The sequence below is a fragment of the Anaerococcus sp. Marseille-P3625 genome, assembly GCF_900232825.1.
Lineage (GTDB): Bacteria > Bacillota > Clostridia > Tissierellales > Peptoniphilaceae > Anaerococcus.
Genome location: NZ_OCTP01000011.1, coordinates 397,457 through 628,142, shown reverse-complemented (window position 1 = coordinate 628,142; position 230,686 = coordinate 397,457). Strand labels below are relative to the sequence as shown.

Genomic DNA, 230,686 nt, shown 5'->3' with positions numbered 1-230,686 from the left:
GAAATCCTGAATCAAATATAAAGGTTGGTAAATTTGGTTGCAATCAATGCTACAAACTTAACCATAAGCTAACAGAAAAAATCCTAAAATCTTTTAACAATTTCGATACTTACAGGGGTACTTTCCCAAAGGCTGAAAGAGAATTTAAGGAAGTTGCTCTTGAAATAAAATCCTTGCAAGAAAAACTCAACCAATCTGTTGAAACTGAGGATTACGAGCAAGCACAAATTCTTAAAGAGCGTATAGATGATTTGAATATGAAGGTGCAAAATTGATAGATTATGCTAAAGATATAATTCTAAATTCAAACTTATCCATAAGAAGAAATATCCAAGACTTTGACTATCCAACGACCATGAGTTTTGAAGATAGCCAAAAAACAATTGACATTTTAAGAGAAATTTATAAAGATGAAATTATTCTTTTATCAGATCTTGATGAAGAAGTCCTTGACAAATTAGTGGCCGATTTGATTTTATCAGAAGATTGGCATGAGAAAAATTTGCAAATGGCTGCAATTATCAAGGATGAGTATGTAATAATAGTAAATGATAGGGACCATATAGCAATAAACATTAGAAATTTTGGCATGGATTTTAAAAAATCTTACAAAAAAGCCAAGGAAATTGAAAGTTATCTTGATGATAAAATTGATTTTTCATTTTCTCCAGAATATGGTTATCTAACAAGCGATGCCAGAAATGCTGGTTCGGGAGTTGAGATAAGACTAAAGATGTTTTTGTTTGGTCTTGTAGATAAGGATGAAACTTATGTTGGTTTCAAACAGGCTTTGGCAAGTCACGGTATGATTGGAACAAGGTTTTTGCCTTTGGACTATGATGAATTTGTAGATTATCTTTATTTGATCAAAAACTTTGGAAATTACAGAGATGATATGGATTCTTTCATAAGATCGATGTCAGAAAATGTCGATACGCTTGTAAGAAATGAGAGAAGATTTAGAAGAGATTTTAAAATTTTAAATAATATTGACGATGAAGAAGTAAAAGAAGAAATAGCCTTGTCATTAAATAATCTAAGAAGTGGAAAATTATCTAATAACAAAATTATTGCCAATGAGCTTTATAAGCTTAAAAAATACAATAATTTAGACTATGATACAGATTTATCCAACGATGAAATTGATTATTTAATTGATAAGCTTGTAAATAAGAAATATGAGGGCAAAAATGACCCTAAAAGAGCTTATTTTCTAAACTCATATATGAAGGAGAGATAATGGAAGCTAACAGATTAAACAAATTAACCCAAGAGGCTAGACGTGAAAGCTACAGTTTAAATCACGATTATATCGGTAGCGAACATTTGCTCTTAGCCTTGATGAAGACAAATTCTCTTGCCAGTAGGGCTTTGGAGAAATCCGGAGCTAACTACGAACTTTTTAGGCAAGTTATAATAAATAATGTAGGAATAGGGGAAGCTAGTAGACCTGCTACAGAATTAAGTGGCAAAGTAAGAAAAATTTTTGAACAAGCAAGAATAATTGCGGGTCAAAGAGGAACGCTAGCAGCTGGCGAAGAAGATGTGTTATTTGCAATCCTTGATGATGAAGATTCCATCACAAATGTGATGTTTCTCTTATCTGGTCTTGAAAAAGACGATGTAAGAAGAAATCTTTTGGAATTATTAAAGACAGAAAATAACAAAACTAGCAAAAGTGAAAATTTATCAGAAAATGTCTTGCAATACGCAAGAAACCTAAATGAAGAAGCAAAAGCTGGAAAAATAGACCCAGTAATTGGCAGGGATAAGGAAATAGAAAGGCTCATACAAATTCTAATGCGTAGGAGAAAAAATAATCCTATACTAATTGGCGAGCCTGGCGTTGGCAAAACCGCTATTTCTGAAGGCCTTGCCCAAAATATTGTCCAAGGGAATGTACCAAAAATTATAAGCGATAAACAAATCCTCTCTTTGGACTTGCCAAGCATAATTGCTGGAACCAAATACCGTGGAGATTTTGAAGAAAGACTTAAAAAATTCTTTAATGAAATTAAAGATCGCGACGATGTGATTTTATTTATAGATGAATTTCACATGGTCTTAGGTGCTGGAGCTGGAGAAGGTTCAATGGATGCAGCAAATATCCTAAAACCAATTCTTGCCAAGGGTGACATACAAATAATTGGGGCAACCACAACAGCAGAATATAGAAAATATATAGAAAAAGATTCCGCCCTAACTCGCCGTATGCAGCCAATCCTAATAGAAGAACCGACCCTTTTGGACTCAAGAAAAATAATCTACGGCATAAAAGACAAATACGAAAGCCACCATCAAGTAGAAATTACTGACGAGGCTATAAATGCTGCAGTTGAGCTAACCGATAGATATATCAACGATAGATATTTGCCAGATAAGGCCATAGATGTAATAGATGAGGCCATGAGTAAGGTTAGGATAAAATCCTACCAAGAAGAGGGCAATGATAAAAATCCTCAAGAAAAATTAGAGGAATTAATCAAAGAAAAAGAACAAGCTGTAAAAGATCAGGACTTTGAAAAGGCCGCAGAGCTTAGAGATGTGATAAATCAAGCCAAATTTGACATGGAAGCTTGTAAGGAAAAGAAAAGCAAAGAAAAACCAAATCAATTTATTGGCTACGATGACATAGCAAGCATAGTTGCAAGTTGGTCAAAAGTTCCAGTAAGTAAATTAACTGAAGATGAAAAAGAAAAATACGCAAATCTTGACAAAGACCTAGTAGGAACTGTAATTGGCCAAGATCAGGCCATAAAATCAGTAGCTCATGCCATAAAAAGAGCAAGAGTGGGCCTAAAAGATCCATCAAAACCAATAGGATCCTTTATCTTTGTAGGGCCAACTGGAGTAGGTAAAACCTACTTAGCAAAAACTCTAGCAGAAAACTTATTTGGCTCTAGTGATCACTTGATACGCATGGACATGAGTGAATACATGGAAAAATTCGCCGTAAGCCGTCTTGTAGGATCACCTCCAGGATATGTTGGTTACGAAGAGGGAGGACAACTAACAGAAAAAGTTAGAAATCACCCGTATTCAGTAATATTATTTGACGAAATAGAAAAAGCTCATCCAGATATCTTTAATATACTTTTGCAAATCCTAGATGATGGAAGATTAACAGATGGTCAAGGTAGGACGGTAGACTTTAAAAATACCATAATAATAATGACAAGCAATGTTGGAGTATCAAGTCTAAATGAAAAAGCTACCATAGGATTTGAAACAGGAAATACCGAAGAAAAATCAAAAGAAAGAAGCAAAGAAATCATAGAAAAAGCTGTCAAAGAAGTCTTTGCACCAGAATTTCTAAATAGATTAGATGAAGTAATAATGTTTAACCCACTAAGCAAAAAAGACATAGTGGAAATAACAAGATTAATGCTTGAAAAAACCAAAAAAAGATTAGAAGCCATAGATATAGACATAGACTATGACAAAAGAAGCGTAGAACTATTGGCAAAAGATGGCTTTAACGAAGAATACGGAGCAAGACCATTAGAACGCCACATCACAAAAATGGTAGAAGATAGACTTGCAGAAGATATACTAGATGGAAAACTAGATAGAAATAGCAAAATAAAATTATCAGTCAAAAGAAACAAATTGGTATTTGAAAATACAAAAAACGAAGAAAAACAATTGGTAAAGCAAATATAGAAAAAATCAAAAAATATTATAAAAATCACCCCTTAGGGGTGATTAATTAGGAATTTATTTCCTTAAAACTTAATCGGCATGAAGGTATTAGCCTTAGTGCCGATTTTTTTATGTCAGCTTTTCCTAAAATTTCCTCCTTAATAAATATGTAAAAAGTAAGTTGTAGAATGTGATATAATATTATAGAAAAACTGTATAAAGTAGAAGATAAACTTGAGGTAGATTATGGGATTTTCCTATGATAAATTATGGAAAAAATTAATAGATGAAAAAATGAATAAACTAGACTTACAAAAAGCCATAAACACAACTCCCCATACCATAGCTAAAATGGGGAAAGATGAGAATGTTAGTATGGAAATACTTAGCAGAATTTGTGGGTACTTTAAGTGTGATATATCGGAAATATTGGAATATAGATTGGAGGAAGAAAAATGATAGGTCAAAATCTAAAAGATAATGAAGAGAAAAAGCCCAATAGCAGAGAAATGAATAAATTAAAAGATAACTTCCCACAATTTTTCTCAAAAGATGGCGAGTTTAAAATGGATGCCTTCAAAAGCTTCTTGTCAGATGAAGAAATCGACATCTCAAAAGAAGGTTATGAGCTTAAGTTTTTGGGCAAGTCCTATGCCAAATACCAAAGTTCACTAGAAACAGAAACCTATATATCTCCTGACAGCAAACACAATGAAAAGAGCGAAAACAAGGATAGTGAAAATCTATATATAGTTGGAGATAATATCGATGCTCTAAAGCATCTTTTAAGCTCATATTCTGGAAAAATCAAATGTATCTATATAGATCCTCCATACAACACTGGCACAGATGGCTTTGTCTATCCAGACAACTTTCAGTTTAAGGCAAGTGAACTGTCAGATAAAATCGGAATAACAGAAGAAGAAGCGGAAAGAATCCTAGAACTTGCTGGCAAGTCAACCCACTCAGCCTGGCTTACCTTTATGTACCCAAGACTAACGCTAGCAAGAGATTTATTGTCAGATGATGGAGTAATTTTTATTTCAATTGATGATAATGAACAGGCGAATTTGAAGCTGATGTGTGATGAGATTTTTGGGGAAGAGAATCATATTGAAAATTTGATATGGAAAAGAAGAGCAACACCTCCAAACGATAGAATTATTGGCAAAAATCATGAATATATTTATTTATATTCAAAAAATAACGAATCTTATACTTTAAATCTACAAAGAAGAACTGCACAAATGAATTCAAATTATAAGAACCCAGACAATGATCCAAGAGGTGATTGGGATTATGCTGATTTGTCAGGAAACGGAAAAGGTGGGAGGCTTGTCGAAAGTTGTATATATCCTATAAAAGATCCGATAACAGGTAAAAATAATATGCCGCCAAAAAATAAATGTTGGCTATACAACCAAGATAAAATGAATCAACTAATGGAAGATAATAGAATCGTGTTTAGAGGAAAAAATAGGACACCTTATCAAAAAAAATTTTTAAAAGATGTTAGAAACGGTGCAACATTACCAACAATTATAGAAGATATTAATGTTGATTACTCTATAGATATTTCAGAAGCAGGAACATCTCAAAACTCTGCAAAAGAAATAAAGGAACTATTTGATGAAGATATTTTTGAATTCCCAAAACCAGTAACATTAATTGATAAGCTATTAACTTCAGGTGCTAATGCTACTTCAATAGTTCTAGACTTCTTCTCCGGGTTTCGTGTCATAATAGTGATAGAGGCAAATAGTTATGTAAATATAAGGAGTTCAAGACTTCTACCAAAGTTTAAAACTCAAAAAATAAATAGTTGGTGTGCTGCTTAGAGTATCCATTTTAACAATGGGTATTGTAAATAGCATACCAATAAAACTAAGGATTCTTTAAAGAGTCTTATTTTGTGATGAAAATTTAATATGTATATCTCAGACGATAGAAAGTAATAATTCTGTCGTCTTTTTTTTATTTCAAAGAAAGGAGGTAAGGATGAATTTTGATTATTTTTATAATAGGCAATCTGAGATGTATAACTTCATTAGGTTGCCTATGGTATTAATGGAAGATGAGGTTTTTGAGAGTATTTCTATTGAAGCTAAAGTTTTGTATTCATATATGCTTAATCGAATGGGTCTTTCATATAAAAATGATTGGATAGATGAAGATGGAAAAGTCTTTATTTACTACACAATTGAAAGTATAAAAGAGCAATTTAATTGTGCGAGTGAAAAAGCAAATAAATTAATAGCTGAACTTGATATTAAGTCAGGAATTGGACTAATTGAAAAGAAAAGACAAGGACTTGGAAAGCCTAATAGAATTTATGTTAAAGATTTTATGAGCATATTTAATAATATGGAATTAAAAAATCAAGAAGTTCGAAAAACAAAATTCCAGAAGTTCGATAATCGAAATTCAAGAGATTCGAATATCGAAAGTCAAGATTTTCGAAAATCGGAAGGTAACTATAACAATATTAATAATAATGAGTTAAGAAAGAATGATTTTAGTAAAGGTCAAAAGCCTTATGGAATATATAAAAATATATTTTTGACTGATGAAGAATACAAGGACTTAACAAATGAGTTAGGAAGTAGAATTAATGAATACATTGATAGGCTCTCGTCATATATGAAAGCAAATAACAGAGAGTATCAAGACCACAAGGCAACGATAATCAATTGGTATCTTAATGATCAGGCGAAAAACATTAATGATAATACAACAAGGAAAATGAATTACGATATAGGAGAGAGTTTATGACAAGTTTAAAAGATTTTGTATTAAGAGAAAATGATATTGAAAGAAATGGGCATATCTATTGCAAGGTATGCGGTAAAAGAGTCGATGGAGAATTACTTGACCTTGGATTTACAAAGTTTATTCCCAGAATTAAATGCGAATGTGAAATAAAAAGAGATAAGGAAAATGAAGAAAGAGAAAGACTGATGAAAATATCATCATTGAAAAGAGATTGCTTCTCATCGCCGCTCCAACACCAATATACTTTTGAGAAATACTTAAATGAAAAAGGTCAAGCTTACAAGGTTGCTTACAATTATGCTAAAAGTTTTGAACAAATGAAGGAAGACAATGTTGGACTTTTATTTTATGGAGATGTTGGCAGTGGAAAAACTTACCTTGCTTGTGCAATAGCAAATGAATTAATTGAAAGAAAACAAGTTAAAGTTAAGATTATGAATTTATCTCAGGTTATAAATCAAATACAAAAATCAGTATTTAAGCTAGATTCAAATGAAATTATCAATAACTTATCTAATATTCCTTTGTTAATCTTAGATGACCTTGGAATTGAAAGGGATACATCTTATGCAAGAGAACAAGTATATAACATTATAAACTCAAGATACTTAAAGGGTAAGCCGACAATTTTTACTACAAACTTATCATTGGAAATTATTCAAAATCCAAACATTGACCTTGAGTATCAAAGGATATATTCAAGAATACTTGAAATGACAATACCAGTTAAAGTTACGGGAGAAGATTTTAGAAGAAAAATCCATCAAGAGAAGTTAAGAAAATACAAAGAGTTACTTTTATATGGAGGTGGAATAGATGATTAATGAAGAAGTATCTAGGTCGAGCCTTAACCTTGAAGTAAGGCTTGCAAAAGCAACAGGTAAAGCAATTCTTGATGCCTTAAAGAAAGTACACAAGCAAATAGAGGAACAAGGAGGCTTGAAAAATGTAATAAAAAATAACGGAGAAGAAGTAAAACTAAAGGATATGGTTAAAAAGGGACAGTTAGAAGAAATTAATCTAAAAGATCCTGAGTTAAAAGAATTAAAGAAAATTTTAAATAAACACGGAGTGAAGTTTTCTGTTATGAAAGATAAGGAAACTGGCAACCACTCTGTGTTTTTTCAATCTAAGGATATAAAAGTTATGGAACACGCCTTTAAAAAAGCAGTTAAGGTTTCTGAAAGAAAGGCCGATAGAAAAGATTCAATAACGAAGACAATAAATAAGTTTAAAGATATGGCTAAGGATACCATCAGTAAAGATAAAGTTAAAAATAAACATAAGGAGCAAAGCTTATGATAAGTAATTTAAAAACATTTGAAAATAAGAATTTTGGGAAACTCACTGTTATTGAAAAAGACGGTGAGTTTTTCTTTATAGCTAATGAAGTAGCAACTATGTTAGGATATGTTAATCCAAGAAAAGCTGTTTATGACCATGTAGATGAAGAAGATAAGGGTGTAACGAAATGGAACACCCCTGGAGGAATACAGAATATTTCAATAATTAACGAATCAGGATTGTATTCACTTATCCTCTCATCAAAACTACCACAAGCAAAAATATTCAAAGCTTGGGTAACTAGAGAAGTCTTACCAAGTATTAGAAAAAATGGAGGATATATAGTAGGGCAAGAAAAGAAAACTAACGAAGAGCTACTTGCAGATGCAATTCTTGTAGCCAATAGAATTATTGCTGAGAGAGAAGAAGAAATTGAAGAATTAAGACCAAAGGCAGACTATTATGACAAATTAGTAGATTATAACCTACTTACAAACTTTAGAAATACTGCCAAAGAGTTAGGAATACCACAAAACCAGTTTATAAGTTTTTTAATGGATAAGGGATTAATTTATAGAGATAAGAAAAAGAAACTCTTACCTTATGCAGATAAGAACAAGGGATACTTTGAAGTAAAAGAATGGGTTGATCCACTAGGTACACTTGTAGGAATACAAACATTTATAACACCAAAGGGAAGACACTACCTACTAATTTTATTAGATAGTGAAGGTTTCTACGATGAATAAGACATTAGAAGCTATTCTTTCTGATATTAAAAACTTAATTAAAATAGACAACCCAAAGAAATTTATATTATCAAACATTCCTTATCTATCATTCTTCTACATTGGAAATATCTTTTCTAAGCACATCAATTCATATGTTGGAGGAGATATTATTGATAGAATAATGGTGGGAATTTCTGATATAGGAACTTTATCTTATATACCAAGCCTTAATCCAAGGGACTTGTTAGTAGGTATTTCAGTTGCTGGTCTTGTTAAGCTAATTGTTTATAGCAAAGGAAAAAACAAAAAGAAATATAGGCAAGGTAAGGAATATGGATCTGCAAGATGGGGAGAAAGTAAGGATATTGCTCCATATATTGACCCTAAGTTTGAAAATAATGTACTAATAACTAATACCGAAAGACTAACAATGAACTCAAGACCTAAAAACCCTAAATACGCTAGAAATAAAAATGTATTAGTAATAGGTGGTTCTGGATCAGGTAAGACAAGATTTTATGTAAAGCCAAACCTAATGCAAATGCACTCTTCCTATGTAGTAACAGACCCTAAAGGGACACTTGTGTTAGAGTGCGGGAAAATGCTTTATGAAAATGGATATGACATTAAGATATTAAACACAATAAACTTTAAAAAATCTATGAAATATAATCCCTTTGCCTATCTTCGATCAGAAAAAGATATTTTAAAACTTGTCCAAACAATTATAGCCAACACTAAGGGAGATGGAGAAAAGGCAGGAGAAGATTTCTGGGTAAAGGCTGAGAAGTTATATTACACTGCCCTCATCGGTTATATCTATTATGAAGCACCAGAAGAAGAAAAGAACTTTAAGACACTTTTGGATATGATTGACGCAAGTGAAGTCAGAGAAGATGACGAAACCTATATGAACCCAATTGATAGGCTTTTTGAAGCTCTTGAAAAGAAAGATCCAAGTCATTTTGCAGTTAAGCAATACAAGAAATATAAGCTTGCAGCAGGAGTAATAGAATTAAGGAGAACACTTAATCACTATTTTAGTGAAATATGTACTTCTTAATTCTTTTTTTATTGAAAAATTAAGAGAAAGGGGGTAAAAATGAGGAATTTTGAAAAGATAACAGCACTCTATGAGAGATTAAGTCGTGATGATGAACTGCAAGGAGAGAGTAACTCTATCATCAATCAGAAAAAAATATTGGAAGAATACGCAAGCAAAAATAATTTGTCAAACATCATTCACTTTACAGATGATGGAATCAGTGGAACGCAGTTTGACAGACCGGGATTTATGGCAATGATGAACGGAGTCAATCAAGGAAATATTGGTTGTATCATTGTAAAAGATATGAGCAGACTTGGCAGAGATTATCTCAAAGTCGGTCAATGTATGGAGATACTAAGACAAAAGGGCGTAAGACTAATCGCTATCAATGACAATGTAGATAGTTTTTACAGAGAAGATGATTTTACCCCTTTTAGAAATATCATGAACGAATGGTATGCAAGAGATACATCAAGAAAAATCCAATCGACTTTCAGGTCAAAAGGCGAAAGTGGGAAACATACTGCAAGCACACCGCCTTATGGCTATATCAAAGATGAAAAAGATAAAAACAAATGGATTGTAGATGAAAAAGCAGCCGAGATAGTAAGACGAATATTTAATCTTACAATGGACGGAGCAGGACCATACAAAATAGCAAAGATACTGGAAGCGGACAAGATAGATATACCCGCTTATCATCAGCAAAAAATGGGATATGGATTACATCAAAGCAAAAACTTTGAACATCCCTATCGTTGGTGCAGCTCAACAATAGCAAGCATTTTAAAGAAACAGGAATACTTGGGGCATACAGTCAATTTCAAAACAAGAAAGCACTTCAAGGACAAGAAAAGCAAATATGTATCCGAGGATAACTGGCTTATTTTTGAAAATACACACGAGCCAATCATAGACCAAGAAACCTTTGATAATGTGCAAAGGATAAGAGGAAATGTAAAAAGGTATCCTGACGGTTGGGGAGAATATCACCCACTCACAGGACTAATGTATTGTGCAGATTGTGGGAGCAAGATGTATGTTCATAGAACAAGCAATTATAAGAATATTCCCTATTACACTTGCAGTGCCTATACTAAAACACCATGTGGCACACTTTGTCCATCAGCACACAGAATAAAAGCAGAAGCGGTCTTAAACCTTATTAGGGAAACACTAAAAGATATTAAAAAATACCTTGATGAAGATAATGAAGCCTTTATCCGTTCCATTCAAAATGAAATGGAAGAAAAGGAAAAAATAGAGATAGAAAAGAAAAAGGTAAGATTAACGGAAAGCCAAAACAGACTTAGGGAACTCGAACGACTTATGTGCAGAATTTACGAAGATATGATCCTTAACAAAATACCAAATAGCAGATATGAGATACTAAACAATCAATATGAAACAGAGCAGATAACTTTAAGCAAAGAGATCAAAGATTTAGAGCAGCAGGTATCAAGATATGAAAAAGAAACAGACAGAGCAAGAAAATTTATATCTCTTATCAGTCGTTATGAAAACTTTGATGAACTTACAACTACAATGATAAATGAGTTTGTAGAAAAGATTATCGTACATGAAAGAGATAGAAAAGGAAGTCAGACATCAAAGCAAAAGATAGAAATTTACTTTAATTTCATAGGTAATTACGAACTACCACAGGCGGAGTTAAGCGAAGAAAAAAAACAAAAACTTGAGAAAGAAGAAAGAAAAATCGAAGAAAGAAAAGACAAGCTACATCAAAATTACCTAAAGCGTAAAGCGAGTGGAAAACAGAAAGAGTATGAAGATAAATATAAGGCAAGAAGAGAACAGAAGAAACAGGAGAAAATAAAGGTTTTGAAAAGAGTGGGGATACCGGTGAGTGAGTATATAAAAACAAATATTTAAATCTATCTTGACAAATATTGAATTTTAATTTATTATTAAATATAGATTCAGTATTGGAATAGAAAGAGGTGTGCTATGGCACAAGTATTAAAAGAAGAAGTTAGAAATAGAATACTCGAAGCAGCAGAAAAAGTATTTTATAAAAAGGATTATAGAGGTGCCAAATTAACAGAAATTGCAAAAGAAGCAGATATTCCTGTGGCACTAATTTATACCTATTTCAAAAATAAGGCAGTTTTGTTTGATGCAGTAGTAAGTTCTGTTTATATAAACTTCGAGTCAGCTTTTAATGAGGAAGAATCTTTGGAAAAAGGTTCTGCTTCTGAAAGGTTTGATGAAGTTGGAGAAAATTATATTCATGAACTTTTAAAAGATCGTAAGAAGTTAATTATTTTAATGGATAAAAGCTCAGGTACAAAGCATACAGAAGCAAAACAAAAACTCATATCGCAAATGCAGGTTCATATTGAAGTAAGTTTAAAAAGACAATCGAAACAGGAATATGATCCAATGCTTGCCCATATTTTAGCCAGTAACTTTACAGAGGGACTTCTTGAAATAGCAAGGCATTATCAAAGTGAAAAGTGGGCAAAAGATATGCTAAAACTTATTGCAAAGTGTTATTACAAGGGAGTGGAATCATTGTAAGTTGATTTGATATTTAAATGCGATAAATTTAAATTTTTGGAGGAGATATTTTGAAGATATATAAAGATAAAGAAGAACTGAAATCTGAGATAAATAAAAGTTTTGAAAAGTATATTTCTGAATTTGATATTATTCCTGAATCTCTCAAAGATAAGAGAGTCCCTGAAGTTGACAGAACACCAGCAGAAAATCTTGCTTATCAACTCGGATGGACAACATTAGTTTTGAAATGGGAAAAAGATGAGAAAAACGGTTTTGAAGTAAAGACACCGTCGGATATGTTTAAATGGAATCAACTTGGAGAATTATATCAGTGGTTTACCGATACTTATGCTCATTTATCGATAGAAGAATTAAAGAAACGATTGAAAGAAAATATTATATCTATCTATACAATGATTGATACACTAAGTGAAGAAGAATTATTTCAACCGCATATGAGAAAATGGGCTGATGAAGCTACTAAAACAGCGACATGGGAAGTTTATAAGTTTATTCATGTTAATACGGTTGCCCCTTTTGGAACGTTTAGAACTAAGATTAGAAAATGGAAAAAGATTGTGCTATAATTTTTGATTTGCTGATACAGTAATTTAAAAAAATATAGTGATCGGATAAAATAGACTTTGCGTAATCAGCAAAGTCTTACTTTAAACCTTAATACTGAATTAAAATTCAATATTATTCAATTTTGAAAGGAGAGTTGTTCATGCCGGAAAAAGAATTAAGGAAAAAAGTGATTGGGAAAAATAGTTTATCCAATTCACTTCTTGCTTTAAAAATAGTATTTGATTTGATACCACAAATCTTACTTGTATATTTGATTAGTTCTTTAATCACAAACAATATTAACGAAGGTAATTTAAAGTATATATTCTTGGGAATCTTTATATCGTTTGTATTAAAAGGAGTGTTTTATTATTTTGCAACAAAGGTTGCCCATGAGAAAGCATACGAAAAATTAACAGAACTTAGGTTAGATATTATCGGTCATCTGAAAAAACTAAGTTTGGGATTCTTTAAAGAACATAATACAGGAGAGCTTACCAACATTGTTCAACATGATGTAGAGCAAGTGGAAGTATACCTTGCCCATGGTCTTCCTGAAATAATGGCAGTTACACTTCTGCCTACCATTATTTTTGTAGCTATGATTTTTGTTGATTGGCGTCTTGCTCTTGGAATGATTGCTGGAGTTCCACTCATGTATTTGGTAAAAGTTCTTTCACAGAAAACAATGGATAAAAACTTTGCTATTTACTTTAACCATGAAAATAAGATGAGAGAAGAGCTAATGGAATATGTAAAAAATATTTCTGTGATTAAGGCTTTTGCTAAAGAAGAGGAGATTAGTGAAAGAACATTAAAAACGGCAAGAGAATATATTTACTGGGTTAAAAAGAGCATGGGAGCAATTACAATTCCAATGGGACTCATTGACATATTTATGGAAATTGGAGTAGTTATTGTCATGATTTTGGGAAGTATATTTCTTTACTATGGAAATATTACAACCCCTAATTTTATACTTGCCATTATTTTATCGTCTGCTTTTACTGCATCTATAAGTAAGACGGCTACATTGCAACATTTTTCTATTGTGTTTAAGGAAGCACTAAAGGCGATTGGAAAAGTTTTAACAGTTCCGCTTCCAAAGAAAAAGACAGAACAAGGTTTAGAATTTGGAAATATAGAATTTAAAGATGTGAATTTTGCATACGGAAAAGATAGCTTTGAGCTTAAAAATATCAATTTGAATTTTAAGAAAAATAGTTTGAACGCCTTTGTAGGAGCAAGTGGTTGTGGGAAAAGTACTGTATCTAATTTGCTTATGGGATTTTGGGATGCAGATGAAGGACAAATACTGATAAATGGAAAAGATATAAAAGAATATAGTCAAGAAAATATCTCAATGCTGATTGGTAGTGTGCAACAAGAAGTTATCCTTTTTGATTTAAGTATTTTTGAAAATATAGCAATTGGAAAACTAAATGCAACAAAAGAAGAAGTCATAGAAGCTGCTAAAAAAGCAAGATGCCATGATTTTATTTCAGCATTGCCAAATGGATATGAAACACGAGTAGGTGAAATGGGAGTTAAGTTATCTGGTGGAGAAAAACAAAGAATCTCCATAGCAAGAATGATACTGAAAAATGCACCGATTTTAATATTAGATGAAGCAATGGCAGCTGTTGATAGTGAAAATGAAAGACTAATCGGCGAAGCAATTGACGATTTAAGCAAGGATAAAACCATTATTACAATTGCTCATCATCTAAACACAATTAGAGATTCAGACCAAATTATAGTTATGGATAAGGGTGTTGTTCTTGATGCAGGAAGCCATGAAGAGTTGATGAAAAGATGTGAGTTCTATAAGGATATGGTTGAAGCACAGAACAAGGTAGATAGATGGAATTTGAAAGAGGTGGTAACAGAAAATGTTTAGAGAAATGTTAAAGCTGCTTACAAAAACCGGCAAGAGAGATTTGATTATATCAAGTGTATTCTTTGCCCTTTATGGACTAAGCTCCATAGCCATGATTGTTATCGTATTTTCTATACTGTTTCAGATATTTGATGGGACGAGTTTAGCAAGTTTATATAAAGGTTTTATTGCAATTGGGTTACTTGTAGTATTCAAAGGCATTTGTAATATGGTTGCAGATATGAAAAAGCATAGTGCAGGTTTTGATATTGTTCAGCAAATCAGAGAACGCATGATTATTAAATTGAAAAAATTCAGTTTGGGATTTTATACCAATGAAAGACTGGGAGAGATCAATACAATTTTACACAAAGATGTTGATAATATGTCTCTTGTTGTAGGACACATGTGGTCGAGAATGTTTGGCGATTTTTTGATAGGTGCAGTCGTATTTATCGGTCTTGCAAGTATTGATTTCAAACTTGCTATTCTAATGGCTGTATCTGTTCCGATTGCACTTGTCTTTCTATATCTGACAATTAAGCAATCTGAAAGAATAGAGAATCAGAATAATTCAGCACTTCTTGATATGGTTAGCTTATTTGTTGAATATGTTAGAGGAATACCTGTACTAAAGAGTTTTTCAAACAATAAAAGCTTGGATAATGAGCTTATGAACAAGACAAAAAAGTTCGGAGAAACAAGTAAAGCAGCTTCAAGATTCAAGGCAAAACAGTTATCTATATTTGGTTTTTTACTGGATATTGGATATTTAGTTCTTTTAATTGCAGGAGCAATACTTGTTATAAAGGGAAATCTCGATGTGCTTAATTTTATTATCTTTGCGGTAATTTCAAAAGAGTTTTATAAGCCGTTCGCTTCTATGGAACAACACTATATGAACTATGTTTCGGCGGTAGATAGTTACGAAAGACTTTCAAGAATTTTATATGCAGATGTAATCCCGGATAAAGTGAATGGAATTGTTCCGAAAGATAATGATATAGCTTTTGATAACATTGGATTTTCCTATGAAAAAGATGAATTTAAAATGGAAAAATTGAGCTTTTCTATTGCTGAAAAAACAATGACAGCCTTAGTTGGAGAATCAGGTAGTGGAAAGACCACTATAACCAACTTACTTCTAAGATTTTATGATGTGCATAAAGGAAAAATTACACTCGGAGGAATTGATATAAGGGATATTCCTTATGATGAGCTTTTAGACCGTATTAGCATTGTCATGCAGAATGTTCAATTGTTTGATAACACGATTGAAGAAAATATCAGAGTAGGTAAAAAAGGAGCTACAAAAGAGGAAATCATTGAAGCTGCAAAGAAAGCAAGAATACATGATTTCATTATGAGTTTACCAAAAGGTTATGAAACTGATATTGGCGAAAATGGAGGAATTTTATCAGGTGGACAAAGACAAAGAATATCTATTGCAAGAGCTTTTCTAAAAGATGCACCGATTTTAATTCTTGATGAAATGACAAGTAATGTTGATCCTGTAAATGAATCTTTGATACAGGATGCTATTACAGAACTTGCAAAGAATAGAACTGTACTTGTAGTGGCTCATCATTTAAAAACAATTCAAAAAGCTGACCAAATTCTCGTATTTCAAAAAGGAAATTTACTTGAAAAAGGAAAGCATGGTGAACTTCTTGCAAAAAATGGTTACTACACAAAATTATGGAAAGCTCAGTATGAGGTATAACCATGATTTTGCTAAAAAATGTTTATTATGAATGGGAAGATGGACGAACTGCTTTAAAAAATGTCAATCTTGAAATTAGAAAAGGTGAATTTGTTTTAATTTCAGGGAAAAGTGGAAGTGGTAAAAGTACTCTTGGAAGTGTGATGAATGGTCTTATTCCACATTATTACAAAGGCAAAATGAAAGGGGAAGCCTTTGCGTCCGGAAAAGATATAAGCAAATTATCGCTTCATGAAATAGGGCGTATTGTAGGTACTGTATTTCAAGATCCAAGAAGTCAATTTTTCACGACAACGACAGATGAAGAAATAGCTTTTGGGCTTCAAACTATCTGCAAATCAAGATATGAAATCAAACAGAGAGTAGAAGAAGTATATGCAGAGCTGGATATTGAGGAACTGAAAGGAAAATCTGTTTTTGAATTATCAAGCGGGCAGAAACAAAAGATAGCTATTGCAAGCATCTATGCAATGAATCCGAAAGTTTTAATTTTAGATGAGCCTTCAGCAAATTTGGATATGAAAGCAACATTTGACCTATTTTTAATTTTGGAAAAATTAAAGAAAAAGGGAACAACTGTTGTTCTAATTGAACATCGTTTGTACTATGTAAAATCTTTATTTGACCGTTTTCTTTTGGTTAAAGATGGAGAGATTGCACAGGACTTGAGTCGGGAAGAAGTTATCCATCTTGAAGGGAAGTTTTGGGATGATAATGGACTAAGAACTCTTGAATTAAAAGAATACAGGATAAGTGAGAAGAAAGATTTATATCAATTAAATGATGAAAGTATCAGTGGGAAAGGCTTGAAATTTTGTTACCCAAGTGCAACTAAGGTTGGAAATAAGCAAAATCAATACATCTTAAATCATCTTGATTTCAATATGGAGTGCGGAATAGCCATTGGTCTTATCGGCTTAAATGGTACCGGAAAAACTACCTTTGCAAGAGTGATTTCAGGACTTGAGAAGATAAAAGAGGGGAAGATATGGACGGGGAAAGATAATTCGCTTAATCATAAAGATTTAATGGATATGTCATATTTTGTCTTTCAAGATTCAGACTATCAGTTGTTTTCGGAAAGTGTACTTGATGAAATGCTGCTTGGTATTTCAAGTAAAGATAAAAAAGAAAATACTCAAAAGGCAAAGTCTATTTTGAATGTACTTGGCTTAGATAAATACATTGATAAGCATCCGTTTGCTTTATCAAGAGGAGAAAAACAAAGACTCACAATAGCTTGTGGAATGATGAAACAGGCAAAAGTTTTTATCTATGATGAACCAACATCAGGTTGTGATAAAGACTCAATGCTTTCAGTGACAAAATTAATTGAAGAACAATTAAAAAATGGAACAACAGTTTTGGTGATAAGTCATGATTTTGAGTTTTTAGCGAACACAGTGAGTAAGCTCTGGGTAATGGGAGATGGAAAAATAGAAAGTGTTTTGAATATGAGTGAAAGTAATAAAATTCTCATATTGGACAAGATGAGAGGAGGTAGATAACTTGATGGATAGAAAAACAGTCGATCCGAGAATAAAACTTACTCTACTTCCAATTGTTGGATTTACGAGCTTTTTTATAAGCGATACAATTCTACTTTTCGGACTGATTCTCTTTGCCTTTTTTCTGTATGTATACAGCAGTATGTGGAAAAGAGCATTACGCTTTATTTTGTTTTTTGTGATTTTATACTGCATAGAGTTATGGCTTGGAAAGTTTTGTGAAGCAAGTATCGTATTTGCAATATATATGTTTATTTACTTTGCATCAAGGATGACCTTAATTGCTATGTTTGGTGGATATATAACAAAGACTACAAGTGTAAGTGAAATGCTTGAAGCATTAAATAGAATGAAAGTACCAAGAAGCATTGGTATACCTTTTAGTGTTTTGCTTAGGTTTGTACCAACTATAAAAATAGAACTCAAGGCATTAAAAGAGAATATGAAGATTCGAGGAATCGTAACAAGTAGATTTTTTCCCTTGCTACATCCAATTAAATATATTGAATATACGCTTGTTCCGCTTTTAATGAGAATGATTAAGATTTCAGATGAACTGTCAGCTTCAGCACTCATTAGAGGACTTGATAGTGATGAGAACAGGGTTACATTAACAAAATTGAGGTTTAGAACAACGGATTTGTTGATTGGACTATTAGGAGCTTTGATGATTGCTCTTGTGATAGTAATACAGAAAATTTATTAGGAGGACTTTTATGAAAAACAAATTAAATGGTCGTGATTTTATTACAATCGGAATCTTTAATGCAATTGGAATTGTCATATACATGGCGGTTGCATTTGCTATGGCAACAACAGTGATTGGAGGATTTATTGCTTCAGGAGTTAGCTTTATGGTAGCTGCTACCGTTTATATCCTTATGGCTTTGAAAGTTAAAAAGAAGGGCGTATTTACAATATCAGGAACGCTTCTTGGTTTAATTGCATTGTCAGGAGGACATTTGCCTCATGCAGTCTTTGCTGTAATCGGTGGAATTATATGTGATTTGATTATAGGAAATTATGAGAGCAAGGGACGAATGATTATTGGATATGGGATATTTGCATTAGCGGATTTTTTAGGGACAGTAATTCCTGTGATTTTATTCGGAACAGCTTCTTTTGTGGAAAGAGCATCAAAATGGAAAATGAGTGAAGCACAAATAAATGAAGCATTATCTTATTTCAAAGTTTCATGGGCAGTAGGCTTTGCCTTGATAACATTTGTTCTTGCTTGCATAGGAGCATTCGTTGCAACAAAGATACTCAAAAAGCATTTTGAAAAAGCAGGAGTGATTTAATAATAAATTTACTTAGGAGGGAAAATAATGGAGGGATAATTATGTCAAAACTTATAGTTTCGGTTTTCACAGAACGATATAATTATCCTTTTTTATTCTTGGAATTGCTTACACATAGCAATAATACTTTACCAGAAACGACCAAATAGAAAATTATATAAAACATTAGTTTTTAAGCCGAGAGGACTTTTTACGCCAAAGTGTAGAAGTCCTCCTTTTTTATTCTCAAAACCAAAACAGAGAACTTAAAAAGGAGGATGACTAAGTGGCAAAGAAAGAATATTACCTTTATGTAAAAGGCAAAGCCGTACCTGTAAGTGAAGAAGTCTACAAAGCCTATTGGAAGATAACAGAGCATGAAAAGTATCTCCAAAGAAAAGATTGGAAGCATAATGTAATACCATTTTCGGCACTGGATCATGATGGACACTTTGTAGATAACATCATAGATGAAAAGATAGACTTAGAAAAAATTGTAGAAGTAAAAATGCGAATTGAAGAACTTCATAAAGCATTAAATACTCTTACAAAAGAAGAACGAGAACTAATGGAAGCCATCTTCTACAAAGAAGAAAGTCTAAGGTCAATCAGCAGAAGAGAGAAAGTTACACATCAAGCAATCAGTGGGAGGAGGGATAGGATTTTAGAAAAACTGAGAAAGATTTTAGAAGATAAAATCTAAAAACTTGGAAAGGTTAAGTGTCAAAAAAGGTGCTTAACCTTTCTTTATGGAAACAAGCAGATACCAAAACGGAGGAATTAAAAATGAAGAAAGAAAAAACATTACAGGAAGTACAGGAACAAATTTCTGAACTTCAGGAAGAAAGAGAAAAGTGCGATGTAAAGCTGAAACAATTACAAAATCAAGGCAAAAAATTAGAAAAACTGGCAAATGAAAAGGAACGAAAAAGAAGAAATCACAGGCTCATACAAAGGGGATTGATAGTAGAAAGGGTCATTAAAAATCCTCTAATATTTACCAATGAGGAGATAGAAAAACTGTTAAATATCTCTACTCACACAGAAGAATACAGACAAGCCTATGAAGAAATGATAAATGGGAAAGATATGGAAGATGAAACAGACATAGAGTAGATAAAATAAAAGACCTTAGTTTTTTCAGAAGCTCCCTGCAAGGGCAAAAAGCTTCGCAGAACGCAAAGCACCCTTTAGGGTGTATAATTGCGCCCTTAGAAAAACTAAGGGATTTTAGCAAGTCTTTAAAAATCCAAAACTTAATAAAAACATACGGATAAAGTAGATAGGAAAAGATACAAAAAATAACCTGTCTGCTTTTTCCTTTACCTGAAAACAAACAAAAAATGAAAGGAGCTTAAAAGTGGCAGAAACATTTCACTTTAATATTTCTATGATAAGCAGAGGAAAAAGTAAATCGGCAGTTGCAAGTGCAGCATATATCTCTTGTGAGAAAATCAAAAATGAATGGGACGGAGAAGTTCACGATTACCATAATAAAAAGGGACTTTTACATTCAGAAATCTTCTTGCCGGAGAATGTTCCCATAGCATTAAAAGATAGAACTACTTTATGGAATAGCGTTGAACTAAATGAGAAAGCAAGTAACGCACAGCTTGCAAGAAACTTCATTATCGCCTTACCAAAAGAATTATCATTTGAAGAAAATAAGAAACTCATTACCGACTTCATACAAGAAAATTTTGTATCAAAAGGAATGATAGCAGACCTTGCAATCCATGATGAAAGTGATGAAGAAAATAATAATATCCATGCACATATTATGACTACCCTCAGACCAATCAATGAAAAAGGACAGTGGCAAGCAAAGTCAAAAAAAGAATATATTCTTGATGATTATGGCAATAAAATTCTAAATAAAAATGGGAAACCGAAAACAATAAAAGTAGAGCTGACAGACTGGAACAATAAAGGAAACGCAGAGAAATGGAGAGAGAATTTTGCAAGTCTTTGTAATCAGTATTTAGAAAAAAATCATCAGGAAAAGAGAGTGGATCATCGTTCCTACAAAAGACAAGGGATAGAAGAAATCCCAACCATTCACATGGGAGCAAGTGCCAGTGCCTTAGAGAAAAAAGGAATAGAAACCGACAAAGGAAATATCAACAGAGAAATCAAAAAGCATAACTCTTTAGTAAAAGTTATCAAGAACAAGATAAAAGAAATCACTTCTTGGATAGACTCTTTACTTGGAAATCTGCAAGCAAAATACGATGAGTATAAACAGACCAAAAAAGATGAACTGGAGAACAAAGCGGAACTCTTTAACCTCTATGAGTATATTTCTATCTACAACGAGATACAGGGAGAAAAAACAAAAAATTTATCCTACTACGGACAGATAAAAAAGGGAAATGCAGACCTAAAGAGATTTGTAAAAGCAATATACTATTTGAAAGATAATAAACTTCAAACCATAGCAGACCTACAAGGAAAAGTCTTTGAACTGGCAAAGCAAAGTAAAAATATAAGTGGTGATATTCAGAGTAAAACACAAAGAATTAAAGACCTAAATCAGTGTGTAAGCTGCATAGATTCTATCAAAGAAAACAAAGAAGTCTATCAGGAATACAAAAGCAAAACCATATTCAAAGACAGTTTTTACAATTCTCATAAAAAGGAAATAGACAGATACCTAAGAGCAAGAAAGATTATAGAAAAGTTTACCGGGACATCAGCCATAAAATTAAATGATTGGCAAAAAGAAATATCAAGCCTTGAAAAAGAGATACAAGACTTAAGCGAAGATAAAGCTAAAGTACAAGATGAATTTAAGCAGATAGACCATATCAAATATGCAGTAAAGATTGTCAATGATGAGTATGGAATAGATTTATCCATAGAGATAGACAAGGCAATTAAGAGAGGAGATAAACCAAGTGTAATTGCACAGCTGAAAAAATTCCAAGAGCAAGAGGAAAGAAAGGAGCAGTACAAACAAAAAGCCAAGGAAAAGGCTAAAGAAAATTATAAAAATACAGGGGAAGAAAGATAAAGATGGCAGACAACAGAAGATATTATTGGTTAAAATTGAAAGAAGATTTTTTTACAGATAAGAGAATCAAAAGGCTACGAAAAATATCAGGAGGAGATACTTATACAATCATCTATCTTAAATTGCTTTTGCTTAGCTTAAAAGACAGTGGGAAACTGTATTATGACGGAGTAGAAACAGACTTTATCAAAGAGCTTGCCTTAACGATTGATGAAACGGAAGATGATGTAATGGTTACAGTAAATTATCTTGTAGCACAAGGATTGATGGAGATAATCACAGAAAATGACGAGTATTTTTTAACAGAAATCCCAAGTCTTATAGGTTCAGAAACAGCGTCTACAAGGCGTTCGAGGAAATCAAGAGGACAAAAAGCGTTGCAATGCAACACTGGTGCAACACCTTGCAACCTTTTGCAACAAAACTGCAACGGAGAGATAGAGATAGAGAAAGAGATAGATATAGAGTTAGAAAAAGAGGGGGAGAAAGAAAAAATATCCCCCTCCCTTTATGGAGAATATAAAAATGTTTCCTTAACTGATGAAGAATATGGAAAATTAAAGGATAAAATGCAATGTCATAGGGATAAAATGATAGAGAAGCTGTCAACCTATATGCAAAGTACAGGAAGAAACTACAAAGACCATTATGCGACCTTGGTTCATTGGTATGAACAGGACAAAGGGAAATTAAAGGAAAACAGTAAATCAAAAGTATATACCTTTGAAGATTATGACAAGGGGGAACACTTGTAGGCCTCGTATAAGACGGTGGAAAGGTGTTTTTAGAGCGTTAATGATAAAATAGGTATCAGACTATAGCTAAGTGTAAAATAGGGCTCAAAATTGCAGTATGGAAAAAATATCGTATTTATGATAAAATGATAATGATATGGTAATAAACTCAGTTATAAGGAGAGGATATATAAATGCGAATTCAATTTACTGTAACCGATGAAGAACTTGAAATCTTAACTAAAAAAGCAATAGAGGGAGGTTTCCCAAGCGTTACTGAATATTGTAAGTGTAGCAGTTTACAAGAAAATACAAGCTATGCTGACCTATATACTACCTTATTGAACAAAATTAGCTCTTTACCGAAGGGCAAAGAATTTGTTTTAAGAGAGTTAATCGCAACACCTCCGGCATTGATTGGTAGATGGTTTTATGAAAATGTAAATAAGGGACTTGTAAAAAATGTGGAACACATCGGAAAAGCTGAAGGTGGAGTAGAAAAATATAAAAGAATTTAGATAATGTTGGAGGTGCATTTCATGGCAGAAGAAAATAAAGAGATAGTTATTGTGGATAATAAAACTATACAAGAAAAAATATATCTTATTCGTGGGCAAAAAGTAATGCTTGATTCAGATTTAGCCGAAATATATGGGTATGAAACTAAAAACTTTAATAGACAGGTGAAAAACAACGCAGAAAAATTTGAAGGTGAAGACTTCATGTTCCAATTAACGGACGAAGAAATGGTAGAACTTTCAAGGTGCAAAAATTTCACCTTGAACAGAGGGACTGGTAGAGGAAGTAATATTAAATACAATCCTTATGCCTTTACAGAACAAGGTATTTATATGCTGATGACTGTATTAAGAGGTGAACTTGCTGTTAAGCAAAGCAGAGCTTTAGTTAGAACATTTAAGCAAATGAAAGATTTTATCATTGAAAACCAAGATTTTATCGGTTCAAAAGAATTAGTTCAAATAGCAGTACAGACAAATCAAAATACAAAGGATATAGCTGAAATAAAATTGCAAATGGCTACAAAAGAAGATTTGAAAAAGGTTATGGATAATTTTATAGATCCAGACACTTACAAGCATTTCCTTTTAATGAATGGAGATAAGATTGAAGCAGATGTTGCTTATACAAAAATATATAAGTCTGCAAAGGAAAGCATTTATGTTATAGATAACTATATAGGTTTGAAAACCTTGGAATTATTAAGGGCTGCAAAAGACAATATTGAGGTTATAGTATTTAGCGACAATGTGAAAAACAAGGATATGCTTACAAAAAATATCCTAAACGATTTTAGAAAAGATTACCCTAATATCAATCTTAAGATGAAAGTTGCAGGGAAAAAATATCACGATAGGTATATTGCTATTGACTATGGAACAGAAAATGAAGCCTTTTATCTTTGCGGAGCTTCATCAAAAGATGCAGGAAATAAAATATCAAGCATTACAAAGATAGAGGAATCTTCCAAGGATATGTATCATATGATGTTTGGCGGAATGCTGAACAATAAGGATTTGAAACTTTAATATGTAAATGCTAAAGCGTTATTCAATGAATAGCTATAAGACTTGCGAAAGGCGGTAGAAATAAAACTCTATCGTCTTTTTTAATTGCAACTAATAGGAGGAAAATAATATGAATGAAAACAGAAATGAACATAATACAGGAACAAAGACTATAAAGAAGATTGGAAAAGTAACTTATGAGGTTATTGTCCATTTTAATGAAAATGCGACTGAAACCATGCAAGATAAATTGAAAAGGATAATGCTTAGAGAAATGGAGCGAGAAAAAGATAAAAAACCTCATAAAAATGATTAGAAAGTCCTTGACAAGTTGTTACAGGAAAAACTGCCAAGTCAATTCTAATATCTTGTGGAGCAAGACTTGCACCTTTTGACATAAGAGAGCTCAGAGAACTAATGAGTGAAGATGAACTAGAGCTTGATAAAATTGGAGATAGAAAAACTGCTTTATTCGTAATAATATCAGATACAGATGATACCTTTAACTTTGTAGTCTCAATAATGTATTCTCAATTATTTAATCTACTATGTGATAAGGCAGATGATGTGTATGGTGGAAGACTTCCAGTTCATGTTAGATGTCTACTTGATGAGTTTGCCAATATAGGATTAATTCCTAAATTTGAGAAACTAATAGCAACAATTCGTTCAAGGGAAATATCAGCAAGCATAATACTGCAAGCACAATCTCAATTAAAAGCAATCTATAAAGACCATGCGGATACAATAGTTGGTAACTGTGATTCCACACTCTTTCTAGGAGGAAAAGAAAAAACAACAGTAAAAGAATTATCTGAAACATTAGGAAAAGAAACCATAGACCTATATAACACATCAGAAACAAGATCAAACCAAAAATCCTTTGGTCTAAATTATCAAAAGACTGGGAAGGAACTTATGAGTCAAGATGAAATAACTGTAATGGATGGCGGTAAGTGCATATATCAACTAAGAGGAGTAAGACCTTTCTTATCTGATAAATTTGATATTACAAAGCATAAGAATTATAAGTTGTTGGAAGATTATGATAAGAGAAACTTGTTTGATGTGGAAGAGTATTTAACAAATAGAGATAAGGTAAAGTTAAAATCTAGTTATAAAATAAATAGGTTAAACATTTGATTTTATGGAGAAAGTAAAATGTGTGAAAATAGAAAATCATCTTTAATTATATTAAATATAAATGGCGAGCAGTTTATTTTAGAAAGTGATACAGAACTCACAATGGATAAGAAAAATTATATTGAAGCAATATGTGAGACAATGTACGATGAAAGCAATGAATGGTATGAAGATATATACGATATGTCCCCATATGATATAGCTGAGCTATTTGAAAAAACAGTAAAGGACGAAGTAGGAATAACTGTTACATTTAAAGCGATAGACCTTGAAGTATCGATTTTAGAAGACTAGAAATAAGGTATTAACAGGCGATAGAAATTAAAAACTCTATCGTCTTTTTTTATAATCAAAATTAGGAGGTAAAAATGGTAAGGATAAGAAGTCCCACTTAAAACAATTTAATATATAAGACATTTAGCGATTGAAATATAAGTTCAGTCGCTTTTTTAATTGAAATTTATGGATTAAGGAGAAGAAATTAATGGATAGAGAAATGATAAATATTAATGCAAATTTAGTTAAGGAAGCTGAATTTTCAGAATTTGAAAAAGATGGAGAAAATGTTAAAGTAGCAAATTTTGCTCTTGTAAAAAATTATGGAAAGGGCAAGGAATATACAAATTGCTCAGTATATGGAGAAAAGGTAGAAATTGCAAAAGAATTTGAAAAAGGAGATCTAATCCATGTCTTTGGATATTTCAAAGAAAATAAAAAAGGAGATAAGGTCTACAAGAATTTTATAGTTAAATCACTAAATAAAATAGAAAATAAGAAAGAAAACGAGGAGGAATAATATGGAATTTTTTACAGCTGGAGTTGGAGTTTTAAAGACACTTGTAACTGCAATTGGTGCAGGTTTAGGAGCATGGGGAGTTATTAACTTAATGGAAGGTTATGGTAATGATAACCGTGCGACACGTTCATAAGTGAAAAGCTTATGCACTAAGTCGAAGGACATAAAGTTCGAAACTTAGGAGAACTAACAATCTGATAGGTAGAACGATGGAGTAACGCCCTAAAATGCCTACACTGATACTCCGATTGGCAATAAATATTAGACTAATTTATTGTCAAAAGCTCGGTGAAGTCGGCAGAGAGTAGCCGTAAATAGCTATATAGTTATACGAAACCTGTTTAGAGGTAAATGGTGCTACCTATATGCCGGGTGTCGAATACGCATGGTGAGAATGTGTATACCAAAACACTGACGCACTTCCGAATGTACAAGTCTAGACGTTTGAATTTGTCTAACGGCAATTACCATCAAAGATGGTGTGTTTGTGGATTAGTAAGAATGGTTGTTATGAAAGTCCATATATCGTTACAGGCGATAAGGCGAGAGCTAAACACAGGCTTAGAGGAAGAACCTAAACGTATTCAATGATAGGATTGTTGGAACGTGGTAAACCAAGAACATGGAAGCAGTCTAATGCTAGTGAAGTGTTAAATGGGAAAATGATAAGAAAAAGATCATATAACTATTTTTTATCTTGGTGAAAGTGGTGGCATAGTACCTATGAAGCGAGAATAATAAGCTCGTGGAGGGATAGCCACTAGTCACAAGAAAGAACAAGAACTGAAATTAAGATAAACACAGCTTCGAGTATGACAAAGAAAATCAAATCCGAAAGGAGATGGTGCCTGTGTCCACTTCGAAACAAAGATTAAAACAAAATAAAATCCGTTATACGGAATATTATGACTTGCAAGAAGTCCTTGATAATCTATATAAAGATAGCAGTGAGGATAAAGTATTTTCAAATTTAATGGGGTTAATAACTTCAAGAGAAAATATAAAACTAGCCTATCGAAGTATAAAAGGAAATAAAGGCAGTCACACAGCAGGAGTAGATGGAAGAACAATAAAACATCTATCAAGGCTAAATGAAGAAGAATACATTTCTCTCATACAAAAACAGTTTCATTGGTATAAACCACGCCCTGTAAAGAGAGTGGAGATACTAAAGCCTAATGGGAAAATAAGACCTTTAGGAATACCGACTATTGTAGACAGAATTGTACAACAATGTATTTTACAAATTTTAGAGCCAATATGTGAAGCCAAGTTTCATGACAGCTCCTATGGGTTTCGACCTAACAGGAGTACGGAACACGCTATTGCAGAATGTGCGAGACTAATGCAGATACAGCACTTACACTATGTAGTTGATATTGATATACAAGGATTTTTCGACAATGTATATCATGCAAAGCTCATAAGGCAACTTTGGAATTTGGGTATCCAAGACAAAAAGCTACTTTGTATCATTAAGGAAATGCTGAAAGCAGACATAGTTATGCCCGATAAAAAGGTAATTACACCAACAAAGGGAACACCACAAGGCGGTATATTATCACCGCTACTATCTAATGTAGTCTTGAACGAATTAGATTGGTGGGTTTCTTCTCAATGGCTGACAATGCCCACGCATTATCCATATAAACAGAGAACGAACAGTCAAGGAACAGAGATAAAAAGCCATACCTACAGAGCTTTAAGAACAAGCAACCTAAAAGAAATATACATTGTAAGGTATGCCGATGATTTCAAGATATTTTGCCGTAATTACTACGATGCAAAAAGAACCTATCAGGCAGTTACAAAATGGTTGCAAGACAGATTAAAACTAAATGTAAGTGAAGAAAAATCTAAAATAACAAATCTAAAACAAAGGTACTCGGAGTTCTTAGGCTTCAAGCTTAAGGTTAAACCAAAAGGCAAAAAGTTTGTTGTACAGTCGCATATAAGTGATAAGGCACTGAAAAATGCAAAAGAAAATATTTCTAAATGTGTTGCGGATATAAAGAGACCTGCAAATGAGAAAGAGCAGTACAAAGCAATAGCTAGGTATAATGCTACTGTTTCAGGCTTGCATAATTATTACCAAATAGCAACAAATGTGAGTATAGACTTTGCTAAAATAGCCTTTCACATTAAAAAGCAAATGAACAACAGGCTTGACTTAAAGACCAATGGGACATTAAATAAAGGATTTATCAAAGATAAGTATGGAAAAAGTAAACAACTTCGCTTCCTTAACGGACGCCCATTAATTCCAGTGGGGTATATCCAAACTAAGGACGCAAAACACAAGAAAAAAGATATAAACAAGTACACTGTAGAGGGTAGATCTTTAATTCATAAAAATCTACAAATTGATATAGACACTCTTGTTTGGTTAATGAAACACCCTGTACTTGATAAGAGTATAGAGTATGCAGACAATAGGATTTCGCTCTTTGCAGCTCAATATGGAAGATGTTTTGTAACAGGGAATAAATTAACACCAAGTGATATACATTGCCACCATAAACTACCACTTGAAAAAGGTGGTACAGACAAGTACAGCAATCTAATTCTTGTAACAGAAAAAGTGCATATACTAATCCATGCAACAAAAGAAGATACAATTCTAAAATATGTAAAAGAACTTGCCTTAACAGGTAAGCAAATTGAGAAATGTAATGAACTCAGAAAAATGATAGGATTGCCAACCATTTAAAAGAAATAACTAGTTGTTGAGAAGTGTGTAAATCTTAATTAAAACGTGAAAATCTTTCTTGCGATGGGGCGCCGTGTGCGGTGAAAGTCGCATGCACGGTGCTAAGCGGGGGAAAAGCTGGAAACACTGAAACTGTAGGCTTACCTATCGCAATCTGGTGCTAAATCTCAAGGTATTAAGCAGCTTATGGCTGGTGGGGGAATTGTACTAATCGGTATTAAATTAATTCCACTACTTGCAAATGCTTTAAAATAGGAGAAAGTCTATGTTTGGTATCTTTGACAAGCTAACTGAATTTTTTAAGGATATGCTACTCGGAGGTATCAAAGCAAATCTTGAGTCCATGTTCTTAGATATAAATGACAAGGTAGGAGTTATTGCAACTGATGTTGGGAAGACACCAATGGGTTGGAATGGAGAAGTGTATAACTTCATAAAAAACATTAATGATAATGTGATCGTTCCAATAGCAGGTCTTATCATAACAGCAGTTTTATGTATTGAACTCATAAATATGGTTATGCAAAAGAATAATATGCACGATACAGATACTTTTGAGTTTTTCAAATACATTATAAAGATGTTTATAGCAGTCTACCTTGCAAGCCATGCCTTTGAATTTTCAATGGCAGTCTTTGATGTGGCACAAAATCTTGTAAACAAAGCGGCAGGGGTAATCACTACTTCTGCCACTGTTTCAGGAGATCAGATAGTTGCTATGGTTGATACATTAAAAGAAAAAGATGTTGGTGCATTAATAATGATATTAGTTGAAACAAGCCTAGTGAGGATTGCAATTCAATGTATATCTTTAACTATTACCTTAATAGTATATGGGCGTATGTTTGAAATATATGTCTACTCATCAGTATCATCTATACCATTTGCGACTATGGGAAATAAAGAATGGGGTCAGATTGGAACAAATTATATCAAGGGACTTTTTGCCTTGGGACTACAAGGTTTGTTTTTGATGGTATGTTTAGGTATCTACACCGTTTTAATAAGAACGGTACAGATTACAGATATTCACGCAAGCTTGTTTAGTATATTAGGATATGCTCTACTACTTGGACTTATGATGTTTAAGAGTGGAACAGTTGCAAAAAGTATTATGAATACGCACTAGGAGGAATAAATGTTAAAAAAGAAAAATTGTGCTTTATTGGGACTTGGAATTTTATTAGGAGGAACTTATGAAATCTTAAAAGAGAAAAAAAGAAATGAAGAGATTAGAAACTTAAAGAGGAGAATAAATAGACTCGGAAGATGTCACAATGAATTTGTTATGTATCAAGGCGAATACAATGACAGAAATGAAGAAAAACAAGAAGAATTAGAAGAAAGAATTAGCTACCTGGAAGAGGAAACAACATCTAATTATGACCATATACTTGAACTTTCCAAAGAAGAAGTAGAGGGAGATTAAAATGGCATATGTACCAATACCAAAAGATTTGGACAAGATTAAAACAAAGGTTGCCTTTAACTTAACCAAAAGACAACTTATAGGTTTTTCTGTGGCAGGACTAATTGGAATACCAACCTATTTATTTATGAAGAAATATCTACCTAATGATGTTTCAATCATTGTAATGCTAATAGTAACCCTGCCAATCTTTTTTATAACCTTATATGAAAAAGACACCTTAACTTTTGAAAAATATTTTAAATTTTTCTATCTTCATAAGTTTTATCAACCAACTAAGAGAATAAGAAAGGAGGCATACCTTGAAGCAAAGAAAAAAGCAAATCAGCGACTTAAATCTAAGGGAAAAACAATTAAAAAAAGACCGAAAGGAAGTAAGAAAGCTAAAAACAAAGAAAGATCCAACAAATAGTCTTCTAAGTGTACTTTTAAAGAAAGAGAAAAAGAGATTTACTGTTGAGGATACAATTCCATATATAAGAATGTTACCAGAGGGCATTTGCCAGTTAGATGAAAAAAATTATTCAAAGACGATTTCATTTCAAGATATAAATTACCAGTTGGCATTGGAAGAAGATAGAGATTTAATCTTTAACCAATTTGCCAACTTTTTAAATTCTTTTGATCCAAGTGTCCACATTGAACTTTCATATGTAAATCAATTAGGAAGAAATAAAGACCTACAAGATGCAATTAAAATTGCTGATAAGGGAGACTTCTATGACGATGTAAGAAAAGAGTTTAGGGAGATGTTAAAGCTTCAACTTGCAAAGGGCAATAACGGACTTAAAAAGATGAAGTATATAACTTTTACCACAGAAGCAGATAACCTAGAGCAAGCAAGAGCAAAGTTAAATAGACTTGAAGTAGATATTTTATCTAACTTTAAATCTATGGGAGTAAGAGCAGAAAGCCTTGATGGTGAAGAAAGGCTAAGACTTGTTCACGATATGTTAAATCCAGACAAAAACTTTTATTTTTCATATAAAGATTTGAAGAAGAAAGAGTCTACAAAGTCACATATAACTCCCAATATCTTTAATTTTGCACCAGTAAATAATTTTAAATTTGGTAAATATATTGGAGCAGTAAGCCATTTTCAAATACTTGCAAGTGAGTTATCAGACAGAATGTTATCTGAGTTTTTAGATATTGATGACAATATTTATGTAGCTTTTCATATAGATGTAGTTGAACAAGCAGAAGCCATTAAACTCATTAAGAGAAAAAATACAGACCTGGATAGAATGAAAATTGAAGAACAAAAGAAAGCAGTTCGAGCAGGATATGATATGGATATTATTCCATCAGATATAAATACTTTTGGTGCGGATGTTAAGTCCATGTTATCTGACTTACAAAATAGAGATGAAAGGCTCTTTGTAGTTACCATAGTAATGATGAATTTTGCTAGGACTAATCAAAAATTAGAAAATACTATTGCTCAAATCTCATCAATTGCTAACAGACATAATTGTCAGGTGAAAAGATTATCTCATCAGCAAGAGCAAGGACTTGTTTCTGTCTTACCTCTAGGAGTTAACCAAGTCGAGATAAAAAGATTTTTAACTTCATCATCAACGGCAGTATTTATGCCTTTTACAACAGAAGAGCTATTTATTGATTCAGCAAATTCTTTGTACTATGGCTTAAATGCCCTTAGCCAAAACTTAATTATGGCAGATAGGAAGAAACTCAAGAACCCTAACGGATTAATATTAGGAACACCAGGTTCTGGTAAATCTTTCTCGGCAAAGAGAGAGATGGCAAATGCAATTCTTGTAACAGACGATGATGTAATTATTTGTGATCCTGAAGGCGAGTATTCAAACCTTGTAAAACAATTTAATGGAGAAGTTATTAAAGTTTCAGCAAAGTCAAAGGACTATCTAAATCCACTTGATATAAATATGAACTATGGAGATGGGGATGCACCTTTAAAGGATAAGGCAAACTTCATAATGTCTATGCTTGAACTTGTGGTAGGAGGATCTGGTCTTACTGCTGCAGAAAAATCAGTTATAGATAGGTGCTTACCAAAGATATACCAAAAATATTTTGAAGACCCAAAACCAGAAAATATGCCGATATTAGGAGATTTATACGATATGCTCCTATCTCAAGAAGAGGGAGTTGGCAGAAAACTCGCAACAGAAATGGAAATTTATGTTAAAGGAAGTCTTAATGTATTTAATAATAGGTCAAATGTTGACCTAAATAGACAATTGCTCTGCTTTGATATAAAAGAGCTAGGAACACAACTTAAAAAGATAGGTATGCTTGTAATTCAAGACCAGGTTTGGAACAAGGTTTCCCTAAATAGAGGAAGTAAGTCTACAAGATACTATATAGATGAGTTCCACCTTTTATTAAAAGATCCACAAACTGCTTCATATTCAGTAGAAATCTGGAAAAGATTTAGAAAATGGGGTGGTATTCCAACAGGCATAACTCAAAACGTAAAAGACCTTTTAACAAGTCAGGAAATTGAAAATATCTTTGACAATACAGACTTTGTTCTAATGTTAAATCAAGCATCTGGAGATAGAGATATTCTTGCTAAGAAATTAAAAATATCGCCTTATCAGTTAAACTATATTACTAATTCAAACGCAGGTGAGGGACTCTTATTCTTTGGAAATACTATTGTTCCATTTATTGATAAATTCCCTAAAGACACCATGCTATATAAGCTAATGACAACTAAACCAGAAGAAGCTAAGTAGGTGTGATATGGATAAAAAACTAAAAAAAGATTTTCAAAAGAAAATTATACGAAATAGGGACGCTCCTGAAAAGAATATTGATAGTAAACTTGTTCATTCAGATGATTATACCAATAAGATTATTAAAACTAAGGATAGGTTCGGAGATAAAATATCAGAAAAAGAATCTAAACTTATCCATGAGAATGTATTATCTAAGGATCATAAACAAGATAAACTAAAAGACTTTCAGAAGGCTAAAAACAAGGAAAGAATTAGAAAAGAAGTTTTAGATAATAAGGATAAGACCAAAGAAACAAAACAATCTAATCTTGAAATAAGGGCAGATGAAAGCTTTAAACTTGATGAAGACTTAGATGTAGACTTCAAAAAGGTAAATTTTGATAGTGAAAATAGTAGAAATATTAATTCTAATAAACTAACAACAGATGATATTTCAGCTAACGCTCAACCAATAAGCAATAAGAAGGCATCAAGTAAAAGAAAAGTTCTTAAAAATTATGAGGATAAACTTATCCATAGTAAGGATAAATTCCAAGACAAAATCAACGAGAAAGAGTCTAAGCGAATCCAGACAAGTGAAGATAAACCTATCGAAGCAGAGAAAAGCAAGAGAATATATAGAAAAGATAAGCTTGTTAAAGATGAAGTGAGCAAGAACGACAGTAATGCTAATATCGATAAAAAGCGAAAACAGAAACTTTATCAAGAAAAGAAGTTTAGAGATAAGGAGAAAATTTCTAAAGAAAAAGATAAAGAAAATAAGCTAAACGAAGTTGATACAGATAAAACTTTTGATAATCCTGAGTTTAAAGACAATAATCAAGAATTTATAAAAGATGAAAAAGAAACAAGCCTTAAACCTTCAGAACAAAAGAAAGTTAATAAAAAGAAGACTTACTACAAGAGAAAAAATTATGAAAGTGATAAATTTACTCGAAAGAAAATCGATGACTTAAAAAATGAATCTAAGAAAGTTACACCGAAAGATTCTAAGAAGGCACAAGATGTTAAAGACTTTATATCAGATAAAAAGATTGGAGAGCTTGAAAAGTCTAAAAGCAAGCTAAAGGATAATATTTTAAAGAATAAAACTAAAGGAAGTCTATCTTCTGGGGTTTTATTATCTGGAGCTAAGTCATCAGAGTTAGTGAGAGATTATTTAAGTTCAGGATCTGATAATACTGGTGTAGAATCTGGAGAAAAGGCCGCTAATGTAAGCTCTAAACTTCAGCATGGAATAAGGAAGTATAAGTTAGACAAAAAGAAAAAGTCATTAAAAAAGCTATCTACACTTGATAAGAAAATAAGAAATAGAAAAAGCAAGTTGGAGTTTAAAAGTGGCTTGGAAGATTTAAAAAAGTCAGACTCCTATATAAAGAAAAATAGATTTAAGAAGTTTTACCAAAGAAAACAAATGAAAAGCATGATAGCTAAAAAGCACGAAACAAGACTGGTAGATAGAGTTAAAAAAGCTATTTTAAGTTTAGGTAAGGCTTCTAAAGAGCTAATCGTAAGAAAAAGTAAGATGGTTCTATTTCTAGTAATAGGACTAGGTCTTATGCTATCAATCATGATTGGTGGTGGAAGTGTTGGTATGAGTGGATTAAGTAACTCTGTTAACTCAGTAATGACAACAACATACCTATCACAAGATACAGTTCTAAGTGAAGTTAATCAAGAATTTTCATCAATGGAGTATGACCTACAATCACAAATCGAAAGTGTAAAAACAAGTCATCCTGGATATGACGAATATATTATAAATAAAGATGGAGAAATTGGTCATAATACCCATGAACTTTTATCCTATATAACTTCAAGATGTGGTGAAGTAAAATCAGCATCTGAAGTAAAAGGAATTTTAAAAGAGCTTTTCGATAAAATGTATAAGCTTGATTTTAAGGAAGAAATCGAAATTAGAACAAGAACAGTAGAAAGAACTAGATATGATAGTCGTGGTAATCCCTATACTAGCTATGAAAAAGAAGAGTACGAATATAAGAGGTTAATTGTAACTTTAAATAAAAGAGAAATGGATGAAGTTGTTAGGGAAATATTTAAAGATTATCCAGACAATGTAGTTCATTATGAAGCTCTTCTTGAAGCTAAGGGAAATATGGGAGATGTTTTTGGATCAGGTAATGGGGACTTAGGAGAAATAGTAGATAATCCAAACTTTGGAAATCCTGGTCTTGCTTTTGATTCAGCTACTGCCAAAGCCTTATTTAATGAAGCAGAAAAACATATAGGCAAAAGATATGTGTTTGGAGCAAGTGGACCATCTAATTTTGATTGTTCAGGTTTTGTATGTTGGTCATTTACAAAGTCAGGAGTTAAGAGAATGCCAAGAACAACTGCATGGAGAATATACAAAGACTATTGTAATCCAGTAAGTCCAAGTGAAGCTCAACCTGGAGATATTATATTTTTCCACTCAACATATAACAGTGGAACACCAATATCTCACGTAGGAATATACACAGGTAACGGAATGATGATTCACGCGGGAGATCCAATTCAATACACATCAATAAATTCAAAATATTGGAAATCACACTTTTATGGTTTTGGAAGACCAAGATAGAAGGGAGATATTATGTGAATAGGAAGCTTATAAGTATTAGAAACAAAAAGAAAAAAATAGAAGAGAAATTGAAAGATTTAAATGCAAAATACAAGGAAATTTGCGATGAAGAAATACAAGTTGAAAATGAAGAAATAATTGTAACTCTTAGGAGGAACAATATTAGCTTGGAAGAATTAATGGAGAAAATCAATGATAGAAAAAGAGAAGAAAAATTAAAAGAAAAGGAGAACATTCATAATGAAGAAATTTAACACGAACAGACTAAGAGCCTTTTTTATGGCTCTTTTATTAGTTTTAACATCAACTTCAACTACTAATGTACTAGCTAAAGCTGATGATACAGATGGTAGTAAAAAAGTGATAGAAAGTTCTATAAGTAAAATTAGTGATTTAGAAAATCAGATCAAAGACTTAAATGATAAGAAACAAGAAGACCAATCAAAGATAGATGAATTAAAGGAAAAGTTAGAATCTTGCAAAGATAATGGAGAGAAACTAAAACAAGAAAAAGCTAAGCTAGAAGAAGAGATTAGAGATAAAGATAATAATATTGCTCAATTGAATAAAGAAATAGAGGATCTTAAAAACTCTAATAATGATGAACTAATAGCAGAAATTACTCAGCTTAAAGATGAATTAAAAAGATTACAAGATGAAAATGCAAAACTAAAAGAAGATTATTCATCTACAAAATGGGAGTTAGAATCTGAAAAAGAAAAGACCGACAAAAACGAAAATAAAATCAAAGAAATGCAAGAAAAACTCGAGTCTTTAGAAGGAGAACTTGCAAAGAAGACTAAAGAAATTGAGGATAAAGATAATAAAATAAAGGACTTAGAAAAAGCTCTTGATGAAAAAGATAATAAGATAAAAGAATTAGAGAATAAAAAGAAAGAAACAGAAAATTCTAAGTCAGAATGCTTTAAGAAGATTGAAGAGCTTCAAAAGACTATTGATAGTTTAAAAGAATCTTCTGAAAATACAAAAAAAGAATTAGAAGAGAAGATTAAAGAACTAGAAGAAAAACACAAAGCTTCTGAAGAAGAAATTAAAAAGCTAAAAGAAGAGTTAGATAAGAAAATTGAAGAAGCAAAGAAGTTAATCGAGGAAGCAAATAAAAAAGCGAAAGAAGAACTTGAAAAACAAACAAAAGATGAAAAAGATAAAAATCAAAATCAAGACTTATCTAAGAAATTAGATGAACTTCTAAAACTCCAAAAAGAAAACAAAGAGAAGAAAGAAGATGAGAAATCTCAAGACAAAAAGTGGGACGAACTTTTAAAAGCTGATGACAAGAATATTCTAAATCAATTTGATCTTAACAAGATGATAAAGCAAGAGGAACAACAAGGCAAAAAACAAGTTAAAGATGAAAAAGAATTTGCAGTTTTCCAAGTAGACAAAAACTTCTATAACATTATCAATAAAGATGGTAAGACAACAGTCTATATGGATGTAAAAACTTATGTGGATCAAGGAAGAACTATGATTCCAGTAAGATATATTGCTTATACTCTAGGTTTTAATGTTGAGTATGACAACTCTACTCGTGAAGCTATTTTCTCAAATAAAGAGAATAATATCTTAGCTAAAAAGACATTAAGACTAAATATTGATACTGGTGTTATGAAAGATTCAGATGGAAAAGTCTACAATTCAGATGTTAAGCCAGTGATTATAAATGGAAGAATTCATGCTTCAATTTCAAATATTGCTAAAGCTTTTGGAGCAAGCCATGGAGATATTAAAGATGGTAAAAACCAAACAATAGAATGGGACAATGCTAGAAAAGCAGTCTATGTATTTAAAAATGTAAAATAAGAAAGGATAGAAAAATGAATAAGAGTATTAAACGAGGAGTAGCCATAGCGTTACTCCTTTTTACATTTACAGTACCAGCAACTACATTTGCTATGACAAATGAAGGACAGATTGAAAGTCAAAACGAATCAATCTATGAACCACAAAAAGAAGAATTTGAAAAAATGTTGAAAGATGATGTTTTTACACCATCAAAAGAAGAAATTCCTTATCAAGATGTTCCAAGAATACCAGGAAATACAAGTGAAGCAAATAAGCCTTCAACTAATATTCCAAAGAAAACACCACTTGTAAAAGGTGGTAATACAAAGGCAGTAAATAATCTTGCGACACAAGAAAATAAGGCAAGAGGTTCAGTAATTGAAAATGTAGATAGGAATGGAAAAGATATTACGCCAAGTGGAGATACAGAAAAAGATAAAGAAAATCCAGTAGATGTAAGACAATTTTTAACATTTCAAACTAAAAGTGGAAAAACTATGCACCTAATAGTAGATCATTCATCAAATCAAGATAATGTAAGGTTATTGACAGAAGTAGGAGAGCAAGACCTACTTAATATGATTGAATCAGAAGATAAAAATACTATAAAGGTTGAAGAACCCAAGAAAGAGGAAGTAAAAAAAGAAGAACCTACAGTTGTTCCAGTAAAAGAAGAAAAGAAAAGTGGAATAGGTTCATTTCTAATTGTTGCACTTGTAATTGGAGGAGTTATAGGAGCAGGATATTATTTTAAAGTAGTCAAAGCAAAAGAAGATAGAATGTTGGAAGACTTTGAAGAAGATGATGAGGATTATATTAGTGAGTCAGAAGATGAATCTGACAATGAAGAAAGCCATGAAGAATCTTTAGATGAAGATGATGAACTATTATAAATCTCAATACCTATCATCGAATAAACAATACAAAAATATGGTATAATTAAGTATAATGTTTGCCAGAGAGGAGGGATACTTTGAACTTAAAAGACTATCTTGGAGAAACAAATCTATATGACAAAAAAGAAAAATTAGAAAGGAACAAACCAAAGTCTTGGTTAAAATCTGTGTCAGCCTTTGCTAATGGTAGAGGTGGGAAGCTAATATTTGGAGTAAAAGAAGATAACACAATTCTTGGACTTAGTGACTATCAAGAGGTTTCCGAAAATATTTCTGAAATCATCAAAACTAAAATGGATCCGAATCCAGAATTTGATATGGAAATAAAGGAAATTGATGGAAAAGTTATATTGATTTTAAGTGTATTTGCTGGGAAAAACACTCCATATTTTGTAGTAGATGGAGGAACGAGAACAGCCTACAAAAGAATAGGAAATCAAAGTGTCCCTGCAAGTCGAATTGATCTTTTTAATTTGTCTTTAAAGGGAGAACATATAAGTTATGACTCACTAGAATCAAAGAAAAGATTAAAAGATGTAAGATTTAAAGAGCTTAGCATAGAATATAAAAATAGGACAGAAAAAAATTTTGAAGAAAAAGATTTAAAATCTTTCGGACTTGTAAATGATGAGGGAAATCTAACCATAGCCGGAGCACTCTTTGCAGATGACTATCAAGTTTATCAGTCAAGAGTATTTTGTACTAGATGGAATGGGCTAACTAAAGCTAATGGGAGAATGGATGCCTTAGATGATATAGAATTTGAAGGCAACATTATTTATCTGCTAAAAGCGTCTTTAGACTTTGTAAAAAGAAATTCAAAAAAAATGTGGAAGAAGGGTCCAGTCTTTAGGATAGAATATCCAGAATATCCAGAAAGGGCAGTCCAAGAAGCTCTAGTCAATGCATTAATCCACAGGGATTACTCAGTAATTGGCAGTGAAGTCCATGTTGATATCTATGATGACAGACTGGAAATATATTCTCCTGGAGGAATGTATGATGGTACATTTATTCAAGATATAAATCCATTAAACGTATCTTCAATAAGAAGAAACCCAATTATAGCGGATGTATTTGCTAGGATGGATTTAATGGAAAGGAGAGGATCTGGACTTAGAAAAATTATAGAAGCCTATGAAGCAGAAAAAAATTATAAAGAAGAATTAAAACCAGAGTTTAAGTCAACAGAATCTTCATTTACTACAATTTTAAAGAATTTAAATTATGACACCCAAAATGTCACTCAAAATGACGGTCAAAGTGAGGGGCAAAATGAGGGTGAAAATGAAGGTCAAAATGACGGTAAAAAGTTAAAACCAAAAGGTAGACGAAATAAGATAGTGAAACTTATGAAAGAAAATTCAAACATAACAACAATTGAATTATCTCATATATTATTAGTGTCTGTAAGCACGATAGAAAGAGATTTAAAAATTCTCACAGATGAAAAAACAATCGAGTATATAGGCAGTGCTAAAGATGGATATTGGAAAGTAAACAAATAAAGTTAAAAAAGAAAATAGAATTCTCCCAAAAATAATACGATATTCGGGAGAAAAACTTTGAGCGAGAGAGAAATCTTTCGCTCTTTTTTTATTTATGGAGGTATTAATGAAATTAGTAATAGCAGAAAAGCCAAGTGTAGCGGTTACAATTGCAAAAGTAATTGGAGCAAGAACAAGAAAAAACGGATATTATGAGGGGAATGGATACATTGTTTCATGGTGTGTAGGTCATTTAATTCAAATGGCAAGTCCAGATAAGATTGATGAAAAATGGAAGAAATGGACAATAGACACTCTTCCTATAATTCCAGAAGAATATATTTATGAAGTATCTAAAAGCACTAAAAAACAATATGGAGTTTTAAAGAAACTTTTAAACGATAAGAACATCGACACAGTTATAAATGCTTGTGATGCTGGAAGAGAGGGAGAACTTATTTTTAGGCTTGTATATAATCAAGCTAAATGTAAGAAGAAGATTCAAAGACTTTGGATATCTTCAATGGAAAACAAAGCTATTGAAGATGGCTTTAGAAATCTTAAAGATGGAGAAAACTTTGAAGACTTATATAGATCGGCAAGTGCAAGAGCTATTGCAGATTGGCTGGTAGGAATGAATTTAAGTAGGCTTTATTCTTGCATTTACAAGGAAACATATTCAGTTGGTAGAGTACAAACTCCAACTCTATATTTAATAGCTAAGAGGGATAGTGAAATAAACCTATTTAAGAAGCAAAAATATTATACAGTTGACCTATCTTATAAAGGATTGAAACTTGTATCAGATAGGATTGATAGAATTGAAGTTGCAGAACAACTATTAAACTTGCTAGAAGATGAAATAGTTATTACAGAGGTAGAAGATAAAGATATAAGCACAAAACCAGATAAGCCTTATGATCTCACTACTTTACAAAGAGAAGCAAATAAATATTTTGGATATTCAGCAAATGACACTTTAAATCTAGCACAAGGCTTGTATGAAAAGAAGCTAATCACATATCCAAGAACAGATAGCAGGTATTTAACCGATGACATGGATAATACTATGAAAGAATTATTAGAAGGACTTGAAGAAGATTTTAAAATCAATGAATCAAACTTTAAGTCTATTTTTAATTCTTCTAAAGTTACAGACCACTATGCGATTATTCCTACTATATCAGGTATTGGAAAAACTAAAGATTTACCTGAAAAAGAAAGTAAAATTTATAATCTAATTAAGGATAAATTACTTGCTTCATGTTCGGATAACTTAAAGGAATCTAGTAGAAAAATCAGATATGAATATGACAAGTTTAACTTTAATGCAAGTGGCAAGACTGTAATAGATGAAGGTTATACAAAATATCTAAAGACTTATGGAAAGGAAAGACAAGAAAATGAATTACCAGATATAAAGACTGGAGATAAAATTAAGCTAACTTCTAAAAATATATCAGAGAAATTTACCAAAGCTCCGAGTCATTATAATGAAGATACACTTTTAAAGGCTATGGAGAATGCAGGGATTGAATCACTGGATAAAGATATAGAAGTAGAAAGGAAAGGCTTAGGAACACCAGCTACAAGAGCAGGAATTATTGAAAATCTTATCCATAAGGATCTCATAAGAAGAGATAAGAAAAATTTACTTGTAACAGAAAAAGGCAATAGACTTGTATCGATTGTAGAGGATAAGTTTAAGTCGGCAGAAACAACTTCTGAATGGGAAATGAAACTTGCAAAGATTAGCTCTGGCGAAGTAGATAAAGAAGACTTTTTAAGAGAAATAGAAGATAGTATAAGGGAGCTTGTAGATAGGTACAAGAATAATCTAAATGAATAAGGTGAAGATATTAGAGCTTTTCGGTGGCATAGGTGCTATTAGAAAGGCTATTATTAATTTGAAGATACCTTATGAAGTAGTTGATTATGTAGAAATAGATAAGGCTTGTGTTAAATCATACAACGCACTTTATGGAGAAGATTATAAAACAAAATCAGTAGTAGGATATAAAGTTCCTAATGAAAAGATAGACTTAATTATGCATGGAAGTCCTTGCCAAGACTTTTCAAGAATAGGAAAAAAACAAGGAGGAGTAAAAAACTCAGGAACTAGATCAAGCTTACTATTTGAAACAATTAGAATAATAAAAGAAATGAAAGATAAACCTAAATGAATAATTTGGGAAAATGTAAAGGGAGTCCTTGATAGAAATATGAGGGACTCCTTTTTTATTTATCTAAAAGAGCTAGAAAATCTTGGATATGAAAGCAAATATGAAATCTTAAATGCAATGGACTTTGGGATACCTCAAAAAAGAGAAAGGATATTTGTTGTTTCATGTCTTGGAGCAAATAACTTTTCTTTTAATAAATTGGAGAGGAAAGAAACTAGACCACTAAGTGAATTTTTAGAAAAGGATGTAAGTGAACTTTATACAATGACCCAACCTTATATGCTGAAATTTTTAAATAAGGGCATAGATAATAGTTTTAGAGGTCGACTAAAAGTGATTAAAGATTTTTCATATACTATTTCTACAAAACAGATGAGAGTACCTAATTCTGGAATAATAGATATTGGAAATGGTAGGTATAGGTATTTAACAGAAAGAGAATGCCTAAGACTCATGGGTTTTGATGATAGCGATATAGACAAATTAGAGGAAGTGCATCCAAGAAGAAAAAATTGTACTTCAAGCAAACTATATAAGCAGGCCGGCAATTCTATTGTGGTTGATGTTTTAATGTGCATTATTAGTTCAATAATGCATGTTAGTGCAAATTTATTATTGTGAATGATATAATAAAATAAAAGACAGGAGGATATGATATGGATATTCTAGAATGTAAATTAAAGAATTGTTATGGAATAGATGAGTTTAACCATGAATTTGATTTTACAAATACAAATGTGATTACAGTATATGCAAAAAATGGATTGATGAAAACTTCTTTTGCAAAAACTTTTAAGAAAATTCAAGATGGTAAAGCTGACGAAATACGTGATGAAATATTCGATATAAAAGCAGAAGTTAATGTGAGCATAGATGGACAAGATATAAGAAAAGAGCAAGTGTTTGTAATAAAAAGCTTTGAGAATTATTATGAATCTAGTAGTGTAGCGGATTTATTAGTAGACGAAAAAACAAAAAAATCTATCACAACTTTATTAAAGCAAAAAAATAATTTTTTAAAAAAGTTAGTGCAATATTCAGGATTAAAAATTGAAAAAACACAACAAGGAAGAAAAATTTATGAATTAGAGCCTACAGTAGTTTCTGACATGAATTTAAGTGAAAAAAGTTTTTTATTAAGCTTGAAAGAATTATGTGAAGCTGAAAATAAAACGTATTTACCTAATGTTAAATACTCTACAATTTTTGATGATAGTGTAATTAAAAAAATAAAAGACAGTAGTTTTCAAAATAAAATAAAAGAGTTTTGTGAAGCTGCTGAAACTATATACAGTAGTTATACTTTTTTTGAAAAAGGTCAATTCACATTTCCAAAATTGAAGAATGTTGCAAAAAATTTAGATTCAGATAATTTTTTTGTAAGAGATAATAAACTTAATTTAAATAATAGCATAGTAATTGGTAATAATGATGAACTACAAGAGAAAATATATGAAATAGAGGGGAAAATTAAAGATATTCCAGAATTTCAACAGATAGAAAAGTTACTAAGTGATACAAAAGGCATATTATTAAGAGATACAATAGAAAACAATCCTGAACTAATAGAGTTTTTGAAAATAGAAAATTTAGATAATTTAAAAAAAGAATTATGGACTTCATATTTAAAGAAAGAAAAGAAATCTTTTGATGATTTATTAGAGATATATAAAGAATTAGAGGAGAATATTAAAAATCTCAATATAGACAATACATTGTGGAATCGTTCTTTAGAAATATTTGAAGATAGGTTCACTGTTCCATATAAGATGAAAATATCAAATTTAAAGGGAGCGATAATAGGAGAAAACCTACCACGTGTGGAGTTTATATTTGAAAAGGGTGAAAATCAAGCAAGCTTAGATAGATCAAATTTAGAAAAATTAGACGTGTTAAGTCAAGGAGAGAAAAGATCTTTATATTTGTTAAATATAATATTTGACATAGAAAAAATAAAAAAAGAAAGCAATGAAGTCCTATTTATAGTAGACGATATAGCAGATTCTTTTGATTATAAAAATAAGTATGCTATTGTAGAATATTTGTATGAAATGGCAACAATTGATAATTTTAGAATGATAATTTTATCTCATAATTTTGATTTTTATAGAACAATTTCTTCTAGACTCAATGTACCTCGTACATCTAGATTTATCGTTGAAAACAAACAAGATTTAAATTTGATAGAAGAGAAATATCAAAAACAACCTTTTATAACATGGAAAACTAAACCAGATAAATATTCTTTATTTGCACTTATACCATTTGTTAGGAATCTAATTGAATATAGTTTTGATAAATCTGTTAATGATTCAAATTATTATGATAGCGATTATGAGCTATTAACTAATTTACTACACAAAAAAGAAAATTCAGGAACTATTAATTTTAAAACTTTAGGGAAAGTATATAAAGAATATATAGGGAGATTTGATATACCAAGTGAGTTTAAAGAGGATGATCTGGTTATAGAAAAGCTTTATGAAACTACTGAAAACTTAAGTAGTAACTTAAATTTGCTCGAGCATAAAGTTTTATTATCAATGGCTTGTAGACTTAAAGCTGAGGAAATAATGTTAGATAAAATTAATAATTATAATGGTATGCTAAATTGGAAAGTGAAAAATAATTTGAAAACAGGAGATAAAGCGGAATTTCTGAATCATGTAGATAAAACTAATAATATGACCAGGGTATTATTTGATGCATATAAGCAGATTGCGAATGAAGAACAAATTAATATAGTTAATGAAGTTAATATAATGACTCCAGAAAATATTCATATAAACTCTTTTATGTATGAGCCTATAATGGATATGGATATTAACGAATTATTGAACTTATATGAAAAACTTAAAGAATTAATATAGGTCATTTAATTATATTACGTTATAGACGGTAGATTATTTAAAATCTATCGTCTTTTTTATTGCACTAAAAAGGAGGTAGGAAATGCAAGTAAATGATTTTAAGAATATACAAGAAGCAATAAAATATGAAGTTTTGCAAGATGAAAAAGAATATTTAAAACTCTTAAAAGTTATAGGTAACAATCAAAAATATGATTTTTCTAGCCAACTAAGTATATACAACAAAGAACCTGAAGCTAGAGCTTGTGCGACATTTGATATGTGGAAGAAATATTTTGGTCGAGTTGTTATGAGAGGTCAAAAGGGTATTCCAATTTTAGTTGGAAGTGATATAAATCAAAGAATTTCATACATCTTTGATATTAGTCAGACCACATCAATGGATAGGAATATTAATGAGGTTAGCTTATGGCAGTTTGATCACGAAAACCATAATGAGGCTTTAAAAGAAATAATAAATGCTTCTTCATTTGAAGCGAGTGATTCACTTAATGAAAATATATTTTCTTTAAGTCGAATTTATGGAGATGAATACATTAACTTGGCTCTTGCTGATTTGAGGATAGATATAGAGGATAGACTTAGCTTTGAAAAGTTTATGAGAGACTCAATATCCTATGCGGTAGCTAATAGGTTTAATACAGTTTATCCTATGGATATGGAAAATTTAAAAAATAATTTTTCGAGGATTAATACAATTTCTTTAGAGCAGATAGGTCTTGTAATATCAAGGGTTAGTGAAGATATTATAGATAACACAATAGAAAAATCTAAGGAAATGGATCGAGCTAGGCTGCTGACAGAAAGGGCCGGTGGCGACTATAATAGAGATATAGAAAATATAAACGAAGATAGAGGAGGTAAAAATGATTTATATAGACGAGATGATAGGTCAAGAAGTAGAGATGGACGAGTTTTCACAGATGGAAGCGACAGAAGAAATAGCGATGAAGATCGAAGAGAAAACCCTGGATATGATGGAGAAGGATCTGGAATTTATGGAGAGATTTCCGAATCCAACATACGCAGTTCTAAGACTATCTTATCTAGTAGGGAGCGAGGACATGGAGAACTGGAAGAAACTTCAGGAAAAGTACGAGGAGAAAACACTTTTGAACCATCTGAAGGAAATTCAGAATCAGGCAGTGGACTTTATCAAGAGAGAGAAAGTCAAGATGATGAAAGCACAAGGATTGACAGAGAAGATGATGAGAGAGAATCCAGAGGAATACCAAGGACAGATGAACAACTTAATGGCAACAGTGAAGATAATGGCAATCAAGGAATACGTGGAAGCTTAGAAAATGAAATAAGTCAAGAAAAGGAAGCTGATGAAGCTTCTTTTTTTGATGGCAAAAACACTGAAAATAGAAAAGACTACTGGATTGTAGAATTTAATGAAAACCATGAATTAGTTCCCGATTATAGTGGACAGATAGTAACTAAGGATTTAATTAATGTCCTAAGACAAAAGGATATAGATGTTAAAGACCATAATCAAACTCATGGAGAAAATGAATTTGGAGAAATGACTGATGATTATATAGGATATTTCAAATTCTATTTTGACCACTATGTAGACGGTGAAGTTGTCGAACACTATAGGATTGACCTTGGTGATGGTGAAGAAGTAAATGAGCGTGAATTTTCATATTTAGAAGAACAAGTTACACTAAGTGAGGAAAAAGCTTCACAAGAAGAAGTTAAGGAAAAGATAGAGCCTAAGTTTAAGATAGGTGATCAGGTTAGATATAAAGATAAGGACTTTACCATTACAGATTTTGATGAACTAAGTGGAGGACTTAAAACTGTAACCATTAGAGATAATATGGAGTATATGGGAGGTATGATTAGGGGTTCGGAAGTAATTCCATATAGAAACGATTCATACCTTGAAGAAATCTTTGAAAATCTAACTCAAACATCAGAAAAATTAGCAGTAAAGGTTGGAAAAGAATTTATTTTAGAAGATAAGAATACCTTTGATGGAATTAACTTAATTGAAGCTGGAACTAAGGTAGAAGTTAATGGGGAAGAATTCCCTTTATATAAAGGTGAAACATTTGAAGAAAGTAGAAAGATTGATGACCTTTTAGATAGTGGAAATTATGAGATATACAAATTATCTGAGCATGAAAAACAAATTGAAAGACAAGTAGAGCAAGAAAGCTTTATAGATAACCACAATCTTGAAATTGACCAAATGATGGATAGATACAATGTTCCAAGAGAAGCAGCCGAAAACTTATTGAGGGGTAAAGAGGATTTAAAAAATCTAGGCTATGAACCTAATAAGGAAAGGCTAAGTTTTGCTAGAAATTATGACTTGAAAAATCATATCTACTCAGAATACCTAACACCATCAGAAAAGCTAGATAAAAATATAAAAGCTATTAAGATGCTCAAAAGACTTGAAAATGAAAATAGGAGTCCAAGAGAGTATGAACAAGCCTATCTTGCTGATTATCTAGGATGGGGTGGTCTTGCCGATGTCTTTGATGAAGAAAAGGGAGGACAATGGCTTGAAGCAAGAAATATTTTAAAAGAAAATCTAACAAATGATGAGTATTTGAATGCTAAAGAGTCTACTCTAACATCATTTTATACACCTAGAGAGGTAATGGATGGAATATATAAGACCATAACAGATATGGGTTTTAAGACTGGGAATATCCTTGAACCATCTGCAGGAGTCGGTAATTTTATTGGAAGTATGCCAAGTGAAATACAAAGCTCTAAAGTCTATGGAGTAGAAAAAGATAGTCTAAGCGGAAGAATAGCAAGAGAACTTTATCCTGAAGCTAATATTCAAATTAAAGGTTTTGAAGAAACAAACTTCTCAAATAATTTCTTTGACTTGGTAATAGGAAATGTTCCCTTTGGAGATTTTAAAGTTAACGATCGTGAATATAACAGAAATAACTTTCTGATTCACGATTATTTTTTTGCAAAGTCAATAGATAAGGTTAGGAATGGAGGAATTATTGCCTTCATAACTTCATCTGGAACTATGGATAAAAAAGATGAATCTGTTAGAAAATATATTAATGCAAGATGTGAGTTTTTAGGAGCTATGAGGCTTCCTAATACAATATTTAAAGGACTTGCTGGTACAGAAGTTACTTCAGATATTATTTTCTTGAAAAAGAGAGATTCAGTTATAGAAAGAGATGATGATTGGATTCATCTAGCAACTGATAAAAAGGGTTTGACTTATAATAAATACTTTGTAGATAATCCTCAGATGGTATTAGGGAATATGAAAGAAGTATCTGGCAGATTTGGCAATACTATTACTTGTGATGAAAAAGAAGATGAAAAGTTAAAAGACTTAATGGATATTGCAAGTAAGGAAATATCTTCAAATTCTAAATATGAAGAAGTCGAGATATTGGAAGATGAAGAATTAAGTCTTCCAGCAACAGATGATGTTAAGAATTTTTCTTATACCATTATTGACGAAGATGTCTATCTAAGAGAAAATTCAGTCTTAATTAAGCAGAATATATCAGATAAAAATAAAGAAAAAATAAAAGATTATCTTGATATACTGAATGCCTTAAAAGATGTAATAGAAAAGCAAAAGGATGATTTTTCTGACGAGGAAATAAAAGAGTCACAAGCAAACTTAAATGAAGTCTATGATAACTTTTCAAAGAAACATGGCTTTATTAACTCCTTATCAAATACTAGAGCCTTAAAGGAAGACTCAAACTTTCCTTTAGTTTCATCAATAGAAATACTTGATGATGAGGATAATTTTAAAGCTAAGAGTGATATATTCTCAAAAAAAACAATAACAAAGGCAAAAGTAGTAGACCATGTAGATACTTCTCTTGAAGCCTTAGTCTTATCAGTTTCACAAAAAGGATATGTAGATTTTGAATATATGGAATCTATCACAAGTAAAGATAGGGACACCTTAATTGGTGAGCTTGAGGGAGAAATATTTTTAGATATTAAGGACACAGACCTAATAAATAACAGAATGCCCTTTGAAAACTTTGACAATGACGATCCATTTCATTTTTCATATGTATCGGCTGATGAATATTTAAGTGGAAATATTAGAGAAAAGATTGGTTATCTCAATTCATATATCGGAGAAATTGAAAATGTAATAGATTTAGCACCTTCTGAAAAGAAAGACACATTATTAAACGAGTTAGGCAAACTTAAATATCAAAGAGAGAAATTACAAGAAGTTATGCCTGAAGAACTCACAGCTTCTGATATAAATGTAAGGTTAGGAGCAACTTGGATACCTCAAAAAGATATAGAAGACTTTACCTTTAATCTTTTGAAAACACCTGGTTATGATAGGTGGAATATAAATGTTAGGTTCTCACTACACACAAGTGAATGGAACATTGAAGGTAAAAGCGTTGACTCAACTAATGACCTTGCTAATATGACTTATGGTACAAGTAGAGTAAATGCCTATAAGCTAATTGAAAATGCTCTTAATCTAAAAGATACAAAGGTATTTGACCAAGTAATAAATGATGATGGTTCTAAGACATCTGTATTAAATAAAAAAGAAACTATGCTTGCAAGTCAAAAGCAGGAACTGATTAAAGAAGAATTTAAGAATTGGATATTTGAAGATCCTGATAGAAGATATAGATTAGAAAAGATTTATAATGAAAAATTCAACTCAATTAGAAATAGAGAATTTGATGGTTCTAACTTAACTTTTGATGGAATGAATACTGAAATCAGACTTAGAGAACATCAGAAAAATGCCATAGCAAGAACGCTTTATGGCGGAAATACACTGCTTGCCCATGTAGTAGGAGCAGGAAAAACTTTTGAAATGGTAGCTTCTGCTATGGAATCTAAAAAGTTAGGACTTGCAAGTAAATCATTATTTGTAGTTCCTAACCATCTAACCACTCAAATTGGTAGAGAGTTTATGCAATTATATCCGTCAGCAAATATTATGGTGGCCGATAAAAAAGACTTTCAACCCAAAAATAGAAAAAGATTTATTGGTAGGATTGCAACGGGAGAATATGATGCGGTCATCATAGGACACTCTCAATTTGAAAAAATACCAATGTCTAAGGAATACCAGGTAAGACATATACAAGACCAAATAGATGATATAGTTTCCTTTATTGATGAGAACAAAAGAAATAGAGGAGAAAATTTTACAGTAAAACAACTAGAAAAGACAAAGAAGAAACTCTTGGTAAGACTTGAAAAACTAAATGATGACTTTAAAAAAGATGATGTAATAACCTTTGAAGAACTAGGAGTAGATAAGTTATTTATAGACGAAGCTCATAATTACAAAAACTTATTCTTGCATACAAAGATGAGAAATGTGGCTGGTATCGGTCAGAGTGAAGCCTTTAAGTCTTCAGATATGTATATGAAATGTAGGTATATGGATGAAATGACAAATGGCAAGGGAGTTGTGTTTGCTACTGGTACACCAATATCAAATTCAATGACAGAGCTTTATACCATGCAAAGATACCTTCAATATGACGATTTAAAGGCAAGAGGATTAGAACATTTCGACGCTTGGGCTTCTACTTTTGGAGAAACAGAAAATACCTTTGAATTATCTCCAGAAGGCACTGGATATAGGCAAAAGACAAGATTTTCAAAGTTCTATAACTTGCCAGAGTTGATGTCTATGTTTAAAGAAGTAGCAGATATAAAGACTTCAGATATGTTAAATTTGCCAGTACCAGAAGCAAATTTTGAAGTTATTAAAACAAAACCTACTGAGGAACAAAAAGAAATATTAGAAGCTATTTCAGAAAGAGCTGACGCAGTTAGAAATAACCAAGTAGAGCCAACAGAAGATAATATGTTAAAGATTACAAATGATGGTAAAAAACTTGCCCTAGACCAAAGATTAATAAATCCACTACTTCCCGATGATCCTAATTCAAAGGTAAATGTATGCGTTAAAAATATCTTTTCGATCTGGGATAAGACAAAAGAAAATTCATCGACCCAATTAGTGTTTTCAGACATGTCTACACCAAAAGGAGATGGAGAATTTAATATCTATGATGATATTAGAAATAAGCTAGTGAATATGGGAATACCAAAAGAAGAAATAGCCTTTATCCACGAAGCAGATACAGATAAACAAAAAGATGAATTGTTCTCTAAGGTAAGAAGAGGAGAAGTAAGAGTATTATTAGGCTCTACTCAAAAAATGGGAGCAGGTACAAATGTACAAAATAAACTAATAGCCTTACACGATTTAGACGTCCCTTGGAGACCGTCTGACCTAGAGCAAAGAAGTGGTAGAATTGTTCGTCAAGGTAATGAAAATGATAAGGTAAATATCTTTAGGTATGTAACAGAAAATACCTTTGACGCCTATTTATGGCAGACTATAGAAAATAAGCAGAAATTCATATCCCAAATTATGACTTCAAAAACTCCAGTAAGAGTTGCAGAAGATGTTGATGAAGCAAGTCTATCTTATTCAGAAATTAAGGCTTTAGCTACTGGTAATCCTCTAATTAAAGAAAAGATGGATTTAGATAACGAAGTTACAAAACTAAAAATGCTGGAAGCAAACTACAAGTCTAATAAATATAAGCTCGAAGATAAGGTAAATAAAATTTATCCTCAAAGTATTTTAAAAACTGAAATGGAAATACAAGCAGTTAAAGAAGATATTGCAAGTGTAGAGAAATTAGGAGAAGGAGATAGCAAATTCACTTCAATAAGTCTCGGAACAAATAAAATTTTAGATAAGAAAGAAGCTGGAGAGAAGCTATTAGAAGAAATAAAAAAGTTAAAGATAAATGATAGCAAGGTTATTGGTAAATATAGAAATTTAGACTTACAAGTTTCATATAATTTCATGACTAATACTCATACCTTTAAACTCCTAGGGAAAGCAGAATACTTTGGAGAGTTTTCAAACTCTACTGATGGTAATATAACAAGACTTGATAATGCCATTGAAAAAATGCCTTCAAGACTTGAAAGGTTAAATCAAAACCTTGAAAACTATAAAGAATCTTTAGAAAATGCCAAAGTAGAATTGACCAAACCATTTGAAAAAGCAGATGAGTTAAGGGATAAGACTCTAAGACTTGCTGAGATTAATAAACTTTTAGATATGGGAGAAGTAGAAGAATTAGAAAACCAATCACCATTATTAGAAGATTTAAAGAGGGCGATAGTTGATTATTCTAACTATGAGTTTTCAGAATCTAATAGCTATGAAGACTTTGACAAATTATACCCCGATTTAAGCCATATAGGACTTGCCTATACAGAAACACCTGATGGGAAGCATTCTATTCAATATGAGGTAAATTTGGAAGAAAAAACATGGACTCAGTATGTAGATAATGTTGCTATTAGAACAGAATCTTTTGTAGAAGAAGATATATCTAATTCACAAGCTATTAAAGACGTGACTGAAGCGATAAAGATGTCAAGTTTTGATGATCTGGTATCAGTAGATGAAGAAGATTTAAAACAAGCTCTAGGACTAGAAATAGATGATGATGGAAACTTCTATGATCCACTAGCAAAAGATCTTGACAATGATGGAATACCAGATAGGTATGACAATGATTTTAAAGATAGTGATTACTTTGAATCAACTTATGATGTAGAGGACAATCTTCACTCAAGGGAAGAGAAACCATCAATATTGGGACAAATATCAAAATTTAAATCAGAAGAAGAAAAAGATAAAAACCAAGAAAAAAACGAAAAAGGACAAGAAAGATAGAGGAGGGCTAGTAGCTCTCCTTATTTAATACAAGGAGGAAAATATGGAATACAAAGATATTAGAGAAAACTTACAAGAAATGATGAATGATAACTACAAGGATTTTATAAAAGCACTTGTGAGCATAGAAAAAGGTGTTAATGATGAAAAGGCACTTGAAGAAGTCTATGTTTTATATATGAACAATGACACAACAGGTCTACTAAATGATGACTTTGACTATATGATTGATGATATGAAAGAACAAGGTAAGATTGTTGAAAATGTCAGTGATATTGAAGAAAAAGATGATCTTATAAATCTCGTGGGTAATATAGCTGGTAAAGTAGAAAACTTGGAAAGAGAGAATGCCAATGGAGAAAAGTTTAAAGTAAGTAATTTCTCAATTGTTTCAAAAGATGACGATGGAAATAAAGTTTATACCAATTGTTCAGCCTATGGAGATAAGACAAAAGATTTAGAGAACCTGAAACAAGGAGATTTTGTTAAAATCTTCGGTCAAGTAAAAACAAGCATTGATTACAACGGAAAGGAACATAAAAATGTCCGTATTTTGTCTTCTAAGCTCTTAAAAGCAAAAGAACAATTAAAGAGTCAAGATAAAGATAAAAAGTCTATATTAGGGCAAATAAAAAGCTTTAAGACATATGACAAAGCTAAATCAAACAAGAAAGACCATAGCAAAGGTACAGAGAGATAAATAACGGCAGTCTTCGGACTGCCTTTGTTTTTTGGTATGACGGGTATGTTTTAATGCTGGGGTGAAAATCCCTACAGAGCGTAGTTACCAACGAATCTAATAGCGACTTGCAAGTTTTAGATGGTACATCTAGGAGAGAGAAGGCAATAGCGAAATAGTAGTAACAACGAATAGTGAGATGTCAGCAGAATCCATAGTAGCGAAGAAGTTTCTGTAATGGAAATGGAGCGAGGGGAGGAACGATATTTATTGTAATATTTGAAAAGGATGCATTATGACTTGATGGAACACAAGGAAGAACGTATTCATCTCTTAAGGTTCAGATACAAAAAGAAAAAAGGAAAATAGATACATAAGTAATAAATAATATGATACAAGAAAATATTGAACCGCCGTATGCCGAACGGTACGTAAGGGTGATGTGAGAGGGGCTATAAATTAGACTATACTAGATTTGAATAAACAATGATTATTAAAGTATTATTTGAATATTTGATAAATTTATGCTTAATACACAAAAGTTAGCTGAGATTTATTATTGATAAGGTTACAATAAATAAAAGAGTTAAAAATAACTAGAAAGCAGTAGGTAGAATAACAGATACTAAAATAACTAATTTATACTAAGATATAGTATATAATAATATTAGAAGAATATTGATATAAAATCACACATTGTCTATATTATAGAGTTACGATTATTTGTGTTTATCAACATTTATAAGGAAAAATTATGAAAAGAAAAGATTTGATTTTGATTGCTCACATTATACTACAAATTGTTTTATTTATACCTATAATTCCTTTTATAAAGTATTACCAACGAAAAGATATAGGGATTATAATAATAATTTTGCTGAGTATTGTAAATTTTATTTCGTATGTTATTACAATATTAAATTCTGATAAAAAATTTATCTTAAAGCATAGTATTCTGACTATTATATTTATAACATTTATATGTGCAGAAGATACAATACTAATTAATCTACAAATAGGAAAACACATAGAATTAATCATATATAGCTTATTAGTGTTAGAAAATTTAGCGTTGATATGTTCAACATATAGGTTAAGTATTCAAAAACTAATTATAATTATTATTCTTTCTATTTCAGCTTTAACTATGAATTATAATTATCCATTATCCGATTTTATATATAAATATGTAGTTATTCTCTTATTAATGAGTCCTGGTATTTCTTATATATTAGATAAAAAAATAAGACATAATAATAGAAGGACAATTTTATATTTACAAATATGTTTTATTATTTCTTTTTGTATTTATAAGAAAATCAATAGTATTGAGATTGTTTCAATTAGTGAGTACCTATTATTGTCAATTATATCAATGGAGTCGGTGTTACTATATAAAATTATGATTACTGATGTAAGAAAAGGATTAGCATTATTTATCAAAGCCATGAGGAACCTATTTTTAGGTTATATTGTTTTATTTGTAATGCTATATTTAGTTGGTATTTCTGTAGTAGATATTACTTTATTATCTTTTTACTTTTTTATATATTTAGCAGAATTTAGAAGTTATAAGGAGTATAAGAAACATCAAAGTGTTACTTTTGATGAATTATTAGATAGTTATTATGTTGAAATATATAGAAACAGAGAAATTGAAAGACTTAATACTTTAAAAATTCAGACATTCTTACATGATGATATACTTCAAATTATAATAGCAATACGTAGATGGATTGAAGATAATTTGTCAGGTTCAGATAAAAATTATATATTACAGAATTTAGATAAATTGAATGATTTAATTCGACATGAAATTGATTCATTTAATCCTAAGATTAAAGAGTACAGTTCTTTGTATGATGCATATAATAAACTTATATCAGATCTAGAAGATATGTATTTAAGTAAACAGATGCTTATTGAATTTGAATGTAAAAAAGATATTGAACTTTCATCACCTTATGATGAGCTAGTATATAAGTGTATTAATGAGTTGTTAATAAATGCATTTAAGCATTCTAAAGGTTACAACACTAATATTAATCTGAAAGTAGAAAAAAATATAATTTACTTAACAGTTACAAACGTTGGAGATTATATAAAAGATAAAGATAAAGATAAAATTAAAGAAGGCAATATAGGCTTAAATATTCTAAGGCTGAATTTAAAACAATACAGAGGGGTATTTGAATATGAAATATTTAAGAATAATGAAGAATTAGAAGAATCGTATGTGCAATTTAAAATAAAAATTCCATTAGATAGGAGAGTTGTAAATGAAAATTTTGTTAATAGAAGATCATAAAATGGTAGCTACTTCTTTAAAAATGAGTTTAGAAACAGAACAATCTATTTCTGTAGATGTAATAGACTGCATTGAAAAACTTAATACAGATAAATCAATTCTTAGTTACGATCTATTACTTATAGATATTAACTTAACGGGTATTGAAGGAACAGTAAATGGCTTAGATCTAGCTGAAAAATTAATAGAAAAGTATAAGGAAATTAAAATTGTTATCTTAACTGCATATAAATTAGAATTTTATATAAAACGAGCTAAAGAAATAGGATGTAGAGGTTTTATTTCTAAAGAAGAAGATACTAAAAATTTAATACAATATATTAAAAGTATTGTAGAAAAAGATAAGATAATATTTCCTGAGGAAAATTATATGTTAGAATCGTTGACAAAATATGAATTAAAAATAGTGAGATTGTATTCAAATGGTATGTCTAGGAAAGAACTAGCTAAAGAACTTAATACAAATGTTAGAAGTTTAGCGGTATCTTTATCTAGAATATATCAAAAATTAAATGTTAGAAATTATCAAGAAATGATAGACAAGGTAAGAGAACTAGGTTATGTAGATTCATTTTGATGATGAGCATTAGGATTTAAAAATTCTAATGCTTTTTTATTCACAAAAGTTAGCTGAAACTGAAATTAAAAAAATATAAAATTAAAGAAAAAGTATAGAATTAATAATATTTAGAGGTGATAAAGTGACGAATTATTCAAGTAAACTAAAAAACAATATGATAGGAAGAGAAATTACTCCTTTTAACGTGTGTAAATTATCGTGTACTAATACTTGTAGGTATAGTTGTACAGCAAAGAATGCTGCTAAACACCCAAAATATTCACATAGTACATTTAATAATAATTTAAATAAAGATGATAAAAAATAATATAACTTACAAACTTGGAAAAGAAATTAATATTTGGAAAGATGGTCTGGCTCAAACATTAACATTTATTGTAACTGAGGATTGTAATTTAAGATGCAGTTATTGTTATATTACACATAAATCTTCAAACAAAAAAATGTCATTTGATGTAGCTAAGAGATTTATTGATTATGTACTTTCAGATAAAATAGTTAGACCAAATGGAGTTATATTAGATTTTATAGGTGGAGAGCCATTACTTGAAATAAAACTAATCGATCAAATATGCGATTATTTTAAATTAAAAACATATATATTAAATGATGAATGGTATTGGGATTATAGGATTAATATAACGACAAATGGGATTAATTATGCTAGTAAAGAAGTACAAGATTTTATAAAGAAAAATCAAGGAAAACTTGAAATTGCAATTACGTTAGATGGTACTAAAGAAAAACATGATATGCATAGAATTTTCCCAAATGGTAAAGGTTCTTATGATGAAATAATAAAAAACATAGAATTGTACAAAAATCAATTTCAAGCTTCGACCAAAGTAACATTTGCAAGCAAAGATTTGAAATATTTAAAAGATAGCATAATTCATTTATGGGAATTAGGAATATCTGATGTAGCAGCAAATGTAGTATTTGAAGATGTTTGGCAAGATGAAGATGACAAAATTTTTGAAGACCAGTTAATTGAATTGGCAGACTATATCCTGGAAAATAGACTATTTGATAAATATTCTTGTACTTTGTTTGATGAATCTATAGGTTTTCCAAATATTAAAGAAATATTAGAAACAGCTTCATGTGGTGCTGGAAAGATGATAGCAGTTGGTCCCGATGGATCATTGTATCCATGTATGAGATATAAAAATTATTCACTTAACAATAAAAAAGAAGTTGTAATTGGTGATGTAGAGAATGGTATAGATTTTGATAAAATAAGACCTTATTATCTGATAAATACGAAATTTCAATCTGATGAGGAGTGTATTAACTGCAGGATTGCAAGCGGATGCACTTCATGTTTTGGTCATAATTATGATTCTGCAGAAAGTAATACAAATTTTCAAAAGGCAAAGTATATTTGTAAAATGCATAAAGCAAGAGTAAGAGCAAATAACTACTACTTTGCAGAACTACATAATAGGTATGGAATTGAAAGAGAAATTAATAACGAAGAAAGAGATAAACTTTATTTTTTATTATCTAATTCACCTGTAAGAACTTGTGCTAGTAGTGATAATAGAAGTGGATCTACTATTATGTCTAATGAAACAATAATGCAAGGATTAGAATATGCTAAAAATAATTTTCTAAGACCAGTATTCATACATAGCAATTATGGACTCAATTTAAATTTCAAAGAGATAGACCTAAAAGGACAAAATATTTTTCACCATTGCTCAATAAGAAATCAAGATAGTATAAGAAAAATAACTAATAAATATATCCTTACAATTGAATATCCTAATGACGAAGAGTTTGTAAAAAATATGAAATTAGAAGAAAATATAATATTAAATATATCGTCTGATTATTTAAGTGATTTGGAGAATTTTGTAACAAAATTATTCAATAAGACTAACAGTATTAATCTAAATATATTAGATATTGATAAACAATTCAATTATAACCTATATGAAAAACAACTAATGAATATTTCTGATTATATTTATTACGAATATTCGAATAAAGGAATAATTAAAGAACTAAATGTAATAACTGATGAAATGTTTATGGAAGAAAAAGAATTATGTGATAGTGGATTGAATTCTTATACCCTTGCTAGCAACGAAAAGTTTTATGTTTGTCCAGAATTTTACTTTAATTTTCCTTTGGATTATATAGGAAGCTTAGAAGATGGAATAAAAGAGAAATACAATAGACATTTATACTCAGAAAAATATTCTCCACTTTGTAATAAATGCAGTATTTGTCATTGTAATTCTTGTAGTTTCGAAAATTATATAAATACAAATGAGGTTAATATACCGGCTAAGAATTCATGTGTAAAATCTAGTATTGAATATAGAGTATCTTATGAATTACAGAAAAAATTATCAAAGATAATGGAGTTTGATATACATATAAAGCCACTAAATTATTTAGATCCATTTGTTGATGTTTTAGAAAAAAATCCTGTAAATGGAATTTTAAACAAAAAATACTTGGAGGATAACTAAGTTGAAAGAAGTTGGAACATTAACACAGGAAGAAAGTAGAAATTTAGAAAAGCTTCTTGAAAAGAAAATAGCCTTAGAAAACTTGTTGAAAATCTTATCGGAAAGTCAAGAAATTTATAAAAAAGTAAATAGAGATTATAAAAAAATAGTAGAAGAATATGAGAAATGGTGGAGAGATACATCCGATAAATATATTTGGGAAAGTACTGACAATTCTTTTTGGTCAATTGACTTTAAATTTAGAAAAGTATATTTAGTAGATGAATAATATGTATGATTGGCGTGAACATAAAAAAATAATTGATGAATTTATATTACCACAGAAAAAGAAAATTATATATTTAATAATAGTCATACTATTAGGAATAATTGCAAGTATGGCGATTCCTTATATATTTGGAAAAATTATTGATTTAATAGTAATAAAAGATTTGCAATTAGTATCAAAGTTTATTCTTATAAGTCTATCTTTAAATATATTTCAAAGTTTAAGCAGTATTTTAGAGGAATGGCTTGGCAATATATTATCAGTGGATTGTTCAAACAGTATAAAAGAAGCGATGTTTTCTAAAATATTAGATACAAGATATGAATTTTTAAATTCGTATGGAGAAGGAGAACTTGTAAGTAGAGTAGAAAATACAGGTGATAAAATAGTCAGTTTCTATATAGATTTTTTTTCAAGCATTATAATGATTTTGTTTAGCATCATTATATCTGCCTATATTATGATTAGTATATCATTAAAATTATTTGTAATTGCGATTATATTACTTCCATTGACTTACGGAATTAACTATATATTCAAAGGTACTATTATTAGTAAACAAAGAGACTATATTGCAAATTTAGATGCATATTCAGATTATCTAGTAGATACGATTTCGAATTTAACTGGAATAAAACTAAATAATTTACAAAAAACATTTAAAGGAAATTATGGGAAGAAGCTTCAGGATTTAAAAAATGTATCTATGTCTAATTTGAAGATAAAGATGACTGTAACGAGTTTACAAGATTTAATAACCATTATTTTAAGTTCTCTAATATTATTCATTTCAGCAAAATTAATAATATTAGGAAATTTGACATTGGGAAATATAGTTGCTTTTAGTAGTTATATGGAAAAGTTACATTCGTCAATTAAAAACATTGGTGATTTAAACTTATCTTTTAATGAAGTTATTGTAGATTTAGAACGATATAAGAAAATTATGGATCATGACAGTGAAAAGAAAACTGATGGAAAGAAATTATCAAAAGTAACTAGTCTTAAATTTAAAAATGTTTCGTTCAAATATGATGATAAATACGTATTGAAAGATTTTTCATTCGAAATATCGAAACCTGGTTTATATGGAATAGTTGGAGAAAATGGATCAGGTAAAACAACAATATTTAATCTAATAAGTAAACTTTATACTGATTACGAAGGAGAAATTTTAATAAATGGTAAGGATATAAGAAACTATAAAGATGAAGAATTAAGAAATGAAGTTTTGTTTATAGAGAGTAAATCATTTATATTACGTGAAAACATAAATTCTAATATAACATTATTAGAGAAAAATAAAGTAGATGAATTATATTTAGAAAAAATAATTCAATTCTTAGAATTAGAAAGAATTGAAAAATATAGTACTAAAAATTTGAAAGATACTTTATCAAAAGGAGAACAACAAAAAGTACAGCTGGCTCGAGTGATGATTGGTCGATATTCTTTTATTTTATTGGATGAAGTATTGTCTGGATTGGATCAAGAAATGAAGAATAAAGTAATTTCTAAAATAAAAGAAAAAAGTAAAAATGAAATAATAGTAATAATTTCTCATGACCATGAAATACAAAGAGTATGTAATGAAATAATTTTAATGCCTGATAAAAATTCTTTAATAAAAAACAAAAATATTCACAAAAGTTAGCTGAAATATCTTATAAAAGCTCTTATAATTATGTTAAAAGTAGGATATATAATATCATTATATAGTATTCCTCATAAAATTATAGAAAGGAATAATCAAATGAGCGAATATATATTAGAAACTAAAAATTTAGTAAAAAATTTCGGAAATTTTACAGCAATAGATAATGTTAATTTAAAAATTAAAAAACAATCTATTTATGGTTTAATAGGAGATAATGGAGCTGGAAAATCAACTATTATGAGGATGATATCTGGATTATCTAATAAGAGTAGTGGGAATATAGAGCTATTTGGTAACAATGTTAAAAAAAATTCTAGTTATTTTAGTAAAGTAGGCAATTTAATAGAAACACCAGCATTATATATGCAGCTAACAGCTTATGATAATTTGAAATTAAAATGCTTATCTTATGATATAGAAAATGAAATTTATATAAAAGAAATACTTAAAATAGTTGGGCTGGAAAATTGTTATAATAAACAAGTTAAGAGTTTCTCTTTAGGAATGAAACAAAGACTTGGCATTGCAATGGCTCTTATAGGATCTCCTGAAATTATTATTTTAGACGAGCCAATTAATGGACTTGATCCTCAAGGAATAGTCGATATTAGAAATATGTTAAAAGAAATTAATAAAAAATACGGCATTACCATAATTATATCAAGCCATATATTGGAAGAGTTATCTAAAATCGCAACAGATTTTGGAGTAATTTCAAAAGGGAAGTTACTAGCTGAGTTTACAATAGAAGATTTGCATAAAAAATGTAGATCAAGAATAGAGATAATAACCAGCAAAACGAATGAAGTATCAAAAATTTTAAATAAACATGGATATGAAAATGAGATTATAAATAGTAAAAAAGTTATATTAAACGATTACTTTGATAAAATAAGTCTAATAAACTCTTTGTTAGTAAATTGTGGTATAGAAATAAGTTCAATTTCTGTAAAAGAAATGAGCTTTGAAGATTATTATATGGAGATATTAAGATGAGTAGAGCAATAAAATTAGAGTTATATAGACTACGAAGAAACAAATATCCATGGATAATTTTAATTCTTAGTAGCCTTATGATAATTGGATCTGTATATATGACAAAAGTTGATTATCATTACTATATTAATGATAAAGCAGCACTAGAAAATTTGAAAATAAATTTCACACAGATAAATTGGGGGATTTATGTTGGAAGTGTGATTCCAGATTGGTTAGATTTAGGCTATATACCTATAACTGAATTATTTATGAGAAATATTCAAAGTAAAATTTTATTGATGTTTCAAACAGTTTTTATCGTAATGTATATAGGAGATGAACTTAAATCTAGTTTTCTAAAAAATATTAATCAAGTTTTTCCAAAAAAAATAGAGTTAACTTTAGGAAAAGTAGCAATAATATGTGTATACACATTAGCTATATTTATTACTAATTTTATTATTATGTCATTATCATTTTACTTTATGGAAGGATATTTGAAATTCACAGAAATAGGAATATTCATAAAATATATACTCACAGAATACTTATTATATATAACCTATAGTATTATAATAATGTTTTTGGCGTATTTGATAAGAAATTCTGCCGTTACACTTATTATTGGTCTCCTTGAGTCAGCTGGAATATTACAAATATTTGATACAATAATCCATCAAATATCTGGGAATTTTTCATCTTCAATTATGAAATATCTTATATCGGGAAATATAGTATTATTATCTATTAATAGCAGTAGCTCCATTTATTTAAGAGTGGCTATTTTATCAATCGTTTATTTGGTAATTATGATAATATTAAACACCGTGATTCTTAGTAAAAGAGATATTTATTAAATTAGAAATGGAGGGTTTTATGGCATATGATACATTAGGATTTGCTCTATTTAATAAATGTACTGCAAAATGCAAACATTGTTGTTTTTCATGTTCTCCTGAATCTCAACAAAGAATTGATATCAATAGAGTGATACAATACATTAAAGAATCAGAAGAAATAAATGAAATAAAAACAATAGCTTTTACGGGAGGAGAAGTTTTTTTAGAATATCCGACATTATTAAAATTAGTTGAAATTTCAACAGAAGTTGGTAAGAATACTAGTATTGCGACAAATGGGTTTTGGGCTGTAAGCGAAGAAGCAACATACGATAAACTTTATCAGCTTAAGAAAAGCGGATTAAAACATTTAAGTATAAGTCATGATAGATATCACAGTGAGTTTATTAGTACTAATAATATAAAAAACATACTTAAAGTTTCTTTAAATTTAGATATACAAGTTTCGATTGCTATTGTTAAATTAAAAGATGAAAAAATAGGTGATTTAATCGATAAAATCGGTTCAGATATATATCCAGCATCAATTAAGATAGGGGCTTGTATGCCTGTTGGATCAGCACAAATTAATTTTAATAGCTCAAAATTTGATAGAACAATGGATATAAAAGATGCTAGGTGTACTTATGGAGGAAGTTTATCTATTTTATTTGATGGAAAGATATATCCTTGTTGTTCTCAAGTTATTATGGATACGGGGTTATATATAGGAGATTTTAATAAAATATCTTTAGAGGAAGCTTTATATAAAGCGAAAAATAATGCATTACTATATTTTTTAAGGAATGAAAAAATGGAATTTTTCACTAACTATAGTGAAAATGTACTTGATGAAATTTATCCTAAAAAAATAGTAAATCCATGTGAGTTATGTAAATTATTGTTTGAATCGAATAAAGTAGAAAGATTCCATGATTATATTATGAAAGAAGCTAAGTCTAAGATAAAATAAATGAGATATGAAAAATTCTATAACAAAAAATATGAGATACTTCATTGTCAAGGTTATGGATATTATATTAAAGATAAATTAAATAATAAATATTATTTCTTAGAAAATATAAATAATAATTACAAAAGAAAATTAAAAAAAGAATACATAAAGATAAACCATATAGACATTATATATTCTATATTAATACTTTTATCGATTATTTCTTTTATTTACTTGTTTTTTATTAAGTACGATAAAATTTATTTGGATAATTACAATAACTCAAATAATATTTACTTAAGTAGTATATTGTACTTATTTATAAATGTTATACTACATGAATTATCTCACTATTTGGCAATGATATTCTACAATAGAAAACCTGGAAAAATCAAAATCAAAAGATATCATATATTTTTGTTAGTTGTTACAGATACGACAGATTCATATATATTGCCTTTTTATAGGAGGTTCGTTGTTTATTATGCCGGTATAATGATTAATTTATTAGTTTATTCAGCAACAATAATATTATATCCGAGATATGCTTATCTTCTAAGATTTGTGCTTTGGGGAGTTTTATATAATATTATACCATTTGGGGGACTAGAAACCGATGGATATCATATTTTTGTAAATGTATTTTTGAAAATAAACGAACAAAAAGATGGGGTTAATCTAAAAACACTGATTTTCAAATATTTCTTTTTGATATTTTCTATTATAGCTTTTTTAAATTCTTTATTCAGTTTATTGACTGATGAAAGTTTATTTAATTATTTATATTGTGTGTTATTAAATTTATATATATAGCACAAATTTTTGCAAGGAGGTGATAATATGAAAAAACTAAATAATATGGAAAAACTAAATAATATGGGAAAAGTAAATAGTGAAGAAAAAGAAAAATCTCCATTAACTAGCTTTGAGATGGATCTAGAAAAAGCTAAAGAACTAAAGCCTATAGAGAATCCTGATAGTATATTAGGTCCATGGTTTTTTGTTCACAAAGTATAATTTATATTTAATTACTTTGTACTTTGGCTTAAACATATTATGTTAATAATTCATAGTTTAAAGCCATTTTATAAAAAAGAGTTAATGAGTAACATATATATTCATAAATTCTTTTATTGTACATTTTGTTCGCTAAAATCATTAGAGCGTACAATTATAAGGTGATGAGCAGAATAGATATTTTTTTATTCTGCTCATCACCTTTATTCATGTTTATTACTCAACTGTAATCGTAATTTTAGTTGATATAATTATTCTATCAATATGTAGAAACAGAGTTTAAAAATTGCTCTTTATTCAAAGAATACTCTTGCATAAGGGTGTTCTTTTTTTCTTGCAGTTTATCGAAAGAGGATAGTATTTCTTTTGTATTTAGTAGTTTTTTATCGTTTTCTAAAATTTCTTTAGCCGTTATTCTATAGATAGAAAGTTCGCTATAATACTCATCTGCAAATTGTTTACCTTCAGGATTTTTATTGTTGTATTTATAAATCTCATGGTATTTATTTATAATATTTACATTTTTTCATATCTTGTGACAGATTTTTTTATTTCGGTTTATACATCAAAATAAGAACAAAAATATCAGGCTAACTAAGATAAAGATATGCTTGACATGAGATTGAAGTAAAGAGCAATTTCTAAAATAAAAGGAATAATTTAAAATAGTATTATATTAATAATTTTTTATGAACAAGGAATTTAAAGAGTAAGTAACGAAGTATTTTTAATGACTAAAATTATATAGCAAAGATAATAATTAAATAATATTCACAAAAGTTAGCTGAAATAAATTTCTAACTACTATAAAATTAAATTAGAAATAAGGTAGTAAAAGCGTTAGTAGCATAAAGGAGATATGTGATGAAAGAAAAATTTAAAAAAATATTTTTGGGGTTAATTTTTGTATTGGCTATTTGTGTACTTATCTTACCTAATAATAATGTAGCAGCATCCGATGGAGAAAATTTGAGCTATAGTGATATTGAAAAAATAGGAGATGAAGTTCAGAAATACATCATTGTAGATAATGATAGATTATATTTTGATTATCAAAGTGCACAAAATAATAACGAAAGTCCAGAAGTTATAGAACAAGGCTTATTGTTAGAATCAGTTAGTTCAAATTATGCAGAATCTAATACAGAAGGTTATAGTACTCGCTCAATAGGTTTACCAATATGGGGAAATTATTGTGGACCAGGTTATGGCGGAAAGGATTCAGATGAACCAGCTACTGATGTACTAGATGAAGGTTGTAGAAGACACGATCAATGTTACAAATGGTCATTAACATTAAGAAAGAATTGTAAATGTAATAAAGACTTAGTAGATTATATTGATACACATAAAAGCGAAATGTCAGGAACAATGGCTAAAGTAGCATGGGCAATTAGAACGTATTTTAATACTGTGGGGCAAGTTGGATGCTAAGAACTAATATAGGAAAATACACATTTGTACTCGGTATAATAGTGTTTGTTATTTCATATATTCTTCCTGTAGATTTATTAAATAAATTTACAGAATTGAAACCTTTAGGTATAAGTACGATTTTTATATGTCCTATACTTGGAATAATTGGTTTGATATCATCCATAAAAAGAAAATCTATACTATTTGTTTTTTTGAACTTGTTATTGGTATTATCTTTTCCAATTATTATGTTCATTGGAAATTTACTTTTCAAATAGCTGGTATAAAAAGTGAAGAACAAAAAAGTAATTAAAAGCATATATGTAGTAGTTATTGTTTTGGCAATATTTAAACTTTTCAAATTTAATATTAGTAACTATGAGCAATTTTATCAATTATCTAATTATGAAATAAAGAAAAGGCAGCTGAATCAAATAGAATGGGAAGATATAGGTAAAAAAGATGGTATATATCTATTAACATCAAAAGATTGTCCTTATTGTTTACATTATATAAGCAATGGAATAGAGCTAGTGAAAAAAGAAAGTGAGGAACATGATTTATCTAAGAATGTCGTAGATTTAGACATAGGTGAATATTTTAACAATACTGAGCTTAATAGGATCTTAGATTACTATGGTATCAATAGCATACCATGTATATTGGAGATTAAAGAGAATAAAATAAGACTTATAGAATTTGAGGACATTCAAAAATTTTATTAAAGGCATATATAATTAGGAACGATTAACAAATATTTATATAGTTTGGCACATATACATAATTTTAAAAAAACAGAAGAAAAATTTTATTAAAAGTAAAATTGATAGATGAAAAAGGGAAGTATTCACAAAAGTTAGCTGATTAAATTTTGAAATTCTTATACAATTATTATGATAAAAAGTCTAATGTGAATTTGTAAAAAGTAGATGGATTTATAGTAATGATAATAAGTAGACATTATGAGACTAAACACTAGACTGTTATAAATGAACATTTAAGGAGAAATTAAATTGATGAATAGTATTTTAAGCATAAAAGATTTAGAAAAGTATTATGAAGATTCACCTGTATTGAAATCTATTAACATAAATATAAATGAAGGCGAAATATATGGATTATTAGGTAGAAATGGTGCGGGGAAAACTACTATAATGAAGATTATATTAGGATTAACTAAACCAACTAAAGGGAAAGTTATCTTGCTTGGTTCTGATACTAGCACTGATAAAGGAAAAGAAGTATTAAAGAACGTTGGTTGTATTATAGAAAGCCCTGGTTTTTATAGTAATTTGACGGCAACAGAAAATTTAATGATATTTGCAAAATTAAGAGGCGACTCTGAAAACTCAGTAAAAGAAGCTTTAAAGTTAGTGAATCTTCCATATAATGACAAAAAGCTTTTTGGCAAGTATTCATTAGGAATGAAACAAAGGCTTGCAATTGCAAATGCTATAATGCACAAACCAAAAGTTTTGATTTTAGATGAACCAATAAACGGTTTAGATCCAATAGGAATTGCAGAAGTTAGAGATTTAATTAAATCTCTAAAAGAAAATGGAACTACTATTCTTATTTCTAGCCATATTTTACCAGAGTTAGAAAATTTGGCAGATAGGATAGGAATTATTAACGATGGAAATTTAATTGATGAAATTAATTTGGAAGAATGGAACTCTCATAATGAATTTGGAGTTAAGATTTATGTTGATAAGACTCAAGAAGCAATAAATTTATTATCTAAGAATGGAGTGAATTCTGAGCAAATGGTAACCTTTAATAAAGGAATTATTATAAAAAATGAAAATGTTAAGGTTTCCGATTTAAATAAAATTTTTATAAAAAATGACTTCGAAGTAAATGGAATTATTGAAGAGAAAATAACACTTGAAGATTATTTTAAAAAAGTTACAGGAGGTCAAGGAATTGGGTAATTTAATATTTTCAGAATTTAAAAAGCAAAAGAGATCAAAAGTTGTATATATATCTTTGGTATTAGTTATAGCTTATCTAACAATGATATTAATATATACTAATGAAGCTACAGGACTCTTTGACAGTTTCGTATACTTATATAAGTTTTCATTAAGTTATATGAATTATTTAATATTACCAATGATTTTACTATCATTCTTAACAACATCATTTTCAAATGATTATAATAATGACACAATTAAGTATATATGGACAATACCTATTTCAAGAACAAAATATTTTATATCTAAACTAGTTTACTTATTTATGATATCTCTAGCTATCATGATTTTTGTGTTCTTAACAGTTTGTATTACAGGTTTTTTAACTAGATTTCATGATAGTATGACAAGTGAGTTAGTTTCAAGATTTTTTTTACTATGTATTAGAAGTTCGATATTTATTTTTTTAAGCGTAATACCAGTGTCAATAATTACTATTGTTACAAAAGGTAATGCTGCTACTACAAATTTAATAGGAAGCCTTTATATAGTAGTTACATTTTTTTTAATGAAAAAGTTGCAAGGTATAAGTCCTTTAGCAAGCAGCCATAATGTAATTTGGTATAACAACTTTGAAGGAGTAGAAAGTAGTCCATATATAGGATATTTTATAGCAAACATTGTTATTGTATTTGCAATTTATGTTTATATATCAATAAAAATTTTAAAAAAACAAGATGTGTAGGTTAACTAAGGTGATTAGCATGGTACAGATAGAATTAAAAAAACTTAAACGCAAAAAACTTTTACTCATTTTATTTATAGTTTGCCTAATTTCATCTCTTATACAATATGGGATGGGAAATATGACATATAACGATATAAAATATGGATCAACTTTTGGCTGGTTCTTAAAAAATGGTCTAAGTGTGAATTCATATTATATTTTTACACCAATATTTACATTAATAGGAATGGAATTGTTTTTAATGGAAAGCAGAGATAAGGTATGGAATAATTTATTAACTTCACCTATTAATATAGAAGATATAGTTAAAAGCAAAAAAAGCGTTAGTCTTATATTATCTTTAATATATTCTTTGCTTACATTTTTATTGATGCTTTTTTTTGAAATCAAACTAAACTTAGAGTCAATAAATTTTAATGTAGTAATACAATACTTTATTAAGTACATGATTCATTCATTGGTAAGTTATTTAATATCGTGGTTAATAATAAGCGTTATGTTATATTTTAAACAAAATTTACAAATAGGAGTAATTGTTGGATTTGTTGTTTCATTCTTTGGAGTATTTGTTTCACAATTAAATATGGCTTACTTATATGTAGTAAATAGTATGTTTTACATTTCTAAAGCTATAGATTCTACAAATAAAGAAAAATTAATTTCAGCAATAATAGTTTTGCTAGTATTTATGTTGCAAAAAATTATACTTAGTAAATACTGCGAAAAAATATATGCATGAGATTGATAAATAGGATGCGTTTATTATGAAATCTACGCATTATATTTATAAAACTAAAGAAAGGAGGAGAGATTATGTCAAAAAAAATGGAGAATTGGAAAAAAGCTATCTATTTTAAAAATGAAGATGTTGATAATCCAGCAGGAGATATTTTCCGCGAATTATCTGATAGCGAACTTGATGGAATTATGGCAGGTGGAACAGCAAATACACATTGTCATTGCTATTCTGGAAAAGATTCATGTGGTCATGGTTGCACTATAACTACAGAATGTCCATTTGCAACTTTAATTTGTTGCTGATGGATATAAATTTCCATATGTGAATGGGGGGCGGATGGTATATTTCTGCCTCCCGTTTTTTAATATACTATCAGGAGGATGTATAATTGAAATCGATTGAAGAATTTAAAAATTTTGCTTATTCTTTTGAGAGAAAAGATTATGAACTAAATTTTAAAAATTATAAGATAGCTAAAGTTAGAAAAAAGTACTGGGAATCTTTTTTGGGTGATGATTTCATAAATTATGAAGATTATTTATTGAAGGCATATAATATTGATAGTGATAGATTCGAATGTATTTTAGAGGAGTCAAACTTTAAGATTAAAAATACTGTAGAAATGAAAAAAATAGAAAAATTTTTATACTATATGCAATCACAGGAATATTTGGAATATAAGTTGCCTAAATTCTATGTTAGGAACAATAAAAATAAAAAAGTGAAGCCTTTATTTTATGATTTTTATAAGCCATTTATAAATGTTGGAGTTATCAATTTAAAAAAATGTTTAAAATTTTATAATATTTCAGAAGATATCATTAATCAATTTACTATTCAGCTTATAAATAAATTAATAAATATAACATATAGGACAATAATTCTTGAGTTAAATATTGCTAAAGAAAACGAAAAGCTAATAGGTGAAAATAAATATGAAAGATATGAATATTTTACAGAACATTATATTGAAGAGCACTTTTGGGATATTTTGGAAGAATATCCTGTAATGTTAAGATTAATGGTTGAAGCAGTAAATAATTGGGTGACTGCAACTTTTGAATTTATTAAACATTTTTATGATGATATCCATGATTTAAAAAAGTACTTTTTCATTTCAGATATAATAACAAAAGTTGACTTAAATATTTCAGATTCTCACAATAATGGAAAATCTGTTATTATAGTACATTCTGAAAATGGGAAAAGTGTTGTTTACAAGCCTAGAACTCTTGAATTAGATGAAAAATTTCAAGAGACAATAAAACTTTTTAATAGGTTAACAAATAGTAATTTATATACCTATAAAGTAATTGATAAAAGAGATTATGGTTGGTCTGAATATATAAGTTATGAATCTTGCAGTTCTGAATTAGATATGCAAAATTATTATGATGAATTAGGAAAGCTGTTATTTATCTTATATGTCTTAAGAGGTAATGATGTTCACTATGAGAACATAATTGCACATGGGAAACATCCAGTTTTAATAGATATAGAAACAATATTTCATAATAAAATGGTTGATAAAATTCATAGGGGTGCTGATGATAAAATTTATGAAACTATTGAAAATTCAGTGAGAAGAGTAGGAATATTACCTAATATTATATGGGGAAGAGGGAAAGATATTGGTGTAGATGTAAGTGCAATGACGAATGATGAAAGTAAAGAAATTCCAATTGAAACAGCAAGTATATTAGATATTTTAACTGATGAGATGAGAATAGATTATAAAAGATCTGTTTTAGAGAAGAAAAATAATACTCCGTTTATTAAAAATAAAGTGGTAGATACTTTTCAATATAAACAGGAATTGAAAAAGGGATTTATAAATAGTTACAGGCAGTTTTTATCAGAAGATTCAAAGAAAATCTTATTAAAGGATGTCGATAAATATAATCATAAAGAATCAAGACAAATTTTAAGGGCTACACAGTATTATTCATCTCTTATTCAGCTATCTTTTCATCCTGATTTCATGAGAAGTGGTTTAGATAGAGAAATGTTGTTTTCAAAATTATGGACTCAAGTTGAAGAAGAAAACAAGTTGAAAAGAATTTCGGGCATTGAGCTTTTGTCTCTTATAAAAAATGATATACCTATGTTCGTTTCAAAAATAGGGACTTTTAGTATAGAAGATAAAGATAATAATAAAGTTGAAAACTTTTATAAAGAAACATCAATTAATCTTGTTAAAAAGAATATAGCGGATATTTCAGAAGAAGATTTGAGGTTTCAGATTTTGATGATCACTACTGCATTAAATTATGATCCAAAATATAATTTTATTAATAATAAAGAATTGAGACATGATAGAATTCTAAAGATTATAAAGAAATCATCAGATTTGGAGCTAAAAAAGAGTGAACTTATAGAAATATCAGAAAAAATTGCAAACCATTTAATCGAATTATCATACATTGGTGATAATAATGATATAAGTTGGATGGATATGAATATCGTAGGAGAAAAAACTAATGATTGGAATATAGTTCCTGTAGGTATGGATTTATATAATGGTATTTCAGGTATATTAATATATTTTATATATCTATATAAAGAAACAAAAAATCATAAGTATTTTCAAGTAATAGAGCAATGCTTTGAAACGATAAGGGGTTATTTTAATAAAAGGGATAAATATAAAGATAATAAAATTTTGTTTGGCGGATTTTCAGGAGAAACACCTATTATATACGCTCTAATTATTTTAGAAAAAGAGCTTAATGAATACTTTGATTCAGATGAGTTAGAATTAATGAGGTCAAAAATTTTTAATAGTTGCGAGAAAAGCTTAATTAATAATCAGGAGCATGATGTAATTATTGGTTCTGCGGGTGTGATTTTAATACTTTTAAAATATTATGAACATGTCAAAGATAAAAAAATATTATCATTAGCAGAGCGTTACGCCGATAAAATAATGAAGGATAGCATTAAAATCGAGAATGCTTTAGCGTGGAAAAGTTCGTTTGCTAAACAACCACTTGGAGGTTTTGCACATGGAACATCTGGAATAATATTTGCATTTGCAAAATTATATAAATATATAAAAAATGATAGCTATTTAGAAATAATTGAAAAAGGTATGAAGTATGAAGATATGTTATATAGGGATAGTGTAAAAAACTGGTCTGATAGAAGAGAAACAGATGATGGTATAAGATATGATGATTTAGAGAATCATATACCAGTTGCGTGGTGTCATGGAGCAAGTGGAATATTATTAAGTAGACTTTATATAAAAAATTTAGAAATACCATTAACAGAGAGTAGAAAATCTAGTATAGATTCAGATATTTCTAATGCAATAGAAACTAGCTTAAAGTTTGGATTTGGTAGAAGCCATTGTTTATGTCATGGTGATTTAGGAAATATAGAAATTTTAAATTATGCCAGCAGAGTAGTCGAAAAAAGAAAAATAAAAGAAAAATGCGACATATATATGGAGTATATTAAAGAAGATCTCATGAAAGGTAATTGGAAATGTGGAATTCCATATGATAATTCACCTGGTATCATGGTGGGTTTAGCAGGAATAGGATATGGAGTATTAAAAGTGTATAATCCAACAATACCATCTATTCTGATATTAGAATGAAACTTTATAATATGCTCAAAAAGTCTTATTATTTTTATTTAACGAGTTAAATAGATAAAATTTGTAGCGAATAGTTGAGGTGATTTTATTTGAAAAAGGTTAAATTTATACAGCAGCTATCTGAGAGTGGGTGTGGAGTTGCTGCACTTTGTATGATACTAAACTTTTATGGTTGTAAAATTCATATTGCTGAGTTGAATAAAAAAATAAATGTTTCAAGAGATGGAGTATCTATAAAAAGTTTAATTAGTCTATCAAATGATTTTGGACTAAAATCTAAAGCTGTACAATTAAAGAATAAAAAAAGCTTAATATGTACAAAGGAAATTTTTCCTTGTATTTGTATAAAAAATAATAGTCATTATATCGTGCTTGAAAAAGTAAAAAATAATGATGTCGTATATATAGACCCTGAATTAGGTAGAATTAGAATATCAGTTGATGAATTTAATGAGTTCTTTAATGGAATAGTTATTATTTTTACACCCACTAAACAATTTAAAAAAAGGAAAAAAGGAAAGAATACAATAAATTTATTAAAACTTGGGTTTTTAGATAAGAAATTAGTTTTAATTTTAGTATGTATTTCTTTATTAATTCAAATTTTGACACTGTTTACACCTTGGTTCACTAGATATATTATAGACGACGTTATTGGAAATAATCTTAATAAAGATATTAATTATTTATTTATTTGTTCAATAATATTTGTATTATTGTATGGAGTATTTTCCTATGTTAGAGCATTGTTGATTTCTATTTTGCAAAAAAAATATATTTATTCTTTAAAAAGAAAGATAGTAGAAAAAACATTTAAGTTGCCGTTAAAATTTTTTGATATAAGACCGTCTGGGGAGATTATATCAAGAATAAATAACATAGATTTACTTCAACATAGTATTACAAATATGATTATGGCAATTTTTATTGATTTATTAACGATAATAATTTCTTCTTTAGCAATGATTAAAGTTTCGAGAGATCTTGCTATTATAAATTTTATACTTGGTTTTATTTTATGTATAATTGTATTCGTTTTACTTAAGATAGTAGATAAAAAAAACATAGATTCTATTGCAAGTAGAGAAAAGACGCAAAGTTATTTGATGCAAATTTTTTCTAATGTTTTACTAATAAAGACCTCAGTAGGATACCAAAGCAGTATAAAAAAATGGAACGAGTTTTATAATAGACAAATATCTTTAGAGTATAATAGAGAAAAAATATTGGGACTTTATCAAAGTTTTATGATGTCATATAGATTATTACCAACGTTTATAATATTGCTTATAGGGAGTTTTATTATAAATAGTGGTTTAATGACTACTGGTGAAATGATGGCTTTTATAACATTAACAAACATTTTTTTTAATCCATTAGTAACGATTATGCAAACAATTTTTGATTCTCAATATACGATATCAATAATAGATAGGTTAATGGAAATAACCCTAGATGATGATGAAATTACTGATAAGGGAAGAAACATATCTGAATTTGAAAAACTAGAGTTTAAAAACGTTAGTTTTTCATATAATAATAATTATGAAAATATGGTTGTAGACAATATTTCTTTTAAATTAAAAAAAGGACAAAGCTTATCAATTATTGGGAAAACTGGTTGTGGTAAAACTACAATTGTAAAGCTTTTGCTATCAATATATAGTCAATACAAAGGAAATATTTTACTTAACAATATAAATATTAAAAACTATAATTTGGATACCTATAGAAAGATCTTTGGCGTTGTACTTCAAGATCAAATGTTTTTTAATGATACGATTAGAAATAATCTAGATATTTCAAATGAACATACTGATGAGGAGATTTATTTAGCTTTAAAAATAGCGTGTTTCGATGAAGAAGTACAAAAAATGCCTTTTAATATACATACTCAAATAGGAGATAATGGGAGTAATTTATCTGGCGGGCAGAGGCAAAGATTAGCACTAGCGAGAGCATTACTAACAAAACCAAAAATAATTATTTTAGATGAAGGAACAAATCAATTAGATGCAATCACTGAAAATAAAATAATGAAAAAATTGAGAGATGAAAATATTTCACTGATATTAATTACTCATAGATTATCAAGCATTATTTTTTCTGATGAAATATTACTTTTAGATAATGGTAGGATAGTAGATAGGGGCACACATAAAGAATTGAAAGATAGAAGTGATTTTTATTGTTCGCTCATTGATAAACAATAAATTAATTAAAGTAAAATCAGTTACGATTTTCATAAAAGTTAGATGGTTTAATATAAATGATTATTTATAATGATTAAAAGGTGATTATGTTGTATATATTTATAACATAGAAAGGATTAGATAATGAAAAATAAAGTATGGCAATGCAAGATAATGGGGATTTTATTGGTAATTGTTTCTATAATACCGAACAAAGCATTAGCTAGTTCCGGGAATATAGAAATAAATTGTTCTACAGATCTATCAATAATAAACGATGGGCTAGAAGATATTCCTATATCAAATTTAGTGTCTTCTGAGAGTGTATTTAAATATTTTGATGATGTAACCTGGATTCAAAGAGATGGTATTTGGTCATTATCGATTTCTCCTAAAAATTTTGTAAGAATGTCTTTTAGTAATGATATTTTGATAAAATCTTGGAACGAACTTAAGGAAAATTTTTCAAATGACTTACAGTGGTCTCAATATAAAGATAATGAGGATATATTATTTGAACAGTACAAATGTCATTTTTTCAAAGCAAAAATAAAAAACCGATGGAACATAGAACCGTTTAGAGAATCTATTGATCGGCTTTGTAACTAATTATTATACTTACCAAGCCATATAAATAGATTTAGATTTAAAAGGATTTACTTAAAAATAGCTGAAGATTTAAGATAATCTCATAAGTTTAGTGTTAGAAATTAATCTTATAAGATAAGTCGATTTGAGACTGTGAAATAATTTATGTATAGGAATTCCTCCTGATTAGTTTTCACTTACCCTAATCAGGAGGTTTCTATACACAAAATTTTATACAGTCTCAGAAGTGAAGATGTTACCTCTCCACTTCCTTCCCATAATAATTTTCATAGTTTTTTCTATATTGAACAAGGTCAGAAAATTGTTCTTTATTCAAAGAATACTCTTGCATAAGGGCATTCTTTTTTTCTTGTAATTCATCAAGTTTGGTTAATATTTCTTTTGTATTTGGTAGCTTTTTATAATTCTTTAGTATGTCTTGAGCGGCTATTTTATATACTGAAAGTTCTCTATAATATTCTTCTGCGAATTGCTTATCTTCAGGATTTTTCTTGTGGTATTTATAGATTTCACGATGTTTATTTATAGTATTTATAGTTTCCATATCTTGGGATAGACTCTTCATTTCAGTTTCAATCTTCTTTATTTTATCTAGCAAGTCTTGTCTATCATCAGCAGATTTTCTGATTAGATCATCGAGCTGGGTAATGGAATTAATGCCTTGCTCTCTAAGCTTAATTATCGAGTCAGCCATTGTTTTTATATTATGTTTTCTTGCCCAGACTTCGTAACCTTTAGAGGTTTGTGCTTTTTCATTAGTAGATATATCAATAACATTTCCTACACGCTTTTTAATAGGATTAGCTTTATTTTTAATTGCTATATCTATTCTTTCTTTGATTTTTTCTTCGGTATAATCTTCTCCAATAGTCTTTGATCTTGTAAATCTTTGCTTATCTTTATGACGAAAAGCAATGTGTTTACCAAACTTAATTTCATAATCAAGAGACCTCATATTTTCTAAAAACTCTTCCCACGATTTAGACTTATTAATCATTCTATCTATATCAAATTGTAGTTTAGACTTCCAAGAATTCCCTTTCATGTTTTGGTCATATTCGTACCAAGATTTACCAGCAGTTTTATATTTTCTTTTGTAAGCTTCATAGTATTTATCAATGACTGAAAGCTTATTTTCTTTACATAATTCGTCACTTTGATACCTGATTTTGTGGTAAGTTTTTTTGTTAGATTGGTAGCATTTACCAGTCTTGTAATTAACATTATTAAAAATAATATGGTTATGGATATGTCCTCTATCTATATGAGTTGCAAGAACAAATTCATAATCTTCTTTTAAAATTTTCTTACATAATTCCATTCCAATTTCGTGTGCTTTTATAGGATCAACCTCTCCTGGTAGAAAAGATTGAATCAAATGTCTAGCTAAAACTGTACCCTTAGTATCATTATCTTCTCGTGTTTTTATAAATTGAATATGGGCAGTAGATGGATGGCATTTGAATGAAGATACCAAGATTTTTTCATCAGTTTTTTCACTCTTAGTAATGTAGTCTATTGCTAAATTTAGAGTTGATTTTATAGGATGTATCTTTGTAATTGCCATATTAATCACCAGAACTTTCTTTTGATTTATTAAGAAGTAGGGAATGGATCTGCCATATTTCTCTTGATAAATTTTCTATCTGCTTATTCATAGATTCAATTTCATTTTTGTAAATAACACCAGTTGTATTAGTAGCTTTTGCAATCTGGTTTATATTATTTGTTGCATTCGAAAGTAACCATTGTAGGTTTCTAAATGGTTCTAAATCTACTACATAAATTTCTTTCTCTAATACACATTTTCTAAGAAAGTGGGACATAGTTTTGCAATTAGCAAGTTTCATTTTCTTTTCAAAAATTTCCTTTTCTTCCTTAGTTAATTTTATTTCTATTCTTTCATTTCTAAATCTATTTGCCATTTTATTCTCCTTTATAAAATATATTTCGGGGTCTTAGGGTTCTCCCTAACAAGGTAAAATTAAAAAAATGGAGCATGCCATAAAGGTCTGCTCCATTAATTTTTTCGTAAGTGTCCGTACACTTACTGTGCTTGCTATTAAAGTTATAAGCGTTAAGCGTTTATTCAGTTTTATTAATTATACCGCATTTATTGAAGTTAATAAACAATATAAGATAAACTTCAAGGAATATTCTAAAAATTACTTTTAAATAAGGATTTTTATAAGTATAATGAAATAGTGTAAATATTAAGGAAATCATATTCTAAGTTCTTGAATTTCGTATTTACTAAATTTGGATCTAATTATTTTTATTTTGAGGGAGGGGTAATCTATTCTACACAGGGAATTTGCAGAGGAAAATTATTTAGAAGCTATATATATTTTATCTTTGGAAAAAGAGGAAGTAAGAAATATGGATCTTGCTAATTACTTAGAATATAAAAGACCTACTGTTACAAGAATGCTAAAAAAACTTGAAAATAAAGGGCTGATTATTTATGGTGAAGATAAAATAATTCGTTTAACAGAGGAGTCAAAAATATTTTGCGAAAAAATGTATACAAGGCATAAATATTTGACGGACGTATTTATAAGACTTGGAATAGATGCAAAAAATGCTGAAGACGAAGCTTGTCTTATAGAGCATGTTATTTCTGATGAAACTTTTGAAAAATTAAAAAAACATTTCGATTATAATTTATAGTAAATAGCATAGATGACTCGCATAATGAGATGTCTATGCTATTTTTATTTTTAAAATTATATTTTTAAAATTATATTTTTAAAAACATCTCAAAGCTATTGATAAAAGCTATCAAATGGTATATAATAATTTTGAGTTAGCCAATACTAACAGAAAATAAATAAAAAGGTGAATTTATGTCAAAAAACTTTGAAATACTAAGTAAAGAAATTAATGAAAATAATATAATAGCAAATCTTTTTATATTCCCGTTTGCAGGTGGTGGAGTGTCTGCCTTTAGAAAATGGAAAGATGAGTTTGAAGATATAAAATTACTTGTTGCCCAGTATCCAGGAAGAGAAAACAGGTTTTCTGAAAAGGCTATAAGTGACATTAACATCTTAGTGGATAATTTATTTGAAGATATGAAAGAAAATTTTAATTTTAGAAAACCTTATTATTTATTTGGACACAGTATGGGAACAAAAATAGTTTATGAACTTGCATTAAGAATTAAAAATTCGGATTACATAAATCCAAGAGGAATAATAATATCAGGAGGACGAGCACCATTATATAAAGAACCTCATCCAATTTATCATCTTGATGATGACGGATTTATAGAAGGCTTAAGAAGATATGAAGGAACACCAAAAGAAATTTTAGACAATAAGGATTTAATTTCTATTTTCTTGCCAACACTTAGGGCAGATTTTGTAATAGATGAAGACTATCAAGACACAAAATTTGAGAAATTAGAATCACCTATACTAGGTCTTATGGGAGATAAAGATCAAGAAATGAATTTAGATGAACTTATAAAATGGCAAGATTATACCACAAAAGAATTCACTTATAGATATATCGATGGCAAGCATATGTTTGTCAATACATCTCCTGAAAGTGTCATTGAAGAGATAAAAGAGTTTATAAAAGTAAATGAAAATTGAAGAATATGAAATAAGAAAAATTAATGATTTTCTTACTTTAGAAGATTTAAAAGATAAATTAGCTAGTAATAATTTAATACTAATTAAGGCTTATACAGATAAATTATTAGAAGAAAAATTACTTCCTTACTTAACTAAAGAGGAGATAATAAAATCAGAAGATTATAAATCAGAAATAGCAAAAATTAATTATCTAGCATCAAGGGCAATACTTAATTTGACCTTAAAAGGTTTACTCGAAAAAGGAATTAATGATTTAAGAGTCAAGAGGGATAAAAACAATAAGCCTTATGTAGAAAACACTCTAGGATTAAAGTTTAACATATCCCATACAGAAGACTTGGTCTTGTTAGCTTTTTCTAAAATAGAAGTAGGAATAGATGTTGAAAAAATAAATTATCAATTTGAGTTTAAGGATATATTAGAAAATTGTTTTACTAAAGATGAAATTATAAATATAGATAATAACATAATCAGTTTCTATAGATATTGGACTGCAAAAGAAGCCTATCTTAAATGTGATGGGATTGGTCTTATAAGAAATTTGAGAGAAATTGAAATAATTTCTTATGGAAATAAAGTTATAGAAATTAGCGATAATAAAAACAATATAATAAGTAGATTACAGCCATTAAATTATGATGGCAAATATGTCGGAGCAATATGCTTGGAGGAAAAATAATGAACATTGAATTAAAAGAAAAATTAGAAAAAATTTATGATGAACAAGTATGGCCGCATATGACCTTAGGAGAATTTATTGAAGATTGTGCTAAAAAATATGGGGATAAAATTGCCTTAGTAGATGGAGATGTTGAACTTTCATATCAAGAATTAAATAGAAAAGCTTGCCAATATGCCAATGGTTTATTGAAAGCTGGATTTAAAAAGGGAGATAGAATTGTTCTTCAACTTCCTAATTGCCATGAATTTGTTATTATCCTTTTTGCCATGTTTAAGATTGGTTTGATTCCTGTATTATCTCTTCCAGCTCACAGGAAAAATGAAATAAAGGGAATATTAGAAAAATCAGGAGCAAAAGCATATATATCTAAGGGGAAATATCTTGGATTTTCATATGTGGATATGATTAGAGAAGTAAGAGAAGAATTAAACATAGATTTTGAAGTTTATATTCTTGGGGATAATCAAGGATATAAAAATTTTTACAATCTCAATGATAAAGATTATATATATCAACATATAGATGTTGACTATAAAGAAATAGGATTATTACTTTTATCGGGTGGTACAACTGGGATACCAAAATTGATACCAAGGAGACACTGCGATTATATCTATGTAGCAAAAGAAACAGCAAAGAGATGTAAAATGGATCAAGACAGTATTTATCTAGCCTCTCTTCCTATTGCTCACAACTTTCCTTTATGTTGCCCAGGGATATTAGGTACATTTTTTATAGGAGGCAAAGTTGTTTTGTGCCCAGTAACAAGTCCAGATGAAATCTTGCCTTTAATTGAGGAAGAGGAGGTTACGATAACGGGCTTAGTTCCTGCTATGGCAAATATATGTATAGATTTTATAAAGGTAGATGATTATGACATATCATCATTAAAGGTTCTTCAAGTTGGAGGTTCGGTTTTAGAAGAAAAGCTTGCAGAAAAAATAGAAAGAGAATTTGGGTGTAAATTACAACAAATTTTCGGAATAGCTGAAGGTCTGATTATGACAACTTCTTTAGATGATGATAGTAAAACTATATTTACAACTCAAGGTAAACCTATAAGTGAGTTTGATGAATTGTTAATAGTTGATGAAGATGGAGAAGAAGTCAAAGATGAAGATTACGGAGAACTTATAGTTAGAGGCTCTTACACAATTTATGGCTATTATAAGCTCCCAGAAGTAAATAAAAGATGTATAGACAAAGATTTATATTTCAAAACTGGAGATAAGGCAAGGAAACTAAAAGATGGGAATTATCAGGTAGTTGGAAGAATTTCAGAAACAATAAATAGGGCTGGAGAAAAAATCACCCCTTCTGAAATTGAAGATATTTTACTATCTAATAAAAATATAGGAGATGTTCAAGTTGTAGGAGTGCCTGATGAACTTTTGGGAGAAAAAATAGGAGTATTCATATTAAAAGATGAGAAGGACGAACTCTCATTAGAAGATATCAGGACATTTCTAGCAAATAAGAATGTAGCGGAATTTAAATTGCCAGATTCTATAAAATATATAGATTCATGGCCGCTAACTGCTTTGGGAAAAATTGATAGAAATAAATTAAAAAGAATAGAGTGAAAGGAGCAGAACATGGAATTTGATGCGAGAAAAGAAATTAAACTAATAATTGAAAAATGGTTAAAAGATACCTTGAAGAAATCAGACATAAAAGAAAATGACAATTTAATAGAAAAAGGCTTAAGTTCCATGCAAGTAATGCAACTTTCAGGAATTCTTAAAAAAGAAGGACTTAGAATATCCTTCGCAAAGCTCATTGAGAAGCCTACACTTAATTCATGGTTTGACCTAGTAGCTAATTCAAAAATTATTAAGAAACATTCAAAAGATAATAAGAAATCAAATGATGGCAAAGATTCATTCAATCTTACAGATGTTCAATATTCTTATTTTATAGGCAGAAGTGATGATCAAACTCTAGGTGGAGTGGGTTGTCATGCCTATATTGAAATAGATGGAAAAGATATAGATTATAAAAGATTGAATGATGCATGGAATAAACTTCAATATAGACATCCAATGCTCAGAGCAAGATTCACAGAAGATGGAAAACAAGAAATATTAGATAAACCTTTTAGCGAAGAAATTGAAGTTTTTGACTTGTCTAATTTAGATGAAGAAGAAACCAAAATTAGACTAGATAAAATACGAGAAAATTTATCTCATAGAAAACTTAGAGTAGAAATGGGAGAAGTCGCAGGATTAAAACTTGCGAATCTATCACAAAATAGAAACAAAATTTTCTTTGATTTAGATTTGTTAGTTGCTGATGTAATGAGTTTGAGCCTTATTTTAAAAGAATTAGGAGAATTGTATTTAGGAAAAGAATTAGACAATCTAAACAGTTATACTTTTAAAGGCTATATAAATAATCTTGAAGTAGACTCTGAAATTTATAAAAAAGACCAAGAGTTTTGGAAAGAAAAAATAGACTCATTTGAAATAGAAAGACCTAATTTACCATTAAGAAAAGATCCTGAACAAATCAAAGAAACAAGATTTACTAGAAGAAAACGAGTTATTGAAAAAGATAAGTGGAGCAAAATAAAAGAGCTTGCAGCAAGCTATAAATCTACGCCATCAATGGTTTTATTAACTGCATATGATTTAATTCTAGAAAGATGGACTAACCAAGATAAGTTTTTTATAAACTTACCATTATTTAATAGAGATCTTTCAAACGAAAACATGAAAGATATGGTGGCAGACTTTACAAATATCTTATTAGTAGAGCATGAAAGAAAAAATGATACTTCTTTCCTAGAAACTTTGAATAGAATAAGCAAAACCTTTATAGACAATGTTAGCCATTCATCTTATAGTGGAGTACAAGTTCAAAGGGATATATCAAAATCACAGGGTACAAGCCTTAATGTAGCACCTGTAGTTTTTGCGTGCAACATAGACTATCCACTAGAAACTGAAATTTCAAGGAAAGCTTTGGGCAAAATTACATATATGGTATCACAAACTCCAGGAGTATGGTTAGATTTCCAATCTTATATAAAAGATGGAGATTTAGTATTGTGCTGGGATAGTGTAGATGAACTTTTCCCTGAAAAAATGTTAGATGATATGTTAAATTCTTTAGAAAAACAACTTTTGAGACTAACAGAAAAAGAAAATTGGGAAAGCAAATTTGATGTGCTATCAGAAAATCAAAAACTAGCAAGAGAAAAAGAGCTTCAATCAATTCTTCCATTAAACTTTCCTGATGAAAGATTATATGACGGATTTATAAAAAATGTAAAAGAAAATCCAGAAAAAATTGCAATTATAGATTCAGAAACTAAAGAAGAAATATCCTATATGGACTTATATGAAAAATCCTTAAAAATAGCTGGATTTTTAAAGGAAAATGGAATAAAAAAGGGAGAATATGTAGGTATTACTCTTCCAAGATCAAGCAAACAAATTTATGCTATATTTGGAATACTTTTTTCTGGAGCGGCATATGTTGCTGTTGGGATAAATCAACCTAGCGAAAGACGAACTAAAATATACGAACAAATTGGCATAAAGTTTGTCATAAGTGACAATAAAACAATAGAAAATTGCAAACTAGATACAGGAGAAGTTTCTTTAATTGACTTAGACAAAGCTATAGACAAATCCTTAGGTCTTGATAATCCTATAAAAGTAAGTCCTTTTGACTCAGCCTATATAATAATGACATCAGGTACTACAGGAGTGCCAAAGGGTGTTGAGATCATGCACACAAGTGCCATTAATACTATTAATGATTTAAATGAAAAATATTCTATTAATTCAAATGATACGTTACTTATGGTGTCAGCAATAGACTTTGACTTATCAGTATATGATATTTTTGCAATACTTGGTGTAGGTGGAACTCTAATAACAACTAATGAAGATAATTATCGTAATCCTGATGAATGGATTAGAATTATTGAAAAATTTAAGGTAAGTGTGTGGGACTCTGTACCTATACTTTTTGACATGCTCGTAACTATGGCAGAGGGTGAAAAGAAAAACTTACCACTTAGAATTGTTATGTTATCAGGAGATTGGATATCAAAAGACTTACCAGGAAGATTTTACAAGTTAAGCGAAAAAGAAAATTCCATTGTTGTAGCTATGGGCGGTGCAACAGAAGCATCTATATGGTCAAATTATTTAAATGCACCAAGAGAAATACCAAAAGATTGGATGTCAATTCCATATGGGAAACCACTTAAAAATCAAGTCTATAGAGTAGTAGATGAATTAGGTAGAATATGCCCTAATTATGTTAAGGGAGAACTTTTAATTGGTGGGGTAGGTGTCGCTAAATGTTATCATGGAGATGAAGACCTAACTAATAGAAAGTATTTTGAAGAAGATGGACTTAGATGGTATAGAACTGGAGATAATGGAAGATTTTGGAATGATGGTACTATTGAATTTCTTGGAAGAAAAGACACTCAAGTAAAAATTAAAGGTCATAGAATTGAACTTGGGGAAATCGAAGATGCTATAAGTAAATTTGATGGTGTTAAAAAAGTAGTAGTTGATTTTATAGAAAAAGTAAACAGCAAAAATCTAGTAGCCTTTGTAAAAATTGACAAGGATTCTGATAACTTTAATATTAATAAATGTTTAGAAAAAATAGACACTTCTTTTATTGAGGAAGTAGAAGAAATCTGTTATGAGGATATAGAGGCACAAAATGAAAAAATAAATAATCTGGTTGCCAAAACTATTATAAATGTCTTTAAAAGCTTTGAACTTGATTTAGTAAATAATAGCTACTCAATTGTTGATATTTATAATAAAATTAAGGATTCAAAAAGAAATAGATTTATAATTGAAAATTGGATAAATAAACTTTTATCTTTAAAATATTTAGAATTTAAGAATGAAAAATATTCATTAAGAGAAGATGAGATTTTCATAAATGAAGATAGTTGCAATAATGAAATAGGCAATTATTTAAAGGATTTAGAATTGGAGCTTATAAAGATTTTGTCGGGAGAAAATGATCCTATAGAAGCCTTTTATTCAGATTCAAATAAATCCTATATGTCAAAATTTGCAGAAGAACTTTTAGGATATAAAGAATCAATTAATAGCATTATAAATTCAATAAAGGCTTATGCAAGATTAAATAATAAGAAAAATATAAAAATCTTAGAATATGGAACTAGAAATAGCGAACTAACTACTACTATTTTTAAAGAGATTGAAGAATTTGTTAGTGATTATATTTATGTTGATAGTTCTATCTACTTTAGAAATAATCTATCTGACTTGGAGAGTGATAGTAAATTTAAATATGTTTGCATAAATGATAACTTAGGAACTTCTTTAGATGAAGATGATTTTGATATTGTTATAGCTATAAACTCGATTCACAGAAGTAATGACAAAAAGACTCTTATAGAAGAAATGCTAAAAGTGTTGAAAGTCAAAGGACTTATTATTGGTAATGAATTAAAAAATAATAACCTACTACCTATAATTACAGCAGATATAATAAATGAGCAGCCATTTAACGAAGTAAGACCAGCTGATTTTGACAATTATGATTGTGAAGTCCTCTATATAAACAGTGAAAAAAGGACAGAATGCTCTAATTTTATAACTTTTACAATAGCTAACTTAAAAGAAAACAAGTATACCTTTGAAAAATTAAGAAGTTATTTATCACATGAAATACCAAGCTATATGATTCCTACTAATTTCTATCAAGTAGATGAAGTTCCATTAAATAAAAATGGAAAAGTTGATAGGAAGAAATTGAAAAATAAAATTATTAAGAATCAAACAAAAAATATGGATTATAGTAAAAAGATTGTGTATCCAAGCACTGATTTAGAAAAAAAGATGTTAAGAGTTTGGGTTAAATGCTTGGGAAATAAAAATATTAGTGTTTATGATAACTTCTTTTCTTTAGGAGGAGATTCGTTAATTGGATCTAGAATAATCAATGAATTAAAGAAAGATAGTATTAATATATCTGTTGCAGAACTTTATGAATTTGAAACGATATCTGAATGTGCTAAATATATAACAAATAGAGATAATGGGCAAAAAAATCCAGTTGAGGTTGGTGAGATTGAATGAGCAAAATTAAAGTTATTGTTTGTGGGACAAAATTTGGACAATTTTATATAGAAGCATTGCATAGATACGATACTGGATTTAAATTGTCTGGCATTCTGTCTAATGGTAGTAACCAAAGTAAGGTTTGTTCAGATAAATATAATGTACCATTATATACAAATATTTCAGATATTCCTAAAGATATAAAGTTGGCTTTTGTAATTATTAGAAGCGATGTAATGGGAGGTTCAGGTACAGATGTAATAATTGAATTGTTAAAGAGAGGTATAAATGTTGTTGCAGAGCAACCTTTACATGTAAAAGATATACAAAAGTGTGTAAAAGAAGCATTAAAAAACAATGTACTCTTTAGAATTGCCAATATTTATAAAAATATGGAGACTATAAAATTATACAAAGAAAAAATAATAGAATTTATCCCTGATAGTGAAATTACAAACATAGAAGTAACTGTATCAAATCAAATAGTTTTTTCTTTAATAGAAGTATTGGAGGAAATATTCGGGGACGAATTAATGCTATTAAATTCTGATGAAATAAAATCAAATATGGATGACTCATCACTCATATGTAGGATAGGCTCTAAGCTATTATTACTAAAAATTTTAAATAGGGTAGATGCTTTTGATCCAGATAATACTATGCCTTATATGTTAAATATTAAAACATTTACAAATTATGGAACATTAGAGTTATATGAATTATTTGGACCCATAATATGGAAACCAATGGTAAAGGTGGCTCATAATTATTTCACAGCAAAAGAGGTAAATGTGACATTGCAGACCAATGTATGTTATATGGAAGAACTTTACTCAAATAACTCTTTTGAAGAAATATTTTCTAAATATTGGATTAACTCAATTAAATCTACAATAATCAACATAAAACAAGATTTTTCTAAAGGTGAGTATTTAAGTAAACAAGATAAACATTGTTACCAAAGAATGGTTGAAAATGGAGTTAAATGGAATGCAATTGGAAATATTATAGGATATCCTCATTTATCATTAATAAAAAGAGAAGATTCCAATATAACCTCACGTATAATAAAAACGTTTAATGTAGAAAGAGCGACTAACACTGGTGACATAAGTATTAAATTAAAGGAAAGTAGTTTTCAAGAGATTAAACTTCAAAAAAGGATATTAGATATTGCTTGCCTTGAATCTGTTTATTATAACTTGTTTAAGATTAATAATTTTATAATTAATGAAGAAATAAAGATATCTAACATTTTTAAAATAATTGGAGGAGATTTAAAAAGAGAAAGAGTATTAAAAAGATGGCTTAAAATTCTTGAAAAAGAGAAATATATAGTGATATCGGAGGAATATATTAAATTCATAGTAAATATTAATGAAGATAAAATGTTATATAACTGGAAAAGAGCAAAAAAATTTTTAATACCACATTTTACTGATGAAGTTGTAGTCGATTATTATATGGATCATAGTAGAGAATTCATTAATATATTATCTGGAAATTTAAATCCTATGTTATTATTATTCCCTAATGGAGATGATAAAATAGCCGTTGAATTTTATAGACAAAATTCGATGGAAAAAATCTTGGCAAAAGAGATATCAAAGCATATTTGTGATTATGTAAAAAAAGCTAAAAGAAAGATACGTATATTAGAGATTGGAGCTGGAACTGGAGCTACGAGTGAGTATATATTTTCTAATAGCGATTTAACAAACAATAATTGCGAGTATATTTTTTCGGATGTAAGTCAATATTTTTTGAATAATGCTAAAAGAAAATATGCGTATGAATATATAAAATTCAAAAAAATAGATTTCAATAAAAGCTTTATGGAACAAAAAATCTTTAATAATAGTTTTGATATTGTTATTTCAGCTGGAGCCTTAAATAATTCTATTGACACAAAAGTTGTTGTCGAAAATATTTTTAATTTAGTAAAGAGTGGAGGGCTAATTTTAATAACAGAACCAGTAGGAGAGCATTATGAGATTGCTTTATCTCAGTCTTTTCTGATGAATATTCCAATAGATGAAAGGTATGAATCGAATATCACATTCCTTAATTTGAATCAGTGGGTGGATTTACTTTCTCAAACAGGATTTATCACAAACTATTGGCCTGATGAGACTAATCCTTTGTCAGGATTAAATAAATATTTATTTATGGTAAGAAAGGAGTAAATTGTGAGCAATATTGAACATAATAACTTGTCAGAATTAATTAGTAAGCTAAGAAATGAAGGAATATATTTGTTTGAAGAAAATGGTAAGTTAAAGTATAAATCAAATATTCATCATTTGAATAAACAAGTATTGAATTTACTGTCTAAAAACAAAGAAAGAATATTGCAAATTCTAAATATGGAGAATAAAATTTCTAGTTTAGTAAAATCACAATATGAAAATAGTTTTCCGCTTACAGAGATTCAATTAGCATACATTATGGGAAAGGGAGATTTTTATAAATATGGTAACACATCTTGTCATGTTTATATAGAGGTGGTTTATCCAAAATTAGATAGGAAAAAAGTTGAAAAGATTTGGGGAGATTTGGTTTTTAGACATGAAATGTTAAGAGTAGTGTTTGATTCATTGAACTACACACAAAAAATAACTAAAAATGCACATTTTACCTTATTTGATAACTGCAATGAAAACGAATCATATGTTATTAAAAATTTATCTCATAAAATTTATAAGAATGAAAAATATCCATTGTTTGACATAGCTTTATTACAGATAGGTGATCAATCAAAGTTAATTTTATCATTTGATATGATGATAGCGGATTGGAGAAGCATTTGGATATTAATTGAAGAATTTGAAACTTTATATTTTACAACAAAATCTTTATCAAAAATAGAATATTCATTTAAAGATTACGTAAATTCAGAAATTATTAGAAAGCAATTGCCAAAATATTATACCGATAAAAACTATTGGATAGAAAAAATTGATGAATTATATTTAACTCCTGAAATTGAGAAACTTAGCTTGGAAACCGTCGAAAATAACGTAAGATTCACGAGGTATAAACATTCAATTGATAAAGAAAAATGGGAAAAAATTAAACTTAATGGACAAAAGTTTGGAATAACAGCTTCTTGTACTCTATTAACTATATATTCTTTAGTAATTTCACAGTATAGCACTAACAAGAAATTTGCAATAAATTGTACAGTTATGGATAGAGATAAATATGGCAAAACAACGGAAAACCTAGTAGGGGATTTTACTAATATTATGTTATTAGGTGTTGATTTTAGTAAAATAAATAGTTTTAAAGATTACTCAAAGTCGATACAAAATAACCTTGTCAGTGATTTAGAACATTCTTCTTTTTCAGGGATAGATGTATTGAGAGAAATAAGAAGGAATGGAAAGTACAGAAATAATATATATCCTTACGTTTTTACTAGTAGCATAGGTACTAACAGCAATAAAGGATTGACAATTGGTAAATATAACGGCAACGGTATTTCTCAAACACCTCAAGTATTTATAGATTGCCAAGTTACTGATTTTGATGGGAAATTATATATTAATTGGGATGTTAGAGATAATATATTTAAAAAGAATCTTCTTGAAGAAATGTTCAATTTATTTATCAACATAATAGAAGATCTTTTAGAAGAGGAAAACTGGGGTAAGTCTTATAATACTAAAAATTCTATCAATTTAAAGGACTCAGAAACAATAAATAAAGAAAATTATAATAACCTAGAGAACTTTGAAAAGAAGCTTGATATAGAAGCTGATATTCTATGTGAAGAATCTAGATTAATGAAGAAGATTTTAAAAGAAATTTGGTCTGATTTATTGGTAAAAAATATTGAAGAAACAGCAGACCTATTTATTAATGGTGCAGATTCTCTACTAATAGCTCAAGCATCTTCTAAATTTTTAAATGAGTTGATATCAAAAGATATAGACAATATATCTTTTGATATAGTTATGAAAGCCATGTTGAGTAACTCTTCAATAAATGAAATTGTAGAATATATAATTGAACGAGCGAATTTTAAGGAACAGACAGAAACGGAGGAAGTGCAATATAGTAAAAATAATATAGGGAAAGTTGAATTTTTAAGAAAAGGAAATTCAAGAGATTTGATTATTATTGTTCACTCAGGACTAGGAAGTGTAGATAGAATTAATCATTTTACTGATGAAATATTTAATTTGTCTAATCAAGATATATTAACAATAGAAATTGGAAATAAAGATAAATTTTTAACTTTAGATAATACTAATCTATATAAGTTATTAGGAGAAGAGTATTGTAAATTAATAAATAATTATAGATATGAAAGTATCCATCTTATTGGGCATTGCATAGGTGGAATGATATCTTGTGAATTAGCTCGAGAACTATTAAAAACAGGGTTCAACGTGGATAAACTATCAGTAATTGATTCAATTTTTTCAACAAATTTAAACTATAAAGAAATAATAGAGGAGTTGTTATTTCTAAAAATGTTAGGAATAAATTTTCATGACATTTCATGTGTTAATTTTAAAGAATCTGAATTAAAGATATATATTGATTTTAACACACATAATAGCGAGAATTTTTTAATTAATAAGAAAATAGAACGTGCTTTAAAATCGCTTCAAAAAATAAGTCAAGAAGAAAGATTTGAAAAATATTTTAATTTAGATATAAAAAAGAACACAGAATTCTTTAAAATGTTCGAAATATTTAAAAAGTTTTCGCTGACATCTGCAAACAATATATCACCAATATTAACTGATATTGATTTATATTTAGCTGAGGATGAAAATGAGATTATTCCCAAAAAAAGAGAAGATATTATTAGGTTTTGGAATGATATATGTGTAGGAGAATTTAATGTTATTAACATAAGAGGAAATCATATTTCTTGTATAGAAAATAAAGAAAACGCGGTAGATTTAGCAAAGATGGTTTGTGGAGTTAAAAATGCTTGAATTGAAAGTATTTAGAAATAGAATAGCAAACAAAATATTTGAATTAGTTTTAACATTATTAATTGTGAGTGTTTTGTCATTTGTTTTAATGAAATTATCTCCCGTCGATCCAGCTACTGCATATGCTAAAAGACATATCGGAAGTCCATCACCCGAGCAAATTGAAGAAGTAAGATTAAGATTTGGTTTTGATAAACCTCTATATGAACAATATTTTAACTGGATCAAAAATCTTTTTTCTCTAGACTTAGGACAGTCTTTAAGTAATGGCAAACCAGTCTGGGATAATATAATGTTGGCTTTGCCAAAAACTTTATCTGTTGTTTTCTTTTCCGCAATATTACAGGTAGTTTTAGTATTATCTTTGGGATGCATTACTTTCTTATGGAAGAGCAAGATAATCAATAAGCTTACAAATCTCTTATGCCTTATTGGTGTTTCAATTCCTAGCTTTTATATTGCTATTATCTTACTTGATATATTTGCAGTAAAGTGGGATTTGCTATCAGTAGCAGGTAATATTGGCATTACAAACTATCTACTTCCTGCAATAACTTTAGGGATATTTGGGGCTTCTTTTTATTATCCACTATTTAAAGATGCTTTAGACAAAGAGAATGGTGAATATTATATTATGTTTTTTAGAGCAAATGGTCTAAAGGAAATTACTTTGTTCGTGAAACATATATTGCCAAACTCGATAGTAAAGTTAATTCCAAATTTCTTCCAGAGTATTGGACTTATGATTGCAAATGTGGCAATAGTTGAGGGAGTTTTTTCTATTCCAGGATTTGGGTATTTGATTGTAAATTCTGTAATAAATCGTGATGCAACGATGATTCATGGGTTGGTTTTCTTTTTAGCATTATTTATTGCACTTGCTAATATAATATCAGATTTGATAAACGATCTTTTGATAAAGGAAAGGGGAGATTAATGAAAATAAACAAAAGGACATTATTTCCTTTCCTAGTGATTTTATTTATATTTCTTGGAAGTTTTTTTGCCCCTAATGATCCCCTAGAAGTTAATCTTCCCCTTAGATTTGGAAATCCAAGTTCTAAGTATCTTTTGGGAAATGATAGCATGGGCAGGTGCGTTTTATCGAGAATACTGTTCGGGGGGAAAACTACATTATTTATGGTTATGACGGCATCAATTATTGTTTTTACTTTAGGTTTGCTTTTAGGAACACTAACGTCAAAAGTTACCATGAAAAAGAATGTAATAGTAGATTCGATTATTAATGCTGTAACGGCTATACCACCAATTGCTTACTTAATCATATTTATAGCATCTTGGGGAAATGGAATAAAAACTACATTAATCGCTTTGGTTGTTTCATATATATTGAGATTTTTAAGACTTGTTAGAACTCAAATAAATATTGAATATGATAAAGCTTATTGCACTTGTATGATTTCACTTGGTGCTTCAAAGACTAGGTTGGTTCTAGTTCATATACTACCAAATATATTATTAGATTTAGTTCATTATATTTGTTTGTCCTGTGCGGATATGATTTTAGCAATTACTGGTTTTTCATTTATAGGAATTGGACTTGGAGAAAATGTTGTGGAGTGGGGTTCTATGATTTTAGAAGCGAGAGATTCAATATTTATTAAGCCAGAACTCATAATTTACCCTATTTTTGCAGTTTTTATTACTACAATGTCTTTTAATATTATTGCAAAAGAAGCGAATAGAAGGTGAAGATATGATTTTGGTTAATCAATTACAAGTTACAGATAAAAAAGAAAACAATCTTTTAAATAATATTTCTCTTAGAATTCCTATGGGAAAAATTATTGGTCTCACTGGACCCAGTGGTGCTGGGAAGACTACATTAGTAAACACAATACTTGGGATTTTATCAGAGGATTTAAAAGTAAGTTCTGGAACTATTACTATAGATGATTTCGATATATTGGAAAAAGACAATATCAATAGCAACAATAGAAACATCGCTTTTATTCCTCAACTTCCCATGATTTCTTTTGACAAAAGAAAAAAGATAAAAAGTCAAATGGTTGAAATATATATTGCTAATCTTAATATAAATAAATCAGAAGCATTAAGTATAGCAAAAGATAAGCTCAAAAGCGTCAATCTTGAATATGAAAGAGTTTTAGATTCATATCCCACTGAACTCTCTGGAGGCATGATTCAGCGTGTGATTTTAGCGATATCTATGGGACTAAATACTGATTATATAATTGCTGATGAACCAACATCAGCCTTAGACAATTATAACTCATCATTATTTTTTGAATTGATTAAAGCAAATTTCAAAGGCAAAGGAATTTTGTTAATAACACACGAGGCTGATATTCTTAAAAAATATAGCGATTACATCTATGTGATAGAAAATGGATGCCTTATAGAAAAGGGGAGTAGTAAAGATATATTTGAAAGTCCTAAAGAGGAATGGACAAGAAAATTTGTTGAATGTAGTCAGAAGATATTAGATTCTGGAGGTGAATGGGAGTGGACGAAATAGCTATGAGTAACGTTAGTCTTTCTTTTGAAACAGTAAAGGGGACATTTAAAGCTCTAGATCAAATTTCCTTTTCACTTAAAAGGGGAGATAACTTAAGTTTAATTGGTGAAAGCGGATCTGGTAAAAGCACCATTGCAAAAGCATTAATAGGATTAGAAAGAATAGATGAAGGATCTATACTCTATGATTCTGTAGATATCTCAAAATTAAAATTAAAAAAAATAAGAAAATATAGAAAAAATATCCAGTCTGTTTTCCAGGATACATCTGGTACTTTAAATCCTGGTATAAGCACTTTTAAAAATTTGGAAGAAGGGCTTATTAATTTAACAAACTTGTCGAAAAAGGAAAGAAAGGAAAAGGTATTATTATTTTGCGAGGATTTACATTTAAAAAAGGAAATATTAGATGTGCCCGTTCACCAACTATCTGGAGGTGAGCAAAGAAGATTGTCGCTCATAAGAGCCCTTATGGTTAATCCTGATTTTTTAATACTAGATGAGGTTACAGCTGGGCTTGACTTACTGACGATTGAAAAAGTATTAAACTTACTTTTTTATTATCAATCTAAGCATAGTATTTCTTATATTTTTATCACTCATGATATAAATCAAGCAAAACAGATTTCAGATTATATCATAGAAATAAAGAAAGGAAAAATATTTAGAGAAGGAAAATTGCAAAGGAGATAGAAATGATCAAACTTAGAAAAAATATGATGGTTTTATTGGCACTTGTATTTAGTTTTTCAATTTTACTAGGAGGTTGCCAAAAGAATCAAGAAAAAGCACAAGAAAATTCAAATGTAGCAAGTGAAAACACAAAAGATGAAAGCAAGAAGATTTTAACCTTATGTACTGCTAAAGAACTGACAAACCTTACGACTTTAACAATGAATAAGGAAAATAATATGGCTTGTGGTTTAATTTACGAAACCCTAGTAGCTTATGAAAACGGTGAAATTGTACCAAAACTTGCTGAAAGCTTTGAATATAAAGATGATGGCAAAACTTTAGTCTTTAAATTAAAGGATGGGGTAAAATTTTCAGATGGTGAAGATTTTAATGCTGATGCAGTAAAAAAGATATTAGATTTTGATAAGTCAAACCCTAATTTTGCAGGCATTAGGGCTGTTGCAGAGATAAAATCAACAGAAGTTATTGATGATAATACGATTGCTATTCACTATGAAAATCCGTCTAAATTTTATATAAATGGTTTTTGTTTCCAAAATGTATTGGGGATGCCATCTCCAAAGTCATTTACTGAGGGAAACTTTGAGAAATTTAACAAAAATATAGGAACAGGTCCTTATGTATATGAAGAATTTAAATCTGGAGAATATACAAAATTTGTTAGAAATGAAAATTATCATGGGGAAAAACCTTATTATGATGAAGTTATTGTCAAATATATTCCCGATGCTTCCTCAAGACTTCAAGCCTTAAATAAAGGGGAAATAGATTTAATTTATGGATCAGATTTAATAAATTATGATGACTTCAAAAAAGGTTCTGAAATTAAGGATGTTACTGGAGAAGTCAACAAAAATAGGACTTTGACTAAGAATCTAATTTTAAATCCAAGTAAAAAAGAATTAGAAGATTTAAGAGTTCGCCAAGCAATTAATTATGCAATTAACAAAAAAGACATTGTCGACAGTTTAACATACTCATATGAAGATGTAGCTGAAACTTTATTCCCTAAAGATGTAGCTTATTGTGATGCAAATTATCCAACTAATTATAGTTATGCTCCTGAAAAGGCAAATAGCTTGCTAGATGAAGCGGGTTGGAAACTCAATAAAGATACAGGAATTAGAGAAAAGGACGGAAGTCCATTAAAGCTTCAATATGTTTACTGGTCAGATTTAGTACTTGCTAAGGAAACTGCACTTGCAATAAAGACACAATTAAAAGAAGTAGGTATAGATGTTGACCTAGTTGAAAAAGATCAAATGTCATGGTGGACAGATGGTATAAAGGGAGAATTCCATTTGACAACCTGGAATACAGAAGGTTCTTATACTGAACCTCATAAGTTCTTACAAGAATCAATCACCGAAATGGATCCACATTTGATGCCGTTAAAAGCACTTTCTGATTCAAACATATATATTGATGCAATAAAGAAAGCTTCCACTTCTACAAATGAAGGGGAGATTAAAGATAATATACAAAAAGCTATAGTATATTCAAACGAAAACGCTATGGATTTGCCTCTTTCTTATTCAAAAGAAATGATTTTGTATAGAAATGATAAAATTGGTGGATATGACTTTACAAGTACACCTCAATTTTTCAATATTTACAGTGTAAAAGCTAAGACAAGTAAATAAGTTATAATATTTATGTAAGTCTCTTTAGAAATATTTCATTTCTAAAGAGACTATATTATAAAGGAAACATTAGCAATGAATAATATCGATATTATATTTTTACATGGCTCAATGCATGGAGCGTGGTGTTGGAATAATTTTGTTAATTACTTAAATGTTAAAGGACATAGAACATTTGCAATAGATTTTAAATGGGAAAATAGCAAAGAGATAGAAATAAAAGATTATATTGATATTTTAGACAGTACAGTAAAAAAATGTAATAACAAAGTTGTTTTGGTAGCCCATTCTATGGGAAGTTTAGTTGCTTTAAATTACGCGAAATTTAATTCAAATAAAGTCTATAAAATTATATTGATTTCACCTTTACCTATAAAAAATGTTTTAACATCAATGATGTTTATAGGGATAAAAATGCTTACAAAGTCGAGAGAAAACCTATTTTTTTCAGAAAATAGGGTAGATAATAAAGAATATTATATTAATAAACTGAGGAAAGATCCAATTAAAGCACAAATACAAGTTTTAAAAGGGTTTAAAACAAACAAAAGCATTACAAACATACCCTCACTGGTTTTAACATCTTGGAATGATAATTGTGTACCAGTTAAATTTTCAATTAGGACAGGGAAAAAATTAAAAAGTAAAATTATAGTTTTAAATGATATTTGTCATGATATGATGCTTGACAACGATTGGGAAATTGTGGCGAAAGAAATTTATGATTTTTTAATGACAAATTAAGGAAGGGGTTTTATGGAATTAATAAAACATTATGTAAGAAAAAGAAAAGGCTCATATTTTATATCCGTACTACTTGCCATAGTGGGAGTAGTTACTGGGCTTTTTTCTTATATATACATGGCAAAAATTATTGTAAATTTGATTAATGGTGCAAATGATATGAGTTTATATACTCCACTATGCATAAATATTTTCATAACATTTGTTATTAAAGAAGTGGCAGCAGGAATATCAACAAGTATTTCCCATACGGCAACCTTTAATTCATTAGGAGAAATAAGAAATGATATTTCCAAAAAATTATTTAAGATGCCATTGGGAGATGTATTATCAAGATCTTCAGGGGAATTTAAAAATATAATTGTTGAGCAAGTTGATTCTATGGAAACTTCACTTGCCCACCTTGTGCCAGAATTTACGGCAAACTTAGTAGGACCTGTTCTATTATTTATTTATATGTTTACCTTAGATTGGCGTTTAACTTTATTATCACTAATTCCATTTGTGGTAGGAATGGCTACCATGATGTCTGTTATGAATGCTCATTATAAGGAAATGTTTGGAAAGTCAGTTGCCATTGGTCAACATATGAATAATTCTATTGTTGAGTATATAAATGGGATAGAAGTAATAAAGACATTTAATCAAAGCGAATCATCTTATAAAAAATATTCTGATGCAGTTTATGACAATGCAAGCTTTTATTATAACTGGATGGGTGAATCTATGAATAGGGTTGCCATAGGTAGATTACTTTCTCCTATGGGAATTATTACAATCATACCCTTTGGGATTTTATTTTATATAAATGGAAGTATTGATTTAGGAAATTTAATTACCTTAATCGTCTTATCCTTTGCTACAGTTTCTAGCATTTTAAAAATCATGAACTATATGGATGATATGTCAAGAATATCAACTATAACTTCTGAAATAGGAAAGATTTTAGATTCAAGAGAGTTAGAAAATATTGACAAGGGAGAAAAAATAGAATCCTATAATATAGAACTTCAAGACGTAGACTTTTCTTACGATGGGAAAAAGAAAGTTATTGATAATCTTTCTATGGAAATAAAAGAATCTAATGTTTCAGCCCTCGTTGGTCCTTCTGGGTCAGGCAAGTCCACAATAGCAAAACTCATTGCTGGATTTTGGAATGTAGATAAGGGATCTATTAAAATTGGCGGAGTAGAAACAAAAGATGTGTCGCTCGAAAACTTGTCTTCACTTATTTCTTTTGTATCCCAAGACAATTTCCTCTTTGATATGACTATAAAGGAAAATATTAGGCTTGGAAATAAGAATGCCTCTGACGAAGAAATTATAGAGGTATGTAAAAAATCTGCCTGCCATGATTTTATTATGAATCTATCTAACGGTTATGATACAAGAGTTGGCGAAGGTGGAGGTCATCTATCTGGAGGAGAAAGACAAAGAATATCTATTGCTCGTGCAATGCTAAAGAATGCACCAATCGTAATTTTAGATGAAGCAACTTCTTATATAGATCCTGAAAATGAAGCTCTCATACAAAACGCCTTGGCAAATCTAGTTAAGGGTAAAACTTTAATCATAATCGCTCATAGGTTAAAGACAATTGTTGATGCAGATAGGATATTTGTTATTAAAGATGGTAAATTGAATTCTTATGGTACTCATGAAGAACTATTAAAGTCATCAGAGCTTTATAAGGAAATGTATGCTGCAAATTTAAGGGGTGATGAAAATGCTTAATGTGTTTAAAAAGATATGGAATTTTTCAAAAGAAGAACAGGTATATATTAAGAAATCTATTCTCGCTGGATTTTTGCACGCAGTATTTAATGCCCTTGAGTTTGGAGCAATTTACTATATGCTAGTAAATATATTTTCTAAAACTTTAGACTATAAGGCTATCTTTGTTTGTCTTGGAATATTAGTTATATCCCTTGTTGGAAAGATAATGACACAAAAATCATCACAGATGGCACAAACACACGCTGGATATTTTATGGCAGCTCATAAGAGGATAGAAATAGGAGAAAAAATAAAAAGAGTTCCTATGGGTTTCTTTTCAAGCTTTTCACTAGGAAGATTAACTACTATTGCTACATCTTCACTTTCCCAAGCAGAAATGTGGGTGCCTATGCTTTTGGTTCTTGTACTTGGTGGAGTTTTAAATACTCTAGTCTTTGTCCTTGGAACTTTAATTTTTAACGTAAAGGTAGGACTGGTTGCTGTAGCAGGTGTAATAGTATTCTTTATAGTTACATCAATGATGGAGAAAAAATCATCAGCTAATGCAGACAAAATGACAGAAACACAAACAAGACTTACAAAAGAAGTATTAGCAACTTTACAAGGAATGCAGGTTATAAAATCCTATAATCTTGGTGGAGAAAATAACAGGGCTTTAAGAAAGTCTATAAAAGATACATCAAATATACTTTTAGATTTAGAAATATCTGTAGCACCTTACACAGTTATCCAAAGAATTGTAATGGGAATAACAACAGTGGCTATGGTCTATTTATCATTAAAATTAAATTTATCTGGTGAACTTCCACTTGCTGAAACAATTCTTATGATTATGGCATCCTTTATTATCTTTGAAGGCTTAATCGGGGCAGGATCAAACATGGCAATCCTAAGAGCTTGCGAAAATGCCATAGATTCTGTAGGTTTTATTGATTCTATGCCTGATATGAGAGAAGGAAGTATTACAGAGCCTATAAAAAATCACAATATAGTCTTTAAAAATGTCAGCTTTTCTTATGATGACAGACCAATTTTAAAAAATGTATCAGCTGAGATAAAAGAAAATACCATGACAGCCATAGTTGGTCCATCTGGATCTGGTAAGACAACATTTTGTAATCTCATAGCGAGATTTTGGGATGTAAATTCTGGCAAAATTTTAATTGGTGGAAAGAATATTAAGGATTATAAGATAGAAAATCTTATGAATTCAATTTCCATGGTATTTCAAGACGTCTATCTCTTCGAAGACACTATTGAAAACAATATAAAATTTGGAAAACAAAATGCAAGCCATGAAGAGGTTGTAGAAGCTGCAAAGAAGGCGAGGTGCCATGAATTTATAGAAGCTTTACCAGAAGGATATGACACTATCATTGGGGAAGGTGGAGCAAGCCTATCTGGTGGAGAAAAACAAAGAATCTCCATTGCAAGAGCTATGTTAAAAGATGCGGACATCATAATCTTTGATGAAGCCACAGCAAGTATAGATCCAGAAAATGAAGATAAACTTAAAGAAGCAATAGAATCATTAACAAAAAACAAAACAGTAATTATGATTGCCCACAGACTAAAGACAATAAGAAATGCAGAACAGATTATAGTCTTAAAAGATGGTGAAATAGTAGAACGTGGAAATCATGAAGAACTGATTAAAAATAATGGACTTTATTCTGACCTTATAAATGCAAAAGCTAAGGCGGAATCATGGAAATTAAATAATTGATAGGAAGAAAGATTTAAAGTCTTTGAATAGGAAAAACATTTAGAGCAGGTGGACAAGAAAAACCACTTGCTCTTTTTTAATCATTCAATCATGACGGGAATTTTGAAGATAATCTATAAGATAAAAATGTTGATGTGGAAAAGTTGTAGCTACACAAATGATGATTTAAACATAAAAAATGTATCAATCCTTACCCTTTTATCAGTATTTAGGTTGATACACAAAATTATTTACAGACCCTTATAAGCGTTAAGCGTATATTAAGTTATTCTTCTAATTTTTCAGTATCATCTTCTAGTTCTAAGAACTTATCAAAATCACTTTTGTAGAGTCTATCTTGTATTATTCTGTATTTTTCAAACTCACTTTCTGCGTGTTTTTTAGCAAGAGCTGCAGATACTTTTCCTGCATCTTTTAGAATTTCTTTATCCCATAATTGCAAAAATCCATTTAATCTTTTTTCCCAATCTTCCATTGTCATCGGGATATGTCTTTCCGCTTGTAGTTCTGCCATGTCCAAATATGATGAAACAATTCTTTGCATTTGATTTAATTCTTCTTCGTTTAGATAATTTTTTGCAATGACTACATCATACTTATGAATTTTTGAATCTGGAGATCCTTCCCAAGTAGTAAGTCCCATATTTTTAGTTTTGTGATTGGCTCTATCTACAATTAATTCGGCTGCAGTTTTCCCATGAATTGCATAGTGTAATTTATTTTGAATAGCTGCAAAAAATCTTTTTGTTGCTTTTGCAGATGGATCATAGTCTAAAGATGTGGCATAAATATCTGTGATTTTTTGATAGAATCTTCTCTCAGATAATCTAATCTCACGAATTTTTACAAGTAATTTTTCGAAATAATCCTTGGTAAGTTTTGTGCCAGAATTCTTGAGTCTTTCAGCATCCATTGCCCAACCTTTAATTGTAAAATTTTTTACAATTTGGTTTGCCCACTTTCTAAATTGGACTGCACGTTCGTTATTAACTTTAAACCCTACTGAAATAATTGCTTGTAGGTTGTAGTGTTTTGTTTCTCTTGAGACATTTCTAGAACCTTCTTTTTGAACTATTAGGAATTTCCTAATAGTTGCTTCTTCTTGTAATTCACTATCGGCATAGATTTTTTTAAGATGTTCATTTATTGTGGCGACACTAACATCATAAAGAGCTGCCATCATCTTTTGAGTTAGCCAAATATTCTCATCTTCATATCTAATTTCAATAGCTTCCTGGTCATCACCGTTAGCTGCAATAAAAGTCAAGTATTCAGCAGCGGAAGATCTGATTTGAAGTTCTTTTTTTTCTTGATTTTCGTCTTTATTTTTATCCATTTCTTTACTCATAATTTCCTCCACGTATAAATTTCATTCTACCTTTAAACACTGGAATACTAATCAAGAATACAATTACATAATGTATAAAGGAATTTATCATCATACTTTTTGTTATTGGTAATTGATGATAAGTTTGACCTATTATTTTAAAAGCGGCTAGAGTGTTTGTTATAAAATCTAGTGCCAACCATAAGGCAACTGCTGATCCTATAAAAGCAATTATATAGTTTAAAAGTTTACTAATTCTTGGTAGCTTTTGATTTATTAAAACTAGCAATATTCCATAAACTATTACTACTGTAATTGAAAGGGGAATAGCCAATTTGTTATCTAGTTTATCTTTTATGGATATATAAAATCCTAAACCTACAACTATAAAATCAATCAAAAATGCTGAGATTTTTACAGAGTAGGTAGTGATGAGATAGTAGAAAACTATTCCAGAAAGGATTAATAAAAAATATCCTGCAATAAAAATTCCCATAGAGTCTCCTAATAATAATCATCATGTTCAGGGCGATAGTTTTTAAGAAAATCTCCCTGAGGTATATTAACATTAACTGGTTTATTAAACTTGCCCATTTTTGCTAATTCAGAAATTTTTAGATTTAGTAAATTTATATCTACACCTAATTGTCCAGCGATTTCATAATCACAAACTTGATCATTGATATTATCTAGGACATCTTCATCACTAATTAATAAGTGAGCCGCAAAAATATTAGCTTCAGTTTCAAATTTATTTGTTGGGTTTAATACTGTTTGGTCATGAAAAGCTCCACCTCTCATACAATAATCTCTGTGTAGTTGATCGTGACCTAATTCATGTGCTAATATAGTCTTTCTATTAAAATTTGTGTTGCTACTGATAAAAATAAATCTGTTTCTTTGAATATAATGGTACATTCCTAAAAGTATTTCTGTTTTAGGTAGATATACCAAGTTAATATTCAAAGCTTCTATTAATTCGATAGGATCTCGTGTCTTATATTTTTTTATAAGTCGATTAACCTTATCATATATATAGCGATTCATACTCATATAATCACCTAATTTTTTTTCTTACGACCATATTTTTTGTTTTCTCTTTTAGCCTCCCAATAAGCACGAGTAATAGCTTCAAAAGCAGCATCTTTATCTTCATCAGATATTTCTCCACCTGCAAATAAAGAGCTTAGACCTTCTGTTAATGCTCTAGCTTTTTCTAATTCTCTTTTGCCACCCATGTTATAAACTCTATTTAAAAACTCGTCACTTTCTTCTAGAAGATAATTGTAATCACAGTCCATAACTTCAGCTATTTTTTTGTAAACCTCGACATCTCTTGGGTATCTTTCTCCGTCTTCATAATGTACAAGAGTTCTTGTACTTATTCCTATCATTTTTGCAAAATCTGCTTGACTTAACTTTTCTTTTTCACGAAATTCCTTTAATCTATCCGCAAAAGCCATAACTTTAACCTCCTGTACTAATGTGCATTTATAACTTTTAATACGAACAATAGTGCTTGAATTATTTTTCAATTTGAGATATAATACAAACTGAACTTATATTCATATTATAGCACAAACATTCAAGTTTGTAAATAAGTTGTATTGGGGTGATTAGATTGAGAATAAGTAAAACTTTAAATAATATAATGAACATGTATGCAGATAGCAACTTGAAATTTGAAGAGATTAGTTCGGCTGCAAAACTTATTTTAAGTTTATATAGACAAGTTACCTGGGCAGTAGATAGCAGGGCAAATTTTATGATGTTTGATAGTAAAGAAAACTATGGATCAACTTCAGAATCTGCTTACTTGTATCTTTCTACATTTGCTCCAGAAAAAGTTGAAGAAAAGTTTAATAATAGAGTTTCCAATGTAATGGATAGTAAGCTTATGCTTTTAATAATTTATGATGCCTGCGTTAGGTTAAAAGTTTATCCAGAGTATGGAGAAATCTATCATAAGATTATTTATAACTACTACATTTCTGAAAAAAAGATTACTGATGAAGCTTGTATGAGAAGTGTATCTTTAGAGAGAACTGTTTATTATCAAAGAAAGAAGGAAGCAATTGCATTGGTAGGTGTAATAATTTGGGGATATACTTTACCGACTGCTATTAGCCAACTTGAAGACGGTTGTAGCATTGAAGAAATAATGAACATCTAAGAAATTAATTTATGACGAACTTATTGCGTACTATTTCCGAATGAAAAAAGTACCATATACGAATTTTATGTGTACTTAAATGCATATATAATATCCATGATGGGTGATCTGCACCTAAATTTAATATTGGCATTTATTGACTGAAAGAATTTATTTTCTTTCGGTCTTTTTTTATGCCCAGGAGAATATATGCAAAGAATTAGAAGCCCTCCTTGTGTGAATTTCATTTTCAAACAAAAGAAATTCATGTCAACAAGGAGGAAAAATTAATGGACAAAGAATATTATTTATTTGTAGAAGGAAAGAAAGTAGTTGTTAGCAAGGAAGTATATCTTGCCTATCATAGTGAATTGAATAAAGAGAAATATCAAATAAGAAGAGACAGGTTAAATAACTGTTTCTTTTTTTGTTCCTATGATCATGATGGAAACTTCGAAGAAAATTTAGAAGATCTGGAATTTGATGTTGAAAAAATTTTCGAAACAAAGGAAATGATTGAAGAAGTTAGAAAAGCTATTTCTAAACTCAACCCTGTTGAAAGGGATTTGGTAGAAAGTCTTTTTTATAAAGAAGAAACAGTAAGAGAAGTAGCTGCTAAACTGAATATTTCTAATCCAGCCGTTATTAAAAGGCGTAATAAAGTCTTAGAAAAACTAAAGGAAATCTTAGAAGACTTTTAGATGACAGTTACCAAGAGGGTCTAATTTTCACTGTTACTTATGCAGTGGGAATTGGACCTTTTCATTTAACCAAATTTATTTTTGAAAATTGGTTAGCAAGAAAGGCTTCTTTTCACTGTTAAGTATAAGAGGGTAATTTTAAACAATTTTGTTTCATCAAGATAAGTATTTTTTGATGGTCAAATTTTAAAAAGATTAATAGCTCTCGATAAATTTTGAACCTTAACAACTGAATAGACCAAGACAAGACATTAATCATTTTTGGAGCGTGATAACCTATCCGCCAAGATCTTTCTGCTGAATAATTCGGCAAAACAAGTACTGCTAAGCAAAAAGCAAGGGAAGAAGAAAGGGAGCGATAAGTAAGAGTTTGAATATAGGGAGGGATACCCTATTCGCTATGAAGAAAGTGAGGATAATGATACTTCTAAGGTTGAAGCCGGCTCATCCTGAATAGAGGCGGAGGTGAGATTCCTATGTTGCTAATCCAAGGCACTTGTCAATGTCAAAAAACTTTAATTTTATATTGTGAGGTAAAACCTATGAATACAAAAGAAAAGAAGAAATATAAACCTAAAGAGCAAATATCAAAAGAAGATTATTCGAAAAAAATTACTTACACTCAAAGTGATAAAGAGTCCCTCGACTTACTAGATATTGTTGAGCTTTATTTATGTAGAGCTTGTATAAGACTATAAGCTGGGGTGCTGACTTAAAAACTTGGGTGCGGTAAAATATAAGTGGTAGAAGAACTCCTTAATGACTATTTGCCCAAATACAAATTAAGGAGGTTTTGTGATGGAAAAATTTGCTTGTATGTATCTTCGTTTATCGAGAGAGGATGGAGATAGCACAGAAAGTAATTCTATTTCAAATCAAAGACAGATTATCAAATCATATGCAAAGGACAATGATTTTAAAGTTGTTGCTGAATATGTAGATGATGGCTTTTCAGGATCTAATTTTGACAGACCAAAATTTAAGAAGATGATTCAAGATCTTGAAGAGAAGAAGTTCAAAACAATTATTGTGAAGGACTTATCCCGTTTTGGGAGAGATTATATCGAATCAGGAAAATATCTTCAAAAGATATTTCCAGAAAAAGGTATAAGGTTTATATCCGTAAACGATAACTATGACAGTGAGAATGCAGATGTAAGCGATACACACCTAATTCTTCCAATAAGAAACTTTATTAATGATTCTTATTGTAGGGATATTTCTATGAAGGTTAAATCTTCAAAAGAAATTAAAAGAAAGAATGGTGAATTTATTGGTGCATTTGCTCCTTTTGGTTATAAGAAGGATAGCAAAAACAAACATAAGTTAGTCGTTGATACAGAAGTTTCACACATAATTGAAAGAATTTTCAATATGAAGATAGACGGTTACTCATCTAAGGCTATTGCAGATTTTTTAAATAGCATAGGTTGTGTAACACCATCTAAGCATAAAGAAAATTCTGGCGATAATCACACCACTGGTTTTATTGTTAAAGACTCTAAATGGGACTCAAAAATGGTCAATAGGATTATTACAAACAAGGTCTATATAGGAGTGCTTGAACAAGGGAAAACTAGAAAACTAAATTACAAGTCTAAGAGAGAAGTAGAAGTAAATGAAGAAGATTGGATTGTAATAAACGACTCTCATAAGCCTATTATTTCAAAAAGCATTTATGCTTTGGCTAATAAGATGATGCTTCGAGATGTAAAGCAATCGGCAGATATACCACATATTTTATCGGGAATGCTTTATTGCAAAGATTGTGGATCTTCAATGGTTAGAAGAAAGGTTAAGTCCAAGAATGGATATAATATTTTTTATATTTGTTCTCACTACAATAACAAAGGAGATTGCACAAGACATAGCATAAAAGAAGATTATCTACTGGATATGACTCTTTTTGCACTTAAAGATTATTTGAAAAAATATAATGAACTACTAAGTCAAGTTAATAAGTTAGATGTATCAAAAGTTACATTTAATATTGACTTTGAAAGCTTAAACTCAGAAAAAAGAAAGTATGAAAGACTTAGACAATCTTTATATATGGACTTAGAAGACGAACTTATAACTTCTGAAGAGTTTGAAAGGTTCAGAAAAAATTATCTTATTAAAATCAGGGAAATAGAGAAACAAATTGCTACAAAGAAAAATATACTTGCCAACTTGCAAGAAAAGATGAAAAAAAAGGACAGTTTGGTTTCCGAAATTGTTCCCACTGATTTAAGCAGTCTAAATAGACTAACAATTGTATCTTTTATAGATAGAATTGAAATCAGAGAAAACAATGAGATTAATTTTGTCTTTAATAATTTGGAAACAGTTAACTTACTGAAGACCCTTATAAAAGAAGAAAGTGAAAGCAAGTCAGAAGTAAAGAAGAATTTGATTTCAATAAATAAGGTATTTGGAAATGCTCTTGAAAATAAGACTCCAATGCAATTAGCTGGAGGTGTTTTATAATGGCAAGAACTTCCAAAAGATATATTGAAAAGAAAAGCGAAAAGACAGAAAGAAAAGTCTTTAAGGCTGGAATTTATACAAGACTATCTAACGAAAGAACAGAAGAGTGGAGAGAAAAATCATACTCAATAGAAACTCAAATCCTATCTTGTAAAGAATATGCATTAAAAGAAAATATAGATGTTTTAGAAGTTTACACAGATTATGAATATAGTGGGACAAACTTTGAAAGACCATCATTTCAGAATATGATGCAAGATATTAGAGATAGAAGAATCAATTGTATTATTATCAGAGATTTATCAAGACTTGGAAGAGAATATCTCGAAATGGGAAGATTGATTGATAAAGTTTTTCCATTTTTAGGTGTTAGATTTATTTCAGTTAATGATAAATTAGACACAGTCAAAGAAACAGATTCAAAGAAATCTTTTGAGGTTACTCTTAAAAATATTATCAACGATATGTATGCTAAGGATATTTCAGTTAAGATAAAAACCTCAAAACACAATAGAGCAAGAAACGGATACTTTATTGGTTCTGTTCCACCTTATGGTTACAAGATTAAAAAATCTAAAGAAGGTCAAAAACTTGTAATCGATGAAAATGTTAGATTTATTGTGGAAGAGATGTTTGATTTAACTCTTCAAGGCAAAAGCCAATATGAAGTCGCAAAGCATTTTAATGAAAAAGGCTATGCTCCTGGAATGATTTACTATAAAACTGGGAGAGTTTACAGAGAAAATGATGATCCTGAATGGAATAAAGGGACAATTTCTAAAATGCTTACAAACCCAGCTTATACGGGGACTTTAGTACAAGGAGTTAAGCAACAAAATCTTGCAAAAGGCATTAAGCAACATTTTGTAGACGAAAGTCAGTATATAATTTGTGAGAATGCACATGAAGCAATCATTTCTAAGGAAGTTCACGAAAGAATCTTACGAGAAAGACAAGAAAGAAAGAAAAATCATGTTTTCAGTTCGCCAATGCACAATTTTGAAAATAGGGACTATGAGAACAGATTTAAGGGTCTTGTAATCAATAATAATACTGGCAAAGAACTTAATAGAAGAACTCGTATCTATGGTAAGAATAGAGATAGACTTTACTATTCATTTCAGAATGAGAGATTTAGTGGAAGTATAAAACCCGAAAAATCAGTATTCATTATGGAAAGAGATTTAGATCAGGCTATTAGTGATAAGATTTCTGAGTTTATTATGAAGACAACTAGCAAGACAAAATTTGTTAATCGAATTAAAGCTAGATTTAATAAAGCGATAGATACTTTTAAGAAAGACATAGAAAATCTTAAAAGAAAAAATCTAAATGAAGAAAATATCATTCAAAGAGCCTATGAAGAATATAGTCTAGGGAAGATTGATAGAGATGAGTATCTATTAAAAAGAGAGATTGCTCAAAGTCATATGGATACATTTGATAACGAGATTTCAGCAATTGAAGTTAATATATCAAAACTTAAAAAAGAAAGATTAAAATCAACAAAATGGATAAATGATTTATATGCTTCAAAGAATTTGGAAAAGCTACCTGGTGATTTAATCCATAGCTTAATTGAAAAAATAATAGTTTATGATAAACACGAATTTGAAATAGTCTTTAAATTCAATATAGATAATTTGGTAGGAGGAACAGACGATGAGTAAGATTGCTCTTTATATTAGATTATCCGTTGAAGATATGATAAAGACTGATGAGAGTGAAAGTATCATAAATCAAAGAGCATATCTAAACGATTATTTAGATATGAATGAAGAATTTAAAAACTTCACAAGAGAAGAATATGTTGATGACGGATACTCTGGAACAAACGAAAATAGACCAGCATTTCAAAGAATGCTCGAAGATGTAAAGAAAAACAATATACAGACTATAATTGTAAAAGACTTGTCCAGATTTATGAGAGATTATATAACACTTGGAGATTATCTTGAAAACATATTTCCATTCCTAGGAGTAAGATTTATCGCCATAAATGATGGCTATGATAGTAACAAAGAAAAGGGAAATGGAACAGATTTAGATATTCAATTCAAGGGACTATTATATGATTTCTACACAAAAGATATTTCTGAAAAGGTAAAATCATCTATGACTACACTTAAAAAACAAGGAAAGTTTTTAGCTTGGAGTCCACCTTTAGGATATATGAAAGATCCTAATAATAGACACAAAATCATAGTTGATGAAGAAACAGCTTGGATAGTAAAGAAGATTTTTAAACTTGCACTTGATGGTATATCTTCAAGAAATATAGCTAAGATATTAAATGAAGAAAAAATTCCAACACCATCAAAAAGAAAGAGTGAATTAACCAATCTTGATTTTGAATATTCAATAATTAGAACTGCGAAAAAGCCTAGACCAACTTGGACTAATGGAAATGTAATAGATGTATTAGCAAATGAAAATTATACCGGAACTTACACTTTTAATATGCAAGATAAGTCAGTGTTAAATCCAGCTTCTTTTAAATTCAAACCAAAAGAAGAATGGGGAAGAGTTGAGAATAACCATGAAGCTATTATATCTAAAGAAGATTTTGAAAAAGTTCAGAAGATTAAAGAGAAGAATCTATTTATGAAAGGTAAAAATATCGATTATGAATGGAGAAAGAAATCTCCACTACAAGGTTTTGCAAAATGTCCAACTTGTAATCATATTTTAGGATGCATTCAATCTAAACACAAAAGACCTGACGGGAGTCTTAGAGTACACACATATTTTACTTGTAGGATATGTAAGTGTAATAATGTAAAACACAAGAACTCAAGAGCAGGAAGCCTTGAGGAGCAAGTATTTGAAGCAATAAAAGAAAAATATGGTCTAGAAGCTCCAAACAAGGATGAAAAAGTAAAAGTTAAACCTATGGAAAAATCTATTGAAGATCTTGAAACTAAGAAAATGAAAAATTTTGAGAAGTATAAATTAGGCAAGATGAATAGACAAAAATTCATTGACTCTAAAAATTTGATAGATGAAGAGATACAAGCAATAAAAGAAAAAATACTAAAAGCAAAAGAAGAAAAAGAAGTATTAGACAACACTAAACTTACCAGAGAATTGATGGAAAAATATATAGACTCAGTAATCTGCGAAGGAAATGAAGTGTTGAACATAAAATGGAAGTAGCAAAGGGAGTGAGCAATCACTCTCTTTTATATTACATAACAATAACCTCTTTTTTGTCATAAGCTTGACATGAGAGGGCTCAGCCACCACAGCGGATGCAGTAATGCAGCTAAATGCGGAAGATGGTGGAAACCGTAAATATATTATGGTGCAACTTCCTGAAAGAATAGAAGAAAACAAACCTGCTTACAAGGCCGGTTATAGATCTATCGACGAAATAGGCAGGGCAAGAATTGAAAAGGCAGCAGAAAAGATTAAGAAAGAAACTGGCGCAGATATCGACTACGGTTACAAGCTATATTATTTAGAAAAGCCTAGCGAAAAAACTCTTGTGGATTTAGAAAATTTTGAACCTGAAATCAAATTTATAAACGATGATATGATTTCTATTTTTGATAATGACCATTCCAAAGGCAAGGAAAGCATACTTGCTACTTGGCTCAATGAAGATGGATATGGTTTAAGCAAAATTTCAAAGACCTACAAACTCGAAAACTATAAAGCCGACCTCATCGAGAAGACTCTCTATATTATAAACCAAGGTTTGAGTCAAGACGATGTGATGACACTTATTAAGCGCATCGAAAATGAAGAACTGAATATCACAAGACTTGTTATCTATGTTCACTCAGTTTCTTTCAACTTGCTTCACGAGCTTAGAAAGAATCTAAAAGTTCTTAGAAATAATAAAAACGTTACTTTGATTGAGAGGTTTTGATTATGAGTATTGAACTTTCAATTTTACCTCATCAAGAGGATTTTTTAAAAGCTGTTCGCAAGGCTTTTGATGGTGTTGGTGTTTCAAGTAGTAAAGATATCTATCAAAACCCTATTATTGATTTAGATGATAGTAAACTTAGAGAAAATATTAGTGATCTTTGGGATGGGTTTGAGGATTTGGAAAAGATTCCTATTTCTTGGCGCACTAGTGATGACGATGATTATTTAGGCATTGATATTCGCATGGAAACGGGAACTGGAAAGACCTATTGTTATACAAGAATGATGTATGAGTTAAATGAAATGTATGGTTTCAACAAGTTTATTCTTCTAGTTCCTTCTACTCCTATCAAAGAAGGTAGTAAGAGTTTCCTACAGGCTGATTATAGCAGGAGGCATTTTTCAGATCTTTATCCAAACAAGACTTTGGATTTATCGATTTTAGAAGCTCAGAAGAAGACAAAGGGTAGAAAGATGTTTCCACCTGCTATTTCTGAATTTGCCAGAGCGACAAATCTTGAAAAAAATAGATTTTCTGTTTTGCTTATGACTTCTGGTATGCTCTTATCCAATGCGACTATGGCTAAGAATGACTATGACCAGACTATTCTTGGTAACTTCACCCAACCTTATGAAACTTTAAGATCCACTAGACCTATTGTAATTATCGATGAGCCTCATAGATTTAAAAAAGAAAACCAGGCTTACAAGAGAATCCTTAAGGAGATAAAACCTCAATGTATCATTCGTTTCGGTGCAACTTTTCCTAATAAAAATAAGAGCAAGGAAAAAGATTTTAACAATTTAATTTTCAATCTTGGTTCTAGTCAAGCTTTTAATCAAAACTTGGTTAAGGGTGTGGAAACCTTTATTATTGATGCTGAAAAAGAAAATGAAACTAGGCTAAAGCTTATGGATTTTAAGAGAAATCCCAAGATTTGTACCTTTAGGGATGAGAAAAGTAAAAAAAGTCAAGAACTTATTAAGGGAGATAATCTTTCAATATTTGGCGAAGAGTTTTCTGGTATTACGATTGAAGAGATTGGTCCTACTTCTGATGATGCTATAAAAAGTGGAATTACTTTATCCAATGGACAGATTCTCGCTAAAGGTGATATTGTCTACGGTGGAATCTATACCGAAACCTACCAAGAACTGATGTTAAAACAATCTATAAAGAATCACTTTGAAACTGAACAGGAAAATTTCTTGATAGGAAATAAGATTAAGACTTTGAGTTTATATTTTATTGATTCTATCAAATCTTACAGAGATGAAGATGGTGGATATGGGCATTTAAGAATAAAGTTTGAAAATCTTCTTACAGAATATATTAAAGGCAAAATTAAATCTATTGAAAATTCAAAAGATCAAAGGATACAGGATTACAAATCTTATCTTGAAGCTTCTTTAAGGGATATTTCTAAGACTAATGGCGGATATTTTAGTGAGGACAACTCTAGTTCTGAAGAAGATATCAAAAACGAAGTAGATAAAATTTTAAGAGATAAAGAGTTCTTACTAAATTTCCATGATACTGACGGTAACTGGAATACTATGCGTTTTATATTTTCTAAATGGACTCTTAAGGAAGGTCGGGACAATCCAAATGTATTCCAAATTGTAAAGCTTCGTTCTTCTGGTTCAGAAATTAGTAAGCTTCAAGAAGTTGGCAGAGGCTTACGACTTCCTGTTGATGATAAAGGAAGAAGAATTTCTGGTGGGCAGTTTTATTTAAGATACCTTATAGATTATTCTGAAAAAGATTTTGCAAATAAACTTCTAGAAGAAATCCAAGCTGATTTGCCAGAACAAAGTACAAATATCAAGAAATCTCTTGCGAAAATTGCAGAAATTAATAATAAAACTGAAAATGAGATTTTCGCTGATATGCTTATGAAGAGATTCATTGATTTTGAGGGAAATATACAGCCTGATAAAATAGATGATTTATATGCTCAGTATCCTGAAGCAATTGCAAGTCTTAAGCCTAATAAGATAATCGATGGAACTAAAAAGAAAAATTTTGTTAATCTTAGAAAAGATAAGTTTTCTGAGATTAAACAATTGTGGCAGTCCATCAATAAAAAATATTATTTGAAGTTTGACGATATTCCTGAAGAAGAACTAATTGATGCTATTTGGGCAGTTTTAAGAGCTGATATTTATAGCGATACAACAATTGATGTCAAAACAAAAAGAATTGAGTCTATTGACGGCAAAATAGCAGTTAGAGAAAAGGCTACTAATTATTATACTATAGATGATAAAATCCCTTATGGAGAGTTTCTTAAAGAAATTAATCGTAAGACAGGTCTTGCTATAAACACTCTTCATAAAAGTTTGTGTGATTTTTATAAGAAAGAGGGCGAAATTGACCAGCGCCTTTTTTCAAAAAAAGGTGTAACTTTGGCTACAAGAGAATTTAACAAGTACCTTGATGAAAAACTACTAAAAAAATTTTCCTATGAAGCATTGAATGTCGATTCGAAAGAGACAAGTTTGACAGATTACAAGGGTGAAGTTTTGGATAAAGTTTCTCAAGGTGTATTAGGTATCCATAGAGATGATAATGTAGATGTACCAGAGAAGTTTATTTACGACAGTGTTGTATATGATAGCCCTAAGGAAAGAGAAACACTTTTAAAAAGTGATATCGATGAAGTAGTTGTGTTTGGGAAAATTCCGAGAAAGTCAATACAAATACCACTATTTTCGGGTGGCACTACAAGTCCAGATTTTATGTATGTAATTAAAACTGAAAAAGACAATTATGAAATTAATTTCATTGTTGAAACAAAAGATATGAATGACTACAAAGATCTAAGGCGTGATGAAGAGTATAGAATAAAATCGGCTCAGAAATTCTTTGAGACCTTGAAAAAAGAAGGCTTAAATGTAGTATTTAAAAAACAACTTAAAGATGATGATATTGTAGCTATGATTAGGGGACTTTAAATATATTAATAAAATTTTAGAGGCTTTGAGTTTAAATACTCATAGCCTTTTATTTTTCAACTAAAGACTCTCTGAATAAATTTTTCTAAAATCCTTAAATCAAACCATCCTTAGGGGTGGTTTTTCTTTTTGTGAAAATCACATAAAGATACATAAATTTGTATAAATTTTAGAGATAAATAATTTTTTGGCAATTTATATAAGATTGTGGTATAATACACAAAGTAATTTGGCAACTAGCAGTCAAATAATAATAACGTAATACAAGGAGGAAATGGTGAAACATAAGATTTTATCATTTATGTTAGTAGCAAGTTTACTTTTAACAGCTTGTGGCAATAACAAAGAAGCTACAAAAGAAAACGAGCCTGCTAAACAAAGCGAGGAAACAACAGAAGCTAAAGACTCATCTGATCAAGCAAAAGAAGATCAACAAACAAGTGAAGATGAGAAGGCTAACGAAGAAACAAAAGATGATTCTAAAGAAGATAATGAAAAAATATTTACCCTTACATTATTTCAAAATCCAAAAACTTTAGACATCCAAAAAACAAACGCAGATTATTTTATTCCTATCCAAATTTACGATAGACTAGTAGAAACTGTCGTTGGTGAAGATGGAACACCAGAAATCGTACCAAGTCTAGCTGAAAAATGGGAAATTTCTGAAGATGGAACAGTTTATACTTTCCACCTAAAAAAAGGTGTAAAATTCCACAATGGTGAAGAATTAAAGGCAGATGATGTATTATTTACTGTAGAAAAAATGATGGATCCAGCTGAAGCAACAGTTAATAGTGCAGTTTTTGAAAAAATCAAAGGTGCAAAAGACAAATTAGCTGGTAAAGCTGACAAAGTTGAAGGTGTAAAAGTTATAGATGATTATACTGTAGAATTTACACTTGAAGAACCATCAGGCCCATTCTTAGCAGGTCTAAGTGGAGCTCCAGCATCAATTTTTAACAGAAAAGCTGTTGAAGAAGGTAAAGACAAATTTGGTTTTGATCCAGAATACACTGTTGGAACAGGTTACATGAAATTTAAAGACTGGACACAAGATAAGGAAGTTAACTTAGTAAGAAATGACGACTATTTCAAAGGTCCTGCAAAAATTGATGGCGTTAGATATCTAATGAATATCGACAAATCAACAGAAAGAATGATGTTTGAAAATGGTGAAATTGACTTTATGAAATTAGATAAGTCAAGCCTTGAATCCTATGAAAATAACAAAGATTATGAAGGTCACATCATCAAATTCCTAGCGCCAAGTATGGATTATATAGTTTATAACCAAAAAGATCCTAACATGGCAAAAAAAGAAGTTCGTCAAGCAATCACTAAAGCTATCAACAGAGAAGTATTTAACAAAACTTTCTACGATAACAAAGGAATTTTATTAAATGGTGTAGTTCCTCCAGGAATGCCTGGTTACAACGATAAATTACCAGAAATAAAAACAGATGTTGAAGAAGCTAAAAAATTATTAGAAAAAGCTAATTTTGATCACAGTGCAAAATTTGTAATCCTACAAAATGGAGAATCAGATTATACACATCCAATGAATGAAATGCTACAATCAATGCTAAAAGAAATTGGAATCGAAGCTGAGATTAAAAACATGGATATGACAAGCTTCTGGGATACTGTAGAAAAAGGTGAAGGCTTTGCTATGTGTATAGGTCCTGTAACAGCAGATGTAGCAGATCCAGATGATTTCTATGCACAATTTACTATGGAAGATAGTGGAATAAACGGTTACAACGTAACAAACAAAGACCTATCTGATAGAATCAACAAAGCAAGATCTATAGTTGATATGGACGAAAGAATCAAAGCTTTAAACGAATTAGACGAAGAAATAGTTCAAGAAGACTGTGATTATTTACCAATCGCATCTAAAGTAAATTATTTCATCACAAGCAAAAGAGTAAACAAATTACAATTAAGCTGGCAAGGTTGGGTTGCTGGTGCAACTTACGGAATAGAAATGGCTGACAAATAATTTTGAAATTTACTAATAATACCCCAAAATTCTCTTGAATTAGGGGTATTATTTTGTAATTACAAATGGAGAAAATATGAAAAAATTCATTTTAAAAAGATTATTGCAATCGCTAATAATTTTTCTTGGGGTAATTTTTATTACCTTTATACTTATGAATATAATTCCAGGAAATGCTGCCACCGCTCTAATGGGAGAGAAAACCAACGCCGAAGTTTACCAAAGAGTAGCAAGAGAACTTGGCTTGGATAAACCAGTTTTAGAGAGATTTATTGATTATATGAATAATTTAATCAGAGGAGATTTGGGCAATTCGTTAATTATGAATAGACCAGTTACTGAAATTATCAAAAATGCTTTTCCAAACACCATAAAACTTGCAAGCGCAGCTATGCTTGTATCTTGGACTTTGGGTATTGGCTTTGGAATTTTGGCATCAATATATAATGGAAAATTTATCGATAGATTTTTGATGTTTAATGCAATTTTGGGAATTTCTATGCCGACTTTTTGGATGTCGATTTTTTTGCAATATATTTTTGCTTATAAATTAAAATTACTGCCAATTTCAGGTTTTGGAACTTACAAGGAGATAATTTTGCCTGCTTTAGTCCTTGGTTTTAGCTATGCAGGGGAAATTACAAGAGTTTTAAAGACCAATATTACCAACGCCTTAAATAACGAATCCTACATAGATACGGCAAGAGTAAAAGGCTTGTCAAAATCAGCGGTTGTCATAAAACACGCCATGAAATCTTCCATGCTTCCAGTAATAACAATAATGATCCTACAATTTTCTTCCCTATTAGGAGGAGCAATGATTACAGAAACAATTTTTGGTATTCCAGGTCTTGGAACCTTGTCTATTTCAGCACTTTCCAATAGAGATTTACCTTTGCTCCAAGGAACGATTTTACTGGCAACTTCTGTAATAATTTTGGGTAATTTTATTTCTGATATTATATATTCGTTGATAGATCCAAGGATAAGAGTGGAATGATATGAGAAAAAAGTTTATTAATTACATAAAAAATAGACCACTGTTAATAATTTCACTAGCAATTATAGTAATTTATATTTTATTAGCCTTGTTTGCGCCGATTATTGCTCCATATACAGTTGAAGAAACAACCTACGCTGATATTTTGGCAGCTCCTTCAAGAACTCATTTGCTAGGAACTGACGAATTGGGTAGAGATGTTTTTTCTAGGATAATTTATGGTTTGAGGATGTCACTTTTCATTGGCTTTGTTCCGTCAACAATCAATATTATTTTAGGATTAATCGTAGGAATGATTTCTGGAGTTTCAAATAAATTTGTCGATAATATCTTGATGAGAATTGTCGATATTGGCTTATCCTATCCTTTTATGATCTTGGCAATGGCCATAGTATATAACTTGGGATCTGGGATTTTATCTATGGTTTTGGCATTAACTATTTTTGGCTGGGCCTCAGATGCAAGAATTATTAGAGCGCAAACCAAACAAATAATGAGTCTAACTTATATTGATGCTGCCAAAGCTTCAGGAATAAATAAATTTGGCTTAATTTTTAGGCATATTTTACCAAATATCAAGCATACAATTTTAGTTTTGTACACTATGGGCATTCCTCAATCAATCCTTGGCGAAGCAGGAATTAGCTTTTTAGGATTTGGAGCTCAAGCACCTTTTACAAGCTTAGGTTTGATGGTTTCAAGAGGTAGAACTTATTTGTTTGACGCACCTTGGCTATCCATAGCACCAGGAATATTTATCTTGATTTTATCACTAAGTTTTAATTTCTTAGGCGATGAATTAAGCGATTATTTTGGTTTAGATAGAAAGGAGCTAAAATGATTTCAAATAATGAAAATAAAGTGATCTTGGAAATCAAAAACCTTAGTGTTGGCAAAAAATTAAAAAATAAGGATATAAAAATAATAGATGACCTATCTCTAAGTGTAAGAGAAAATGAAATTGTAGGAATTGCTGGAGAATCAGGCTGCGGTAAAAGTATGCTTTGCAAGGCGATTTTGGGAATATTGCCAGGAAAAATCGAAATTTTATCTGGAAGTATAAAATTTGATGGCAAAGAAATAGATTCCACAAGAAAACTAAAAGACATTAGAGGATCAGAAATAAATATGATTTTTCAAGAGCCAGTTTCAGCCCTACATCCACTAAAAAAAGTAGGCAAGCAAATTGGCGAAAGTTTGAAACTTCATTCTAATCTTAATAGCAAAGAGATAAAAGAAAAAGTTATTGAAACCATGGTATCTGTCGGCATCAACGATGCAGAAAAAAGATACAATCAATATCCTCACCAATTATCAGGAGGTCTTTGCCAAAGAGTTGTAATAGCTATGGCAATTATCAACAAACCAAAATTACTAATAGCTGATGAGCCGACCACAGCTTTAGATGTAACAGTTCAGGCAAGAGTTTTAAATTTAATAAAAAAATTGCAGGAAACAACTGGTACATCGGTTATATTTATCTCTCATGACTTGGCAGTTTTATCCCAACTAGCCAATAGAATAAACGTCATGTACTGTGGGCAAATAGTAGAAGAAAATCTCAAAAAAGAAATATTTAAAAATCCCTACCACCCTTACACCAAAGATTTGATAAAGGCTATACCAGAAATCGACAAAAAAGACCTTCAAGCAATCAAAGGCTCAGTTCCTTTACCAGAAGATTATCCAAGCTTATGCAAATACAAAGATAGGTGTCAAGAAAAATTTGCAAAGTGTGATAAAGAAAAACCATGCTTATATGCTAAAGAAAGTGGAAAAATAAGGTGTTTAAAATATGAATAAAGATATTATAAAAATTGAGAATGTATCGTTAACTTACAAAAATACCAACACAAAAGCTTTGGATGATTTTTCTCTAAAGGTCAAAGAAAACGAAATACTAGGCCTAGTTGGCGAGTCAGGTTGCGGGAAATCAACTCTTGGTCGAGCGATAATAGGACTTGAAAAATTTGATGAGGGAAATATTTATCTAGATGGGGAAAATTTAGATTATTCAAAAGAAAGTGAACTTAAAAAACTTAGGGAAAATATCCAAATGGTATTTCAAGATCCTTATCTTTCCCTAGACCCTTCAATGAGCGTAAAAAATATCATAAATGAACCCCTAAAATATCTTAAAGCTGGCCTTTCAAAAGAGGAAAAAGAAAAAAGAATCCTAGAAGTTATGAAACTAATCGACTTAGATATTAATTTTCTGGATAGAAAATCTAAGGAAATGTCAGGTGGTCAAAGGCAAAGAGTAGGAATAGCAAGAGCTTTGGCAATAACACCAAAAGTTTTAATTTGCGATGAGCCGGTATCTTCTTTGGATGTATCTGTTCAAGCGGGAATTTTAAATTTACTAAAAAATCTAAAAAAAGACCTAAACTTATCCTTAATATTTATTTCCCACGACCTTTCTGTGGTAAATTATATAGCCGATAGGGTTTGCGTAATGTTAAAAGGCAAAGTTTGTGAAATTGGATCAAAAGATGACATATTCAACAATCCAAAGCACCCTTACAGCAAATTTTTATTAGAATCTGTCCCAAAAATTCAAATCGAAGAAGAAAATGAAATTTCAGACGATTTGATGGAAATAGAATACAATGAGAAAGGCTGTCCATTTTATAATAGATGTGAGCTTGCAAGCGAAATTTGCGCAAAAGAATTTCCAAAAGTTTCAAGAGAAAATGAACATATATGGTATTGCCACAATAACAAATAGGAAAAAATTACAAAATCAAAATTTCAAACCATCCTTAGGGGTGGTTTTTCTTTTGGGAAAAAATAATAAGCTTTTGTCAATTTGTAAATTATGTGTTAAGATATAAAAGATGTTTGTTAATAATTAGCTAAATCAGCCAGTGAGTTTAATTTATTAAAGGAGGCCTTATGCTTAGATTTTTTAAATATACTGACAAAAAAGAATTTATTAAGCTTTTCATCGTTAGAGTTATTGTTATCTTGTCTATGCTTCTTAGTCCCATGCTTATTGCATCGGCTATTGATTCTGCTATTGGAAAAGACCTTGAAGCTACCACAAAATACATTATTTGCATAGTTTTTCTAGATGTTTTTATCCATATTTTCTATGTTTTAGAAGATTATTTATTTGGCAAAAACGATATGAAAGCTTATATCAATCAATTTTCGAAGATCAACCAAGCTGTAAAATTTTACGATAGCAAAAAATACAATATAGATGATGGTAGAATTGCTCAGGAATTGGGACAAAATTTTGAAATTGTTCAGCCCTTTATTTACAAAAACATCCTAAGAATTATTTTAAACACTATAAAATTCATAGGAACTTGTATAATAGTTTATTTTATTTCGCCATATCTTTTGCTGGCCTTTTTGATAATAATCCCAATTTCAGCCTTTGTTTCCTACAAAAGCGAAGAAAAAATTGCAGAATTTTCATCAGATCATCTTGATGATATGAAAACTATCAAGGGTTTTATAATAAGCCAAAAAAATTTGTCCAAGGAAGAAAGATTTCTAGAAAAAAGACAACTACCAGAAATAAAAACTTTTTATAAGACTTTTAAGGATAACTTGATCAAGAAAATAAAGTATGAAAGTGTAGTTTATAATATTTTTGTCTATGGAACTTTAAACTTTGCCATAACTTTAAGCACAATCATATCTGTAATTTTGATAATTAAAGGGGAAATGACAGCCGGTTCTTATGCTGCAGTTTCAATATATATAAGCAATCTTTGGGATCCTATGCTAGATCTTTTCAATACAAGACGCGAATATGTTTCCGGTAAGCCTGCCATGGAAAGCTATGATGAATTTTTAAATCTTTCACAAATGGAATTTTCTTGCGAAAAAATTAGTGATATAGAAATAAAAAATTATGTAAGTCTTGGCAAAGATGGCCAAAAACTTCATAAGGCAAAAACATTTAGCTTTGCAAAAAATAAAATCAACCTAATAGTTGGAGATAATGGCATAGGGAAAACGACCCTTGTTGAAGCTATACTAAATTTAACTAGTAGATATGATGGAGAAATTACTATCAATGGAAAAATTGTAGACAAAAAATCCAATATTTTGTACGAGGATATGGTTTATATCCCGGCAGATCCAATTATAAGTGAGTATGGATTTCTAAAAGATAAAGCCAATAATTCCTCAGGACAAAAGAAACTTAGCCAATTAGAAAACGCAATCCTTACAAAAAAATCAGTATATATTTTTGACGAACCAACTAACTTTTTAGATTTTTCGGTAAAATCTGATGTCATTAATTTGATAAAAAATCTCCTATCAGATGAAAAAATTGTCATAGTTATAAGCCACGACAGTATTTTTTTAGAAGAAAATGATTTAAATTTAATAAAAATTTGAATATTTATTAGAGATTAAAAAAACTAGCAATCGCTTTGCTAGTTTTAGTTTTATTTTTAAATATATTTACAAAGTTAACTTATTGAAATATTTCGTTGACTTTAAAACGATAATTAATTATAATAGAGCTATAATAAACGTTTTCATTACGTTAATATATAGGAGGATTCAATGAATAAAACATTTAGAGGTCTTATGGCATTGTCATTAGCTTTCATACTTGGAGCTTGTGGCGGTGGCAAAGACGCAAACAAAGATGCCGATAAGGATCAAAAACCAGAAACAGAAACTAGCGAAACTGCAGAACCAACAGACGTTAGTGGCAAACTTTCAGTTCAAGTAGAAGAAGCTTGGCTACCACATTATGAAGAAGCTGCTAAAAGAGTTAAGGAAAAATATCCAAATGCAGAAATTGAATTTAAAACAGTAGCATCTTTTGATCATCTAGATATTATAGATCAAACAGATGCTTCAAACGAAGACGTTGCTGATTTATTTGCAATTCCAGCTGATAGACTTTATGGTTTGCACAAAAACGATGTTTTAGGAGCTATCGATTCACAAACTCTACAAAAAGAAATCGGTGGTTGGGATGATTTTGATAAGGGAATTGGCGGAAACTTCAAAATAGATGATGAATATTTTGCTTTCCCATATAATATCGAATCACTAATAACATATGTTAATACAGCAAATGCTAAAGAGAAAAATATAGATATTGAAAAACCAATTGAAATAAACGATGTAGCTGACGAAAGTACAGTATTATTCCCTTTATTTGATGCTTGGTATGGTGTAGCAGCTACCAACTCTTCAAATATAGAATTATTAGGCAAAGCTGATGATGGTTCACTATTTTCTGATATGACCAAAGAATGGAAAGATCTAGAACCAGAAAAACAAGCTACAATCAAAGGCCTATATGATTATTGGAAGAAACATCACGAAGCAAAAACACCATTATTTGATTCAGATGCTGGTTGGGCTTATATCGATGATACATTTACCACTGGCAAAGGTGGAGTTGCTCGTATAGGTGGTCCATGGGATGTTGCTACAATTTCTAAACAAGCAGGCGAAGGCAATTTAGCTATTAAGCCAATCGGTAACTTAACACTTGCAGGAAAACCTCTAGCTCACTGGCAAGGTGGTTGGGGACTTGCAATCAATGCAAGAATTGAAGAAGATAAAAACAAAGTTGCTTTAGCAAATGCAATGATAAAAGAAATAGTAAATCCTGAATTTGCTGTAGATTTATTTAAAGCAACAGGAAAAGTTTTGGAAAATGTAAGTGCAGAAACTTATGAAAATTCTGACCTACCAGATTCTGATAAAGCAGTAATAGCTGCAACAATTGAATCTTACCAAAATTCACCTGCAAGACCTCTATTCCAAGAATGGGGAGATGTTTGGGATACTTATAAAAATGCAATTCTTTCTTGGAACTCAACAGAACCTAAGAATGAAGAAGAAGCTTATAATGAACTAAAAGCATCATTTGATTCTATGATGGCAAACTTTAACTAAAATAAGTAAAAAAGGGCCAAGCAATTGGCCCTTTAAATTACAGATGAACAAGTTTAAAAAAGATGATAAATTCTTGATGAAAATCCTTATAGTATCGGCTTTGATAATATTTTTCATCTCGCTTGAGGCGATAATTTTAGCCAAGGATTATAATAATTTCAATGAATTTAGAAAAAACGTATCAGATATAAGCTACGATGATTATTTAAATTTAATCATAATGAATATGTTTTTGGGTGTCCTAAATCCCATAATCATTTCGCTATACACATTTTTCACTATAAAAAAATATGGAATAAACAATATTTACAAGATGTTTTTTGGATTTGCAACGGTTTTATCTTTAGCAAATATTATCTTGCAATTTAGGATAAAATCGATTTTTTATTACTTAGTCATTATCTTACATCTAATCCTATTTTATTTTATAGTAAGTAAAGAAAGGACCTAGGAGCTTATGAAATATCAAAAAGACCTAGTTGATGATCGTGGCAAAACCTATCCTAGGAAAAATGAATACATCAAAGACATAATTGATGGCAAAAATCCTGATAGAAATAGCCACCCATACATCATAAAACTTAACGAATATCAGAAAAAAGAAAAAGAATTACTTGATAAAGTAAAAAAAGAAGCAGATTCTTTAGAAACTAGTACTGAAAACTCAAGTGAATTTAAGGACTTGAATAAAAAGCTTTATATATCAAAGGCTATGGTGGAATTTTATGAAGAAAATTCTTATCTTACTTATGATGCAAGCCTAAAAGCTAAACAAGCAGAAATATACCTAAATCAGATACCTCAAATAATTGAACATGATTTGGATTTGAAAAACAAATTAACCGATAAATCTAACAAAATTAGCTTATTAAGCGAAAAAGAGCTTAATGATGCAAATGAAAAAATTGCAAAAGAGAAAAAGATATTAGAGGAAGAATATCAAAAATCTCTTGATAATTTGAAAGAATCTTTTGAGAAAAACCTAATTTCTGCTAAGGCTTACAAAAGCGAAAAAGAAAAGTACAAAAAAAGATTTGACGATTCAAATAAAGCCATTGAATTTTTAAATCCAAAAAATTCTTTAGAAGAAGAAATAAAAAGTTTAAAATACAAAGTTAAACAAGATAAAAAAGAGCAAAAGAAAATCCTTGCCTCAGATCTTGCAGAAGCTAGACGTAGAAATCCAGTAGAAACTGAAAAAACTAGTCCATGGAGATCCATCGTTTCATTGCCTTTACCAGGTTTGGGACAACTTTTAAACGGTCAATGGCAAAAAGCTTTGGTATTTTTCCTAGGATCTTTGTTTATCTATCTAATAGCTATTCCTTATGCCCTTGGTTTTGGAAACTATCAAGGCGAGGGAATTAGTGGCCTTATAAGTCTTGCAGCAAATGGTGGAAGACTTGATAGGTCAATACTTTTTATGATCGAAGGAATTTTGGCGATAGTATTTTTGCTAATTGCCCTATTTATTTTAATAGTAAGTTTCTTGGATGTTAGAAAAGTTGAAAAAGCTGAAAGTTTAGGCGTTAGACCTAATAACTGGTTTGAATCTGTCAATATTTTGCGTACAGATGGCTTCCCATATTTAATAACTACACCAGCGTTATTAGTTATTATATTTATAGTTTTGGTGCCAATATTTACAGCAATTTTGATATCTTTTACAGATATGAATCCAAAAAATCAAAACAAATTCCACTGGATAGGGCTTGAAAACTATATAACAATAGCTAAAGGCCAAGGAATTGCAGGTCAAGCTTTCTGGAAAATATTTGGATGGACATTGATTTGGACAATAGGTGCATCAACTCTTGCAATTGTTCTAGGCTTTATCTTTGCACTTCTTGTAAATAACGAGAGAATTAAAGCTAAGAAATTCTTTAGAACTGTATATCTATTGCCATGGGCAGTTCCTGCATTTATTACAATAATGTTCTTTTCTATCATGACTAGTCGTGGTGGAATATTTTCTGAAGCACTTTCTGGTATTTTTAATACGAGTCTTGACATAAAAAATGATACTTTCCAAACAAGGCTTGCCTTAATTTTAATCCAAGGCTGGCTGGGACATTCGTATATATTCCTTTTGACAACTGGAGTTTTGCAAGCTATTCCAAAAGATTTGTATGAAGCTGCAAGTATTGATGGGGCAAATGGTTTAAAGCAAACATTTAAGATAACAATACCTCTTGTGCTTTTCCAAATAGCTCCGATGTTAATTAACCAATACACCTTTAACTTCAACAACTTCTCAATAATTTACTTGTATAACCAAGGTGGGCCATTCAATCCAAAAGTTTACGGAAACTTGGCTGGTTCATCAGATATTTTGATATCTTATATTTACAAGCTAACAATGGAAAGTCAGTATCAAGCAATAGGAGCAGCTATAACCATATTTATTTCTATTATCCTAATAATAATTTCTTACTTAGGCTATAGAAAATCATCTGCTTTTAAGGAGTATTAATATGACAAAGAAAAAGAAAAATAAAGATAATAGTTTATATTTATCAGACCTAACTCCTTTATCAACAGCTGGCAAAATTGCTCTAGGACTTATCTATGTGCTATTGATAATCCGGGCAGCAGTAATACTGGTTCCACTATTGATAATGACTATAAGCTCATTTAACTCAAACCAAGGCCAATATATTTCACTAAATAGTGACTTTATATTTGGTTTGGACAATTTCAAATATTTATTTGAAAAAACTCACTTTGTAAGATGGGTCTTAAATACCCTAAAAATTGCAACAATTACAACCTTGCTAACCTTAATATTTGTATCTTTTACAGGTTATGCATACTCAAGATTTAGATTTAAGGGCAAAAAGGCAAGCCTTATGACAATAATGCTTGTTCAAATTATCCCTGCATTTGCAGGAATTACTGCTTACTATGCAATTCATTCCATAATTTCTGGAATAATTCCAGTATTTTCTAGATCTGCCATGCTAATATTAATTTATGCTGGTGGAGCGATTGCAACTAACACCTTTATTCTAAAAGGTTACCTAGATTCAATATCACCAGAACTTGATGAGGCAGCAAGAATTGATGGTTGTAGTAACTTCCAAGTTTATAGGTTAATAATTATGCCACTTGCTCGTCCTATGCTTGCAATAATTGCTCTTCAATGTTTTATAGGGCCGTTTTTGGACTACATGATGCCAAAAATACTTTTGACAAATCCAAATGATTATACTTTGGCAACAGGATTATTTACCTTGATAAATGATATGAGAACAATGAATCAACCAGCCTTTGCAGCAGGAGGATTCTTATCTGCGATACCAGTTATGCTATTGTTTTTAGCTTTACAAGATGAGCTAGTATCAGGGTTATCAAGTGGAGCAGTTAAGGGATAGGAGAATAATATGAGAGTAAGATTAGATAATGTCGGCAAAAAATATGAAGGCCGCGAAAATTTCACCATAAGAAATATTAATCTTGATATAGCTAGTAAAGATTTTTGTGTAATACTAGGACCATCAGGATGTGGAAAATCAACACTAATAAGAATGATAGCAGGTTTAAACTCTATAACAGAGGGAACCTTGTACTTTGGCGATAAGATAATGAATAAAGTAGAGCCAAAGGATAGGGATATAGCTATGGTATTTCAATCCTATGCCCTATATCCACATATGACTTGCTATGAAAATATGGCTTTTTCGTTAAATATGAAAAATGAAAGCAAGGAAATAATCGATCAAAGAGTAAAAAGTGCTGCAAAAGTTTTGCAACTTGAAGATTATCTTTACAACAGACCTTCAGATATATCAGGTGGTCAAAGACAAAGAGTTGCTTTAGGTCGTGCTATTGTTCGTAATCCGTCAGTATTCTTGATGGATGAGCCATTAAGTAACCTTGATGCCAAACTAAGAGAATCAATGAGAGTGGAGATTGTAAGAATACATAATCAACTAGATACAACAAGTATTTATGTAACCCACGATCAGACAGAAGCTATGACCATGGCAACTAAAATAGTTCTTTTAGATAAGGGTATTGTTCAACAAGTAGGACCACCAACAGAATTTTATCAAAGACCAAACAACCTCTTTGTAGCAGGATTTATTGGATCACCAACTATGAACATCATAGAAGGAAAGATTGAAAATGGACTATTTGTAAGCAATTCAGGCGAAATGAAAGTTAGACCAAGCGATAAAGATAGCCAAATAATCAAAAATTATGAAGGCAAAAAAGTCTACCTTGGAATAAGAAGTGAAAGATTTATAGCAGAAAAACGCGATTACAACGCTGTAACAGCAACAATAGATGTAATAGAAATGCTAGGCAAAGAACAATTGCTCTATGCTAAATTAAAAGATGGAGTAGATATTGTAATAAGCCAACCTGGATATTACGATTATAAAATAGGGGAAACTCACGATTTCACCCTAGATCCAGAAGCTCTTCATTTCTTTGACGGTGAAAGTACTGAAAGAATAAACTAAAAAGCTAAAATTAATATAAGAAAAGCCACTTTTAAGTGGTTTTTTCTTATATATTATTTTTCTCAAGATCAATGAGAAATTTTTTGACAGAAAGCCCATAAGCGTAGCCACAAAGCTTGCCATCACTGCCAATTACCCTATGACAAGGGATAAGAATCATAAGGGGATTTTTGCCAATGGCAGTAGCTACAGGACGAATGGCTTTTGGTCTATTAATGGCATAAGCTATATCCTTATAAGTTTTAGTCTTTCCATAAGGAATGTTACAAAGTTCTTTCCAAACAATTTTTTGAAAATCAGTTCCTTCTAACTTATCTATATCAAAAGCTTTAAAACTTTTTAACTCTCCCTTCAAATATTTTTCTAAGTTATGGAAGACATCATCTGACAAGGTTGATTTTTGATCAATTTCATTAATTCTATCGGTTAATTCGATTTTTTTCAAAAAATCACCATAAGTAATTTTAATTATTCCAATTTTACTAGTATAAAATGCAAATTTTTTATTCATGATAGACTAATTATAAGTTTATTTTCTCTAAAGTCAAAGATCTTATAAACTTTAATCTTTTCTAAGATTTTTTTAAAATTATCGTATAATATATATAAATATAAAATTACGGAGGTAATTATGACCTACGAAGATAAGGTAGAAAAAATTGTCGAGTTTATAAAATCTGGTGAAAAAGATGAAAAAGATTTCAAAGTAGGTTTTGAAGTTGAACACTTTGTTGTTGATAAAAATTCTCTTGAAACTATTAGATATGAGGGAGAAAATGGCATACGCCAATCTTTAGAAGAGCTAAAAGACCTAGGCTATGAGGGAATTTATGAGGGTGAATATATCATGGGGCTTCATAAAGATGGAGCTTCTATTTCAATTGAACCTGCAGCTCAATTTGAAATTTCCTTAGATTCTCAAAATTCTGTTGATAAATTATTTGAAACTTACAAAAAAACCATGGCAGAAATTATCCCGATTTTTGATAAAAAGGGACAATTGCTAGTTGAAGTTGGCTATCAAGTTAAGGATAAAATCGCTGATATTCCAAGAATTCCAAAAGAAAGATACAAATTTATGTATGAGTATTTTGAAAAATATGCAGGTCCTATGGCTCACAATATGATGAAAGGTTCTGCAAGTTTGCAAGTTGCCATAGATTATTCTGATGAAGATGATTTTAGGAAAAAATATTTCCTAGCTAACGCCCTTGCTCCATTTTTCTATAGTATTTTTGACAATGCATATATTTTTGAGGGAGAAGTTTACGAAAATCACAATATTCGCCAGACTATTTGGGAAAATTGCGATAAGGATAGGACGGGAATTTATCCATTTTCTTTTGATAATGACTTATCTTATGAAAAATACGCCAAAAAAATTCTTGCGACACCATCTATATTTATAAAAAAAGATGACAAGGACATTGCAACTAATGAAAAGACTTTTGAGGAAATTTTTGACGAGGATATGAGCGATGAAATGGTATTTCATGCCCTATCAATTGTATTTCCTGATGTAAGAGTTAAAAAATATATCGAAATTAGAATGCCTGATAATATGCCTTTCCCATACAACTTTGCAGCGGTAAGTTTAATAAAAAACATTTTCTACGATAAGGAAGTTTTAGATTATGCTTACAATCTTTTGGCTGGCTTTACTTACCAAAAGGCCCAAGATTTGAAAAAAATCACAGTTCTTAGGGGCATACAAGCAATGTATGAAGATAAGAAAATTTATGAGTGGATGCTTGAAATTATAGGCAAAATCAAAGAAGATAGAAAATATATAGATCCACTTAGAGATTTACTAGAAGAGCAAAAAACTCCAAGAGATATCTACGAAGAACTTTATAAGGAAAGTCCACAAAGAGCAGTCTATGAATTTTCTGTAAACAAATTTGTAAAGGATAATAATGGCGAAAATTAAAAAGGCTTACCAATGCACTAATTGCGGTCACAGTCAAGGAGTTTGGGCAGGTCAATGCCCTTCTTGCAAAAAATGGGGAAGTCTTGTAGAAGTAGTCGTAAAAGAAGAAAAAAATCAAAATATAATTTTTGAAGAAAATAAGGCCAAAAAATTAAAGTCAATCGAGGTTAATAAAGATCTAAGAATCAAATCTTCCTACAAAGAATTTGACAGAGTTATGGGCGATGGACTTATCAGAGATAGCGTTTCAATTCTTACTGCAAGACCTGGCGCCGGCAAATCCACGCTTTTGCTTCAATTATCCAAATCCTATGCGGATATGGGACTAAAGGTTCTTTATGTTTCTGGAGAAGAAAGCGAAAGCCAAATAAAGTCAAGAGCTGATAGAATTATGGCAAAATTGCCAGAAAATGTTTGGATACTTTCGACAAATTCTATGGATCAAGCCATAAGTGAAATCAAAAAAATCGATGCTGACATAGTTTTTTTGGATTCCATCCAAACTTTTAGCCTAAGAGAATTTGACAATAAACAAGGAAGCCCAACCCAAACCATAGAAGTTGCCAACAAAGCAGTAGAAATCGCCAAAGATCCAAAAAAGAAAAGAGCCATTATAATGATTGGCCACATGACCAAGGCAAATGAAATGGCTGGACTTAGAACGCTTGAACATTTGGTAGATACAGTTTTAATCTTAGATGGAGAAAGTGACGAGGACCTTAGGGTTTTAACCACTAGCAAAAATAGATTTGGCAGAACTGGTGAAATTGGTTTATTTTCCATGACCGAAGATGGACTTTTAGAAATTTCAAATCCCAGCCAATATTTCATAAGCCAAAGAGATAATGATGTTGAAGGCTCAGCCATTGCTGTAACCAAAGAAGGTTCCAGATTATTGGAGGTAGAAATTGAATCACTAGTTAGCAAATCTTTCTTGCCATATCCACAAAGAATTGGCGATAGTCTTAGAAAAGATGAGCTTAACACTCTAATTTCAATTCTTCAAGAGCGAGCAGGATTAAATTTATTTGACTACAATGTTATAATCAAAACCACTGGTGGCCTCAAACTTTCCGAGCCGTCAGTAAATCTTGCCATCATGGTTTCAATTGCCTCATCATTTCTAAAAAAATCCGTATCCGACAAAACAGTCTTCATAGCAGAAGTTGGTCTAACAGGCGAGCTAAAAAAAGTTCCGCAAATTCGCCAAAGATTAAAAGAATTAGAAAGATTAGGCTATGAAAAATGTTTTATAGCCAAAAACTCCCTAGACGTTAGCGAATTTAAGAGCTTAAAAGTAATAGAACTTGCAAATATAAGAGAAGTTTTAGAAGCTTTGTTTGGATAAGCAAAAAATAAAAATAAAGAAAAAAATAGGTCTTGATGTAACTATTTAATCTGGGTATAGATTAAAAAGTTCACGTCAAGGCCTGTTTTTTATAAAAAATGAAAAAAAATATTTAAGTTGTTTATTTTTATCATTGTTGGTGGTTTAATATAATAAAGAAGAAAAATTTTTCTAAGCAAAAAAATTAAGCGGGAAAAAATAACAAAGGAGGAAATTATGGGCAAAAGATTTTTTAAAATATTGGTTTTTCTGCTTCCGATATTTTTAATATCTTGTAAGGGCGAAGATAAGACAAATCAAGAAGATAAGAAAATAGTTGAAAATAATGCAAAGGAAAATCTAAAAAAAGAAGCTTCCAAAGAAAATAACGAATCTAAGGAAAAAACTGAGAACAAAGAAGAAAGCAAGGATGACTTGCCAAAAGAAGACGAGTCTGGAGTAAAAAAAGACTTAAAAGTCGTAAGTGGTGGCAAATCAGGAACTATGTCAAACTTAGTAGCTGATAGAGAAGTTTGGAATGATTTTATTGAAGAAAAAGATAAAAAATCCGCTCAACAACCAGTAGATGGCCTTCATGTACCAAAAATTTTGCTAGATTCTCCAGATGCTAAAAAAGCTAATGAGGATATAGATAAAATTGTCCAATACATAAAAGAACAATACAAAACTTCCTTGGAAAATAGAGAAGAAGATAACGAATTCTTAGGAATTTTCAGCGAATTTCAAGCTTATGAAGATGACAAAATTCTAAGCCTACATATGCAAATAACTAATACCTGGGATGTAGGAAATACCCAGCATAAAATTTATAATTTTTCTCTAGCTGATGGAAAATTAATAAATGACGATGAACTTTTGGAAAATTTTGCTATTGGAAAAGACGATAAGCTAAGCTTGATGGAAAAAAGTGTTGATTCTAGATATCAAAAACTTATCGACCAATACGATTCAAGACTAACAGAAACGGCATATTTTGATAATATTGCCAAGTTGGAAGGCCTTTCCTTAGATGATTTGTGGGATGATAAAGAACTAGGAGATAATAGATTTTTTGTAGATGAACTTGGAAATATAATGTTTCTATATCATTTCTATACTGATGCATGTGAAGACAAATTTACAGAAGCTATAAAACTTCAGGGAAAAGATTTAAATCCTAGTATATATGCAGATGAATTTGTAAAAATGGCAAGAACAATGGGCTTAGATCCAAATGATGAAAAGATAAAAGCCTTTATTATTCCTATGGGATACGCTCAAGCAGAAGATGAGCTAGAAGTTGTATTGAAAAAACTATACCAATGGCAAACAGTATATAATGAGTATGCAGATCCTAGATTAATTTTGCAAACAACAGGTGATGCGAGCATTGACCTAACTGGAACTGACTACTATCTTATAGTACCAAAATGGAAAATGGCAACAGTAAGTCTTAAAGAATTGCAAACTTCAGAAGATGGTAAAACAACAGAAGTTGAAAATTATCTTTTGGACAGAGTTTCACAAAGATCAACTACTCTAATTTGTCAAAATCCAAGTGAAGTTGTCCCAAATTCTAAGATTAAGCTTAGATATAGGGATGAAAAAATTGAGTTTTCTCCAATGATAAGTCAAAAAGACGGAAATTTGGAACTACCAGAAGGAATAATTGATGCAGAAAATATTTTGGGCTGGGACAATGACCAATATGGCTATTCATACACTCTATTTGAACAAATTTTACATCTAATGGGTAGAGGCTAAAAATTATTGGTAAAATTTCTTTATAAAAGTCAAAGATAGGTTATCCTATCTTTTTCTTTGCTCTTGTGGTAAATTCAATATAAGAAAGGCTAAAAAATGACTAATATAATTATTTTTCCACAAGCAAAAAATTCCACAGATAGACTAAAAATATTGAGAGAAAAATTGCAAGCTTTGATATTAGAACACGATCATTTGCTTTATCAAGTATGTAAGAATCTAAAAGTTCGTTATCTTTTAGAATTTGGGGCTCTAGAATATAGATTTATCGAATTATCGATGAAAAAAGATAGGCTAAAAAGAAAATTAGACTTACTGTATATAAAAATAAACAGAAATGAAAAAATTACAAAAGAATATCTCATAGAAATAGAAAAATATTTGGATGAGAAACTTTCATCATTTAAAGAAAGATTAAATCAACAAGCAAAAGACCTTGACTGGGCCATAGACTTATCAGAAAAACCTCTTATGAATCCAGAAGAAATGCTAGAATTTAAAAGTAAGTATAGAGATCTTGTAAAAAAACTTCACCCAGACCTAAACAAAGATCTTAGTGCAAGTGATTTAGACTTATACTACAAGGTCGTTGACGCCTACAAAAATGGACAAATTGACCTAATAAATCTTTACCACGATCTAATAATTGGCAAAGAAGAAACGGACTTAAAAGATGAAAAATTAATAGATCAAGAGATAAAACGAATATCTGAAAATATTGAAAAATTAAAGGAATCTATAGAAAAAATCAAGGATTCTTTTCCCTATGACAAAAAAGATCTTTTGGAAGATGAAAAGGAAATAGAAAACGAAAAAGAAGCGATAAAAAATGTTATTAAGGCTCTTTTAAAAAATATAGAATACTTAGAAAAAAGAATAGAGGAAATTACAAAAAATGCCTGATTTAGAAAAAACTGACAAGGAAAATTTTATAGATATTTTTCACAGGGGTGGAGGAATCGATAAATTCAAGCCCTATGGAGAAGATATTTTTCTTTTTGACACCTACGTTGCAGGGACAAGTTATATAGAAAATATGGAAAATTTCCAAGAAAAAATCGAAATAGATACTAAGGTCAAATTTTTTAGAGAAATTTACAATGAATATGACGAAAATGCCATAAAAATCTGCCTTGAAACAGGAGAAAAAATCGGCTACATTCCACAAGTTGACAACGAAATTTTTGCAAGACTTATGGATAGTGGCAAATATCTCTTTGGCAAAGTTTATCACAAGGAAAAAAAGGGCAGATGGTGGCAAATAGGAATAAAAATTTACTTAGAAGGATAAAATATGAAAAAAAAATCACTGGCAATTTTTATTTTGCCACTAGCAATAATAATTTTATTAATAATATGGAGAAACCAAGAAAATAAAAACAAATTAGGCAAATTTAATTCTAAGGCTCTTTATGTCTACAACCTAACAGACGATAAGGAAGTTTTGGCAGTAAATGAAAATGAAAAATTACCTATGGCATCTCTTACAAAAATGATGACTGTTCTTGTAAGCCTTGAAAAAATTCCCGATATTTCCGCAAAAACAACTGTCGATACCCAAAGCTATCAAAAACTTATCGATGAAAATGCATCAATGGCTGGTTTTTATGGTGGGGAAGAAGTATCTTACAGAGATTTGCTCTACGGAGCAATGTTGCCATCGGGAGGCGAAGCTGCCGATAGCCTTGCTGTAAATATTTCTGGTTCAATTTTACAATTTACAGGACTTATGAACGATAAAGCCAAAGATTTAGGATTAACCAACACTCATTTTCAAAATGCAGATGGAATGGATGAGCCGGGTCATTATTCATCAGCCAAAGATATGGCAATGCTTTTAAAAGAAGCTTTAAAAAATGGAGATTTTAGAGCGATTTTTACCAAAAAAGATTTCACATCTAGTCAAAGCCCTGATCATCCAATGGGAGTTTATATGCAAAGCACTGTCTTTAAAAAACTTGAAAATTATGAGCAAAATGGCTTTGAAATAATCGGTGGCAAATCCGGAACGACAGAAAAAGCCGGACTTTGTTGGATAAGTCTAGCATATAAAAATGGCTGTGAATATATAGTAGTTACAATGGGTGCACCATATACAGATATCAACAATACTGGCGATGGACAAATAAAAGATACTCTAAGTATTTTAGAAGATTTATAGGAGCTAATATGCAAAAAGTTTTAATCTTAGAAGGTAAATTCTTAGAAAAAATTTGGGGCGGACAAAGACTAAAAAGTGAATTTGCTTATCCGATAGAAGGGGAAAATATAGGCGAATATTGGGCAATTTCAGCCATGGAATCCTATCCGTCAATAGTTACAAATGGCAAATTAAAGGGAGAAAATCTTAAAGATATTTACAAAAATCATAGAGAATTATTTGGAAATTTGCCAGAAAAAGAATTCCCGCTTTTGGTAAAAATAATCGATGCCAAAGACGACTTGTCAATCCAAGTTCATCCAGATGATCAAATGGCAGCAAAAATTGAAAATTCTCTTGGCAAAAGCGAATGTTGGTATATCCTAAATAAAAATGAATCATCAATAATCTATGGAATAAAGGCAAAAAATAAAGATCAAGCCATAAAACTAATAGATGAAGAAAAATGGGATGAGCTATTAAAAGAAGTAAAGGTAAAAAAAGATGATTTTTTCTATGTTCCAGCAGGCACAGTTCATGCCATCAAAAAAGGCTGTCTAATATTAGAAATTCAACAAGCATCAGATCTAACCTACAGACTTTATGATTATGATAGGATAGATAAAGACGGCAAAAAAAGAGAGCTTCATCTTGAAAAATCCAAAGAAGCCATAAAAATAAATGAGCTAGAAAACAAAGAAAAAACAGAAAAATTTGACACTTATCAAAAAACAGAACTAACAGCAAATGAATTTTTCCAAGTAAGAAAATATCAAATCAAAAGCAAAACAAAATTAAAAAGAGAAAATCCTTATCTCTTAGAAGCAGTAATAGAAGGCTCAGGCAAGCTAATAGTAGATGATGAAGCCTACCCAATAAAAAAAGGTGACTTTTTTATATTAACAAATGAGGTTGACGATTACTATTTTGATGGGGAAATCACGGTTGTTGAGAGTAATTGTAATTAGGATTTTTTAAAAAAGAAATAAGATTTCTTATGTTCTTATGAAATTTGTAATTTTAGACTCTGTTCTTGGATGGCAGCATAAAGGGTCTTTCGATTGTCCCTTCAAAGCCCTTTTGCCCACACAAACCTCACCCTTAAACGACCATTGCATGGAGCAACAAGGCTAGGAATTGCTTCGCAATGTCCTATTTGATAATAAAATTAGATAATTGAAACAATAAACTGACTGATGTTCCAAAGCTTTTTAAAACCAATGATTAAAAAAAAGAATTCGCGGAGCGAACTTCTACTACTCATTGCCCCACGCAGTGGCAGAGGGGTTAAAAAGGTTTAGGGGGATCGGGGGAAAGGAAATAAGGGGCCTCTGCCGCCCCTAATTCCTATCCCCCGAAAACGAAGACATTTAATAAAAAAACATAAACTTATAAGATATCAAATAATTAAATAATTTACAACAAAAAAATATTTATATATTTTTATTTTGATTTTTTAAACTTTTTCTTAAAGCCGCCCTCCAAGGTCGAAGTCTAGAAAGTAAAAGAATATTAGAATATAAGATTTACATCTATAAAAAATATTGTTTTCTATTTCCGATACTTCTAAAAATAGCAAATTAAAAAAGCAAGAAAACAATCTTGCTTTTAATATAATCCTATTAATTTTTCAATTATCATTATCCATTTGTGGGGAAAAATTTTTCCTAGTATTTGAACTATTTTTGCAAGTGGATTTGTTGTTACTAGGTCTTTGCTTTTGGATTTTTTTAGTGATTTTGCTACTAATTTTTCTATATCTTCGTAGGCAAATTTTTTAAATTTCGGGTCGTTCCCTTGGAAAAATTCTGTTGCTACTGGATTTGGGCAGAGAGCTTGGACGTGTATTTTTTCATCTTTAAATTCCATATTTAATGCTCTTGATAGGCTTATTACATAGGATTTGCTTGCAGCATAAACTGCAAATTTGGGCTGAGGGATAAAGCCTGCTACTGATGCGACATTTATTATGGAAGAATTTTCTGCCATGTAAGGTTTTACAATTTTTATTATTTTTGTAAGAGCACTTATGTTTACATCTATAACATTTTCATCTTTTTCTATTGAAATTTCATCAAAATAATCATTTATCCCAAGGCCAGCCGAATTTACTACTAGTCCTATTTTCTTATCTTTTATATTTTCTTCTAGGATCTTAAAACTTTCATCTTTTCTTAGGTCTAAGTCTAGAATTTGGACATTACTTTGCAAAATTTCGCTTAAAGCTATAAGCCTTTCTTTTCTTCTTGCTATAAGAATTATTTTATCAAAGCCAATTTGGTCAATTTGTTTGGCAAATTCAAGGCCTATTCCAGAGCTTGCTCCTGTTATTATTGCAATCATATGCCTTTTTTAGCTTCAAGAATTAGATTTTGTTTGAGATTCCACAATTTTTGTGATAAGTCGACGTAATAATTGTGCGGAGTATCAAATCTTTTCACTTCTTCCCACATACTATCTAGCTCGTTCTTGCAATATTTTGCAATTTCATCAAGAGATGGCTCTTCATAAATCAACTTACCATTTTCAAAAATCTTCTCTTGCATTAGTCTTGCCTTATAATTATCCATTTTTTTCATTTTCCAAGTAAATAAAGGATCAAATATTACAAGAGGATTGCTATCGTCCATTTCTTCATCTCTAAGGGTAATATAATCAGCTTCAGCTTTGCCAGTTTTCTTGTCGTAAAGTCTGTAAACATTTTTAAAGCCTGGAGTGGTGATTTTTTCTACATTTTCTGAAACTTTGATTTTTGAAATGAGTTGATCGTCATCATAAATTCCCACAAGCTTGTAAACTCCTCCAAAAACTGGGTCGGATTTGCTAGTTATGAGTCTTTCGCCAATGCCAAAGGAATCTATTTCCGCTCCTTGGTTTAGTAGTGAAATAATTTTAAATTCGTCAAGGGAATTGCTTGCTACAATTTTTGCATCCTTAAAACCATTTTCATCTAAGATTTTTCTAATTTCTTTGGATAAATATGCAAGGTCGCCAGAATCAATTCTTACTCCACCAGATAAACCTCTAGGCTCTAAAATTTCCTTGAAAATTCTCATAGCATTTGGTAGACCACTGTTGATAGTATCGTAGGTATCAATTAGCAAAATGCAATTTTCTGGATAGGCTAGAGCGTAAGTTTTGAAAGCTTCATACTCGCTATCAAAGGCTTGAATCCAAGAATGAGCCATAGTTCCTGCAGGTTTAAAACCGTAAGTTTTGGCTGATAGAGTGTTGCTTGTAACAGGGGCTCCAGCTATGTAAGCTGCTCTTGCTCCAGTTAGTGAAGCATCTGCTCCTTGGGCACGTCTTGCACCAAATTCCATAACAAGTCTATTGCCAGCTGCCTTTACAATTCGGCTAGTTTTTGTAGCTATCAATGAATTAAAATTCATAGACAAAAGTAAATATGTTTCTAAAATAGAACATTCAATTATTGGAGCTTTGACAGTTACAATTGGCTCATTTGGGAAAATTACAGATCCTTCTGGATATGCCCAAATATCTCCTGTAAATTTGAAATCTTTAAGATAATCCAAAAAATCTTCTGAGAAATTACCTTCTTTTCTAAGATATTCTATATCGCTAGCAGAAAAAGATAAATTTTTCACATAATCGATTATGTCATTTAAGCCCGCAAAGATTGAATATCCACCTCCATCAGGATTATTTCTATAAAATGCATCAAAAATTGCCACAGTATCTTTCATACCATTATTAAAATATCCATTTGCCATAGTAAATTCATAAAAATCACTAAGCAAGGATAAATTTCTTTTATTATTCATTAAATCCTCTTTTCAAATTCTTGTATTAATTTATACTTTACTCTTTGTATACACAATTACATGGAAAAGACCTAGAAAAATTATTTTTTTAATTATTAAGTTTTTAATTATTTGATATCTATTATGTTTTCTTATTTTATAAAATTGACTTCGTTCTTGGTGGATAGGGTATAGGGGTTACGGAGACCCCTTTATCCTCCCCCAAACCCCCAACCTTATTCACCCCCGCCGCCCTTGCAGGGAGCAATGAGTAGTAGAAGTTCGCTCCGCGAATTCTTTTTTTTGAAATAATTGAGTTATAAACACTTTAGAATATCAGTAAGTTTATTGTTTCAATTTTCTAACTTTATATTCAAACAGGACATTGCGAAGCAATTCCTACCCTTGTTGCTCCATGCAATGGTCGTTTACAGGGTGTCCTTTGCTGGGTGGTTTGGAGGGGGCTTTGGAGGGACAATCGAAAGTCCCTTAAAGCCGCCCTCCAAGGACGAAGGAAGTAAAATAAAAGAATTTTAAAATATAAGATATCAAATATGTAGTGTATTTTGCTACAACACTTGGCATTTCAACGAAAACATATACTCCGCTGGCATCCTGAGCGAACATACATACATACACTCTTTGGCATCCTGAGCGAACGAAGTGAGTCGAAGGATCTTGTGGGAGTTTTGTTTAATAAATATTTTCCAAATCCCAAGAGATGTTTCGACTACAGGAATCTTGTGATTCCTTTCGCTCAACATGCCAGGTGGTTTTAGATTTTTCAAACAGGACATTGCGAAGCAATTCCTACACTTTTGCTCCATGCAATGGTCGTTTATAGGGTGAGGTTTGTGTGGGTGTAAAACTCCATTGATTTTGGAGTTTTACACCGAAAACAGAGTGCGGTAGCACGGAGGAGCTTTGTCAAAAGCGAGTTTTCGTGGACAAAAGAGCTTTGGAGGGACAATCGAAAGTCCCTTAAAGCCGCCCTTCAAGGACGAAGGCTAAGAATTAAAAAAATAATGAAACTTAAGATTCATTAGCAAATTATCATACAGTATTAGGAAAAGTTACTAATATTATTAATAAAAAAATGAAATTATCCAAAAAGAATTTTTTATGGTAAAGTGTTAGTATAAATTTAAAAGGAGTTAAGATGTATATTTTTGATATAGATGGAACTTTACTTAATACGCTAAAGGTTATTAGTTATCACTTAAATAAAACTTTAAAAGCTTATGGACTTGTTGAAATTCCAATAAAAAAGATTAGAGAATTTGTTGGAAATGGGCCAAAAGTTTTGCTTAATAGAGCCTTTGACTATCAAAATTTTGATGGAGATGAGAGCTTAAAAGAAGAAATTTACAATGTTTATAATAAATCCTACGACGATAATCCACTCTATCTAACCGAGCCTTTTTCTGGGATTAAGGAAGCTTTGGATATTTTGAAAGAAAGAAAGGAAATAATTGTAGCTTTTTCCAATAAACCTGACCAAACTTGCAAAAAAATATTAAATGGAATTTTTGGAGAAAATTATTTTGATTACATTCTTGGTTTTAGAAATGATTACAAGAGAAAACCTTCAGCTGAGGGACTTATGATAATTGCTGATCATTTTGGGGTGAATTTTTCTGATATTTTATATTTTGGCGATAGCGAAGTTGATATAAAATGTGGCAAAAACGCCAATGTCTTTACAGTTGCTTGTTCTTGGGGCTTTAGAGATAGAGAAATTTTAGAAAAAGAAAAACCAGATTTGATAATAGATTCGCCAGAAGAAATTACAAGTATTAGAAGAATTTGAGGCACTAGGAGCTTACTTTGCAAGTTGTTATAGAAAATTTATCAAAAAGTTTTAAAGAGAAAAACGTCCTAAATGATTTGTCGGTAACTTTTGACCAGGGAATTATTTATGGACTTTTGGGCAGAAATGGTGCAGGGAAAACTACTTTGTTTAACCTAATAGCTAAAGAACTTAAAAATGACCAGGGAGAATTTTATCTTGTGGATGGCGATAAAAAACTTCCACTAAAGTTAGATGACATATTTTTGATGTTAGCAGAACCAGATTTGCCGAAATTTTTGACTGGAAGAGAATTTATAAAATTTTTTATAGAAGTTAACGAGGAAAAAATCAAAGACCTAAAAGATCCGTCCTATTATTTTGATTTGGTAAAATTTCTTGATGAAGATTTGGATAGACTTATCCAAGATTATTCGACGGGAATGAGAAATAAATTGCAGATGATGATGTTTTTAATTTTGAAACCTTTGGTAATTTTGATGGACGAACCTCTAAATTCCCTAGATGTAGTTGTCCAAAAAGAAATGAAAGATCTGATTAAATCAATCAAAAGCGAACACATAATTATTTTTTCTACTCATATTTTAGATTTAGCAAAAAATATGGCCGACGAAATAATTTTGCTTCACCAAGGGAAAATTCAAAAAGTTGACAAGAAAATCAAAGATAATCCTGATTTTGAGGCGGAAGTTATTGATTTACTAAAGGCTTGATATGCAATATTACAAAAAATATAGAATTATTGAAAATGCAGAGCTTTGCGCTCTTATAAATACTATTATAAGATTTTTTCACAATCTTCCTATAATTGGCAAATTTACTGGAGATAAGTACAAATTTTACAGACTTAAAAAATTCGTCTATTTTTTTGGGCCAATTTTTTCAATCCTCAAGCAAATTGTAATTTCCTACTTATCCTTTTTATTAGCTATTTTTATGTCAGGCTTTATCCTTTGGATTTTTACAAGTTTTGGCAAATTAAATGGTGGAATTTACGATACTTTTTTTAATATCGGTAAAAATTCCTATGCTTTTTTGGCCTTTTATTTGGCTCCTACTTTATTAGCCAATGAAATTTATGGAAGTAGGTTCAAAATGAGGATGCTTGGGATAATATATAAGATAAAAGCTAAGGAAAGCAGTTTAATTTTTGGAATTTTTGAACCTTTATTGGAAACTATTGGAAGAATTTTGCCTTTTTGTATGATTTTTTCTCTAAAAGAAGCGATTTTACTAACTTTTATCATAAATTTTCTAGGAGTTAGCATAAGCGGACTAAATTTACATATTTTTGACAAATATGAGAAAGATTTTACCAATAAAGTGCTTGTGGTTTTGGGAAATTTTGTCCTAGTTTTTTTCCTTTGCCAAAAAATTAGAGTAATCGATGAGAAAATTTTACTAATTAGCTTTGCCATAAGCTTGATTTTTTATTTGTTTACTCTAAAATATTTATTTTCCTTTGATAATTATGGGAAAATTTTAGAAAAAGCAAAATTTGACCAGGCAAATATTAGCACAGATCCTAAGGAAATTTATAAAGCTTCAATAAGTCTTAAAAAAGAAGATCTAACCTTTGATAAATCTTCTAATGTTTTTGCTTACGAATTTTTAAATAAGTTATTTTTCCAAAGGCACAAGAGAATTATTATTAAGCCTTTAATAAAAAAATACATATTTTTTGCTGGATTTTTAGTATTAGCTATAGTTTTTGGTAAAATTTATTTAAAAGATATATCAGATTCGGCGGATAAAATAATTCCAACAGGACTAATAATTATAACGTATATACTCTTTAAAATTGAAAATCTAAGTCGAATCATGTTTGAAAATTGTGATAGATCTTTGATGGTTTACGGATTTTATAAGGATAAAAAGGCGATTTTTGATATGTACAAATTTAGGCTTAGGTCAATTCTAAAAATAAGCTTGCCAGCCTTGCTTGTGATTTTATTGGCGTTAAGCTTTATTTACTTTGAGTTTTCATTTTTAACTTTAAAAAATTTGATGATTTATGGGATTTTTGCAATCATAGCCTATATCTTTTATCCGTCTTTTGACCTTTTTAATTATTATAGCTTTCAGCCTTACGATGTATCTGCCATGAGTGTTGGAAAAGCTTACAATTTTGTAGCACGCATATTTTATTATATTAATTGCATAGCTATCCCTCTTGGAATTTGGAAAGGAACAGTTGATAAAAATACAATTTTATTATATATGGCAATTATAATGGCGCTTTTAATTGGAATCTTTGCCTTTGCCATAAAAACAAGTTCTCATGAGAATTTTAGGATAAAAAAATAAAGCCTTTAGGCTTTATTTATCTTTTAGCTTAAATTTTTTGTGCATTCTTATTTTTACTATAAAATAAAGCAGTAAAAAATAAATTAGGGCAAACAAAATTAGTAAAATTGTTAGGTAGGATCTTTTTAACTTTATAAAAAGTAGGATTGGATAAATTATGCCAAAAAGCAAAAGTCCAAGAATAATGGTGATTTTGCCGGCAAATTTGTTGCCGTATTCCCAGCACTCTTTGCTATAGCAAACTTCCCAAATATGAAAACCAACTTTCATTTCAGGATAAGGACTATAAAAATTTCTAAAAAAGATTCCTACATAAATTGTAAGAATTAATAGTATAATATCTGATGCGATTAAAGGACCCATAACTACCTCACTTTTTAAAACTATACTAAAGTTTTTTAATAATTAAAGTGAGATATTTTAGAAAAATTGTAAAAAAAATAAAAGCACATATAGTAATGATGAGGATACTATGAAAATATTAATTACAAGCGATTGGTATTACCCTGTTGTAAACGGGGTAGTGCGTTCAGTTTTAAATTTAAAAGAATATTTAGAAAAACAAGGCCACGATGTGAAAGTTCTAACGCTTTCTGATAGCATCACAAGCTTTACAAGCGAAGATGTCTATTATATTGGCTCTCTTTCTGCGAAGAAAATTTATCCTGAGGCGAGAGTTACAAATATTTTGGCAAAAACTCACCTTAGAGCAATTAGAAAGTGGGAGCCAGATATTATCCATAGTCAGTGCGAATTTTCAACTTTTATTATGGCAAAGGCTCTTTCGAAAATATTAAATATCCCCCTAGTCCACACCTACCATACAGTTTATGAAGATTACACCCATTATTTTACTTCTCACAAAAAAATTGGTGTAAAAATTGTGGCTAAAGCAAGCAAGGCCTTTTCTGATCTTTGCAATTACATAATAGTTCCTACAGAAAAAACGTGCGAAATTTTAAAATCCTATAATATAAGTCCAGATAAAATAAAAATCATTGCAACTGGAGTAAAAATCCCAGAGCTTTATGATGAAGATCTAAGAAGTGAGCTTGATATTAGCAAAAATAAAAAAGTTTTGCTTTATTTAGGTAGAATTGCCGAAGAAAAAAACATCGAAGAGCTAATAGATTTTTATCAAAAGCTTGATAGAGCTGATACGGAATTTGTTATAGTTGGTGGCGGGCCATATCTTGAAAAATTAAAAGAATATAGCAAAAATTTTAAGAAAAATATAAATTTTGTCGGCATGGTCAATCCAAAAGATGTCAACAAATATTATCAAATGGCAGATATCTTTACAACTGCATCCACATCAGAAACCCAAGGCCTTACCTACTACGAAGCCTTATCCAATGGGACGATTGCAGTTTGTAGGAATGATACATCACTAGAAAATGTTCTAATTGATGGATTTAATGGTTATGCTTACGAAAATTTTGACCAATACAAGACATATGTTAATAAAATATTAGATGATAAAGATCTTTACGAAAAATTAAAGAAAAATGCCAGATCCTATGCCATAGAAAATTTTTCTGTGGAAAGCTTTGGCAGAAAATGTGAAGATTTATACGAGAAAGCGGTAAACGAGTACGATTATGAAAGTCCTTCTATATACAAAAGATTATGATAAAGTAAAACAATCGGGAGTTGGCAAGGCCATCGACCACCAGATCAAGGCTCTTGAAACAGTTGGTTGCGATTATACCCTTGATGAAAATGATTCATATGATTTGGTTCATATAAATACGATTTTGCCAAATTCTGTAACTTTTGCAGATAAGGCCAAAAAAGAGGGCAAAAAAGTTATCTACCACGCTCATTCAACCAAGGAAGATTTTAAAGATTCCTTTATATTAAGCAATCAAATTGCCCCAGCCTTTAAGATTTGGCTTACATATTGCTACAACAAGGGAGATTTAATTATAACTCCAAGTGAGTATTCCAAAAGAATCTTAGAAAGCTATAAGCTAAAAAAAGACATAGAAGTAGTTTCTAATGGAATTGATCTAGATTTTTGGAAGAGAAAAGAAAATGACAGGGAAAATTTTTACAATAAATATGGAATTGACAAGAATAAGAAAACCATCATTTCAGTGGGTCTTCCAATCAAAAGAAAGGGCATAGACGATTTTATCGCCCTTGCAAAAAGGATGCCAGAATATGAATTTATTTGGTTTGGTGAATTAAATCCTAGCATAATTCCACCAGAAATAAACAAGGATATAGACACATCCCCTGCAAATCTTCATTTCCCAGGATATATCAATAGCGATGATCTAAGAGAAGCTTATTGCGGAAGCGATTTGTACGTATTTCTAACTCACGAGGAAACAGAAGGCATAGTCCTACTAGAAGCCTTGGCTTGCAAGGCGGATATTTTAATTCGCGATATAGAAATTTTTGAAGATGAATACGAAGATGGCGTAAATATTTATAAGGCAGATAGCATTGCAGAATTTGAAAAGAAAATTCGTCAAATTTTAGAAGGAGAACTAGGAAGTCTAAGCGATGTTGCCTATAAAATTGCAGAAGAAAAATCCATAGAAAATACGGGCAAAAAACTAGTTGCTTGTTACAAGAAGGTAATGAATTTATGAGATCAATATTATATTTTTTACTAATAGCATTTTTAACCCAGCTAATACCTGGTATGATGCTAATAATCACCTCATCTTTTGGTGGAGGTAATGTTGCTTTAATAGTTTCACAAATCTTTATAATTTTTGTTGCAGTTATTGTTTTTAGCAAATTTTTGGCAAACAAAAGAAATTATGAAGTTGAAACACAAAAACTTTTAGATCCTCTAAGAGATACAGAAAAATTAAAAAATCTAAGAGAAGAAAGAAGAACCTACAGGTCAAAAGCTACAATTACAGGCAAAATCTTAGCCATAGAATATTCCTTAAAAGAGCTATTAAATTTGAGAAAATACGCCTCAACTCCAGTAGATATGGAGCATTATTACTCAGCTCTTATAGATAATTCTCCTAAAGAAGATAGGGAAAAAATCAAAGAAGCAAGGGATAAATTCTTAGGAAAATACGGCAAAAAAGCAATGGTTTTTCCTGATTTCAAGGAAAATCTTAGAACAAGTGCAAAGTGGATGACTTTTTTCTTTGCTTGTGCCCTTATTTATAGATTTGCTCCAAGTTTTTTGTTGAAATATAAAATTGCCCTAGAATATTTTCTGTGGATGGGCATGGTTTTACTCGCAATAGTGATGATAAATACCATATTATGGATAACAAGAACCTTGCGTTCTTATTGGGATAAGGAATTTGTTGAAATTGTTTAATTTTATAAAGATACGAGTTTTGAAAAAGACTCGTTTTTTTGTTGAAATTTTTTATAAATTCATTTGAATTTATAAATAATTTTCGGGGAAATTACTTTAACACTTATCAAATTACGTAAGTTTTAACTTTGATTATTTATAAAATTAAAAAAAATAATTAAAAATATTAATTTTGACTTTACAAATATTAATTTGATAGTATACTCATATCAAAAGGAGGATTTGTATGATTAATAAATGCCCAAATTGTGGATCTGAAATGATGATCACATCATATAAATGCAATAATTGTTATACTGAAGTTTCTGGCGAGTTTGAAATGGATAATTTTGCTAGACTTGATAAGGAAGATAAAGAATTTATTGAACTTTTTTTACAAAAAAGAGGAAGTATTAAGGATGTAGGTGAGGAAATTGGAATTTCATATCCTACAGTTAGAAATAGAATAGATAAGTTGGTTGCAAAATTAGGTGGAAAAGTTGACAAGAAAGCAAGCCGTATTGACATACTTAATATGCTTGATAATGGCGAGATTACAGCTGAGCAAGCTCGTGAATTATTGGAGGAATTAAAAGATGAACGATGAAAAACAAATGATTCTAGAAATGCTTAAAGACGGAAAAATTACAGTTGAAGAAGCAAATAACTTACTAGATGCAGTAGGTGGCAAAAAGATCAAAAGCGAGAACGACTTTATTTCAAAGCTAAGCCAATCTATTGATAGTGTTATAAAAAAGACAACAGAAACCATAAATAATATTGATTTTGATAATTTTGATATAAATCAATTTAATATCAAAGGCGAAAGCAATACTCACGCAGAAATGAGAATTGACGATGAAATCAATAAAATTTCTATAGATATTCCAAATGGAAAAATCCTAATCGAAAGAGCGGTTGACTCTGCAATAACCTTATCTCAAGATATTTGGTCAAAGAAAAATGACCTTATCGATTATTTAGATATCGATATTGACGAAGATTCACTAAATATTACAGTAAACGACAAATATAACAAGGTCGATGCAAGCGCAGTTATTAAACTTTCCTTGGCAAAAAATCTTTATGAAAATCTTGAAATTGACATAGTAAATGGAACTGTTGAAATTTCAGATGTAGATTTTAAAGATCAAACTATAGATTCTGTAAATGCAAAAATTACCATTATAAATTCTTCTGGCAACCTATCCATAGACAATGTTAATGGAAAAATAGATATCAAAAATACCAACGGTGAACTTGAAATTGACAATGTAAATGGAGCAGTTTATCTATCAAATATCAGTGGCGAAATGGCAAGTGTAGATGCAGTAAGCGGAAATATAAGAGTTGATGGACTAAATTCCAAAGAATTTGATGCTGATACAACTTCTGGAAATATTAGAATTTTTGGCATCAAAGATACAAAAAATATCAGCCTAGATTCTACTTCAGGAAATATTATAATCGACGCAGAAGGCTACAATGGCGATATCAAAGCACATGTCGATGGACATTATCTTGATATTTCAGATAGATTTAAAAACAAGATCCAAAACGAAGATGGTTTTGAAGTTTCAACCAATATCAACAATACAGATTTAAATATCAATATAGATTCTAGCTTTGGCAAAGTTTCTCTAAGATAAAAATTATAAAACCCTAAGTTATGGTAAATTTTACTTAACTTAGGGTTTTATTTTTTTAAAAAATAAAAACTGTCAACATCTAGTTGACAGTATTCTCTCTTATTTATTTTCTAGAGAGTTTTACAAAAGTTTGAGGGTCTTACTTTTGCACTAGTAAACAGTTTTACATAACGTTTAAGGAAGAAAGTAATTTTTATTATAAAAATCAGCGGAAACTATATTTCCTGTTTACTTACTTATATAATAGGCAAAACTTATTTTGATTTTTTAAATAATTTGTAAAATTTAGGTAAAATTTATAATTTTTTCCTAAAATCCCTCCAATCTGTTATAATATTTTTAGAAAATAGAGGTCTTTATGGGTTTTACATTATTTACACTTACCGAACTAGTTTTGTTTGCGGTAAATAGCTTGATAAAATTTAATAATAAAAAAAACAAGCAAATTTTTGCAGGACTAATGTTTTTTATAATGTTTATTTTTGCAGCCTTGCGCGGGTCAGGTGATGCTGATTATTACAATTATTTGCGGTTTGTCAAAGATATTGGTCTAGATTTTTCAAAAGTTTTAAATTTTTCTTATCCAGTAGAATTTTCTTTTAGATTATTTTCCTATTTGATTAATTATTTTGGAATTTCTCGCCAATGGGTCATTGTTTTGATGAATGCACTATCAATTATCCCGGTTGCTAATATTTCTATTAAAAAAAGCAGAAATCCTTTTTTATCTGCCCTTATATTTTTGCCGGTTTTCATGCAATTTGATATGCAAACTGCAAGAACCGCATCAGCCATTGGCCTTGGACTTATTAGCATTGACGCCTTGTCAGAGAAAAAATTCTTTAAAAGCTTTATGTTTTTTCTCCTTGCTTTTAGCTTTCATAGGGCTGCCATAATTTTATTGGCATTTTTATTTTTGATGCTTTTTAGAATTGGAAATCTACTTAAAGTTTTGAGTCTGGGAGCTGCTTTTCTTGTTAGTATTTTCTCAGCAAGATTTTTTAGTTTGATGGCAAGTTTAATGTCAGCTGTTGGCTTATCGAGAATGGCATTAAAGATAAATTCCTATACCTTTACCGGGAAATTTGCCGGAGCTATGGCAATATATGATCCGAGAATTATCTTTGCTCTGGCCCTATTTGTAACAAGTATAATGTATTTTAACAAGAAATCTTTTGAGAAATTCTCTATTGAAGAAGCTTCTCTTAAGGCCATGTGGTTTTATTTGATTGCCTTATTGGTTTTTAGGTCGTCAATTGCCATAGCCTTTAGATTTTCAACCTTTATATCCATTCTACAAATAATTTATATACCTTTAGTTCTTGAAGAAATAAAAGAGATAGATAAACTTGGTAGAGTCTTAATTATTTTAGGCCTTGTGGTTTTCATCCTGCCCTACGCAGTATTTTTGATGGTCAAAGCTCCAAGTTATGACTTTTTCTTTACAAATTTAAATGCAATTTATTCACTAAAATAGGAGATTTTATGGAAAAACTTACAACAAATCAAATTATTGATGCAATCAAAAGAAATAAAAAATTTATAATAATTCCCGCGCTCATTCTTGGGCTTTTGGTTTTTGCCAAAGAAATTTTGCTTGAAGGGAAATATCAAGCAGAAACTGTTTTGATAGTTACAAGCAACGACGATAAGCCAATTACTTACAACAAATTAATTCTTAACGAAAAACTTGCTAATATTTATGGGCAATTTTTGGAGTCAGACGATTTATTTCAAGACGTTGAAAAAGAAGTCAAAGCTGACGGTGGAAATAATATTTCCAATAAATTTTCCTATGAAGTAAATCCTCAAGGAGGGGTGATTACCCTAACTTACAAGGATTCAGATAAAAATCGTGCCAAAGACACTTTGACCCTAATTGCTGAAGAATTTAGATCTTTTGCCAAAAATTATCTAAATATGGAAAATATTGAATATTTGCAAAAAGTAAATGTAAATAATTCTCCGAAAAAACGCGGAATAATCTTTACACTTTTAGGATTTTTCCTAGGAGGCTTAATTGGAATTTTTATACTCATCGTAAGAGAAATTTTATCAGATAAGATAAATTCAGCAGCTGATATAAGAGAAATGAATATAGAAGTTTTGGCTGATTTATCCACAGAAAATAAGGGCGAGCTTAGCAAAGTAAGCCGTAAAATAAGATTTTTATCCCCGAAGATGATAGTAGGATTAAGTCCATTAAATAGAAAAAGTAAAGACTTATCGATAGCAAAAGACTTGGGAGAAGTTTTAGATGCTTTTGTAATAAATTCTGAGGATATAGGCAAAATAGAAGATGCAAAAGAAAAATCTCCTTATATATTAATTGATGAAGAAGCCTTGGATAATCCATCAACCATAGATTTTTCTGATTTTGAAGATTATAAAATTATTTTAGTTAAGAAAAATAGCCATAAAAATGAACTAGCCTACAACATCAAAGAGCTAGAAAGACTTGAAATTAAATTTTTAGGGGTGATTTATCATAAATAAACTACTACTTATAATTTTTTTATTATTTTTAAGCGCCTGCGGCCAAAAAGAAGCTTATCAGGCAAAAAATATCGAAATTTTCCAAAATAAAAAAGAAATAAGAGAAGATAAATCTCTTCAAATCAACGGATTTTATATGGTCGACAAAGATTCTGAAATTTTCTCCTCTCCAGAAAAAAACGCAAGTTTTGACACTTTGGAAAAGGGATCTCTTGTTAAAATTTTGCAAGAAGAAGAAAATGGATTTGTATTTGTGGAATATAATGGAGATAATTTTTATATAGAAACTTGTAATTTATCGGAAATTTAGGGGCACTCGCCCCTTTTATTTTACAAAAAAATTTTATTGGTATATAATATATACGCACTAGGGGTGCTTTTTAGCTGAGATTATACCCTTAACCTGACTCAAGGTAATGCTTGCGGAGGAAAGTGTCTGAGCCTCTTTGAGTATGTGCAAAGGAGGTATTTTTTTATGGAAAAAACAAACAATACTTGGACAACGAGAATGTTAACAGAAGGAGCTATTTGTATAGCCTTATCTATTGTACTTGGACGTATAAAATTATTTGAAATGCCACAAGGTGGTTCAATTACAGCAGGTCAAATGATTCCTTTAATAATCTTTGCCCTAAGACATGGATGCGTAAAAGGTCTACTAGTTGGCGCAGTTTATGGAATTTTGGATATGATTCTTGGTGGTTATGTTATACATCCAGTTCAAGCTATCTTGGATTATCCGTTAGCTTTTGGACTTTTGGGATTAGCTGGAATATTTTCTGACAAATTCTTAGAAACAAAAAATATAGGCCCAATTATACTAGGAACTGCAATAGCTGTATTGGGAAGATTTATTTGCCATGTATTAACTGGAGTAATATTCTTTGCTTCATATGCACCTGAAGGCCAAGCTCCTCTTATATATTCAATAATCTATAACGGTTCTTTTTTACTAGTAGAATTTGCAATAACCTTAGTAATTATCTACCTATTAAAAAATTTCTTAACAAGCGATATGACAAAAATTAATAAGATCTAAAAAATATTTTTTTGCAAGCCTTAGGGCTTGTTTTTTTATTTAAAAAATATAAAAAAATTTCAAAAAAACCTTGACAGGGAAAATCATGGTGATATAATATTATTGTACCAAGACAGTAATACAATAATACAAAGCTAGGAGGTTTTGATGAAATTTGATTCACAAAGACCTATATATCTGCAACTTTTAGAAGATTTTAAGATAAAAATCTCAACTGGAGAATGGAAAGCTGGAGAAAAAATTGATTCTGTCAGAAATCTTGCCAAAATTTATGAGGTAAATCCTAATACAGTTCAAAAAGCATTAGCGGAGCTTGAAAGAGATGGATTTTGCGAAAGTAAGAGAACTGCTGGAAGATTTGTAACAGAAGATACTAAACTTATTTCAAAGCTGGAAAACAAAACATTTGAAAAAATTGCAGATGATTTTATTGAAGGGGCAAAAAACTTGAATTTAGAAAAAGATGAGGCGCTTGAGCAATTAAGGAAATATTGGGAGTAAAAAATGATTGATATTAAAAATTTAACCATGGTTTATGGAGGCAGAGCTGTTTTAGATAATCTAGATCTAAAATTAGAAGAAGGCCAAATTATTGGGCTTTTGGGAGAAAATGGTTCAGGCAAAACTACTTTGCTTAGAATACTAGCTGGCCTTGAGAGAAATTATAAGGGCGATGTCAAAATTAAGGGCGAAAATCCAGGAGGGCTTACAAATAGTTTAATTTCCTACCAACCGGACCATTTAGCAATTGATGATAATTTGAAAATTGTAGAAATAGTCGACTTGTATAGGAAATTCTATGAAGATTTTCAAAACGAGAAATTTTACGATTTGCTAGATAATTTTAATGTTTCAAAAGATCTTAAAATGAAAGAATGTTCTAAGGGTATGAGAGATAAGGTTCAAATTGCCCTAACTTTATCGAGAAAGGCAAAGATATATCTTTTGGATGAGCCGATTAGTGGAGTTGATCCAAAATCTAGAAAAATAGTTATAGATACGATAATTGATAATTTTGATTATCAGGGAATTTTGCTAATTTCAACTCATCTTATTTCAGCGGTTGAAAATATCCTCGATAGGGCGATTTTCCTTGATAAGGGCAAAATTATCATAAACCAAAGTGCCGATGAGATTAGAGAAGATAAGGGCATGACTATTGAAGAATATTTCGTGGAGGTAATGTAATGGGAAAACTTATTGGACAAATATTCAAAGAAGATTTTAAAAATATAATTTTGTGGTTGATTCTTCCTTTGATTTCATCTTTTATATTGATGAAACTATATGAAGTTTTTGAAACTTCTGCATTAATAGGAATTGCAATAGTAATTTCTTTTACTTTATTGATGGTAGGTCCTATTATCGCTTTAAGCATAAGTACAGATAAGGATATGAAAAGATTTTATGACAAAGAATCAAGCTTTTATTCAACGCTTCCTTACAAAAGCTCACAGATAATAGGAGCAAGATTTATAAACTATATACTAATAGGAATCTTATCTTTTACGTCTTTCATAGTAAATTTTATAATATTAGGTTTAGCACAAAAAGAACAGATCTATACATTAAGTGATATTTTTGACGGTATAAAGACTATTATTGCAAATATAGGTCTAGGAAGATTTGCTCTAATAATTCTCGTGGCCTTTAGCGTATTAATTACTCTTATTAGTATGCTTTTGCTATCATCAACAGCAACAGGTAGCAAGTATTTGGCAAAATATTCCAAGTCTGCAGCACTTTTTGTATTTATAATATTGCTTATAATAATAGGTTTTTCATTTTCTTACCTACAAGCCAATGTTCTTTTAAACAATCTAAATGAAGTTAAGGAAATAAATGGTATGGGAATGAAAATAGTTACTAATATTTCAAATACTACATTTATTATACCTATCTTATTTAACCTAGTATTATCTTCTGTAATGTATGCAATCAGCTATCTATTGCACGATAAGAAATTATCAGTAAATTAATCAATATTTGGTCTTCTAAGTTTTTTCTTGGAAGACCATTTTTTTATTTATTATAAATATAAATAGGAGTAAAATATAATAGAGAATTTATTTTTTGAAATTTCAAGGAGAACTTATGAAAAATACTCTATTTATTTACAATCCAAATAGTGGTCAACAAACTATAAACGATAATCTATCCGAGATTATCAATTATTTAAGTCAAAATGAGTATTTAACTACTATCTATGCTACCCAGCAATCTGGCGATGGAGCTTTATTAATAGAAAATTGTGGAAAAAATTTTGGGGAAATTATTGTAGCTGGCGGAGATGGAACCCTAGATGAAATAGTTGCTGCAGTTTGTAAGGAAAACTTAGATCCTCTAATTTCTTATATACCAACAGGATCAACCAACGACTTTTCAAAATCATTAAATATTCCAGAAGATGTAGAACAGGCAACAAAACTTATAATAAGTGGTAAAGAAAAAAAGATAGATGTAGGAGCAATTGATGATAAATATTTCGTCTATGTTGCAGCCTTTGGAGCACTTTCTGATATTTCTTTTTCTACAGATCAAGGTGTGAAAAATATTTTTGGTAGATCTGCTTATATTTTTGAAGGTTTAAAACAAACTTTACCTCTATCTAACATGCCAACATATAAAATGAAAGTATCAGTAGATGGAGAAGAAATTTCTGGAGAATTTATCCACTTTATGGTGACAAATTCTGTTTCTGTCGGTGGTTTTACAGGAATAACTGGCGATAATGTAGGTTTATCAGATGGTGTTTTTGAACTAACCATGGTAAAAGCACCAAAATCATTAGCTGACCTAAATAAAATAGTATCAGGCCTTACAAATGGGGAAGAAAATGAAATGCTGATTTTAAGAAAAGGAAGTGATTTTAAAATATCTACTGAAGAAGAAGTATCTTGGTCTTTAGATGGAGAATTTGGCGGATCTAGTAAAAATTCTCAAATAAAAATTTTGAAAGAAAAGATAAGAATGAAGGTTGGATCAAGCAAAAAAGCTTAAAAATATTATTTTTTAACAATTTAACCAAGTAAGTTTTACTAGTTTCTCGCAATTTGATATAATATAAGTGAGAACCTAGGAGGTTATAATGTTTAAAATAGGCGATAAAATCGTATACCCTAATCACGGAGCAGGAGTGATTGACGCTATTGAAAAAAAGGAATTTTTGGGAGAAGAAAAAGAATATTTCATCCTAAAAATGCCTATCGGTTCTATGAAGATTTCAATACCAATTTCAAACATCAATAAAATGAACATAAGAGATGTAATTAGCAAAGAAGAAGGAGATAAAATCCTAAAAATTTTGGACGATGATCCTAGTCCAATGGCTGATAACTGGAATGTTAGATATAGAGAAAATCAAGAAATAATAAAAACTGGCGACATATACAAAATCGCCGAGATGGTAAGAAATCTTGCAATTTTGGATAAGGAAAAAGGATTATCAACAACAGAAAAGAAACTACTAAATAGAGCAAGACGTATATTAGCAAGTGAATTAGTAATGGCAGGTTCTCTAGAAAAAGGCAAGGGCGAAGAAATGATAGATGAGTCCATTGGTCTTTAAATTATTAAAAGGAGTATAAATGAAACGTATTTTTCAATTGGTTATTACACTAATTGGAATTGTACTAGGCATTGTAATATTCAACATAGTTAATGCCGCAAGTTCTTTTATAGAACAACGCGGCATTATATTTATAATTGCAAATGTCCTAGCAGGACTAGTTGGTGGAATAATATTTTATTTTATATCTGGTAAATTTGCAGGCAAATTTATCAACAAATTTTCAAATTTAGAAGGGCAAATGAGCGAGATCCCAGCATCGAAGCTCATAGTTGGAACAATCGGAGCTATAATAGGAATTGTAATTGCAACCTTAATCTCAAGACCTTTAACCAGCCTACAAGTACCTTATGTGGGCAATTCAATTTTTGTGCTATTATCTATTTTATTATATATTGTTTTTGGTTATCTTGGATGGAGAGTTTCAGTTAGAAATAGCGAAGATTTTCTAAATCTCTTTAAAAATGTCAAAGATGTAAAAGAGCAAAAATCAATACTAAAGCATGACAAGAACAAAAATCTTGCAACAGCCAAGATCCTTGATACATCTGTAATCATAGACGGAAGAATTGTAGATATCTTAAACACTGAATTTATCGAAGGCGATTTGATAATTTCTGAATTTGTCTTAGAAGAATTGCAACACATAGCCGATAGCCCCGATGATCTAAAAAGAGAACGTGGCAGAAGAGGCCTTGATATTGTTAATGAGATAAAAAATAACGAAAAAACAAATCTTGTAATAGTTAATACAGATTACCCGGAAATCAAAGAAGTTGACAGCAAACTTTTAAAATTAGCCATTGATCTAAATGGAAAAATTTTCACCAATGACTATAATCTAAACAAAGTCTGTGATGTTCAAGGAATTCCCGTATTAAACATCAACGATCTTGCAAATGCCTTAAAACCAGTGGTTTTGCCAGGAGAAAGCATGGAAATTGAAGTTATAAAACTTGGCAAGGGTAGAAATCAAGGAGTTGGATATCTTGAAGATGGAACTATGGTTGTAGTTGAAGATGGGGATAAATACTTAGATAAAACTATAACAGCTACAGTAACAAGCGTCCTTCAAACATCAGCCGGAAGAATGATTTTTGTAAAAAGCAAAGAGGATTAAATGCTAGATGGTAAATACTTATCGGCCATAATAACAGCAGCAGGTTCTGGCAACCGCATGAATAGTCAGATAAACAAGCCTTATTTAACTATAGAAAATAAAAAAATCATAGAACTAACCCTTGATAAGGTTAGTAAGATTGAAAATTTTGACGAGATTATCCTTGTCATTAGAAAAGAAGATGAAGAAATAGTAGAAAAAATCTTGGAAAATTATCCAAATAAAATATCGTATGTATTTGGAAGCACAACTCGTGAACTTTCAACATTTGAAGGTCTTAAAGCCCTAAATAAGAAATGCCAATTGGTCTTAACCCACGATGGGGTAAGGCCTTTTGCTAGTTTAGCTTTATTTAAGAAAGTTTTGGAGATGCTTAAGCATTACAAGGCTGTAATTTCAGCGACAAAGAGTAAGGATACCATAAAAATTGTCGATGAAAACATGTTGGTTGATTTTACACCAAACAGGGACTATGTTTACAATATCCAAACACCTCAAGCTTTTGATAAGAATTTATTATTTTCCATGTATGAAAAATATGTAGAAAGTGAATTTAAAATAACTGACGATAGTCAACTTTTTGAGTTTTTCAAAAGAGATATTCCAGTAAAAGTTGTGGATGGAGAATATTCAAATATAAAAATCACCACAAAGGAAGATATTTTATTTGCCAAGGCATATATAAAAAGCTTAGAAAATGAGGAATTTTATGAGAATAGGAATAGGCTATGATGTCCATAGACTAGTAGAAAATAGAAAATTAATAATTGGCGGAGTAAATTTTGATTACAAGTTGGGACTTTTGGGTCATTCAGATGCAGATGTGCTAACTCACGCTATCATGGATGCGATTTTGGGAGCCTTGTCTTTGGGAGATATTGGAAAATTATTTCCAGATACTGATCCAAAATATAAGGACATAGATTCACTAAAGCTATTAGACAAAGTAGTTAAATTGATGAATGAAAATGGCTATAGAATCGGTAACGTAGATAGTGTAGTAATTTGCGAAGAGCCAAAGATTAATCCCAAAAGAGAAGAAATAAGACAAGTACTTGCAAATCATCTACAAACTGACATATCTAATGTATCAGTCAAAGCTTCTACTAGTGAGGGTTTATCCTTTACTGGCAAAGGATTAGGCATAGAGGCTAGAAGTGTAGTAATATTAGAGGAGAAAAATGCGTAGGTTAATAACAAGTGAATCAGTAACAGAAGGACACCCAGATAAAATTTGTGATAGGATTTCTGATGCTATCCTAGATGAGTGTCTAAGACAAGATAAAAATAGTAGAGTTGCTTGCGAAACAGTAACATCGACAGGTTTAGTATTGGTAGTTGGAGAAATTTCCACTGAAGCTTATGCGCCAATTGAAAAAATAGTTAGAGATACCATAAAAGAAATTGGATATGATGATCCAAAACTCGGCTTTGATTATTCAAATGTTGCAGTTTTAACATCGCTAATAGAACAATCACCAGATATTGCCCTTGGAGTAAACAATTCCCAAGAATACAAAATATCAAATGAAAAATATGATAAAATTGGAGCAGGTGATCAGGGAATAATATTTGGATATGCAGATGATGAAACAGATTCATATTTGCCAGCATCAGTAAGCTATGCCAACAAACTTGCTATGAAACTTGCAGAGCTAAGAAAAAATAAAACCTTAGCCTACCTAAGACCAGATGGCAAAACTCAAGTGACAGTAGAATATGAAGACGACAAATTAATAAGAATTGATAGTATAGTAATATCAAGTCAACACACCGAAGAAGTAAGCCTTGAAACTATAAGAGAAGATATAATAAGAGAAGTTATAAATAAAGTAATCGATCCTTCTTTGATGGATGAAAATACAAAAATTTATATTAATCCAACAGGCAAATTTGTAGTTGGAGGTCCAAAAGGCGATAGTGGACTTACAGGAAGAAAAATCATTGTAGATACTTACGGTGGATATTCCAAATCTGGCGGTGGAGCATTTTCTGGCAAAGATCCAACAAAAGTAGATAGATCTGCAGCTTATATGGCAAGATATGCAGCAAAAAATATGGTTGCAGCAGGACTTTGCCATAAGCTAGAAATAGGAATTTCCTATGCCATAGGAGTAGCTCATCCACTTTCAATTTATGTTGATAGTTTTGGCACAGGGATTTATGACGATGAAAAATTACTAGAAATTGTAAAAGAAAATTTTGATTTTAGACCACAAGCAATTATAGATCATCTTGATTTACTAAGACCAATCTATAAGAAAACTTCAAGTTATGGACACTTTGGTAGAAATGATAAAGATTTTACATGGGAGAAATTAGATAAAGTCGAAAAACTTAAAAAATATTAGGAGAAAAAATGGCAAGACTTAGAAGAAGTGTAGCTATAGATCTTGGAACAGCAGAAGTTTTGGTATATGTTAATAACAAGGGCATAGTTTTGGACGAACCCTCAGTGATAGCTGTGGATGTTTTAACAAATGAAATTCTTGCAGTAGGAAGCGAAGCAAAAAAACTTGTAGGCAGAACTCCAGGAAACATCAAAGCTATTAAGCCTATGAAAGATGGAGTTATAGCAGATTTTCCAGCAACAGAAAAAATGCTAAAATACTTTTTGGAAAAATCTATCAAAAAAGCAATTATCAAACCAGATTTGTTAATTTGCATACCATCAAGGGCAACTCAAGTTGAAAGAAGAGCAGTCCTTCAAGCTAGCGAAAATGCTGGGGCTCATAGAACATATCTAATAGAAGAACCACTTGCTGCTGCAATTGGAGCAGGAGTTGATATAACCAAGGCAAGTGGAGATTTGATAATAGATATTGGTGGAGGCACAACTGATATAGCAGTTATATCAGCAGGCCAAATAATAATTAGCAAATCAATACCAGTAGCAGGTTTAAATTTTGATAAGGACATCAAAGATAACATTAGAAAAAGATATGGCTTACTAATTGGCGATAATAAGGCAGAAGAAGTAAAAATCCAAGCCAATTCCATTAAAGATAATGAATCCCTAGAAGTTAGTGGTAGACAAATAACAGATGGTCTACCAAATAAAGTTTTCATTCCTTTAGGAGAAATTAAAGATTGCATTAGATCGTCTGTGGATATGATAGTAGACGGGGTAAAAAAAGTATTAGAAGTAACACCACCAGAACTCTCAAGCGATATCTATGACAAGGAAATAATACTTACTGGCGGTGGAGCTTATACACCAACACTTAAAGATAGGCTAGAAGAAAAACTTCAAATAAAAGTCAAAATTGCCGAAGATGCTAGTAAGTGTGTAATAAACGGGACAGGTAGAGCTTTAGGCTGGCTTGATGAAATTGACAAAACTTACAACGATTCTAAGAAACTAAAACAAAAAGAGCTAGAAGATAGCGAAAAATTAAGGAGAAGATAATGACAAAGACATTAGTAATGGTAAGGCATGGACAAAGCGAGTGGAACTTGGCAAACAAATTTACAGGCTGGGTAGATGTAGACTTATCTGAAAAAGGTGTAGAAGAAGCCATAGAAGCAGGCAAAAAAATCAAAGAAGCAGGCATTGTATTTGACCATGCACATACATCTATATTAAAAAGAGCTATAAAAACTTGTAACTATGTTTTGGAATATTCTGATCAAATGTTTGTCCCTGTAGAAAAATCATGGAGACTAAACGAACGTCATTATGGTGCCCTACAAGGATTAAACAAGGCTGAAACAGCAGAAAAATATGGCGATGAACAAGTTCATATTTGGAGAAGATCCTACGATACACTTCCTCCATTGCTATCAGAAGAAGAAATGGAAAAACAATATCACTTAAAAAGATATGCAAAACTTCCAAAAGATGTAGTTCCTGCTGCAGAAAATTTGAAAATAACTCTAGAAAGAGCTCTTCCATATTATTTTGACCACATAGCACCACAACTACTAAAAGATGAAGTGGTTTTAGTAGCAGCTCACGGCAACAGCCTAAGAGCTTTGGCAAAACATATAGAAAAAATATCAGATGATGATATAATGGGTCTTGAAATTCCAACAGGTCAACCTTTAGTTTATGAACTAGATGATGATCTAAATATGATTAAAAAATACTATTTGTAAATATAAAAAGAGATGGTAAGTAGAATTACTATTTGCCATCAATTTTTTTGCCTAAGTCTATAATTAGTAAAATGGCTAAAATACTTTATCATATACACGAAAATTTGGCATATTTTGCTTGGTATAGAAATTTTTATAAAAATATCTTTACATTTATTTTTTAGTAATTATAATATAAAATAGAGGTGATGAAATGAAAATTGCATCAGTTGAATATGAAAATGGTGTATCACAATTATTGAATTCTCGTTTTGACAAAAATGACGTAATTGTTAATAAATTTGATAATTTTGAAGACCTCATAGGAATAAATCTTAAGGAATATGATCTAATTCTTGTAGATATGACTCACAACAAATGCCTACAAGTAATACAATACATAAAACAAACTACAAATATACCTGTAATATACTTAACAGAAAGATACAACAAAAATCCCTATGAACAAGAAATCGACGATAAAGAATTTATTATTCATTCAAATACCAGAGAAGAATTTGTAAATCACGTATTTGAAAAAGTCGAAGAACTTAACGATACAAAAATTATTAATCTTGGATTTTGCACAATGGAAGAAGATAATGGGATATTTAGAATAGGAAATTATATCCTAGATTTGACAAAGCTTGAAATTTCAATTTGTGCAGTATTAATAAATAATCTAGGCAAAACCTTATCAAAAGATCAAATAGTTGAAGAAATGGCAAAAAAAGGCCTGGAAACAACAGAAAGATCAGTAAGAGAACACATAAGAAAAATAAGATTAGAATTTAAAAAAGCAAATCTTTATCCAATAGAAACAGTTAACCGTTTGGGCTATAGGTGGGTACTTGATTCTTGTACTCCATAGGGAAATTTTACTATGAATAATGAATGTGATATTACTTATATTGGTAAAGAGATAAGAAATATTAGAAAATACAAAAAATTAACTCAAGAGGATATTTCTTTTGCTACTAATCTTTCAATTGATACCATAAGAAGACTAGAAAGTGGAAAAGTTGATATAAAAATTAGCTCGCTTTTGAAAGTGTTGGATACTCTGGGAATTGAATTTTATAATATATTTGATACTATTGAAAAGTCTAAATGGTCAACTATAGAAAAATACTTGTTGGAAATAGATTTTTCACTTAACTCTTTGGATCTTGGCAAAGCAAGAGAGTTATTGATAGACTTTGAAAAATTAGATACATCTCAATTATCAATTACCTATAAAAAAAGATATGAACAGAATTTAGGATATTACAAAGTTGTATTAAATGAAAATATAACTTATGAGCAATGCATTAATAATCTAATTGATCTTATTAAAATCAATCATGAAAATTTTAGTGTTGAAAAATTTGCCTTACATTCGTTTACTAAATTTGAGCTTAGAATTTTAAGAACTATTGCAAATAGATTAAGAAATATTGGGGAAATTGACTTAGGCAGAGACATCCTATTGTTTATAGAATCTCAAATAAATGAAACGTCTAAAGATTATCCTTTAGTAGCATATACTATAAGCAGATATTATGATCTAGATAATAATTTTGAAAAAGCATCTTTTCGGAATGGCAAAGCTATAAGAACATCAATCAATAACAATGATATCTTAGGATTAATATATAGCTATTATCAAAAAGGAGATCTACTGATTAAACAAAAAGATGGAAAAGCCATGGATTATATAAATATGTCTTTTGAGCTTTGCAAACTAGCTGGTAGAAAAAAACTTGAAGAAAATCTAAAAAAATATTTGAATTATAATTTTAAATAATGCTTAAGAGCATTATTTTTTTTTATTTATTAATAGAATGTTATTAAAAAATTTCCTAATAAGACAGGAATTAGGAAATTCTAATGCTTTAATGTATCGTGAAACACGGCACACAAGCTATTCTATCTTCAATATAAACGATTTATAATAAAGTTAATAGTAAATAATTGCGTGCACCTAAGTTTTCTAAATTTATTGCAGGAGGAAAATATGAAAAATAAAAAGAAAGCAGCAGTTCTTTCCTTAGCATTATTATTAGTGGCACCTATATCTTTTGCAAGTCAACCAGAAGTTCTTAGTAATCAAGGATCTAATGATCCACCAGTAACTGTAAGCAATTATGACAGTGGTATTAAAGATTTTTTAGGTGGAAAATGGAGACATGGTGTGAATGATACACATGTTTGGTCATGGTTTTATCATTCAAAGAGATTCCATACGACTTCTGTAAAAGGAGCTGGAGGAAAATTTGGATATTCTGGAATAACAAATCCAAGAGAAACTGCATATGCTAGTTGGGAAAAAGCTCCATCAGGAAATGAAGCTTATGCTAATGTTATAAACTGACATAATGTTTTATAGTAGCAAGGCTTTTAATTTGTCTTGCTACTATAAAATCTTTATAAAGGAAACGCTATGAAAAAAATAATAAAATTTCTAATTGCCATAACATTAATTTTATCATCGTTAACTTATTTTTTTTATGTGGATAGCAATCAAGCTATAGGAAAATTTCCGGATTTTGACAAATTTATAAATCTTGTAAATTATGAAGATAAAGATATTAGAAAAGAAATTGAAAAATATGCACTAAAAAATAATATTAACCTTGTTAAATTTGATAATAAAATTAGATATGATATTAAAGATAAAATGGATGTTAATGCTTACTTATTTTTAGCTGATTATTCAAGGTTTACAGAAAATCACAGGGATTTAATTATTAAAGAAAATCCGAAAGGTGTCAATAAATTTGAATGTGTAAAAGAGAATAATTTTTTGTCAAGAAATAATATCGACATAATAAAATTTGAAGATCTGAATATAGACAATATTTCTGGAGATTATGCAGTAAGTGGGAATAATGAAGACTTGGATAAATTTATTGAAGATTTATCTGATTTTGCCGATATCAAAAAAACTCCTGATTATATGAGTGTATCTAATATTACTATGAAAGAATTTTTCTTAGGTCTAGTTGTAAATTTTATAATAATATTTGCTACATTATTTGCAATTGTTATATATAATAGAAGCTTAACTAAGGAAATTTCTGTTTCGCTTTTATTTGGATATTCTGATATTAAATTAGCACTTGGTAAAACTATAAATATTTTAATGCCATCCTTTATTTTAGCAATTGTTATAGATTGGATTATTTTTTTCAAGCTTACTAACCCAGATAGTATTGGTGGATTTTTATTATCCATGAATCCTATTTATAAATTTGTTGCAGCTTTCACTTTAGTTATATTTATACTTGAATTTTTCTTGCTATTTTTTAAAACAAGCAAAGAAGAACCAATACTAATAATTAAAGGTCAGAGAAAAACATCTGCCAAATTACTCTTCCCATTTAAAATGATATTTGCTGCTTGTATATGCTATATGTTTTTCATATCGATATTTTCTGCAAAAGACTATTTATATGTAAAAAACTACTTAAATGATTGGCGATTTTCTAAATATTATGCAAATATTAGCGTAGGGTTACCTTGGCAATATGTCATTGACAAGGATCAGAGTAAGTATGAAAAACTATTTACAAAACCAACAACAAACTTAGCATATGAATTAATCGATAAGGGAGCAGTTATATTTTCAAATCCTTATGAGAAAAGAGAAGCTTTGAACTTTACAGACAATACTCTCAAGGAGTATAGATTAAACAATGGTAAATTTGCTTATATAAATTCTAATTATATAAAAAAATTTGATATTTTGGATGCGGATGGAAGAAAGATATCAGATGATATTGAGAAAAATGAATGGAAAATCCTTGTTCCTGAAAATATTAAGCTTAATAATAATGACCTTGATTATATAAAAAGAAAACAGTTAGAACAAACGGACTTAAATGAAGAAAACTTGATAACAACTTTTATAAAAATCAAAGCAAATCAAAAGCTAGCAAAACTTGATTCTCAGGCGAAAATTGATGATCCTTTTACTAATAATTATGTTTTTATATTGATAAATGAAAACTCAATAGGAAAAGATGATGATCTTCTTTCTTATTTTCTAGTCAATGGCTACCTTCATCCTTATCTTGAAAATAAAGATGTTAGCTTAAAAGAATTAAAGAAATTTATTAATAGAAACCCAGCTAGTAAATATGTTTTGTGGATAGAAAGTACATTTAATTATGTAAATTATCAAGTAAATAAATATAAAATTGAAATGTTAATATATATTTTTGGGACTATCTTATTTTTTGTTATTTATAGCTTAATAATAATTTTAGATAAGAATAATTATTACCTAAACCATGGAGAAGAGCTAGCAGTGAAGAGTCTATTTGGCTATGAATTTAAAGATATTCACAAAAAAAAGATAAAAGATACTGCTATATCTTACTTATTTTCATTGATAATTTTTTATATAATAATAAATTTTACCAATCGATATAACTACTTTGGATTTTTTACTCCTAGAAATGATCGGTCAAATGCAGATATATTAATTGGATTGGCTTTAAGTTTTATACTCTTATTAGGCTTATATCTGATAGAGTTAAAAATACTAAAAGATAATGATAAATTGACAATAAAACTGAAAGAAGGAAATTAATGCAAACTCAAATAAGACTTGAAAATATAAATAAATCTTATGGTAAGCACAAAATTTTAGATAATCTTAATATTAGCATATATCCAGAGGATTTTATAACTATAATCGGTGCAAGTGGATCTGGGAAATCAACCTTATTAAATATCTTAGGAACTTTGGAAGATTACGATAGTGGCGAGGTAGAAAGTTTTGGCTATAAAGATCCCATTAAAGATTATAAAAATTCAATGATTCTAAGAAGAGAAAAAATCGCCTATTTATTTCAAAATTTCGCTTTAATAGAAAATATGACTGTAAAAGAAAATCTAGATATTGCATTAAAATATAGTAAATACAAAAATGACAAAGAAAAAATAAGACAAATATTAGATATGCTCGGTGTAATTGATAAAATTGATAATAAAATTTATGAACTTTCAGGTGGTCAGCAACAAAGAGTTGCTATGGCTAGAGTATTATTAAAGCCTTATCAAATTCTGTTAGCTGATGAGCCAACAGGATCTTTAGATAAATCAAATAAAGATATTTTGATAAAAATACTAATTGAAGAAAATAAAAAAGGAAAAACAATAGTTGTAGTAAGCCATGATATGGATTTTATTAAAATCAGCAAAAGAGCTTACAAAATTATAGATAAAAGATTGGAGCTTATAAAATGAAGATAAAGAGAAGTAATAAGCCTTTGTTTTTATTGATAGCTTTGATTGCTTTAGCATCATTAATCTATCTAACAAAGACAAATTCAAAGAAAATAGAGGCACTTATTATCGAAGATTTAGGGAAAAATAAATTTAGTGCAGTTGGAATTGCTAGTAAAAGCGAAATATTATTATGCAAGGATGAAGAAGATAAATACCTGATACCAAATTCCGTTTTTAAAAATGGAGAGTTGTATAATATTATTGCAGTAGATGAGAATGGAAAAGTATATATTAGCGAAAGTTTGAAAATTTCAGAAAATGATATAATAAAAATAAAATCTAAAGAAGATGATAAGCTGCTTTTAGAAAATAAAACAAATGGACAAAGGGAAAATATAAATTTGCCAGATATATCAAATTGGATAGTTACAAAAGAAAGAGGAAGTATTAGTGCAAATTTTGCTGCGGATACTGACTTAGAATATACGCTATATGTTATTGGTAAGGATTATGGAATTGGAATTTCTGATAAAAAAAGTAAAGGAGAAAAAGTTTTTGCTAGTTGGGAAGCTGGAAAATCTATGATATCTTTAGTAAAATTTAAATTAAAATAAGCTTGATAAAACATTTTCCTAGTGTTATAATAATATCAGAAACTAAATATTTATAGTCTTGTGGATATTTTATCCATAAGGACTTGTTTTCGGGGTAAGGTGCAATTCCTAAACCGGCAGTGATAGTCTGCGAGCCTTTGGGTTGAATTGGTGCAATTCCAATACCGACAGTATAGTCTGGATGGTAGAAATATATTCTTCTAATCATCGATTGATAAGAAATTTTCTTTTGCTATTTATTTTTTATAGTAAGGAAATTCTTAGTAAGTAATTGATTAGTTTAGATGCCCTGAATTTTCGGGCATTTTTTATTGCCCAGATTAGGAGGTAATTATGAATCAAAGTAGAAGTAAATCATTTAGTTTAAATCGTCTCGTTAAAGTAGGTATTTTGGCAGCTCTTGCTTATATCTTAATGTTTATCCAAATGCCAATTCCTATAGCACCACCTTTTATGAAAGTGGATTTTGCTGATGTGCCAGCTCTTATTGGAGGCTTTGCTCTTGGACCTTGGTATGGAGTTTTAATTCAACTTATTAAAAATATTTTAAATTTATCTAAAACAATGACAGGTGGAGTTGGAGAATTATCAAATTTCATAGTTGGTTCAACCTTTGTTTTAGTAGCAACAAGCATTTATAGAAATAATAAAACTAAGAAAAACTCAATTATAGCTTTAATCCTTGGCGTTCTTGCAATGAGCGCAGTAGCAACATTGTCAAATGCATTTGTAGTATTTCCAATCTATGGCAAAGTAATGCATACAGATCTTGAAGCATTTGCAAAAATGATTCCAGGAAATGGTCTTGTAAATAACTACTTTACACTTATGATATTTTCAATAGCGCCATTTAATATTATAAAAGGAGCTGTGGAAGCTGTGGTTACAGAGCTTATCTATAAGAGAATATCACCATTTATTAAATCAAATAATTTTTAAGAAAATAACATCAAAACCTTCCCTAGCTTAGGCTAGGGTTTTTCTTTGGAAATTTTATGGATTAAAAAAAGAGTAAATTCTACAATTTACTCTTATAAAAAAATTTAATTCTCGTAAGCAACTTGGCTAGCTACTTTTTTGTATTCATAAAAGTTTATTACAAGCATTATTGCATAAATCAAACTAAAGGCTGAAAAAGCAAATATCAAGGAATCAGTGGAAAAAAGGCTGTTTACTGATTTTAAGAAAAATGGAGCTACAAATCCACCCAAATTACAACCAATAAAAATCAAGTTGTTGGCAATTCTCGCTTTTGATCCTCTTATAAATCTTGCAACTTCTGCAAAAAGATATGGGGTACATAAGGATTGGGAAAAGGCTATAAATACCATAGAAATTAGGTAAATGTACATATTATAACCAAAAATCGCTAAAATCGTATTAAAAATTATATAAATTATAAGTCCCAAAAAAATTGTTCTTTCTCTTAAAGCTCTATTTATCATCCCAAACATAAAGCCAAAAATCATTCCAGAAATTGGAAGAATTAGCATATACATTGAAATTTCTGCATCCATTCCCTTAGCAAGTGTTGCGATATTTGGAAATCTAACGCTAATTGCTGTATTGTTCATAATTATGACGGCTGCAAAAATCACATAAAAAAATATTTGCTTGTTTAATCTAAATTTTTCGCCATCTTCGTCTTCTTCTTTTGCTATATCAACTTCTGGTATATTTTTTATAAAATTAATAAGTATTACAAAGGCAAAGGAATAAACCAAAAATGCATAGGTCCAATGAATTTTTATAAAAAGTCCTGCCAAGAACAATAAGAGAATTTGTCCTATAAATTCCCAAGAAATTCTAATACCATGTAGGCTATTTGCCTCATCGCCTGAAAAAAATACATTTATGTAATTGGCACTGTGACCATTAAAAAGCCCAACTCCTGCACCCATCATGAGTCTGCTTATAAAAATCGCTGGGTAAGTTTTTGACATTACTGGCAAAATTGAGCTTAGGCCTACCAGTATTAGACCTATTATTACGCATTTTTTCATGCCTATTTTTTGAGTAATCTTTTCATTTAATAAAATTGCTATTATTGAAGTGATTGACGATAAAGTTATCATCATCTCTGCATTTGTAATTGATAAGCCCAGATCTTTTTGCATAAAGACCAAAGTTCCAGAAATTACACTATTACTTGCAACATAAATAGATAGGGCAAGGATAGCAATTTTTAATTTCAAATTATTTTTCACCATAATTCCTCTTTTCATAGACCTATAATAACAAATCAGAGAAAAAAGGTAAACAATAGCACATTAATGTAATAAAAAGATAGGCTCTTATATGGAGGAAAAATTTCCATATTAAAGCCTAAAAAATCATCTTGCGTCAAGATCTTGATATTTTTCCTTATTTTCGTCAAATTTTTTTGCTGCATAAGAGCAAGTTGGGATTATTTTTACTTTTTCTTTGCGAGCATTTTCGCAGACTTCATCGAGCAATTTTCCTGCTAGACCTTGACCACCATAATTTTTATCAACCACTGTGTGGGTAATTTCCCACAAATTTTCATCTTTTACTTCATACTGACAATAAGCAATTTCCAAATCATTGTCATAGGCTAAAGCCTTCTTTCTATCTTTTTCAAGTTTTATTTGCATATACTCACCTCTTTTAATATTTACCCCAAATTTGCGATAAATTATTCTGATAAATTTATCTTTATCTAATGATTTATGATATAATAAAAAGGGTGATAAAAATGTATAATGTAGGAATCGATATAGGCTCGACTGCTTCTAAAGTAGTTGTTCTTGACCAATCAAAAGAAAAAATTCTTTTAAAAAAAGTTATGCCAACAGGCTGGTCTTCAGTTGAAACAAGTGGAACCATTAAACAATGGCTAGAAGAAAACGATATCAACGGAGATAATAGCAAGGTTGTTGCCACAGGTTATGGAAGAGTAGCTGTTCCTTTTTCTGATAAGGTCGTAACAGAAATTACCTGCCATGCCAAAGGCGCACATTTTTTTGAAAATAGAGATATGACTATCATAGATATAGGTGGTCAAGATACCAAGGCCATTAGACTTGTAAATAGCATGGTCGATGATTTTTTGATGAATGATAAATGCTCAGCTGGAACTGGCAAATTTTTGGAAGTTATGGCAAATAGACTCGGTGTAGACTTAAACCAGATGTTTGAACTTGCAAAAGTTGGCAAAGATGTGAAAATTTCATCCATGTGTACGGTATTTGCAGAAAGTGAAATTATTTCATTAATCGGCAAAGGAACTCCAAAAGAAGATATAGCTTGTGGAGTAATTCATTCTATCATAAACAAGGTTAAAACCTTGGTTAACAGACTTCCAAAATCAGATTATTATTTCTTAACAGGTGGATTTTCTGGCAATGACTATATGGTAGCTCATTTATCAGAAATACTTGGAGCAGAAGTAGGAACAAATCACGATGGAAGATATGCAGGAGCTATTGGTGCTGCTGTTTTGGCAAAATAATGGATTATTTAGAAATTAGAAAAAACGCTTATATAGATATTTTAGAAATTTCTAGCAAAAAAACAGTAGTGTCACTTTGGGGAAGGGTTCCTTGGGAGATAGTGGAAAGCTTTTCCTACCAAAGCGTATATTCTTATGGGATCGATAAAGAAGTTACCAAAGGTTATGAAGATAACAATTATTGCGATATGCTAAATTCTTCATTTGCCTATTTAGAGCTTAAAAAATGCCCATTTATGTACGCTTCATCGTTTTTTATAGTAGATGATTATTGTAAAAGTCGATATGAAAATTTAAGAAAAAAAACCGACAAAGAAGTTTATATTTACAAAAATAACGACTACAAATCTTTGATAAATTATTTAGAAGAAAAATCAAAAACAAAATTCAATAAAGTAAAGTTTGAAGAGCTAGTTAATAAATCCAAGGAAATTTCAAAACTTATAGTAGCTTTAAGATCTTGTAAAATTCCTAATCAAAGGATTTATGAAGTTGAATATTTTTCAAAATTCATATTTGATATGGATAAGAAAATAGAATTTATAAAAAAACACATAGATGATTCGAAAGAAGAAAAATCTATAGCAAAAGTTCAGGCAGGGGCAGGAATATATAAAAAAATTGGTCAATTAATCAATGAAGGCTATTTTTGTGAGGGAGAATATCAGAAAATTTATACGACAAATTCTTTTGATTTTATAAAAGAAAAATACGGGAAATTTGATCTGGAGGCTGATTACATCATTCACAATTGCAGCCAAATTGAAATTGAAAATAAAGAAATTGCCTATTAGGAGGTTTGGTATGGCAGATTACAGAAAAATGTGGGAAGATCTTGACATGGATGTTGAAAAACACGACGTTCTTTGCGAAGTGTTGCCACAAGCATTTGGTGATGTTTACTTATCACAAGAAAACAGACCAGAAAAAATGGACTATTTTAACATGGTAGTTGCAGAAATTCACGGAATTAGACCAGCTGAGCTAATCGATTTTCAAAAAAAAGGTGGCAAAGTAGTTGGAACATTTTGTATCCACGTTCCTGATGAAGTAGTATTTGGTTGTGGAGCAATAAATACAGGTCTATGCTCAGGATCACAATTTTGGGTACCAGGTGGAGAAGAACATCTACCAACAGCAACTTGTCCACTAATTAAAGCATCCCTTGGAGCAAGATTTGAAAGAACTTGTCCATTCTTTAGATTAGCAGATTTATTTGTAGGAGAAACAACTTGCGATGGCAAGAAAAAAGCTTGGGAAATCATGGCAAAAGATGCACCAATGTACATATTTGACCTTCCACAAATGAAAAGAGATAAGGATGTAGAATTCTTCAAAGACGAAGTTTACAGATACATAGATAGAATAGAAGAATTAACAGGAAACAAACTAACAGAAGAATCTCTACACGATGCAATAGTTCTAATCAACAACAAAAGACGTGCAATGCAAAGACTTTGGGAATTCCGTAAATTAGACAATGTTCCAATAAGCGGAAAAGATTGCCTATTAATTTCTCAAATTGCATTTTACGATGACCCAGCAAGATTTGCCCAAAAAGTTAATGAATTGTGCGACGAATTAGACAAGAGAAAAGAAGAAAATGTAAGTGTCTACAAAAAAGGTGCAACAAGACTTATGCTTACAGGAACTCCACTATCAATTCCAAACTGGAAACTACACCACATAATCGAATCTTCAGGAGCAGCAATTGTTTGTGAAGAAATGTGTACAGGATCTAGATATTTCGAACTAACAGTTGATGAATCAGGAAAAACAATGGATGAAATGGTTGATAAACTAACAGATAGATACATGAAAGGTATCAACTGTGCATGCTACACACCAAATACTGAAAGAACTGACGATATCATTAGACTTGCCAAAGAATATAATGTTGATGGCGTAATCGATGTAAACTTAAAATTCTGCAACATCTACGATACAGAAGGTCACCTAGTAGAAGCAGAACTTAAAAAACAAGGCATTCCAGTATTAGGAATTGAAACTGACTACACAGACGAAGATAGCGAACAATTAAAAACAAGAATTGAAGCTTTCGTTGAAATGATTGAAAATGAAAAATAAAATGAACTACATCTTATTTAAAGATGTAGAAAATGGCAAAAAGCTTTACGATTTGATAAAAAATAATTCCATAAAAGCAACGATAGCACCAACTCCAAGAATTTTGGATATTTGTTGTGGTATATCAATTCTTTATGATAATATTGAGGATAAGCCAAAGATTGAAGAAATTATCAAAGAAAACAATATAGAAATCAAAGGCTTTCACGAAATTGAAAGAGATATTGACCCAAATAGGATGAAATTTTTATAAAATTTGTAAGAGGAGTTTAGTTGTTGGAATTTCCAGTAATTAGACTCCTTGTTTTTAAAGAATAAACAGCTTGTTTAGGAAAAAATTGGGGGTAAATTGTTTGTAGAAAGGAGAAATTATGAAAAGAGATTATAAATTATCATCAATTATTATAATTAATCTAATAGCAGCTTTTATTAGTGCCATTATTTCAAAAATTCTTGGAGCTGATAATAACCAAAATACAATTACTTATATTATTGCAAGTTTGCTTTCACTTATTATAACAACCATTGCAGGTTTTGCCATAGCTAGAGGGCTTTTGAAAAATAGAATGGGAAGCCTTGGCGAATATTTGGATAATGTGAACTTTTTAAATTTTAAAGTTTTCGCCTTGGTTTTTGTAATAAGTTTGATTTCATCAGCTGGTTTATTGAGCTTTTTATTAACTCCAATTAAAAATTTAACTGTAAATTCATTAGAAAAAGGTAGTTATCTGCCAATAAATTATATTATTGCTTTAGCAATACTTACAATTTTTGGAGCAATTTATGATATTTTTACAGCCTATAAATTTTTTGTGGCAGCTGATAAAGACCAGCTAAGCTTTGGAGCATTATTTAAGGAAGTTTTTGTAGTAGGAAAAGATCTTTTCAAAAAAACTCTTCCAACCTATATAAAATTAATAATTCTTCCTGCAATAATTTACATTGTAATACTTGTAGCAACAGTAAGATCACAAATGACTCATTATGTCCTTAATCCGGCTATGGATGCTCCTATGGGAGCTATTGCCTTTATATTAGTCTTATCTTTGGCTTTTTCAATATATATATTTGTAGCTACAGCAATTTTACAAGCAAAACTATCAAATTTTTATCTAGATTATATAAGGGATATACCAGAGATTGAAGCAAGCATTGAAGAAAATTAGAAAACAATAAAATAATTAGGGTTTGCGAAAATAATCGCAAGCTCTTTTTTTGTGGAAAAATTTAGAAAATAAAATAAGATATATTATAGTTTGATAGAAGATTTACTTAGAAATAAGATTTTAAAATAATATTTATGATTAATACTTGTATTTAATTATATAAGTGCTATACTAAATAGACTTAGGGGGCTAAGATGAATATTATAATTTTAGGAGCAGGCAAGGTTGGCTCTTATCTTACAAATGAATTGTCTTTACAAGATCACGACATATTAGTTATTGACAAAGATAAGGATGTTTTAAATAGATTGTTAGAACAAAATGATGTTATGGCCTTAGAAGGCGATGGATGCGATATTGAGATTCTAAAAGAAGCAGATGTTAGTAGTTGTGATATTTTCATTGCCCTTACAAGAAATGACGATACAAATATAATTTCTGCAGCTCTTGCCAATTCTTTGGGAGCAGGAGAAATTATTATAAGGCTTCGCGATTCTAAATATGTCAACAATGTCGATAGGATAAAGAAATTAACTGGATCAAATCTGGTGATAAATCCAGAATATTTGGCTGCCAAAGAAATCCAACGTTCCATAAAATATTCTCACGCAAGAAATGTGCAAACTTTTATGGAAGATAGGGTACTTATGATGGAAATTGTCATAGGCGAAAATTCTAGATTGGTAGGAAAAAGACTTAGCGAAACCACCTCATATTTGGATGATTTTGATATTTTGATTGGCATTGTAAATGATAATGGGAAAATCACAATACCAAATGGTAATTTCCTCTTAGAAGCAGGACAAAAAATATATATTTTGGGAACCAAAGAAGACGTAGACTTATTTTATAAGGCCGAAATTCCTGAAAATATAAGAATGCAAGATATCTTAATTATAGGTGCAGGCCCTGTTAGCCACCATTTGACAAGATTACTCTTAGAAAGAAATTTCAATGTAACAATTATTGAAATTAGCAGAGAAAAGGCCATCGATATACAAGAAAATTTCACAGATGCAGTTGTAATAAATGCTGATGGTTCAGATCCTGATATTCTAGAAGAAGCGAGAATTGATACATACGATTCAGTAATTTCACTAACTGGAATTGATGAAGAAAATATTTTAATTTCGCTAATTGCTCAAAGATATGGCATAGAGAAAATCATAGCTAAGGTAAATAGGACAAACTTACTAAAACTAACTGGTATTTTGGATATTGATGCAACTTTCACTCCAAAATCAGCAGCATCAAATTATATAAACAGACTTATAAGGTCAAAATATGAGGCAAGCGATATATCAACCCTAAACAAACTATACAGGCTTGAAAGCGATGAGGTTGAAGTTTTGGAATTTGAAGTAAGCGAAAATTCTCTGATATTTGATAAAGCCCTAAGAGAAGTAAATTTAAAAGACGATACCCTTGTTGCAATTATCGAACATAGCGAGCTAAATGGTCAAATCGAAGTTGCTACTGGTAATTCTGTAATAGACTTAGGCGATAGGGTTTTGGTAATTACAAAAACTAGAAATATTAGCAAAATAGATGATATTTTGGAGTAGAAATGAATTTAAAGGTAATTAACAATTCAATAGGTAAGCTTTTGCAAGTGCTTGCAATTCTCATGTCTGTGCCACTTTTGGTTTCTTTTATTTACAGAGAATCCTTAGCTGACAAAATGTATTTTGTAATTCCCATAGCACTTTGTCTGATAGTTGGAACTTTACTAGTAAAATTTTCCAATGATAACGGCCATATATACAATAGAGAAGGTATGTTTACAACAGCTTTTTGCTGGGTTTTATATTCAGCTATTGGAGCAATTCCTTTATTCTTAACTCCAAGCAACTATCCAACTTTTTTGGATGCATTTTTTGAAATGGCAAGTGGTTTTACAACTTGTGGGGCATCTGTTGCAAATAATGTTGAAACTTTGCCAAATTCAATAATTTTTTGGAGATCTTTTTCCCACCTTATAGGAGGTATGGGAATTTTGGTTTTCACTTTGGCGATTTTGCCTAAACAACACAAAGAATCTGCCAATCTCATGCAGGCGGAAGTTCCAGGACCAACTTTTGGCAAGATTACCCCAAAGCTTGTACATACAGCAAGAGCTCTTTATATTCTTTATCTATCTCTTACTGCAATAACTGCACTTGCTTTAAAAATTGCCGGCATGAACGTATTTGATTCCATAATTTATGCCATGGGAACTGCAGGAACTGGTGGTTTTGGCAACCGCGGACTTTCAATTGGATTTTACGATTCAAGAGCCATAGAAATTATTTTAAGTATTGCTATGCTTTTATTTGGAGTAAATTTTAACCTTTATTATTATGCAATTTATAGATCTGCCAAAGATAGCTTTAAATCAGAGGAATTAAAATGGTATTTGATAATAATTCTTGCAGCAACGCTATTGATTTTTATAAATATTCTTCCACAAAGCCAAGATGTTTTTCATAGTGGTGTAAGCTCGTTTTTTACGGTAACATCGACAATTACAACTACAGGCTATGTATCACTAGATTATAGCAAGTGGCCATTATTTTCAAGAAATATTTTGATTTTACTGATGTTTATTGGGGGATGTGCTGGTTCAACTGCTGGTGGCATTAAGGTTTCAAGAATAACTATGCTTGTAAAAACTGGAATCAATAGGGTAAAACAAGCCATAAATCCTATGAGAATTACAGTAAACAAACTTGATGGCAAAAAAGTCGATAAGGATATAGAACATTATGTAAACAAATATTTGATAGTTTATATTTTACTATTTATAATTTTCATGTTTGCAGTAACACTTGATACCAATGATCTTGAAACAGCTTTTACAGCTGTGGCAACAACATTTAATAACGTAGGCCCAGGTCTTGGTCAATTTGGACCGATTACTTCTTTTGAAAATATCGGCAATTTATCAAAATTTGTCCTATCTTTTGCTATGCTTTTTGGTAGGCTTGAATTATATCCAATGATTTTGCTATTTTCCCCAAGATCATATAAAAAGCTTAGAAATAAATAATTGACTTTTGCAGTTTTTATATTATAATTAGCTTAGTTACAATATAATAAAATCTAGAAAACATTAAGAACACTTGTGGGGTAAGAACTGGTGGGACAAACTCACATTTAGCCATTGTTTTTACTCATTTATATGGTTAAAACTCACAACCACAGGGGGCAAATTGCCAAATCCGAATAATAAATTCATATCTATAGGATTTAAACAATGAGTAAGTAGATATGACCATAAAATCCTTGTTCAAAATAATGTGCAAGGACTTTTTTTGTCTTTTTTTAGATTTTAAATTAAAGGGGGAGGTTTAAATGAAAAAGATATTTATGATTTTTTTGCTTTTGTTTGTCACTTCTTGTGCCAGCAAAAATAAGGAGCAAGTCGTTGTTTTTAACGCTGGCGAGTACATGGATATGGATTTGATAAAACAATTTGAAAAAGATACTGGTATTGAAGTTATATATCAAACTTTTCAATCAGATGAAGAAATGTTTGTAAAATTAACACAATCTGCCAACAATTACGATGTTGTAGTCCCAATGGATTATATGGTAGAAAAGCTTTTAAAATATGATATGCTAGCGCCGATTGATTTTTCAAATGTACCAAATGCCAAATATATTATGGACCAATACAAAAACCTACCCTTTGATCCAGAAGGCAAATACACAGTGCCGTATTTCACTTCATCTTTTGGCATAGTTTATAACAAGGATATGGTCGATAAGCCCATAGATTCTTGGGCTGACTTGTGGGATCCAAAATATAAGGGTGAGATTATTATGTATGATCTTCCTCGACTTTCAATATCTGTTGCCTTGCAAAAATTAGGTTATTCCATAAATACCACAGATATGAAAGAAATTAACCAAGCAACTGAAGAATTAATCAAGCAAAAACCTCTAGTTTATGCTTATCTTACAGATGAGGCACGCGATGTAATAATTCAAGGCGATGCGGCAATGACAGTAATGTATTCTGGCGATGCCTTGCTTATGAGTAAGGAAAATCCTAATCTTAAATATGTCATACCAAAAGAAGGCGGCAACCGTCAGGTAGATAGCCTAGCGATTCCCAAAAAAGCAAAAAACAAAAAAAACGCAGAAATATTTATAAATTATTTTACAAATCCAAAAATTTCTGCAGCCAATGCCGAGTGGATGGAAGGCTTTACCTCTCCACTTAAGGGAGTAAGGGAAATGTTACCAGATTATATCAAAAATTCCAACGAAGCCTATCCAGATGAAAAAACGCTTCCAAAAATAGAAATGTTTAAGGATTTAGAGGATTATATGGAAGTTTACAACAATGCCTGGGTTAAGGTATTAGCATCATACTAAGGAGATTTTATGGATCAAGTATTAAATTTAAAAAATGTTAGCAAATTTTATGAAGGCAAGCAAATACTAAAAAACATTGACCTAGATGTAATAAAAGGCGAATTCTTAACCCTAATCGGCCCTTCAGGCTGTGGCAAAACTACAACTCTTAGAATAATAGCGGGCTTTGAAAACCCGGATGAGGGAGAGCTAATTTTTGATGGCAAGGAAATATCACAAATTCCACCAAACGAAAGAAATATAAACACAGTTTTTCAAAATTACGCACTTTTTCCTCACCTAAATGTTTACGATAATGTGGCTTTTGGCCTTAGGATAAAAAAGGTAAAAGAAGAAATAATAAAAAAGAAAGTTAAGGAGTCTTTGGCTCTTGTCGACTTGGAAAATTACGACCAAAGGGCAATTTCTCGCCTTTCTGGTGGGCAAAAACAAAGAGTTGCCATAGCTCGTGCTTTGGTTAATGAACCAGAAATCATCTTATTTGACGAACCTCTAGGAGCTTTGGATCTAAAACTAAGAAAAAGAATGCAATTTGAGCTAAAAAACATCCAAAAAGAAGTTGGAATTACCTTTATTTATGTAACTCACGATCAAGAAGAAGCCCTTTCCATGTCTGATAAAATCGCCGTAATGAATAAGGGAGTTATCGAACAATTTGGAACTCCTCAACATATTTACGAAGAACCAGTAAATGCTTTCGTGGCAAATTTCTTGGGAGATTCTAATATTTTCCCGGGCAAAATGGTAGCAAATAGACTTGTAAATTTCTTGGGCATAAATTTTTCTTGCGTGGATAAGGTTCTTCCAGGTAAAGAAGTCGACCTCATGCTTAGACCAGAATATCTTTATATAACAGATGATGCCAAACTCAAGGGCAAGGTAACAAATACCATGTTTAAGGGAAATTATTACGATATTACAGTTGCTGGAGATAATTTTTCTATTCACGTTTACCATCCGGAATTTATAGAAATAGGAAGTAATGTTGGCGTAGATATAGAGCCTGATGCAATTCACGTTATGGAAAATAAAACTCGAAAAACTTTAGGAGAAGCAAATGAAGAAATACACTAAAATGTATCTAGCTTGGGCTTTTGTATTTATAATCCTACCCTTGATATTGATTTTTCTTTATTCTTTTAACGGTTCAGGATCCATAGCTTTTGAAAACTTTAGCTTTTCTTTAAATAATTATAGGAGATTTTTCACCCCGCTTTACCTAAAGATGTTTGCCATAAGTATTCTAATTGCAATGCTAACTACGATAATCTGCCTTTTCTTGGCTTATCCAATAGCCTATATAATTTCTAAAAAAGATGAAAAAACTGCGCAGATTTTCCTCTTTATTTTTATAATGCCAATGTGGATAAATCTTTTGCTAAGAACCTACGGCTGGATAAGCCTTCTTGGTAGAAATGGTATGCTCAATAGATTTTTGGCGATTTTTAACCTAGGACCTTTAAATATGATGTATACCCTAACAGCTGTAATTGTCGGCATGGTTTACGAATTTTTGCCTTTTATGGTAATTCAAATTTATAATGCTCTAAAAAAAGTCGATCCAAATCTAATTGAAGCAGCTCTTGATCTTGGAGCAAATAAAAAAGAAATCTTCAAAAAAGTAATCTTCCCTTTGTCTTTGCCGGGAGTTTATACGGGAATAATTATGGTATTTATCCCTGCCATCTCAACATTTGTAATTTCAAATCTTTTGGGTGGACAAAAAGTTTACATGATAGGAAACTTAATTGACCAACAATTTACCTTTACAGGCAATTGGGGTTTTGGATCTGCAACAGCCATAATTTTGATTTTGATATTATTTATTGCCCTTGGCATTCAAAGAAAATTCGGTAGAGAATTACAAGGAGATATAATATGAGAAAAGCTTTATCAAAAATCTATACAGCTTTAATATTTATCTTTCTTTACGCGCCAATTGTCGTTATGATGGTTTTTTCCTTTAACGATAGCAAATTAAGAGGAAAATGGGTTGGTTTTACGACAAATTGGTATGTAGAATTATTTCAAAATCCAGAAATAATAGCAGCAGTAAGGACAACTTTAATAGTAGGAGTTGTTTCAACAATAATAGCAACAGCCATCGGAACTGTCTCAGCAATTGGAATTTCTGAGCTTAGAGGAAGAAAAAGATCGGTAATTTTAAATATAAACTATCTACCAGTCTTAAATCCAGATATCATAACGGCCATTTCGCTAATGGGCCTATACGGATTTTTGAAAATGGAATTAGGCTATACGACAATGATTTTATCCCACATTATGTTTTGCATACCTTATGTAGTTTTATCAGTGCTTCCAGCTGTAGAAACCATGGATAAAAACATAGTGGAAGCAGCTCTTGATCTTGGGGCAACTCCATCTTATACCATTAGAAAAGTTGTTTTGCCCAACATAAAAAACGCCATATTTTCGGGAGCTTTGATATCATTTACCCTATCAATAGATGATTTTGCCATATCATATTTTACAAGTGGCAACGGAGTAAGCAATCTTTCAATGACCATTTACTCAATGGCAAGACGTGGGATAAATCCATCCATAAATGCTCTATCAACAATAATATTTGTAGCTGTCTTTGTATTTTTGTTCTTGTCAAATAGAAAAGCAATCTTTGGCAAGGGTGAAACAAACACATTTATGCCACAATAACTTGACAATAAGAGTAATATATAGTAATATAAATTAGTCGATTATTAAGTTTCTTTTATGAAACTTTTTGATTAAATCGCGCTTCCTGTAAGCGATTTTAAAAACAAATGTCAGGACGAGTACAGCCGCCACCTATCAGAAGCGGTGTCTAAATGTGATAGGCAAAAATTTTATAGGAGGAACATTGATGAAGTATCAAAAAACTTACACCCCAAGCGCACCAGCTATCGAAAGAAAATGGTATGTTGTTGATGCAGAAGGCATGGTTCTAGGTCGTCTAGCAAGCCAAGTTGCAGCAATATTAAGGGGCAAACACAAGGCTACATTTACTCCAAACATCGATACTGGAGATTATGTAATTATTGTAAATGCTGAAAAAGTTAAACTTACAGGTAACAAAACCGAACAAAAAGAATACAAGAGATATTCGGGCTATACAGGTGGATTAAAAATCACATCTTTCAAAGATATGATGGCTAAACACCCAGAAAGAATAGTAGAACATGCTGTAGTAGGTATGCTTCCACACAACAGATTAGGTCGCCAAATGGCTAAAAAACTTAGAGTTGTAGTAGGCCCTGACCACAAACATGAAGCTCAAATGCCTGAAAAATTGGAATTAAAGTAAGGAGATTTAAATGGCAGATACAATTATTCAATCAACCGGACGTAGAAAATCTTCTGTTGCTAGAGTTACAATGAAACCAGGCAGCGGAAATATTGTTGTAAATGGTAGAGATTTAGACAACTACTTTGATTATGAAACACTTAAAATCCTTGTAAAATCACCACTAACACTTACAGAAAATGAACATAGCTTTGACATCAAAGTTAATGTAAATGGTGGAGGATTTACTGGACAAGCAGGAGCAATCAGACATGCAATAGCAAGAGCATTACTTGATGTAAATCCTGATTATAGACAAGCTCTAAAAAGAGCAGGATTTCTTACCCGTGACCCACGTAAAAAAGAAAGATACAAACCAGGTCAAAAAAAGGCAAGAAAATCTTCACAATTCTCAAAGAGATAAGAAAAATTACAAGCGCATACATTTGTATGTGCTTTTTTTATTTAAAATTATTAAAGGTATAGTCATTTTATGAACAAAATTAATTACAACCTTGAAATGGAAAAAATTATTAACGAAAATAGGAAAAAAGGCTTAAGACCAAAGCTTTTGCTACAAGTTTGTTGCGGGCCTTGCTCTAGTGCTGTTTTAGCTAGGATTAAGGATGATTTTGATATAGACTTATATTATTATAATCCAATGATATTTCCAGCAAATGAGCTTGATAAGAGAATTGACCAAGTAAGAACACTCAAGGACTCTATGGATTTTTCTGGTGAAATTATCGTCCCTGATAATGATATTAGAGATTTTTCTGAAATTGCAAAGTTAAGGAAAGATTTAAAAGAGGGAGGCCTTGCTTGCTATCAGTGTTATAAACTTAGGCTTGAAAAAACTTGTATTTATGCAAAAGAAAATTCTTATGACTATTTTTCAACGACCTTATCCATATCTCCCTACAAAAACTCCACTTACCTAAATGAAATTGGCAAAAATTTGGAAGAAAATTATGGGGTCAAATATTTATATTCAGATTTTAAGAAGAAAAATGGCTACAAAATGTCAATAGAGCTTTCAAAAAAATACAAACTTTATAGACAATCCTACTGTGGCTGTATATTTTCCTATAAGGAAATGCAAGAATTAAATACAAATAAAGAAAATTTGCACACAAAAATATAATTTGTGTGTTTTTTCTTTAATAATGGGTATTTGTATAATAGCAAAAGATGAAGGTGATAGTATGGAAGATGTATCTTTAATTAAAAAAATTAAATACCATCCCAATTCTTTAGAATCCTATCCGGTAACTTTTAATTTGGGCAGTGATTTTTCAAGAGAAGGGATAAAAAAAGCCTATACTTTGATTAAAGATGAGGATTTACTATGTAAAGATTTATTTATTTTAAAAAATGATTCTTTTACTATCCAAATTCTTTTGGACAATATTCCAAAGATTACAAGTATTTTGCTTGCTAATGAACTACCGTTTTTTGGAGTTTATGTGCTTTACGATAATTTTTTAGAAATGGAAAAAGGAGAAGAAAATGAGTGAAAAAGTATTAGATTTACTAAATGAACAAATGAATTTTGAATTCGAATCAGCATATATCTACAAGGCTATGAGTGCTTTTACAGATGATCTTGACCTAGATGGTTTTACAAGTTGGCTAGATACACAAGTTGACGAAGAAGTATTTCATGGTGAAGGAATGAGAAAATTCCTACAATCTTGTGGATATAAACCTCACTACACAGCTATTGCAGCACCAAAGGGAGATTACAAGGATGTTCTTGATGTTATGAAAACTGCTCTAGCTCACGAAAAAGAAGTTACAAAAAGAATTATCAATATTTCAAATGCAGCAAAAGATGAAGATCCAAGAGTTTTCTCTTTTATTCAATGGTATATTGACGAACAAGTTGAAGAAGAAGAAAACTTCTCAAAAATAATTACTAGACTTGAAAGAATAGGTGATGATTGGCATCATATCTATATGCTAGATCAAGAATTAGGTCAAAGAGGACCAGCAGTAGAGCCACAAATTCAATAATTATAGTCAACTCTTTCTCATTATAAGGCCACCATTTTTTTAGATGGTGGTCTTATAATTTAAAAATTTTGCAAGAATGTTAAAATAAAAATATAGATTATTTTAATTTTGCTTGCAAATATTAAATTTATGGTATAATAATATTAAGATAATTGATCACAAGATTAATTTGGGAGGAATTTATGATTACATTGTTAACAGCTATAATGACTATAGTGGTTTTTGCCTTTGTAATAAAATTAATAGTTGGCCTATTTGCTATAATTTTTAAGATTATTGGTGGTGCAATATTGCTACCTATTTTAATTATTGGAGGTATCGTTCTTCTTCCAATAATAATTATAGGTCTTGGTATAGGCTTAATAGTTCAACTTTTACCTTTTTTATTAGCAGGAGGAGTAGGATATTTCATCTATAACAAAGTTACAGGCAAAGAAAAATTTTGGTACAATTAAAAAAATCTTGCAAATTACTAAATCATTAGTGGATTTGCAAGATTTATTTTTTTATTTATTTAATATAAATTTTTCTATAGCTTCCCCAACTGCTCCCTCTTCATTAGTTGCTTTCGTTACATAATCTGCTCTTTCTTTTACTTGAAGATGGGCATTTCTAACAGCTACTCCAATGCCTGCAGTTTCTATCATGGCAACATCGTTGTAATTATCGCCAATTGCCAGTGCTTCGCTTATATCAATACCATAATAATCACAAACTTTTTTTAGGGCAATGCCCTTATCTACTCCCTTGGCATTTATTTCCATAAACATATTAGAAGAATATGCTATTTCAAGGGAATAATCGGTAATTTCTGCTATATCTATTTCTAGGCTGTTTAGATAAGCCATATCGGTATTTTTGATAAGAGCTTTAAGGATTAATTCATCTTTTAGAAAATTGATATTAGAATCTTTGATTTCAACTACATATGAATCGTTGGTATAGGATCTTACTTTTTCATTATTATCAAGATTTACACCGTATTTCTTATCTACTGTGTATATGAAAAATTCTAATTTTTTCTCATAGCAAAAATCAAATATTTTTTTTACATATTTAAAATCTAAAGTTTGAGAATCGACAATTTTTCTGTCATCTGCTCTTACAATTACTGCACCATTGCAGCAAATTATAAATCTATCTTTATCAATTACGCCAGCTTCTTTTGGGATATCGTGTAGCTCGTAAGGACCGCGACCAGTTGCAAGCATCACTATAAGACCCATTTCTTTGGCTTTTTTAATTTTGTCTATATTTCTTTGGGGAACTTTTTTATTATTATCAACTAAGGTTTCATCTATATCAGATGTAATAATTTTAATCATAAAATGACCTTTGCTAATAGTTTTAATTTTCTTTATTTGCTTTTAAAAATTCTATAATATCGTCTGATTCGTATAAATATTCTCCATCATGATATAGGCATGGAACTTGTCTTTTGCCGCCTTCTTCTATTAATTTTTGCATTGCATCGCGATCTTTTTCTATATTTACTATTTCCAATTCAATATTTTCTTCATTTAAGAAATTTTCAACTTTTTTACAAAAAGGACAAACCGTACCTACATATAGTATATAATCTTTCATATTGGACTCCTAACTTTATTATTTTTTTCTAAAAATAAATTAATATGTTATTTTCATAATTAATTCATTATGGTATATTATACTAATAGTAACTAATTTTTTAAAGGCGGTACAATGAAATCAAAAATAATGAGCGTGATTAGATTTATTCTAATCATTATAATATTAGCTTGCCTTGCAATATTAGGCAAAAGATTACTTGATTATAGAACAAATATGCAAAACAACAAGGCCATAGAAGATGTTGTAAAAGAGGTGGAAAAAGAAAGTGCAAATAATACCACAGATGATGCTGACAAAAAACCAGATACTAAGCCTCTAAGTCCTGAAGAAGAATTTCAAAAAAAGAAAGAACACTATCAAAAAATAATTTCAGTTCTTAAAGAAAAATACAATAATGATGATATTGTAGCTTTTATAGATATTCCTGATGTAGGGATTTCTTATCCAGTTGTCCAAGGAATAGACAACGATTATTACCTAAATCGTGGCCTAAATGGAGAATATGATATAGCTGGTTCAATTTTTATAGATATGAACAACAAGCCTGATTTTAACGATGATAATACTGTAATTTACGGCCATCATCTTGAAATAAAATCAATGTTTACTCCACTTGACCAATACAGAAAACAAGAATTTGCAGAAAAACACCAAACAATCTATTTGGCAACCCTTACAGAGCTTAGAGAATATAAGATTTTCTCAGCTTATGGTATTCCATCCAATTATCAATATAGAACACTTTATTTTACTGACAGAGATGATGTGGTGCCATTTTTTAACAAATTAAGAAGTAACTCTGAAGTTTTACTTGATAGTCCAACATTTAAATCAGATGATAAGATAATTACTCTATCAACTTGCCAATACGATTACAAGGATCAAAGATTAGCAATCCACGCTGTAAGAGTAAAATAGATGAGATATCAAAACCAAATAAAAGAAAAACTCGATATAAAAGAAGAAGATGGAAATCTCTTATTAAATCACGATAGCTTTAATCCTGAGCATATCTTTGAATGTGGTCAATGCTTTAATTTTACCAAAGAAGAAGATGGTTCGTACACAGCGGTTTTCCTAGATAAGATTATAAATCTAAAAAATACAGCTGATGGAATTTTGATAAAAAATGTAAGCTTAGATGATTTTTACGATATTTTCTACGATTACTTTGACCTAGGAGTTGATTATGGAGATATAAAAGAGCAATTATCCAAAAACCAAACCCTAAATCTTGCCAAGGATTACGGCTATGGAATAAGAATACTTAACCAAGAACTTTTTGAAACGGTTATTTCTTTTATAATCTCAGCTAACAACCAAATTCCAAGAATCAAAAATTCGGTGAGAATAATTAGCGAACGTTATGGGTCTTTTTTGGGTAATTACAAAGAAAAATCCTATTATTCTTTTCCAGATCCTAGGACTCTAGCAAAAGTTAATCCCAAAGAGCTTAGAGAATTCGCAAGAGTTGGCTTTAGGGATGAGAGAATAGTTAAGGCTAGTCAAATGATAGCTTGTGGCTATCTGGATTTTGAATCTGACATGGCCTTATCCACAGAAGAATTAAAGAAAAAATTGATGGCAATGCCAGGCATTGGGCCAAAGGTTGCTGATTGCATTTTGCTCTTTGCCTACCACAGAAGAGAAACTTTTCCTGTAGATGTTTGGATAAAAAGAGTTATGGAAACCTTATTTATAGGCTATGAAGTAGATAAAAAACTAGTAGATGATTATGGCAGGAAATTTTTTGGCAAAAATGCAGGCTATGCCCAACAATATTTATTTTATTATGGGAGAGAAGAAAAGATTGGTAAGTAAGCAAAACTTACCTTTTTTTATCTAAAAAAATTGAAAAGAGGAAATATGTTTGATTATGATGTAATAGCCATCGGAGCTGGTGCTGCCGGAGCTTTTATGGCTTACGAATTTAAAAAATTAAATACCGACAAGAAAATACTAGTAATAGATGAGGGAAGAGCTGTTTCAAATAGGACTTGTCCAATAACTGAAGGCAAAGTCGACCACTGCATAGGCTGTAAGCCTTGCAATATCATGTACGGATTTGGGGGAGCAGGAACTTTATCTGATGGTAAATATAATATAACCACAAATTTTGGCGGAGATTTGCACCAATATATTGGCGAAGATAAGGCCATGGAGCTTATGGAATATGTGGATTCTGTCTTGATGAATTTTGATGGTGGAGATGATCTTACCCTATATTCCACAGATAAAAACGATCTAAAAACCAAATGCCTAAGACACGATCTACATCTTTTGGATGCCAAAGTTCGCCACTTTGGAACTGAAAGAAACAAGGTGATTTTGCAAAGAATTTATGATTATATCAAAGATGACATTGATTTTAAATTTATGACAAAAGTTGTGGATGTTTCATACGATGATGGAATTTATAAGCTTATAACTGATGATAATAAAACTTATACTTGTAAAAATTTGGTCCTTGCATCAGGACGCTCTGGTTCTAAGTGGATTTCTGAAATTTGTGAAAAATTTGGAGTAAACACCAAGAAAAATCGTGTGGATATTGGCTTAAGAATAGAGCTTCCAGCTGAAATTTTCAAACACATTACTGATGACGTTTACGAAGCGAAGATAATGTATAGGACCAAACAATACAACGACATTGTTAGAACATTTTGCATGAATCCTTACGGTCAAGTAGTAACAGAAAATACCAATGGAATATTGACAGTAAATGGTCATTCTTACACAGATGATTCTCTAAAAAGCCAAAACACCAACTTTGCTTTGCTAGTAACCAACAAATTTACAGAGCCATTTGAAGATTCCAACGAATATGGAGAATCTATAGCAAGACTTTCCAATATGCTTGGTGGAGGAGTTTTGATGCAAAGATTTGGCGATTTGGTAAAAGGACGTAGATCATCAAAAAGACGTATGGCAAAATCTTTTACAAAACCAACCCTAAATGCTACTGCCGGAGATTTATCTTTAGTAATGCCAAAAAGACAGCTAGATGATATTATTGAAATGATTTATCAACTAGACAAAATCGCTCCAGGTACAGCAAATGAAGATACGCTTTTATATGGAATAGAAGTTAAATTTTACAATTCTCTTGTAGATGTAGATAGCAAATTTGAAACTACTATGCCAGGACTATTTTGCCTAGGAGATGGTTCGGGAGTAACACATTCACTTTCTCAAGCATCAGCCTCAGGTGTAGAAATGGCAAGAATTTTAACAGATAGGTAAAAAAATGAAATATTATTATAAGCAAATTAGCAAAAAAGATGGAATTATCCTAAGAGGAGTTGTAAATACCCCAGATGATTTTGATACCGATAAAAAATATCCAACAGTTATTATGTATCATGGTTTTGGTGGAAATAGAGATGGCAGAACTTGGATGAGGATCCAAAATGCCAAACAATTAACTTCCAAAGGCTATGTGGTAGTAAGATTTGATTTTTCCGGCACCAACGAATCAGACGGAGATTTTTACGATATGACGGTAAATCGTGAAAAAGAAGAAGCGATTATGATTTATAATTTTACCAAAACGCGAGCTTATGTAGATAATGATAGAATTTATCTAATAGGCCATTCACTTGGTGGAGTAATAGCAACTCTTATAGCCTCAGAAGTAAATCCCAAAGCTATGGCTCTTCTTGCCCCAGCAAGCGATATGAACAACCTTGATTTCTTAGAAGTGATGAAAGCAAGCGTATTTGAAATAGACAAAGATACAAGTAATGCATCAATTATCAAATTAATCAAAGACCATAAAGAGATGGATATAGGCGGAGAAAAACTTTCTGTCAAGTTTTGGTTGGAATTTTTGCCGATAAATATCTACGCCAAAGCAAGTAAATACGAGGGCAATGTTCTAATCCTTAGAGGAACAAAAGATGAACTAGTCTTTAACGATGCAAATATCAAACTAAAAGAAGCCTATCCAAATGCTAGCTATGAGCAAATAGAAGGAGCCGACCATTCCTTTACCAATTATGATCATAGGCAGATAATATTTGAAAAAATGTATAAATTTTTTGAAAATAACTAAAGTGGCCACTATAAGTGGTCTTTTTTTATCAAAAATCGCATGTTTTGGGTATAAATAAAATAATAAAATCAAGGAGGATGTTTTGACTGATAATAAGAAAAAAAATTCAAGTGCAAAAATAAAAAGAGGCGAAGAATTATACCAATCTTTTGGCTTTGGAAATAAAAAATATCAAACAAGCGATATTGCTCAAATAAAAGATAGGCTTAAAAAAACCTCCAAAAATTCAGAATCCACCGTAGAAAAAAACATTTCTAAAGAAAAATTTTCCAATGAAGAAGAGCTTGAAGAAATTTTTGAAAAAAATCATTATATTAATAAATCTTACAAGAATCAAACTTTAAAGAACTTTCAAAAAAAGACTAATCCCGACTATGAATTACAAAATATTTTCTATTCAAACACTCCTTTTATTGTTGAAAAATATAATATAAAAACAAATCCTAGGGCGACAATGGTAATAAGAAGTCTTTCAATAAAAAATTATTATAAAAATAAGAGCAATAAGTGCGATTTTCCTTATAAGAGATTAGCTTTGGGAGTTTTCTTAAGCCTCGGCATAGTAGGAATAGTTAATAAAATTTCAAACAAATAAAAAAATCTAATAAATTTTTATATTTAGTCATTTTGTGATAAAAAAGCTAAAAAATGCCATGTTTTCATTGTATCATTTATGATTTTAAGATATAATATAAGTGAAAACGTATAACTATTTATCTATACTTTATTCATAAAATATTTTTGTGTTAGGAGTTATTATGCTAAAGAGAAGTAAATTAAAAATCTTTACTCTTTTTCTAAGTCTATTTATGATCTTAGGTTTTGTTAACTTGCCAAAATCCTTTGCAGAAGAAAAAGCAGCTAGCAATACTTTTGGTAACCTCGATATATGGATCCCTAGAAAAGGTGAAGATAACAAAGAAAGCTCAAAGCCTCGTCAGTTTAGATATATAAAAATATCTGACAAGAGATTATCCGACCAAGAACTTATCGAAGCTTACAAGAAATTTGACAAATTATCTTTTAAAGATATCAAGGATAAGGAAAATTTAGGAGAGGGAAAACTTTCTCCAAAATCTGAGCTAGCAAAAAAAGATGACAAAGATTATGATCTTATAAAATTAAGAGGCATTCCAACTGGAACCTACATATTCAAAGAAACAGAAGAATCTTCTAATGCTCATCAATATAGGGCAATAACCATAGCTTGGTATGCTGACCAAGATGTAAGCGAGATAGCAACAATAGAAGATAAATTAGATGAGCCAAAATCTCTAAAACTTCATAAAATTGCAGCCGAAAAAGACAAAAATGGCAAAGAAATAAGCCTTGAAAGCGTTAAATTTAATTTGATAGATGAAAAAGGCGAAGCTCTTAAATTCACCAAAGATAGCTCAGGCAAATACCAATATGACCAAGAAAAAGGCAATGTTGAGCTTGTCACAGACAAAGCTGGTTTAATAGAAATTATTAATCTTCCTTTGGGCAAATATCACTTTAGAGAAATTCAAACTTTAGAGGGTTATAAACTTTCTGATAAAGATAAAGACAAAGAAGAATTTACTTACAATTACAGAGAAACTAATTTGCAAACTGTAATAAACTCTAAGGAAAATTTCATTGGTCTTCACAAAGTCGATGATAGTAATAAGAGTCTTGCTGGTGTAATATTTAACCTATATACAAAAGTAGGCGATAAACTTACACAAAAAGTTGGAATCAAAGATGACCAAATAATTTTAAGTGAATTAAAAGATGGCAAAGTGACAAATGCTGATCCTAAAGTTATCTATGATTATAAAACTGACGAAAATGGTAAAATCATAATCAATAACTTGCCAGAATTACCAAAAGATGCAAGCTATGTCTTTAAAGAAGTAAAGACCTTAGAGGGATATTTAAAAAGAACTGATGAAGATTTTTTAGTTAAGCTTAATGACACAGTAACAGTTAAAAACTCCAAAGACAAATTAAATATAGTCCTAACAAAAATCGATAGCATAAGCCAAAAACCGATAGATAAGGTGGGTTTCCAATTATATAGAAAAGCTGCCGATGGAAAAAAAGACGAATTGGTTTTGGTAAATGGTGAAAATGGATCTTACAAATACGAAAAAGACGCCAAAGAATCCCAATTATACACCAACAAAGAGGGTAAGATTTATGTAAATAATCTTCCTGAAGGCGAGTATTATTTTAAAGAAAATATAGTAAAAACTGGTTATACAAAAGTAGAAGAAAATAACGGAAAGACTTCAGATAAACTAAATAGAGAAACAAAAGCAGTAATAGTAAAAAATACTCCTGATAAGCCTAATCCACCAAAAGAAGATAAGGGTGGCTTTAGATTTGTAAAAGTTGATAACACCAAAGATAAAAATAGACTTAAAAATGCAATCTTCGATCTCTATGTTTTGGACAAAGATGGCAAAGAAAGTCCTTATGAAATAACAAAAGATGACAAAAAAGTAAGAGTTACAGTAAAAAGTGGAGAAAATGGCGAGTTTGAAGTTAGAGATTTGCCATTTGGCAGATATAGACTTCGTGAAACAGCTGCTCCAGAAGGTTATATCTTAGATACAAAACCAATTGATTTTTTAGTTACATCAACAAGCTATCAAAAAGCAGCTATAATGATTGAAAATAAAAAATCAACCAGACAAATAGTTCCACCAGTTGTTACAACAACAACTCCAAATGTGCCAAAGAAAACATATTACGTTCCAACTGACACTCCAACAATCCCTAGAGGTCCACTTGTAAAAACTGGAGATATCAGAATAGTAATCTTTATGGCTCTTGGAATAACTATGATTCTTTCTGGAACATTTTTAGTAAGAAAATCTGAAAAAGCTCAAAGAATAATAGCATAAAATTTAAAAATTTTATACTTAAAAATTACTTTAGCTATAGATAGTTAAGTTAAAAACAAGAAAAGGAGAATAGGCAAATCTTTCCTATTCTCCCATCTTATTACTAAAATAAATATATTTATAACTAATAAAAGTGTGAGCCAAAAGTTCATTACCAATATCTTGGCAAGAACTTAGGCAAGCACCTTTTTTTAATGAAAATGAGATTAATATGTCTTTTAAGAAAAATAAAAAAGGAAAATCTAATAAAAATAACAAAAAATCCAAGTGGTTTTGGAGAATTGTCTTTCTTATAGGACTTTTGGTAATGCTTTATCCTTTGATAAACCGTATGTATTATCGAATCGAATCAAACGAACAGGTCACAACTTTTAAGACTGGAACGGATAGTTTGGATTCTGAAGATATCAAAAGAAGAATTGATTTGGCACGTGCCTACAACGATTCTCTAACAGGCGCCATAGCAGATGATCCTTACAGCAAGAAAAAAAGAGAAGAAGGCAGAAAAGAATACGCTCGTATGCTTGAAGTTGAAGAAATGATTGGCCACGTTGAAGTTCCAAAGATTAACCAAGATTTGCCAATCTATGCAGGAACAAGCGAAGACATTTTGCAAAAAGGAGTAGGCCATCTAGAAGGAACAAGTTTGCCAGTTGGAGGAAACTCAACGCATGCAGTTTTGACAGCCCATTCTGGACTTCCAGAAGCGACACTTTTTACCCATCTAAACGAGCTTGAAATAGGCGATAAATTTTATGTACACAATATCGAGGGAGTTTTAGCCTATCAAGTCGACCAGATAAAAGTTATTGAGCCAAGTAACTTTAAAGATTTGATGGTAGCTCCAGGCCATGATTATGTAACACTTCTTACTTGTACACCGATAATGATTAACACTCACAGACTTATAGTAAGAGGTCACAGAGTGCCTTATGTTGCGGCAGTTGATGAAGAATTGATCAAGACCAACAAGACTAACTGGATATTTAGAATATTATTTTTCGTAGCCTTATTATTAATTTTCCTACTAATTTTTAGACTTTTACGACTAAGACGAGAAAATAAAGACTATTATAAAAGACTTGAAGAAGTTAAAAAAGAACAGGATAATATCAAAAATTTACTAAAGGGAAGTCCTTTTAGGATAAATAAGAAAAAAGTAGATATCTTTGAGCAAATGGGCAATACTAACGATAACTATTATCCAAATATAAGCGAAGAAGGAAATAGCGATGAATAGGCTAGATAACTTCAAGAGAAACTTGCCCTTCATTCTAGTCTTTCTTTTAGGGCTTGGAATATTCTCTTATCCAATGATAAGTCAAAAATATTATGAGATAGAAGCAAATAATGAAGTTATAGAATTTGTCAAAAAAACTGACGAAATTGACAAAGAAGATATCAAAAGACGTATAGCCTTGGCAAGAGCTTATAACCATACCCTAGATCCATCAAGACTTGCAGATCCTTTTACTGAAGAAGAAAAAGCAGGAAGAGCTGAATATGCAAGAATGCTTGAAGTAAATGAGATGATAGGCCACGTTGAAATTCCAAAAATCAGACAAGATTTGCCAATTTATGCTGGAACAACTGACGAAGTTTTGGAAAAAGGTGCAGGCCACTTGGAGGGAACGAGCTTACCGATTGGTGGAGTTTCAACTCACGCTGTAATCACCGCCCACAGAGGTTTGCCAAATGCCAAATTATTTAGAAATCTAGATGATCTTAGAGAAGGAGATATTTTTTATATTCACAATATAGAAAAAACTCTTGCCTATAAAATCGATAAAATTCAAGTTGTAGAACCATCAAACTTTGATCCGGTTTTGGTAGTAGATGGTCACGATTACGCAACTTTACTAACTTGTACACCTTATATGATCAATTCCCACAGACTTTTGGTAAGAGGTCATAGGATAGATTATCAACAAGCCATAGATGATGGTGTTGCAAATACACCAAGACTAAAGCCAGACTTTTTCCAATTATTTTTGATTATGTTGCCATTAATAGGATTTTTGCTAATCATTGTAATTAGAGAAAGCAAAAAAACCAAGGAAATTTCAAAGGAGGTAGAAATCATTGAAGAAGAAATTAATTCTATCAAAAACTAGCATCATAGGATACTTGCTAATTCTTATAGGCCTACTATTTGTTAGTATTCCTTTGACCAGAAGATCCATAAATGATTACAAGGCTTTTAAAGCTGATCAAGAATTTATAGAAAAAGAAAAACAAAGACCAGCTGATCAAATAAAAGCAGAAAATGAAAATGCAGAAAAATACAACGAGGTAGTTAGAAATTCTGATTTGTCGGTAATAGATCCTTTTACAGCCGATGAATATCAAACAAATTACGTAGATTTCAAAAACACCGATACTCCTTTTGCCTACCTGCTAATCCCAAAACTTGACAAAAACTTGCCAATTTATTTAGATGCAAATAACCACCATTTGGCAATTGGCGTTGCTCAAGTTGATGGAACATCAATTCCAATTGGCGGGGCAAACACTAGATCAGTTATAGCAGGCCACAGAGGTTATTGGGGCGATACCATATTTTTATACCTAGACCAACTAGAGGCAGGCGACTATGTTTATGTACAAAGAGCTGATAGGACCATGCGCTATGTGGTTTCTGACAAAGAAGTCATAGGCCCTTACGATTGGAATAAGCTAAAGCCTAGGGAAGATGAAGATATGCTAACACTACTAACTTGTAGTCCATTTTTGCCACCAAGACCAAACAGACTTTTGGTAAATTGTATCAGAGATGAAGAAACAAAGGAAATTGCAGAAGAATTCACCCTTCCATCCAAAGACTTGCCAATAAGTCAAAATGAAGAAGCTTCTGTAGATAAGACAGTTACAACAACAAGAATTATAACCCTAATACTTGCGATAATAGCGATAATTTTATTTATCCTAATTTTAATTAGATTTATAAATAGGATAAGAAACACAATATCATACAAAAAACACTAATTATTGGGTAAATATAAAGTAAATTGAAGCTAAATAGAAAGGAAGATTTATTATGAAATTTTTGGTATTTTTAGCTGACGGATTTGAAGATGTCGAGGCTCTAACAGTAATCGATTACCTAAAAAGAGCAGAGATAGAAGTTGATACAATAAGCATAAAAGATAGTTTAAAAGTAACAAGTAAGTCAAATATTATTATAGAAGCTGACAAAAAACTAGAAGATCTAGAAACTTCTTCCTACCAAGGCCTTTACATACCAGGAGGCACAAAGGGAGCAGAAAATCTTAGAGATTGCCAAAAAGTAATAGAAATAATCAAAGAATTTGATAGGGAAAATAAAACAATAGCTGCAATTTGTGCAGGGCCAATAGTCCTAAACAAGGCTGGAATTTTAGCAAATAAAAAAGTCACATCATTTCCAACAATTAAAGATGACTTGGATAATATAGGAGAATATATTGACGATCAAATACTTGTAACAGATGGCAATATCACAACAAGTAGAGGAGCTGCCCTTACAAATTACCTAGCTTTTAGACTAATAGAAATTCTAAAAGGCAAAGAAAAAGTAAAAGAAATTTTCAAAGGCACCCAACAAGAGGCAATAGATTCCTATTACAAAATCAGCTATGACTATATAAGCTAAAGGAGAAAAAAATGGAAAAAATCAACAAAATTTTTATCCTAGGTGGAGCAAGTTTTCTAGGCTATCACACCATCAAAGAAGCAGTAAACAGAGGCTACCAAGTCAAAACTGTAGATATAGTAGATTTGCCAGAAAATTTGAAATTTAAAGCAGAAGACAAAGTAGAATTTATTATAAACAACATATTTAGCAAATCAGATCAAGAAATAATTGACATCCTAAAAGATTGCGATAGCTTTATCTACGCTGGTGGAGTAGACGAAAGAGTTGTTCCACAAAAACCAGCAGGCAAATTTTTCTACGAGAAAAACGTCTTGCCAACTCAAAAATTTGCAAGACTTGCAAAACTAGCAGGAGTTAAAAACTTTGTATTATTCGGCTCTTACACATCAGAATTTGCAGAAAATGACTTCGAACTAAGAAAATACAACTACCACAAAGAAGCCTACGTGCAAACAAGACTCATGCAAGAAGAAATTGCAATCTATGAAGGCGATGGATCAATGAAAGTATCAATTCTAAGACTTCCTTATATATTTGGCTACATGGAAGGCAAAACTCCAGTTTGTAAAATGTATGTAGAAATGATCAAAGATATGGAATTTATGCCAGTAACAAATGGTGGGATGTCAATAGTAACAGCAAATCAAGTAGGTCAAGCGGCAATATCTGCCCTAGAAAATGGCGAAGACAAAAAAGCCTACCCACTAGCAACAGGATACATTTCCCACAAGGACTTCTACCAAAAAATCATAGAAGAATTAGGACAAGAAGATATAACCAAACTTCAAGTAATGAGCTTTGATGACCTAGAAGAAGCCTACAGAGAAGATGAAAAACTCACAGATAGCGAAGGCGTAGAACATGGCATCCGCCAAATAAATATGCTAAGAGCCAACTGCAGGGAATTAAAAATCGACAGCCAAACAGCCTACAAAGACCTAAGAGTAAAAGAAGAAGACCTAGACCAAGTAATAAAAGAAACCATACACTTTGCAAATAACTAGAAAAGAGAGATATTGAAAAATATCTCTTTTAAAATGCCCAAAAACTTATTATCTTTGGGAAATTAAGTGTCTTTCCCACCCCCCCCCTGGCATGTTGAGCGGAGGGAATCGAAGATTCACGTAGTCGAAACATCTCTTGGGAATAATATTTTTTATAATCATTATTATGGTAGTTATTTTGATTATAAATATTTATTTGATGTCTTAAATTTTTATATTAATTTACTTTCTCGCCTCCGTTCTTGGAGGGCGGCTTTAAGATTGAGTTTAAAAAATTAAGAAAAAACATATAAATAATTTTTGTTTGTAGATTATTTAGTTATCTTATTTCTTTTATGTTTTCGTTTTTTATAAAAAATTGCCTCCGTTCTTGGGGCGTAGGGACGAGGGGTTACGGAGACCCCTACGTCCCTTCCCCCAAACCCCCTTACCCTTGTTACCCCCGCCGCCCTTGCAGGGAGCAATGAGTAGTAGAAGTTCGCTCCGCGAATTCTTCTTTTTTAAAAATATGTTTAATAAAATTTGAAAATATCAGTCAGTATATTGTATCAATTTTCTAATTTTATTTTCAAAAAGGAATTGCTTCGGAATGTTCCATTTTTAAATCTAAAACCACTTGGCTTGTTGAGCGTTACTTCTCCCATCTGGCATGTTGAGCGGAGGGAATCGAAGATTCCTGTAGTCGAAACATCTCTTTTTTTACTTGAAATTTCTAATAATCATCATATCATACTAATAATAGGAGGATAATATGACCAATACTAAACTAAATATTAATATAGACAAAAATTTAAAAGATCAGGCACAAAAAGTCCTTGATTCACTAGAAATTGATATGAGTACGGCAATTAGAATGTACTTAGCACAAGTAGTTAGAGATAGAGAAATTCCCTTTACTCCTTCACTAAACAACCCAAACGAACAAGCAAGATTTGAAGCAGAAAATAATGATACAATAAAATTCAAAGACCTAGAAGAACTAAAATCATATATTGAAAAATTATAAATATGAAATATTCAATTGAAATCACAAAAAGATGTGAAAAAGATATTAAAAATTACAAGAAAAAACACTACGATTTTAGCTTGTTTTATGAAGTCGTTGAATTATTGGCAAATGATGACAAAAAAATATTAAAAACAAAATTTAAAGACCATGCTTTATTTGAAAATTGGAAAGGTTATAGAGAATTACATCTGGAAAAAAACATTTTAATAATTTATAAAATTGATGAGGAAAAACTTGCATTAACACTTACAAGGATAGGATCTCACGATGATCTTGGATTAAACTGATTATAATAAAAAAATTTACTAGATTCTAACCATAAAGCAATCCCACCAAATTTACAAAAATCCTTTTTTATGATACACTTAATGTCTAAGAAAGACTTATAAAGTCCTAAACTGAAATAAAATTATTATCATAAGAAAGGAGGCTTTATGGCTTTGATAATTGCAATTTTGCCCGAAGAAGTAAAAGGAGTTGGCATTTGCTCTCGTGTCTATACTCAAAATGACTCCTACATCGACTACAATACACCCACTCTAATGCTTGAAAAACTCTACAAGCAAAAAGGCAAAAGCAAAAAAGAAATGGATAAGAAATTTACCAAACTAACCCAAATAAAAAGAAATATTCCCTACACAATCGATTCAAATCAAGTATTTTTCGCCTTCAAATTTAGGCAAACCACCTACGACAAACAATCACGTGGTTTTGTAAACGTCACATTTGTAAGAGAAATAAAAGATAATTACATAATACTTAAAACAGGTGAAATGATAGCAACCCTAAACAAACAAGAAAGTCTAATCCAAAACAAAAACAACGCCATGATCATGCTACTAAGAGAAATCCTAAAAATCCAACAAGAAGAAAATAATGCCATTAGGTTTTTGAATGGAAATGTTATTAGTTAAAATCTTTTTTTATTTTTTCCACCTGGCATGTTGAGCGGAGGGAATCGTAAGGTTCCCGTAGTCGAAACATCTCTTGGGAATAATATTTTTTATAATCATTATTATGGTAGTTATTTTGATTATAAATATTTATTTGATGTCTTAAATTTTTATATTAATTTACTTTCTCGCCTCCGTTCTTGGAGGGCGGCTTTAAGGGACTTTCGATTGTCCCTCCAAAGCCCCCTCCAAACCTTCCAGCAAACCTCACCCTATAAACGACCATTGCATGGAGCAATAAATGTAGGAATTGCTTCGCAATGTCCTATTTGAAATGAATTTTAATAAATTGAGAGAATAAACTGATTGATGAGCTAAAGTTTTTAAAAAGCCAATTATTAAAAAAAAGAATTCGCGAAGCGAACTTCTACTACTCATTGCCCCACGCAGTGGCGGCGGGGGTAACAAGGGTAAGGGGGTTTGGGGGAAGGGACGTAGGGGTCTCCGTAACCCCTCGTCCCTACGCCCCAAAAACGAAGGCAATTTTTTAAAAAAACGAAAACATAATAGAAGTTAGATAACTAAATAATCTAAAAATAAAAAATATTTATATGTTTTTTCTTAATTTTTTAAACTCAATCTTATAGCCGCCCTCCAAGAACGAAGCTGATCTGTAATAATAAGAAAATCCACAAGATACAAAAAGGATTATTATGCCAACTCAAAAAAAACCCAAAACCAATATTATTACAAAAAACAACAAACCTCTTGACACTTTCAAAACAAATGTTAAAATTAATATAACTGGCGATGTTTATATAAATGAAAGTGAAAAAATTAAGTTTTTTTTCCAAAACATGAGTGCAAAATATTGTCAGTTGCTAAGGTTTTTTTACTTGAAAAATACATAAAACATCAAAATTTTATGTATATTTGAAAAAGAGGATCAAAAGCCTTAGAAATTTCTTGTTTTACCTAAGCTTTGAAACAAAGTAATTTACACATTGTGTAGAAATTGTGAAGTATTTTTAGAGAATATTTTTTAGAAATATTGGCAAATTTTTCAAATGTGTTGCAATTTTGTAGCAAAGAGTGTATTATAAGAAGTGAAAAGTGAGTACTAATTAAAAATTAGTAAAAATTTAAAGGAGATGTTTAAAATGAAAACAAATAAATTCGCAGCAGGCGCTTTAGCACTAGCTATGGGTCTTGCAGCAATAGCTCCAGCTTACGCTGACACAACAACAACAACAGAAACAACAGGAACAACAAAAGCAGAATTCCCAGCAGCTTGGCAATATACAGAAGCTGGTAAAGCTTATGTAAATGCTTTCAACGCTTGGAGAAAAGCAACTAAAGAACACGATGATGCATTAGCAGCTTTCAATGCAGCTAAAAAAGCTTACAATGATGCAGTAGCTGAATTAAAAGATAGCCACGCAAAAATCGTTGCTCAATTTGAAAACGTAAAAACAGCTTATCATGTAGCTGTAGCAGAATATAAAGACTTCTTTGAAGCTAACAAAATTACTTTAACTCCTGCTGCTAAAGCAGGCACACAAAGCATTGCAACAGATGAACCAAAATTAAAAGAAGATCATAAAGAATATGACTTCCTATCATACAAAACAATTAATGCATATGATCTTTTCAAAGAATATGAATTTACAAGAGATGCTTCTACATCTAATAAAATTACTGATGCAACAATCAAAGGAGCAATCCAAAGACTTAATAATGATTTAAAATTATTAAACGGTGAAATTGCTACATTTAATGCACTAATTAATGACAGAGCAGAAGGATTACTTGAAACAAAAATCAACAAATTACACAAAGCTTACAATGAAGCTCTAGAAAAAGAAGAAATGGCAGCTGAAAAATTAGCAGCAGCTAAAACAGCTCTTGATCTAGCTAGAGATGCAGCAGTTAAAGCTGGTGGTGACAAGAAAGCAATCTTTGAAGCTGAAAAACTTGGTGATGTTACAATAATCACAAAGACAACTACAACAACAACAGAAAAACCAGCTGTTAATAAAACAACTGAAACAACAACAACAGAAACAGTTAAACCTGGTAAAGTTGACAAAGGAATCTCTGCTGAAACAAGAGCAAAACTTGAAGCAGCAATCAGAGACGCTGAAATAAAAATCGAATCTGTTAAATTCCTAAAAGAAAATACACCAAAGACAATTGCTAAAGTTGTTGACAAACTTGACAAAATAGTTGCTGAACAAAAAGAACTTATCAAATCAGCTAAAGAATTACTTGGTCAAAAAGTTGGATTTAGCCTAATTTCTACAGCTTATGCAGATGATGAAAAAACAGCTGAAGAAAAAGCTAAAGAATTAACAGACAAATTAAACGAAAACACAGCTGAAATCGAAAAAACATTAAAAGAAAACGAAGCTAACCAAGGTAAAGAAGAAAAACCAGCTGATACAAAAAAACCAGAAGAAAAACCAGCTGATACAAAAAAACCAGCTGATACAAAAAAACCAGCTAAAAGAGCAGGTAACAACGCTAAAACAGGTATCGCTGGAGTAGCAGGAGTTGCAGGCGTATTAGCAGCAGCTTCAGTAGCTTACGCTACAAGCAAAAAAAATAAATAATCTATCTAAGATTAATTATTAAAAACAAAAAGAGCCAGCAAAAGAGTGCACTCACAGGCTCTATAAATATAAAGTAACGCGCGGTACTCACTTGAAAAAACCACCCACAATGTTGTGGGTGTTTTTTTGTGGTTTTTTTATATTGACTGTTTTGGTGTCTTATAATTTTATGTAAATTTTACTAAATGGCTCCGTCCTTGGAGGGCGGCTTTAAGATTGAATTATAAAAAATCAAAATAAAATATAAAAATATTTTTTTAATTACAAATTTTTTAAACTTTTTATATCTTTTATTTATTTGTTTTATTAACAATTAGCTTCGTTCTTGGGGCGTAGGGACGAGGGGTTACGGAGACCCCTACGTCCCTTCCCCCAAACCCCCTTACCCTTGTTACCCCCGCCGCCACTGCGTGGGGCAATGAGCAGAAGAAGTTCGCTCCGCGAATTCTTCTTTTTTTAATCATTGGTTTTAAAAAGCTTTGGAACATCAGTCAGTTTATTGTTTCAATTTTCTAATTTTATTATCAAATAGGACATTGCGAAGCAATTCCTACCCTTGTTGCTCCATGCAATGGTCGTTTAAGGGTGAGGTTTGCGGGGTGGTTTGGAGGGGGCTTTGGAGGGACAATCGAAAGTCCCTTAAAGCCGCCCTCCAAGGACGAAGGCTATTATTAAAATTATGATAAATTAAAAGACACCAAATTTTTCTATTTTCCTATAACATTTATACTCAGCTGGCATCCTGAGCGGAAGTTTGCTTTTGCAAACTGGAGTCGAAGGATCTTGGGGGTGTTTTGTTTTATTAAAAATTGCCTCCGTTCTTGGGGCGTAGGGACGAGGGGTTACGGAGACCCCTACGTCCCTTCCCCCAAACCCCCTTACCCTTGTTACCCCCGCCGCCACTGCGTGGAGCAATGAGCAGAAGAAGTTCGCTCCGCGAATTCTTTTTTTTGAAATAATTGAGTTATAAACACTTTAGAATATCAGTCAGTTTTTTATTCCAATTTTCTAACTTTATTTTCAAATAGGACATTGCGAAGCAATTCCTACCATTGTTGCTCCATGCAATGGTCGTTTAAGGGTGAGGTTTGCGGGGTGGTTTGGAGGGGGCTTTGGAGGGACAATCGAAAGTCCCTTAAAGCCGCCCTCCAAGAGCGAAGACAACTTATTAAAAAACCGAAAACATAAAAGATATCGATTCATTTAATAATATTAAATTTTTAACTTCACCTCATATAGTATATAATTATCCTAAAGACTAGAAAAAAATAAAAAAGATCCAAAACTTTTACCACCACTGGAGCAATTATGACTAAAAATTTTTCTAAATACAATAAAAAAATAAAATTCCTTAAAAAATCAATTCTCGTAATATTTGGCATTTTCTTTTTAACTTCTTGTGGAACTATAAGCGAAAAACCACAATCCTTGCCTAAAACTGAAAAATTGGAAGCTAAATCTGAAGAAATTCACGATCTTAATAAGCTTTCAGCCTTTATTTTTGATAAGCTAAAGGGGCAAAAACTTATTAGAAATTATGGTGAGGATACGGGTCGGACTGAGATTATTTTTGATGAAGATGGAAATTTCCATGGTTCATATCTTGGGACAATCAAAAATGACGGTTTTGATGGAGGGCTAGACCAATATGCCAAAAATTGGTATTTGGTTGGAGAAATTCACGAATCAACTTTTGAGGGGAAATTTAAACTCGTTAAGCAAGTTAATGACTATGTGCTAATGATGCAAATGGAGGAATTTACCATCACGTCAAAGTATGGCGCCCACGATGGCACGCATTTTAATGTGGATTTTGCCTTGGGAATTAAGGCTGATGCTGATTATTATTTATTTATCCCCAAAACACCAGAAGAATTTTTGCCAAAAGAGCAAACAAAGCTAAAAGATAATTACAAATTAGAAGATTCAACGGAAGATAAAACTGACGGTTTTATTTTGTGGAATAAGTACCAAGACGAAGTTTTTAACCAATTGCATTATCAGTGATATTATTATTTGATTATTGCAAAATTCAAAGAGAATATGGAGGAGAAAATTGTCAAAAATAAAAAAAGAAGAAATTTCCGCTAAAGGATTATCGATTAAACAATCCAAACTTTAACCCCCTCGAATTCGAGGGGTATTTACAAGAAGAAGGCATCAATGCTTTTACCTTATCTCCTCAAAAATTGAAATTTCTTTATTTGAGTTTAGAAAAATTTTTAGAGATGTATGAAAAAATATAAAGAAAAAGACCTTGGTTAAAATCAACTAATCTGATCCAATAAAGAGCAAATTAGTTTATGATTTTAACCCTAGGTCTGTTTTTTATATGTTGATTTTTAGTATTCTCATTGAATAAAGGACTGCTATTATTGATACTCCAACATCTCCAAAGATTGCTAGCCACATATTGGCAAAGCCTAGTAGGCCCAAAATCAAGATGGCAATTTTTATTGAAAGTATAAAAATAATATTATTTTTGACAGTTTTGTTGGTGACATCAGCTATGTCCATTAGCTTACCCATTTGCTCAAATTCGCCATTTACAATTAGTATGTCGGAAGATTCTATAGCCAAATCGCTTGCTCCCTCGCCCATAGAAATTCCAAGATCTGCCTTGGTCAAAACTGGTGCATCGTTGATGCCATCGCCAACAAATACTACTTTTTGACCAGATTGTTGATAATTTTCCATAATCTTTAGTTTTTCATCAGGCATTACTTCTGCATAGTATTTGTCAAGACCCAAGGCCTTTGAAGTTTCCTTAACTGGTATTTCAGAATCGCCAGAGACAATTGCAATGTCTGTGAAATGTTTTTTTAGTCTTTGTAAGGTTTTTTTGGAATTTGCTTTTATTTGATCTTCAATTATTATTTTCGCACAAATTTTACCATCAATTGATAGATAAATTGCTCTTTGGTTTTCTTCTTGGTCAAATTCTACAAATTTTTTAGATCCAAGTTTTATTAATCTACCATCATTGGTTTCCGCTTTTACGCCAAGACCTTTTTCGTTTGAAATTTCTTTAAATAATTGAGGTTTTTCTTCTCTATCTAGGGATTTTACAACCGCTTGGGCTATGGGATGAGTTGACATTAGCTCTATATTGTAGATGTAGTCGAGAATTTTTTCCTTATCTTCTTCTCCATAATAAATAATATCTTTTAGTTCAAATTCGCCAGTTGTTAGAGTTCCAGTTTTATCTGAAAGTAGGACTTTGGACTTATCCAAGGCTTCAAAACATTGGCTACCCTTAATCAATATTCCATTTTTGCTAGAAAGGCCAAGGCCTGACATAAATGTTAGTGGAACGGATAGGACCAAGGCGCAAGGACAAGATATTACCAAAAAGGTTGCCGCCCTAAAGATATAATCGTAGAGATTTTTGTTAAAAAATACTGGGGGAACTATTGCCACTAACAAGGCAATACCAACAACTATTGGCGTATAAACTTTGGCAAATCTGCTTACGGTTTTTTCGCTTTGTGATTTGCTTGAAGCGGAATCTTCAATTAGCTCCATAATCTTTGCCGCAAGTGAATCTTCAAATTCTTTTTCTGCACGAATTTTTATAATTCCTTCTTTCATAATTGAAGATGAAATTATTTCTGAGCCGATAGAAACTTCAACCGGCATAGATTCACCAGTTACAGAAGAAGTATCGATCAGTCCTTCTCCTTCGACAACTACGCCATCAACTCCAACTTTTTCCCCATCACGAATCAAAAGTATATCGCCAACTTTTATATCGTCAAGGTCAACTTGGGAAATTTCACCATTTTCATTTACTATATTTGCAATATCTGGAACCAAATTTATCAAATTTTCGATATTTTTTCTAGATCTGTAAGATGCAATTTCCTCAAATAATTCTCCAAAGCTATAAAAAAGCATAACCGCTATGGCCTCTACATATTCTCCAAGGGCAAAAGCCGCAAGGGAAGCTATGGACATAAGAAAATTCTCATCGAGCGCTTGGCCGTTAATGACTCCCTTAATACCTTTTGTGATTATTTCCCAGCCAGCCAATAAATAAATGGCTAAAAAAATTATCATCATCAAAGTTTTATTTGAAATATTTCTAGAAAGTAGATATGAAAATAAGGTAAAAATCCCAAGAAAAATTAGTTTTGTGAGTGTTTTTCTGTGATTTTCTGTTATCTGCTTAAACATAATAGCCTACTTTTTGACAAAATTTGTTCCTGGTTCGTATTTTTCTGCAAGGCGATTTGCTTCTTCCATGATATTTTCTATATCAGCATCGTCAGTTGTTTCTAGCTTTAATTTTCTTGTAAGAGCTGAAAGATTGACATCTATAACGCCATCAATTTTTTTCATAGCATCTTCGATTTTTGTAGCGCAATGTGGGCATAAATTTTCGCTTTCTATATTGTATTTGTATTTCATTTATTTCTCCTTTATGTGTTCTAATCCACTTTTAAAAATTGTTTTAACATGGTCATCGGCAAGTGAATAAAATATGGACTTGCCATCTCTTTTTGAAGCAACTAAATTATTATCCTTTAAACTTTTCAGCTGGTGACTTATGGCTGATTGGCTCATTTCCAAGTCTTCGGCTATGTCACCAACGCTCATTGGGCCATTAAAAAGCTCATTTAAAATCCTAAGTCTTGTCGAATCTCCAAAAAGCTTAAATAAATCTGCCAGATCGAAAATTATTTCTTCGTCAGTTAAAGTTTTCATATACACCTCTATTCATATGATCATATGTTCATATTTATTGTAACTCATATATTTATTTTGTCAAGAAAAAATTTTTGATTTTGGGTATAAGTATTAAAAAGAAAAGCGAGGAATAATATGGATGATAAAAAATTAAAACAAATAGGAGCGATAATAGCAATCATTGCATCAGTTGTACTATTTTTTAAAAAACAAGGCGGAGTTGGATTTTTCTTCTTGCTAATAGGCTTGATTTTATTTATAAGGTCAAAAAAAGGTGAGAATTATATGTCAATGTGAATTTTTTGGTAGAGGGAATATTTTTTATTTTTAGATTATTTAGTTATTTAATTTCTTTTATGATTCAATCTTTTTAATAATATGCCTTCGTCCTTGGAGGGCGGCTTTAAGATTGGGTTTAAAAAAATCAAAATAAAAACATAGAAATATTTTTTTATTGTGAATTTAATAATAATTAGATTTCTTTTATTATTCTATTATTTAAAAAAATTGCTTCGTTTTTGGGGCGTAGGGACGAGGGGTTACTAGCCCGTCCGGCTTCTGGAGGACAGACCCCTACGTCCCACGAAAACCCGCTTCTTCGAAGCTCTTCCGTGCTACCGCACTCTGTTTTCGGGATAAACACCCAAAATCAATGGGTGTTTATCTCCCCCAAACCCCCTTACCCTTGTTCTACGAAAACTCGCTTCTTCGAAGCTCCTACGTGCTACCGCACTCTGTTTTCGGGATAAAAGCCCAAAATCAATGGGCTTTTATCTCCCGCCGCCACTGCGTGGAGCAATGAGCAGAAGAAGTTCGCTCCGCGAATTCTTTTTTTGAAAAATAGTTTTAAAAAGTTTGAAAAATCAGTCAGTTTTTTGTCTCGAATTTGTGATGATAATTTCAAATAGGACATTGCGAAGCAATTCCTACATTTATTGCTCCATGCAATGGTCGTTTATAGGGTGAGGTTTGCTGGGTGGTTTGGAGGGGGCTTTGGAGGGACAATCGAAAGTCCCTTAAAGCCGCCCTCCAAAAACGAAGGCAATTTATTAAAAAAAAGAAAACATAAAAGATATTAAATTATTATATAATCAATAAAAAAATATGTATATACTTTTATTTTTATTTTTTATAACTCAATCTTAAAGCCGCCCTCCAAGGACGAAGGCTATCATTAAAATTATGATAAATTAAAAGACACCAAATTTTTCTATTTTCCTAAAACACTTATACTCAGCTGGCATCCTGAGCGGAAGTTTGCTTTTGCAAACTGGAGTCGAAGGATCTTGGGAGTGTTTTTTTATAAATATTTTCCAATTCCAAGGAGATGTTTCGACTCGCTTCGCTCGCTCAACATGCCAGGTGGTTCTAGGTTTTCAAATAGGACATTGCGAAGCAATTCCTACATTTATTGCTCCATGCAATGGTCGTTTATAGGGTGTCGTTTGCTGGGTGGTTTGGAGGGGGCTTTGGAGGGACAATCGAAAGTCCCTTAAAGCCGCCCTCCAAGGACGGAGGCGAGAAATTAAATTAATATAGAAATATAAGACATATATCATATATCGTGATTAATAAAAAAATTAGCTTAAAAATTTCTATTAAAAAAATCGACTAGGCTTTCCCTAGTCGATTTTTTTGTTTTTATGCTAGCTTATTCATATGATAAGAAGCTATTTTTTCTTTTATTTCTTCTAATTTTGTATCTTCATTAATGTCTATTGCTATTTCAAAGGCAGATTCTACAAGAGGAGAGCCTGCTATTATGACTTTTTCCTTGAGATTTTCATCTAGCATATCATAAGCCATTTGGCAATTCATCATTGATGAACCTAGGTCAAAGAATACTACTAGACCATCTTCGGCAAGTTCTGTCATTTTTTGGTTTATTTCTTCAAAGTTTGAGCCAAGTTCTCCATCTTCTGTGCCACCAGAATATTCTATTCTCACATTTGCTGCCATTTGCGAAATTAGTTCTGTAAGGCCTTGGGCAAGCTTATTGCTATGACTTGTTATTAGAATATTAATCATTTAATTCTCCAAAAGCAGTTTTTATCATCAAATAAGAGCTTGCTGCACCTGGGTCTATATGACCAATTGATCTTTCTCCAACATAGGAAGCACGTCCCTTGTTTGCCTTGTATTCGCTGGTTTTTTCCATTTTTTCTTTGGCAAGCTCTATAATTTCTTTATAAGATTTGCCTTCGTTAAGTGCATCGGCAACTGGTTCTAGGACATCGACCATGGTTTTATCCAAAAGATTTGCCTTGCCCCTTTGTTTAACACCCTCAACTCCACTTTGGAAAGCTTTGTTTAAAACTTCGCGGTTTAAATCTTCTATATTATTTAATTCTTGAGCAAATTTCATGAAAAATGTTCCATAAAGTGGGCCACTTGCTCCACCAACTTTGGAAATTAGGGTCATAGAAATTTTCATAAACAAAGATTTGTAATCGGAAAATTCGCCCTCAATAGCTTCTTTGGCAAAACCAAAACCCTTTGCCATATTTACTCCGTGGTCAGCATCGCCTATTGATCTATCAAGGTCTGTTAGATAATCTTTGTTTGCTATAATCTCATCTGAAACTTTGTTTAAAATTTCTTGTACTTTTTTTATTTCCATTATTTCCTCACTACGTGAACTTCTTGATCTAATAATTTTAGTCTTTCTTCGTCAACTCTATAAAGGGTGATTGAAAATCCTGCCATATCCATACTGGTCATGAAGTTTCCTATATAAGTTCTAGCAACTTTGATGCCTTTTTCTTTTAGATAATCTGCTAGGGAATTGTTTATTATATAAAGTTCCATTTCTGGTGTTGCGCCCATGCCGTTTACAAATACTGCATATTCGCTATCTTTATCTTCTATTTCTACTAGGAGTCTGTCAACCATTTCCTTTACGATTTCATCAGCAGTTTTCATTTCTTCTTTTTGGATACCTTCTTCGCCGTGGATACCGATACCCATTTCTATTTCGTTATCTGCTAAAGTAAAGCTTTCTTTGCCATCTGCTGGATTTATGCAAGGTTTTGTTGCCATGCCGATAGATTTGATATCTTTTACGATTTTTTCTGCCATTTCTTTGATTTCAGCTAGGCTTGCACCATTTTCTGCCATTGCACCAAGAGTTTTGTGAACAAATAGTGTACCACAAACGCCACGTCTATCTTCTTTTTTCTCAACAACTATATCGTCGTTAACAATGACATAATCAACGTCAATGCCTTCCATTTGAGCCATTTCTCCAGCCATTTCAAAGTTCATAACGTCGCCTTGGTAGTTTTTGATTACCATAAATACGCCCTTGCCTGAATTTGCTTTTTTGATAGCTTCTAAAACTTGATCTGGAGTTGGAGATGTAAAGATATCACCTGCTACAGCACAATCTAGCATACCTTTACCAACATAACCTGCGTGAGCTGGTTCATGACCTGAGCCACCACCAGAGATAAGACCAACTTTGCCAGCAACTGGCGCATCAATTCTTGCGATAACGTTGGTGTTTTCAAGTCTTACAATTTCCTTAGGATTTGCCTTTACAAGTCCATCTAGCATTTCATCTACGATATTTTGCGGATTGTTGATTAATTTTTTCATATTTTCTACCTTTCTAATCCTTTCTTAAATTTTCCGATTCCTCTGATAGATATATACCCAAAAAATCTTTTTCTAATAATTTATGATAATTGAAAAAACCTAGTAAAATAGTATATTTTACTTGAACTTTGAAAATTATTAGTCAGGATTTTTATCCTGAGTTTTTTATATATTTTAAAAATTAAGAAAGGAAAATTTTTTGCAGAAATTTAAAATAAATTCTAGCTATAAGCCTAAAGGCGATCAGCCAGAGGCTATTGAAAAATTATCCCAAGGGCTAATTTCCGGCAAAAAACACCAAATTTTGCGAGGAGTTACAGGCTCTGGTAAGACTTTTACTATGGCAAATGTTATTGAAAAAGTTCAAAGGCCGACCCTTATTTTGGCTCATAACAAGACTTTGGCCTACCAATTATTTACAGAATTTAAGGAATTTTTCCCAGATAATGCTGTGGAATATTTTGTTTCCTATTACGATTATTACCAACCAGAAGCTTATGTTGCCGCAACTGATACTTATATTGCCAAGGATTCTTCAATCAACGATGAGATTGATAAGATGCGACATTCTGCAACCATGGCGCTTTTTGAAAGAAAAGATGTAATTATTGTGGCAAGTGTTTCTTGTATTTATGGTTTGGGAGATCCGATTGATTACAAAAAACTTGTGGTAAGCCTTCGTCCTAACCAGGAAATTGCTCCAGAAGAAGTTATGAGAAAGCTAATCGACGTTCAATATGTGCGAAATGATATCGACTTTGATCGTGGAACTTTTAGAAGGCGTGGAGATATTTTGGATATTTTCCCAGCAGGCTTTGACCAAAAAGCTATAAGAATTGAGTTTTTTGGCGATGAAATAGAAGAAATTTCTGAATTTGACTCATTAACTGGCAAAGTTACGGCAAAACTAAGCCATGCTTATATTTATCCGGCAAGTCATTATGCCACAACTAGCGAAAAAACCGAAAAAGCTATTATAACCATAGAAGAAGAACTTGCTGAGCGCTTAGATGAATTAAATAGGGAGAATAAACTTCTCGAAGCTCAAAGACTTGAGCAAAGAACTCGTTATGATATAGAAATGCTAAAGGAAATTGGATTTTGCTCTGGAATTGAAAATTATTCAAGACACCTTAGCCAAAGAGCACCAGGTTCCAGACCTTACACACTTATAGATTATTTTCCAAAAGATTTTTTGCTAATGGTCGATGAAAGCCATGTTTCAATTCCACAAGTTGGTGGAATGTATGAGGGAGATAGGAGTCGTAAGCAAAATTTGGTTGATTATGGTTTTAGACTTCCTTCAGCTCTTGATAATAGACCATTAAAATTTGCCGAATTTGAAAGTTTAATCAATCAAGCAATTTACGTTTCAGCAACACCAGGACCTTACGAAATGGAAAAAACCAAGGGTCAAATGGTCGATCAAATCATACGACCAACTGGACTTTTGGATCCAAAAGTTGAAGTTCGTCCAACAGAAAATCAAATTGACGATCTGATGAATGAAATTTATAAGACGACCGAAAAAGGCGATAGGACCCTTGTTACAACACTTACTAAGAAAATGGCAGAGGATTTGACAACTTATCTTACCCAAAATGGCATCAAGGTAAAATATTTACACTCTGATATAAAAACCATCGAAAGAAGTGAAATTATAAGAGAGCTTAGACTTGGAGAATTTGATGTATTAGTTGGAATCAACCTCTTACGTGAGGGTCTTGACATACCAGAAGTAAGTTTTATTGCAATTCTAGATGCAGATAAGGAAGGATTTTTGCGAAGTGAAAGATCCCTAATCCAAACCATAGGAAGAGCTGCCAGAAATTCCGAGGGACACGTAATTCTTTATGGAGATAGCATTACAGGCTCTATGAAAGTTGCAATGGATGAAACGAAACGCAGACGTGAAATTCAGACGGAATTTAACAAAAAACACAAGATTACCCCAACTACAATTAGAAAAAATATCGGTCAGATGATTCAAGTTACAAAGAAATTGGAAGATAATGACATTGAAGAATTTACAGCTGATGATATAGATACAATAATTATTAATCTTGAGGCGCAAATGTATAAGGCGGCTGAGGAATTGGACTTTGAAAGAGCTGCCAATATTCGCGATCAGATAAAGAAAATGAAAGAAAATTTCCCAGGAGTATAAATTGACAGAACATGATATAGTTATAAAAGGTGCAAGAACCAACAACCTAAAAAATATCGACCTAAGATTGCCAAGGGATAAAATGATTGTTTTTACAGGACTTTCCGGAAGTGGGAAGTCCACTTTAGCCTTTGATACAATTTATGCAGAAGGACAAAGGCGCTATGTGGAAAGCTTATCATCCTATGCCAGACAATTTTTAGGAAATCTTGATAAGGCAGATTGTGATTCTATAGAAGGGCTTTCTCCTTCCATTTCAATCGATCAAAAAACAACCAACAGAAACCCAAGGTCAACTGTGGCGACAGTTACAGAAATTTACGATTATTATAGGCTTCTCTTTGCAAGAATTGGAGATGCTTATTGTCCAGTTTGTGGCAAAAAAATCGAGGCTCAATCCATAGACCAAATGGTCGATAGGGTTTTGGAATTACCTGAAAAAACAAGAATACAAATACTTTCTCCAGTAATTCGTGAGAAAAAAGGAACACACAAAAAAGCTTTGGCAAATATTCAAAAACAAGGCTTTGTAAGAGTTCTTGTAGATGGAGAAATTCATAATTTGGAAGATGAAATAGAGCTTTCCAAAACAAAAAAGCACGACATTTCAATAATTGTCGATAGAATCGTAGTAAAAGAAAATATCAACACTAGACTTTCAGATTCCATAGAAACTGCCCTAAATCTTTCCGATGGACTTGTAATAATCGATATAATAGACGGTGGAGAAATCCTAATGAGCAGCAAACTTGCCTGCCCTGATGGCCATATGTCTTTGCCAGAAATAAGCCCAAATATGTTTTCTTTTAACGCACCTTTGGGTATGTGTCCAGATTGTAATGGACTTGGTTTTCATCTACAAATCGACAAAGATTTGATAATCCCAGATAAAAATTTATCCATCAACCAAGGAGCAATAGAACCTTATGCTTCTGCAGGCAAAGGAACATACTACAATGAAGTTATAAATGCCATAGCAAAAACTTACGATTTTTCACTTGATGAACCGATAAAAAATGCGCCGAAAAAGATGATCGATGAGATTCTTTATGGGACAAAAAAAGAAATTACCTTTGTCTTTGACAGTCATTTTTCCGGCAGAAAAAGATACACTGCCAAATTTGAGGGAGTTTTAAAAAATCTCCACGACAGATACCAAAGAAGCAATTCAGAAGATGTAAGGAAAAAATTTAGATTATATATGAGCGAGGAAGAATGTCAAACTTGCCATGGCGATAGGCTAAAGCCAGAAGTTTTGGCTATAAAAATTGCCGATACCAATATTTCCGAACTTACAAGCTTATCTGTAGAAAAATCCTTAGAATTTTTTGAAAATCTAAAACTTTCGCCAATGAAAGCTCAAATTGCCGAGCTTATTGTAAATGAAATCAAGGCAAGGCTTAAATTTTTAAATGATGTTGGACTTTCCTATCTGTCATTAAATCGTAAGGCCTCAACCTTATCAGGCGGAGAAAGTCAAAGAATAAGGCTTGCTACACAAATAGGCTCAGGTCTTGTGGGAGTTTGCTACGTCCTTGATGAACCGTCAATTGGCCTTCACCAAAGAGATAATGACAAATTGATCAAATCTTTGAGAAATCTAACCGATATTGGAAATACTCTAATAATAGTAGAGCATGACGAAGATACCATAAGAGCTGCCGATTATTTGGTAGATATTGGACCTTTGGCAGGCATCCACGGCGGTGAAATTGTGGCAAAGGGAAGTGTTGATGATTTAATAAATTGCAAAAATTCCATAACTGGAGATTATTTATCCGGCAGGAAAAAAATTGCCCTACCTCAAAAAAGACGAACAAGCAATGATTTTATAGAGATCAAGGGAGCTAGAGAAAATAATCTAAAAGGAATCGATGTAAAAATTCCTCTTGGAGTCCTAACATCTGTAACGGGAGTTTCTGGATCTGGCAAATCCTCACTTATTAATGAAATCTTATATAAAACCGTAACCAAAAAATTAAACAAAACAAAAATAAGACCAGGAAAACACGATGAGATCTTAGGCCTTGAAAAAATCGACAAAATAATAGCTATTGACCAATCGCCAATAGGCAGAACTCCAAGGTCAAATCCTGCAACTTACACCAAAGTTTTTGACCATATTAGAGATGTTTTTGCCATGACCAACGAAGCAAAAATGCGTGGCTATGCCAAAGGCAGATTTTCCTTTAATGTCAAGGGCGGTCGTTGTGAAGCTTGCTCTGGTGATGGTACAATCAAGGTAGATATGATGTTTTTGCCAGATGTATATGTGCCATGCGAAGTTTGCCATGGCAAGCGTTACAACAGAGAAACTCTTGAGGTAAAATATAAGGGCAAGGATATTTCTGAAGTTTTGGATATGACTGTCGAAGAAGGCTTAGAATTTTTTGAAAATCATCCGCCAATAGTTAGAAAATTGCAAAGTCTATACGATGTTGGACTTGGTTATATTAAAATTGGCCAACCGTCAACCGAATTATCTGGAGGAGAAGCTCAAAGGGTAAAACTTGCAACAGAACTTTCCAAAGTCGGCACAGGACAAACACTTTATATATTAGATGAGCCAACCACAGGCCTTCATATGGCAGATGTCCACAAACTAATCGATGTTTTAAATCGTTTGGTCGATCAAAATAACACAGTCGTTGTAATTGAGCATAATCTTGATGTTATAAAAGTTTCTGATTATATAATCGACCTTGGACCTGAAGGAGGAGATGGTGGGGGCAATTTAGTAGCATCTGGCACTCCTGAAGAGGTATCCAAGAACAAAAATTCATATACAGGCAAATATTTAAAGAAAATATTAAAAAAATAGGAGAAAAATATGGGATTAGAAGATAAAAGAGATAATAAAATTGATACAAGCAAAAATGGCAGACCAGTAAGCTTTTCTTTTGGAGATGGCAATGATTTATTGATTGATTTACCAAATGAAATTCCAGGACTAAAAGATATAAACTTAGACAATCTAACAGAAGATAAAGCCAAAGATCTAATTGCAAAAATAAATGCAAATTCAAAAGAAATTGACGACTTACTAAAATCTGTGGGAATTGACGACATAAGCAAATTAAACTTAGACGATATTGAGAAATAAATCTAGGAGACGAACATATGCTCGTCTCTTTTTTGTCTTAAAAATTTCTTGTTGACAAGTACACTTGGCATATGTATAATTAAATTACCAAGTATACTTGTCAATAAGGAGAAAAATGTGGACAGAGAAGAGATACTGGCAAAAAGCAGAAAGGATTATGAGAAAAATGATGAATATCTATTAGATGCATTGACAAAAGCAGGCAAGATTTCAAGTCAAGTAGGACTATTTGTGACTGCTGTAATAGTAGCTGGAGATCAATTTTTTTTCAATACTTATAATTTTGGTGCTCAAGCCATATACTTTGCTATTATGGGAACTATGAACATAGTTAGATATAAATATATCAAAGAAAAGAATAACCTAGTTTTGGGAATAATATTCTCCCTTGGTGCAATACTAAGTCTTATCGCTCATTTTATGAGTTTTAACTAATAAAGGTTCACCTATGAATGAAGAATTGATACTAAAAAATAGGCTAAAAGAAGTAAGGAAAGCCAAGGGTTATTCCCAACAAAAGTTAGCCGATGAAGTAGGAGTTTCTAGAAACACTATTAGTTCAATTGAAACTGGTCAGTTTAACCCAACTGCCAAGCTGGCATTGATTTTGTGTATAGCCTTGGATGAAAAATTTGAGGATTTATTTTATTTTTAGCAATGTCAAGCACTGACAAATGAAAGTAAAATTATTAGAAAATATTAATTATTCATTAAAAATTATTAACAATATATTATAAAGGAGTAAAGCTATGATTGAGATAATCAACATATCTAAATCTTTTGGCAAAGTTCAAGCCTTGGATAATGTCTCTTTTACAGTTGAAAAAGGTGATGTCTTCGGCTTGATTGGTCAAAATGGGGCAGGAAAATCTACGCTTTTTAGGTGCATGATGAACTTTTTTGACGATTATGAGGGCGAAATTTTATACGATAATGAGCCAATAGCAAAAATTCCCCTAGAAAAAATCGGATTTTTGCCAGAAGAAAGATCACTTTCACCAAAAAAGACCATAGAAGAAGAAATAAGATATTTTGCAAGACTTAACCAAATGAAAAATTTGGACAAGGACGAGCTTCAAAGATGGTTTGATAGATTTGAAATTAAGGGAAAACTTACTGATAAAATCAAATCTCTATCAAAAGGTAACCAACAAAAAACTCAACTTCTAGCAGCAATTATCTATAAGCCTGAATTTGTAATCCTTGATGAACCATTATCAGGACTTGACCCTTACAATATCAGACTTTTAGAAGATATCATTAAAGAATTAAATGCCATGGGAATGACCATTTTATTTTCATCTCACAATATGGAAAATATCGAAAGCTTATGCAACAAACTTGTGATGCTTAAAAATGGCAAGGTGGTTTTAAATGGAAGTCCAAATGAGGTAAGAAATTCTTTTGCCAGAGAAAAAGTCATCATAGAAACTGATAAGGATATTTCCCCAATAATTGAAGGAAAGGTCAAAGCCTACAAAAAAATAGGAAATATTTGGCAAATAGAATTATTTGATGAAGAAGATTCCAAAGATTTATTTAAAGAAATTTCTGAAAAATGTGGCTTTGTTTATCAATTTAACCAACAAGCACCAAGTTTAAACGAAATTTTTGCAAAGGTGGTGGAAAGCTATGAATAGAATGAAAATTGTTGCAAGAGAGACTTTCCTTAGACAAATAAAATCGGGAGCTTTTTGGTTTATGGTTTTATTTCCAATAATAATGATGGCAATTTCTCTTTTGATTGGCTATTTTACAGGTTCTTCGGCTGGGAACATGGCAATAGTTACTGATGATAATCTTAAAGCATATTTTGAAGATAATCCTAACTATGACTTTAAAATTACAAGCGAAGAAGAGCTAAAGAAATTATTGGACGATAAGGAAGTATCTTCTTATGCAAAGGTAAGAGAAGAAGATGGAATTGTTGTGGCAGATTATTTTGAGGGCAAGGCTTCTATGAGCGAGAAAGTCATCCTACAAAGCACTTTAGGTCAAATTCAAAATGGCATTAATATGAAAAATGCAAATCTAAAAGAAGATCAAGTTAAATCTTTGGCAAAAAGTCCTGTAATTAACCAAATTGCAGATAAAAATCAGGACAATAAATTCTTAGGAATGGCGATTTATTTTGTATTTTTGATACTGATGTATATGATAACTCTAACCTTTATCAATGTTATATTAACAGAAACAGCTACAGAAAAGGGTACAAAGATGATAGAATTTATTTTCTCATCAGTTAGACCTGGAGATTATTTTGAAGGCAAAATTCTTGGGAATTTCGGGGCAGTTCTTGTACAAATTGCAATTTATATAATAATGGGAACTATAGGATTCAACATAGCAAAAGCTTATGGTATACTTGATGGTCTGCCTTTAGATTTTTCTGTAAATGCAAATTCTCTTGCCATTTTTGCTGAGATTATAGTATTGTTTTTGCTAGGAATCTTCTTATTTTTAGTTGTCGCTGGAATGCTAGGCTCATTTGCAACAAAAATTGAAGATGCTGGAAAGATGGGCATGCCTTTAACAATGGGCATTGTCATAATGTTTTTCTTAGCAATGACTTTGATGAACAAGGGAGATGTGATCATTTCAAAGATCCTCTCATATCTTCCATTTGCATCGACATTCTTTATGCCATTAAGGCTTTTAAATGGTTATGCAAATTTACTTTCAGGAATAATTGCCATAGCAATACTTCTTGTAGCCATCTTTTTATTCTATAAATTTGGAGAGAAAGTTTACAAGAAAAATATCCTAAACTATTCAACTGAAGGATTTTTCTTCAAAAAGAAAAAATAATATTAAAAGTAATTCCCCCAATTTTTTTAAATTGAGGGAATTTTATTGCTTTCTATATTAATCAAAAAATATAACCATGGATATTTGTATAACTATAGCTGCGATAATTGGAATCCAACTTTTTTCCCAATTGCCTGTTTGATAGCCAAGTATTATAACAAGTCCAATTGCTAAAACCCAAAGAATTCCTGACGCTTTTGCCAATCTATTATCCTTTATTTGCTCTTTTGGATTTCTGTATTTTAATAGATCTTGAAAAGCTGAGTTTTTGACCATAGTATGACTTATTATATAAGCTCCTAGGCTTATTATGAAAAGAAAAATACTTGTCAATATATCATCATTAATTTTATTTTCAAAAATCATTATTATTAGTGGAGAAAGAATAAAGATTGCTATTGAAATTATTACATTTCTACTAACAATGGGCTTATATTCATCCATATTTTTGTTAATCACTCCTTCAATTCCATAGGAAAAATCATAAGGTTCTTTTTCTATAAAGTCATATTTTTGTGAGCTAAACCCCGAAATAAGGAAAAGTCCGACTGCTAAAGCGACAAAACTTAGAGTTAAAATACTTCCTATTGGATTATTTAACAAAGTGCTTGGGATAGGTGATGATACCAAAAGAGAAATAGCTAATCCTACATTAACAGCAATCTTATCATAGATTTTAAGATAGTCGTTTAACATTTCACTATCAATCGTTTTGACATTACTTTCACTTACACTATCTTCTACTATAATAGCCTCCATTCCTAATTTGTCATTTAATAGAAAATCCGTGCTAACTCCAAAAATTTGAGAAAGCTTCACTATCTTATCCAAATCAGGCATGGCCATAGTGGATTCCCACTTAGAAACAGATTGACGACTAACTCCTATTTTTGCTGCCAAATCTTCTTGGGTCATTGATTCTTTTTTTCTTAAATTAATAATTTTATCTGCTAAAATCATAAAATCCTCCTTAATTTCTCATCTATATTCTATGAAAAAATGCCCTGTCATTCCACCAATTTGATTAGGAAATTTGTCAACTGCCAGTTGCATTATTGTAATTTTAGCTGTTTTTTTGCAAACTATCTATAAATCATATACCCCAAAATATATATTTGGTATAATAATAAAAAGATAAGAATTTATGGGAAAATTTTTCTTTACAAAAGTTTTTAAATTTTGAAAGTTAGAAATATAAGAGAAATTATTTGATTAAGAAAGAGATAATTAAAAGGAGAATTAATGAAATTTACCAAAATACCACTATCTGACAAAAAATACCTAAATTACATTTTTTTAGAAACTTTGGTTTCTGGCAAAGAAGTAACTACTATGTTTGATACAAGAGGCAATAGCCTTCTAAAACAGTCAATCGCAGATACTATTGATGTCAAATATATCGATGAAAAATATATAGACGAAAAAAGAAAATGGAGAAGAGCAAGGGTAAATTTAAAACTTGGAGGCCTTGAAATTGGGTCAGCTCCAGTAATTGTAGCAAGCGATGAGAGTTTTGATTTAATGGCAGATCCTTTGGGCAATAAATTTCCAGCTGATATGATTTTGGGTTGGAATATAATAAGCCAGCTTTGCTTTAGGGGAGATCTTAGAATAGGAGATTTTCAAGTTCAAATTGACGATTTTAGAGAAACTAAGGCCAAAGATAAGCCAAATTCTCTAGTTATAAATGTTGAATTTGAAGGAGAAAGAATGCTTGCAAGCCTTGATACATCAAGACCTATTACTTGTGTTAAAAAAGAAATATTTGATAAATTAATCTCAAAAGATGAAAAAGATAAAACGCTCGATATGCTAGATCTGGGAAATGAAAATTTAACCTTAAGAACTCCTTTGAAAGTAAAAATAGATCAAGATGAAATTTTCTTATCAAAGGTAGAAGTTAATCCAAACATCAAAGAAAATGACGTAAATATAATTTTTGGAGTAGATTTATTGACAAATTCTACCTGGGCAATGTATAATCCAATGAGATATATAAGAGTAAAAAGATAAAGCTAGTTGCTAGCTTTTCTTTTTTTGTCAAAATTCTAATTAATAAAAAAAAATAAAAATTCAACGAATATTTTAAAATTAATAAAAATCAATTATAATATATTATTATAAAGGAGGTTTTATGAGTAAGTTATTAGTTATTCAATCGGATTTTGGTCTGGGAGATGGAGCCGTATCTGCAATGCATGGAGTGGCTAATATGGTCGATTCTGAAATTAAAGTTGATGATTTGACCCATGAAATTATGCCATATAATATTTTTGAGGCTAGTTATAGGCTTATTCAAACAATAAAATATTGGCCAAAAGAAACAGTCTTTGTTTCTGTTGTGGATCCTGGAGTTGGTTCAAACCGTAAGTCAATTGCAGTAAAAACTATGACAGATCATTATATAGTAAGTCCAGATAATGGAACCTTATCTCATATCAAAAAATATATTGGGATAAAATCTTGTAAGCTTATTGACGAAAACAACAATAGGTTGCCTTTTTCTGAGAAATCTCACACCTTCCACGGTCGTGATGTTTATACTTATAATGCTGCAAAAATAGCATCAAATCCGTCTTATTATGAGACTTTGCAAGATTATGACAAGGAAAAAATCGTAAGTTTTGATATCAATGAAGCAAGAGCTAATAATGGCTTAATCAAAGGCACAGTTGATATTCTCGATATAAGATTTGGATCTTTGTGGACAAATATTCCAGCTGATTTGCTAAGTGAAAATAATATTCACACCGGAGATAGTTTAAAAATTAGAATTTATTACAAAGATACGAAAAAATACGAAAATCACATACAATTTGGCCATAGTTTTTCTGATGTGAAAGAAGGAGAAGTTGTAGCTTATATAAATTCCCTTATAAATCTTGGAATTGCCATAAATCAAAGCAATTTTTCAAAAACTTATAACATTGGAACTGGTTCAGATTGGACAATTGAAGTAGAAAAAATTATTTAGGAGTTATTATGAATTTTAAAAATCAATCAACAATTACAAAAATCGTAGCAATAGGCATTGGTGCCGCAGTATTTTTCATTTTAGGACGTTTCTTATCAATTCCAGTTGGCATACCAAATACATCACTTGAAACAACATATCCATTTTTGGCTTTAATGTCAGTAATTTTTGGACCAGTTGTAGGTGGATTAATTGGTTTAATAGGACATGGAATTAAGGATTTATTAACTTATGGTTTGTGGATTAGCTGGGTAATTTCTTCTGGAATTACAGGAGTTGGTTATGGATTAGTTGGCAAGAGCTTAAATGTTGCCAAGGGAATTTTTACCAAATCTGACATTATTAAGTTTAATATTGGACAATTAATTACAAATCTTATCGCTTGGGCACTTGTAGCTCCAACTTTGGATATATTAATTTACCAAGAACCAGCTAATAAAGTATTTTTGCAAGGAATTGTTGCAGCATTGATGAATTCACTAGCTGTTGCAATCTTGGGAACAATTTTAATTATTGCCTTTACAAAAACACAAACACCAGATAATAGTTTACAAAGAGATTAAATTTGACCAATAATAGAGAAATAAATTTTACTAATTTTACATTTAAATACAAGTCACAAAAAAGTCCAACTCTCATAGACATTGATTTTACCATAAAAGAAGGAGAAAAAATCCTAATAATTGGCCCTAGTGGCTCGGGCAAATCAACAATAGCAAAAGCTATAAATGCTCAGATTCCCAATACTTACGATGGGGATATAAAAGGTGATGTCAAAATTTGTGATAAAGATATAAAAGAATCTTCGATTTTTGACCTATCACTTAAAGTTGGAACTGTTTTGCAAGATACAGATGGACAATTTGTAGGCTTGACTGTTGCTGAAGATATAGCTTTTTCTCTTGAAAATGACAACGTTAAAAAAGATGAGATGCTTAAAGAAGTAAATTCATGGGCGGAAGTTTTGGCTATAAAAGATTTACTAGGACAAAAACCAGGAGAATTATCTGGTGGACAAAAGCAAAGAGTTTCTTTAGCTGGAGTTTTGGTTTCTCATACGCCTATACTTTTACTTGATGAGCCTTTGGCAAATCTTGATCCAGCAAGCGGACTATCAACAATGAAACTTGTCGATAAACTTAATCAAAACTATGGTTGCAGTATTATAGTAATCGAGCATAGGCTTGAAGAAGCTCTAAATATGAAGCCTGATAGGATATTGATAATAGATGATGGCAAACTTATTTTTGATGGAAAAACAAGCGATCTATTAAAGAGGAATCTTTTGGATGAAATTGGAGTTAGAAAACCTCTTTATATCAAGGCATTAGATTATAGCAAAGTGGATGTTGGGAAATATGATAGTTTGTCAAATTTTGAAGATACAAATATTTTGGGAAATGACCTAAGTAAAATAAAAAATTGGGCAGATTCAGTAAAAGTTCAGGAAGATTTAAGTAAAAAAAATCCTATTTTACAGATTAAAAATCTTTGCTTTTCTTATGGAAAAAACAAAAAGACCTTAGAAGATTTATCCTTTACCATAAATAAGGGCGATATAGTAAGTCTTGTTGGACCAAACGGAGCTGGTAAATCAACTCTAGCAAAATTACTTTGTGGTTTTATTCGACCAACAAGTGGAGAAATTATCCTAGCTAACAAGGACATTAAAAATCAATCCATAAAAGAAATCGCCGAAAAAATCGGTTTTTGCTTGCAAAATCCAAATGCAATGATTTCTAAGACAAGTGTTATAGAAGAAGTTTCCTTTGGCCTAAAACTTAGAAATGTAAAAGAAGAAGAAATCAAGGAAAAAACAAAAAAAATCCTGGAAATTTGTGGGCTTTACCCATTTAGAAATTGGCCAATTGCAGCACTTTCTTATGGACAAAAAAGAAGAGTAACTATTGCATCAATTTTGATTTTGGATCCACAAATTCTAATCCTTGATGAACCAACTGCAGGCCAGGATTATAAGCATTACACAGAAATTATGGAATTTATCAAAAGCTTAAATAAAAAATTAAATTTGACAATATTAATGATTTCTCACGATATGCACCTGATCCAAGAATATACTGATAGGACTTTAGTAATTGCCAATGGCAAGCTTTTGGCGGATACATCTGCCAAGGAACTTTTTGCAAATTCCGAGCTTTTAGAAAAAGCTTCTCTTACAGAAACAAGCCTTTACAAGTTGGCAAAAAAGATTTCCTATAATCCACAGGAATTTATAGAGAAATTTATAAGCTACGAAAGAGGAAACTATGAACGATAAAATACTAGGATATATTGATAAAGACACCATAATCCATAGACTTTCGGGAACTACAAAGTTAATTTCTTTTTTGCTTCTTTCGATAATTTCCATGATGTCCTACGATATAAGATTTTTGCTTTTGCTAACTATTTTATCGATAATTTGCTTTAGCATTGCAAAAATCCCCTACGAAAGCATATCTCTTGTATTAAAATTTGTGCTGATATTTTCAATCCTAAATATCTTAGCAATTTATATATTTGAGCCAGAATATGGGGTAGGCCTTTATGGGTCAAGAACAGTAATTAGAGAAGGTTTTGGTAGATATAGCCTAACCTATGAGCAAGTTTTTTATGAGCTAAATGTTTTGATAAAATATTTTGTAACCATACCTCTTGCCCTAATATTTATCTTTACGACAAATCCAAGCGAATTTGCAAGCTCATTAAATAAAATTGGCATTTCCTATAAGATAAGCTACGCAGTGGCCTTGGCCTTAAGGTATATACCAGACATACAAAATTCATACAACGACATAAGACTAGCAAGTCAAGCTAGAGGAATAGAAATGAGCAAAAAAGCTAATCTCATAGATAGAATAAAAGCCTCATCAAACATAATCTTGCCTTTGATATTTGACAGTCTAGCGAGGATAGAAACCATAAGCCAGGCAATGGAACTAAGAAGATTTGGCAAAGAAAAAACCAGAACATGGATATCCTACAGACCTTTTAAAAGAATAGATGTTGTTGCAATTATTTTTACTATAATTATATTTGCAATTGGAATCGCATTATTTGTAGTAAACAAAGGAAGATTTTATAATCCATTTATTTAAAGATAAAGAGAAATTCTCAATTTTTTGGGGATTTCTTTTTTTATATTTTATAAAGTGTATTATATTATATATTAGTAAAATTTTTAGCAGTAAATAAGATTGGAGAGATAATGAGTGATATAAGTATAAAAAATTTATCTTTTGCTTATGAAGAAGGCGGTAAACTTATTCTTAATGATATTACAACAGAAATTAATTCTGGAGAATTTGTCTGTATTTTGGGACAATCTGGATGTGGTAAAAGTACCTTGCTTAGACTTTTAGCAGGACTTGAAATGCCAACTGGAGGGAAAATTACCATAGATGGTGAAGAAATCAAAGGAACTAGCCTAAAAAGAGGAGTTGTATTTCAAGATTACGGCTTATATCCTTGGATGAGTGCTGGAGAAAATATAATGCTTGCCCTAAAGCAGTGTTTTCCATCTGAAGATAAAAATAAATTAAAAGAAAAAGCCTTGGATATGATAGATGCAGTTGGTCTAGAAAGTGAAGTTTATGATAAATTTCCCAAAGAATTATCTGGTGGTATGCAGCAAAGATGTGCAATAGCCCAATCTCTAAGCACAAATCCTCCGATATTGTTGATGGATGAACCATTTGGCGCTCTCGATGCTGTAACAAGAGCAAGGCTTCAAGATTTGATTAAGGATCTTTGGGATAAGGAAGAAGAAAAAAAGACCGTATTTTTTGTAACTCACGATGTTGACGAGGCGATTTTACTAGGAAATAGGATACTTGTTTTAGGTCAATCTCCAAGCCATATAATTTTTGATTACAAGGCAAAAAAGGATTGGGAGCTAAGTCGTGATAATCAATTTGACGATGTTGAAGCTTTAAAATTAAGAAATGAGTTAATAAAACAAATTAACCTTGATGTTAAATCAAAGATAAAGTAATATGAACTAGAAAAGGAAACTAACATAAATATAACAAGGAGGAGAATGTGGAAAGTTCCAAAAAATTTATGACAGCATTATTAACACTTGCAATGGCAATTTCATTTGCAGCTTGTGGAAATAATACAGACAAAGATGCCAGCAAAGATGCTGACAAACAAGTAGAAAGCACAGAATCTGCTGAAAAAACTGACGAAAAAGCAGAAAATAGCGAAAAAACTGAAGAAAATACAGATGACGCTGAAAAAGCTGATGAAACAGCAGAAAATACAGAAGAAGCTGGCAAGCCAGAAGTAAGCAAGGTTAGATGGAACAGCGGTACAAGCGGAAACGTACTTGTAACAATAGCTGAAGAAAAGGGATATTTCAAAGATCAAGGACTAGAAATTGAAAATGTTCCTGCAGATGCAAATGCTGATGCAATGACAATGCTTTCAACAGGAAAAGTTGATGTTGTATCAAATGCTGGTACATCAAATCCACTTCAACAAATTTCAGCTGGTATTGACTTAACAATATTTGGTGGACACATGGTTCAAGGTGCTATGCCAGTTGTAGCTAAAAAAGGAACTAAATGGAACGGAATCAAAGATTTAGTTGGTAAGAAATTTGCTTGTAACCCAAGCTACTTTGCTTTTACAGGAGCACTTATGGATGCTGGAGTAGAAGATCCACTAAATGAAGTTTCTTGGGAAACATACACTGATTACAATGACGCACTAGCAGCAGTAACTCGTGGAGAAGTTGATTATGCTCTTATGGGAACAGGTCAATGCTACACAGTTAAAAACATGGATGACATAGACATAGTAACATGGCATGGTGAAGTAATGCCAAATTACTCTTGCTGTAGAATGGTTGCTCAAAGCGATTTTGTAAAAAATAATCCAAACACAATTAAAAATATTCTTATAGCTTTAATAAGAGCTCAAGATTTCTATGAACACAATAAAGAAGAAGCATTAAAAATACACGCTGCAAAAATCAACGCAAAAGAAGATTATGTAGCAGCTTATATGCTTGATGATCACTACAAAGTTCACGTTGACCCACTTAGAAAATCAGTTGAAAGAGCTTGGGGAATTCTTGATAAAACAGGATTCTTAAAAGAAAAAGCTAAAGATATCAATATTGATGATCATGTAAATACAGACTTATATCAAGAAGCTTTAAAAGAAGCAAAAGAAAAATATGGTGCTGAATCTAAAGACTTCTACGAAAGCTTAGAGCAATTCTATTCAGAAAATGACTAATGACACAAAAGCAGCTGGCCTTCCAGCTGCTATATTTTTAAAAAGGGGGATTTGCAGTGACTAGCAAAATCAAAAATTTCTTTAAAAAATATTGGCCGACTATTTTAATTTATTTAGCAATTATAAGTTTATACATTTTTATGACCTCATCTGGTAGAGCAAATTCCTATCTTTTCCCAGAAATTCATGAGATTGCAAAGGCCTTTGAAGATAACAAAAAGCTGATGTTTTTTAATATGCTTTCATCTTTTAAGCTAATGATACCTTCAGTTATCTTATCTTTAGTAATAGCTATTGGAATTGGAACAATAATGGGTATGAATGAGAAATTAAGAGATGCCCTTCATCCAGTTATTTACACCTTTAGTGTAATTCCATCTATCTTACTATCTCCATTTGCCCTATTATTAGCGCCGACATTTTGGTCAGCATCTTTGTTTTTGATAGTATATGGAACCATGTGGTCAACTTTATTTGCAACCATAACAGGGATTATGACAATTGACAAAAGATATTTGGATAAGGCAGAAACATTGCAACTTAAAGGATTTAAGAAGCTTACAAAGGTAATTCTTCCAGCAGCAAGCCCTTCAATAATTGCAGGATTTATAAATTCTTTAAGATCTACTTTTGTAATGTTGGTTTATGCAGAAATGTATGGATCAAAATATGGAATGGGATTTTTTGTAAAAAAATACGCTGAATTTGGCTTATACGACTACACTTGGGCAGGATTTTTGTTCATGGTTGTAGTTTTGGTAGTTGTAATGCAAGTTTTTGAAGGAATAAAAAAACATCTGCTAAGATGGACTGCAGATTAATAAATGAACATTCAAAAAGGTGGTTAGCTAATTTTGCCAACCACTATTTCTTTATTTAAACAAATATAAATACTCTCCGTATCCTTCTTTTTCCAAGTCTTCTTTTGGGATAAATCTTATGGAAGCTCCGTTTATGCAATAGCGTAGGCCTCCCAATTCTTTTGGCCCATCTGGGAAAACATGACCTAAGTGGCTTTTGGCGAGCTTACTTTTTACTTCGGTTCTTCTCATGCCATGGCTTAGGTCTAAATTTTCTTCTAGTTCGCTACCTTCGATTACCTTGGCAAAACTTGGCCAACCACAACCTGCGTTAAATTTATCAAGGCTAGAAAAAAGTGGCTCGCCAGAAACTATATCAACATAAATTCCATCTTCATAAAAATCGTCATAGCTTGATGAAAATGGCCTTTCGGTTTTTGAATTTTGTGTTACTTCATAGGATAATTCGCTTAAATTTTCTCTTAAATATTCATCAATTGGTTTTTTGTACATTTTTTCTCCTTTGCTTTTATTTATTGTACTTCTTTTTTTGAGAAAATATTTGACTTTAATTTTATCGATAGTACACTATAAATGTGATTAGCAATTGGCACCTCAGAGTGCTAAATATTAGTTAAGGAGATTAAAATGCAATTAAAACCTATTGGAGATAGAGTAGTTATAAAAAAAGCTGAAGCAGAAAAGACAACTCAATCTGGTATAGTTTTGCCAGAATCTGCTCAAGAAAAACCACAATATGCAGAAATTATTGCAATTAGTGAAGATATTTTAAATGATGATAAGAAGAAAGATTCTCTAAGTGTTGGAGATAAGGTTATTTATTCTCAATATGCAGGAACAAGTGTAAAGCTTGATGATGTTGAGTATATGGTTGTAAAATATATCGATATTTTGGCAGTTGTAAGATAAGGAAAGGAATTTTAAATGGCTAAAGATATTTATTATGGAAAAGACGCACGTGATGGTTTAGAACGTGGAATTGATAAATTAGCAAATGCAGTAAAGGTAACACTTGGACCAAAGGGACGTAATGTAGTTTTGGACAAATCTTATGGAGCACCAACTATAACAAATGATGGCGTTACCATTGCCCAAGAAATTGAACTTGAAGATAGATTTGAAAATATGGGAGCTCAACTTGTAAAAGAAGTTGCAACCAAAACAAATGATGTTGCAGGAGATGGTACTACAACAGCTACAGTTCTTGCTCAAGCAATCATCAAAGAAGGCCTAAAAAACTTGGCAGCTGGAGCAAATCCAATTGTACTAAACAAAGGTCTTAAAAAAGCAACTGAAGTTGTAGTTGACTATATCAAAGAAAATTCTCATGACATTGTTGACAAACATTCAATTGAAAATGTTGGAACAATATCATCTTCAGATCCAGAAATTGGTAAATTTATAGCAGATGCTATGGAAAAAGTTGGAAATGACGGAGTAATCACAGTTGAAGAATCAAAAACAACTGACACCTACCTAGATGTTGTTGAAGGTATGCAATTTGACAAGGGATATTTGTCACCTTATATGGCAACAGACAATGAAAAAATGGTAGCTGAATTAGAAGATCCATATATCTTATTAACAGATAAGAAAATTTCTAATATCCAAGACCTATTGCCATTACTAGAACAAATCGTTCAAGCAAGCCGTCCACTATTGATAATTGCAGAAGATGTTGAAGGTGAAGCTTTAACAACCTTAATCCTAAACAAACTTCGTGGAACTTTCAATGTAGTTGCAGTAAAAGCTCCAGGCTATGGCGATAGAAGAAAAGCGATGCTTGAAGATATAGCAATACTTACAGGCGCAAAAGTAATTTCTGAAGAATTAAATATGGATTTAAAAGAAACTGAAATAGAAATGCTTGGCTCTGCTAAAAAAGTAAAAGTTGACAAAGACAATACAACAATAGTAGAAGGCAAGGGAGATAAAAAAGCTCTAGAAGAAAGAGTTTCCCTAATTCGTCAACAAATAGAAAAAGAAGATAGCCAATATGAAAAAGAAAAACTACAAGAAAGAGTAGCAAAACTTGCAGGTGGAGTAGCAGTAATAAATGTTGGAGCTGCAACAGAAACAGAAATGCAAGAAAAGAAATATAGAATCGAAGATGCTCTATCAGCAACAAGAGCTGCAGTAGAAGAAGGAATAGTTGCTGGTGGTGGAGTAGTACTAATCGGCGCAATAGAAAAAGTAAAAGAAGTAAAAGAAAATCTAATTGGAGATGAAAAAACAGGAGCGGCAATAATAGAAAAAGCTCTAGAAGCTCCACTAAGACAAATAGTAGAAAACGCTGGAATGGACGGATCAGTAATAGTACAAAATGTAAAAGAATCCGGCAAAGACGAAGGCTACGATGCCTACAACGACAAATACGTAAATATGTTTGAAGCAGGAATAGTAGAACCAACAAAAGTAACAAGATCAGCCCTACAAAATGCAGTAAGCGTATCAGCCTTACTACTAACAACAGAAGCAGCAGTAGCAGACATACCAAAAGAAGAACCACCAATGCCACAAGGCATGCCAATGGGATATTAATTATAATAAGCTCTTGCAAGACAATTTATTGTTTTGCAAGAGTTTTTTATTTTCAAAATTTAATTTATAATTTTTTGCTCACAAAAAAATGCTTTTGAAATTTAAAGCTCATTATTTACAATTGTTTTAAATTTATTAAAAATAATAATATAAGTAAAAAAATAATTTAATATATTAATTATCTAGTATAAAAAAATTTCAAAATATGATATAATTTTGTAAATGGACAAAATATAATAATTTTTTACAAGCTAATAAAATTGTTTTAAAAAGCCATTGGATTAATGTATAGGCTTTAGCTATCTGTTCATTTGATATTTGTAGGACTGTTGCGTAGTAAATGTTTTAAAAATGTTTACAAATATAGCGAAAAACACAAATTTGCCCTAATATTTGTGATTTATGCTAATGAAAAAGAGGAGAATTATGAGAAGGGAGAATAAAAATCCAAGAAAGATTTTGTTTTCTGTATTAATTGCTATTGCTTTTGTAGTTTTAGCTGGTATTAAATTAGGCTATGCCAATATAATATCGCCAAAACAAGGAATCAATGAGTACCATTTTTATAATGATACAATAGAAAATAAAGATTCAGCTAAAGAAATACAAAAACAAATCGTTCTTGATGGAAAATCAATTTCTGATCCAGGCCATGTATTTAAAGACAAAGATAAAGTTTTGTTGAAATGGCAAGATGAAAAAGGTAACGATATTATATTTGATACTCCAATAGATATTAAATCTAATAGTAAAAATATAATTAAAGTTTACCCGGTATTCAAAGATCAAGTAGTAGTAACCTATTATGTAGATGATAAAGTTTATATGACTGACACCATCACTGATGCTAGTTCTTATAAACTACCAGTAGATCCTACAATTTATGATGCTAATAAATACTTCGTAAATTGGTCAACATCAAAAGACGGCTCATCTGGCCTTTATGATGAGAATTCTTTGAAAAAAGATATTGAAGCAGGAAAAACTGACATTAAACTTTATGCTATTACAGAGTTTAAACACAAGGCGACATTTATAACAGGAGACGGCGCAAGCTTCCAAGAACAAATCCTTGCAAGTGCTGCAAGTACTCTTGATAAACAACCAAAAACTCCTGAAAGACCTGGATATGAATTTAGCCACTGGTCTTTGGAAGAAGATGGTGAACCCGTTGACCTTAACACTCTAGTGTTAGACAAAGATATTGATGTCTATGCTGTATGGAAACCAGTTGTAGTTGACTATAAATTTAAGGTTATGGTCCAAAATATAAATGATGATGACTACACTTTCCATGAAATAATATCAGCAAGAGGCCTAAATGGAGAAAAAACAAGCCTACCATTTAAAGGAAGTGAAAATCCAGATCCTAAAGTAGCGCCAACAGGTCCAATAGTAGAAGATATTACGAGTCTTACAGAAAAAGATGGACGCTTTAGCAATGGCTACAATAGCAAAGATGAAAATGGAAAAATGGATCACACCTATACCAATCCTCAAACTCTGGATTATCCTGGTTTCCATTTAAACGAAGAAAAAACAAAAGAAGCTTTTGAAACAATAGAAGCTGATGGCAGCACAGTTGTACCTGTATATATGGATAGAAATGTTCATACTATATGGGTCTATAAAAATGCAAATAAAATTGGTTATTATCAAGCTAATTGGGTTAATGCTACAGATGAAAATGGAAATATTCACGTAGATTTGCGTTACGGTCAAAGTTCTGAAACATGGTTTGACAAGCTAAATAAAGATTATATTTATTACATGGATAAAAGCATAGGATCTTTCTATACTAGAGCACCAGCAATGGGTGATAAAGATATTTATATGTATAGAGTTTTAGCTAAGGGTACAAAATACCAACTACGCTTTGTTGAATGGGATCCAAGCAAATTTAATGCAGGTATTAACTCATCAGATCTTGCAACAATGCAATCTACCCTTGGTACCATGAAAGAAATTGGAAAAAGAGTAAGCTTCCAAAACTCAGAGTGGTACATGAATTGGAATGGACGTAAATATAGAGTCTTTGAACCATACAACGATAATTATCAACAAGTCACATATTCTTGGGTAGATAAAACTGACCATGTAGACGATATCAAAGGTTTCGAACCTAAGAAAGGTGATATGTCTCGAGATGGCTTACAATCAGTAAATGTAAATAATCCAGCCTTTAGAGATTATATGTTCGCCGCAGGTAAGAATGTGGGTGGATATCAAAACTATACAGGAACACCTTATATGGAAGATGGCAACTATGTTGGCTTCTTATTCTATATTAGAAAGTCATACAAGATTAATTACTATTCTGGAAATAAATTAATAACTAGTAAGTCATACAAATATGAAGCTGATGTAAATGATTTTGGTCTTGATTATAAAGTTGGAGAAACAACTAATCCAAATAATCCTAAGCAAATTTTTAAGGGTTGGTACAAAGACTCTAGCTTTAGCGTTCCTTACACAGCAGAAGATATCAAAACAATGCCAGCCCATGATACAAATGTTTATGCTAAGTGGGAATCAGTAGAATACAAAGTAACCTTCCACACAAACCAAAATGACTACTCTGATGATAAATATATAGAAGAAGTTACAAATATTCCTGATAGCAAAACAGTATATGACGGACAATATAAAGATGCCAAAGCTAGCAAAGAGAATTTCCCTCAACCAGTTCAACCTGAAAAAGCAACAGAATTTTTGGGATGGTATGAAAAAAATCAATATGGAAGATATGTAAAAGCAAATCTTCGCAAACAAATTAAAAATAATGATACTCACTTATATGCTAAGTGGAAATATGATTATTTAAAATTAAAATACGATTTGAACTTGCCAGATACTGACAATGTTGAAGGAACTGCTCCAATAGATTCAAACTCTTATATCAATGATGCCAAAGCACAAGCTCAAGATATAGGAGAAGTTAAAGTAAATGGTGGCAAAAAAGTTTTCGTAGGTTGGAGTGTAAGCAAAGACGGATCTACTGGCCTAATTAAACCAAGCGAAACCGTCCTAATGGATAAAAATAAAACTCTTTACGCTCAATGGAAAGAAATGCCAGATTTGCCACTTACCAAAGTAACTTATGATCCAAACGGTGGCACTGGTAAGCAATATACAGTTGAAAATATAATTGTAGAAGACTTCCATAAAGTCCTAGACAATGATAAAGACGAAAATCTTAAATACAGCCGTGAAGGTTATGCTTTTAAGGGCTGGAGCAGAGATAAAGACGCAACAAAAGCCGAATTCCAAGCAGGCGAAGAGGTCAATGTCAACCAACTAGACCAAGATAAAAATAATTATATCTATGCTATCTGGGCTCCTATCATCAATTACACAACCGATGGCAATGGACAAGTTAAGGAAGGCGAAAATTTTGTAGATTCTACAAAAGAAGAAGTTGAACTTAAATCAAATCCAAAAGGCACAGAAACAAAAGCAAATGAAGGATATAAATTTAGCCACTGGACAGCAGATAAAGAAATCACATTAAATGATGGAACAAAAATTCCTGCTGGAGGAAAAATTACTGAAGAACAATTAAAACAAGCAGTAATCACAGAACCACTTACATTTAAAGCTAATTTCGTAAAAGATGAATTTAAAGTAACACACGAATTTAAAGTTGCCGAAGATTCTCCAATAAAAGAAATGCCAGCTGATGTAAAAACAGCAGTAGATGCCCAACTTCCAGAAGATAAAACAGCAGAAGATGGCAAAACAACAACCCCAGGAGAATTAAAAGATCCAAAAGACGTAGAAGACAAAACAAATGACGGCGTTTGGAA

General features: G+C 30.8%; 204 protein-coding genes, 6 pseudogenes and 2 riboswitches (2 of these 212 cut by a window edge). Of the genes and pseudogenes, 187 read left to right on the top strand and 23 right to left on the bottom strand.

Features of this window, described 5'->3' with window-relative positions:
- The 55 genes and pseudogenes from CS884_RS08285 to CS884_RS10645 all read left to right on the top strand — a co-directional run.
- Positions 1 to 275: the 3' portion of a UvrB/UvrC motif-containing protein gene (locus CS884_RS08285; RefSeq protein WP_099321370.1), read on the top strand. Its footprint begins 313 nt before the window's first position; the window shows 275 of its 588 coding nt (coding positions 314-588); the start codon falls outside the window, past its left edge; its stop codon occupies positions 273 to 275.
- Positions 272 to 1,240, top strand: coding sequence for an ATP--guanido phosphotransferase (locus tag CS884_RS08280; protein WP_257875772.1), 969 nt, complete (start codon positions 272 to 274; stop codon positions 1,238 to 1,240). The genes CS884_RS08285 and CS884_RS08280 overlap by 4 nt, the downstream gene beginning before the upstream one ends.
- Complete coding sequence (locus tag CS884_RS08275; RefSeq protein ID WP_099321369.1) at positions 1,240 to 3,663, top strand: ATP-dependent Clp protease ATP-binding subunit; 2,424 nt, start codon at positions 1,240 to 1,242, stop codon at positions 3,661 to 3,663. Before CS884_RS08280 ends, CS884_RS08275 begins: the two co-directional genes overlap by 1 nt.
- 225 nt (positions 3,664 to 3,888) lie before the next feature.
- Positions 3,889 to 4,101 (top strand): helix-turn-helix transcriptional regulator, encoded by a 213-nt coding sequence (locus CS884_RS08270; protein WP_099321368.1) that lies wholly within the window; start codon positions 3,889 to 3,891, stop codon positions 4,099 to 4,101.
- Positions 4,098 to 5,480 carry a site-specific DNA-methyltransferase gene (locus tag CS884_RS08265; RefSeq protein ID WP_099321367.1) on the top strand — a complete coding sequence of 461 codons (1,383 nt, stop codon included), beginning with the start codon at positions 4,098 to 4,100 and terminating at the stop codon, positions 5,478 to 5,480. The genes CS884_RS08270 and CS884_RS08265 overlap by 4 nt, the downstream gene beginning before the upstream one ends.
- 160 nt (positions 5,481 to 5,640) lie before the next feature.
- Positions 5,641 to 6,414 carry a replication initiator protein A gene (locus tag CS884_RS08260; protein ID WP_099320948.1) on the top strand — a complete coding sequence of 258 codons (774 nt, stop codon included), beginning with the start codon at positions 5,641 to 5,643 and terminating at the stop codon, positions 6,412 to 6,414.
- Positions 6,411 to 7,238, top strand: a complete 828-nt coding sequence (locus CS884_RS08255; protein ID WP_099320947.1) for an ATP-binding protein — start codon at positions 6,411 to 6,413, stop codon at positions 7,236 to 7,238. Before CS884_RS08260 ends, CS884_RS08255 begins: the two co-directional genes overlap by 4 nt.
- On the top strand, positions 7,231 to 7,716 hold the full coding sequence (locus CS884_RS08250) for a PcfB family protein (protein WP_099320946.1): 486 nt from the start codon (positions 7,231 to 7,233) through the stop codon (positions 7,714 to 7,716). Before CS884_RS08255 ends, CS884_RS08250 begins: the two co-directional genes overlap by 8 nt.
- Positions 7,713 to 8,447, top strand: coding sequence for a phage antirepressor Ant (locus CS884_RS08245; RefSeq protein ID WP_000625117.1), 735 nt, complete (start codon positions 7,713 to 7,715; stop codon positions 8,445 to 8,447). The genes CS884_RS08250 and CS884_RS08245 overlap by 4 nt, the downstream gene beginning before the upstream one ends.
- Positions 8,440 to 9,435: pseudogene (locus CS884_RS08240) on the top strand (type IV secretory system conjugative DNA transfer family protein); the annotation flags it as partial. The gene CS884_RS08245 and the pseudogene CS884_RS08240, both read left to right, overlap by 8 nt.
- 96 nt (positions 9,436 to 9,531) lie before the next feature.
- Complete coding sequence (locus CS884_RS08235; protein ID WP_001243444.1) at positions 9,532 to 11,370, top strand: recombinase family protein; 1,839 nt, start codon at positions 9,532 to 9,534, stop codon at positions 11,368 to 11,370.
- A gap of 75 nt (positions 11,371 to 11,445) precedes the next feature.
- A complete protein-coding gene (locus tag CS884_RS08230; protein WP_000079884.1) occupies positions 11,446 to 12,018 on the top strand; it encodes a TetR/AcrR family transcriptional regulator in 573 nt (190 codons plus the stop codon).
- A 50-nt stretch (positions 12,019 to 12,068) separates the two neighbouring features.
- Positions 12,069 to 12,587 carry a ClbS/DfsB family four-helix bundle protein gene (locus CS884_RS08225; protein ID WP_000708365.1) on the top strand — a complete coding sequence of 173 codons (519 nt, stop codon included), beginning with the start codon at positions 12,069 to 12,071 and terminating at the stop codon, positions 12,585 to 12,587.
- Between the two features lie 140 nt (positions 12,588 to 12,727).
- Complete coding sequence (locus tag CS884_RS08220) at positions 12,728 to 14,467, top strand: ABC transporter ATP-binding protein (protein ID WP_001114256.1); 1,740 nt, start codon at positions 12,728 to 12,730, stop codon at positions 14,465 to 14,467.
- Positions 14,460 to 16,169 carry an ABC transporter ATP-binding protein gene (locus tag CS884_RS08215; protein ID WP_099321365.1) on the top strand — a complete coding sequence of 570 codons (1,710 nt, stop codon included), beginning with the start codon at positions 14,460 to 14,462 and terminating at the stop codon, positions 16,167 to 16,169. Before CS884_RS08220 ends, CS884_RS08215 begins: the two co-directional genes overlap by 8 nt.
- A gap of 2 nt (positions 16,170 to 16,171) precedes the next feature.
- Positions 16,172 to 17,677, top strand: a complete 1,506-nt coding sequence (locus tag CS884_RS08210; protein WP_099321364.1) for an ABC transporter ATP-binding protein — start codon at positions 16,172 to 16,174, stop codon at positions 17,675 to 17,677.
- A gap of 1 nt (position 17,678) precedes the next feature.
- Entirely contained in the window at positions 17,679 to 18,383 is a 705-nt protein-coding gene (locus CS884_RS08205) for an energy-coupling factor transporter transmembrane component T (protein ID WP_025194627.1), read from the top strand.
- Positions 18,384 to 18,393: 10 nt separating this feature from the next.
- The gene (locus CS884_RS08200; protein WP_000791747.1) at positions 18,394 to 18,978 is read left to right on the top strand and encodes an MptD family putative ECF transporter S component; all 585 of its coding nucleotides are present in this window, start codon (positions 18,394 to 18,396) and stop codon (positions 18,976 to 18,978) included.
- Between the two features lie 265 nt (positions 18,979 to 19,243).
- Positions 19,244 to 19,660: a sigma factor-like helix-turn-helix DNA-binding protein gene (locus CS884_RS08195; protein WP_001074477.1), complete on the top strand. Its 417-nt coding sequence runs from the start codon at positions 19,244 to 19,246 to the stop codon at positions 19,658 to 19,660.
- Positions 19,661 to 19,743: 83 nt separating this feature from the next.
- A complete protein-coding gene (locus tag CS884_RS08190) occupies positions 19,744 to 20,073 on the top strand; it encodes a DUF3847 domain-containing protein (RefSeq protein WP_009346081.1) in 330 nt (109 codons plus the stop codon).
- 244 nt (positions 20,074 to 20,317) lie between these two features.
- Positions 20,318 to 21,970 carry a MobQ family relaxase gene (mobQ, locus tag CS884_RS08185; protein WP_000852175.1) on the top strand — a complete coding sequence of 551 codons (1,653 nt, stop codon included), beginning with the start codon at positions 20,318 to 20,320 and terminating at the stop codon, positions 21,968 to 21,970.
- A 2-nt stretch (positions 21,971 to 21,972) separates the two neighbouring features.
- Positions 21,973 to 22,725, top strand: coding sequence for a phage replisome organizer N-terminal domain-containing protein (locus CS884_RS08180; RefSeq protein WP_000774842.1), 753 nt, complete (start codon positions 21,973 to 21,975; stop codon positions 22,723 to 22,725).
- A gap of 173 nt (positions 22,726 to 22,898) precedes the next feature.
- Entirely contained in the window at positions 22,899 to 23,222 is a 324-nt protein-coding gene (locus CS884_RS08175; protein ID WP_004830093.1) for a hypothetical protein, read from the top strand.
- Between the two features lie 21 nt (positions 23,223 to 23,243).
- Positions 23,244 to 24,251, top strand: coding sequence for an ORF6N domain-containing protein (locus CS884_RS08170; RefSeq protein WP_000797009.1), 1,008 nt, complete (start codon positions 23,244 to 23,246; stop codon positions 24,249 to 24,251).
- 109 nt (positions 24,252 to 24,360) lie between these two features.
- Positions 24,361 to 24,546, top strand: coding sequence for a transposon-encoded TnpW family protein (locus tag CS884_RS08165; protein ID WP_001005000.1), 186 nt, complete (start codon positions 24,361 to 24,363; stop codon positions 24,544 to 24,546).
- Positions 24,547 to 24,557: 11 nt separating this feature from the next.
- Positions 24,558 to 25,373, top strand: a pseudogene (locus tag CS884_RS08160) (VirD4-like conjugal transfer protein, CD1115 family); the annotation flags it as partial.
- An 18-nt stretch (positions 25,374 to 25,391) separates the two neighbouring features.
- Complete coding sequence (locus CS884_RS08155) at positions 25,392 to 25,667, top strand: hypothetical protein (RefSeq protein WP_019138742.1); 276 nt, start codon at positions 25,392 to 25,394, stop codon at positions 25,665 to 25,667.
- 190 nt (positions 25,668 to 25,857) lie between these two features.
- Positions 25,858 to 26,169, top strand: a complete 312-nt coding sequence (locus CS884_RS08150; RefSeq protein WP_099321363.1) for a single-stranded DNA-binding protein — start codon at positions 25,858 to 25,860, stop codon at positions 26,167 to 26,169.
- A 1-nt stretch (position 26,170) separates the two neighbouring features.
- Positions 26,171 to 26,299 (top strand): annotated as a pseudogene (locus CS884_RS08145) (Maff2 family mobile element protein); the annotation flags it as partial.
- Positions 26,300 to 27,019: 720 nt separating this feature from the next.
- Positions 27,020 to 28,879, top strand: coding sequence for a group II intron reverse transcriptase/maturase (gene ltrA, locus CS884_RS08140; protein WP_099320160.1), 1,860 nt, complete (start codon positions 27,020 to 27,022; stop codon positions 28,877 to 28,879).
- 156 nt (positions 28,880 to 29,035) lie between these two features.
- Positions 29,036 to 29,134, top strand: a pseudogene (locus CS884_RS08135) (Maff2 family mobile element protein); the annotation flags it as partial.
- 10 nt (positions 29,135 to 29,144) lie between these two features.
- Positions 29,145 to 30,008, top strand: a complete 864-nt coding sequence (locus tag CS884_RS08130; protein ID WP_000466914.1) for a VirB6/TrbL-like conjugal transfer protein, CD1112 family — start codon at positions 29,145 to 29,147, stop codon at positions 30,006 to 30,008.
- A 9-nt stretch (positions 30,009 to 30,017) separates the two neighbouring features.
- Positions 30,018 to 30,308 (top strand): hypothetical protein, encoded by a 291-nt coding sequence (locus CS884_RS08125; protein WP_002838520.1) that lies wholly within the window; start codon positions 30,018 to 30,020, stop codon positions 30,306 to 30,308.
- A 1-nt stretch (position 30,309) separates the two neighbouring features.
- Positions 30,310 to 30,720: a PrgI family protein gene (locus CS884_RS08120; RefSeq protein WP_004827263.1), complete on the top strand. Its 411-nt coding sequence runs from the start codon at positions 30,310 to 30,312 to the stop codon at positions 30,718 to 30,720.
- Positions 30,632 to 33,034, top strand: coding sequence for a VirB4-like conjugal transfer ATPase, CD1110 family (locus CS884_RS08115; protein WP_374220161.1), 2,403 nt, complete (start codon positions 30,632 to 30,634; stop codon positions 33,032 to 33,034). The genes CS884_RS08120 and CS884_RS08115 overlap by 89 nt, the downstream gene beginning before the upstream one ends.
- A 7-nt stretch (positions 33,035 to 33,041) precedes the next feature.
- On the top strand, positions 33,042 to 35,621 hold the full coding sequence (locus tag CS884_RS08110; protein WP_099321361.1) for a C40 family peptidase: 2,580 nt from the start codon (positions 33,042 to 33,044) through the stop codon (positions 35,619 to 35,621).
- Positions 35,622 to 35,635: 14 nt separating this feature from the next.
- Complete coding sequence (locus CS884_RS08105; RefSeq protein WP_001080402.1) at positions 35,636 to 35,875, top strand: hypothetical protein; 240 nt, start codon at positions 35,636 to 35,638, stop codon at positions 35,873 to 35,875.
- Positions 35,862 to 37,445 carry a stalk domain-containing protein gene (locus tag CS884_RS08100; RefSeq protein ID WP_099321360.1) on the top strand — a complete coding sequence of 528 codons (1,584 nt, stop codon included), beginning with the start codon at positions 35,862 to 35,864 and terminating at the stop codon, positions 37,443 to 37,445. The genes CS884_RS08105 and CS884_RS08100 overlap by 14 nt, the downstream gene beginning before the upstream one ends.
- A gap of 14 nt (positions 37,446 to 37,459) precedes the next feature.
- Positions 37,460 to 38,320, top strand: a complete 861-nt coding sequence (locus CS884_RS08095) for a CD1107 family mobile element protein (protein ID WP_099321359.1) — start codon at positions 37,460 to 37,462, stop codon at positions 38,318 to 38,320.
- An 80-nt stretch (positions 38,321 to 38,400) separates the two neighbouring features.
- Positions 38,401 to 39,831, top strand: coding sequence for a helix-turn-helix domain-containing protein (locus tag CS884_RS08090; RefSeq protein WP_099321358.1), 1,431 nt, complete (start codon positions 38,401 to 38,403; stop codon positions 39,829 to 39,831).
- Positions 39,832 to 39,937: 106 nt separating this feature from the next.
- On the top strand, positions 39,938 to 41,659 hold the full coding sequence (locus CS884_RS08085) for a DNA topoisomerase 3 (protein ID WP_099321357.1): 1,722 nt from the start codon (positions 39,938 to 39,940) through the stop codon (positions 41,657 to 41,659).
- Positions 41,652 to 42,614 (top strand): annotated as a pseudogene (locus CS884_RS08080) (DNA cytosine methyltransferase). Before CS884_RS08085 ends, CS884_RS08080 begins: the two are co-directional and overlap by 8 nt.
- A gap of 35 nt (positions 42,615 to 42,649) precedes the next feature.
- A complete protein-coding gene (locus CS884_RS08075) occupies positions 42,650 to 44,863 on the top strand; it encodes a hypothetical protein (RefSeq protein ID WP_099321356.1) in 2,214 nt (737 codons plus the stop codon).
- A gap of 82 nt (positions 44,864 to 44,945) precedes the next feature.
- Entirely contained in the window at positions 44,946 to 52,589 is a 7,644-nt protein-coding gene (locus CS884_RS08070; protein WP_099321355.1) for a helicase-related protein, read from the top strand.
- A gap of 43 nt (positions 52,590 to 52,632) precedes the next feature.
- Complete coding sequence (locus tag CS884_RS08065) at positions 52,633 to 53,289, top strand: DNA-binding protein (RefSeq protein WP_099321354.1); 657 nt, start codon at positions 52,633 to 52,635, stop codon at positions 53,287 to 53,289.
- A 733-nt stretch (positions 53,290 to 54,022) separates the two neighbouring features.
- Positions 54,023 to 55,576, top strand: a complete 1,554-nt coding sequence (locus CS884_RS08060; RefSeq protein WP_099321353.1) for a hypothetical protein — start codon at positions 54,023 to 54,025, stop codon at positions 55,574 to 55,576.
- Positions 55,548 to 56,153, top strand: coding sequence for a response regulator transcription factor (locus CS884_RS08055; protein ID WP_004167020.1), 606 nt, complete (start codon positions 55,548 to 55,550; stop codon positions 56,151 to 56,153). Before CS884_RS08060 ends, CS884_RS08055 begins: the two co-directional genes overlap by 29 nt.
- 296 nt (positions 56,154 to 56,449) lie before the next feature.
- On the top strand, positions 56,450 to 58,639 hold the full coding sequence (locus CS884_RS08045) for a radical SAM peptide maturase, CXXX-repeat target family (RefSeq protein WP_099321352.1): 2,190 nt from the start codon (positions 56,450 to 56,452) through the stop codon (positions 58,637 to 58,639).
- A gap of 1 nt (position 58,640) precedes the next feature.
- Positions 58,641 to 58,907, top strand: coding sequence for a CXXX repeat peptide modification system protein (locus CS884_RS08040; protein ID WP_099321351.1), 267 nt, complete (start codon positions 58,641 to 58,643; stop codon positions 58,905 to 58,907).
- Positions 58,900 to 60,561: an ABC transporter ATP-binding protein gene (locus CS884_RS08035; RefSeq protein WP_099321350.1), complete on the top strand. Its 1,662-nt coding sequence runs from the start codon at positions 58,900 to 58,902 to the stop codon at positions 60,559 to 60,561. The genes CS884_RS08040 and CS884_RS08035 overlap by 8 nt, the downstream gene beginning before the upstream one ends.
- A gap of 99 nt (positions 60,562 to 60,660) precedes the next feature.
- On the top strand, positions 60,661 to 61,560 hold the full coding sequence (locus tag CS884_RS08030; protein WP_099321349.1) for an ABC transporter ATP-binding protein: 900 nt from the start codon (positions 60,661 to 60,663) through the stop codon (positions 61,558 to 61,560).
- A complete protein-coding gene (locus CS884_RS08025) occupies positions 61,557 to 62,399 on the top strand; it encodes an ABC transporter permease (RefSeq protein WP_099321348.1) in 843 nt (280 codons plus the stop codon). Before CS884_RS08030 ends, CS884_RS08025 begins: the two co-directional genes overlap by 4 nt.
- A gap of 19 nt (positions 62,400 to 62,418) precedes the next feature.
- A complete protein-coding gene (locus CS884_RS08020; RefSeq protein WP_180753315.1) occupies positions 62,419 to 63,354 on the top strand; it encodes a radical SAM/SPASM domain-containing protein in 936 nt (311 codons plus the stop codon).
- Positions 63,355 to 64,149 carry a hypothetical protein gene (locus tag CS884_RS08015; protein WP_099321346.1) on the top strand — a complete coding sequence of 265 codons (795 nt, stop codon included), beginning with the start codon at positions 63,355 to 63,357 and terminating at the stop codon, positions 64,147 to 64,149.
- Between the two features lie 27 nt (positions 64,150 to 64,176).
- The gene (locus tag CS884_RS10645) at positions 64,177 to 64,353 is read left to right on the top strand and encodes a hypothetical protein (RefSeq protein ID WP_180753314.1); all 177 of its coding nucleotides are present in this window, start codon (positions 64,177 to 64,179) and stop codon (positions 64,351 to 64,353) included.
- Between the two features lie 259 nt (positions 64,354 to 64,612).
- Here the strand turns inward: CS884_RS10645 and CS884_RS08010 are convergent.
- Positions 64,613 to 64,901, bottom strand: a pseudogene (locus CS884_RS08010) (hypothetical protein); the annotation flags it as partial.
- A 316-nt stretch (positions 64,902 to 65,217) separates the two neighbouring features.
- On the opposite strand from CS884_RS08010, the gene CS884_RS08005 reads away from it, so the two are divergent.
- The 9 genes from CS884_RS08005 (at position 65,218) to CS884_RS07960 (ending at position 75,577) form a co-directional block, all read left to right on the top strand.
- Complete coding sequence (locus CS884_RS08005) at positions 65,218 to 65,787, top strand: hypothetical protein (RefSeq protein ID WP_099321345.1); 570 nt, start codon at positions 65,218 to 65,220, stop codon at positions 65,785 to 65,787.
- A 272-nt stretch (positions 65,788 to 66,059) separates the two neighbouring features.
- Entirely contained in the window at positions 66,060 to 66,494 is a 435-nt protein-coding gene (locus CS884_RS07995; protein WP_004167052.1) for a hypothetical protein, read from the top strand.
- A 291-nt stretch (positions 66,495 to 66,785) separates the two neighbouring features.
- Positions 66,786 to 67,703: an ABC transporter ATP-binding protein gene (locus CS884_RS07990; protein WP_004167045.1), complete on the top strand. Its 918-nt coding sequence runs from the start codon at positions 66,786 to 66,788 to the stop codon at positions 67,701 to 67,703.
- Entirely contained in the window at positions 67,696 to 68,430 is a 735-nt protein-coding gene (locus tag CS884_RS07985) for an ABC transporter permease (RefSeq protein ID WP_004167029.1), read from the top strand. Before CS884_RS07990 ends, CS884_RS07985 begins: the two co-directional genes overlap by 8 nt.
- Positions 68,431 to 68,449: 19 nt before the next feature.
- Positions 68,450 to 69,172, top strand: a complete 723-nt coding sequence (locus tag CS884_RS07980) for an ABC transporter permease (protein ID WP_004167055.1) — start codon at positions 68,450 to 68,452, stop codon at positions 69,170 to 69,172.
- A gap of 74 nt (positions 69,173 to 69,246) precedes the next feature.
- Positions 69,247 to 69,474 (top strand): plantaricin C family lantibiotic, encoded by a 228-nt coding sequence (locus CS884_RS07975; RefSeq protein ID WP_004167060.1) that lies wholly within the window; start codon positions 69,247 to 69,249, stop codon positions 69,472 to 69,474.
- An 86-nt stretch (positions 69,475 to 69,560) separates the two neighbouring features.
- On the top strand, positions 69,561 to 72,776 hold the full coding sequence (locus CS884_RS07970; RefSeq protein ID WP_004167033.1) for a type 2 lanthipeptide synthetase LanM family protein: 3,216 nt from the start codon (positions 69,561 to 69,563) through the stop codon (positions 72,774 to 72,776).
- Between the two features lie 89 nt (positions 72,777 to 72,865).
- Positions 72,866 to 74,989, top strand: a complete 2,124-nt coding sequence (locus CS884_RS07965; RefSeq protein ID WP_004167044.1) for a peptidase domain-containing ABC transporter — start codon at positions 72,866 to 72,868, stop codon at positions 74,987 to 74,989.
- Positions 74,990 to 75,112: 123 nt separating this feature from the next.
- Positions 75,113 to 75,577, top strand: coding sequence for a DUF2599 domain-containing protein (locus CS884_RS07960; RefSeq protein WP_004167041.1), 465 nt, complete (start codon positions 75,113 to 75,115; stop codon positions 75,575 to 75,577).
- A gap of 235 nt (positions 75,578 to 75,812) precedes the next feature.
- Here CS884_RS07960 and CS884_RS07955 read toward each other — a convergent pair whose 3' ends face one another.
- Positions 75,813 to 77,144 (bottom strand): relaxase/mobilization nuclease domain-containing protein, encoded by a 1,332-nt coding sequence (locus CS884_RS07955; protein WP_099321344.1) that lies wholly within the window; start codon positions 77,142 to 77,144, stop codon positions 75,813 to 75,815.
- A gap of 1 nt (position 77,145) precedes the next feature.
- The gene (locus CS884_RS07950) at positions 77,146 to 77,502 is read right to left on the bottom strand and encodes a plasmid mobilization relaxosome protein MobC (RefSeq protein WP_099321343.1); all 357 of its coding nucleotides are present in this window, start codon (positions 77,500 to 77,502) and stop codon (positions 77,146 to 77,148) included.
- A gap of 373 nt (positions 77,503 to 77,875) precedes the next feature.
- On the opposite strand from CS884_RS07950, the gene CS884_RS07945 reads away from it, so the two are divergent.
- The 15 genes from CS884_RS07945 (at position 77,876) to CS884_RS07875 (ending at position 99,932) form a co-directional block, all read left to right on the top strand.
- Positions 77,876 to 78,247, top strand: a complete 372-nt coding sequence (locus CS884_RS07945; RefSeq protein WP_012797113.1) for a metal-dependent transcriptional regulator — start codon at positions 77,876 to 77,878, stop codon at positions 78,245 to 78,247.
- A gap of 176 nt (positions 78,248 to 78,423) precedes the next feature.
- Positions 78,424 to 79,176 (top strand): thioesterase II family protein, encoded by a 753-nt coding sequence (locus CS884_RS07940; protein WP_012797114.1) that lies wholly within the window; start codon positions 78,424 to 78,426, stop codon positions 79,174 to 79,176.
- Positions 79,166 to 79,858: a 4'-phosphopantetheinyl transferase superfamily protein gene (locus tag CS884_RS07935; protein ID WP_099321342.1), complete on the top strand. Its 693-nt coding sequence runs from the start codon at positions 79,166 to 79,168 to the stop codon at positions 79,856 to 79,858. The genes CS884_RS07940 and CS884_RS07935 overlap by 11 nt, the downstream gene beginning before the upstream one ends.
- Positions 79,858 to 81,444, top strand: a complete 1,587-nt coding sequence (locus CS884_RS07930) for a (2,3-dihydroxybenzoyl)adenylate synthase (RefSeq protein ID WP_099321341.1) — start codon at positions 79,858 to 79,860, stop codon at positions 81,442 to 81,444. The genes CS884_RS07935 and CS884_RS07930 overlap by 1 nt, the downstream gene beginning before the upstream one ends.
- Positions 81,445 to 81,456: 12 nt before the next feature.
- Positions 81,457 to 85,950, top strand: coding sequence for a non-ribosomal peptide synthetase (locus tag CS884_RS07925; protein ID WP_099321340.1), 4,494 nt, complete (start codon positions 81,457 to 81,459; stop codon positions 85,948 to 85,950).
- Positions 85,947 to 88,118, top strand: coding sequence for a bifunctional Gfo/Idh/MocA family oxidoreductase/class I SAM-dependent methyltransferase (locus CS884_RS07920; RefSeq protein WP_099321339.1), 2,172 nt, complete (start codon positions 85,947 to 85,949; stop codon positions 88,116 to 88,118). The genes CS884_RS07925 and CS884_RS07920 overlap by 4 nt, the downstream gene beginning before the upstream one ends.
- Before the next feature lie 3 nt (positions 88,119 to 88,121).
- Positions 88,122 to 90,887: a condensation domain-containing protein gene (locus tag CS884_RS07915; protein ID WP_099321338.1), complete on the top strand. Its 2,766-nt coding sequence runs from the start codon at positions 88,122 to 88,124 to the stop codon at positions 90,885 to 90,887.
- Positions 90,880 to 91,824, top strand: coding sequence for an ABC transporter permease (locus CS884_RS07910; RefSeq protein WP_099321337.1), 945 nt, complete (start codon positions 90,880 to 90,882; stop codon positions 91,822 to 91,824). Before CS884_RS07915 ends, CS884_RS07910 begins: the two co-directional genes overlap by 8 nt.
- A complete protein-coding gene (locus CS884_RS07905; RefSeq protein WP_099321336.1) occupies positions 91,824 to 92,600 on the top strand; it encodes an ABC transporter permease in 777 nt (258 codons plus the stop codon). Before CS884_RS07910 ends, CS884_RS07905 begins: the two co-directional genes overlap by 1 nt.
- Before the next feature lie 4 nt (positions 92,601 to 92,604).
- Complete coding sequence (locus CS884_RS07900; RefSeq protein WP_099321335.1) at positions 92,605 to 93,387, top strand: ATP-binding cassette domain-containing protein; 783 nt, start codon at positions 92,605 to 92,607, stop codon at positions 93,385 to 93,387.
- Entirely contained in the window at positions 93,369 to 94,079 is a 711-nt protein-coding gene (locus tag CS884_RS07895) for an ATP-binding cassette domain-containing protein (protein ID WP_035110120.1), read from the top strand. The genes CS884_RS07900 and CS884_RS07895 overlap by 19 nt, the downstream gene beginning before the upstream one ends.
- A 2-nt stretch (positions 94,080 to 94,081) precedes the next feature.
- Entirely contained in the window at positions 94,082 to 95,725 is a 1,644-nt protein-coding gene (locus CS884_RS07890) for an ABC transporter substrate-binding protein (RefSeq protein WP_099321334.1), read from the top strand.
- 75 nt (positions 95,726 to 95,800) lie between these two features.
- Positions 95,801 to 96,469, top strand: a complete 669-nt coding sequence (locus CS884_RS07885; protein WP_004167018.1) for an alpha/beta hydrolase — start codon at positions 95,801 to 95,803, stop codon at positions 96,467 to 96,469.
- Between the two features lie 12 nt (positions 96,470 to 96,481).
- Positions 96,482 to 98,203 (top strand): ABC transporter ATP-binding protein, encoded by a 1,722-nt coding sequence (locus CS884_RS07880; RefSeq protein WP_099321333.1) that lies wholly within the window; start codon positions 96,482 to 96,484, stop codon positions 98,201 to 98,203.
- Positions 98,196 to 99,932 (top strand): ABC transporter ATP-binding protein, encoded by a 1,737-nt coding sequence (locus tag CS884_RS07875; RefSeq protein WP_099321332.1) that lies wholly within the window; start codon positions 98,196 to 98,198, stop codon positions 99,930 to 99,932. Before CS884_RS07880 ends, CS884_RS07875 begins: the two co-directional genes overlap by 8 nt.
- 265 nt (positions 99,933 to 100,197) lie before the next feature.
- Here CS884_RS07875 and CS884_RS07870 read toward each other — a convergent pair whose 3' ends face one another.
- From CS884_RS07870 to CS884_RS07855, 4 genes are read right to left on the bottom strand one after another with little or no spacing between them, the layout of a single operon-like run.
- Positions 100,198 to 101,280 (bottom strand): virulence RhuM family protein, encoded by a 1,083-nt coding sequence (locus tag CS884_RS07870; RefSeq protein ID WP_099321331.1) that lies wholly within the window; start codon positions 101,278 to 101,280, stop codon positions 100,198 to 100,200.
- The gene (locus CS884_RS07865) at positions 101,273 to 101,755 is read right to left on the bottom strand and encodes a hypothetical protein (protein ID WP_099321330.1); all 483 of its coding nucleotides are present in this window, start codon (positions 101,753 to 101,755) and stop codon (positions 101,273 to 101,275) included. Before CS884_RS07865 ends, CS884_RS07870 begins: the two co-directional genes overlap by 8 nt.
- Positions 101,756 to 101,763: 8 nt before the next feature.
- Positions 101,764 to 102,312 (bottom strand): ImmA/IrrE family metallo-endopeptidase, encoded by a 549-nt coding sequence (locus CS884_RS07860; protein WP_000062398.1) that lies wholly within the window; start codon positions 102,310 to 102,312, stop codon positions 101,764 to 101,766.
- Positions 102,313 to 102,320: 8 nt separating this feature from the next.
- On the bottom strand, positions 102,321 to 102,722 hold the full coding sequence (locus CS884_RS07855; protein WP_000852884.1) for a helix-turn-helix domain-containing protein: 402 nt from the start codon (positions 102,720 to 102,722) through the stop codon (positions 102,321 to 102,323).
- Positions 102,723 to 102,910: 188 nt separating this feature from the next.
- Between CS884_RS07855 and CS884_RS07850 the strand changes: the two genes are divergently transcribed.
- From CS884_RS07850 to CS884_RS07760, 19 genes are all read left to right on the top strand, one after another.
- Positions 102,911 to 103,432, top strand: a complete 522-nt coding sequence (locus CS884_RS07850; protein WP_029731076.1) for a hypothetical protein — start codon at positions 102,911 to 102,913, stop codon at positions 103,430 to 103,432.
- A 269-nt stretch (positions 103,433 to 103,701) separates the two neighbouring features.
- Positions 103,702 to 104,112 carry an RNA polymerase sigma factor gene (locus tag CS884_RS07845; protein ID WP_000357034.1) on the top strand — a complete coding sequence of 137 codons (411 nt, stop codon included), beginning with the start codon at positions 103,702 to 103,704 and terminating at the stop codon, positions 104,110 to 104,112.
- Positions 104,113 to 104,654: 542 nt separating this feature from the next.
- On the top strand, positions 104,655 to 104,810 hold the full coding sequence (locus CS884_RS10640; RefSeq protein WP_002837550.1) for a hypothetical protein: 156 nt from the start codon (positions 104,655 to 104,657) through the stop codon (positions 104,808 to 104,810).
- A 100-nt stretch (positions 104,811 to 104,910) separates the two neighbouring features.
- On the top strand, positions 104,911 to 106,581 hold the full coding sequence (locus tag CS884_RS07835) for a recombinase family protein (protein ID WP_099321329.1): 1,671 nt from the start codon (positions 104,911 to 104,913) through the stop codon (positions 106,579 to 106,581).
- Positions 106,581 to 108,251, top strand: coding sequence for a recombinase family protein (locus CS884_RS07830; protein WP_099321328.1), 1,671 nt, complete (start codon positions 106,581 to 106,583; stop codon positions 108,249 to 108,251). Before CS884_RS07835 ends, CS884_RS07830 begins: the two co-directional genes overlap by 1 nt.
- Positions 108,244 to 109,737: a recombinase family protein gene (locus CS884_RS07825; protein WP_099321327.1), complete on the top strand. Its 1,494-nt coding sequence runs from the start codon at positions 108,244 to 108,246 to the stop codon at positions 109,735 to 109,737. Before CS884_RS07830 ends, CS884_RS07825 begins: the two co-directional genes overlap by 8 nt.
- Positions 109,738 to 109,840: 103 nt before the next feature.
- Complete coding sequence (locus CS884_RS07820) at positions 109,841 to 110,455, top strand: hypothetical protein (protein ID WP_180753313.1); 615 nt, start codon at positions 109,841 to 109,843, stop codon at positions 110,453 to 110,455.
- 2 nt (positions 110,456 to 110,457) lie between these two features.
- A complete protein-coding gene (locus tag CS884_RS07815; RefSeq protein ID WP_099321326.1) occupies positions 110,458 to 113,415 on the top strand; it encodes a type III restriction-modification system endonuclease in 2,958 nt (985 codons plus the stop codon).
- 274 nt (positions 113,416 to 113,689) lie between these two features.
- Positions 113,690 to 115,420 (top strand): ABC transporter substrate-binding protein, encoded by a 1,731-nt coding sequence (locus CS884_RS07810; protein WP_099321325.1) that lies wholly within the window; start codon positions 113,690 to 113,692, stop codon positions 115,418 to 115,420.
- A gap of 76 nt (positions 115,421 to 115,496) precedes the next feature.
- A complete protein-coding gene (locus CS884_RS07805) occupies positions 115,497 to 116,420 on the top strand; it encodes an ABC transporter permease (protein ID WP_099321324.1) in 924 nt (307 codons plus the stop codon).
- A 1-nt stretch (position 116,421) separates the two neighbouring features.
- Complete coding sequence (locus CS884_RS07800; RefSeq protein ID WP_099321323.1) at positions 116,422 to 117,261, top strand: ABC transporter permease; 840 nt, start codon at positions 116,422 to 116,424, stop codon at positions 117,259 to 117,261.
- Entirely contained in the window at positions 117,258 to 118,223 is a 966-nt protein-coding gene (locus tag CS884_RS07795) for an ABC transporter ATP-binding protein (protein ID WP_180753312.1), read from the top strand. The genes CS884_RS07800 and CS884_RS07795 overlap by 4 nt, the downstream gene beginning before the upstream one ends.
- Complete coding sequence (locus tag CS884_RS07790; protein ID WP_099321322.1) at positions 118,216 to 119,148, top strand: ABC transporter ATP-binding protein; 933 nt, start codon at positions 118,216 to 118,218, stop codon at positions 119,146 to 119,148. The genes CS884_RS07795 and CS884_RS07790 overlap by 8 nt, the downstream gene beginning before the upstream one ends.
- A gap of 167 nt (positions 119,149 to 119,315) precedes the next feature.
- Entirely contained in the window at positions 119,316 to 120,782 is a 1,467-nt protein-coding gene (locus CS884_RS07785) for an ABC transporter ATP-binding protein (protein WP_099321321.1), read from the top strand.
- Positions 120,783 to 120,953: 171 nt separating this feature from the next.
- A complete protein-coding gene (locus tag CS884_RS07780; RefSeq protein ID WP_099321320.1) occupies positions 120,954 to 122,309 on the top strand; it encodes a sugar ABC transporter substrate-binding protein in 1,356 nt (451 codons plus the stop codon).
- Between the two features lie 43 nt (positions 122,310 to 122,352).
- On the top strand, positions 122,353 to 122,760 hold the full coding sequence (locus CS884_RS07775) for a hypothetical protein (protein WP_099321319.1): 408 nt from the start codon (positions 122,353 to 122,355) through the stop codon (positions 122,758 to 122,760).
- Between the two features lie 6 nt (positions 122,761 to 122,766).
- Positions 122,767 to 124,782 carry an ABC transporter permease subunit gene (locus tag CS884_RS07770; RefSeq protein ID WP_099321318.1) on the top strand — a complete coding sequence of 672 codons (2,016 nt, stop codon included), beginning with the start codon at positions 122,767 to 122,769 and terminating at the stop codon, positions 124,780 to 124,782.
- A gap of 1 nt (position 124,783) precedes the next feature.
- A complete protein-coding gene (locus CS884_RS07765; RefSeq protein ID WP_099321317.1) occupies positions 124,784 to 125,683 on the top strand; it encodes a sugar ABC transporter permease in 900 nt (299 codons plus the stop codon).
- 9 nt (positions 125,684 to 125,692) lie between these two features.
- Positions 125,693 to 126,778, top strand: coding sequence for an ABC transporter ATP-binding protein (locus tag CS884_RS07760; protein ID WP_099321316.1), 1,086 nt, complete (start codon positions 125,693 to 125,695; stop codon positions 126,776 to 126,778).
- Positions 126,779 to 126,824: 46 nt separating this feature from the next.
- Here CS884_RS07760 and CS884_RS07755 read toward each other — a convergent pair whose 3' ends face one another.
- A complete protein-coding gene (locus CS884_RS07755; RefSeq protein WP_099321315.1) occupies positions 126,825 to 127,289 on the bottom strand; it encodes a methylated-DNA--[protein]-cysteine S-methyltransferase in 465 nt (154 codons plus the stop codon).
- 120 nt (positions 127,290 to 127,409) lie between these two features.
- Between CS884_RS07755 and CS884_RS07750 the strand changes: the two genes are divergently transcribed.
- The 7 genes from CS884_RS07750 to manA all read left to right on the top strand — a co-directional run bounded on the left by CS884_RS07750 (position 127,410) and on the right by manA (position 134,907).
- A complete protein-coding gene (locus CS884_RS07750) occupies positions 127,410 to 128,708 on the top strand; it encodes a glutamate-cysteine ligase family protein (RefSeq protein WP_099321314.1) in 1,299 nt (432 codons plus the stop codon).
- Entirely contained in the window at positions 128,695 to 130,056 is a 1,362-nt protein-coding gene (radA, locus tag CS884_RS07745) for a DNA repair protein RadA (protein ID WP_099321313.1), read from the top strand. The genes CS884_RS07750 and radA overlap by 14 nt, the downstream gene beginning before the upstream one ends.
- Before the next feature lie 216 nt (positions 130,057 to 130,272).
- On the top strand, positions 130,273 to 131,799 hold the full coding sequence (locus CS884_RS07740) for a hypothetical protein (RefSeq protein WP_099321312.1): 1,527 nt from the start codon (positions 130,273 to 130,275) through the stop codon (positions 131,797 to 131,799).
- 96 nt (positions 131,800 to 131,895) lie between these two features.
- Positions 131,896 to 132,702, top strand: a complete 807-nt coding sequence (locus CS884_RS07735) for a hypothetical protein (protein WP_099321311.1) — start codon at positions 131,896 to 131,898, stop codon at positions 132,700 to 132,702.
- Positions 132,695 to 133,090, top strand: a complete 396-nt coding sequence (locus CS884_RS07730) for an HIRAN domain-containing protein (protein ID WP_099321310.1) — start codon at positions 132,695 to 132,697, stop codon at positions 133,088 to 133,090. Before CS884_RS07735 ends, CS884_RS07730 begins: the two co-directional genes overlap by 8 nt.
- A gap of 3 nt (positions 133,091 to 133,093) precedes the next feature.
- Positions 133,094 to 133,960, top strand: coding sequence for a D-alanyl-D-alanine carboxypeptidase family protein (locus CS884_RS07725; RefSeq protein WP_099321309.1), 867 nt, complete (start codon positions 133,094 to 133,096; stop codon positions 133,958 to 133,960).
- 8 nt (positions 133,961 to 133,968) lie between these two features.
- The gene (gene manA / locus CS884_RS07720) at positions 133,969 to 134,907 is read left to right on the top strand and encodes a mannose-6-phosphate isomerase, class I (protein ID WP_099321308.1); all 939 of its coding nucleotides are present in this window, start codon (positions 133,969 to 133,971) and stop codon (positions 134,905 to 134,907) included.
- 640 nt (positions 134,908 to 135,547) lie between these two features.
- On the opposite strand, the gene CS884_RS07715 is transcribed toward manA, so the two are convergent.
- On the bottom strand, positions 135,548 to 136,282 hold the full coding sequence (locus CS884_RS07715; protein WP_099321307.1) for an SDR family oxidoreductase: 735 nt from the start codon (positions 136,280 to 136,282) through the stop codon (positions 135,548 to 135,550).
- Entirely contained in the window at positions 136,279 to 137,724 is a 1,446-nt protein-coding gene (locus tag CS884_RS07710; protein WP_099321306.1) for a nicotinate phosphoribosyltransferase, read from the bottom strand. The genes CS884_RS07715 and CS884_RS07710 overlap by 4 nt, the downstream gene beginning before the upstream one ends.
- Positions 137,725 to 138,862: 1,138 nt before the next feature.
- Here CS884_RS07710 and CS884_RS07705 point away from each other — a divergent pair.
- Genes CS884_RS07705 through CS884_RS07695 form a run of 3 tightly spaced genes read left to right on the top strand, consistent with a single transcriptional unit; the run spans position 138,863 to position 141,820 of the window.
- Complete coding sequence (locus CS884_RS07705; RefSeq protein WP_099321305.1) at positions 138,863 to 139,513, top strand: HAD family hydrolase; 651 nt, start codon at positions 138,863 to 138,865, stop codon at positions 139,511 to 139,513.
- Positions 139,514 to 139,530: 17 nt separating this feature from the next.
- On the top strand, positions 139,531 to 140,226 hold the full coding sequence (locus CS884_RS07700) for an ATP-binding cassette domain-containing protein (RefSeq protein WP_099321304.1): 696 nt from the start codon (positions 139,531 to 139,533) through the stop codon (positions 140,224 to 140,226).
- Between the two features lies 1 nt (position 140,227).
- Complete coding sequence (locus tag CS884_RS07695) at positions 140,228 to 141,820, top strand: hypothetical protein (RefSeq protein ID WP_099321303.1); 1,593 nt, start codon at positions 140,228 to 140,230, stop codon at positions 141,818 to 141,820.
- A 12-nt stretch (positions 141,821 to 141,832) separates the two neighbouring features.
- On the opposite strand, the gene CS884_RS07690 is transcribed toward CS884_RS07695, so the two are convergent.
- The gene (locus CS884_RS07690; RefSeq protein ID WP_099321302.1) at positions 141,833 to 142,183 is read right to left on the bottom strand and encodes an SdpI family protein; all 351 of its coding nucleotides are present in this window, start codon (positions 142,181 to 142,183) and stop codon (positions 141,833 to 141,835) included.
- A 109-nt stretch (positions 142,184 to 142,292) separates the two neighbouring features.
- Here CS884_RS07690 and CS884_RS07685 point away from each other — a divergent pair, with 109 nt between their 5' ends.
- The 27 genes from CS884_RS07685 to CS884_RS07560 all read left to right on the top strand — a co-directional run bounded on the left by CS884_RS07685 (position 142,293) and on the right by CS884_RS07560 (position 165,819).
- The gene (locus CS884_RS07685) at positions 142,293 to 143,453 is read left to right on the top strand and encodes a glycosyltransferase (RefSeq protein ID WP_099321301.1); all 1,161 of its coding nucleotides are present in this window, start codon (positions 142,293 to 142,295) and stop codon (positions 143,451 to 143,453) included.
- Positions 143,422 to 144,423, top strand: a complete 1,002-nt coding sequence (locus CS884_RS07680; RefSeq protein ID WP_099321300.1) for a glycosyltransferase family 4 protein — start codon at positions 143,422 to 143,424, stop codon at positions 144,421 to 144,423. Before CS884_RS07685 ends, CS884_RS07680 begins: the two co-directional genes overlap by 32 nt.
- Entirely contained in the window at positions 144,420 to 145,121 is a 702-nt protein-coding gene (locus tag CS884_RS07675) for a hypothetical protein (protein ID WP_099321299.1), read from the top strand. The genes CS884_RS07680 and CS884_RS07675 overlap by 4 nt, the downstream gene beginning before the upstream one ends.
- Positions 145,122 to 145,347: 226 nt before the next feature.
- On the top strand, positions 145,348 to 145,707 hold the full coding sequence (locus CS884_RS07670) for a DUF2089 domain-containing protein (protein WP_099321298.1): 360 nt from the start codon (positions 145,348 to 145,350) through the stop codon (positions 145,705 to 145,707).
- Positions 145,697 to 146,749 (top strand): DUF4097 family beta strand repeat-containing protein, encoded by a 1,053-nt coding sequence (locus tag CS884_RS07665; RefSeq protein ID WP_099321297.1) that lies wholly within the window; start codon positions 145,697 to 145,699, stop codon positions 146,747 to 146,749. The genes CS884_RS07670 and CS884_RS07665 overlap by 11 nt, the downstream gene beginning before the upstream one ends.
- A gap of 358 nt (positions 146,750 to 147,107) precedes the next feature.
- On the top strand, positions 147,108 to 148,226 hold the full coding sequence (locus CS884_RS07660) for an EpsG family protein (RefSeq protein WP_099321296.1): 1,119 nt from the start codon (positions 147,108 to 147,110) through the stop codon (positions 148,224 to 148,226).
- Positions 148,227 to 148,234: 8 nt separating this feature from the next.
- Positions 148,235 to 149,245: a YveK family protein gene (locus CS884_RS07655; RefSeq protein WP_099321295.1), complete on the top strand. Its 1,011-nt coding sequence runs from the start codon at positions 148,235 to 148,237 to the stop codon at positions 149,243 to 149,245.
- Between the two features lie 136 nt (positions 149,246 to 149,381).
- Positions 149,382 to 149,555 (top strand): hypothetical protein, encoded by a 174-nt coding sequence (locus tag CS884_RS10635; protein ID WP_180753311.1) that lies wholly within the window; start codon positions 149,382 to 149,384, stop codon positions 149,553 to 149,555.
- 49 nt (positions 149,556 to 149,604) lie between these two features.
- Positions 149,605 to 149,693: riboswitch (TPP riboswitch) on the top strand.
- Positions 149,694 to 149,720: 27 nt separating this feature from the next.
- Positions 149,721 to 150,284 carry an energy-coupled thiamine transporter ThiT gene (thiT, locus tag CS884_RS07650; RefSeq protein WP_099321294.1) on the top strand — a complete coding sequence of 188 codons (564 nt, stop codon included), beginning with the start codon at positions 149,721 to 149,723 and terminating at the stop codon, positions 150,282 to 150,284.
- Between the two features lie 147 nt (positions 150,285 to 150,431).
- Positions 150,432 to 150,785 (top strand): GntR family transcriptional regulator, encoded by a 354-nt coding sequence (locus CS884_RS07645; protein WP_099321293.1) that lies wholly within the window; start codon positions 150,432 to 150,434, stop codon positions 150,783 to 150,785.
- A 3-nt stretch (positions 150,786 to 150,788) separates the two neighbouring features.
- Positions 150,789 to 151,472 (top strand): ABC transporter ATP-binding protein, encoded by a 684-nt coding sequence (locus CS884_RS07640; RefSeq protein ID WP_099321292.1) that lies wholly within the window; start codon positions 150,789 to 150,791, stop codon positions 151,470 to 151,472.
- Complete coding sequence (locus CS884_RS07635; protein ID WP_099321291.1) at positions 151,472 to 152,263, top strand: hypothetical protein; 792 nt, start codon at positions 151,472 to 151,474, stop codon at positions 152,261 to 152,263. Before CS884_RS07640 ends, CS884_RS07635 begins: the two co-directional genes overlap by 1 nt.
- A 115-nt stretch (positions 152,264 to 152,378) precedes the next feature.
- The gene (locus tag CS884_RS07630; RefSeq protein ID WP_099321290.1) at positions 152,379 to 153,284 is read left to right on the top strand and encodes a diacylglycerol kinase family protein; all 906 of its coding nucleotides are present in this window, start codon (positions 152,379 to 152,381) and stop codon (positions 153,282 to 153,284) included.
- An 88-nt stretch (positions 153,285 to 153,372) separates the two neighbouring features.
- A complete protein-coding gene (locus CS884_RS07625) occupies positions 153,373 to 153,852 on the top strand; it encodes a CarD family transcriptional regulator (RefSeq protein WP_099321289.1) in 480 nt (159 codons plus the stop codon).
- Between the two features lie 19 nt (positions 153,853 to 153,871).
- A complete protein-coding gene (locus tag CS884_RS07620) occupies positions 153,872 to 154,972 on the top strand; it encodes a PIN/TRAM domain-containing protein (protein ID WP_099321288.1) in 1,101 nt (366 codons plus the stop codon).
- Positions 154,973 to 155,704, top strand: a complete 732-nt coding sequence (gene ispD, locus CS884_RS07615) for a 2-C-methyl-D-erythritol 4-phosphate cytidylyltransferase (RefSeq protein ID WP_099321287.1) — start codon at positions 154,973 to 154,975, stop codon at positions 155,702 to 155,704.
- Complete coding sequence (ispF, locus tag CS884_RS07610) at positions 155,682 to 156,161, top strand: 2-C-methyl-D-erythritol 2,4-cyclodiphosphate synthase (RefSeq protein WP_099321286.1); 480 nt, start codon at positions 155,682 to 155,684, stop codon at positions 156,159 to 156,161. The genes ispD and ispF overlap by 23 nt, the downstream gene beginning before the upstream one ends.
- Complete coding sequence (metK, locus tag CS884_RS07605) at positions 156,154 to 157,323, top strand: methionine adenosyltransferase (RefSeq protein ID WP_099321285.1); 1,170 nt, start codon at positions 156,154 to 156,156, stop codon at positions 157,321 to 157,323. The genes ispF and metK overlap by 8 nt, the downstream gene beginning before the upstream one ends.
- Positions 157,324 to 157,331: 8 nt before the next feature.
- The gene (locus CS884_RS07600) at positions 157,332 to 158,381 is read left to right on the top strand and encodes a rod shape-determining protein (RefSeq protein WP_099321284.1); all 1,050 of its coding nucleotides are present in this window, start codon (positions 157,332 to 157,334) and stop codon (positions 158,379 to 158,381) included.
- Positions 158,381 to 159,070, top strand: a complete 690-nt coding sequence (gene gpmA / locus CS884_RS07595; RefSeq protein WP_099321283.1) for a 2,3-diphosphoglycerate-dependent phosphoglycerate mutase — start codon at positions 158,381 to 158,383, stop codon at positions 159,068 to 159,070. The genes CS884_RS07600 and gpmA overlap by 1 nt, the downstream gene beginning before the upstream one ends.
- Positions 159,071 to 159,263: 193 nt before the next feature.
- Positions 159,264 to 159,920: a winged helix-turn-helix domain-containing protein gene (locus tag CS884_RS07590; RefSeq protein WP_099321282.1), complete on the top strand. Its 657-nt coding sequence runs from the start codon at positions 159,264 to 159,266 to the stop codon at positions 159,918 to 159,920.
- A gap of 12 nt (positions 159,921 to 159,932) precedes the next feature.
- Positions 159,933 to 160,835 (top strand): helix-turn-helix domain-containing protein, encoded by a 903-nt coding sequence (locus CS884_RS07585; RefSeq protein WP_099321281.1) that lies wholly within the window; start codon positions 159,933 to 159,935, stop codon positions 160,833 to 160,835.
- A gap of 210 nt (positions 160,836 to 161,045) precedes the next feature.
- Positions 161,046 to 161,402 carry a lactococcin 972 family bacteriocin gene (locus tag CS884_RS07580; protein WP_099321280.1) on the top strand — a complete coding sequence of 119 codons (357 nt, stop codon included), beginning with the start codon at positions 161,046 to 161,048 and terminating at the stop codon, positions 161,400 to 161,402.
- Between the two features lie 69 nt (positions 161,403 to 161,471).
- A complete protein-coding gene (locus tag CS884_RS07575) occupies positions 161,472 to 163,625 on the top strand; it encodes a hypothetical protein (protein ID WP_099321279.1) in 2,154 nt (717 codons plus the stop codon).
- Positions 163,625 to 164,284, top strand: a complete 660-nt coding sequence (locus CS884_RS07570) for an ABC transporter ATP-binding protein (RefSeq protein WP_099321278.1) — start codon at positions 163,625 to 163,627, stop codon at positions 164,282 to 164,284. Before CS884_RS07575 ends, CS884_RS07570 begins: the two co-directional genes overlap by 1 nt.
- Positions 164,281 to 164,880, top strand: a complete 600-nt coding sequence (locus CS884_RS07565) for a hypothetical protein (RefSeq protein WP_099321277.1) — start codon at positions 164,281 to 164,283, stop codon at positions 164,878 to 164,880. Before CS884_RS07570 ends, CS884_RS07565 begins: the two co-directional genes overlap by 4 nt.
- Positions 164,881 to 164,961: 81 nt before the next feature.
- A riboswitch (FMN riboswitch) is annotated at positions 164,962 to 165,077 on the top strand.
- A gap of 136 nt (positions 165,078 to 165,213) precedes the next feature.
- Positions 165,214 to 165,819, top strand: a complete 606-nt coding sequence (locus tag CS884_RS07560) for an ECF transporter S component (RefSeq protein ID WP_099321276.1) — start codon at positions 165,214 to 165,216, stop codon at positions 165,817 to 165,819.
- 104 nt (positions 165,820 to 165,923) lie between these two features.
- On the opposite strand, the gene CS884_RS07555 is transcribed toward CS884_RS07560, so the two are convergent.
- On the bottom strand, positions 165,924 to 167,090 hold the full coding sequence (locus CS884_RS07555) for an MFS transporter (RefSeq protein ID WP_225791867.1): 1,167 nt from the start codon (positions 167,088 to 167,090) through the stop codon (positions 165,924 to 165,926).
- Positions 167,091 to 167,213: 123 nt separating this feature from the next.
- Positions 167,214 to 167,513 (bottom strand): GNAT family N-acetyltransferase, encoded by a 300-nt coding sequence (locus CS884_RS07550; RefSeq protein WP_257875786.1) that lies wholly within the window; start codon positions 167,511 to 167,513, stop codon positions 167,214 to 167,216.
- A gap of 83 nt (positions 167,514 to 167,596) precedes the next feature.
- On the opposite strand from CS884_RS07550, the gene CS884_RS07545 reads away from it, so the two are divergent.
- The 17 genes from CS884_RS07545 (at position 167,597) to CS884_RS07465 (ending at position 181,719) form a co-directional block, all read left to right on the top strand.
- Complete coding sequence (locus tag CS884_RS07545) at positions 167,597 to 168,352, top strand: acyl-CoA dehydratase activase (RefSeq protein ID WP_099321273.1); 756 nt, start codon at positions 167,597 to 167,599, stop codon at positions 168,350 to 168,352.
- Positions 168,352 to 169,146: a hypothetical protein gene (locus tag CS884_RS07540; RefSeq protein ID WP_099321272.1), complete on the top strand. Its 795-nt coding sequence runs from the start codon at positions 168,352 to 168,354 to the stop codon at positions 169,144 to 169,146. Before CS884_RS07545 ends, CS884_RS07540 begins: the two co-directional genes overlap by 1 nt.
- 10 nt (positions 169,147 to 169,156) lie before the next feature.
- The gene (locus tag CS884_RS07535) at positions 169,157 to 170,440 is read left to right on the top strand and encodes a double-cubane-cluster-containing anaerobic reductase (protein WP_099321271.1); all 1,284 of its coding nucleotides are present in this window, start codon (positions 169,157 to 169,159) and stop codon (positions 170,438 to 170,440) included.
- Positions 170,430 to 170,693 carry a DUF3343 domain-containing protein gene (locus CS884_RS07530; protein ID WP_257875769.1) on the top strand — a complete coding sequence of 88 codons (264 nt, stop codon included), beginning with the start codon at positions 170,430 to 170,432 and terminating at the stop codon, positions 170,691 to 170,693. Before CS884_RS07535 ends, CS884_RS07530 begins: the two co-directional genes overlap by 11 nt.
- Before the next feature lie 118 nt (positions 170,694 to 170,811).
- The gene (locus tag CS884_RS07525) at positions 170,812 to 171,606 is read left to right on the top strand and encodes a hypothetical protein (RefSeq protein WP_099321270.1); all 795 of its coding nucleotides are present in this window, start codon (positions 170,812 to 170,814) and stop codon (positions 171,604 to 171,606) included.
- 194 nt (positions 171,607 to 171,800) lie between these two features.
- Entirely contained in the window at positions 171,801 to 173,171 is a 1,371-nt protein-coding gene (gene trkA, locus CS884_RS07520) for a Trk system potassium transporter TrkA (RefSeq protein WP_099321269.1), read from the top strand.
- 2 nt (positions 173,172 to 173,173) lie between these two features.
- Positions 173,174 to 174,634 (top strand): TrkH family potassium uptake protein, encoded by a 1,461-nt coding sequence (locus tag CS884_RS07515; protein ID WP_099321268.1) that lies wholly within the window; start codon positions 173,174 to 173,176, stop codon positions 174,632 to 174,634.
- A 305-nt stretch (positions 174,635 to 174,939) separates the two neighbouring features.
- Positions 174,940 to 175,968 (top strand): PotD/PotF family extracellular solute-binding protein, encoded by a 1,029-nt coding sequence (locus tag CS884_RS07510; RefSeq protein ID WP_099321267.1) that lies wholly within the window; start codon positions 174,940 to 174,942, stop codon positions 175,966 to 175,968.
- Positions 175,969 to 175,977: 9 nt separating this feature from the next.
- Complete coding sequence (locus CS884_RS07505) at positions 175,978 to 177,042, top strand: ABC transporter ATP-binding protein (protein WP_099321266.1); 1,065 nt, start codon at positions 175,978 to 175,980, stop codon at positions 177,040 to 177,042.
- Positions 177,026 to 177,850, top strand: coding sequence for an ABC transporter permease (locus CS884_RS07500; RefSeq protein ID WP_099321265.1), 825 nt, complete (start codon positions 177,026 to 177,028; stop codon positions 177,848 to 177,850). Before CS884_RS07505 ends, CS884_RS07500 begins: the two co-directional genes overlap by 17 nt.
- Positions 177,847 to 178,641 (top strand): ABC transporter permease, encoded by a 795-nt coding sequence (locus CS884_RS07495; protein WP_099321264.1) that lies wholly within the window; start codon positions 177,847 to 177,849, stop codon positions 178,639 to 178,641. Before CS884_RS07500 ends, CS884_RS07495 begins: the two co-directional genes overlap by 4 nt.
- 187 nt (positions 178,642 to 178,828) lie before the next feature.
- Positions 178,829 to 179,269 carry a 50S ribosomal protein L13 gene (gene rplM / locus CS884_RS07490; RefSeq protein ID WP_099321263.1) on the top strand — a complete coding sequence of 147 codons (441 nt, stop codon included), beginning with the start codon at positions 178,829 to 178,831 and terminating at the stop codon, positions 179,267 to 179,269.
- Between the two features lie 10 nt (positions 179,270 to 179,279).
- The gene (gene rpsI / locus CS884_RS07485; RefSeq protein WP_099321262.1) at positions 179,280 to 179,672 is read left to right on the top strand and encodes a 30S ribosomal protein S9; all 393 of its coding nucleotides are present in this window, start codon (positions 179,280 to 179,282) and stop codon (positions 179,670 to 179,672) included.
- A gap of 69 nt (positions 179,673 to 179,741) precedes the next feature.
- Positions 179,742 to 180,392, top strand: coding sequence for an epoxyqueuosine reductase QueH (locus CS884_RS07480; protein WP_099321261.1), 651 nt, complete (start codon positions 179,742 to 179,744; stop codon positions 180,390 to 180,392).
- Positions 180,393 to 180,453: 61 nt separating this feature from the next.
- Positions 180,454 to 180,765: a hypothetical protein gene (locus CS884_RS07475; protein WP_099321260.1), complete on the top strand. Its 312-nt coding sequence runs from the start codon at positions 180,454 to 180,456 to the stop codon at positions 180,763 to 180,765.
- Complete coding sequence (locus CS884_RS07470; protein WP_099321259.1) at positions 180,758 to 181,264, top strand: ferritin; 507 nt, start codon at positions 180,758 to 180,760, stop codon at positions 181,262 to 181,264. The genes CS884_RS07475 and CS884_RS07470 overlap by 8 nt, the downstream gene beginning before the upstream one ends.
- Positions 181,265 to 181,446: 182 nt before the next feature.
- Positions 181,447 to 181,719, top strand: coding sequence for a hypothetical protein (locus CS884_RS07465; RefSeq protein WP_099321258.1), 273 nt, complete (start codon positions 181,447 to 181,449; stop codon positions 181,717 to 181,719).
- Positions 181,720 to 181,770: 51 nt separating this feature from the next.
- Here the strand turns inward: CS884_RS07465 and CS884_RS07460 are convergent, their stop codons facing one another.
- Positions 181,771 to 182,589, bottom strand: a complete 819-nt coding sequence (locus tag CS884_RS07460) for an HAD family hydrolase (RefSeq protein ID WP_099321257.1) — start codon at positions 182,587 to 182,589, stop codon at positions 181,771 to 181,773.
- 22 nt (positions 182,590 to 182,611) lie between these two features.
- Positions 182,612 to 182,851: a glutaredoxin gene (locus tag CS884_RS07455; protein WP_099321256.1), complete on the bottom strand. Its 240-nt coding sequence runs from the start codon at positions 182,849 to 182,851 to the stop codon at positions 182,612 to 182,614.
- Between the two features lie 114 nt (positions 182,852 to 182,965).
- On the opposite strand from CS884_RS07455, the gene srtB reads away from it, so the two are divergent.
- From srtB to CS884_RS07370, 16 genes are all read left to right on the top strand, one after another.
- On the top strand, positions 182,966 to 183,772 hold the full coding sequence (srtB, locus tag CS884_RS07450; protein ID WP_099321255.1) for a class B sortase: 807 nt from the start codon (positions 182,966 to 182,968) through the stop codon (positions 183,770 to 183,772).
- A complete protein-coding gene (locus CS884_RS07445) occupies positions 183,773 to 184,675 on the top strand; it encodes a DNA-3-methyladenine glycosylase (protein WP_099321254.1) in 903 nt (300 codons plus the stop codon).
- Between the two features lie 45 nt (positions 184,676 to 184,720).
- A complete protein-coding gene (locus CS884_RS07440) occupies positions 184,721 to 186,097 on the top strand; it encodes an NAD(P)/FAD-dependent oxidoreductase (RefSeq protein ID WP_099321253.1) in 1,377 nt (458 codons plus the stop codon).
- A 4-nt stretch (positions 186,098 to 186,101) separates the two neighbouring features.
- Positions 186,102 to 186,908 (top strand): S9 family peptidase, encoded by an 807-nt coding sequence (locus CS884_RS07435; RefSeq protein WP_099321252.1) that lies wholly within the window; start codon positions 186,102 to 186,104, stop codon positions 186,906 to 186,908.
- 82 nt (positions 186,909 to 186,990) lie between these two features.
- Complete coding sequence (locus CS884_RS07430; protein ID WP_099321251.1) at positions 186,991 to 187,503, top strand: hypothetical protein; 513 nt, start codon at positions 186,991 to 186,993, stop codon at positions 187,501 to 187,503.
- A 163-nt stretch (positions 187,504 to 187,666) separates the two neighbouring features.
- The gene (locus CS884_RS07425) at positions 187,667 to 189,781 is read left to right on the top strand and encodes a collagen binding domain-containing protein (RefSeq protein WP_099321250.1); all 2,115 of its coding nucleotides are present in this window, start codon (positions 187,667 to 187,669) and stop codon (positions 189,779 to 189,781) included.
- Positions 189,782 to 189,992: 211 nt separating this feature from the next.
- On the top strand, positions 189,993 to 191,021 hold the full coding sequence (locus CS884_RS07420) for a class C sortase (RefSeq protein ID WP_099321249.1): 1,029 nt from the start codon (positions 189,993 to 189,995) through the stop codon (positions 191,019 to 191,021).
- Positions 191,014 to 191,895: a class C sortase gene (locus CS884_RS07415; RefSeq protein ID WP_099321248.1), complete on the top strand. Its 882-nt coding sequence runs from the start codon at positions 191,014 to 191,016 to the stop codon at positions 191,893 to 191,895. The genes CS884_RS07420 and CS884_RS07415 overlap by 8 nt, the downstream gene beginning before the upstream one ends.
- Positions 191,864 to 192,766, top strand: coding sequence for a class C sortase (locus tag CS884_RS07410; protein WP_099321247.1), 903 nt, complete (start codon positions 191,864 to 191,866; stop codon positions 192,764 to 192,766). The genes CS884_RS07415 and CS884_RS07410 overlap by 32 nt, the downstream gene beginning before the upstream one ends.
- 52 nt (positions 192,767 to 192,818) lie before the next feature.
- The gene (locus CS884_RS07405) at positions 192,819 to 193,412 is read left to right on the top strand and encodes a DJ-1 family glyoxalase III (RefSeq protein ID WP_308216804.1); all 594 of its coding nucleotides are present in this window, start codon (positions 192,819 to 192,821) and stop codon (positions 193,410 to 193,412) included.
- An 11-nt stretch (positions 193,413 to 193,423) separates the two neighbouring features.
- Entirely contained in the window at positions 193,424 to 194,419 is a 996-nt protein-coding gene (locus tag CS884_RS07400; protein ID WP_099321245.1) for an NAD(P)-dependent oxidoreductase, read from the top strand.
- 751 nt (positions 194,420 to 195,170) lie between these two features.
- Positions 195,171 to 195,425 (top strand): type II toxin-antitoxin system RelB/DinJ family antitoxin, encoded by a 255-nt coding sequence (locus CS884_RS07395; protein WP_099321244.1) that lies wholly within the window; start codon positions 195,171 to 195,173, stop codon positions 195,423 to 195,425.
- A gap of 2 nt (positions 195,426 to 195,427) precedes the next feature.
- A complete protein-coding gene (locus CS884_RS07390; RefSeq protein ID WP_099321243.1) occupies positions 195,428 to 195,715 on the top strand; it encodes a type II toxin-antitoxin system YafQ family toxin in 288 nt (95 codons plus the stop codon).
- A gap of 147 nt (positions 195,716 to 195,862) precedes the next feature.
- Positions 195,863 to 196,342, top strand: coding sequence for a hypothetical protein (locus CS884_RS07385; protein ID WP_099321242.1), 480 nt, complete (start codon positions 195,863 to 195,865; stop codon positions 196,340 to 196,342).
- Positions 196,343 to 197,481: 1,139 nt separating this feature from the next.
- Positions 197,482 to 198,933: a hypothetical protein gene (locus CS884_RS07375; RefSeq protein ID WP_099321240.1), complete on the top strand. Its 1,452-nt coding sequence runs from the start codon at positions 197,482 to 197,484 to the stop codon at positions 198,931 to 198,933.
- A 1,308-nt stretch (positions 198,934 to 200,241) separates the two neighbouring features.
- The gene (locus CS884_RS07370; RefSeq protein ID WP_099321239.1) at positions 200,242 to 200,940 is read left to right on the top strand and encodes a hypothetical protein; all 699 of its coding nucleotides are present in this window, start codon (positions 200,242 to 200,244) and stop codon (positions 200,938 to 200,940) included.
- 321 nt (positions 200,941 to 201,261) lie between these two features.
- Here CS884_RS07370 and CS884_RS07365 read toward each other — a convergent pair whose 3' ends face one another.
- The 3 genes from CS884_RS07365 to CS884_RS07355 are packed head-to-tail and all read right to left on the bottom strand — an operon-like array spanning position 201,262 to position 203,640.
- Complete coding sequence (locus CS884_RS07365; RefSeq protein ID WP_099321238.1) at positions 201,262 to 203,109, bottom strand: heavy metal translocating P-type ATPase; 1,848 nt, start codon at positions 203,107 to 203,109, stop codon at positions 201,262 to 201,264.
- Positions 203,110 to 203,115: 6 nt separating this feature from the next.
- On the bottom strand, positions 203,116 to 203,343 hold the full coding sequence (locus CS884_RS07360; protein WP_099321237.1) for a heavy-metal-associated domain-containing protein: 228 nt from the start codon (positions 203,341 to 203,343) through the stop codon (positions 203,116 to 203,118).
- The gene (locus CS884_RS07355) at positions 203,344 to 203,640 is read right to left on the bottom strand and encodes a helix-turn-helix transcriptional regulator (protein WP_099321236.1); all 297 of its coding nucleotides are present in this window, start codon (positions 203,638 to 203,640) and stop codon (positions 203,344 to 203,346) included.
- 117 nt (positions 203,641 to 203,757) lie between these two features.
- Here CS884_RS07355 and CS884_RS10630 point away from each other — a divergent pair, with 117 nt between their 5' ends.
- Positions 203,758 to 203,919, top strand: coding sequence for a hypothetical protein (locus CS884_RS10630; protein WP_180753310.1), 162 nt, complete (start codon positions 203,758 to 203,760; stop codon positions 203,917 to 203,919).
- 1,344 nt (positions 203,920 to 205,263) lie between these two features.
- Here CS884_RS10630 and dhaM read toward each other — a convergent pair.
- The 3 genes from dhaM to dhaK are packed head-to-tail and all read right to left on the bottom strand — an operon-like array spanning position 205,264 to position 207,219.
- On the bottom strand, positions 205,264 to 205,650 hold the full coding sequence (gene dhaM / locus CS884_RS07350; RefSeq protein ID WP_099321235.1) for a dihydroxyacetone kinase phosphoryl donor subunit DhaM: 387 nt from the start codon (positions 205,648 to 205,650) through the stop codon (positions 205,264 to 205,266).
- The gene (gene dhaL / locus CS884_RS07345; protein ID WP_099321234.1) at positions 205,643 to 206,242 is read right to left on the bottom strand and encodes a dihydroxyacetone kinase subunit DhaL; all 600 of its coding nucleotides are present in this window, start codon (positions 206,240 to 206,242) and stop codon (positions 205,643 to 205,645) included. Before dhaL ends, dhaM begins: the two co-directional genes overlap by 8 nt.
- A complete protein-coding gene (dhaK, locus tag CS884_RS07340) occupies positions 206,242 to 207,219 on the bottom strand; it encodes a dihydroxyacetone kinase subunit DhaK (RefSeq protein WP_099321233.1) in 978 nt (325 codons plus the stop codon). The genes dhaL and dhaK overlap by 1 nt, the downstream gene beginning before the upstream one ends.
- 199 nt (positions 207,220 to 207,418) lie before the next feature.
- Here dhaK and uvrB point away from each other — a divergent pair, with 199 nt between their 5' ends.
- The 7 genes from uvrB to CS884_RS07305 all read left to right on the top strand — a co-directional run bounded on the left by uvrB (position 207,419) and on the right by CS884_RS07305 (position 215,297).
- Positions 207,419 to 209,386: an excinuclease ABC subunit UvrB gene (uvrB, locus tag CS884_RS07335; RefSeq protein ID WP_099321232.1), complete on the top strand. Its 1,968-nt coding sequence runs from the start codon at positions 207,419 to 207,421 to the stop codon at positions 209,384 to 209,386.
- Position 209,387: 1 nt separating this feature from the next.
- Positions 209,388 to 212,207 carry an excinuclease ABC subunit UvrA gene (uvrA, locus tag CS884_RS07330; RefSeq protein ID WP_099321231.1) on the top strand — a complete coding sequence of 940 codons (2,820 nt, stop codon included), beginning with the start codon at positions 209,388 to 209,390 and terminating at the stop codon, positions 212,205 to 212,207.
- A 9-nt stretch (positions 212,208 to 212,216) separates the two neighbouring features.
- A complete protein-coding gene (locus CS884_RS07325; protein WP_099321230.1) occupies positions 212,217 to 212,489 on the top strand; it encodes a hypothetical protein in 273 nt (90 codons plus the stop codon).
- A 117-nt stretch (positions 212,490 to 212,606) separates the two neighbouring features.
- The gene (locus tag CS884_RS07320; RefSeq protein WP_099321229.1) at positions 212,607 to 212,924 is read left to right on the top strand and encodes a DUF6442 family protein; all 318 of its coding nucleotides are present in this window, start codon (positions 212,607 to 212,609) and stop codon (positions 212,922 to 212,924) included.
- A 13-nt stretch (positions 212,925 to 212,937) separates the two neighbouring features.
- On the top strand, positions 212,938 to 213,144 hold the full coding sequence (locus CS884_RS07315; protein ID WP_073998293.1) for a helix-turn-helix transcriptional regulator: 207 nt from the start codon (positions 212,938 to 212,940) through the stop codon (positions 213,142 to 213,144).
- 94 nt (positions 213,145 to 213,238) lie between these two features.
- Positions 213,239 to 214,129: an ABC transporter ATP-binding protein gene (locus CS884_RS07310; RefSeq protein WP_099321228.1), complete on the top strand. Its 891-nt coding sequence runs from the start codon at positions 213,239 to 213,241 to the stop codon at positions 214,127 to 214,129.
- A complete protein-coding gene (locus tag CS884_RS07305) occupies positions 214,122 to 215,297 on the top strand; it encodes an ABC transporter permease (RefSeq protein ID WP_099321227.1) in 1,176 nt (391 codons plus the stop codon). The genes CS884_RS07310 and CS884_RS07305 overlap by 8 nt, the downstream gene beginning before the upstream one ends.
- 57 nt (positions 215,298 to 215,354) lie before the next feature.
- Here CS884_RS07305 and CS884_RS07300 read toward each other — a convergent pair whose 3' ends face one another.
- The gene (locus tag CS884_RS07300; protein WP_099321226.1) at positions 215,355 to 216,257 is read right to left on the bottom strand and encodes a helix-turn-helix domain-containing protein; all 903 of its coding nucleotides are present in this window, start codon (positions 216,255 to 216,257) and stop codon (positions 215,355 to 215,357) included.
- 282 nt (positions 216,258 to 216,539) lie between these two features.
- Here CS884_RS07300 and CS884_RS07295 point away from each other — a divergent pair, with 282 nt between their 5' ends.
- The 8 genes from CS884_RS07295 to CS884_RS07260 all read left to right on the top strand — a co-directional run bounded on the left by CS884_RS07295 (position 216,540) and on the right by CS884_RS07260 (position 224,339).
- Positions 216,540 to 217,310 (top strand): hypothetical protein, encoded by a 771-nt coding sequence (locus CS884_RS07295; RefSeq protein ID WP_099321225.1) that lies wholly within the window; start codon positions 216,540 to 216,542, stop codon positions 217,308 to 217,310.
- Between the two features lie 121 nt (positions 217,311 to 217,431).
- On the top strand, positions 217,432 to 218,271 hold the full coding sequence (locus CS884_RS07290) for an S-adenosyl-l-methionine hydroxide adenosyltransferase family protein (protein ID WP_099321224.1): 840 nt from the start codon (positions 217,432 to 217,434) through the stop codon (positions 218,269 to 218,271).
- An 8-nt stretch (positions 218,272 to 218,279) separates the two neighbouring features.
- Positions 218,280 to 218,834 (top strand): ECF-type riboflavin transporter substrate-binding protein, encoded by a 555-nt coding sequence (locus CS884_RS07285; protein WP_099321223.1) that lies wholly within the window; start codon positions 218,280 to 218,282, stop codon positions 218,832 to 218,834.
- 2 nt (positions 218,835 to 218,836) lie between these two features.
- Positions 218,837 to 220,549, top strand: coding sequence for an ABC transporter ATP-binding protein (locus CS884_RS07280; RefSeq protein ID WP_099321222.1), 1,713 nt, complete (start codon positions 218,837 to 218,839; stop codon positions 220,547 to 220,549).
- Positions 220,539 to 221,369, top strand: coding sequence for an energy-coupling factor transporter transmembrane protein EcfT (locus CS884_RS07275; protein WP_099321221.1), 831 nt, complete (start codon positions 220,539 to 220,541; stop codon positions 221,367 to 221,369). The genes CS884_RS07280 and CS884_RS07275 overlap by 11 nt, the downstream gene beginning before the upstream one ends.
- A gap of 110 nt (positions 221,370 to 221,479) precedes the next feature.
- Positions 221,480 to 222,265, top strand: coding sequence for an ABC transporter ATP-binding protein (locus CS884_RS07270; RefSeq protein WP_099321220.1), 786 nt, complete (start codon positions 221,480 to 221,482; stop codon positions 222,263 to 222,265).
- A 47-nt stretch (positions 222,266 to 222,312) separates the two neighbouring features.
- Positions 222,313 to 223,518, top strand: coding sequence for an ABC transporter substrate-binding protein (locus CS884_RS07265; RefSeq protein ID WP_219350581.1), 1,206 nt, complete (start codon positions 222,313 to 222,315; stop codon positions 223,516 to 223,518).
- A gap of 56 nt (positions 223,519 to 223,574) precedes the next feature.
- Positions 223,575 to 224,339, top strand: a complete 765-nt coding sequence (locus tag CS884_RS07260; protein ID WP_219350580.1) for an ABC transporter permease — start codon at positions 223,575 to 223,577, stop codon at positions 224,337 to 224,339.
- Between the two features lie 51 nt (positions 224,340 to 224,390).
- Here CS884_RS07260 and msrB read toward each other — a convergent pair whose 3' ends face one another.
- The gene (msrB, locus tag CS884_RS07255) at positions 224,391 to 224,831 is read right to left on the bottom strand and encodes a peptide-methionine (R)-S-oxide reductase MsrB (RefSeq protein WP_099321219.1); all 441 of its coding nucleotides are present in this window, start codon (positions 224,829 to 224,831) and stop codon (positions 224,391 to 224,393) included.
- A 135-nt stretch (positions 224,832 to 224,966) separates the two neighbouring features.
- Between msrB and groES the strand changes: the two genes are divergently transcribed.
- From groES to CS884_RS07240, 3 genes are all read left to right on the top strand, one after another.
- On the top strand, positions 224,967 to 225,248 hold the full coding sequence (groES, locus tag CS884_RS07250; protein ID WP_099321218.1) for a co-chaperone GroES: 282 nt from the start codon (positions 224,967 to 224,969) through the stop codon (positions 225,246 to 225,248).
- Between the two features lie 15 nt (positions 225,249 to 225,263).
- Positions 225,264 to 226,880: a chaperonin GroEL gene (groL, locus tag CS884_RS07245; RefSeq protein ID WP_099321217.1), complete on the top strand. Its 1,617-nt coding sequence runs from the start codon at positions 225,264 to 225,266 to the stop codon at positions 226,878 to 226,880.
- Positions 226,881 to 227,306: 426 nt separating this feature from the next.
- Positions 227,307 to 230,686 carry the 5' portion of a MucBP domain-containing protein gene (locus CS884_RS07240; RefSeq protein WP_180753309.1) on the top strand. 3,640 nt of this gene lie beyond the right edge of the window, so only the first 3,380 of its 7,020 coding nucleotides appear in the window; its start codon is at positions 227,307 to 227,309; its stop codon lies off the right edge, out of view.

Excerpts from the sequence above, each read along its gene's own strand:
- CS884_RS08275 (WP_099321369.1), top strand. The coding sequence starts at position 1,240 with ATGGAAGCTAACAGATTAAACAAATTAACCCAAGAGGCTAGACGTGAA.
- CS884_RS08270 (WP_099321368.1), top strand. The coding sequence starts at position 3,889 with ATGGGATTTTCCTATGATAAATTATGGAAAAAATTAATAGATGAAAAA.
- CS884_RS08265 (WP_099321367.1), top strand. The coding sequence starts at position 4,098 with ATGATAGGTCAAAATCTAAAAGATAATGAAGAGAAAAAGCCCAATAGC.
- CS884_RS08260 (WP_099320948.1), top strand. The coding sequence starts at position 5,641 with ATGAATTTTGATTATTTTTATAATAGGCAATCTGAGATGTATAACTTC.
- CS884_RS08255 (WP_099320947.1), top strand. The coding sequence starts at position 6,411 with ATGACAAGTTTAAAAGATTTTGTATTAAGAGAAAATGATATTGAAAGA.
- CS884_RS08250 (WP_099320946.1), top strand. The coding sequence starts at position 7,231 with ATGATTAATGAAGAAGTATCTAGGTCGAGCCTTAACCTTGAAGTAAGG.
- CS884_RS08245 (WP_000625117.1), top strand. The coding sequence starts at position 7,713 with ATGATAAGTAATTTAAAAACATTTGAAAATAAGAATTTTGGGAAACTC.
- CS884_RS08235 (WP_001243444.1), top strand. The coding sequence starts at position 9,532 with ATGAGGAATTTTGAAAAGATAACAGCACTCTATGAGAGATTAAGTCGT.
- CS884_RS08230 (WP_000079884.1), top strand. The coding sequence starts at position 11,446 with ATGGCACAAGTATTAAAAGAAGAAGTTAGAAATAGAATACTCGAAGCA.
- CS884_RS08220 (WP_001114256.1), top strand. The coding sequence starts at position 12,728 with ATGCCGGAAAAAGAATTAAGGAAAAAAGTGATTGGGAAAAATAGTTTA.
- CS884_RS08215 (WP_099321365.1), top strand. The coding sequence starts at position 14,460 with ATGTTTAGAGAAATGTTAAAGCTGCTTACAAAAACCGGCAAGAGAGAT.
- CS884_RS08210 (WP_099321364.1), top strand. The coding sequence starts at position 16,172 with ATGATTTTGCTAAAAAATGTTTATTATGAATGGGAAGATGGACGAACT.
- CS884_RS08200 (WP_000791747.1), top strand. The coding sequence starts at position 18,394 with ATGAAAAACAAATTAAATGGTCGTGATTTTATTACAATCGGAATCTTT.
- CS884_RS08190 (WP_009346081.1), top strand. The coding sequence starts at position 19,744 with ATGAAGAAAGAAAAAACATTACAGGAAGTACAGGAACAAATTTCTGAA.
- CS884_RS08180 (WP_000774842.1), top strand. The coding sequence starts at position 21,973 with ATGGCAGACAACAGAAGATATTATTGGTTAAAATTGAAAGAAGATTTT.
- CS884_RS08175 (WP_004830093.1), top strand. The coding sequence starts at position 22,899 with ATGCGAATTCAATTTACTGTAACCGATGAAGAACTTGAAATCTTAACT.
- CS884_RS08170 (WP_000797009.1), top strand. The coding sequence starts at position 23,244 with ATGGCAGAAGAAAATAAAGAGATAGTTATTGTGGATAATAAAACTATA.
- CS884_RS08165 (WP_001005000.1), top strand. The coding sequence starts at position 24,361 with ATGAATGAAAACAGAAATGAACATAATACAGGAACAAAGACTATAAAG.
- CS884_RS08155 (WP_019138742.1), top strand. The coding sequence starts at position 25,392 with ATGTGTGAAAATAGAAAATCATCTTTAATTATATTAAATATAAATGGC.
- CS884_RS08150 (WP_099321363.1), top strand. The coding sequence starts at position 25,858 with ATGGATAGAGAAATGATAAATATTAATGCAAATTTAGTTAAGGAAGCT.
- CS884_RS08130 (WP_000466914.1), top strand. The coding sequence starts at position 29,145 with ATGTTTGGTATCTTTGACAAGCTAACTGAATTTTTTAAGGATATGCTA.
- CS884_RS08125 (WP_002838520.1), top strand. The coding sequence starts at position 30,018 with ATGTTAAAAAAGAAAAATTGTGCTTTATTGGGACTTGGAATTTTATTA.
- CS884_RS08120 (WP_004827263.1), top strand. The coding sequence starts at position 30,310 with ATGGCATATGTACCAATACCAAAAGATTTGGACAAGATTAAAACAAAG.
- CS884_RS08110 (WP_099321361.1), top strand. The coding sequence starts at position 33,042 with ATGGATAAAAAACTAAAAAAAGATTTTCAAAAGAAAATTATACGAAAT.
- CS884_RS08100 (WP_099321360.1), top strand. The coding sequence starts at position 35,862 with ATGAAGAAATTTAACACGAACAGACTAAGAGCCTTTTTTATGGCTCTT.
- CS884_RS08095 (WP_099321359.1), top strand. The coding sequence starts at position 37,460 with ATGAATAAGAGTATTAAACGAGGAGTAGCCATAGCGTTACTCCTTTTT.
- CS884_RS08085 (WP_099321357.1), top strand. The coding sequence starts at position 39,938 with ATGAAATTAGTAATAGCAGAAAAGCCAAGTGTAGCGGTTACAATTGCA.
- CS884_RS08075 (WP_099321356.1), top strand. The coding sequence starts at position 42,650 with ATGGATATTCTAGAATGTAAATTAAAGAATTGTTATGGAATAGATGAG.
- CS884_RS08070 (WP_099321355.1), top strand. The coding sequence starts at position 44,946 with ATGCAAGTAAATGATTTTAAGAATATACAAGAAGCAATAAAATATGAA.
- CS884_RS08065 (WP_099321354.1), top strand. The coding sequence starts at position 52,633 with ATGGAATACAAAGATATTAGAGAAAACTTACAAGAAATGATGAATGAT.
- CS884_RS08060 (WP_099321353.1), top strand. The coding sequence starts at position 54,023 with ATGAAAAGAAAAGATTTGATTTTGATTGCTCACATTATACTACAAATT.
- CS884_RS08055 (WP_004167020.1), top strand. The coding sequence starts at position 55,548 with ATGAAAATTTTGTTAATAGAAGATCATAAAATGGTAGCTACTTCTTTA.
- CS884_RS08045 (WP_099321352.1), top strand. The coding sequence starts at position 56,450 with ATGATAAAAAATAATATAACTTACAAACTTGGAAAAGAAATTAATATT.
- CS884_RS08035 (WP_099321350.1), top strand. The coding sequence starts at position 58,900 with ATGAATAATATGTATGATTGGCGTGAACATAAAAAAATAATTGATGAA.
- CS884_RS08030 (WP_099321349.1), top strand. The coding sequence starts at position 60,661 with ATGAGCGAATATATATTAGAAACTAAAAATTTAGTAAAAAATTTCGGA.
- CS884_RS08025 (WP_099321348.1), top strand. The coding sequence starts at position 61,557 with ATGAGTAGAGCAATAAAATTAGAGTTATATAGACTACGAAGAAACAAA.
- CS884_RS08020 (WP_180753315.1), top strand. The coding sequence starts at position 62,419 with ATGGCATATGATACATTAGGATTTGCTCTATTTAATAAATGTACTGCA.
- CS884_RS08015 (WP_099321346.1), top strand. The coding sequence starts at position 63,355 with ATGAGATATGAAAAATTCTATAACAAAAAATATGAGATACTTCATTGT.
- CS884_RS10645 (WP_180753314.1), top strand. The coding sequence starts at position 64,177 with ATGAAAAAACTAAATAATATGGAAAAACTAAATAATATGGGAAAAGTA.
- CS884_RS08005 (WP_099321345.1), top strand. The coding sequence starts at position 65,218 with ATGAAAGAAAAATTTAAAAAAATATTTTTGGGGTTAATTTTTGTATTG.
- CS884_RS07990 (WP_004167045.1), top strand. The coding sequence starts at position 66,786 with ATGAATAGTATTTTAAGCATAAAAGATTTAGAAAAGTATTATGAAGAT.
- CS884_RS07980 (WP_004167055.1), top strand. The coding sequence starts at position 68,450 with ATGGTACAGATAGAATTAAAAAAACTTAAACGCAAAAAACTTTTACTC.
- CS884_RS07975 (WP_004167060.1), top strand. The coding sequence starts at position 69,247 with ATGTCAAAAAAAATGGAGAATTGGAAAAAAGCTATCTATTTTAAAAAT.
- CS884_RS07960 (WP_004167041.1), top strand. The coding sequence starts at position 75,113 with ATGAAAAATAAAGTATGGCAATGCAAGATAATGGGGATTTTATTGGTA.
- CS884_RS07955 (WP_099321344.1), bottom strand. The coding sequence starts at position 77,144 with ATGGCAATTACAAAGATACATCCTATAAAATCAACTCTAAATTTAGCA.
- CS884_RS07950 (WP_099321343.1), bottom strand. The coding sequence starts at position 77,502 with ATGGCAAATAGATTTAGAAATGAAAGAATAGAAATAAAATTAACTAAG.
- CS884_RS07940 (WP_012797114.1), top strand. The coding sequence starts at position 78,424 with ATGTCAAAAAACTTTGAAATACTAAGTAAAGAAATTAATGAAAATAAT.
- CS884_RS07935 (WP_099321342.1), top strand. The coding sequence starts at position 79,166 with ATGAAAATTGAAGAATATGAAATAAGAAAAATTAATGATTTTCTTACT.
- CS884_RS07930 (WP_099321341.1), top strand. The coding sequence starts at position 79,858 with ATGAACATTGAATTAAAAGAAAAATTAGAAAAAATTTATGATGAACAA.
- CS884_RS07925 (WP_099321340.1), top strand. The coding sequence starts at position 81,457 with ATGGAATTTGATGCGAGAAAAGAAATTAAACTAATAATTGAAAAATGG.
- CS884_RS07920 (WP_099321339.1), top strand. The coding sequence starts at position 85,947 with ATGAGCAAAATTAAAGTTATTGTTTGTGGGACAAAATTTGGACAATTT.
- CS884_RS07910 (WP_099321337.1), top strand. The coding sequence starts at position 90,880 with ATGCTTGAATTGAAAGTATTTAGAAATAGAATAGCAAACAAAATATTT.
- CS884_RS07905 (WP_099321336.1), top strand. The coding sequence starts at position 91,824 with ATGAAAATAAACAAAAGGACATTATTTCCTTTCCTAGTGATTTTATTT.
- CS884_RS07900 (WP_099321335.1), top strand. The coding sequence starts at position 92,605 with ATGATTTTGGTTAATCAATTACAAGTTACAGATAAAAAAGAAAACAAT.
- CS884_RS07895 (WP_035110120.1), top strand. The coding sequence starts at position 93,369 with ATGGGAGTGGACGAAATAGCTATGAGTAACGTTAGTCTTTCTTTTGAA.
- CS884_RS07890 (WP_099321334.1), top strand. The coding sequence starts at position 94,082 with ATGATCAAACTTAGAAAAAATATGATGGTTTTATTGGCACTTGTATTT.
- CS884_RS07885 (WP_004167018.1), top strand. The coding sequence starts at position 95,801 with ATGAATAATATCGATATTATATTTTTACATGGCTCAATGCATGGAGCG.
- CS884_RS07880 (WP_099321333.1), top strand. The coding sequence starts at position 96,482 with ATGGAATTAATAAAACATTATGTAAGAAAAAGAAAAGGCTCATATTTT.
- CS884_RS07875 (WP_099321332.1), top strand. The coding sequence starts at position 98,196 with ATGCTTAATGTGTTTAAAAAGATATGGAATTTTTCAAAAGAAGAACAG.
- CS884_RS07870 (WP_099321331.1), bottom strand. The coding sequence starts at position 101,280 with ATGAGTAAAGAAATGGATAAAAATAAAGACGAAAATCAAGAAAAAAAA.
- CS884_RS07865 (WP_099321330.1), bottom strand. The coding sequence starts at position 101,755 with ATGGGAATTTTTATTGCAGGATATTTTTTATTAATCCTTTCTGGAATA.
- CS884_RS07860 (WP_000062398.1), bottom strand. The coding sequence starts at position 102,312 with ATGAGTATGAATCGCTATATATATGATAAGGTTAATCGACTTATAAAA.
- CS884_RS07855 (WP_000852884.1), bottom strand. The coding sequence starts at position 102,722 with ATGGCTTTTGCGGATAGATTAAAGGAATTTCGTGAAAAAGAAAAGTTA.
- CS884_RS07850 (WP_029731076.1), top strand. The coding sequence starts at position 102,911 with ATGAACATGTATGCAGATAGCAACTTGAAATTTGAAGAGATTAGTTCG.
- CS884_RS07845 (WP_000357034.1), top strand. The coding sequence starts at position 103,702 with ATGGACAAAGAATATTATTTATTTGTAGAAGGAAAGAAAGTAGTTGTT.
- CS884_RS10640 (WP_002837550.1), top strand. The coding sequence starts at position 104,655 with ATGAATACAAAAGAAAAGAAGAAATATAAACCTAAAGAGCAAATATCA.
- CS884_RS07835 (WP_099321329.1), top strand. The coding sequence starts at position 104,911 with ATGGAAAAATTTGCTTGTATGTATCTTCGTTTATCGAGAGAGGATGGA.
- CS884_RS07830 (WP_099321328.1), top strand. The coding sequence starts at position 106,581 with ATGGCAAGAACTTCCAAAAGATATATTGAAAAGAAAAGCGAAAAGACA.
- CS884_RS07825 (WP_099321327.1), top strand. The coding sequence starts at position 108,244 with ATGAGTAAGATTGCTCTTTATATTAGATTATCCGTTGAAGATATGATA.
- CS884_RS07820 (WP_180753313.1), top strand. The coding sequence starts at position 109,841 with ATGCAGCTAAATGCGGAAGATGGTGGAAACCGTAAATATATTATGGTG.
- CS884_RS07815 (WP_099321326.1), top strand. The coding sequence starts at position 110,458 with ATGAGTATTGAACTTTCAATTTTACCTCATCAAGAGGATTTTTTAAAA.
- CS884_RS07810 (WP_099321325.1), top strand. The coding sequence starts at position 113,690 with ATGGTGAAACATAAGATTTTATCATTTATGTTAGTAGCAAGTTTACTT.
- CS884_RS07805 (WP_099321324.1), top strand. The coding sequence starts at position 115,497 with ATGAAAAAATTCATTTTAAAAAGATTATTGCAATCGCTAATAATTTTT.
- CS884_RS07800 (WP_099321323.1), top strand. The coding sequence starts at position 116,422 with ATGAGAAAAAAGTTTATTAATTACATAAAAAATAGACCACTGTTAATA.
- CS884_RS07795 (WP_180753312.1), top strand. The coding sequence starts at position 117,258 with ATGATTTCAAATAATGAAAATAAAGTGATCTTGGAAATCAAAAACCTT.
- CS884_RS07790 (WP_099321322.1), top strand. The coding sequence starts at position 118,216 with ATGAATAAAGATATTATAAAAATTGAGAATGTATCGTTAACTTACAAA.
- CS884_RS07785 (WP_099321321.1), top strand. The coding sequence starts at position 119,316 with ATGCTTAGATTTTTTAAATATACTGACAAAAAAGAATTTATTAAGCTT.
- CS884_RS07780 (WP_099321320.1), top strand. The coding sequence starts at position 120,954 with ATGAATAAAACATTTAGAGGTCTTATGGCATTGTCATTAGCTTTCATA.
- CS884_RS07775 (WP_099321319.1), top strand. The coding sequence starts at position 122,353 with ATGAACAAGTTTAAAAAAGATGATAAATTCTTGATGAAAATCCTTATA.
- CS884_RS07770 (WP_099321318.1), top strand. The coding sequence starts at position 122,767 with ATGAAATATCAAAAAGACCTAGTTGATGATCGTGGCAAAACCTATCCT.
- CS884_RS07765 (WP_099321317.1), top strand. The coding sequence starts at position 124,784 with ATGACAAAGAAAAAGAAAAATAAAGATAATAGTTTATATTTATCAGAC.
- CS884_RS07760 (WP_099321316.1), top strand. The coding sequence starts at position 125,693 with ATGAGAGTAAGATTAGATAATGTCGGCAAAAAATATGAAGGCCGCGAA.
- CS884_RS07755 (WP_099321315.1), bottom strand. The coding sequence starts at position 127,289 with ATGAATAAAAAATTTGCATTTTATACTAGTAAAATTGGAATAATTAAA.
- CS884_RS07750 (WP_099321314.1), top strand. The coding sequence starts at position 127,410 with ATGACCTACGAAGATAAGGTAGAAAAAATTGTCGAGTTTATAAAATCT.
- radA (WP_099321313.1), top strand. The coding sequence starts at position 128,695 with ATGGCGAAAATTAAAAAGGCTTACCAATGCACTAATTGCGGTCACAGT.
- CS884_RS07740 (WP_099321312.1), top strand. The coding sequence starts at position 130,273 with ATGGGCAAAAGATTTTTTAAAATATTGGTTTTTCTGCTTCCGATATTT.
- CS884_RS07735 (WP_099321311.1), top strand. The coding sequence starts at position 131,896 with ATGACTAATATAATTATTTTTCCACAAGCAAAAAATTCCACAGATAGA.
- CS884_RS07730 (WP_099321310.1), top strand. The coding sequence starts at position 132,695 with ATGCCTGATTTAGAAAAAACTGACAAGGAAAATTTTATAGATATTTTT.
- CS884_RS07725 (WP_099321309.1), top strand. The coding sequence starts at position 133,094 with ATGAAAAAAAAATCACTGGCAATTTTTATTTTGCCACTAGCAATAATA.
- manA (WP_099321308.1), top strand. The coding sequence starts at position 133,969 with ATGCAAAAAGTTTTAATCTTAGAAGGTAAATTCTTAGAAAAAATTTGG.
- CS884_RS07715 (WP_099321307.1), bottom strand. The coding sequence starts at position 136,282 with ATGATTGCAATAATAACAGGAGCAAGCTCTGGAATAGGCCTTGAATTT.
- CS884_RS07710 (WP_099321306.1), bottom strand. The coding sequence starts at position 137,724 with ATGAATAATAAAAGAAATTTATCCTTGCTTAGTGATTTTTATGAATTT.
- CS884_RS07705 (WP_099321305.1), top strand. The coding sequence starts at position 138,863 with ATGTATATTTTTGATATAGATGGAACTTTACTTAATACGCTAAAGGTT.
- CS884_RS07695 (WP_099321303.1), top strand. The coding sequence starts at position 140,228 with ATGCAATATTACAAAAAATATAGAATTATTGAAAATGCAGAGCTTTGC.
- CS884_RS07690 (WP_099321302.1), bottom strand. The coding sequence starts at position 142,183 with ATGGGTCCTTTAATCGCATCAGATATTATACTATTAATTCTTACAATT.
- CS884_RS07685 (WP_099321301.1), top strand. The coding sequence starts at position 142,293 with ATGAAAATATTAATTACAAGCGATTGGTATTACCCTGTTGTAAACGGG.
- CS884_RS07680 (WP_099321300.1), top strand. The coding sequence starts at position 143,422 with ATGAAAGTCCTTCTATATACAAAAGATTATGATAAAGTAAAACAATCG.
- CS884_RS07675 (WP_099321299.1), top strand. The coding sequence starts at position 144,420 with ATGAGATCAATATTATATTTTTTACTAATAGCATTTTTAACCCAGCTA.
- CS884_RS07670 (WP_099321298.1), top strand. The coding sequence starts at position 145,348 with ATGATTAATAAATGCCCAAATTGTGGATCTGAAATGATGATCACATCA.
- CS884_RS07665 (WP_099321297.1), top strand. The coding sequence starts at position 145,697 with ATGAACGATGAAAAACAAATGATTCTAGAAATGCTTAAAGACGGAAAA.
- CS884_RS07660 (WP_099321296.1), top strand. The coding sequence starts at position 147,108 with ATGGGTTTTACATTATTTACACTTACCGAACTAGTTTTGTTTGCGGTA.
- CS884_RS07655 (WP_099321295.1), top strand. The coding sequence starts at position 148,235 with ATGGAAAAACTTACAACAAATCAAATTATTGATGCAATCAAAAGAAAT.
- CS884_RS10635 (WP_180753311.1), top strand. The coding sequence starts at position 149,382 with ATGGTCGACAAAGATTCTGAAATTTTCTCCTCTCCAGAAAAAAACGCA.
- thiT (WP_099321294.1), top strand. The coding sequence starts at position 149,721 with ATGGAAAAAACAAACAATACTTGGACAACGAGAATGTTAACAGAAGGA.
- CS884_RS07645 (WP_099321293.1), top strand. The coding sequence starts at position 150,432 with ATGAAATTTGATTCACAAAGACCTATATATCTGCAACTTTTAGAAGAT.
- CS884_RS07640 (WP_099321292.1), top strand. The coding sequence starts at position 150,789 with ATGATTGATATTAAAAATTTAACCATGGTTTATGGAGGCAGAGCTGTT.
- CS884_RS07635 (WP_099321291.1), top strand. The coding sequence starts at position 151,472 with ATGGGAAAACTTATTGGACAAATATTCAAAGAAGATTTTAAAAATATA.
- CS884_RS07630 (WP_099321290.1), top strand. The coding sequence starts at position 152,379 with ATGAAAAATACTCTATTTATTTACAATCCAAATAGTGGTCAACAAACT.
- CS884_RS07625 (WP_099321289.1), top strand. The coding sequence starts at position 153,373 with ATGTTTAAAATAGGCGATAAAATCGTATACCCTAATCACGGAGCAGGA.
- CS884_RS07620 (WP_099321288.1), top strand. The coding sequence starts at position 153,872 with ATGAAACGTATTTTTCAATTGGTTATTACACTAATTGGAATTGTACTA.
- ispD (WP_099321287.1), top strand. The coding sequence starts at position 154,973 with ATGCTAGATGGTAAATACTTATCGGCCATAATAACAGCAGCAGGTTCT.
- ispF (WP_099321286.1), top strand. The coding sequence starts at position 155,682 with ATGAGAATAGGAATAGGCTATGATGTCCATAGACTAGTAGAAAATAGA.
- metK (WP_099321285.1), top strand. The coding sequence starts at position 156,154 with ATGCGTAGGTTAATAACAAGTGAATCAGTAACAGAAGGACACCCAGAT.
- CS884_RS07600 (WP_099321284.1), top strand. The coding sequence starts at position 157,332 with ATGGCAAGACTTAGAAGAAGTGTAGCTATAGATCTTGGAACAGCAGAA.
- gpmA (WP_099321283.1), top strand. The coding sequence starts at position 158,381 with ATGACAAAGACATTAGTAATGGTAAGGCATGGACAAAGCGAGTGGAAC.
- CS884_RS07590 (WP_099321282.1), top strand. The coding sequence starts at position 159,264 with ATGAAAATTGCATCAGTTGAATATGAAAATGGTGTATCACAATTATTG.
- CS884_RS07585 (WP_099321281.1), top strand. The coding sequence starts at position 159,933 with ATGAATAATGAATGTGATATTACTTATATTGGTAAAGAGATAAGAAAT.
- CS884_RS07580 (WP_099321280.1), top strand. The coding sequence starts at position 161,046 with ATGAAAAATAAAAAGAAAGCAGCAGTTCTTTCCTTAGCATTATTATTA.
- CS884_RS07575 (WP_099321279.1), top strand. The coding sequence starts at position 161,472 with ATGAAAAAAATAATAAAATTTCTAATTGCCATAACATTAATTTTATCA.
- CS884_RS07570 (WP_099321278.1), top strand. The coding sequence starts at position 163,625 with ATGCAAACTCAAATAAGACTTGAAAATATAAATAAATCTTATGGTAAG.
- CS884_RS07565 (WP_099321277.1), top strand. The coding sequence starts at position 164,281 with ATGAAGATAAAGAGAAGTAATAAGCCTTTGTTTTTATTGATAGCTTTG.
- CS884_RS07560 (WP_099321276.1), top strand. The coding sequence starts at position 165,214 with ATGAATCAAAGTAGAAGTAAATCATTTAGTTTAAATCGTCTCGTTAAA.
- CS884_RS07555 (WP_225791867.1), bottom strand. The coding sequence starts at position 167,090 with ATGGTGAAAAATAATTTGAAATTAAAAATTGCTATCCTTGCCCTATCT.
- CS884_RS07545 (WP_099321273.1), top strand. The coding sequence starts at position 167,597 with ATGTATAATGTAGGAATCGATATAGGCTCGACTGCTTCTAAAGTAGTT.
- CS884_RS07540 (WP_099321272.1), top strand. The coding sequence starts at position 168,352 with ATGGATTATTTAGAAATTAGAAAAAACGCTTATATAGATATTTTAGAA.
- CS884_RS07535 (WP_099321271.1), top strand. The coding sequence starts at position 169,157 with ATGGCAGATTACAGAAAAATGTGGGAAGATCTTGACATGGATGTTGAA.
- CS884_RS07530 (WP_257875769.1), top strand. The coding sequence starts at position 170,430 with ATGAAAAATAAAATGAACTACATCTTATTTAAAGATGTAGAAAATGGC.
- CS884_RS07525 (WP_099321270.1), top strand. The coding sequence starts at position 170,812 with ATGAAAAGAGATTATAAATTATCATCAATTATTATAATTAATCTAATA.
- trkA (WP_099321269.1), top strand. The coding sequence starts at position 171,801 with ATGAATATTATAATTTTAGGAGCAGGCAAGGTTGGCTCTTATCTTACA.
- CS884_RS07515 (WP_099321268.1), top strand. The coding sequence starts at position 173,174 with ATGAATTTAAAGGTAATTAACAATTCAATAGGTAAGCTTTTGCAAGTG.
- CS884_RS07510 (WP_099321267.1), top strand. The coding sequence starts at position 174,940 with ATGAAAAAGATATTTATGATTTTTTTGCTTTTGTTTGTCACTTCTTGT.
- CS884_RS07505 (WP_099321266.1), top strand. The coding sequence starts at position 175,978 with ATGGATCAAGTATTAAATTTAAAAAATGTTAGCAAATTTTATGAAGGC.
- CS884_RS07500 (WP_099321265.1), top strand. The coding sequence starts at position 177,026 with ATGAAGAAATACACTAAAATGTATCTAGCTTGGGCTTTTGTATTTATA.
- CS884_RS07495 (WP_099321264.1), top strand. The coding sequence starts at position 177,847 with ATGAGAAAAGCTTTATCAAAAATCTATACAGCTTTAATATTTATCTTT.
- rplM (WP_099321263.1), top strand. The coding sequence starts at position 178,829 with ATGAAGTATCAAAAAACTTACACCCCAAGCGCACCAGCTATCGAAAGA.
- rpsI (WP_099321262.1), top strand. The coding sequence starts at position 179,280 with ATGGCAGATACAATTATTCAATCAACCGGACGTAGAAAATCTTCTGTT.
- CS884_RS07480 (WP_099321261.1), top strand. The coding sequence starts at position 179,742 with ATGAACAAAATTAATTACAACCTTGAAATGGAAAAAATTATTAACGAA.
- CS884_RS07475 (WP_099321260.1), top strand. The coding sequence starts at position 180,454 with ATGGAAGATGTATCTTTAATTAAAAAAATTAAATACCATCCCAATTCT.
- CS884_RS07470 (WP_099321259.1), top strand. The coding sequence starts at position 180,758 with ATGAGTGAAAAAGTATTAGATTTACTAAATGAACAAATGAATTTTGAA.
- CS884_RS07465 (WP_099321258.1), top strand. The coding sequence starts at position 181,447 with ATGATTACATTGTTAACAGCTATAATGACTATAGTGGTTTTTGCCTTT.
- CS884_RS07460 (WP_099321257.1), bottom strand. The coding sequence starts at position 182,589 with ATGATTAAAATTATTACATCTGATATAGATGAAACCTTAGTTGATAAT.
- CS884_RS07455 (WP_099321256.1), bottom strand. The coding sequence starts at position 182,851 with ATGAAAGATTATATACTATATGTAGGTACGGTTTGTCCTTTTTGTAAA.
- srtB (WP_099321255.1), top strand. The coding sequence starts at position 182,966 with ATGAAATCAAAAATAATGAGCGTGATTAGATTTATTCTAATCATTATA.
- CS884_RS07445 (WP_099321254.1), top strand. The coding sequence starts at position 183,773 with ATGAGATATCAAAACCAAATAAAAGAAAAACTCGATATAAAAGAAGAA.
- CS884_RS07440 (WP_099321253.1), top strand. The coding sequence starts at position 184,721 with ATGTTTGATTATGATGTAATAGCCATCGGAGCTGGTGCTGCCGGAGCT.
- CS884_RS07435 (WP_099321252.1), top strand. The coding sequence starts at position 186,102 with ATGAAATATTATTATAAGCAAATTAGCAAAAAAGATGGAATTATCCTA.
- CS884_RS07425 (WP_099321250.1), top strand. The coding sequence starts at position 187,667 with ATGCTAAAGAGAAGTAAATTAAAAATCTTTACTCTTTTTCTAAGTCTA.
- CS884_RS07420 (WP_099321249.1), top strand. The coding sequence starts at position 189,993 with ATGTCTTTTAAGAAAAATAAAAAAGGAAAATCTAATAAAAATAACAAA.
- CS884_RS07415 (WP_099321248.1), top strand. The coding sequence starts at position 191,014 with ATGAATAGGCTAGATAACTTCAAGAGAAACTTGCCCTTCATTCTAGTC.
- CS884_RS07405 (WP_308216804.1), top strand. The coding sequence starts at position 192,819 with ATGAAATTTTTGGTATTTTTAGCTGACGGATTTGAAGATGTCGAGGCT.
- CS884_RS07400 (WP_099321245.1), top strand. The coding sequence starts at position 193,424 with ATGGAAAAAATCAACAAAATTTTTATCCTAGGTGGAGCAAGTTTTCTA.
- CS884_RS07395 (WP_099321244.1), top strand. The coding sequence starts at position 195,171 with ATGACCAATACTAAACTAAATATTAATATAGACAAAAATTTAAAAGAT.
- CS884_RS07390 (WP_099321243.1), top strand. The coding sequence starts at position 195,428 with ATGAAATATTCAATTGAAATCACAAAAAGATGTGAAAAAGATATTAAA.
- CS884_RS07385 (WP_099321242.1), top strand. The coding sequence starts at position 195,863 with ATGGCTTTGATAATTGCAATTTTGCCCGAAGAAGTAAAAGGAGTTGGC.
- CS884_RS07375 (WP_099321240.1), top strand. The coding sequence starts at position 197,482 with ATGAAAACAAATAAATTCGCAGCAGGCGCTTTAGCACTAGCTATGGGT.
- CS884_RS07370 (WP_099321239.1), top strand. The coding sequence starts at position 200,242 with ATGACTAAAAATTTTTCTAAATACAATAAAAAAATAAAATTCCTTAAA.
- CS884_RS07365 (WP_099321238.1), bottom strand. The coding sequence starts at position 203,109 with ATGTTTAAGCAGATAACAGAAAATCACAGAAAAACACTCACAAAACTA.
- CS884_RS07360 (WP_099321237.1), bottom strand. The coding sequence starts at position 203,343 with ATGAAATACAAATACAATATAGAAAGCGAAAATTTATGCCCACATTGC.
- CS884_RS07355 (WP_099321236.1), bottom strand. The coding sequence starts at position 203,640 with ATGAAAACTTTAACTGACGAAGAAATAATTTTCGATCTGGCAGATTTA.
- CS884_RS10630 (WP_180753310.1), top strand. The coding sequence starts at position 203,758 with ATGGATGATAAAAAATTAAAACAAATAGGAGCGATAATAGCAATCATT.
- dhaM (WP_099321235.1), bottom strand. The coding sequence starts at position 205,650 with ATGATTAATATTCTAATAACAAGTCATAGCAATAAGCTTGCCCAAGGC.
- dhaL (WP_099321234.1), bottom strand. The coding sequence starts at position 206,242 with ATGGAAATAAAAAAAGTACAAGAAATTTTAAACAAAGTTTCAGATGAG.
- dhaK (WP_099321233.1), bottom strand. The coding sequence starts at position 207,219 with ATGAAAAAATTAATCAACAATCCGCAAAATATCGTAGATGAAATGCTA.
- CS884_RS07325 (WP_099321230.1), top strand. The coding sequence starts at position 212,217 with ATGGGATTAGAAGATAAAAGAGATAATAAAATTGATACAAGCAAAAAT.
- CS884_RS07315 (WP_073998293.1), top strand. The coding sequence starts at position 212,938 with ATGAATGAAGAATTGATACTAAAAAATAGGCTAAAAGAAGTAAGGAAA.
- CS884_RS07310 (WP_099321228.1), top strand. The coding sequence starts at position 213,239 with ATGATTGAGATAATCAACATATCTAAATCTTTTGGCAAAGTTCAAGCC.
- CS884_RS07305 (WP_099321227.1), top strand. The coding sequence starts at position 214,122 with ATGAATAGAATGAAAATTGTTGCAAGAGAGACTTTCCTTAGACAAATA.
- CS884_RS07300 (WP_099321226.1), bottom strand. The coding sequence starts at position 216,257 with ATGATTTTAGCAGATAAAATTATTAATTTAAGAAAAAAAGAATCAATG.
- CS884_RS07295 (WP_099321225.1), top strand. The coding sequence starts at position 216,540 with ATGAAATTTACCAAAATACCACTATCTGACAAAAAATACCTAAATTAC.
- CS884_RS07290 (WP_099321224.1), top strand. The coding sequence starts at position 217,432 with ATGAGTAAGTTATTAGTTATTCAATCGGATTTTGGTCTGGGAGATGGA.
- CS884_RS07285 (WP_099321223.1), top strand. The coding sequence starts at position 218,280 with ATGAATTTTAAAAATCAATCAACAATTACAAAAATCGTAGCAATAGGC.
- CS884_RS07275 (WP_099321221.1), top strand. The coding sequence starts at position 220,539 with ATGAACGATAAAATACTAGGATATATTGATAAAGACACCATAATCCAT.
- CS884_RS07270 (WP_099321220.1), top strand. The coding sequence starts at position 221,480 with ATGAGTGATATAAGTATAAAAAATTTATCTTTTGCTTATGAAGAAGGC.
- msrB (WP_099321219.1), bottom strand. The coding sequence starts at position 224,831 with ATGTACAAAAAACCAATTGATGAATATTTAAGAGAAAATTTAAGCGAA.
- groES (WP_099321218.1), top strand. The coding sequence starts at position 224,967 with ATGCAATTAAAACCTATTGGAGATAGAGTAGTTATAAAAAAAGCTGAA.
- groL (WP_099321217.1), top strand. The coding sequence starts at position 225,264 with ATGGCTAAAGATATTTATTATGGAAAAGACGCACGTGATGGTTTAGAA.